Below are 230686 nucleotides of genomic sequence, written 5' to 3' on the forward strand. Positions count from 1 at the left end.
TTGGGTAACACTAACTGGAGGACCGAACCGACTACCGTTGAAAAGTTAGCGGATGACCTGTGGATCGGAGTGAAAGGCTAATCAAGCTCGGAGATAGCTGGTTCTCCTCGAAAGCTATTTAGGTAGCGCCTCATGTATCACTGTAGGGGGTAGAGCACTGTTTCGGCTAGGGGGTCATCCCGACTTACCAAACCGATGCAAACTCCGAATACCTACAAGTGCCGAGCATGGGAGACACACGGCGGGTGCTAACGTCCGTCGTGAAAAGGGAAACAACCCAGACCGTCAGCTAAGGTCCCAAAGTCATGGTTAAGTGGGAAACGATGTGGGAAGGCTTAGACAGCTAGGAGGTTGGCTTAGAAGCAGCCACCCTTTAAAGAAAGCGTAATAGCTCACTAGTCGAGTCGGCCTGCGCGGAAGATGTAACGGGGCTCAAACCATGCACCGAAGCTACGGGTATCACCTTCTGGTGATGCGGTAGAGGAGCGTTCTGTAAGCCTGTGAAGGTGAGTTGAGAAGCTTGCTGGAGGTATCAGAAGTGCGAATGCTGACATGAGTAACGACAATGCGAGTGAAAAACTTGCACGCCGAAAGACCAAGGTTTCCTGCGCAACGTTAATCGACGCAGGGTTAGTCGGTCCCTAAGGCGAGGCTGAAAAGCGTAGTCGATGGAAAACAGGTTAATATTCCTGTACTTCCGATTGTTGCGATGGAGGGACGGAGAAGGCTAGGCCAGCTTGGCGTTGGTAGTCCAAGTTTAAGGTGGTAGGCTGGGATCTTAGGCAAATCCGGGATCCCAAGGCCGAGAGCTGATGACGAGTTGCCTTTAGGCGACGAAGTGGTTGATGCCATGCTTCCAAGAAAAGCTCCTAAGCTTCAGACAATCGGGAACCGTACCCCAAACCGACACAGGTGGTTAGGTAGAGAATACCAAGGCGCTTGAGAGAACTCGGGTGAAGGAACTAGGCAAAATGGCACCGTAACTTCGGGAGAAGGTGCGCCGGCGAAGGTGAAGGGTTTACCCCGTAAGCTTTTGCCGGTCGAAGATACCAGGCCGCTGCGACTGTTTATTAAAAACACAGCACTCTGCAAACACGAAAGTGGACGTATAGGGTGTGACGCCTGCCCGGTGCCGGAAGGTTAATTGATGGGGTTAGCGCAAGCGAAGCTCTTGATCGAAGCCCCGGTAAACGGCGGCCGTAACTATAACGGTCCTAAGGTAGCGAAATTCCTTGTCGGGTAAGTTCCGACCTGCACGAATGGCGTAACGATGGCGGCGCTGTCTCCACCCGAGACTCAGTGAAATTGAAATCGCTGTGAAGATGCAGTGTATCCGCGGCTAGACGGAAAGACCCCGTGAACCTTTACTATAGCTTTGCACTGGACTTTGAATTTGCTTGTGTAGGATAGGTGGGAGGCTTTGAAGTGGGGACGCCAGTTCTCATGGAGCCATCCTTGAAATACCACCCTGGCAACTTTGAGGTTCTAACTCAGGTCCGTTATCCGGATCGAGGACAGTGTATGGTGGGTAGTTTGACTGGGGCGGTCTCCTCCCAAAGAGTAACGGAGGAGTACGAAGGTGCGCTCAGACCGGTCGGAAATCGGTCGTAGAGTATAAAGGCAAAAGCGCGCTTGACTGCGAGACCCACACGTCGAGCAGGTACGAAAGTAGGTCTTAGTGATCCGGTGGTTCTGTATGGAAGGGCCATCGCTCAACGGATAAAAGGTACTCCGGGGATAACAGGCTGATACCGCCCAAGAGTTCATATCGACGGCGGTGTTTGGCACCTCGATGTCGGCTCATCACATCCTGGGGCTGAAGCCGGTCCCAAGGGTATGGCTGTTCGCCATTTAAAGTGGTACGCGAGCTGGGTTTAGAACGTCGTGAGACAGTTCGGTCCCTATCTGCCGTGGACGTTTGAGATTTGAGAGGGGCTGCTCCTAGTACGAGAGGACCGGAGTGGACGAACCTCTGGTGTTCCGGTTGTCACGCCAGTGGCATTGCCGGGTAGCTATGTTCGGAAGAGATAACCGCTGAAAGCATCTAAGCGGGAAACTTGCCTCAAGATGAGATCTCACTGGGATCTAGAATCCCCTGAAGGGCCGTCGAAGACTACGACGTTGATAGGTTGGGTGTGTAAGCGCTGTGAGGCGTTGAGCTAACCAATACTAATTGCCCGTGAGGCTTGACCATATAACACCCAAGCAATTTGCTCATGCAGATTGCGGTGGTGAAGACGAAACGCCGAAGATTCGTACACAAACATCACATATCCGAATTTGCTGGGCCGTTCATCTGGACGTTCTGGCTACAGAATTTCTTGACGACAATAGAGCATTGGAACCACCTGATCCCATCCCGAACTCAGTAGTGAAACGATGCATCGCCGATGGTAGTGTGGGGTCTCCCCATGTGAGAGTAGGTCATCGTCAAGATTCATTTCGCAAAACCCCTATCTGCGCGAGCAGGTAGGGGTTTTGTCTTTTCCGGCCGAGCACGGTTCCTTGTAGGAGCGGCCTTGTGTCGCGAAAGGGCTGCGAGCGGCCCCAGATCTCAGCTTCGCAGCCGATATTGCCGGGCCAGCTATGCTGGCCTTTCGCGACACAAGGCCGCTCCTACGACGACGGCGCAACGTCAATTCAACGCGGCCCCAAATATCTGCCCGCGCCACGATCACCGAAATTTTCACCCCATCCGCCGCTCCGGCGCCGCAGCAAGGCCGTTCCTACGGCGATGTCAAACTATAAAATCAAAACACTACAGATAATGATTCGTATTTGCTAGAGTGCGTGATTGAACCTATTCCATCACGCCCAGCAGGTCCGCTCATGCTTATCCCTAACGTCCCCCGCAAAAATACGTTTAATTCCGTGTGGCTGCCGATCGGGCTGGTCGCGAGTATCTCAACACCGTTCGCCTTGGCAGAAACGGCGCTGGAGAACCAGCAACCGGCTAGCGCAAGCGATAGCCCGGGCGTCGTTCTGGAGTTGGAGGAAACTGCGATCTCGGCAAGCGCCGATGCCTCGCGAGAAGGCTTGATACCTGAATATGAGGGTGGTCAGGTGGCCCGCGGTGGGCGCGTGGGTATCCTGGGCAACAAGGATTACATGAGTACGCCATTCACCTCGACGTCCTACACCAATCAGCTGATTCGGGATCAACAGGCACAAAGTGTCGCCGATATCCTTCAGAACGACCCGTCGGTGCGCATTGCCCGTGGTTTCGGCAACTTCCAGGAACTCTACGTAATGCGCGGCTTCCCTCTGTATTCCGATGACATTGCTTACAACGGCTTGTACGGGTTACTGCCACGCCAGTATGTGGCTGCCGAATTTATCGAGCGGGTGGAGGTGTTCCGCGGCGCCAACGCCTTCCTCAACGGTGCGGCGCCGGGCGGTACCGGGATCGGCGGTGCGATCAATATCCTGCCCAAGCGCGCCCCCAACGAGGCGCTGACCCGTTTGACTGTAGGTGCCGAGAACAATGGCTTTGGTACCGCCGCCGCGGATCTGGCACGACGCTTTGGCGAAGAGGATCGCTTCGGCGTGCGCGTCAATGTGGCCAAGCGCGGAGGCGAGACTGCGGTAGAAGACCAGGACCGTAGCCTGGACATGTTCGCTCTGGGCCTGGACTATCAAGGCGAGCGCTTGCGTTTGTCCGCAGATGTCGGCCATCAATATCACTTCATCGACAACCCATTGCCCAGCGTCACGCCGACGGGCAGAGTGCCGAGCCCGCCCGATGCAGACAAGAACTACGGGCAGTCGTGGACCTATTCGAAAGAGAAGCAGACGTTCGGCACCTTTCGCGCGGAGTACGACCTGAGCGACGCTGTCACCACGTGGGCAGCGATCGGCATGCGCAAAGGCGAAGAGAAGAACGTGCTCGCCAACCCCTCTTCCAATGCCGCAGGCGTAACCCGAGCCAATCGTTTCGACAACTATCGCGAAGAAACCATCACTACCGGCGAAGTCGGGATGCGCTTCAACCTGCAGACCGGCCCGGTGTCGCACCAGTGGGTGGTGTCGGGTGCGATGTTCGACAGCAAGGATCGAAACGCGTGGGCGGGTAACTTCGGCGGCTTCGCCGGTGACCTGTATGATCCCGCAGATTTTGCTAAACCGGACAATGTGAGCTTCAGCGGTTCCATGTCCGATCCGCACATCACTGCCCGCACGTACACGCAAAGTATCGCAATCGCCGACACGCTTGGCTTCTTTGATGATCAACTGCTGCTGACGCTCGGTGCTCGTCGTCAGGGCATGGATGTGACCGGTTATGACTACAACAGTGGCGACAAGACGTCGAAATACAACCGCTATGAGACCACACCTGTTGCGGGTGCTGTATACCAACTGAACGAGCAGTTCTCGGTATATGCCAATTACATCGAAGGGCTGACCAAGGGTGATACGGCCAGCGCCACCACAACCCTGCCTGACGGCTCTAGCGCGCCTGTTCTAAATGCTGGTCAGTCACTCGCACCGTATGTCGCCAAACAGACCGAGTTCGGCGTGAAATACGATGGCGGTGCTCTGGGCGGTAGCCTCGCAGTGTTCGAAACGCGCAAGCCTGTAGGTATTGTCGAGAATCAGGTATTCAAGGATGGCGGCGAACAACGTAACCGCGGCATCGAACTGTCGCTGTTTGGCACACCAATTCAACGCGTGCGCCTGCTCGGTGGGGTAACACTGCTTGACGCAGAACTGAGCAAGACTCAAAACGGTGAAAACGACGGCAACGAGCCGATCGGCGTGCCTAAGGTGCAAGCAAACATCGGCGGCGAATGGGATGTGCCCGGCGTCGACGGCCTGACCCTGACCAGTCGCGTTGTCTACACCAGCAGTCAATACGTAAACAACGCCAACAGCCTCGAGATCCCCTCCTGGACCAGGTTTGATCTGGGCGCGCGGTACGGCTTTAAAGTCGATGACAAGGATGTAACCTTGCGCGCGCGGCTGGATAACGTTGCGGGCCGTAACTATTGGGCTTCAACTGGCGGCTACCCCGGCTCGAACTACCTGGTGCTGGGCGCCCCGCGCACGTTTTCGGTCAGTGCGTCGGTAGATTTCTGATGATTTGATCCTGCCTGGAGTTTTGTACAGCCGGGTTGTCATACTGCAAACAGGCCTCGCTTTGGTAGTACCCGCAAAGGGAAATATCCACCTAAAGCTTGAAAGGCAGTTCTAGTCGATCAGACAGGGGCTGTGCTGACGACCGCTCCAGACTTCGCCGCTTCGGCAATGGCCTCAGTGATGATCAGATTTCTGAGGCCATCGCGCACCGTGACCAGCGGCGCTTCAAGCCCCTGAATCATCCGGCAGAAATGCTCGAGCTGAAGCTCCAGTGGATCCCGACGTTCAACACCGGCGGTCGCCGTTTGAAAAGGCTTGAACCATGAGCGCTCTTCAGCGCGGGCATAGTATTTGAGGCGCATTGTGGGCACTGCAAGCGACCCGTTCTTGCCGCTGATTACATAGCAGTCTTCATCGGCGTAAGCGGCGTAGCTCGCATTCTCCTGGGACGTCTGCTCCCAACTGCGGGCACACCCCGCAGAGTCCGACAGCAGAAACGAGCCCAGGGCTCCGTTGGCAAAGCGCAGGCCGATACACACCGTGTCTTCGACCGGAAAGTTGCGCGCGGCACTCGACTGCATGGCCTGGACGGCAACGATCTCTCCGCACAGCGAGCGCAAGTTGCCGATCTCGTGAATCATGTTGATCAGGATCGGGCCGCCACCTTCCTGGCGCCGCCACACGGCCGCATCGAAGTAGTCATCCGGCTTGTAGAACAGCGCGCTGCCCTGCACGGCAACAATCTCGCCGAGCACGCCTTCGCCGATGATCTCCCGTGCCTTGGCCAGCACAGGGCTATGTGCTCGATGGTGCCCGACCAGCAGACGCGCACCCTTTGCGGTTGCCGCAGCGAGCAGACGCTTACCTTCTTCAACGCTGTGGGCGACGGGTTTTTCGATCAAGGCGGCAACGCCTGCCTCGACGCATTGCAACGCCTGCGCAACATGCAGCGCATTGGGCGTGGCAAGGATAACGCCGTCCGGTTTGACGTTGTCGAACAAGGCCGCCAGATCTGCATACTGAGGAACGCCCAGAGCGGTCAGGTAATCGTCCGGGATCGTTACCGGATCAACAACGGCAACCAGTTCACAAGACAGGCTCGCTTGAACAAGTTCGATATGGCGGCGACCGATCATGCCGACGCCGGCCACTGCAATTCTGATTCTGGACATGATTTGATCTTCACAGTTGTTTTTGTGTTCCTGAGGAGCAGCGCTGGCTCATCAGGTGCTGTTAGGATCCAGCCTACTATCGCCGGCGAAGGTCATAATGGGCTCAGATGAAATATCAGAATTCTCAATTACTGAACAATGACCCGTTCCTGCGTGACCTTTTGCTCTTCACTGCGATCGCCCGCTGTTCGAGCTTCGTCAGCGCAGGGGCTGAGTTGGGGATCTCGCCAGCGCACGTCAGCAAGCGCATCGCGACACTTGAGCAAAGCCTCAACTGCAAGCTGTTCAACCGCACGACGCGCCGCGTCACCATCACCCGTGAAGGCGAGGCGATGCTGGTCTGGGCCAAACAGATTGTGGAAAACGTCCACGGCATGCTGGAAACGTCCCATGGAGACCGGGTAGAGCCCAGAGGGCTGCTGCGGATCAGCACCAGTCAACGACTGGGCCGTTTCCACGTGGCACCCATTCTCGGCCTGCTGCGTAAGCGCTACCCAGGACTTGAGGTCTGGATCGAGTTGATGGACAGGCGCACGGACCTGATCGGTGAACAGTTCGATATCGATATTCGAGTAGGGGAGGTGACCGAGCAGCATCTGATTGCCCACAAGATCGCCAGCAGCCAGAGGATTCTGTGCGCCGCCCCGAGCTATGTCGCGGAGCGAGGCCATCCAGCTTCACTGGCTGATCTGGCACAGCACGAGTGCCTGTTGTTGCGCGACAGGGACAGTAGCTTTGGTTTGTGGCGTCTAGAGGGGCCAGCTGGCATGGAGACCGTCAAGGTGACCGGGCCTATGGCATCGAACAACAGCGACATCGTGCGCGAGTGGGCGCATGAGGGGCTGGGCATCATCATGGCCTCCACATGGGACGTCGCCCCCAGTTTCGCGCAGGGCAAGCTCATGCGACTGCTGCCTGCTTGGCATCAGGTTGCGGATATTTCCGCGGTCACGACGGTCCGTGCTTCACAGTCGGAGAAAATCAAAGTGTGCCTTGAGTTTCTGACTGAACAGTTGACGGCTGGTGCTTATGCGCTTGAGGGCATAACTGACTGAGCAGCACATCAAAGTGCACTGCTTTGCTGGAGAAAACGTTCAAACTGTAGAAACTAAAAAGCCCGCAATCAGCGGGCTTTTGGGATGTTGCGTAGACGCCGGTAAGGCGTCTATGTATTGCGTTTGGTGCCCCGAGGGAGACTCGAACTCCCACTCCTTTCGAAAACGGATTTTGAATCCGCCGCGTCTACCAATTCCGCCATCAGGGCTTGTGGGGCGGCAGTATAGAGAGGCTCCGCGGGTCGGTCAATCGGCTTTCATGGAGAATTTTCACAGGTTGGGCTAAACTTTGCGGCCCTGTCGAACCGAACACAATCATGCGCGTCGCCGATTTTTCCTTCGAACTCCCCGATTCCCTGATCGCCCGCCACCCACTGGCCGAGCGCCATGGCAGCCGACTGCTGGTTCTTGATGGACCGAGCGGCGCGCTGGCTCATCAGCAATTCACCGATCTGCTCGAACACCTGCGCCCAGGTGACCTGATGGTGTTCAACAACACCCGGGTGATCCCGGCGCGGTTGTTTGGCCAAAAAGCCTCGGGCGGCAAGCTCGAAGTGCTGGTCGAGCGCGTGCTCGACAGCCACCGGGTGCTGGCCCATGTGCGTGCAAGCAAGGCGCCCAAGGTCGGTACACAGTTGCTCATCGACGGCGGCGGCGAGGCAGAGATGGTCGCCCGCCATGACACGCTGTTCGAGCTCCGTTTCAGCGAAGAAGTGCTGCCGCTGCTCGATCGCGTCGGCCATATGCCGCTGCCGCCGTATATCGATCGCCCGGACGAGGGCGCCGACCGCGAGCGCTATCAGACTGTTTATGCCGAGCGCGCAGGTGCCGTCGCGGCGCCAACCGCAGGCCTGCACTTCGACCAGCCGCTGCTCGAGAAAATCGCAGCCAAGGGCGTCGAGAGTGCGTTCGTTACCTTGCATGTGGGCGCCGGCACCTTCCAGCCGGTGCGGGTCGACAAGATCGAAGACCACCATATGCACAAGGAATGGCTTGAAGTCAGCCAGGAGGTAGTCGACGCCGTGGCCGCGTGCCGTGCGCGTGGCGGCCGAGTGGTTGCCGTCGGCACCACCAGCGTGCGCTCGCTGGAGAGTGCCGCGCGTGATGGCCAGCTCAAGGCGTTCAGCGGCGACACCGACATCTTTATCTACCCGGGCCGGCCGTTCCATGTGGTCGATGCCCTGGTCACCAACTTCCACCTGCCGGAGTCCACGCTGCTGATGCTGGTCTCGGCCTTCGCCGGTTACCCCGAGACCATGGCGGCCTACGCCGCTGCGGTCGAGCATGGCTACCGCTTCTTCAGTTACGGTGATGCAATGTTCATCACCCGCAATCCGGCGCCGCGCGGCCCCGAGGATCAAGCATGAGTCGCACCTGTCGTATGTCCTTCGAACTGCTGGCCACCGACGGCAAGGCCCGTCGTGGCCGCCTGACCTTCCCCCGTGGCACGGTCGAGACCCCGGCGTTCATGCCGGTGGGCACCTATGGGACGGTCAAGGGCATGCTGCCGCGTGACATCGAGGCCACCGGCGCCGAGATCATTCTCGGCAACACCTTCCACCTGTGGCTGCGCCCGGGCACCGAGGTGATCAAGAAGCACAACGGCCTGCACGATTTCATGCAGTGGAAAGGCCCGATTCTGACCGACTCCGGTGGCTTCCAGGTGTTCAGCCTGGGCGCCATGCGCAAGATCAAGGAAGAGGGCGTGACCTTCGCCTCGCCAGTCGATGGCTCCAAGGTGTTCATGGGCCCGGAAGAGTCGATGCAGGTCCAGCGTGATCTGGGCTCGGACATCGTGATGATCTTCGACGAATGCACGCCGTACCCGGCCGAGCATGACGTCGCGCGCACCTCGATGGAGCTGTCGCTGCGCTGGGCGCAGCGCTCCAAGGACGCCCACGCCGACAACACTGCGGCGCTGTTTGGCATCGTTCAGGGCGGCATGTATCAAGACTTGCGGGAACGCTCGCTGGAGGCGCTGGTCAACATCGACTTCGACGGCCTGGCGATTGGTGGCCTGTCGGTCGGTGAGCCTAAGCACGAGATGATCAAGGTGCTCGATTACCTGCCGGCGATGATGCCCGCTGACAAACCTCGTTACCTTATGGGGGTAGGCAAACCCGAGGATCTTGTGGAGGGTGTGCGCCGCGGCGTCGACATGTTCGACTGCGTGATGCCGACGCGCAATGCGCGCAACGGCCATCTGTTCATCGACACCGGGGTGATCAAGATCCGCAACGCGTTCCATCGCCATGATGATTCGCCGCTGGATCCGACCTGCGATTGCTATACCTGCAGCAACTTCTCGCGCGCCTATCTGCACCACCTGGACAAGTGCGGCGAAATGTTGAGCAGTATGTTGAATACAATCCACAACTTGCGTCATTACCAGCGCCTGATGGCCGGTTTACGCGAGGCTATTCAACAAGGTAAATTGGCCGCCTTTGTCGACGCCTTCTATGCCAAACGCGGGCTTGCTGTGCCGCCTTTGGACTGACTGTAACCGTTTGCCAACCCAACACGTTGCAACATAACAACTGGAGTGTCACATGAGCTTTTTGATCCCCGCCGCCTACGCGGACGCCGCAGCCCCTGCCGCTGCCCCTATGGGTGGCGGTTTCGAATGGATTTTCCTGGTCGGCTTCCTGGTCATCTTCTACCTGATGATCTGGCGTCCACAGGCCAAGCGCGCCAAAGAGCAGAAGAACCTGCTGGGCAACTTGCAGAAAGGCGACGAAGTTGTCACCAACGGCGGCATCGCCGGCAAGATCGTCAAGGTTTCCGATGACTTCGTGGTACTGGAAGTGTCCGACACCGTCGAGATGAAGTTCCAGAAGGGCGCCGTGGCTGCGACCCTGCCTAAAGGTACGCTCAAGGCTATCTGAGGTACCGGTTTTACTTTTTCCAGTCGGGGCGCGCAAAGCGCCCCGCGTCTTGAACGGGCGGCGTGATGCTGAACAAATATCCTCTGTGGAAATACGCACTGATCGTGCTGGTGCTGGCGATCGGTTTCATTTATTCCGCTCCCAACCTCTATCCGGATGATCCGGCTGTACAGATCAGTGGTGCCAGCTCGGCGCTGCAGGTCAACCAGGCCGACCTCGATCGCGTCAACAAGGCGCTGACCGAAGCGGGTATCACCGTGAAGGGCACTAGCCTGGGCGAGAAGGGCAGTGGCTTGGTACGCCTGACCGACCAGGAAGACCAACTGCCAGCCAAGGATGTGGTGCGCAAGGCCCTGGGCGATGACTACGTCGTGGCCCTGAACCTGGCCCAGACCACCCCGCAGTGGCTGCGTAACCTGGGTGCAAGCCCGATGAAGCTCGGTCTGGATCTGTCCGGTGGTGTGCACTTCCTGCTCGAAGTGGACATGGACAAGGCCATGAGCGCGCGCATGAAGGTCTACGAAGGCGAAGTGAAGACCCTGTTGCGCAAAGAGCGCATCCGCTACCGCAGCCTGCCTCAGCAGGATGGCGGCATCGTGCTGGGCTTCTCTGACGACGCCACCCGCGAACAGGCCCGTGCCCTGATTCGCAAGAGCTTCACCGATTTCGACCTGACCACCACCGAGCGCAACGAGCTCGCTGTGCTGCGTCTGGCGCTGACCCCGGCCAAGGTTGCCGAGATCCGCGAATACTCGATCAAGCAAAACCTGACCACCGTGCGTAACCGGGTCAACGAACTGGGTGTGGCCGAGCCGCTGGTGCAGCGTCAGGGTGCCAACCGTATCGTGGTCGAGCTGCCAGGCGTGCAGGACACTGCCGAAGCCAAGCGCATCCTCGGCAAGACCGCCAACCTCGAGTTCCGCTTCGGTGCCGAACCAGGTGCCTCCAAGGCCACTACCGAGGTCTTCGAATTCCGTGACGGCGGCCGTTCGGCGCCGGTCGAGCGTGGTTTGATCATTACCGGTGACCAGGTCACCGACGCCCAAGCCAGCTTCGACGAGCAAGGCCGGCCACAGGTCAACATCCGCCTCGATGGCCATGGCGGCGAGTTGATGAGCCGCGCGACGCGCAGCAACGTCGGCCGCAGCATGGCAGTAATCTTCATCGAGCAGAAGCCGATCACTCGCTACGTCAAGCAGACCGTCGATGGCGTCGAGAAGGAAGTTGCCGTACAGAGCTTCCAGGAAGAGAAAAAGATCATCAGCCTGGCGACCATCCAATCGCCACTGGGCAGCCAGTTCCGCATCACCGGCCTCAATGGCCAGGGTGAATCGTCCGAACTGGCCCTGCTGCTGCGTGCCGGTGGTCTGGCTGCGCCGATGTACTTCGCTGAAGAGCGCACCATTGGTCCAAGCCTGGGTGCCGACAACATCACCAAAGGTGTCGATGCATCGCTCTGGGGCATGCTGTTCGTGTCCATCTTCATCATCGCCATCTACCGTGGTTTTGGCGTGATCGCGACCGTTGCCCTGACCGGCAACATGATCCTGCTGCTGGCCTTGATGTCCCTGCTGGGTGCCACCCTGACCCTGCCAGGCATCGCCGGTATCGTGCTGACCATGGGTATGGCGGTCGACGCCAACGTGCTGATCTTCTCGCGGATTCGCGAGGAGCTGAAAAACGGCATGTCGGTGCAGCGCGCCATCCACGAAGGCTTCAGCCGTGCCTACACCGCGATCATCGACGCCAACCTGACCAGCCTGCTGGTCGGCGGTATCCTCTTCGCGATGGGCACCGGGCCGGTCAAAGGCTTTGCGGTAACCATGTCCCTCGGGATTTTCACCTCGATGTTCACCGCCGTCATGGTGACCCGCGCAATGGTCAACCTGACCTGCGGCGGGCGTGACATCAAGAAGCTGTGGGTTTGAGGGAATAACCATGAAAACCATCAACTTCATGGGCGTGCGCAACGTTGCGTTCGCCGTCACTGTCCTGCTGACCATCCTGGCGTTGTTCAGCTGGTGGCAGAAGGGTTTGAACTTCGGTCTGGACTTCACCGGCGGTACGCTCATCGAGCTGACCTACGAGCGTCCGGCAGACCTCAAGCTGGTCCGCGCCGAGCTTGCTCAGTCGGGCTTCGAGGACGCCATCGTGCAGAGCTTCGGTGCGACTACCGATCTGCTGGTGCGGATGCCGGGCGACGACCCGCAACTGGGCAGCAAGGTTGCTGCAGCGCTGCAGAAAGTCGGCGGCGACAACCCGGCGACCCTCAAGCGAGTCGAGTTCGTCGGCCCGCAGGTAGGTGAAGAACTGCGTGACCAGGGCGGCCTGGGCATGCTGCTGGCGCTGGGCGGGGTACTCATCTACCTAGCCTTCCGCTTCCAGTGGAAATTCGCCGTCGGCGCGATCATCTCGCTGATCCACGACGTGGTCGTGACCGTGGGTATCCTCTCGTTCTTCCAGATCACTTTCGATTTGACGGTGCTGGCGGCAGTGCTGGCGATCATCGGTTACTCGCTGAACGACACCATCGTGGTATTCGACCGCGTGCGGGAAAACTTCCGCGTCATGCGCAAGGCCTCGCTGATCGAGAACATCAACGTCTCGACCACGCAGACCCTGCTGCGCACCATCGCTACTTCGGTTTCGACCTTGCTGGCCATCGCCGCGCTGTTGATCTTCGGGGGAGACAACCTGTTCGGCTTCTCCCTGGCTCTGTTCATCGGGGTCATGGCCGGTACCTACTCGTCGATCTACATCGCCAACGTGGTACTGATCTGGCTGAACCTGAACAGCGAAGACCTGATTCCACCGGTCAAGGCCGAGGGTGTGGACGAGCGTCCATAACCGCAAGCCGCCGCCGTTTGGCGCCAAGAGAGCCGCGAGTGTTGAACTCGCGGCTTTTTTTTTGCTCCAAGGCTGGGACAAGCGCGGGTTATGGCCCGCTGGTACGATCAGGAGGTTCACGTGAATAAATCAATGCTGGTGGGTGCTGTGCTCGGTGCCGTCGGTGTAACTGCCGCAGGCGCAATGGCGACCTACAGCTTGGTGAACAAAGGCCCAGAGGTCGCCGAGGTGACCGACGTGCAGCCGATCAAGCAGCAGGTCAAGACTCCACGTGAAGTGTGCAAGGACGTGACCGTGACGCGCCAGGCGCCGGTCAAGGATCAACATCAGATTGCCGGTACCGTGGTCGGCGCGTTGGCGGGTGGCTTGCTCGGCAACCAGATCGGTGGCGGCACCGGCAAGAAGATTGCCACCGTGGCCGGTGCGGTCGGCGGCGGCTACGCCGGTAACAAGGTGCAGGAAGGCATGCAAGAGCGTGACACCTACACCACCACCCAGACCCGCTGTAACACCGTGCATGACCTGAGCGAGAAAGTGGTTGGCTACAACGTCACCTATTCGATTGGCGACAAGGTCGGCAAAGTGAAGATGGACCACGAGCCAGGTTCGACTATCCCGCTGGACGAGAATGGCAAGCTGGTGCTGAGCAAGTCGCAGTAATCTGTAGGAGCGGCCTGCCGGGGCGCCGGACCGGTCGGGAAGGGTCGCGCAGCGGCCCCAAGATCTGTGCAGCACCAAAGAATGCCGGGCCAGCTACGCTGGCCTTTCGCGACACAAGGCCGCTCCTACAGGGGTCGAGTCTCAACGTACTCGTATAAAAAAAGCACCCCGTGGGGTGCTTTTTTGTGGCTGACCGGCGCTTAGCGCTTCAGCGATTGTGGTACGTGCGGCTGGATGGCAGTCAGCACGGCTTTGAAGCACTTGATGTTGCCAGCAACGATGTGGCCTTTCTCGAGGAATTCGTGGCCACCGTTGAAGTCGCTGACCAGGCCGCCAGCTTCCTGCACCAGCAGTACGCCTGCAGCCATGTCCCACTCGGACAGGCCCGACTCCCAGAACGCATCGAAACGACCGGCCGCTACATAGGCCAGGTCAAGGCTGGCAGAACCGGCGCGGCGGATGCCGGCAGTCTGGCCAGTCAGGGCGCGGATCATGCCCAGGTAGTTGTCGAGGTCGGCCATCTGGTTGTCGCGGAACGGGAAGCCGGTACCCAGCAGGGCGCCTTCAAGGCTGGTGCGCGAGCTGACGCGCAGGCGGCGACCGTTGATCTGGGCGCCACGGCCACGGCTGGCGGTGAACTCTTCCTGGCGAACCGGATCCAGTACCACTGCGTGCTCCAGGCGACCGCGGTATTTGCAGGCGATGCTCACTGCAAAGTGCGGAATGCCACGCAGGAAGTTGGTGGTGCCATCGAGCGGGTCGATGATCCACAGGTAGTCTTTGCCTTCTTCACCTGAGCCAGCGTGGAAGCCGGTCTCTTCACCCTGGATCGAGTGGTTCGGGTAGGCCTTGCGCAGAGCATCGACGATTTTCTGCTCGGCAGCGCGGTCAACCTCGGACACGTAGTCCTTGGCGTCCTTTTCGTCCACCTTGATGGTGTCCAGGCGTTCGATGGAGCGGAAAATCAGTTCACTGGCGCTGCGAGCAGCGCGCAGGGCGATAGTCAGCATAGGCTGCATGGGCGGTTCACCTGGAGATGTTAAAGAAGAAAGCCGGCCATTTTAGCAGAGTTTTTTGACAACGGCAGCGCCGCATTTGCTTTCATGGCGTAACGTCCGTCGGTTCTGTAAGATCGACCGCCCTGATATCTGCCTTTGAGAGCACCCACCGTGCTGCAAAATATTCGTGTTGTTCTGGTCAATACCAGCCACCCCGGCAACATCGGCGGCGCTGCGCGTGCCATGAAAAACATGGGCTTGTCGCGCCTGGTGCTGGTCCAGCCACAGGAGTTTCCGGCAGCTGACGCCAGCGCCCGCGCTTCTGGCGCAGACGACGTGCTCAGTGGCGCGCTGGTGGTCGACTCGCTGGAAGAGGCGCTGGTTGGCTGCAGCCTTGCGATCGGCACCAGTGCCCGCGACCGCAGCCTGCCGTGGCCGATGCTGGATCCGCGCGAGTGCGGCGCCAAGTCGGTCGAGCGTGCCACCATGGGTGACGAAATCGCTCTGGTGTTCGGTCGCGAGCATGCCGGGCTGACCAACGACGAATTGCAGCGATGTCACTTCCATGTGCACATTCCCTCGAACCCTGACTTCAGCTCGCTCAATCTGGCCGCCGCCGTGCAGGTGCTTGGCTATGAAGTGCGCATGGCCTGGCTGGCCGCGCAGGGTGCGCCGTCGATCAGTGACAAGGCCGACGCCGTCGAACTGGCGACCCTGGACGAGATGGAGCGTTTCTACGACCACCTGGAAAAAACCCTGGTGGACATCGCCTTCCTCGATCCGGACAAACCCAAGCACCTGATGGCGCGCCTGCGTCGCCTGTACGGTCGCAGTTCGGTAGAGCGTACGGAAATGAGCATTTTACGCGGCATCCTCACCGAGACTCAGAAGGTCGCTCGGGGTGAGTCGCATAAGCGGAAGGATTGAGCAATGTTCGAACGTCTGCGTGAAGATATCCAAAGCGTATTCCATCGTGACCCGGCGGCGCGTAACGCTTTTGAAGTGCTGACCTGCTATCCCGGCATGCACGCGATCTGGCTGCACCGCCTTGGCCACGCCCTGTGGACGCGTGACCTGAAGTGGCTGGCGCGGCTGGTGTCGAACTTCGGCCGCTGGATGACTGGCATCGAAATCCACCCGGGCGCGACCATCGGCCGACGCTTCTTCATTGATCACGGCATGGGGATCGTCATTGGTGAGACTGCCGAGATCGGTGACGACGTCACCCTCTACCAGGGCGTGACTCTCGGTGGTACCAGCTGGAACGCCGGCAAGCGCCACCCGACCCTGGGCAATGGTGTGGTGGTCGGTGCCGGCGCCAAGGTGCTCGGCCCATTCACTGTCGGCGCCGGAGCCAAGATCGGCTCCAATGCTGTGGTCACCAAGGAGGTTCCGCCAGGCGCCACCGCAGTGGGTATCCCAGGTCGCATTATCGTCAAGGCGCAGGAAGACTCCGAAGTCGAAGCCAAGCGCAAGGCCATGGCCGAGAAGATCGGTTTCGATGCCTATGGCGTCAGTGGCGACATGCCTGACCCGGTCGCCCGCGCCATTGGCCAGATGCTCGACCACCTGCAAGCGGTCGACGAGCGTCTGCAGGGCATGTGCGGCGCGTTGACCAAGCTGGGTAGCGACTATCACGGCAAGGCGCTGCCGGCGCTGCCCGAAGAAGATTTCGTTGACGTCGCACCGGTCGAGTCGAGGCAGCAGGCGCAGAGCGACACCCAGCCACATTGACAGCGACGATGGCGCTGGCCGTGGGCGTGTGCTCGCGGCCAGTGTCTGCTACACTCGCGCCCGCCCTTCGAGTGCAAACCCGACTAAAGCAGTAGGTCTAATAGTTGACTTAAATGCTCGGGAATCGCATACTTGCTCACATTCTGTAACTCCCGTGGTACCCATACGCCATGCGACTGACTACCAAAGGCCGATACGCAGTGACCGCCATGCTTGACCTGGCGTTGCACGCGCAGCATGGGCCGGTGTCACTGGCCGATATTTCCGAGCGCCAGGGCATCTCCCTCTCTTATCTGGAGCAGCTGTTCGCCAAGCTGCGCCGCAGCAGCCTGGTTTCCAGCGTGCGCGGCCCAGGCGGCGGCTATCAGCTGTCGCGCGGCATGGAAACCATCCAGGTTGCCCAGGTCGTCGACGCGGTCAACGAATCGGTCGACGCTACCCGTTGCCAGGGCCTGGGTGACTGCCATGCCGGTGATACCTGCCTGACCCACCACCTGTGGTGTGACCTCAGTCAGCAGATCCATGAATTCCTCAGTGGCATCAGCCTGGCCGACCTCGTCAAGCGCCGTGAGGTGCAAGAAGTCGCTCATCGCCAGGACCTGCGCCGTGTTGCAGGTCGATCCGCCCAGTTGGACAAGATTGAGACGTCCGCCGTCGACTGACATTGGTCACGAGCGACGCCACCGCCTGATAGGAGATATTCAATGAAGTTGCCGATCTACCTCGATTACTCCGCGACCACGCCGGTCGACCCACGCGTTGCCCAGAGGATGGCCGAATGCCTGCTGGTCGACGGCAACTTTGGTAACCCGGCGTCGCGCTCCCACGTGTTTGGCTGGCGCGCTGAAGAAGCGGTCGAAAACGGCCGTCGCCAGGTGGCCGAGCTGATCAACGCCGACCCGCGTGAAATTGTCTGGACCAGCGGTGCCACCGAGTCCGACAACCTCGCGATCAAAGGCGTTGCGCACTTCTATCAGACCAAGGGCAAGCACATCATCACCTCCAAGATCGAGCACAAAGCCGTGCTCGATACCGCTCGCCAGCTCGAGCGCGAAGGTTTTGAAGTGACCTATCTCGAGCCAGGCGAAGACGGCATCGTTACCCCGGGCATGGTTGAAGCGGTGCTGCGCGACGACACCATTCTGGTCTCGCTGATGCACGTCAACAACGAAGTTGGCTCGATCAACGACATCGCTGCAATCGGTGAACTGACCCGTGCCCGCGGCGTGCTGTTCCACGTTGACGCTGCACAATCGGCCGGCAAGGTCGAGATCGACGTGCAGAAGCTCAAGGTCGACCTGATGTCGTTCTCCGCGCACAAGGCCTACGGCCCTAAAGGTATCGGCGCGCTGTACGTCAGCCGCAAACCGCGCGTGCGTCTGGAAGCAATCATTCACGGCGGTGGTCACGAGCGCGGCATGCGTTCCGGCACCCTCCCTACGCACCAGATCGTCGGCATGGGTGAGGCATTTGCCATCGCCAAGCAGGAGATGGCCAGCGAGAACGCCCGCATCAAGGCGCTGAGCGATCGCTTCTTCAAGCAGGTTTCCAACCTCGAAGAGCTGTACGTCAACGGCAGCCAAACTGCGCGCGTGCCGCACAACCTGAACCTGAGCTTCAACTACGTTGAAGGCGAGTCGCTGCTGATGGCCCTCAAGGACATCGCGGTATCGTCCGGTTCGGCCTGCACCTCCGCTTCGCTCGAGCCGTCGTACGTACTGCGCGCCCTGGGCCGCAACGACGAGCTGGCACACAGTTCGATCCGCTTCTCCTTCGGCCGCTTCACCAGCGAAGAAGAAGTCGACTACGCCGCGCAGGAAGTCTGCAAGGCTGTCACCAAGCTGCGCGAACTCTCGCCGCTGTGGGACATGTACAAAGACGGCGTCGATATCTCCAAGATCGAGTGGGCCGCCCACTAAGCAGTCGCCGGCAAGAGCGGCTACCTGATGAGGAAGGAATTGCACCATGGCATACAGTGAAAAGGTCATCGACCACTACGAAAACCCGCGCAACGTCGGCAAGATGGACGCTGAAGACCCGGACGTCGGTACCGGCATGGTCGGCGCGCCGGCCTGCGGTGACGTGATGCGTCTGCAGATCAAGGTCAACGAGCAGGGCGTTATCGAAGACGCCAAGTTCAAGACCTACGGCTGCGGTTCGGCTATCGCTTCCAGCTCCCTCGCCACCGAGTGGATGAAGGGCAAGACCCTGGACGAGGCCGAGACTATCAAGAACACCCAGCTGGCTGAAGAGCTGGCGCTGCCACCGGTCAAGATCCACTGCTCGGTACTCGCCGAGGACGCCATCAAGGCGGCCGTACGCGATTACAAGCAGAAAAAAGGCTTGATCTGAGTCGTTTGACTGGACGCTAAGGAGTTCCGATGGCTATCAGCATGACAGAAGCCGCCGCCAACCACGTGCGGCGCTCCCTCGACGGGCGTGGCAAGGGTGAAGGCATTCGCCTGGCCGTACGCACCACCGGTTGCTCGGGCCTGGCCTACGTGCTGGAGTTCGTCGACGAAGTGGCAGGCGAAGACGAGGTCTTCGAGAACCACGGCGTGAAGGTCATCATTGACCCGAAAAGCCTGGTTTACCTCGACGGCACCGAGCTCGATTTCGTCAAGGAAGGGTTGAACGAAGGCTTCAAGTTCAACAACCCCAACGTGCGCGGTGAATGTGGCTGCGGCGAAAGCTTCAATGTTTGAGGCTTGATGTGGGTACTCCTTGTCATTTTGCCCTGTTCAATCTGCAGCCGGGTTTTCGCCTGGACCTCGATCAACTGGCCGTTCGTTACCGCGAACTGGCCCGCGAGGTCCATCCGGACCGCTTCGCCGATGCTTCCGAGCGCGAGCAGCGTGTCGCCCTGGAAAACTCGGCAGCGTTGAACGACGCCTATCAGACCTTGCGCAGCGCCCCCCGTCGGGCGCGCTATCTGCTGGCCATCAGTGGTCACGAAGTGCCGCAGGAAGCCACCGTACATGATCCGGCCTTCCTGTTGCAGCAGATGGAGCTGCGTGAAGAACTTGAAGAGCTGACCGACCTCGACGGTGTCGCGGTATTCAAGAAGCGCCTCAAGCTCGCGCAAAATACGCTGTTCGAGGAATTCGCCGCCTGCTGGGATGATCCTGCGCAGCGTGAACAGGCCGAGCGCCTGATGCGCCGCATGCAGTTTCTCGACAAGCTCGCCCAGGAAGTGCGCCAGCTCGAAGAGCGCCTCGACGATTAACCCGGTGTTGCCGTGACAACGCCTAAGGTAGCTAGATAAGCATGGCCCTACTGCAGATCGCCGAACCCGGTCAAAGCCCCCAGCCGCACCAGCGCCGCCTGGCGGTAGGGATTGACCTGGGTACTACCAATTCTCTGGTTGCTGCCGTGCGCAGCGGCCGCAGCGAACCGCTGCCCGATGGCGAGGGGCAGGTCATCCTGCCATCGGCTGTGCGCTACCTGGAGGCGGCTGTCGAAGTCGGCCAGGCCGCGCGCGAAGCAGCGCCAAGCGACCCGTTCAACAGCATCCTTTCGGTCAAGCGTCTGATGGGGCGTGGCCTGGCCGACGTCAAGCAGCTCGGCGAGCAACTGCCGTACCGCTTTGTCGGTGGCGAGTCGCACATGCCGTTCATCGAGACCATTCAAGGGCCGAAAAGCCCGGTCGAAGTGTCTGCCGACATCCTCAAGGTGCTGCGTCAGCGCGCCGAGGAAACCCTCGGCGGCGATCTGGTAGGTGCCGTCATCACGGTCCCGGCCTACTTCGACGATGCTCAGCGCCAGGCGACCAAAGACGCCGCCAAGCTTGCCGGGCTGAACGTGTTGCGCCTGCTCAACGAGCCGACTGCTGCGGCCGTGGCCTATGGCCTGGACCAGAACGCTGAAGGCCTGGTGGCGATCTTCGACCTGGGCGGCGGTACCTTCGATATCTCCATCCTGCGCCTGACTGCCGGCGTCTTCGAAGTGCTGGCCACCGGTGGCGATACCGCCCTGGGTGGTGACGACTTCGATCACGCGATTGCCAGCTGGATCATTGAGCAGGCTGGTTTGTCGGCTGATCTGGATCCAGCGACTCAGCGTCAACTGCTGCAGACCGCTTGCGCGGCCAAGGAAGCCCTGACCGATGCCGCCAGCGTGCGCGTTGTTCACGGTGACTGGCAGGGCGAACTGAGTCGGGCAGACTTCGAAGCGATGATCGAGCCGATGATCGCCCGTAGCCTCAAGGCCTGCCGCCGCGCCGTGCGTGACAGTGGGGTCGAGCTCGAAGAAGTGGTTGCGGTGGTCATGGTCGGTGGTTCGACTCGCGTACCGCGTGTGCGTGAAGCCGTCGGTGGCCTCTTCGGCCGTGCTCCGCTGACCTCGATCGACCCTGATCAGGTAGTCGCCATTGGCGCCGCGATCCAGGCCGATACCCTCGCCGGCAACCGCCGCGAAGGTGGCGAATTGCTGTTGCTCGACGTGATCCCGCTGTCGCTCGGTCTGGAGACCATGGGCGGCCTGATGGAAAAGGTGATCCCGCGCAACACCACGATCCCGGTGGCCCGCGCTCAGGAATTCACCACCTACAAAGATGGCCAGACGGCCATGATGATCCACGTCCTGCAGGGCGAGCGCGAACTGATCAGCGACTGCCGCTCGCTGGCGCGCTTCGAACTGCGTGGGATTCCGCCGATGGTCGCCGGCTCGGCGAAGATCCGCGTGACCTTCCAGGTCGACGCCGATGGCCTGCTCAGCGTCGCTGCACGCGAACTGGGCTCGGGCGTGGAAGCAAGCATTCAGGTCAAGCCGTCGTACGGCCTGACCGACGGTGAAATCGCCCGCATGCTCAAGGATTCGTTCGAGCACGCCGGCACCGACAAGCAGGCCCGCCAGTTGCGCGAGCACCAGGTCGACGGCGAACGCCTGCTCGAAGCGGTGCAGGGTGCGCTGGATGCCGACGGCGAGCGCCTGCTGAGCGCCGAAGAGCGCGAAGCCATTGGCTTCCAGATGCAACAACTACGTGATTTGCTGGCCGGCACCGATGGCCCTGCCATCGAGCAACAGACCAAGCGTCTGTCGCAGGTGACCGATGCATTTGCCGCCCGTCGCCTTGATTCGACGGTCAAAGCCGCACTGGCCGGGCGCAACCTGAATGAGATCGAGGAGTAATCGATGCCGCTGGTGACATTCCTGCCGCATGAGAAGTTTTGCCCCGAAGGGCTGACCGTGGAAGTCGCAACCGGGACCAACATCCTGGAGCTGGCTCACGACCATCATATCGAGATGGAAAGCGCCTGCGGCGGGGTCAAGGCCTGCACCACCTGCCACTGCATCGTGCGCAAGGGCTTTGACTCGCTCGACGAAGCCGACGAGCTCGAAGAAGACATGCTGGACAAGGCGTGGGGCCTGGAAGCGCAGTCCCGGCTGGGTTGCCAGGTGGTCGTCGGTGATACCGACCTGACCATCGAAATCCCCAAGTATTCGCTCAACCACGCCGCCGAAGCGCCGCACTGAAGCCTGGAGGCTGGCATGAGTCTGAAATGGGTTGATGTACTTGAGATCGCTATCCAGCTTGCAGAAAGCAAGCCGGAGGTCGATCCTCGTTATGTGAATTTCCTCGATCTGCACCGCTGGGTAGTGGCTCTGCCAGAGTTCAGCGACGATCCGACACGCGGCGGAGAGAAGGTGCTTGAGGCGATCCAGGGGGCCTGGATCGAAGAAGCCGACTGAGCGTCACCTGCAGGTTAGGCATTCCCCTGGAACCCGCGTATAATTCGCGGGTTTAATTTTTCGTAATACTCAATTTTCTGGAGTTACCATGGCTGTTCAACGTACTTTCTCGATCATCAAGCCTGACGCAGTTGCCAAAAACGTCATCGGCAAGATCACTTCGCGCTTCGAAGAAGCTGGCCTGAAAATCGTCGCTTCGAAACTCAAGCAACTGTCCAAAGCCGAAGCCGAAGGCTTCTACGCTGAGCACAGCGAGCGCGGTTTCTTCGGTGACCTGGTTGCCTTCATGATCTCCGGCCCAGTTGTTGTTCAGGTTCTGGAAGGCGAAAACGCCATCGCTCTGAACCGTGAGCTGATGGGCGCTACCAACCCTAAAGAAGCTGCTGCCGGCACCATCCGTGCTGACTTCGCTGAATCGATCGACGCCAACGCCGTTCACGGTTCGGACTCCGAAGCTGCTGCCGCTCGCGAAATCGCTTACTTCTTCGCAGCTACCGAGGTAACCGCTCGCTAAGCGAAAGCTTACGGGTGAGGGTGAATCCATGACGACATCTACTGGCAAAATCAACCTGTTGGGTCTGACCCAGCCGGAAATGGAACAATTCTTCGACTCCATTGGCGAGAAGCGCTTCCGTGCCGGTCAAGTAATGAAATGGATTCACCATTTTGGCGTCGATGATTTCGCCGCCATGACCAATGTCGGCAAGGTCTTGCGCGAAAAGCTCGAGGCTGTTGCCGAGATTCGGCCACCAGAAGTGGTCAGTGAAGACATTTCCGCCGACGGCACCCGCAAATGGGTGATCCGCGTTGCCTCCGGCAGCTGCGTCGAAACCGTCTATATCCCGACCGACGACCGTGGCACCTTGTGTGTATCGTCGCAGGCGGGCTGCGCCCTGGACTGCAGTTTCTGCTCCACCGGCAAGCAAGGCTTCAACAGCAACCTCACCGCCGCCGAAGTCATCGGTCAGGTGTGGCTTGCGAACAAATCCTTCGGCACTATCCCGGCCAAAGTCGACCGCGCGATTACCAACGTGGTGATGATGGGCATGGGCGAGCCGTTGCTCAATTTCGATAATGTCATTGCCGCCATGAAGATCATGATGGACGATCTTGGCTATGGCATTTCCAAGCGTCGCGTCACCTTGTCGACCTCAGGCGTAGTGCCGATGATCGACGAGCTGGCCAAGCACATCGACGTTTCCCTGGCACTGTCGCTGCACGCGCCGAACGACGAGCTGCGGAACAAGCTGGTGCCAATCAACAAGAAGTACCCGCTCAAGGTCCTGCTCGAGTCGTGCATGGGCTACATGGCCACCCTCGGTGGCAAGCGTGTACTGACCGTCGAATACACCCTGCTCAAGGACGTCAACGATCAGCCCGAGCATGCCACGCAGATGATCGAGCTGCTGCGCGATATCCCGTGCAAGATCAATCTGATCCCGTTCAATCCGTTCCCGCACTCCGGTTACGAGCGGCCGAGCAACAATGCAATCCGCCGCTTCCAGGACCTGCTCCACCACGGTGGTTACAATGTCACCACCCGTACCACCCGTGGTGAGGATATCGACGCCGCTTGTGGGCAACTGGTTGGTCAGGTCATGGACCGTACCCGCCGCAGCGAGCGTTACATCGCTGTGCGTCAGCTCAATGACGACGTGCAGATCGCCGACAACGCTGCGCGTCACTGAGCGGGCCGGCAGCGATGATCCTGCGCGCAGCGCTGTCGCTGCTGACCCTGTTGCTGCTGACCGGCTGCGTGTCGGGCGGCAGCAATGACCCGCTGGCCACCCAGCAGGGTCGGGCCGAGGCGGGCAGGGCGTATGTGCAGTTGGGGCTGGGCTATTTGCAACAAGGTCTGACCGAGCAGGCCAAGGCGCCGCTGGTCAAGGCACTTGCCCTGAACAGCCGTGATGCCGATGCGCATGCCGCGCTGGCGCTGGTGTTTCAGGCCGAGGGCGAGCCGACGCTGGCAACCGAGCATTTCCACAAGGCGCTGGCGCATAATCCGGATGACACCCGGATTCGCAACAACTACGGCAGTTTCCTATATGCTCAGGAGCGTTTTGCCGAAGCCGAGTCAGTGTTTCGCCTGGCCGCTGCCGATACCCTGTATCCTGAGCGCTCGCGCGTCTTCGAAAACCTTGGCCTGACGGTTCTCAGGCAAGGTCGCCGCGACGATGCCCAGGCGCATCTGCACAAGGCTTTGCAGCTCAACCCGCGACAACCGCGAGCGTTGTTCGAAATGGCTGAGTTGTCCTACGAAAACAGGCATTATGTGCCAGCCCGGGATTACTACGATCGTTTCAGCCAACTGAGCGCCCCGGATGCTCGCAGCCTGCTGATGGGCAGCCGCCTGGCGCGGGTGTTCGAGCAACCGGCAACGGTGGCCGAGCTGGGCCAGCAACTACAACGACTTTATCCCGGTACGCCGGAATATCAGCAATACCTGTCGGAGCAATGATGAAAGCCGCGCATCCCGAAGTAGCAGCAGCGACTCACCAGCACCCCGGTGAGACCTTGCGCCAGGCCCGCGAAAACCGCGACTGGACGCAGGCCGAGGTAGCCCGCAAGCTCAACCTGACCCTGAGCTCGCTGAACAATCTCGAATCCGGCGCCTTCGACAAGCTGCCAGGGCACACCTTTGCCCGTGGTTACATCCGTGCCTATGCCAAGCTGATGGACATGGACCAAGCGCCTTTGGTCGCCGCCTTTGACCAGGTCACCGGCACCCACGCGCAAGGCAGCCAGGTGCACTCGCTGGGACGAATCGAAGAACCGGTGCGCCTGTCGCACAACGTCATGCGCTTTGTCAGCCTGGTGCTGCTGGTGGCAGTAGTAGGTGGCGGCTTCTTCCTCTGGAAGGACCAAAGCAGCCTGCGCAACAGCGACCTTGGCAAAATCGCCCTGGAGCACGTCGAAGTCGAGAGCGCCGACGGCACCACCCAGATCCACCCGCTGGATGAGCCGGAAGACCAGGCTGTCAGCGAAGCCCAGCAAGGCCAGAGTGCGCCGCTGCCATTGGAGCAGGCTGCCACTGGCGAGAGCAGTGGCTCGGCCAACGAAGAAGCCATTCCGGCAAGCCCGGCGGTCGCCGAGAGCACTGCCGCCGCCCCGGTGACCCCGGCCGCGACCAATAATGCCACCACCGCACCGACTGCACCTGCGCCAGCTGCGCCGGTCAGCGCACCAGCCGTTGCCGCCACAGCCCCCAGCGCACCTGTCGCAGCAGCGCCAGTCCCCGCCGGCAGTGGCCGTGTCGCGATCCAGTTCTCGGCGGATTGCTGGACCCAGGTCACTGATGCCAACGGCAAGCTGTTGGTCAACGCCACCAAGCGCAAGGGCGACAGCCTGGAAGTCACCGGCACACCACCGTTCGCGGTACGCCTGGGCTTCGCCCGCGGCGCTCAGATCAGCTACAACGGCCAGGCCGTTGATGTTGCACCGTTCACCAGTGGCGAAACCGCTCGCCTGAAGTTGGGGCAGTAACTCATGCACGGCGAATCTCCAATCAAGCGTCGCGAAACCCGCAAGATCTGGGTGGGCAATGTGCCGGTGGGCGGTGATGCGCCTATCGCGGTGCAGAGCATGACCAACACCGACACCAATGATGTCGCCGCTACGGTCGGGCAGATCCAGCGCCTGGTCGATGCCGGTGTCGACATCGTCCGCGTCTCGGTGCCAGACATGGACGCCGCCGAAGCCTTCGGCCGCATCAAGCAGCAAGTCAGCGTGCCGTTGGTAGCCGACATCCATTTCGACTACAAGATCGCCCTGCGCGTGGCTGAGCTGGGTGTTGATTGCCTGCGCATCAATCCAGGCAACATTGGCCGTGAAGACCGCGTGCGCGCGGTGGTCGATGCTGCGCGCGATCGTGGTATTCCGATCCGCATCGGGGTCAATGCCGGCTCGCTGGAAAAAGACCTGCAGAAGAAGTACGGCGAACCGACCCCAGCAGCGCTGGTCGAGTCGGCCCTGCGCCATGTCGAGCACCTCGATCGCCTGGATTTCCAGGACTTCAAAGTCAGCGTCAAGGCGTCCGACGTGTTCATGGCCGTTGAAGCCTACCGTCTGCTGTCCAAGCAGATCATCCAGCCCCTGCACTTGGGCATCACCGAAGCCGGTGGTTTGCGTTCGGGGACGGTGAAATCTGCGGTCGGCCTCGGTATGCTGCTGGCCGAAGGCATCGGCGACACGATCCGGATCTCTCTCGCCGCCGACCCGGTCGAAGAAGTCAAAGTCGGCTACGACATCCTCAAGTCGCTGCGCCTGCGCTCGCGTGGGATCAACTTCATCGCCTGCCCGAGCTGTTCGCGGCAGAACTTCGATGTGGTCAAGACCATGAACGAACTCGAAGGTCGCCTCGAAGACCTGCTGGTCCCGCTGGACGTCGCCGTGATCGGTTGTGTGGTCAACGGCCCGGGTGAAGCCAAGGAAGCCCATGTTGGCTTGACGGGCGGCACGCCGAACCTGATCTACATCGACGGCAAGCCTGCGCAGAAACTGAACAACGACAACCTGGTCGAGGAGCTGGAAAAGCTCATTCGCCAGAAAGCGGCCGAAAAGGTCGAAGCCGACGCGGCGCTGATCGCCCGCGGCTGATACACAGATTCGAAAGGACTTTTCGTGAGCAAATCGCTGCAAGCCATTCGTGGCATGAACGACATCCTGCCTGACCAGTCGCCACTGTGGCGTTACTTCGAAGGCACGGTCGCCAGTTTGCTGGACGGCTACGGTTACAGCCAGATCCGCACGCCGATCGTCGAATTCACCGAGCTGTTCAAACGCTCGATCGGTGAAGTCACCGACATCGTCGAAAAAGAGATGTACACCTTCGAGGACCGCAACGGCGATTCGCTGACGCTGCGTCCTGAGGGTACCGCTGCCTGCGTGCGCGCCGTGCTCGAGCATGGCATCACCGGCAACGGCCAAGTGCAGAAGCTCTGGTACACCGGGCAGATGTTCCGCCACGAGCGCCCACAAAAAGGTCGCTATCGCCAGTTCCACCAGATCGGCGTCGAGGTGTTCAACCTGGATGGCCCGGACATCGATGCCGAGCTGATCATGCTGACCTGGCGCCTGTGGGGCCAGTTGGGCATTCAGGACGCGGTAAAGCTCGAGCTGAACAGCCTGGGCACCAGCGAAGCCCGTGCACGCTATCGCGACGCGCTGGTCGAGTTTCTCTCGGCGCGCCTCGAGCAGCTTGACGAAGATAGCCAGCGTCGGCTCAAGAGCAACCCGCTGCGCATTCTCGACAGCAAGGATCAGGGCACCCAGGCCGTGCTGGTCGGCGCGCCGAAGCTGGAAGACTACCTGGACGAAGAGTCCCGTGTGCACTTCGAGGGCCTCAAGGCTCGCCTGAACGCTGCCGGCATTCCCTTCGTGATCAACACCAAGCTGGTGCGTGGCCTCGACTACTACAGCAAGACCGTGTTCGAGTGGGTCACCGACAAGCTCGGCGCTCAAGGCACCGTGTGTGCCGGTGGTCGTTACGACGGCCTGGTCGAACAGATGGGCGGCAAGCCGACTACTGGTGTTGGCTTTGCCATGGGCATCGAACGGTTGATTTTGCTGCTGGAAACCCTGGGCAAGGTCCCGGAGTCGATCAGTCGCCAGATCGACGTTTACCTGTGCGCCTTTGGCGAGCAGGCCGAGCTGGCCGGTCTGGGCCTGTCCGAGCGGTTGCGTGATCAGGTACCGGGCCTGCGCCTGGCGGTCAACGCCGGTGCCGGCAGTTTCAAGAGCCAGTTCAAGAAGGCCGACAAGAGCGGGGCGTTGTTTGCCCTGATCATGGGGGACGACGAACTGGCGCAACAAGTGGTAGGTTTCAAACCCCTGCGTGGCCAGGGCGAACAACAGAACATAGCCTGGGATGCTCTGGCCGAGCACCTGCAAGCTGCCCTCGCGAACGCGTGAAGCAGTCAAACAGCCGAATTTGCTGAATAGGAGTATTGGGGTGTCGAGTACCGATGATGATGGCCTGAGCGCGGCCAAGGACTGGTGGGATCGCAACGGCAAGCCGCTGCTGACCGGCGCCCTGTTGGCTGCTGCTTTGGTAGCTGGCTGGCAGACCTGGCACAAGTACCAGAGCAATCAGTCACAAGGCGCTTCGGTGCTGTACCAGAACCTGCTGGAAACGGCCCTGACGCCGACCGGCGAGCCTGATGCAAGCAAGGTTGCCGAGTTGGCTGGCAAGCTCAAGAGCGAGTTTGGCGGCACCGCCTATGCCCAGTACGGCAGCCTGTTCGTGGCCAAGGTCGCGGTCGACAGCGGCAAGCTGGACGACGCAGCCAGCGAACTCAACAGCGTGCTGGCAAAACCTGCCGATGCCACCCTGGGCGAGATCGCACGCCAGCGTCTGGCCCGTGTGCTGGCTGCTCAGGACAAGGCTGACGAAGCACTGAAGCTGCTCGATGGCGACGCTGACAAGGCGTTTCAGGCCAGCCGCGAAGAGCTCAAGGGCGATCTGCTGGTACAGTTGGGCCGCGCTGGCGATGCCCATAGCGCATACGAAAAAGCCAAGGCCGCGTTGTCTGATGAAGCAGCGGTCGGTGGCCTGCAACTGAAGCTGGATGACCTGGCCAAAGGGGACGCTTGACGTGATCGGTTGGAAACAAGCAGCAGTGCTGAGCCTGGCCGTACTGGTCGTGGGTTGCAGCAGCAACAGCAAGAAGGAACTGCCTCCGGCCGAGCTGACCAAGTTCACCGAAGAAGTCGTGCTGAAAAAGCAGTGGAGCCGCTCGATCGGTGACGGTCAGGGTGAGACCTACAATACCCTGGTGCCGGCCATCGAAAACGACCGCATCTACGCTTCCGACGTCAACGGCGAAGTCTTCGCGCTCGATCGCAACACCGGCGACATCGTCTGGAAACAGGACCTCGACCTGCCGGTTTCCGGCGCAGTCGGCGTCGGCTACGGCCTGGTCATGCTCGGCACCCTCAAGGGTGAAGTGATCGCCCTGGACAGCAGCACCGGTGAGGAGCGCTGGCGCTCCCGCGTGACCAGTGAAGTGCTGGCGCCGCCGGCCAACAACGGTGACGTGGTGGTGGTGCAGACTCAGGACGATCGTCTGATTGGTCTGGACGCCGCGACCGGCGACCGTCGCTGGATCTACGAAAGCACTCCAGCGGTACTGACTCTGCGTGGCACTGGCGCACCGATCGTGACCAATCGCATGGCCGTTGCCGGCCTGTCGACCGGCAAGGTTATTGCTGTCGACATCCAGAACGGCGTGCCGGTCTGGGAAAGCCGCGTCGCGATCCCGCAAGGTCGCTCCGAACTCGAACGCGTCGTCGATATCGACGGCGGGTTGCTGCTGTCTGGTGGTACCCTGTACGTCGGTACCTATCAGGGCCGGGTTGCCGGTCTGGACCTGGAAAGCGGCCGCGTGCTGTGGCAGCGTGATGCGTCCAGCTACGTCGGTGTCGCCCAGGGCTTTGGCAACGTCTACGTCAGCGAAGCTTCCGGCACCGTTGAAGGCGTCGATGAGCGTTCGTCGAGCGCACTGTGGAGCAACGATTCCATGGCGCGCCGTCAGCTGAGCGCCCCTGAAGTGTTCTCCAGCTACGTCGCAGTCGGTGACTTCGAAGGCTACCTGCACCTGCTGAGCCAGGTCGATGGTCGCTTCGTTGGCCGTGAGCGTATTGACAGTGATGGCCTGCGCGCCCGCCCCTTGGTGGTCGGCGACACCATTTATGTCTTCGGCAACAGCGGCAAGCTCGAGGCATTGACCATCCGCTGAGGCTAAGCTTGAGGCCGTGAGGCTTCGAGCAGTGGCGCATGATGCGCCGCGCGAACTCCGGCCGCTGCTCTGCAGCGGCCTTTGCATTTTCAAGAATTCAAGAGTGGAGAGCCGTATGGTTCCCGTAATCGCCCTGGTGGGGCGGCCGAACGTCGGCAAGTCCACCATGTTCAACCGCTTGACCAAAACCCGCGACGCCATTGTCGGCGACCTCTCGGGCCTGACCCGTGACCGCCAGTACGGCGATGCCATGTGGCAGGGCCGTTCGTACATCCTGATCGACACCGGCGGTATCACCGGTGACGAAGTGGGCATGGACGAGAAGATGGCCGAGCAGTCGCTGATGGCCATCGAAGAGGCCGACTACGTGCTGTTCCTGGTGGATGCCCGCGCCGGCATGACCGCTGCCGACCAGATGATCGCTGACCACCTGCGCAAGCGGAACAAGTCTGCGGTGCTGGTCGCCAACAAGATCGACCACATCGATCCTGACCTGGCACGTGCCGAGTTCTCGCCGCTGGGCATGGGCAACGCGATTCCGGTCGCCGGCTCCCAGGGCCGCGGTATCAACGCCCTGATGGAAGAGCTGCTCGGGCACATCCCGCGCGATCAGGAAGAAGACGCGCTCGACCAGGAAGTTGCCGAAGGCGAAGAGGCCGTTCGGATTCCAGGCCCGAGCGAAAAAGACGGCATCAAGATCGCCATCATCGGCCGCCCCAACGTGGGCAAGTCGACCCTGGTCAACCGCATGCTCGGTGAAGAGCGCGTGGTGGTCTATGACGAGCCAGGCACCACTCGCGACAGTATCTACATCCCGTTCGAGCGTGATGGTGACAAGTACACCTTCATCGACACCGCCGGGGTGCGCAAGCGCGGCAAGATCCACGAGGAAGTCGAAAAGTTCTCGGTGGTGAAAACCCTGCAGGCGATCAAAGACGCCAACGTGGTGATCTTTGTCATGGACGCCCGCGAAGGTGTGGTCGACCACGACCTCAACCTGCTCGGCTTTGCCCTTGAGGCCGGCCGCGCCATCGTCATCGCCCTGAACAAGTGGGATGGCATGCAGCCTGGCGAGCGCGACTACGTCAAGACCGAGCTCGAGCGCCGGTTGTTCTTCGTCGACTTCGCCGACATCCACTTCATCTCGGCGCTGCACGGCACCGGCGTGGGCAACCTGTACAAGTCGGTGCAGGCCGCGTTCAAGTCGGCGGTCACCCGCTGGCCGACCAGCCGCCTGACGCAGATTCTGGAAGACGCTATCAGCGATCACCAGCCGCCGCTGGTCAATGGCCGCCGGATCAAGCTGCGTTACGCTCACCTGGGTGGCGCCAACCCGCCGATCATCGTGATCCACGGGAACCAGACCGAGAAGATCCCACGCTCGTATTCGCGCTACCTGGAGAACACTTACCGTCGTGTGCTCAAGCTGGTCGGTACGCCGATCCGCATCGAGTACAAAGGCGGCGAGAACCCGTACGAGGGTAACAAGAACACCCTCACCGATCGCCAGGTCAACAAGAAGCGCCGCTTGATGTCGCACCACAAGAAGGCCGAGAAGAAGCGCAAAGACAAGCGCTGATTCTGGCCTGACCCTGCACCGGGGCTGCTGCGCGGCCCCTGTTGCATCAGTGTATTGTTTCAACCTTTTTCCTGATTGCTCGATCCGCTATGCTCGGACTCCAGTCCGTGCCGGATACCCCCAGGAAAGAGGGCTTCATGATCCGCAGCAAATTGCCGAACGTCGGCACGACCATCTTTACCACCATGTCGCAGCTGGCTGTGCAAACCGGCGCGCTCAACCTGTCCCAAGGCTTCCCCGACTTCAACGGCCCGCAGGCGCTGTTGGATGCCGTAGGCCGGCACGTGGCCGCCGGGCACAATCAATACGCGCCCATGACCGGCCTGCCGGCCCTGCGCCAGCAAGTGGCTGCGAAGGTGGCTCGGCTGTATGGGGTTAGCGTGGATGTCGAGCAGGAAATCACCATCACGCCAGGCGCCACCGAGGCGATCTTCTGCGCGATCCAGGCAGTGATCAATCCGGGCGACGAGGTAATCGTTTTCGACCCGTGCTACGACAGCTACGAGCCTTCGGTAGAGTTGGCCGGCGGGCGCTGCGTGCATGTGCCGCTGAGCAACGACGATTTTGCCATCGACTGGCAACGCTTCAGCGATGCCCTCACGCCGCGCACGCGCATGGTCGTGCTCAATTCGCCGCACAACCCCAGCGGAGCTTTGATCAGCCGTGCCGATCTCGACCAGCTGGCGGGATTGATTGCCGACCGCGATATCTACCTGGTCAGCGATGAAGTGTACGAGCACCTGATCTACGACGGCGTGGCGCATGCCAGCGTGCTGGCTCATGAACAGCTCTATCAGCGCGCCTTCGTCATCAGCTCGTTCGGCAAGACCTACCATGTCACTGGTTGGAAGACCGGCTACGTGATCGCGCCCCCGCAATTGAGCGCCGAGCTGCGCAAGGTACACCAGTACGTCAACTTCTGCGCAGTGACGCCGCTGCAGTGCGCGCTGGCAGACTTCATGGCCGAACACCCTGAGCACATCGAGCAGTTGCCGGGCTTCTATCAGGCCAAGCGCGATCTGTTCTGCGATCTGTTGCAAGGCTCACGCTTCAGCTTCGAGCGTACCTCAGGCACCTACTTCCAGTTGGTCGACTACAGCGCCATCCGCCCTGATCTGAACGATGTCGACATGGCCCTGTGGCTGACCCGCGAGCATGGCGTGGCGAGTATTCCGGTGTCGGTGTTCTACCAGACGCCAGTCCCGCAACAACGCTTGATCCGCCTGTGCTTTGCCAAACGAGAGGAGACGCTGCAGCAGGCAGCGGAGAAACTATGCGCGATCTGACCGCACTGCCCAACCTGAAAATTGCCATGGTGCAGACCACGCTGGCCTGGCATGACCGCGAGGCCAACTACGCCCATTTCGAAGAGTTGCTCAAGCAAGTCGGCAGCCCTGACCTGGTGATTTTGCCAGAGATGTTCACCACCGGCTTTTCGATGGAGTCCGAGCGCCTCGCCGAGCCCGAGAACGGCCCGACCGCCAAGTGGCTCAAGGCCCAGGCGAAGAAGCTCAACGCAGTAATCACCGGCAGCGTGATCATCCAGGCCGCTGACGGCAGCCACCGTAACCGGCTGCTGTGGGCGCGCCCGGACGGTGAAATCCTGCACTACGACAAGCGCCACCTGTTCCGTATGGCCGGCGAGCACAAGCACTACACCCCGGGCGAGCGCCAGGTGCAGTTCGAGCTGAAGGGTTGGCGGGTCCGCCCATTGATCTGCTATGACCTGCGCTTCCCGGTATGGAGCCGCGATGCCCATGACACTGACCTGCTGCTGTACACCGCCAACTGGCCGGCAGCGCGGCGGCTGCACTGGAACCGGCTGTTGCCGGCGCGGGCGATCGAGAACCTGTGCTTCGTGGCGGCGGTCAACCGGGTCGGCACCGACGGCAAAGGCTTTGCCTACTCAGGCGACAGCCAAGTGCTGGATTTCCAGGGCGAGAGCCTGCTCAGTGCCGGCGAAGCGGACGGCGTATTCACCGTCGAGCTGCGCGCGGCGGAACTGGCGGCGTACCGCAGCCGTTTCCCGGCCAACCTGGATGCCGATACCTTCGACCTGCATTGAGCGTTGCCGGCCGGGGCATAGCACTCCGGCCGTTCGACCGACTCAGTACACGTCGCGTCGGTAGCGACCGTCTTCTACCAGCTGTTGCAGCATGGCCTCGCCGAGGATGCCCCTGAGCGCCGCGTCGACTGCCGCGGCCATGCCCTGCAGGCTGCCGCACACATAGATGCAGGCGCCGTCGGCGACCCAGCGGCGCACCTCGTCGGCCTGAGCCAGCAGCAAGTCCTGAACATAGACCTTTTCAGCCTGATCACGGGAGAACGCCAGGTCCAGCTTGCGCAGCTCACCACGCGCAAGCCAGCCTTGCAGTTCATCGGCACAGAGCAGATCGCTGGCGCGATTGCGCTCGCCGAACAGCAGCCAGTTGCGCTGTTCGCCTTCGCTGATACGTGCCTTGAGCAAGCTGCGCAGCCCGGCCAGCCCGGTGCCGTTGCCGATCAGCAGCATCGGTGCTGGGGCCACTGGCAGGTGGAAGCTGCTGTTGCGGCGCAGGCGCAGGCTCAGCGAGCCTTGCAGGGGCAGCGTCTCAGTCAGCCAACCTGAGCCCAGGCCAAGGCTGCCGTCAGTGTGCCGATGCTGGCGCACGATCAGCTGCAGCACGCCATCGCTGGCAATCGATGCGATCGAGTATTCACGCGTGCCGATCGGCACCAGCGCATCGATAACCGCCTGCGCGTGCAGGCCGACCAGATGCTCGCGGCTGACCGGCAATTGCCGACTGCCCAATGCCTGTCCCAGGGTTTCGCGCGAACCTTCAAGTTGTACTGGGGTATCCAGATTCAGGCCCAGGCCTTGGATAAACGCTTGAACCTGGGCGGGGGCATTGCGCGGCAATACCTCCACCAGATCGCCTGCATCCCAGCGCACCGCCTGCTCGGATTGCAGGTCGAGCAGGTACACCGGCTGGCCCTGGCTACCAGGATTGAGCAGCCTGCGCGCGGTCAGGGTCCAGCTGTTGAAGGCGGGCGCTTGCCAGGCGCTGACGGCGCTGGCGCCGGTCAACTGCGCGAGTTGCTGCTGCCAGTGCTGGAGCGCGGCCGGGTCGGCGTTGTCGACTTCGACCGGGCTGAATGCGCTGCTGGCGCCGCGCTCGGCAAGCCATGCCTGCAAGCGCCGGGCAAAGCCACAGAAGTGCTGATACTGGCGGTCACCCAAGGCGAGCAGGGCGTAGTCCAGATGCTCCAGCGGCCATGCCTGGCCGAGTATCTTGCGCTCGAAACCACGGGCGCTGTCGGGTGCCTCGCCATCGCCAAAGGTGCTGACTACAAACAGCGCCCGGCGTGCCTGGCGCAGGTCATCTTCACCCAGCTCGGCCAAGGCGCGTACTTGCACCGACAGGCCTGCCGCCTGGAGCTGGCCGGCGCTCTGCCAGGCCAATTGCTCGGCAAGGCCGCTCTGGCTGGCAAACCCTATCAACCAGCTGTCACCTGCCGACTTGGTGCTGTCGACACTGCCACGGGCCGCGCGGATCTGGCGTTTCTTGCGCCGGCGGTCGAGGTACAGCAGCCAGCCGGTGATGAAGAACAGCGGCATGCACAGGCTGGCGATGGTGACGATGATTCGCCCGGGCAAGCCGAAATAGCTACCCACGTGCAGGGCATAGATGCTTTGCAGCAGCTGAGCACTGAGCGACTTGTCGGCATAACGCTCGATGCGCGTGAACGTGCCGGTAGCCGGGTCGAGGGTGACGGTGTCAAAGGCGCGTTCGTGATCGGCATCGTCCAGCAGATAGAACAGCGTCGCCGGCTGCCCGCCAACCGGCGGCAGGCGCAGGTTGTAGCCAGCCAGGCCGGGCCCGGCCGCAGCCTGCAGGTTGCTCCAGATGGCATCGTAGTCGACCCGCAGCGGCGGGGCCTTTTGGTTGACCGACTGCGGGCCACGGCGGCCACCGCCTTCGCCACGCTTGTGCTGCTGGCCCGCAGCCGGGGCGTCGCCGAGCAGCTTGTTCAGCCCTCGGCTGTACCATTCGTACGACCATGACAGACCGGTCAAGGCAAACAGCAGATAGAACAGCAGGCACCAGGTGCCGAACACGGCGTGCAGGTCCCAATTGAACGCACGGCCCTTCTTCGCCCAGTCCAGGGTCAGCCAGGTGCGCCAGTTCAGCGCTTTGCGGGGCCAGCGTAGATACAGGCCTGACAGGCAGAAAAAGATCAGCATCAGGGTGCAGGCACCGGTGATCTGCCGGCCGCTTTCGCCCATGGCGAGAAACCGGTGCAGGCTGAGCATCAGGTCGAAGAAGCCTTGGCCGGCGACCTCACCCTTGATCTCGCCGGTGTAGGGGTCGGCATAGCGCATCTCACCGCGGCGCTGACCGGGTGGCGCGGTGAAGAAGATCCGTGCGGCATTGCCCTCGCGGGTGTCGACCCGCAGCATCGCGACCTTGTCGCCGTGTGCCGCTTCGACCCGCCGCACCAGCTCTGCCGGTGGTAGCACGCCTTCGGCGCGCACCTGCACCTTGAGCACATCGGCATTGAACAGGCGCAGCAGTTCTTCCTGAAACGACCAGATCGCCCCGGTGGTACCCATCAATGCCAAGACCAGCCCGGCCGTGATGCCAAACAACCAGTGCAATTGAAACAGCGACTTCTTCAGCACGTCGATCACCTTGTCTTGCTGCGCAAACTCAACCGGCAGGCATTATGCCTTGCTACACGAAAGCCCCGCTCACTGGCGTGAGCGGGGCTTGGCGATTGCTGCGTCAGAAATGGAAGCTGGTGGTCAGCAACGCTGTGCGTCCGGCTGCCTGGTTGGCGAAGTGAGTAGAGAACGCCTTGTCGTAGTACACCTCGTTGGTGAGGTTTTGTACGTTCAACTGCAGATCGACGTTCCTGCTCAGCTTGTACGCAGCCATCGCGTCATAGCGCACATAACTGTCGACCATGGTGGTGTTGGCGACGTTGCCGTACACATCATCCATGTAGAAGGCGCCGCCACCCACGGTCAGCTTTGGCGTAAGGGCGTAGGTGGTCCACAGGCTGGCACTGTTGTTCGGCGTATTCGGCAATTGATTGCCGTCGTTGACCGCACCCAGCGCGCCGCCGTCGATCTGGCGGGCCTGCATGTAGGTGTAACCGGCGAACACCTGCCATTTGTCGCTGAGCTTGCCACTGGCCGACAGTTCGACGCCCTGCACGCGGGTCTCGCCGATGTTTTCGTAGGTGGTGGTGTTGACCTGAACGCGGGCGTTTTCCTTCTCGGTGCGGAATACAGCGGCGGTCAGCGACAGGCGCTCGTCGAGCAGATCCCACTTGGTACCGAGTTCGTAGTTGGTGGTTTCTTCCGGCTGCATGTCGCTGGCCAACAGGTTGCCGGCGCGGTCGGTGGTGTTGCCCAGCGGGTTGCCTTCGGAGCCCTCGCCCAACTGCGCGCCGGGTGGGGTTGCCGAGGTGGCGTAGGAAACGTAGATGCTGCCGTTCTCGGCGGGCTTCCACACCAGGCCCAGTTGGCCAGTGATGAACTCGCTGGTGTCACTGCCCTTGGATGCAACGCCCTTGCTGTTGACGGCGGTAGCGCCAGAGGCGGTATAGCCGCGGTACTGGGTGTCGAAGTGGTCATAGCGCACGCCCATGTTGAGCAGCCACTGGGGCGTCAGCTCAAGGGTGTCGAACACATACAGCGCGCGGGTGTTGCTCTTGGTGTCAGTGCCAGCATAGTTGCGCGCGATGGTGCCGTTCCACGGATCGTCCGGGTTGGGATTGCTCAGGGAGGTGCAGTTGTAGCCGCTGTTAGGGCCGATCAGGCCCGGGGTGCAGGTAGAGGCTGTTGCGCCGCCGGTGTTGGTATTGACGTTGTAAGACGAGCGCTGGCTTTCTTCCCGGCTCAGCTCAATGCCGGTGGAGAAGCTGTTCTTCATGCCGCCCAGGTAGAACTCGCCAAACAGATCGGTTTGGTTGGTTGTGGTAGCGGTGTTGCCAACTCGGGTGTTGGCGCGGCGCCAGACGCTGCCGTTGTTGACGTTGCCCTTGCTGTCGTCGGGCTGCGTGAGGATGTAGTCCTGCATGCTGTTGCCATGACGCAGGGTGTTCTTGATGGTCAGCGCGTCGGTCAGGTCATGCTCGATCGCGAAGGTGGCGATGTCGACCCGGCTCTTGCGAAAATCACGCCCGGTCAGGCCGTAGAAGTTGTCGCTGTCGCCACCGTCATCCGGTTTGCTCGGGTGGGCCGAGGTGCGCGCGTTGCTGCCCGCGGTCGGGATCGAATAGGGGATTCCCGAGTCCGGCAGGTCGTCGCTTTCCAGGTGGTAGTAGTCAAGGTTGACCCGGGTTGGCGTGCCCAGGCCAAACGCCAGCGACGGGGCGACCCCCCAGCGGTCGTAATTGACCTTGTCGCGGCCAGCGACGTTGCTCTCGTGGGTCATCAGGTTGAGGCGCCCGGCAACACTGTCACTGAATTGGTAGTTGCCATCCAGGGTGTAGCGCTGGGTCTGGTCACTGCCCCAGGTCCAGGCACCGTCCAGCGAGTTGCCCAGGTGCGCGCGCTTGCTCACCAGGTTGATGGTGCCGCCGGCGGCGCCACGCCCGCCAACAGCCGAGTTCGGCCCTTTGGCCACTTCCACCGATTCAACAGCGAAGATTTCCCGGGTTTGCGCGCCAGTGTCGCGCACGCCGTCCAGGTAGGTATCACCCTGGGCATCGAAGCCGCGGATGAACGGCCGGTCACCTTGGGGGTTGCCGCCTTCGCCGGCACCGAAGGTAATCCCCGGGACGGTGCGCAGGGCGTCTTGCAAGCTCAGCGCGTTGGTTTCCTTGATCACCTGCTGCGGGATCACGGTTACCGAGCGCGGGGTGTCCACCAGCGGCGCGGTGTACTTGGGCGACGAGGCTTTGTCGACCTTGTACTCGGTTGCGGCCTGTTCTGCCTTGCCGTTGACGCTGGTCGCGTCGAGCGTGATGGCTGCGGGCTCTGCGGCATAGGCAGACGAAGCACTGAGGGCAACGCCAATGGCTGAGGCGAGCAGGCGTGGTGAACTTACAGCAGACGGCACGTGGCGCATTTTTTTATGACCTTCCCCAAGGTGTGAAGGCCGCGAAGAGTAATGTAAGCAATTGTAAGTCACAATTGAGAAATATTACCATTCGGTACAAATTTACATTCTTTACAATTTAACTCTGCATTTTCTCCGGTCTCATTGTCAGGGCCTGGCGAAAGGGCTTGCCGTGAGTAAAAGGGAATCAATACCATTGGCGCCCTAGTCCCGACCCGGTCCATTTCCATGCTGCTGCACATCCCTAGCTTGTTCGCCGCCGATGAACTCTTGCGGATTCGTGAAGCGCTGGTGCAGGCAGATTGGGCCGATGGCAAGGTCACCGCAGGCCACCAATCGGCCAAGGCCAAACACAACCTGCAGCTGCCAGAGGCGCATCCATTGGCCAAGGAAATCGGCAGCGCCCTCATCGAGCGTCTTTGGCAGACCCCGCAGTTCATGTCTGCGGCCCTGCCGCACAAGGTGTTCCCGCCGTTGATCAACTGTTATCGCGAGGGTGGCAACTTCGGCTTTCACATTGACAATGCCCTGCGCCAGCCCAAGGGCAGCGCCGAGCGAGTGCGCACCGACCTGTCAGCGACGCTGTTTCTCAGTGACCCGGACAGCTATGACGGCGGCGAACTGGTGATTCAGGACACCTATGGCACGCAGCAGATCAAGCTGGCCGCAGGCCACATGGTGCTGTACCCCGGCACCAGCCTGCACAAGGTCAACCCGGTCACTCGCGGTGAGCGCTACGCGGCGTTCTTCTGGACTCAGAGCCTGGTCCGTGAAGACAGCCAGCGGGCGCTGCTGTTCGAGATGGACAATGCCATTCAGCAGCTCAGTGCTGACCTGCCCGATCACCCTTCACTGCTGCAACTGACCGGCACCTATCACAACTTGCTGCGGCGCTGGGCAGAGGTCTGAACATGTCCTATACGTTGCGCCGCGATGAGGTCGTGGATGTCACAGCGCTGCGAGCCATGCTCGAAGCCAGCCCCGCTAAGGCCGCCCAAGCGATCCTGGCAGCGGCCGGGCAGGGCGTCAGTGAGGCGCAGTTGTTGCTGGGCCAGATCCTGCTCGATGGCCGCGGCATCGAGCAGGATCCGCAGCTGGCGCGGCGATGGTTCAGCATTGCCACCCGCGCCGGCAGCGGCATGGCGCACAACATGCTTGGGCGCTGCCTGGAGCACGCCTGGGGCGGGCCGGCCGACCTGCCTGGCGCAGCAGTGCAGTACCAGCGCGCAGCCGCGCAGGGGCTGGACTGGGGCTGGTACAACCTGGGCAACCTGCTGGCCACCGGGCGCGGTGTCGAGCTTGACCAGAAGCTGGCGCTGGCCTGCTACGAGAAGGCTGCACATCTGGGCCACGCCAAATCGATGAACCTCTATGGGCGTTACCTGGAACAAGGCATCGCCGGCCCTGCCAGCCCAGCGCGGGCGTTTCGCTGGTATAAGCGCTCGGCCGAGGCTGGGGATTTTCGCGGTATGTTCAGCCTGGCCATGGTGCTGATCGAGCGTGGCCAGTTGGGCGAGGCGCGGCCTTGGCTGGCGCGTGCGCGGGTGCAAGGCAACGTCAACTTCCTGCGCAGTGCAGTGCTGACTCTGCAAGGTGCTGGACGGTTGCTGGCTGAGGAGGCGGCAGTGTTTGCGCAGGAGCTGCGCCAGCGGGAGCTGGGCTAGCAAAGCGCTGCGTTTACATACAAAAACGGGGCCTTGCGGCCCCGTTTATGATTTACAGGTAGTAGGCTTTCAACGGTGGGAAACCATTGAACTCCACTGCGCTGTAGCTGGTGGTGTAGGCGCCGGTCGACAGCCAGTACAGGCGGTCACCGATGGCCAGGTTCAGCGGCAGGCCATACTTGTAGTGCTCGTACATGATGTCGGCGCTGTCACAGGTAGGCCCTGCAATCACCACTTCTTCCATCTCGCCTTTCTTCTCGGTCCAGATCGGGAACTTGATCGACTCGTCCATGGTTTCGATCAGGCCGGAGAACTTGCCCACGTCGGTGTACACCCAACGCTCGACCGCGGTACGCGACTTGCGCGCAACCAACACCACTTCGCTGACCAGAATACCGGCGTTGGCAATCAGCGAACGGCCCGGCTCGAGGATGATTTCCGGCAGGTCGTCGCCGAAGTCTTCCTTGAGGAAGCGGATGATTTCTTCAGCGTAAGTCTCCAGGCTGTTGGTCCGGGTGATGTAGTTGGCCGGGAAGCCGCCACCCATGTTGATCAGCTTGAGAACGATGCCGTCTTCTTCCTTCAGGCGCTCGAAGATCACTTTGACCTTGGCGATGGCGGCGTCCCAGACGCTGATATCGCGCTGCTGCGAGCCGACGTGGAAGGAGATGCCGTAAGGCACCAGGCCCAGGTCACGGGCAAGGATCAGCAGGTCCATGGCCATGTCGGTCTGGCAGCCGAACTTGCGCGACAGCGGCCAGTCGGCAGTGGTCGAGCCTTCGGTGAGAATGCGCACGTAGACCTTGGAACCCGGCGCAGCCTTGGCGATGTTGCGCAGGTCGGCTTCGGAGTCGGTCGCGTACAGGCGCACACCCTTGTCGAAGAAGTAGCGGATGTCCTTGGACTTCTTGATGGTGTTGCCGTAGCTGATGCGGTCCGGGCTGACGCCCTGGTTCATGACCTTGTCCAGCTCGTAGATCGAGGCGATGTCGAAGTTCGAGCCTTTGTCCTTGAGCAGGTCGATGATCTCGACCGCTGGGTTGGCCTTGACTGCGTAGTAGACCTTGGCGAACTCGAAACCGGCGCGCAGGTCGTCATAGGCCTTGCTGATCATCTGCGTATCGATGACCACAAACGGGGTTTCCTGCTTGTCGGCGAACGCCTTCATCTTCTGGAAGGTGTCACGTGCGAAATAATCTTCGACTTGGATCGACATGCTCAAGGACTCCATGGGCAAACTGAAAAAGAAAGTGGCTGCAAACTGAACGCCCTCCGTATCCCCACTTTGGTTCGCCTACTTCCCAAGGCATGTCGCCGAAAGCAAAAAGGCCAACCGCATGGTTGCGCCTGCTGTCTCGTCGTCAGTACTTGAGCCGGATGGATCGTTTCCAGCATGGACGTTCGGCGCGCACTTTAGGGCGTGAACCAGGCAAGATCAACAGGCAATCCCCACCTGTTCGTCGCGGATCGACGAGCAGTTACTGGAATAACCGACTCGTATTACCGACAGATGTTCCTGAGCAGGCTCAAACGTAAATAATTGTGGAACAGGCAGGGATCTGGCGGCGAACCCCTGAAAAGCTGTGTTCATTGCAGGTCGGTGATATTTCACTGCAAGAACCCGCAAGTAAGCTCTGTAGACCGTTGGTCAGTGGTTCGCTGGATCACACGTCGAGGCAGGGAGTGTTCACATTTATGGCCACACAGTCAGCGCCTGCGAGTGGCCAAAAAAAGCATAAATTTTTTGTTACTACAGCGGGGGCGCCCGATCACAGACGCCCCCGTTGATTCAGGAAGCCACCGTCTCGGCCGGGGAGACGATGCTGGTCTTGGCACCGCGAGAGCGCCCCGAACTCAGGTAGGCGGCAATCGACTCCTGGGTCACCTCGCCAAGGAACACCTGCTCGGCGTCCAGCACCGGCAACCACGCCCGGTTGAACTCGTACATCCGCGACAACAGGATGCGCAGGTGCTCATCGTGCGAAGCGGTGGCGTTGAACTGCCGCAGGAAGTCAGCGCACGTGCCCTGTTGCCGGTGCATGTCGCGGCGGCGCACATAGCCCAGCGCCTTGTTCGCCGCGTCGGTCACCACCACGTAGCGGCGGTCGTGCTCGTCGAGCAGCTCCAGCGCATCGGCCACTGGTGTCTCCGGGCTGACCGACGGCGCGTTGTCGGCGGCGTCCTCGGCGCGCACCAGCAGCAGCCGCTTGAGGGTGCTGTCCTGGCCGACGAAGTTGCTGACGAAGTCGTCCACCGGGTGCGCCAGCAGGGTATCCGGATGATCCAGCTGGAGCAGCTTGCCCGCGCGGAAGATAGCGATCTTGTCACCCAGCTTGATCGCTTCGTCGATGTCGTGGCTGACCATGATCACGGTCTTGTTCAGCGCCCGCTGCATCTCGAAGAACTCGTTCTGGATCATCTCGCGGTTGATCGGGTCGACCGCGCCGAACGGTTCATCCATCAGCAGTACCGGCGCATCGGCGGCCAGTGCGCGGATCACGCCGATGCGCTGTTGCTGGCCACCGGACAACTCGCGCGGGTAACGCTGCAAGTACTGCTTGGGTTCAAGCTTGATCATACTCATCAGTTCGCGCGCGCGGTCGTGGCAGCGCTGCTTGTCCCAGCCGAGCAGGCGCGGCACTACGGTGATGTTCTCTTCGATGGTCATGTTGGGGAACAGTCCGATCTGCTGGATCACATAGCCGATACTGCGGCGCAGGCTGACTTCGTCCAGCCCGGTGGTGTCCTCGCCGTTGATGAACACCTGGCCTGAGGTCGGTGTGATCAGGCGGTTGATCATCTTCAAGGTGGTGCTCTTGCCACAGCCCGACGGGCCGAGGAACACGCAGATTTCACCTTCGTTGACGGTCAGGTTGACCGAGTCGACGGCTTTGACGTCCTTGCCGTTGGCATGGAAGGTCTTGCTGAGGTTCTTCAATTCGATCATGAGCGCAGTCCTCGTGGAGTCAGGGCACGTTGCAGGGCTTGCAGGAGCAGGTCGGCGACAATCGCCAGCAGGCTCACCAGCACCGCGCCGACCAGCAGCATCGACATGTCGCTGCGGCTGATGGAAGTCAGAATAAGTACACCCAGGCCACCGGCGCCGATGGTCGCGGCGATGGTCATTACGCCGATGTTCATCACCACGGCGGTGCGCACCCCGGCGAGGATCACCGGCACGGCGATCGGCAGCTCGACCATGCGCAGGCGCTGGCCGAAGGTCATGCCGATACCGCGGGCGGCTTCACGGATGCCCGGTTCGACGTTGGTCAGGGCCAGGTAGGTGTTGCGTAGGATCGGCAGCAGTGAATAAAGGAACACCGCCGTGATCGCCGGCAATGGGCCCAGGCCCTGGCCGAACTTGGAGTAGAACGGCAGCAGCAGGCCGAACAGGGCAATCGAGGGAATGGTCAGCAGCACCGTGGCGCTGGCCTGCAGCGGGCCGGCCAGGACCGGGAAGCGTGTCATCAGAATGCCCAGCGGCACGCCGAAGACAATCGCCAGGCTGACCGCGATGCCGACCAGGGTGATGTGCTGCCAGGTCAGTTGCAGCACCAGCGCCCAGTCGAGGTGGGCAAAGGTATCGAACAGGCTCATGGCTGTACCTCTTTGTCGGCAGTGCCGGGCAGCGGGTGCTCACGCAGGAATGCAGCGGCAACCACCGACGGGCTCTGGTGTTCGACGTCGACCTTGGCATTGAGCTGGCGCATGGTCTCGTCGTCCAGTTGCTCGGCCAGCGGCTTGAGCAGGGTGGCCAGTTGCGGGTTGGCGTCGAGCACTGCTTTGCGTACCACCGGCGCAGCGGTGTAGTCGGGGAAATAGTGCTTGTCGTCTTCCAGCAAGGTCAGATTGAACGCGTTGAGGCGACCATCTGTGGTGTACACCAGGCCGGCAAACACCTGATCGTTGCGCAGCGCGGTATAGACCAGGCCGGCGTCCATCTGGCGGATGTTGGCGCGGCCGACCTGCAGGTCGTACAGCTCTTTCAGGCCCACCAGGCCATCCGGGCGATTGGCGAACTCGGTGTCCAGCGCGACCAGATGCTTGCGCTTGTGCTCGTCACGCAGCACCTGATTGAGCTGGCTGATGTTGCGCACCTGCGGATACTTTTCGGCGACCTTGCTGGGCAGGGCCAGGGCGTAGGTATTGCTGAACCGTGACGGGGTCAGCCAGATCAGGTCCTTTTTCGCGTCCAGCTGTTTGACCTTGGCGTAGGTCGCTTCGGCACTGGGCATGCGCTCGTCGATATGGTTGTACGAGACCAGCGACACACCGGTGTATTCCCACATCAAATCGAGCTGGCCGGTCTCTTGCGCCTGGCGCGCCAGGCTGCTGCCCAGGCCGCCGGTCACGCGCACGGCAAAGCCATTGGCGCGCAGGTATTGCGCGGTGATTTCGGCGAGTACCGTCTGCTCGGTGAACACCCGGGCACCGATGCGAATCAGCGGTTTTTCCGCCGCTTGGGCAAATCCTGCCAACAGCAGGCCCGCGCCAAGCAACAAGGCGATGGTTTTTCTCATGGGTTCCCTCTACTTATTGAGCCAGACCGCGTTCCAGCCAGCGTTTGCTGGAGAAACTCACCAGCACATCCAGCAACAACGCCAACGCCGCCGTGCAGGCCGCGCCGAGCAGTAGCTGTGGCTGATTGTTCAAGGCAATGGCAGGGAAGATCAGGCTGCCAAGGCTGTTGGCGCCGATCAGAAACGCCAGCGGCGCGGTGCCGACATTCAGCGCCAGAGCAACCCGCACGCCGCCGACAATGATCGGCACGGCGTTGGGCAGTTCGACTTGCCAGAGTTGCTGGCGCGGAGTCATGCCGATGCCGGTAGCGGCTTCCTTGAGTGAGGCGGGGACGTTTTTCAGGCCTTCGTAGGTGTTGCGCACGATCGGCAGCAGGGAGGCGAGAAACAGCGCGAAGATCGCCGGGCCTGCGCCGATGCCCAGAAAACTCAGGGCGATGGCCAGGACGGCCAGGGGAGGGATGGTGTTGCCTACGTTGAAGAACTGCATGAAGCGCTCGGCTTTGTCGACCCGGTGCGGTCGACTCAAGGCAATCCCGGCGGGGATGCCCACGGCCAACGCCGCCGCCATCGAAGCCAGCACCAGCACAAGGTGCGCTTGCAGGTAAAACCACAGATCGTCGCGATAACGCGCGATCGTATCGAGGCCGATCCAGTGGATCAGCAGGGCCAGGATGACAAGCGCGGTGGCCCATCCCATCAGCCCTTTTCCGTAGCGTCTAGCCACAGGTGGACTCCTTTTCTTGTCGTCGGCGAACAGTGCTGCGCAGCGCGGCCAGTGCAGGCGGCGGGCAGAGTGATCGCGAGTAGCAGCGTGGCGCTCAGCAAAGCTGCGCGGACATGCCATTAGCCAAGCCCCGTCGGGCTCGAAAATGCAGGTATTACCAGCCCCAAACTGCAATGGTCAGCAGGGGGTGGACGTCTCCGGGGGCGCAAAGGTTCCCATCTACGGCGGCAGTTGGCCAGTGTTAATCACTGGCACGGCCAATTTATGGCGCGACAAAACAGCGGATTTATCCTCTGCAGGCGTTGAAATACCTACGCTGGGCCGCTTCGTGGACATTTGCCTGTGTGGCTGCAAAAAACTCGGCTGGCCAGGCATTGGCTGATGGCTTACGCCGCTGGGCAGGGCGCTGCGGCTGTGTTTGGGTCTATGGGCGGTTTCGGGTATAATCTGCGCCCTTTTTTCGATCCCCATTCAGGCGATTTCCCATGACCAACCAGGCCGCCGAAGTCGCGAAGCGCCGCACTTTCGCAATCATTTCCCACCCCGACGCCGGTAAGACCACCATCACCGAGAAACTCTTGCTGATGGGCAAGGCCATTGCCGTCGCCGGTACCGTGAAGTCGCGCAAGTCCGACCGCCACGCCACCTCCGACTGGATGGAAATGGAGAAGCAACGCGGTATCTCCATCACCACCTCGGTCATGCAGTTCCCTTACCGCGAACACATGATCAACCTGCTCGACACCCCGGGCCACGAAGACTTCTCGGAAGACACCTACCGCACCCTGACCGCGGTCGACTCGGCCCTGATGGTGCTCGACGGTGGTAAAGGCGTCGAGCCACGCACCATCGCCCTGATGGACGTCTGCCGTCTGCGTGACACGCCGATCGTCAGCTTCATCAACAAACTCGACCGCGACATCCGCGACCCGATCGAGCTGCTCGACGAGATCGAAGCGGTACTCAAGATCAAGGCCGCGCCAATCACCTGGCCGATCGGTTGCTACCGCGACTTCAAGGGCGTTTACCACCTGGCCGGCGACTACATCATCGTCTACACCCCAGGCCATGGTCACGAGCGCACCGAGGTCAAGATCATCGAGAAACTCGACTCCGATGAAGCCCGCGCGCACCTGGGTGACGAGTACGATCGCTTCCTTGAGCAACTGGAGCTGGTACAAGGCGCCTGCCACGAGTTCAACCAGGAAGAGTTCCTCAACGGCCAGCTGACTCCGGTGTTCTTCGGTACCGCGCTGGGCAACTTCGGTGTCGACCATGTGCTCGACGCTGTGGTCGACTGGGCGCCACGCCCGCTGGCGCGCGTAGCCAACGAGCGGACCGTCGAGCCGGTCGAAGAGAAATTCACCGGCTTCGTGTTCAAGATCCAGGCGAACATGGACCCGAAACACCGCGACCGCATCGCCTTCATGCGCATCTGTTCGGGCAAGTACGAAAAGGGCATGAAGATGCGCCACGTGCGCACCGGCAAGGACGTACGCATCGGCGACGCCCTGACCTTCTTCTCCTCCGAGCGTGAGCAACTGGAAGAAGCCTTTGCCGGCGACATCATCGGCCTGCACAACCACGGCACCATCCAGATCGGCGACACCTTCAGCGAAGGCGAAAGCCTAGGCTTCACCGGCATCCCGCACTTCGCCCCGGAATTGTTCCGCCGCGTGCGGCTGAAAGACCCGCTCAAATCCAAGCAGCTGCGCCAGGGCCTGCAGCAGCTCGCCGAAGAAGGCGCGACCCAGGTGTTCTTCCCGCTGCGCAGCAACGACATCATCCTCGGTGCGGTCGGTGTGCTGCAGTTCGACGTGGTCGCCAGCCGCTTGAAGGAAGAGTACAAGGTCGAGTGCGGCTACGAGCCAATCACGGTCTGGTCGGCGCGCTGGATCAGCTGCGACGACAAGAAGAAGTTCGAGGAATTCGAGACCAAGGCCGTGGAAAACCTCGCCGTCGATGGCGGCGGTCACCTGACCTACCTCGCCCCGACCCGGGTCAACCTGGCGCTGATGGAAGAGCGCTGGCCGGACGTGAAATTCCGCGCCACGCGGGAACATCACTGATCTGATTATTGGGGCCGCATCTGCGGCCCCAATGCTGTTCAGTTACCGGCTTTGATACTGGTCCACAGGCGAGTGCGAATGCGGTCGATCTTGGCGGGCATCGCCTCCAGTGCGTACAGCTTGCCCATCACATCGTCACTCGGGTAGATCATCGTGTTGCTTTTAAGTGCAGGGTCGACCAGCGTGTCGGCCTTGAGGTTGCCGTTGGCGTACTGCACATGGTTGCTGATGTTGGCCATCACCTCAGGCTGCAACAGGTAGTTCATGTAGGCGTAGGCCTGCTTCTCGTCGGGCGCATCGGCTGGCATGGCGACCATGTCGAACCACATCGGCGCACCTTCCTTGGGGATCGAATAGCCAACCTTGACGCCGTTCTTGGCCTCTTCGGCGCGGTTCTTCGCCTGCAGCACATCGCCGGAGAAGCCAACCACCACGCACACGTCGCCATTGGCCAGGTCGCCGGTGTACTTGGATGAGTGGAAGTAGCTGATGTACGGGCGCACCTTCATCAGCAGTTCTTTGGCTTTCTCGTAGTCCTTCGGATCCTGGCTGTGGTGCGGCAGGCCGAGGTAGTGCAGGGCAATCGGCAATAGCTCGGGGCCGTTGTCGAGCACCGCCACACCGCAGCTCTTGAGCTTGCTCATGTACTCGGGCTTGAAGATCAGGTCCCAGGAATCGACCGGCGCGTTGTCGCCGAGCACCGCCTTGACCTTGTCGATGTTGTAGCCGATGCCGGTGCTGCCCCACAGGTAGGGGAAGCCATACTGGTTGCCCGGATCATTGACCTCCAGCGCCTTGAGCAGCACCGGATTGAGGTTCTGCCAGTTGGGCAGTTGGCTCTTGTCGAGCTTCTTCAGGGCCTTGCCCTGGATCTGCCGGGCCATGAAGTGGTTCGACGGGAACACCACGTCATAGCCGGAGTTGCCGGTCATCAGCTTGCCGTCGAGGGTCTCGTTGCTGTCGAACACGTCATAGGTCGGCACGATGCCGCTGGCCTGCTGGAAGTTCTTCAGGGTATCGGGGGCGATGTAGCTCGACCAGTTGTAGATCTTTACCGACTCGGCGGCGTTGCTGACACAAGCGGCGAGCATCAGGGGAGCGATTAGAAGCGTGCGCATGTCCGGGGTACCTTGCTTTGTGTGTTGTTATCGAAGGACGGCAGAGGCGATCAGCGATCAGAAAATCAATACATAGCTCTTGCGCACGGTTTCTTCGATGTCCCAGATCCCGGTGCTGTTGGCCGGTAGCATCAGTGCGTCTCCGGCTTCTATGAGTAGCGGTTCGCCTCCATCAGGGGTGAAGGTGCAGCGGCCCTTGATGAAATGGCAGAACTCCTGCTGCACGATCTGCCGGCGCCAGCGCCCTGGGGTGCACTCCCAGATACCGGTTTCGACCCCATCGCTGCGTTCGACGCTGGTCACCGACGTCACGGCGACTGGCTCCCCGAGCGGCACGGCGACCGGGTTGGATTCCTCGAGTACGGCGCTGTCGGTGTGTTTGAACTGGGTGATGTTCATGACCAGTGAATCCTGTGTTGAGAAAAGGGCAAGTCAGTGCATGAAGCCTTCCATGAAGTCGGCCACGCCGCTGGCCAGGCGCCGGCGCCAGGGGGCGCTGGCAGGGTTGGCGAGGGTGCGGTCTTCATGGACGAAGCTGCGGATGATCGCGTTGTAGCCCAGCCAGCGGCAGGGCTCGGGCGGCCAGCTCGCCAGGCTGGTCAGCGGGCAGTTGTCGTGTACCCAGGGCTGTGCGGTCAGCTGGTTGTGCTGGCCAAGAATCAGCGCCGCCAGGGTGCGCCCGCCCAGGTTGGTCGCGCCTACACCTTCGCCGCCGTAGCCGCCGGCGAGGGCGATGCCGCGCTGACGATCACACAGCATGTGCGGGCGGAAGCGCCTGGCCATGCCTAGGTTGCCGCCCCAGGAATGGGTAATACGGGCGTTTTTCAGCTGCGGGAACAGCTCGCCAAACAGATAGCGGCGCAGCTCGATCTCGTGGTCCTTGAGGTTGAAGTCTTCGCGCAGGCGGCCGCCAAAGCGATAGCCACCACGCGCACCGAACACCAGGCGGTTGTCGGCTGTGCGCTGGCCGTAGGTGACCTGGCGGCTGTTCTCGCTGAAGGCCTGCCCCTGGTTCAGGCCGATCTGCTCCCAGGTTGACTCCGGCAACGGCTCGGTGGCGACCAGCAGGCTCTGCACCGGCAATTGGTGCTTGCCTAGCGGCGGCAGGCTGGCTGCGTAACCCTCCACGGCCGGCACCAGCCAATGGGCGCGGACGTTGGCATGGGGCGTGCGCACCATGCCAGGCTGCAGATCAAGTGCAGGGCTGTTCTCGTAAATGGTCACGCCCATGCGCTCGACCGCTCGGGCCAGGCCGCGCACCAGTTTGGCCGGCTGGATGGTGGCGGTGTGCGGGCTGAAGATCGCCCCGTAAGGGCTGCTAACGCGCAGCTGTGCATCCAGTTGTTCAGGACGCAGCCAGCGGTAGTCGTCTTCGTTCATGCCCTGGCGGTAGAGCTCGTCGAGGTGGGCACGCAGGCTGCGCTCCTGCTCCGGGTACCGCGCTGCGCAGTACAGTACGCCACCTTTGCGGTAGTCGCAGTCGATGCCTTCATGCTGCAGCACGTTGTGCACTTCGTCAGGGATGCCATGCAGCAGGTCGATACTGGCGCGGCGCAGCTGCGGCGACAGGGTAGCGAGCAGGCGGTCTTCGCCCAGCAGGTTGCCCATCAGCCAGCCGCCGTTGCGCCCGGAGGCACCGAAGCCGGCGATGTTGGCTTCGACAATGGCAATGCTCAACTGCGGCGCCTGCTGTTTCAGGTAATAAGCGGTCCACAGGCCGGTGTAGCCGGCGCCGATGATGCACACGTCGACATCGAGGTCCTTGGCCAGGGCTGGGCGGGCGTCGAGGGGCTCGTCGAGCTGGTCCATCCAAAGGCTGATCGTGCGCCAGGGTTGCATCAGGTGCAGCTCCACATCGGTAAGGTCTGTGGCTGATCCTAGGTTGTGCTGGCGGCGGCTGTCTTACGTGCGTGCACGCAGCGAAAGTTGTTTTACGTAAGCCTTGGGCGACAGCCCGGTGTGCTCGCGAAACGCCTTGTAGAATGCCGACAGCGAGTTGAAACCGGCGCCGAACGCCAGCGCATCCATGGTGGCACCGCCGCTGCTGCCGTCGAGCCCGGCCAGCAGGTGCTGCAGACGCGCCTGGTTGACGTAGCGATAGAAGCTCTGGCCGAGCACCTGATTAAGCAGGTAGGAAATCTGATTGCGGCTGTAGCCGCTGTCCTTGGCCACTTGTTGCAGGTCCAGCTCAGGGTCCAGGTAGGGCCGCTGGCGCTGAAAGTAATGCTCAAGATCCTGTGCCATGGTGCTCAGCTGACGCGGTGACAGGCCCAGCCGGCTGGTGGCAGGGCGCAGGCCGCCGTTGCTGATGCTCTTGCTGCCCTGACGGACCAGTGTGGCGTATTCGTTGACCCGCCAGATCAAGCCGTCCTTGACGGTGATCGCCTCACTGGAGTGAAACGCAGTCAGGCCATCGCCGCCCTGCACCGTGACCTCGTACTGGATGAAAGCGGTGCAGCCGTCGACCCTGATGCGGTCACTGTGAATGATGTCTTCGCCTGCTTCACGGGGCAGGCAGGCGCGTACGTAATCGCGCAGCTCGGCATGGCCCATTACACGGTTCTGGAAGAAGTCGTGGTACTCGACGTCGGGGTGATACAGGGCCATCACCCCGTCGAGGTCGCGGTGTTTCCAGCACAGGTGATAGCGCAGCACGGTGTCGGCTGTAACGGGCGTCTGGGCGGGGCCGTCGGGCAGGGTAATCGAGGTCATGGGGTGATGGTGCCGGGCCGCTCAGCGCCGGGCAAGTGCGCGTTGCCGAGGCCCCATTGCAGAAACCCTGAGTGGTATATGGCCATTCGGGTTTTATGCACGATCTTCCCTATACGTTTTTTTGTAAGTAGTTGATTTATATAGATGTCATTTTTTGTCGCAATTGGCACAGTGCCTGCACTAGTGCAAGTGCAAGCAAACGGAACCGTTGCTAACTACAAAAGGCGCTGCCACATGATTACCACTGCCGAGCTATCACCCACTGTCGCCGATGCCTCGAACCATTCGGGCGTGTCCTGGGCGGCGATCTTCGCCGGTGCCGCTGCTGCTGCGGCCCTCTCATTGATCCTGATGATCCTGGGCGCGGGCCTGGGCTTCGCTGCAACTTCGCCATGGGCCCATGAGGGTGCCAGTGCCAAGGCGCTGGGTATCTCGACCATTATCTGGCTGCTGCTGACGCAGATTATTGCTTCGGGCGCCGGTGGCTATATTGCCGGTCGCCTGCGGGTCAAGTGGGCCAATCTGCATGCTGATGAAGTGTACTTCCGCGACACCGCGCATGGCTTCCTGGCCTGGGCTGTGGCGACTCTGGTCACCGCAGTACTGATCGTCAGCATGCTCGGCAACGTCCTCAGCGCCGGCGCGCAGGCCGGTGCAGCTGCAGTGGGCGGCGCGGCTACCGCTGCGACCGCAGTAGTTGGCAAGACCGATGCTGACCCAATGGGGTATTACATCGACAACCTGTTCCGCAGCGAAGGCCCAGCGCCTGTAACAGACGACGCTGCTACCGCAGTTGCCGGTCGCATCGTTGCCCGTGCCGTAGCCAACGACGGTGCTCTGTCTGCTGATGACCGTACCTACCTGGCGCAATTGGTCGCTCAGCGTACCCGCCTGACTCAGGCCGAGGCCGAAGCTCGCGTCGACCAGATCTATACCGAAGTGCAGCAGGATGCACAGAAAGCCAAGGTAGCTGCTCAAGAAGCCGCTGATACCGCCGCCAAGGTCGCTGCCTGGACCGCTCTGTGGACCTTCATCGGCCTGCTTTGCGGCGCGTTCTTCGCCTGCCTTGCTGCCCTGTTTGGTGGCCGTCAGCGTGATCAGGCTCGCTGGATCGACGTCGACGACGCGGCTTATGTCGGTCGCCGTACCGTTCACACCAACAGCGCGCCGATTCGCTAATCAACTGAACTGACCAGGAGAACTACCATGCGCTCGATTCTGCTTTGGATGATTGGGGTACCGATCCCTGTGATCATTTTGATCGCGATCTTCATGCACTGATAAAACCGGGGGGCGCTTTGCGCCCCTTTCGCGACACAAGGCCGCTGCTACAGCTCAGACCGCGTATTTCGTTATCTCGCGGTGTCTGTAGGAGCGGCCTTGTGTCGCGAAAGGGCTGCGAAGCAGCCCCAGCTATCTAAAGAAACTGCTCCGCGTAATGACAAGCCACCTGCCGCGTCCCCACCTGCCGGAACGCCGGCACCTCCTTGCTGCACCGCTCCGTGGCATACGGGCAACGCTTGTGAAAGGCACAGCCATCTGGTGGATTCAACGGATTGGGTAGCTCACCCACAATCCGAATCTTCGGCTTCAACGGGTCTGGATGAATCGCCGGCGTCGCTGACAACAACGCCTGGGTATAAGGGTGCAGCGGCTTGTCATAGATATCCGCCTTCGGCCCCATCTCCGCAGGCCTGCCCAGATACATCACCAACACCTGATCAGCCACATGCCGCACCACCGCCAGGTTGTGCGAGATGAACACGTAAGCGGTGTTGAACTCCTTCTGCAGGTCCATGAACAGGTTCAGCACCTGGGCCTGGATTGACACATCCAGCGCCGATGTCGGCTCATCCGCCACCAGCACCTTTGGCTGCAGCATCATCGCCCGGGCCAGGGCAATGCGCTGGCGCTGGCCACCCGAGAACATGTGCGGATAACGCTGATAATGCTCCGGTCGCAAACCCACCTGCTGCATCATTGCCTGAACCCTCTCGCGGCGCTCCTGCTTGCTCAGCGAGGTGTTGATCAGCAATGGCTCGGCCAACTGGTCACCAATCTTCTGCCGCGGATTGAGCGAGGCATACGGGCTCTGGAACACCATCTGCACATCACGGCGCAGTTGCTTGCGCTGCTCCTTGCTGGCGCCAGTGACTTCGGTGCCAGCGATCTGCAACGAGCCGGCAGTGGGTTCTTCGATCAAGGTCAGGGCGCGGGCCAGGGTCGACTTGCCGCAACCCGACTCGCCGACCACCGCGAGGGTCTGGCCCGCTTCGAGCTCGAACGACACGCCATTGAGTGCCCGCACCAGGGCATGGCCCTTGAACAGCCCGCGAGAAACCTGGTAATGGCGGGTAAGGTCACGTGCGCTGAGTACGGCAGTCATCACGCCACCTCCTGGTTCAGTGGATAGAAGCAGCGTGCCAGGCTCTGGCTCTTGGGCTCGAGCGCTGGTCGCTGCGTGCGGCAGTTGTCGCGCACATACGGGCAGCGCGGCGACAACAGGCAGCCCTGCGGCCGGTCATAGCGGCCGGGGACGATGCCGGGCAGGGTGGCCAGGCGTTCGGCACCGATGCTGTGCTCGGGGATAGCCGCCAGCAAGGCTTCGCTGTAGGGATGCGCGGGCACGTCGAACAGTTCAGGCACCTGACCAACTTCAACGGCCTGGCCGGCATACATCACGCAGACCCGCTTGGCGGTTTCGGCCACCACGGCGAGGTCATGGGTGATCAGGATCAGCGCCATGTTGCGCTCCTGCTGCAGGTTGACCAGCAGCTCCATGATCTGCGCCTGAATGGTCACATCCAGCGCCGTGGTCGGCTCGTCGGCAATCAGCAGCTTGGGCTCACCGGCGATGGCCATGGCAATCGCCACACGTTGGCTCATGCCGCCGGAAAGTTGGTGAGGATAGGCCTGCAAGCGGCTTTCGGCAGCCGGAATCTCGACTTTTTCGAGCAGCTCCAGGGCCCGTTGCCGCGCCGCTTTGCCTTTCAGTCCAAGGTGCTGGCGCAGTACTTCTTCGATCTGGAAGCCGACCGTGTAGCTGGGATTGAGCGCGGTCATCGGGTCCTGAAAGATCATCGCGATGTCCTTGCCGACGATCTTGCGCCGCTGGCGGCCACTGAGCTTGAGCATGTCGGTGCCGGCGAAGCTCATGGTGTCTGCGGTGATCCAGCCGGGGGCGTCGATCAAGCCCATCAGGGCCATCATGGTCACCGACTTGCCCGAGCCGGACTCGCCGACGATGGCGACGATCTCGCCGGCATCGACCGCCAGGTCCAGGCCATCCACCACCGGCACTGCCGAGGCATCGCCGAAGCGCACATTGAGGTTGTTGATCTGCAATAGTGACATGGCGTGGTCCTCAGGCGGCGTTCTTGAGTTTCGGGTCCAGCGCATCGCGCAGTCCGTCGCCCATCAGGTTGATTGCCAGCACACTGAGCAATATGGTCAAACCGGGCAGGCTCACCACCCACCAGGCGCGTTCGATGTAGTCGCGGGCCGAGGCCAGCATGGTGCCCCACTCAGGCGTTGGCGGTTGCACACCCAGGCCAAGAAAGCCCAGTGCTGCGGCATCGAGGATGGCTGAGGAAAAGCTCAAGGTCGCCTGCACGATCAGCGGCGCCATGCAGTTCGGCAGCACGGTGACGAACATCAGCCGCGGCAGGGTGGCGCCGGCCAGGCGGGCAGCGGTGACGTAGTCGCGGTTGAGTTCGCCCATCACCGCGGCGCGGGTCAGGCGCACGTAGGCCGGCAGCGAAACGATGGCGATGGCGATCACGGTATTGATCAGGCCAGGGCCGAGGATCGCGACGATGGCCACTGCCAGCAGCAGCGAAGGCAGGGCCAGCATCACGTCCATCAGGCGCATGATCGACGGCCCGAGAATCCGCGGGAAGAACCCGGCCAAAAGGCCGAACAGCACGCCCGGGATCAGCGAAATCACCACCGACGACAGGCCGATCAGCAGCGACAGGCGCGCGCCCTGGATCAGCCGCGACAGCAGGTCACGGCCAAGCTCGTCGGTGCCGAGGATGAACTGCCAGGTACCGCCTTCGAGCCACACCGGCGGGGTCAGCAGGAAGTCGCGGTACTGCTCGCTCGGGCTGTGCGGTGCAACCCATGGCGCGAACAGCGCGCAGAACACCACCAGGGTCATGAATGCCAGGCCTGCGACCGCGCCCTTGTTGCGCGCGAACGCTTGCCAGAATTCCTTGTACGGTGACGGGTACAGCAGGCTTTGATCGACCGGGCTGGGCGCGGTCACGGTGTTGCGTGTATTACTGCTCATGACGGGGCCTCAGCGCTGGTGACGGATACGTGGATTGGCCAGGCCGTAGAGAATATCCACGACGAAATTGACCAGAATGACCAGGCAGGCGATCAGCAGGATGCCGTTCTGGACCACGGGATAGTCACGGGCGCCGATGGCTTCGATCAGCCATTTGCCGATGCCCGGCCAGGAAAAGATGGTTTCGGTCAGGACCGCGCCTGCCAGCAACGCGCCGACCTGCAGGCCGAACACCGTCAGCACCGGGATCAGCGCATTGCGCAGGCCATGCACGAACACCACCCGCGCTGGCGACAGGCCCTTGGCGCGGGCAGTGCGGATGTAGTCCTCGCGCAGCACTTCTAGCATCGACGAGCGGGTCATGCGGGCGATTACCGCCAGTGGAATGGTGCCAAGCACGATGGCCGGCAGAATCAGGTGCATGAGCGCATCCTTGAACGCGCCTTCTTCGTCACTGAGCAGGCTATCGATGAGCATGAAGCCGGTCCGCGGCTCAATATCCAGCAAGGGATCGATGCGCCCGGATACCGGCGTCCAGCCAAGGCTCACCGAGAAGAACATGATCAGGATCAGGCCCCACCAGAAGATCGGCATCGAGTAGCCGGCCAGAGAAAGCCCCATCACCCCGTGATCGAACAGCGAACCGCGCTTGAGGGCGGCGATCACGCCGGCGAGCAAACCGACGACGCCGGCGAAGAACAGCGCCGCCAGGGCCAGTTCGAGGGTCGCCGGGAACAGCGTGGTGAACTCGCTCCAGACGCTCTCGCGAGAACGCAGCGATTCTCCCAGATCGCCTTGGGCGAGCTTGCCGATGTAGTCCAGGTACTGCACCGGCAGCGGCTTGTTCAGGCCCAGGCGCTCCATGGCCTGGGCGTGCATTTCAGGGTCGACCCGGCGTTCGCCCATCATCACTTCGACCGGGTCGCCGGGGATCAGGCGAATCAGGGCAAAGGTCAGCAGAGTGATACCGAAGAACGTCGGAATCAGCAGGCCCAGACGTCGGGCAATAAAACTCAACATGCTTGGTGTACCTCATCAGCCGGCCAGCCCGCCATCGGGGCGGCTGGTCCGGATTGCGCCGCCGGCTCCCGTGCAGGCTGCCAGCGGTCATTGTTGTCGTGCTACTCCACCCGGGTTGTGGCGAAGTTATTGTTGGTCAGAGGGTTGAGCTGATAACCCTCCACATTCGCACGCATGGCCGTGAACACTTTCGGATGGGCCATGCTGATCCAGGGTTGGTCGCCATCGTACACCGCCAAGGCCTTGAAATAGAGGTTTGCCCGTTGATCTTCGTCGATCACGGTGCGCGCCTGACTGATCAGTGCCTGAAACTCAGAGTTGCACCAGCGTGCATAGTTCTCGCCGCTTTTGGCCGCATCGCAGCTGAGCAGCGGAGTGAGGAAGTTGTCCGGGTCGCCGTTGTCGCTGCCCCAGCCTGTAGAGACCAGATCGGCCTCGCCGTTTTTCGCCCGGCGCAGCATCTCAGCCCACTCCATCACGCGGATTTCAAGCTTGATGCCGATCTGAGCGAGGTCTGCCTGGAGCATCTCGGCAGACAAGCGCGGGTTGGGGTTGGTCGGGCCGCCGCCGTTGCGCGTGAATAGGGTGAGCGCGGTGCCGGGCGGCACTCCGGCCTCTGCCAGCAACGCGCGGGCCTTGTCCAGATCACGAGGTGGGTTGTGGTTGTCGGTATTGAAGCCGGACATGCTTGGCGGATAAGGGTTTACCGCCATCAGCGCGTTGCCTTTGCCGAACAACTGGTCGACATGCGCCTGGCGGTCGAAGGCCAGGTTGATCGCGCGGCGCACGCGCACATCGCTGAGGTATTTGTGCTGGGTATTCATGGCGATATAGCCGGTGACCAGCGGTTCCAGCTCTGCCACCTTCAGGCGTTTGTCCTGCCTGATCAAAGGCACATCGTCAGGCTTGGGATGCAGCGCGACCTGGCATTCGTTGGCGTGCAGTTTCTGGACCCGCACGTTGTTGTCGGTGGCGATCACGAATATCAGCGGGTCAGCCGGCGGCTTGCCGCGGAAATACTCCGGGTTGGCCTTGTAGCGTACCTGAGCATCCTTGCGATAACGCTGGAAGATGAACGGACCGGTACCGATCGGCTTGCTGTTGAGCAGGTTGGGGGTGCCGGCCTTGAGTAGCTGATCGCCATATTCGGCGGAGTAGATCGAGGTGAAGGCCATGGCCATGTCACGCAGGAACGGCGCTTCCGGCCGATTGAGGGTAAAGACCACGGTGAACTGATCGGTCTTCTCGACCGACTTGATCAGTTTGCTGAACGCCATGCTCTCGAAGTACGGATAACCGACACTGGTCTTGTTGTGCCAGGGATGGTTCGGATCGAGCTGACGGCGAAAACTCCAGAGCACGTCGTCGGCGTTGAAGTCGCGCGTCGGCGTGAAGTAATCGGTGCTGTGGAATTTGACCCCTGGGCGCAAGTGGAAGGTGTAGGTCAGGGCATCGGCACTGATCTCCCAACGCTCGGCCAGCGCTGGCTGGATATCGGTGGTGCCGGGTTTGAAATCGACCAGGCGGTTGAACACGGTCTCGGCCGAAGCGTCGGCAGTCACTGCGGTGGTGTACTGAACGATGTCGAAGCCCTCAGGGCTGGCCTCGGTGCACACCACCAGCGGCTTGGCCGCAACGTTTGCCGCTGCGGCGAGGGTCAACAGGGCTGCCAGGGCAGCGCGTAGGGATAGAGATGTCATGCAACCTCCCTGCTATGAATGATCCAGCGTAGCCGCCACGGCCGGCCTCAGCGAGCCGCGGCGGCTACGGTCAAAGGATGTTGAAAGGGATGGTGGTGACGATGCGCAGTTCATCCAGGCTGCCGTCGGACTGCGCCTTGCTGGCCCGGTGGGTGGTATAGGTAGCGCGGATGCTGGTGTCTTTCAATGGGCCGCTCTGCAGCACATAGCTGCTGCCGACACCCCACTCGTAGTGGGTCTCGCCGTCCAGACCGCGCACGTCATAGGCCGTACCGCGGTAGTGGGTGCCGTCGATGCCCCAGCCGCGGGCGTTGTACAGGTTGAACTTGAGTCCGGGCACGCCGTAATAAGCCATGTTCAGGACATAGGCCAGCTGCAGCGATTTCTCGTTGGGGCCGTTGAAGTCCGAGAGTAATGAGTTGGCCAGGTAGATGCCGTTGGTTTCATGCAGGTAGTCGAAATACTCGTTGCCCATGACCTGCTGCCAGGACGCCGTCAGGCTATGCGCCTGATGAGTCAGTCCCAGCGACAGGCTGTAGGTGTCGTTATCGATTTTACCGAGCTTCTTGCGGCCTTCGTCCTTGGTTTTGTAGTAGTGCAGGGCGCTGGTCAGGCTCAGGCTTGCGCTGTCTCCCAGCACATGGTTGGCGCCGAAGTAGTACTGGTTCCAGAAGTCATCCACCTTGGCCGCGTACAGGCTGGCGCTCAGGTTGGGCAGCGGCTGATAGTTGAGGCCGACGGTGCTGGCGCGGTCGGTTTCCAGGCCAGCAGCGCCATACTCGCTGCGGAACTTGCTCAAGCTTTGTTCGGTACGGGGCGAGACTCGGTCGAAGCTGGCGAAGTCGAACGAGAGCTTGTCGAATTCGGCGCTGTGCAGGCTGACGCCTTGAAAGCTCGAGGGCAGAGCACGGTTGCCGATGCTGGCCAGCATTGGTGTGTCGAGCGACTGGCGGCCCGCGGTCAGGGTGGTGTTGGAAATGCGCGCCTTGATATTGGCCAGGCCGGCTTTGCTCCACTGGGCGAGCGGGTCGCCATTGCTGTGGGTCAGGGTACGGTTGTTGGGGCCGGCCACCGAGCGGCGGTCGCGCTCCAGGGCTACAGCGTTGTAGGCCGCCACTTCTGCGGCGAAGCCGACGGTGCCCTGGGTGAAGCCTGAGCTGTAGTTGAGGATGCTGCCCTGCAGCCAGTTGCTGCGGCTATGCGTGTCGTGGCGGCTGCCGTCGCTTTTGCTGTACTTCCACAGCGGCGCGCGTGCTGCGCGTTCGCGGGCATACCAGTTGCGGGTGCTGCCGGTGACGCTTTGGCCGTCGAAAAAGCCGCTGGCGTCAGCCTGGGCACTGGGCCTGAGCTTCAGGGTGAAGAACTCATCGCCGAGCGTGTCGGCCTGGGCGGCCGTGCAGAACGCACCTAGCGACAGTGCCAGTGCAGTGGTTACGGGTAGTTTCATGGCTACAGCTCCATTGTATTTTTTAGTTATCGCCGCGCCTCGTGAGCGCGGGGTGGTTGCGGTGTTGCCGGAGGACGCGGGGTGTCCGCGAAGAGGGCGGGCGCAGCGGCTCAATCGACGCTGACGCCAGTGAAGGCATTGCGGCCAAATGGGCTGACCTTGAAGCCCTGGACCCGAGTGCTGAGCGGCTGATTGACCGTCGAATGGGCTACCGGGGTAATGGGTACCTGCTGCTTGAGGCGCTGCTGGGCCTGTTGATACAGCGCGCTGCGCTTGGCGGGGTCGGTGACCTGTTTGGCCTGCTGGACCAGTTGGTCGTACTCGCGATCGCACCAGCGCGAGTAGTTGTTGCTGCCGATGGCGGCGCAGCTGTAAAGCGTGCCCAGCCAGTTATCGGGGTCGCCGTTGTCGCCGGTCCAGCCGATCAGGGCAACGTCATGCTCGCCACTTTTCATCCGCTTGACGTATTCACCCCACTCGTAGCTGACGATTCGCACCTTGAAGCCGAGCTTGTTCCAGTCGGCCTGAAGCATCTCTGCCATCAACTTGGCGTTGGGGTTGTAAGGGCGCTGCACGGGCATGGCCCAGAGGGTGATTTCGGTGCCGGGCTTGACCCCGGCCTCGTCCAGCAGGCGCTTGGCCTTGGCCGGGTCGTAGAGGGCGTCCTTGATGCTGGTGTCGTACGACCATTGCGTCGGCGGCATGGCATTGACGGCCAGTTGCCCGGCGTCCTGGTACACCGCCTGCAGGATCGCCTGCTTGTTGACAGCCATGTCCATGGCCTGGCGCACCTGCAACTGGTCAAACGGCGCGTGCTGAGTGTTGTAGGCGATATAGCCGAGGTTGAAGCCCGGCATGCTCAACACCTGCATGTTGTCGTCAGTGCTGAGCATCGGCAGGTCGGCAGGCCTTGGATTCAGGGTCACCTGGCATTCGTTACGCCGCAGCTTCTGCATCCGCACCGACGGGTCGATGTTGATCGAAAAGATCAGGTTGTCCAGCTGCACTTGCTCAGGCGCCCAGTAGTGCGCGTTGCGCTTGTAGCGGATCTGCGAGTCTTTCTGATACTTGCTGAACACAAACGGCCCGGTGCCGATGGGCTTGCGGTTGATGTCGGTCGGGCGGCCGGTGGCGAGCAGCTGCTCGGCATACTCGGCGGAGAGGATCGAGGCGAAGCTCATGGCGATGTTCTGGATGAACGCTGCATCGACGCTATTCAGGGTGAAGCTGACGCTCAGCGGATCGTCGCTTTCGATCCTGGCGATGTTCTTGTCCAGGCCCATGCTGACGAAGTAGGGAAACTCGCTGGGGTACGCCAGGCGGAAGCGGTGCTGACGGTCGAGCATGCGCTGGAAGGTGAACAGCACGTCATCGGCGTTGAAGTCGCGGCTTGGCTTGAAGGTTGAGCTGCTGTGGAATTTCACCCCCGCACGTAAGTTGAAGGTGTAATGCAGGCCGTCGTCGCTGACCTGCCAGCTTTCGGCCAGCGCCGGTTGCACTGCAGTGCCGCCGCGCTCGAACTCGACCAGGCGGTTGTAGATCGGTTCGGCGGCGTCATTGTCGGTGGCGCTGGTGTACTGGGCGGTGTCAAAGCCGGCCGGGCTGCCCTCGGAACAGAACACCAGGCTGTTGCCATGGCTGAGCGATGCCTGGGTCAGCAAGCCCAGGCCTAATACAACCGAATACAGCGGAATATGGCGCATGGCAGATCCTTCTCCTCATCCAATGTCAGCCGCAGCGGGGGCGCTGGAACGGCAGCAATTGCTCGTTCCTGACGTTACGTCGGGAGGGAAGGGGGCGACAGGTTATGATTTCCCCAAGGGCTGTAGGGATTTTCCGACGGAAGTGGGGGATCCGTCCGATGGCCTGATTACAGCGCCCACTGCCAAGGGCTGGCAGTGGGCCTGGCGGGGTTATTTGGCGACGCTTACGCCGTAGAAGGAGTTGAGGCCGAACGGGCTGATCTTGAAGTCCTGCACTGTGCTGCGCATCGGCTGGTACACCGTCGAGTGAGCGATCGGGGTAATCGGCACCTGCTGTTTGAGGATGTGCTGCGCCTGTTGGTACAGCTCGCTGCGCTTGGCTTGGTCAGGGGTGGCCTTGGCCTGCTTGATCAGGTCGTCATAGGGCTTGTAGCACCACTTGGAGAAGTTGTTGCCGTCGACCGCATCGCAGCCGTACAAGGTGCCCAGCCAGTTGTCCGGGTCGCCATTGTCACCGCTCCAGCCGATCAGCATGGCGCCCTGTTCGCCGCCTTTGGAGCGCTTGATGTACTCACCCCATTCATAGCTGACGATCTTGGCCTTGATGCCAACCTTGGCCCAGTCGGCCTGCAGCATCTCGGCCATCAGCTTGGCGTTGGGGTTGTATGGGCGCTGCACGGGCATGGCCCACAAGGTGATCTCGGTGCCTTCCTTGATGCCGGCCTCCTTGAGCAGCTGCTTGGCTTTTTCCGGGTCGTAGGGGGCGTCCTTGATGCTGCTGTCGTAAGACCACTGGGTCGGCGGTAGGGCATTGACTGCCAGCTGGCCGGCGCCCTGGTACACCGATTCAATGATCTGCGGCTTGTTCACCGCCATGTCCAGGGCCTGGCGAACCTTGAGCTGGGCCAGCGGGTTGGGCTGGTTGCTGCCTTTGATCTGGTCCATCACGTTGTAGGCGATATAGCCCAGATTGAAGCCAGCCTGGTCAGGCATCTGCAGGTCTTTGTCGGCCTTGAGCGGCTGGATGTCGGCCGGTCGCGGGAACAGCGTCACCTGGCACTCGTTACGCTTGAGCTTCTGCATGCGCACCGAGGCGTCGGTGGTGATGGCGAAGATCAGGTTGTCGAGCTTGACCTCACCGGCTTGCCAATACTGCTTGTTGCCCTTGAAACGGATCAGCGCGTCCTTTTGATACTTGTTGAAAACGAACGGGCCGGTGCCGATCGGCTTCTGGTTGATGTCGGCCGGCTTGCCCTGCTTTAGCAGTTGATCGGCGTATTCCGCTGACTGGATCGAGGCAAAGCTCATCGCCATGTTCTGGATGAACGCTGCATCTACCTCATTGAGGGTAAAACGCACGCTGTGCTCATCGATTTTTTCGACGCTGGCGATGTTGCGGTCCATGCCCATGTCGGTGAAATAAGGGAATTCGCTGGGGTAGGCCTTACGGAACGGGTGGTTCTTGTCGAGCATGCGCTGGAAGGTGAACAGCACGTCATCGGCATTGAAGTCGCGGCTCGGTTTGAAGTACGGCGTGGTGTGGAACTTGACCCCTTCGCGCAGGTGGAAGGTCCAGGTCTTGCCGTCGTCGGAGACGTCCCAGCTGGTCGCCAGACCCGGAATCACCTTGGTGCTGCCGCGCTCGAACTGGCTGAGGCGATTGAAGATGGTCTCGGCCGAAGCGTCGAAATCGGTGCCAGTGGTGTACTGACCGGGATCGAAGCCTGCCGGGCTGCCCTCCGAACAAAACACCAGATTGCTCGCGGCAAAGGCCGCAGGCGCCCCGGCGAGCAAACCTGCGCCGAATAAAAGCGGAATGACTGCATGTTTGAGCATGATGGCCTCATTGTTGTCATTTTTAGCTGAGATGGCCTTGTGAGCCGACTCATCGATCTTTATGCGCGGCAGATTGGCAATGCAACAGTGTGGGGGATAGCTGGCAAGCGGAATGTGGAACGAGCGTACGATAATGTCGCCTGGGTGTAAGTAATGGCGAAGTTGATCGTTTGCGCGGCGAAGATGGCGGCTTTTTGCCATATGTTGCGCAGCGGGATGTCAAGGAAGAAGCGCCGCATTGGGGCGTAGGAAAGGGCTTAAAGCGATGTAAGAAGGGGCCGCAAAGCGGCCCCCTGTATAACGTGCAGATCAATCGATCAAGGCATCAGCACTTCAATCAAACCGTCAGCATTCATGCTGACTTCACTGGTGCCCGCTTCGATTTCAGGTGCCACCGCCGCCTCATCAGCCCCCATGGCTTTCATCGCCATTGGCGCGCTGCGCATGTAAGGGCGCGGATAGCCGCTGCTGTTCAGGTTCAGGTTGACCACCTTGTAACCCTTGCCGCCGAGGGCCTCGGTCGCCAGCTGAGCGCGAGCCTTGAAGGCATTTACCGCATCCTTGAGCAACTCGTCTTCGCTGGTCTTGCGCGTAGTCTGGGCAATGGAGAAGTCCATGCCGCCCATCTTCAGGTCCTGCAGCAGCTCGCCGGTGAGTTTCGACAGGGTCGGGAAGTCGGCGCTCTCGAGGCGCAGCTCGGCACGCTCGCGCCAGGCGGTGATCTTCTGGCCCTTGGCATCGTAGACCGGGTAGCTGTTGCGGCTGCCCTGGCTGATTTTCACTTCCTTGACCTGACGCGCCTGCTGCATGGCCTTGTTCATGGTCTCGGTAATGTCCTTGGCCAGCTTGCCCGGATCGCTGTTCTGAGCTTCGCTGTAAAGGGTCACGACCATCAGGTCGCGGGGCACTTCCTTGCTGACTTCGGCGCGCAGCGAGACCTGGTTGTAACGCGGCTCTTCAGCCAGCGCCGGGAGGCTGGCCAACAGGCCGCAGGAAAGCAGCAGGGCAGTGCTGCGACGAGACATATGCATAGGTGACTCCTTGGCGAAGAATAGGCGTGGCGAGTAATTTTCCATGCCACGCATGGCCCATAAGACCGGTTTCAGTGTAGTGGGTTCAAAAGTGCCATCATCAAGCTGTGACAAAGTGTGGCGCTTTGCCGCAGCGCTGCAGTGCAAGGCCAGGCTTGGGTATACTCCCGCCGATGTTCCTGGAGCACTCATCAGGAGAGCTCATGCTCGCTGCCGCACAACCGTTGTCTGCAACTCGCCAGAACCTCTGGCGCCTGACCGTGATTCGGGTCCTGGTGCTGGCCGCCCAGGCCGGCTCGGTCGGCGTTGCCTACTGGACCGAACTGCTGCCGCTGCCGTGGCTGTCGCTGGCGGCAACCCTGGCGCTGTCATCGCTGCTGTGCGCCTTCACCGCCTTGCGCCTGCGCCTGTCGCTGCCGGTTACCGAACTCGAGTACGCCTTCCAGCTGGCCTGTGACCTGCTGATTCACAGCGCCTTGCTGTACTACTCGGGTGGCTCGACCAACCCGTTCGTCTCCTATTACCTGGTGCCGCTGGCGATTGCTGCGGTGACCTTGCCGTGGATCTACTCGCTGGTGCTCTCGGGCCTGGCCCTGGTCGCCTACAGTCTGTTGCTGGTGCAGTTCTATCCGCTGGAAACGCTGCCGCTGGCGCGCGACACCATGCAGGTCTACGGCATGTGGCTGAGTATTGCCCTGGCCGCGGCGGTGATCACGTTCTTTGCCGCACGCATGGCCGAAGAGTTGCGCCGCCAGGAGCAATGGCGTGGCGAGCGCCGCGAAGAGAGTCTGCGCGATGAGCAATTGCTGGCCGTCGCCACGCAGGCCGCCGGTGCCGCGCATGAGCTGGGCACGCCGCTGTCGACCATGAGCGTACTGATCAACGAGATGCGCCAGGACCATCACGACCCGCAGTTGCAGGAGGACCTGGCGATCCTGCAAGACCAGGTCAAGCTGTGCAAACAGACCCTGCAGCAACTGGTGCGCGCCGCCGAGGCTAACCGACGCATGGCCATCGTCGAGCAGGACGTTACCGCCTGGCTCGACGAAGCACTCAACCGCTGGCACCTGATGCGCCCCGAAGCCAGTTACCGCTTCCAGCGCCTGCGCGATGGCGAGGTGCCGCAACTGACCCCACCGCCCGACCTGACCCAAGCGCTGCTGAACCTGCTTAACAATGCTGCCGATGCCTGCCCGGATGACCTTGAAGTGCGCCTCGACTGGAGCGCCGAGGACATCATCATCAGTATCCGCGACCATGGCCCGGGCATTCCTCCGGCCATTGCCGAGGCCATCGGCAAACCCTTCTTTACCACCAAGGGCAAAGGCTTCGGTCTTGGCCTGTTTCTGAGCAAGGCCAGCGTTACGCGTGCGGGCGGCTCGGTGAAACTCTATAGTCATGAGCAGGGCGGCACGCTTACCGAGCTGCGCCTGCCCCGTGGCAAGCGAGGAGATGAATGATGACTGATGAAACCCAGATCGACGGCGAAGAGCTGCCGCACCTGTTGCTGGTAGACGACGATGCCACCTTCACCCGGGTCATGTCCCGGGCCATGAGCCGCCGCGGTTTCCGCGTAAGCACCGCGTCGTCGGCCGAGGAAGGTCTGATCCTGGCCCAGCACGACCTGCCCGACTATGCCGCGCTGGACCTGAAAATGGACGGTGATTCGGGCCTGGTGCTGCTGCCAAAGCTGCTCGAGATGGACCCGGAAATGCGCGTGGTGATCCTCACCGGTTACTCGAGCATTGCCACTGCGGTCGAGGCGATCAAGCGTGGCGCCTGCAATTACCTGTGCAAACCGGCTGATGCCGATGACGTGCTGGCGGCGTTGCTGTCCGAGCACGCTGATCTGGATTCGCTGGTACCGGAAAACCCCATGTCGGTGGACCGCCTGCAGTGGGAACACATCCAGCGCGTGCTCGGCGAGCACGAAGGCAATATCTCCGCCACGGCGCGGGCGCTGGGCATGCACCGGCGCACCTTGCAGCGCAAGCTGCAGAAGCGCCCGGTACGCCGCTGAGGTGAGCGCTGCCGACTGGGTCGAGTGACGACCCAGCCGGCAGTGTGTACTTCACCCGCGCGTTACCTCCGCCTCCCGTGCCACGGTCTTGTGCGCTAGCAGCGTGTAGATGCACGGCAGCACGAACAGCGTGAACAAGGTCCCGATCGACATCCCGGTGGCAATCACCATACCGATGTCAAAGCGGCTGACCGCCCCAGCGCCTGTCGCCAGAATCAACGGCAGCATGCCGAACACCATCGCCGCGGTCGTCATCAGCACTGGCCGCAAGCGGATCGCCGCCGCCTCTTCGATGGCTTCGCGCACATCCAGCCCCTTGTCCTTGCGCAGCTGATTGGCGAATTCGACGATCAGAATGCCGTGCTTGGTAATCAGCCCGATCAACGTCACCAGGCCGACCTGGGTGTAGATGTTCATGCTCGACAGGCCCAGGAACAACGGCAGCAAGGCCCCGCAGATCGACAACGGCACCGTCACCAGAATCACCAGCGGGTCACGGAAGCTCTCGAACTGCGCCGCCAGCACCAGGAAGATGATCGCCAGCGCCAGGCCGAAAGTTACCCACAGCGCGCTGCCTTCCTGGACGAACTGCCGCGATACCCCGGCGTAGTCGAACGAGAAGCCTTCTGGCGCTTCTTCACTGGCGATCTGCCGCACCGTCGCCAGCGCTTCGTCCATGCTCACCAGTGGCACGCCCTGAATGATCGCCGAGTTCAGTTGCTGGAACTGGTTGAGCTGGCGCGGTCGAGCACGGTCGCTCAGGGTGATCAGGGTCGACAACGGCAGCAGTTGGCCCTGGTTGTTCTTCACGTAGTAGCTGTTGAGCCAGTCGGGATTGTCGCGATAGGCACGTTCGACCTGGGCGATGACCTTGTAGCTGCGCCCTTCGAGGGTGAAGCGGTTGATCTCGCCTTCGCCGAGCAGGGTGGCCAGGGTGCCGCCGAGCACGTCCATCGACACGCCCATCTGCGCCGCCTTGGCCCGGTCGATGTCGACCACCACCTCGGGCTTGTCGAACGCCAGGTCGATGTCGAGGAAGGCGAACTTGCCGGACGCCTGCGCGCGCTCCTTGACCCGCTGGGCGACCTCGAGCAGCGCCGGGTAATCACCGGCAGTATTGATCACGAACTGGAACGGCAAACCTTCGCCAGTGCCGGGCAGCGCCGGCAGGTTGAAGCCGAAGATCTGCAGGCCGGCGATTTCGGCAAGCTTGGCTTGGACCAGTGGCAGCAGCTGCATCTGGCTGCGCTCGCGCTCGTTCCATGGCTTGAGCAGGAAGCCACCGATGCCGCTCTGCACGCCATTGAAGCCGTTGATCTGGAACGACGAGTAATACTCCGGGAAGCCTTTGAAGATCCCGGTGTACTGATTGGTATAAGTGTTCAGGTAATCAAGGTTGGTCGGCTGCGGCGCACTGCTGATCATGAAGATCACGCCCTGATCCTCGTCGGGCGCCAGCTCGTTCTGGGTGAACTTGAGCAGCACCGGGATCAGGCACAGGATGATCACGGCAAACACCACCACCACCGGCCTGCTGTCGAGGGTGCCGTGCAGCAGCGGTTGATAACGCAGCTTGAGGCCGTCGAAGATCCGGTCGAGGCGATGCGCCAGGCCACTGGCGTTCTGCTCGCGGCGCAGCAGCAACGCGCACATCATCGGCGACAGAGTCAGGGCGACGATGCCGGAGATCACCACTGCACCCGCCAGGGTCAGGGCAAACTCCTTGAACAGCGCACCGGTCAGGCCTTCGAGAAAACCAATTGGTGCATACACCGCAGCCAGGGTGATGGTCATCGACACTACCGGTATCGCAATTTCGCGGGCGCCTTGCAGCGCCGCATCGAACGGCGTCTTGCCTTCCTCGATATGGCGATGGATGTTTTCCACCACCACGATCGCATCGTCCACCACCAGGCCGATCGCCAGCACCATCGCCAGCAAGGTCAGCAGGTTCAGCGAGTAGCCCATGGTCTGCATGAAGAACAGCACGCCGATCATCGACAGCGGGATGGTGACGACCGGGATCAGCACCGAGCGCAGCGCGCCGAGGAACAGGAACACCACGATGATGACGATCAGCACCGCTTCGCCGAGGGTCTTGATCACTTCGTCGATGGAGGCCTGGATAAACAGCGTCGCGTCGTAGGCAATCGACACCTTGAGCCCGGCCGGTAGTTGACCTTCCAGCTCCGGCATGACCCGCCGCACTTCCTTGATGACCTCGAGCGGGTTGGCCGACGGCGTGGCCTTGATGCCGATGTACACCGAGGGCGTGCCGTCGAACGAGCTTACCGTGTCGTAGTTCTCTGCGCCCATCTCGACCCGGGCGACATCGCCGAGCAGCACCCTGGTGTCGCCGGCCGTCTTCAGCGGCAATGCAGCAAACGCCTCCGGTGATTTCAATTCGGTGGTGGCGTTGATGCTGGTGACCACGTACTCGCCCTTGACCTCGCCTGCGGCCGAGAGGAAGTTGTAGCGGCGCACGGCATCGGTGACGTCATTGGCGGTCAGGCCGAAGCCGGCCAATTTGACCGGGTCGATCCAGATGCGCATGGCAAACACCTGGTTGCCGAGGATCTCGGCCTCGGCCATGCCCGGTAGGGTCGCCAGCTTGGGCTGGATCACCCGTGACAGGTAGTCGGTGATCTGCGGGTTGCTCATCTGCTCGCTGTAGAAGCTGATGTACATCAGCGCCGAGGCGTCTGCTGCCTCCTTGCTCAATACCGGCGCTTCGGACTGCTGCGGCAGCTTGTTGCGCACTTCGTTGGCCTTGGCCAGCAGCTCGGTGAACAAGCGGTCGCTGTTGGCGCCAACCCGTGCGTAGATCGAGATGATAGAGAAGTTCTGCCGGCTCACCGAGGTCATGTAGTCGATGCCTTCGGCACTGGCCAGGCTCTGCTGCAGCGGCTGGGTGATATAGCCCTGGATGGTCTCGGCGTTGGCCCCGGGGTAGGCGGTGGTCACCGTGATCAGGGCGTTTTCCATTTGTGGGTACTGGCGGATCTGTAGTTTGCTCCAGGCCTGAAAGCCGAGCAGCAGGATCAGCAGGCTGACCACACTGGCCAGCACCGGGCGGCGGATGAACGGGTCTGTGAACGCCATGTCAGCCTCCTGCTCAGTTGCCGCGCGGAGCGCTGGCTGGGGTGGTCGACGCTTGCTCGGTGATCTGGATGGCGGCGCCCGGGGTCAGTTTCAGTTGCCCGGCACTGACCACCCGTTCTCCCGCCTGGAGCCCCTCACTGACCACCACCACACCGTCACGGCGCTCGCCGGTGCGGATGGTGCGTTGCTCGGCGATCAGCTGCGGCTTGCCGTCGGCGGCGTTTTCCGGCTGGCCGTCTGCGTTCTGTTTCGGGCTGACCACGTATACCGAGTTGCCGTACAGGGTGTAAGTGATGGCGCTCTCCGGCACTACCACCTGTGGCTGAGGATCGGGCAGCAGCACCAGCAGGCTGGCAAACATCCCCGGCAGCAACTTGCCATCGGGGTTGGCCAGGCTGGCGCGGACCAGCAGGTTGCGGGTGTTCTCGTCGACCTTGGGGTTGATCGCGCTGAGCGTGGCATTGAAGGTCTGGCCAGGGAACGCCGCCACCTGCAGCAGCACTTTTTGGCCGAGGGCCAGTTGCGGCAGGCTCTGCTCGGGCATGTTGAAGTCGACGTACAGGCTGGACAGGTCCTGCAGGGTAGCGATCACCGTACCGCTGGCAAGAAAATCGCCGATGTCGACCTGACGGATACCAATGGTGCCGCTGAACGGCGCCTTGATGCTCTTCTTCTCCAACGAGGCCTTGAGCTGATCGACCACCGCCTGGTTACGCCGGTACTGCGCAGTCAACCGGTCGAACTCGCCGCGAGAGATAGCCTGGTCACCAACCAGCTGACTACCACGGCCGTAGTCCACCTTGGCCAGGCCTAGGTCAGCCTGGGCGGTGCTGAGCAGGGCGGCTTCCTGATCGCTGTCCAGTTGCAGCAATAACTGGCCTTGCTTGACCTGCTGGCCAGACTCGAAGTGCAGCGACTTCACCGTGCCGGCCTGCTCCAGGCTCAGCTCGACGCCCTGCAACGCCTTGAGGCTGCCGACAGCCGGCAGGCGCTGCTGCCATGGGCGCTGCTCAGCCGTTGCGGCGGCAACGCTGACCGGCGGTTTCGGTGCGGTAAACATCTGGATCTGCTGATAGATCGAAAAGGCCTTGTAGCCCCCCAGAATCAACACGATCAACAGCACGATGGCCAACATGATCAGCATGCGCCGGCGCAGCATAGGTCCACTTCCCTGGAGGTAGTCATTGTTATGGCTGAGGCACGACCACGGGCGTTCCTGCCCACGTGCGAATGCACTGAGTATCGCTGGTTTTCAGTGAGTAGTGTTTCGAATGGGCCGTTCGTTGATCTAAATCTGCCCAGCAATCGTTGAGCGAGACAAATAAATCGCGGCATCCCGCGAACATCGAACGCACGCTGTCTTTGTAGGAGCGGCCTTGTGTCGCGAAAGGCGCGCGTAGCGGGCCCGGGATTTGCGTAGCGCCAAAGAATGCTGGGGCCGCTGCGCAGCCCATTCGCGACACAAGGCCGCTCCTACAGTGGACCGCGCATGTCGATGGAACGCGGGTGCCGGGGCGCCGGAACGATCGCGATAGGCCAGAGCAGCTGGCCCCGGCTATCCGACGGCTCTATCTGCTCAAACCAGATGCAGATGGTTATCCCACAAGCCAGACGGCAGCTCCAGCGGCTGGCCCACAAGCTGCTGTTTGCGGCAGTCGTAGAAGCGGCAACGGCCTTGGCCGGAGGTGACCACAAAACCGTCCTTCACCGCACCCACGCCGGCGCAGTCGGGCATCGGTGCGTCGAGCTTGATCGCTGCCGTGTCCAGGTCCCAGATGAACAGCCGGTTGGCCCGCGGCGCAGTCAGGGCGACCAGCCGCAACTCGCTGTGGATGGCCACACTGGCGGTGTACTGAGCCATCGACTGCAATTGCCGCTCCGGCACCGGGAATGCCTGGAACGGTTCACCCGGGCGCTTGATCGCCAGCAGCTCGGCGGTCTCATCCGATGCGCCCATGAACTGCTGGCAAGCGACCAGGGTGCCGTCGCTGCCGATGGCCAGGTGGCGCACGCTGTTCATCTGCTGGCCGAGGGTTTCCTTGGACAGCAGGGTGCCATCGCGCTGCATCATGACCAGGCTTGGTTGCATGGCGTTGAGGTTCATCTCCACCCGGCTTTCGGCTTCGGTACGGATGCCGCCGTTGGCCACTACCAGGGTTTCGCCGTCGGGCATCCACGCCAGCTCGTGCGGGCCGATGCCGTGGGTCGAGATCTCGCCGCTGTGCACCAGGCGTTCACCGTCGAAGCGATACACCCCGAGTACGCCACGGCCCGGATCGGTGGTGTCATTCTCGGTGGCGTACAGCCACTCGCCGTCCTTGTGCATCACCGCATGGCCATAGAAATGCCGGTTGGGCTGCGCCGTCAGGGTTTGCAGCAAACGCCCATCACGCAGGTCGACCAGATAGCTTTCGGTGCCGGGGCGACGCGCCACGAACAGCGCAATCGGCTGTTGAGGGTGATGAATGATGGCGTGGCAACGCTGGCCCACTTCGGTGGCGAACACCTGACTGCCGTCGAGGCGATAGCCGACTGCGTAGTGCTTGCCGTCGGCATCGTCGCGGGCCGACAGCAGCAGTGGCTCGCTGCCTTTGTTGCGCAGCAGGCTCCAGCCGCCCAGGGTCAGGGCGCTAAGGGCGATACTGGCAAGTTTCAGGGCCTGGCGTCGCAGCATGTCAGTCACCGTCGTTGGCATTGAAGCCCAGCTGAATGTTCAACGCTTTGGCCAGCTCGCCTTCGTGCAGGCGGTGAACCACGTTGAGGCTGTCGTAGATATCGTTCAAGGTCTGCTTGCCAGCGTCGTCCGCGAGCAGCTCGCCAAGGGGCTTGTCGTTGGCGGCCAGCAGCTTCAGCGCGTTGGCATAGGCGGCGTCGATCTTGTCGGCGAGGGCGCTCTGGTCCTTGCCGAGCAGGCCGCGCAAGCCGCGGTTGTCGACCCCGACCCAGACCGCCTGGGCGGCTTTCAGGCTGGCTTCCAGGCTCTTCATCGAAGAGTGGCTGCGCCAGGCTTCGGCCTGCAGCGGCTGGGCGATGCCCTTGCTCTGGCGGCCCATCGGTGCGCCGAGCTTTTTCTTCAGAGTGTCCAGTGCGGTGACCTGGGCGCGGAGCAGATCGGCGATCGCCTCGTGCGAGTCAGCATAGCGCTGGTTGGGGAACTTGGTCATCTGCGAAAGCATGCCGTCGGTGCTGTTCCAGCCCTTGAGGATCTCTTCGGCGAGGGCCTTCTGGTGTTCGCCGATGGCCACCAGCAGCGGGCAGTAGCGGGCCTTCTGCTCAGGGGTGGCGATGTCCGGCTTGCTGTCGAAAAGGATGTACTCGTAGGCCGACAGACCGCGCACGACGACGCTGGACTTGCCCAGGGTCTCGTTGTCGATCGGCTTGTCGCCGTTGACCAGTTGCTCGACCTGACGGCCGACCAGGTTTTTCTTGTCGGGCCAGAACTGTACCTGCCACGGGCGGTTGCCTTCGGCCAGCGGGCCGACCAGTAGAGGCTGCAGCTCGGCCCAGGCTTTTTGCGCGTTGAGGAAGTCGGCGCGAGCGGCGTCCAGGGTGGTTTTGCCTTCACAGTAGGACAGGGCGCTGGCGGCCAGCTGGCGGTCAGCTTCGACCCAGCGGCTGTAGGTCGGCAAGATCACCTGCTTGGCGATTGCCGCCGAGGTGACGGCCTGCGGGTCTTGCGGCGAGCAAGCACCGAGGGCGATTGCGGCGAGGCTGGTGAACAACAGTTTGGGTCGGAACATGCCCGGCTCCTTGCGCGTTAAAGTGAATTCAGAAAAGCCAGCAACGCGGCGCGTTGCTCGGCATTGAAGGTCAAGACCTGGTCGCGCGCCGCCTGCGCTTCGCCGCCATGCCAGAGCACGGCTTCGAGCAGGTTGCGGGCGCGCCCATCGTGCAGTAACTGAGTGTGGCCGCTGACCGTTTCGGTCAGGCCCAGGCCCCACAGCGGCGCTGTGCGCCAGTCCTGGCCACCGGCGGCGAACTCGCTGCGCTGGTCGGCCAGGCCGGGGCCCATGTCATGCAACAGCAGGTCGCTGTAGGGGCGAATCAGCTGGTTGGCCAGCTCCGGCTCGACGCCTGCGCTGGCCGTGGTGAACTGCGGCGTGTGGCAGCCCTGGCAGCCGGCCTGGAAAAACAGGTTCTTGCCGGCCAGCACCTGTGGTGCGTCAACGTTGCGGCGGGCCGGCACGGCCAGGTTGCGGGTATAGAAGGTGACCAGGCGCAGGATATTGTCGCTGACCTCTTTCTCGCCGTCGGCGCCGTCACCGTTGGGCGCGGCCAGGCAATCGGTCTGGGCCGGGGTGCAGTCGTCATGGGGCTTGAGCGTGCTGGTCAGGCCCATGTCGCCGGCAAAGGCATGCACGTTCTGCTGGTTGACGTTGGGCTGCCCGGCTTTCCAGCCGAAGCGGCCGAGCACGGTCTTACCCTGGGCGTCATCCCAGACCTGATTGGCGCGCCCACGAATGCCGTCGCCGTCGCGATCGTCCGGGTCGGCGTTGGCTAGAATCGCCGCTTCGGGGATTGCCTCAAGCAAACCCAGGCCGATCATCGGCGGCGCGATCCGCGCCGAGAAACGCGTGTCGGGGTGCAGCGGGCCGTAGCCGAGCTGGGTGATCTGCAATTGCGGGCGGCGCAATTCCACCGTGTGGCCGTCGGCGAAGCGTACGGTCTCGCTGCTGTAGCTGACGCGGACTTTGCCCTCGGGCTTGATGCCGGGGATGGCCATGTCCTGCAACTGCGTGCCGTAGACCGGCTCCGGGACCACGCCCAGGCGCTCGATTTCCTTGGCGTAGGCGGGCTGGTCGGGGATCGACAGCCTTACCAGCATCGACACTGCGTTGCTGTCGTCGAGTTCCGGCGGGTGCCCGCGGCCGTCGCGGACGTGGCAGTTCTGGCAGGCGTTGGTGTTGAACAACGGGCCGAGCCCGTCACGCGCGGTGGTGGTCGCCGGAGCGATTACCCACGGGTTGCGGAAAAAGCTGTTGCCCACGGCAAAGTCCAGCCGCCGTTCGGGGCTGAGGTTGGCAGAGGGTAGGGAGAAGGCCTGGCGATCGCTGCGCAGGACGGTTGCCTTGCCACCGGACAGGGCCTCGCCTGGTTCGGCCTGAGTGAAACGCGGGGCGTCGTCACAGGCGACCAGAACAGCGGCCAGCAGCAGGGGGCTTAGGCGGAGCAAGGACATCAACAATCCTGGGCTTGGGCAGAAAACCGGCGTGCAAGCTTAGCAGGACGGGATTGTTTGAATAAGAGCAATTTGCAATTACTGGATGAAATCGTTGTCAGGTTGCTGCTGCAATTGGGGCCGCAAAGCGGCCCCAATAGAGTAGGTTTACAGCCCCAATCAGAACTCGTGATCAGCAGTATCCGGATTCAGGTTGGCAATCCCCAACTTGCCCGCGGCCTGCTCGATCGCACCGGTCTGCTTGACCAGCGAAGCAATCGCATCACGCACGATCTGGTTGCCGGCAGCATTGTCGGCAGCGATCAGCTGATCGTAATGCTCACCCTTGAGGGCATGATCGACGATCACCTGGATCTTGGCCTCGGTGGTCTCCAGGTCAGCTTTCAAGGTGGCGTCGGTAGCCGGGTCAACCTTGGCCACCAGCGACGACAGGCTCGGGCCGGTCAGCTTGCTGCCGTCGGCGCGGGTGTACTCGCCCAGGTAGACGTTACGGATACCCTTGGCATCATAGAAGTGCGAGTAGTGGGTGTTGTCGCTGAAGCAGTCGTGCTCGTCTTCCGGCGAGTTGGCTTCCAGCGAAACCTTCATGCGCTCGCCCGCCAGTTCACCCAGCGACAGACTGCCCATGCCGAACAGCATCTTGCGCACGCCGTCGTTGACCGGCTCCGCTTCCAGCGTGGCGCGGTAGTTGTCGGCAACGTTCGGTGCCCAGTTGCCGACCATCTCTTCGAGGTCTTTGACCAGCAGGTCGGTGACCGCCTTGAGATAGGCACGGCGACGGTCGTTGTGGCCACCGGTGGCGCCAGCCCCTTCCAGGTAGTCAGACGCCGGACGGTTGCCCGCACCTGGGCCGGTGCCGTTCAGGTCCTGGCCCCAGAGCAGGAATTCGATTGCGTGGTAACCGGTCGCGACGTTGGCCTCGGAACCGCCCAGCTCATTCAGGCTGGCGAGTTTCTCCGGGGTCAGGTCCTTGACGTCGATCTTGTCTTCGCCAACCTGGATTTCGGTGTTGGCAATGATGTTGGCGCTGGCGGCAGGGTTGCCCAGCGCATGCTCGTAGCTCTTGTCGACGTAGTCGATCAGGCCTTCGTCCAGTGGCCAGGCGTTAACCTGACCTTCCCAGTCATCGATGATGGTGTTGCCGAAGCGGAACACTTCGCTCTGCAGGTACGGCACGCGGGCAGCGACCCAGGCATCCTTGGCGGCTTGCAGAGTTTCGTCGTTCGGCGTGGCGAGGAACGCGTCGATGGCGCTTTGCAGGGTCTTGGCGGTGCTCAGCGAGTCGCTGTAGACGGCCGAGACGAGCTCTGCATAGTGCTTGACCACGGCCTTGCCAGCCGCCTCGTCGATCGCCCCGGCGGTCGCGGCGGTGGTGCTGGCGGCAGCAGGTGCCTGGGCTTGCGGAGCGGCGGCCTTGTCATTTTTGCCTTCGCCGCAACCGGCGAGGGCGATAGCGATGGCCAGCAGACTGGCGGAGGCCAGAGGCATACGAATCATTGTTGGTTTCCTGCGTGGTGGGTTTGGACGTGTGCCGTGGCACGCGAAACCGTGACATCATGCGAAAGATTTGCATTTGCTGTAAAGGGGTGGGCAGTGAATTCATGAAAATGCCCGCGGGTGGGGCATTTTCCTGTTCTGGCGGGGTTTACAGCACTGAGACCTGATTGCGCTGGGCCTGCTTGAGGTAGGCAGTCAGCTCGCGCGCCGACAGCGGCTTGCTGTAGTGATAGCCCTGCCCCTCATGGCAGCCCTGGGCAATGATGTAGGTCTCCTGCTCGGCGGTTTCCACGCCTTCGGCGATGACCTGCATGCCAAGGCTCTTGCCGAGCTGGATGATGGCGCGAACGATGGTGGCGTCATCGTCGTCATCGAGCAGGTCCTGGACAAAGCTCTTGTCGATCTTGATCTTGTCCAGCGGCAGCGATTTCAGGTAGCTGAGCGAAGAATAACCAGTGCCGAAGTCGTCAATCGCAATCAGCGCACCTGAGCGACGCAGGCTCAGCAGGTGCTGGGCGGCGGTGCTGATGTCTTCCATCAGGCCGGTTTCGGTGACTTCCAGCTCAAGGCTGCGTGGCGGCAGGCGATAGGCCTGCAGCAGGTTGTTGACCACCCGCGGCAGCTCGTTGTGGTGCAGTTGCACGGTCGACAGGTTGACCGCCATGCGCAGCTCGCCAAAGCCCTGATCATGCCATTCGCGCAGTTGCCGGCAGGCCTGGTCGAGGACCCATTCGCCGATCGGGATTATGTGGCCATTCTGCTCGGCCAGCGGGATGAACTGGTCGGGCGGGACCATGCCCAGCTGCGGATGCTGCCAGCGCAGCAGGGCCTCGACGCCGACGACGCTGTGGTCGCGGTAGCTGATCTGCGGCTGATAAACCAGGTACAGCTGGTTGCGCGGCAGGGCTTCGCGCAGGTCCTTTTCCAGTTCGCGGCGTCGGCGCATTTCGCTGTCGACGCTGGCGATGTAGAACTGGTAGCGATTGCGCGAGCGCGCCTTGGCCAGAGTCATGGTCTGCTCGGCCTTTTGCAGGAGCTTTTCGGTGCTGTCGCCGTCCTCCGGGAACAGGGTGATGCCGATGGTCGCGCGCAGGCGGATTTCCTGCTGCTCGAGGGCAAACGGCGCCTCCAGGTCGTCGAGGATGCTCTGGGCCAGCTCGGCCGCCTCGTAAGGCTGCTCGATGTCGGCCTGGACTAGCGCAAACTGGTCGCCGCCCAGCCGGGCCAGGGCGCCGAGGCGGCCACTGTGCGCGCGCAGACGGTCGGCGAGGGCCAGCAGCAACTGGTCACCGACCTGATAACCGAATTGTTCGTTGATGCCTTTGAAGTCATCCAGACCTACGCACAGCACCGCTACTCGGCGCTGCAGGCGGCCGCCATCGACGAGGATCTTGTCCAGTTGCTGCTGCAATTGCTGGCGGTTGGGCAAGCCGGTCAGAAAGTCATACTGAGCCATACGTTGCAGGCTGTTCTCGGCTTCATGGCGCAGGTGGGTATTGCGCTCGATCGAGGCCAGCAGCTGGTTGGCGGTGTTGACCCACAAACCCAGTTCATTCTTTTCGTGGCCTTTGACCAGCGGAATCTGATGCTGGCTGGGCCGATCAGGGTTGATCTGGGTAAGGTGCTCGATGATCTTCGACAGCGGCTTGGTCAGCAGCCAGTGGTAGACCAGGTACAGCACCAGGCCCATGGCCAGCGCTCGTAGTACGCCGGAGATGAAGATGATCACGGCGTTGATCAGGAATTCTTTGCCATAGGCGGCAGTGTCGAGGGTGATGCTGAGGTCGCCGTAATACTCGCTGTAGGGGCCGCGGCCGACCAGTTGCGTGGTGTAGGTGCGTTCCTGACCGAGCAACAGATCGGTCAGCCAGCGCATCGACATGTCGCGCAGCGGTCGCGATTTCTCTGCGAGCATGGTTTCGTTGGGGTGGCCGATTGAGGCCATGCGTACCGAGTCATCCTGGAACAGGCCTTCCATGACCTGCATGCCCATTTCCCGGTCGAGGCTGTAAACCGCCTGCGTCGACGGGTCACGGAACATGTCGAGGATGCGCTGGGCATCGCTGTTCACCGCCTGACGCGTCTTGTAGGTGTCGTAGACGATCTGCGCACAGCTAAGGACGACGCCAACCGCTAGCGCCGACAGCAGCACTACCCTGAGCAACTTGACCGATAAGCTGTTCCGCAATTGCAGCTTCAATGGGGGTTCCTTAATCCATGCGCATGCCATTATTTTGCCAGTAGTTGTGGCAAGACACTATCGACCCTTTGTTGCATTGCTACTGTATCGGTTGCGCAGGCTTGCTACTTTAGTGCTATGCGCCAACTTTCCCAGAGATTTGATGTTAGCGCGCTATGCGGGCGGATCAAGCTGGATTTGCAGCGGTGCGAGCGGACATAAAAAAACCCGGCGAGTGCCGGGTTTTTTTTGTGCCAAAAGCGAAGTCGATCAGGCCTTGAAGGTCTGGCCTTCGAACTGCTCGGCAACGAACTTCCAGTTGACCAGGTTCCAGAACGCCTCGACATACTTAGGACGGACGTTGCGGTAGTCGATGTAGTAAGCGTGCTCCCAGACGTCGCAGGTCAGCAGCGGAGTGTCGCCGTTGGTCAGCGGGTTGCCGGCGCCGATGGTGCTGGCCAGTGCCAGGGAACCGTCAGCTTTCTTCACCAGCCAGCCCCAACCGGAACCGAAGGTGCCGACCGAAGTCTTGGTGAACTCTTCCTTGAACTTGTCGAACGAACCGAAGGCGGCGTTGATGGCCTCGGCCAGTGCGCCAGTCGGTTGGCCGCCGGCGTTTGGTGCCAGGCAGTTCCAGTAGAAGGTGTGGTTCCAGACCTGAGCGGCGTTGTTGAAGATGCCACCCGAAGAGGTCTTGACGATCTCTTCCAGGGTCTTGCCTTCGAATTCGGTGCCTGGGACCAGGTTGTTCAGGTTCACGACATAGGTGTTGTGGTGCTTGTCGTGGTGATACTCCAGGGTTTCCTTGGAGATGTGCGGCTGCAGGGCATCATGGGCGTACGGCAGCGGCGGCAATTCAAAAGCCATGGTGGATCTCCTGATTCAGGTCTAATTCGCGGTTTGCGCAAGGCCGATCACGGGCGGCCCGAGGTACGTCGGCGAGTTTGTACTCTTTGCGACGCAAGCCTTGGATCATATCACCAGCCCCCGCGCATAACCACGCAACAACTATAGGGACAAATAGTTGCAGCGCCGGCGCCAGTGGCATTCAGCCCAGAATCAGCTGCGCGGCCACCGCGAACATCATCACTGCCACCATCAGGTCGAGCAGGCGCCAGGTCGCCGGCCGTGCCAGCCACGGTGCCAGCCAGGCTGCGCCGAGGGCGAGGGTGAAGAACCACACCAGTGAGGCGCTGGCCGCCCCTGCTACGTAAGCGCTGGGCACGGTTTGCTGGGCGCCCAGGGAGCCGATCAGCAGCACCGTATCCAGGTACACATGGGGGTTGAGCAGGGTCACTGCCAAGGCGCTGAGCAGCACCGCCCGGCGCGAGCGGGAGCCCTGGCCTTGCTCCTGCTCCAGGCTTTGTTTGGAGCAGGCCCGTTGCAAGGCCTTGGCCCCGTACCAGATCAAGAACGCCGCACCGCCCCAACGCGCAGCAGCCAGCAACGTCGGGTTCTGCGCCAGCACCGTGGCCAGTCCGAACACTCCGGCGGCAACCAGCAGGGCGTCGCAGACCACGCAGAGGATGGCCACCGGCAGATGGTGTTCACGGCGCAGGCTCTGCGCCAGGACAAACGCGTTTTGCGTGCCGATGGCCATGATCAGGCCAAAGGCAACCAGCATGCCGTTCATATAACTTTGCCACATAGCGCAGACACTCCACTGCCACCAACCGATTGGCTGGCGCTGATTGCTTGATCGAATGCTGGTCATTGTGCCGATCTGCGTTGTATAAGAAAAACCAATAAAGCTGATCAGGCATTAGAGAAATCGATGTTCGACTACAAGCTCCTGGCGGCCCTGGCGGCGGTCATCGAACAAGGCGGTTTCGAGCGCGCAGCACAAGTGCTTGGCCTGTCGCAATCGGCCGTGTCGCAGCGGATCAAGCTGCTCGAAGCGCGGGTCGGCCAGCCGGTGCTGGTGCGCGCCATGCCGCCGAGCCCGACCGAAGTCGGCCGGCAACTGCTCAACCATGTGCAGCAGGTGCGCCTGCTCGAGCGTGACCTGCAGCGCCAGGTGCCGGCGCTGGACGAAGGCGGTATGCCCGAACGTCTGCGCATTGCGCTCAATGCCGATAGCCTGGCGACCTGGTGGGCCGGTGCGGTGGGCGCGTTTTGCGCCGAACAGCCGGTGTTGCTGGACCTGGTAGTCGAGGATCAGGACGTCGGCCTCAAGCGCATGCGCGCCGGTGAGGTTGCGGCTTGCCTGTGTGGCAGCGAGCGCCCGGTGGCCGGCGCGCGCAGCCAGCCACTGGGCGCCATGCGCTATCGCGCCTTGGCAAGCCCGGCATTCATGGCCCGGCATTTCCCGCAGGGCTTCGACGCCAGCCGGCTGGCGCGGACCCCGGCGATCGTGTTCGGCCCGGATGACTTCCTCCAGCACCGTTATCTCGCATCGCTAGGCATTGCCGATGGTTTTTTGCATCACCTGTGCCCGTCTTCGGAGGGCTTTCTGCGCATGACCGAAGCCGGCCTGGGCTGGGGCCTGGTGCCGGAGCGGCAGGTGACTGCGCAGCTGCAGTGTGGCGAACTGGTGGAAATCTGCGCCGATACTCCCATCGATGTGCCGCTGTACTGGCATCATTGGCGCAATGGCGGGCAACTGCTCGCCCAATTGACCGAGCACCTGCGCCAAATGGCGCCAGGTTGGCTAGTGCCGTTGTAGCCGGCCGCGACGTCAACTGCATCTGAAATCTGGCAAGGCGGAGTGTTACATGCGAATTCTGGTCACCGGCGCGAGCGGCTTTATCGGCGGGCGCTTTGCGCGTTTTGCCCTGGAGCAGGGCCTTGAGGTCCGGGTCAACGGGCGGCGTGCCGAAGGCGTGGAGCATTTGGTCAAGCGCGGCGCGCAGTTCATCCCGGGTGACCTCGGTGATGCCGAGCTGGCCCGGCGTCTGTGCCAGGGCGTCGATGCCGTGGTGCATTGCGCGGGCATGACCGGCGCCTGGGGGCGCTACCAGGATTTCCATCAGGGCAATGTGGTGGTCACCGAAAACGTCGTTGAAGGCTGCCTCAAGGAACATGTGCGCCGGCTGGTACACCTGTCGTCGCCGTCGATCTACTTCAATGGCCGCTCCCGCCTGAATGTGCAGGAACAGCAGCTGCCGCGGCGCATGCATGACCATTACGCCACGACCAAATTTCTCGCCGAGCAGAAGGTCTTCGGCGCGCAGGAGTTCGGCCTCGAAGTGCTCGCCCTGCGCCCACGGCTGGTCACCGGCGCCGGCGATGCGAACATCTTCCCGCGCTTACTGCAGATGCAGCGCAAGCGCCGCCTGGCGATCATCGGCAACGGCCTGAACATGGCCGACTTCACCAGTGTGCACAACCTCAACGAAGCGTTGCTCAGCGCACTCTTTGCAGATGATGAGGCGCTCGGCCAGGCCTACAACATCAGTAACGGCCAGCCGCTGCCGCTGTGGGATGTGGTCAATTACGTCATGCGTCAGATGCAGTTGCCGCAGGTCACCCGCTACCGCTCCTACGGCCTGGGTTACAGCCTGGCAGCACTCAACGAAGCGGCGTGCATGCTCTGGCCTGGCCGCCCGCAGCCAACCTTGTCACGCCTGGGTATGCAGGTCATGAGCAAGGACTTCACTCTCGACATCAGTCGGGCCCGGCAGCATCTGGATTACCGGCCTCAGGTCAGCCTGTGGAGCGCGCTCGACGAGTTCTGCGGCTGGTGGAAGAACGTCCCGCACAACCGCTGAAGCGCGCGTCTTGATGATGGTCATCAACGTAACGCGCTGGCGGTTTATACTGTGTCTCTTTGCTATGACTGTGGTTGAAAGCCCCCATGCGTAACGATCTTCGCGACGACTTCGACGACGTGCCAACATTGCGTGCCGGCACCCGAGATGACGATGAACTGCTCCCCAAGCACGTGGCGCGCAGCCGCCAGAAAGCCGCACGGCCGACCAACACCGCGCCGCTCTGGGCTTTGCTGGTGGCCTCGTTCATCGCCCTGGCCGGGCTCGGCTGGTGGAGCTTCCAGCAGATTTCGCTGATGGAGCAGCAACTGGTCGCGACCCAGGAGAGCTTTGCCCGCATCAGCGAGGAAGCCGCCGGCCGGCTGCAAGCGATCAGCGGCAAGGTCGAAGCCAGCGATGCCAGCGTCAGCACCGGCAGCGAAGCCTTGAAACTGCAGATTCGCCAGTTGCAGGCCAGCCTGGCCGAGCAGGGCAAGCAGCAGCAGGGCGTAGCCGGTCAGGCCGGCGACCTCGGCAAGCGTCTGGAACAGGTGCTGGCCGATACACGCGAGCAGCAAAAAGCTGTAGCTGAATTGCAGACCCAATTGCAGGCGCAGTTGAAGGCGGTGAATGCCGAGTTGGCGGCGCTGAAGGCGGGCCAGCTGGATGGCGGCAAGCTCGACAACGAGCTCAAGAGCCTGAACAGCGAGATTGCCGCGCTGAAGAAGCAGGGCAACCCGAGCGCGGCGATCAGCAGTCTGGAGCAGGACGTGCTGGTGCTGAAGAGCCAGATCGACAATCGCCCAGCAGCAGCGGCCAGCAGCGGCGCCTCGGTGCAGGAATTCGACGCTTTCAGGGGGCAGACCACGCGCAGCCTGAACACCCTGCAGAACCAGGTGCAGAACCTGCAACAGCAGATCAACGCCCGGCCATAGCCGTAATGCTGATGGGGCCGCGCAAGGCGGCCCCATTCCTCTGCTTACAGCCGTGGATAGTCGATATAGCCCACCGCGCCACCGCCATAGAACCCCTCCGGCCGCGCCTCGTTCAACGGCGCATCGGCGGCCAAACGTGCTGGCAGGTCCGGGTTGGCAATGAACGGCACGCCAAACGCCACGGCATCGGCCAGGCCACCGGCAAGGGCAGCGTTGGCGCTGGCCTTGTCGAAGCGTTCGTTGACGATGTACGGCCCACCGAATGCTTGCTTGATCTGCGCGCCGAGGCTGTCGTCGGCGAGTTTTTCCCGCGAGCAGATAAACGCGATACCGCGTTTGCCCAGTTCGCGGGCGACGTAGGTGAAGGTCTCGGCGCGGTCAGCATCGCCCATGTCATGGGCATCGGCGCGTGGCGCCAGGTGCATGCCGACGCGCTGGGCGCCCCACACTTCGATCACCGCATCGGTCACCTCCAGCAGCAGCCGGGCACGGTTCTCCAGTGAACCGCCGTAGTTGTCGTTGCGCTGGTTGGTGCTGCTTTGCAGAAACTGATCGAGCAGGTAGCCGTTGGCGCCATGAATCTCGACGCCATCAAAGCCCGCCGCCTTGGCGTTCTCGGCACCGATCCGATAGGCCTCGACAATGTCGGCGATCTCTTCGCTTTCCAGTGCCCGCGGGGTTGGGTAGTCGGCCAGCGGACGCACCAGGCTGACATGGCCCTTGGGCTGGATCGCGCTGGGCGCAACCGGCAGTTCACCGTTGAGGTAGCTGGGGTGGGAGATGCGCCCGACGTGCCACAGCTGCAGGAAGATCCGCCCGCCGGCAGCATGCACTGCCTTGGTCAGGCTGTGCCAGCCGCGCACCTGGTCGTTGGACCAGATGCCGGGGGTGTCCGGGTAGCCAACGCCCATTGGCGTCACCGAAGTCGCCTCACTGAGAATCAGCCCGGCGCTGGCGCGCTGCACGTAGTACTCGGTCATCAGCGCATTGGGCACGCGGCCTTCGTCGGCGCGGCAGCGGGTCAGTGGCGCCATGATGATGCGGTTGGGCAACTGCAGGTCACCCAGCAGCAGTGGATCGAATAGCGTAGTCATCGGTTCAGCCTCGCAAAGGTTCAGTTGCCAGCGGTGACCAGCTCGGCATCGTTGCCGCGCTGGTTGAAAGTGATGAGGGTGACGATCAGGGCCAACAGCGCCAGGGCTGCGGCGGCCAGCGGCACGCGGGTCAGGCCCAGACCATGGGCGATCACGCTACCGCCGACCCAGGCGCCGAGGGCGTTGCCCAGGTTGAAGGCGCCGATGTTCAAGGTCGACACCAGGTTCGGTGCAGCCTTGCCGTAGGTGACCACGTTGACCTGTAGTGCCGGCACGGCGGCAAAGGCAGCTGTGGCCCACAGGAACAGGGTGATTTCAGCGGGTATCACGGCGCTGCTGGTCCAGCTGAACACCGTCGAGATCACCGCCATGGCCACAAACACGCCAATCAGAGTTGCGCCCAGACGGCGGTCGGCGAGCTTGCCGCCGATGATGTTGCCCAGGGTCAGGCCAAGGCCGATCAGCAGCAAGGTCCAGGTCACGCCGCTGGGCGAAACCCCGGTGACGTCACCCAACAGCGGCGCGACATAAGTGAAGAGGGCGAACATCGAGGCCGAGAACAGCACGGTCATGCTCAGTGACAACCAGATACCGGCCCCTTTCAGCGCGGCCAGTTCAGCGCGCATGTCGACCGCCTCTTCGTCACGTTGCAGCGGCAGGTAGCGGATCAGGCCGGTCAGCGCGATCACACCGATCACGGTCACTGCCCAGAAGGTCGAACGCCAGCCGGCGACCTGGCCCAGCGCAGTCCCCAGCGGCACGCCGAGCACGTTGGCCAGGGTCAGGCCGGTGAACATCAAGGCTACGGCGGAGGCGCGGCGATCGGCCGGTACCAGGCTGGCGGCGACCACCGAACCGATGCCGAAGAAGGCCCCATGGCACAGCGCGGTGACTACACGGGCGAACATCAACAGGTTGTAGTCAGCGGCGACGGCGCACAACAGGTTGCCGACGATGAACACGCCCATCAGCGTGACCAGCGCGGCCTTGCGTGGCAGGCGGGCGGTGGCCAGGGCCATGAACGGTGCGCCGATGGCGACGCCCAGGGCATAGCCGGTAACCAGCCAGCCAGCACCAGGGATAGACACGCCGAGGTCGCTCGCCACTTCGGGCAGCAGGCCCATGATGACGAATTCGGTGGTGCCGATGGCGAAGGCGCTCAGCGCCAGCATCAAGAGTGGAAGGGGCATCGCTGAATCCTCGTCAGAGCGTTTCGCTCAGTTGCTTGAGAAACGCCTGGATCGCGTCCTCGTTGCGTTTGAAAAAGTGCCACTGGCCGATTTTCTGGCTGCTGATCAGGCCTGCGCGTTGCAGGGTGGCCAGGTGGGCCGACACGGTGGATTGCGAGAGGCCGCAGCGTTGGTCGATCTGGCCGGCGCAGACACCGTGCTCGATGCTGTGCTGTTGATCGGGGAACTGGGTGGCCGGGTCCTTGAGCCAGCCGAGGATTTCGCGGCGGACTGGGTGGGACAGGGCTTTGATGGTTTCGTCGAGGTCCAGGGGCATGGGGGAGGCTCTTGGGGTAGGGCGCTATATCGCGATAGGACGAAATATAAATCGGTATTTCGCGATATACAAATATGATGTTGGTCTTAGCTCGGGTCAAATCGCTATATCGGGTTATAACGATATTGGGGGTCAGCAAAACACCACAACAAGGAGATAAGCCCGCAGCCAGCTATCCATCATCCCAAGCCGACCCACCCGCAGAAACCCTATACTGTCCCGATGAACTACCTAGCCCACCTCCACCTAGGCGGCCAACAGCCGCAACAACTACTCGGCAGCCTATACGGCGATTTCGTCAAAGGCACCCTGCACGGCCGTTTCCCGCCCACCCTGGAAGCTGCCATCCAGCTCCACCGCTCGATCGACAGCTACACCGACAGCCACCCCATAGTGCTAGCCGCACTGGCCCGTTTCCCGCGGGAGCGGCGGCGCTACGCCGGAATCGTGCTCGACGTATTTTTCGACCATTGCCTGGCGCACCACTGGCACGACTACGCCGCCCAGCCGCTGACCGAGTTTACCCAGCGCTTTTACCAGGTCCTGCTCGCCGAGCCCGAGCTGCCAGGCCGGCTCGCGCATATCGCTCCGATGATGGCCGCGGACGACTGGCTGTCCGCGTACGGCGATTTCGCTACGCTGGAGTACGTGTTCCGAGGTATAGGCCGGCGCCTGTCGCGCCCCGAAGGCTTGGCGGGAGTAATGCCCGAACTGGAGGCGCTGTACCAGCCGTTGCTGGAAGACTTCAGAGCGTTTTATCCACAGCTGCAGGCGTTCGCCAGCGCCCGCTGGCCCCGCTGATCAAGCCGCTCGCGCTTGCCGGCGTGGGGCCAACTCGGCTTGCTCGTGCCCGAACAGGGCGCCATGAATGGCTTGTTGTGCCTGAAACGCTAGCTGCGCGCGCTCCTTGCCGACGCTGCTGATCGGCGCCAGCAACTGAATGCGTACCTGCCCACGCGGTTGGGCAAACAAGCGCAGCAGGTGTGAAACCAGGTCGTCATCGCCAACGAAAGGTGCAATTGGATCAACCTCACCACTGCGCCAGTACTGAATCGCCACCGGTTGCAGTGGGGTAGCGCCATCGATGGCGCCGGCCAGCAGGCGGCCGTGGAAGGTGCGCAGGCTGCGGCCATCGGTAGTGGTGCCTTCCGGGAAGATCAACAGCGGCAGGGCGTCGCCCAATTGCTGGCTGATCTGCTCGCGCAGGCCTTGGGCGTCACCACCACCGCGGCGGATGAACAGCGTCCCGGCCTGCTCGGCAAGCCAGCCGGCCAGCGGCCAGTGACGGACTTCGGCCTTGGACAGAAACGATAGCGGGGTGAGCATGCCGAGCAGCGGAATGTCGGTCCATGACACATGATTGCCGACCCACAGCATCGGCCGCTGCGGCAGCTCGCCGAGCACCTCGACCTGAAATGGCAGCGCGCCGACCAAGCGCTGCATGTACCAGCGGCTCCAGCGCTGGCGCAGAGCCAGCGACACCGGCACACGCAGACGCTGGCCAAGCGCGGTAACGCTGGCCATGGTCATGCCGATCAGCAGCACCCACAGCAAACGTGCCAGGCGGGCGGCGACCCGCAGCCTCAGCATCACACCGCTGCCTTGAAGTGGCGGGCGTAGCGCGGGCAGAGGTCGTCGCGTTTGAGCAGGATGAACACGTCGGCGACCTGGAAGTCCTCGTCCCAGCACGGTTCGCCGCAGATCTTCGCGCCCAGGCGCATGTAGGCCTTGAGCAGCGGGGGCATTTCGGCAATCACGTTGTTCGGCAGGGCCAGAGTCGGCAGCGGTTTTTTCGGCTCGGCGCGCAGGTTTTCGGTGCACAGGTAGCGTTCACGCAGGCGCTGCATGATCGCGTGGGCCTGCACGCCGCCATCCTGCATGGGGATGCTCGCGCAGCCCATCAGGTAGCTGTAGCTGCCTTCGTTGAGCACCTCGGCCAGCTCGCCCCAGAGCACGGCGATGGTGCCGCCGTTGCGATAGGCCGGGTCGACGCAGGTGCGGCCCAGTTCAAGGATCGGCCCCTGCAATTGCAGCAGGCCGTGCAGGCTGAACTCTTCTTCGCTGTAGAAACGCCCGAGGCTGCTCGCGGCTTGGTGGTCGAGCAAGCGGGTGGTGGCAACCAGGCGGCCAGTGCTCAGGTCACGCACGCCGATATGGCGGCAGTGGATATCGAAATCGTCCATGTCCAGGCCCTGTTCGGCGCCCTTGAGCTTGGCCATGAGTTCACCGCTGAACACCTTGAAACGCAGGGCCTGGGCTTCTTGCAGGGCCGCAGCGCCTAGCAGGCGCTCGGCTTGCAGACGGCGTTCAGTGCTGGTGTCGCCTGAGCGAGCGATCTGGGTCATTGCGAGTCTCCATTGGCCAACCATGTGCGGGGCTGCCGGTCGGCTTTGTTGTGCAGGGTCAGCCTAGGTAGGGGGGGTGTCACCTCGGTGAATCTTTGGTGATGCTTGCGTGACAGCCACCGCTGGCCGTACCTGAGGGGCCGCGAGACTGCTGCTTGCTGCACCGAAGGCGGGCGGGTAATGTTCACGGCTTTGTTTCACGGAATTTCCCATGCCCATGCTTGCCCGTCTGCTTCCCGCCCTGTTCCTGGCGTTGTGCCTGCCCGCTCATGCCAATTGGCACCTGGACGGTGAGTCTTCGCGCTTGTCGTTCGTCACCGGCAAAAACGGCGAGATCACCGAAGTGCATCGCTTTCTGGTGCTGCACGGCAGCGTCGATCGCAAGGGCGCAGCCGGCCTGCGGATCGAGATGGATTCGGTCAGCAGTGGTATCCCGCTGCGTGACGAGCGCATGCGCGATGGCCTGTTCGAGGTCGACCAGTTCCCCGAAGCGAAGGTCAAGGCGCAGATCGACCTGCGCCCGATCGACAACCTCGCCAACGGCGCGCAGATCGAATTGCGCCTGCCGCTGACCGTCACCCTGCACGGCCACTCGCACAGCTACAACGCATTGCTGATGGCCACGCGCCTGGACGAGCGGCGCTTTCAGGTGGTGACCCTTGAACCGTTGATCCTGCGCGCCGCTGACTATGGCCTGCTGCCTGGGCTCGAGAGCCTGCGCAAGTTCGCCAAGCTGAAGTCCATCAACCCCTCGGTACCGGTCAATGCGGTGCTGATCTTCAACGCCCGCTGATATGCCAGGGCCGGTCTTTCCTTGGCGCGACGGTAATCATTTCGAGCTGCTGATCGACGGCCCCGATTTCTTCCCGCGGATGTTGCACCTGATTGCCGAGGCCGAGCGCCAGGTCGATCTGGAGCTGTATCTGGTCGAGGCCGGCACGTGCGCCGAGGCAGTGGTCAGTGTGCTGGAGCAGGCCGCCCGGCGCGGCGTGCAGGTGCGCTGCCTGTTTGATGACTACGGCTCGCTGGCCTTCACCACGGCGCTGCGACAGCGCTTGCTTGGCGCCGGTGTGCAGTTGAGCTGGTACAACCGCCTGCACTGGCGCCGCGGCGTGCGCAATCTGTACCGCGATCACCGCAAGATTCTCCTGGTCGACAGCCGCTGGGCGGTAGTCGGCGGCACGGGCGTCACCGATGAGTTCTGGCAGCCGCAGGCCGAGCGCAGCGAATGGCATGAAGTGATGGTGCAGATCCAGGGACCGGTGGTCAGCGACTGGCAGCTGTTGTTCGATCGCCAATGGCATGCCAATGACCGTCGCACCGCCTGGCGACCGCCAGCTGGGTTCGGTCTGCCACGCCTGCCCAAAGTGCCGGTGCAAGGGCAGGGCATGGGCCGGGTGGCTTACGCCGATGCCCGGCAACACCGCGACATCCTGCATTCGCTGGTGCGTGCCCTGAACAGCGGGCAGCAGCGCATCTGGCTGGCGACGCCGTATTTTTTGCCGACCTGGAGTGTGCGCCGTTCTCTGCGTCGGGCTGCTTCGCGCGGCATCGACGTGCGCCTGCTGCTGACCGGGCCGCGCACCGACCACCCCTCGGTGCGCTACGCCGGGCACCGCTATTACCCACGCTTGCTGCGCGCTGGCGTGCGCATCTTTGAATACCAGCCATGCTTCCTGCACCTGAAGATGGTCGTGGTCGATGACTGGGTCAGCGTCGGTTCGTGCAACTTCGATCACTGGAACCTGCGCTTCAACCTGGAGGCCAACATCGAAGCGCTCGACCCCAGCCTGACCGCAGCAGTCAGCGCCAGTTTCGAGCGCGACTTTGCCCTCAGCGAGGAGGTCGATCTGGCCCACTGGAACGCGCGGCCGTTGTGGCGGCGAGTCAAGCAACGGATCTGGGGCTGGATGGACCGGCTGGTGGCCAACCTGCTGGATCGGCGCAATTGAGATGAACGGCGCATATCGGTAAGCGCCGAAGCGGTCTATCGTGCTCTGATTGATCCCAGGCTAGGCGAGGAGCGGTGGCGATGACAGGCAAGAAGATTCTCATGCTGGTAGGCGACTATGTCGAAGACTACGAAGCGATGGTGCCGTTCCAGGCGCTGAGCATGGTCGGCCACACCGTGCATGCGGTGTGCCCGGAGAAAATCGCGGGGCAGACGGTGCGTACCGCTATCCACGACTTCGAAGGCGAGCAGACCTACAGCGAAAAACCCGGGCACAACTTTGCCCTCAACTTCGACTTCGTCCAGGCCCGCGCCGAAAGCTACGACGCCTTGCTGATCCCGGGCGGCCGCGCACCTGAGTACCTGCGCCTGAACGAGCAGGTGCTGGCGCTGGTGCGGGCTTTCGACGAGGCGCGCAAGCCGATTGCCGCGGTGTGCCATGGCGCCCAGCTGCTGGCCGCGGCAGGCGTGCTGCGTGGCCGCGAGTGCAGCGCGTACCCTGCCTGCGCGCCGGAAGTGCGTCTGGCCGGAGGTACTTTCATCGATATCGCGGTGGATCAGGCCCACGTCGAGGGCAATCTAGTTACCGCGCCGGCATGGCCGGCGCATCCCGCCTGGCTGGCAGCGTTCCTGAAAGTGCTGGGCACTCGGATTTCTTGAATCGGCCGCTGTGCTGGGGGCGAGGCTGACAGCAAAAAGCGGCAGTTATGTAGGAAATATCCTTTTAGCAGTGGCTATTGTCCGCAAAACCCAGCGCCTGGCGTATCATTAGCCCCCTAACGGCAACCCCAAAACCAGGACCGCTCGCGCATGCTCGCCCTTCTTATCCAGACGCTGAACATCACTGCACCGGTGTTCGCCATGCTGTTCATGGGCGTATTGCTCAAACGTTTGCACCTGATCGACGACAACTTCACCAAGGTTGCCTCGACGCTGGTGTTCAACGTGTGCATGCCGGCGCTGCTGTTCCTTGGCATCTACCATGCCGATCTGGATGCAGCGATCAAACCCGGTGTGCTGGTCTACTTCACCGCAATTACCCTGATCGGCTTCGCCTTGTCCTGGGGCCTGGCGATCTGGCGCGCGCCGCTGGCCGAGCGCGGCATCTACACCCAGGGGGCTTTTCGCGGCAACAACGGCGTTATTGGCCTGGCCCTGGCGGCCAGCCTGTACGGTGATTACGGCATTTCGCTGGGCGCGGTGCTCGCCGGCCTGGTGATCCTCCTGTACAACTCGCTGTCGGCGGTGGTGCTGGCGGTGTACAGCCCGGACCTCAAGTCCGATCCGTGGAGCATCTGCAAAAGTGTTTTCAGCAACCCGCTGATCATCAGCGTGCTGCTCGCCACACCCATGGCCTACGCCCAGGTGCCGCTGCCGAACTGGCTGCTGACCTCGGGCGACTATCTGGCGCAGATGACCCTGCCACTGGCGCTGATCTGCATTGGCGGCACCTTGTCGCTGGCTGCGCTGCGCGACAGCGGCAAGTTGGCGGTGGATGTCAGCCTGGTGAAGATGGTCTGGTTGCCGCTGATTGGCACCCTCGGCGCCTGGCTGTGTGGTTTCCGCGGTGCCGAGCTGGGCATCCTGTTCCTGTACATCGGCAGCCCTACCGCTGCCGCCAGCTATGTCATGGCCCGCGCGGCCAATGCCAATCATCAGTTAGCGGCGGCGATCATCGTCATCACGACCCTGATGGCGGCGATTACCACCAATATCGGCATCTTCATCTTGCAGTGGGGCGGCTGGATCTAGATCCTTGCTGCCTGAACAGAACAACAACAGCAACAACGCTGCCACCTGACCTAAGGACACTCCATGCAAGACCAGAACTCGCCCGAGCGGTTACAGCGCGGCCTGAAAAATCGCCATATCCAGCTGATCGCGCTGGGCGGGGCCATCGGCACCGGGCTGTTCCTGGGCATTGCCCAGACCATCCAGATGGCCGGCCCATCGGTGTTGCTCGGTTATGCCATTGCCGGCCTGATGGCCTTCCTGATCATGCGTCAGCTTGGCGAAATGGTGGTGGAAGAGCCGGTTGCCGGCAGCTTCAGCCACTTCGCCCATAAATACTGGAGCGAGTTCGCCGGCTTTGTCTCGGGCTGGAACTACTGGGTGGTCTATGTGCTGGTAGGCATGGCCGAGCTGACCGCAGTCGGCATCTATGTGCAGTACTGGTGGCCGGACTTCCCGACCTGGGCCACGGCAGCGATCTTCTTTGTGGTGATCAACCTGATCAACCTGACTCAGGTCAAAGTCTACGGCGAGATGGAGTTCTGGTTCGCTCTGGTCAAAATAGTGGCGATTGTCAGCATGATCGGCTTTGGCGCCTGGTTGCTCACCAGCGGCCAGGGTGGCCCGGATGCCAGCGTCGCCAACCTGTGGCAATACGGTGGCTTCTTCCCCAATGGCGTCGGCGGTTTGATCATGGCTCTGGCGGTGATCATGTTCTCGTTCGGCGGCCTGGAGCTGGTCGGTATCACCGCCGCCGAGGCGGAAAACCCGCGGGTGAGCATTCCCAAGGCGACCAACCAGGTGGTGTACCGCATCCTGATCTTCTACATCGGTGCGCTGGCGATCTTGCTGTCGCTGTACCCGTGGCAGAAGGTGGTGCAGGGCGGCAGCCCGTTCGTGATGATCTTCCATGAGCTGGACAGCAACCTGGTCGCGACCATCCTCAACGTAGTGGTACTGACCGCGGCGCTGTCGGTGTACAACAGCTGCGTGTACGCCAACAGCCGCATGCTGTTCGGCCTGGCCAGCCAGGGCGATGCACCGCGTCAATTGCTCAAGGTCAGCCGTCGCGGCGTGCCGCTGACCGCGCTGGGTGTGTCGGCAGCGGCCACCGGTTTGTGCGTGGTGATCAACTACCTGATGCCGGGCGAAGCCTTCGGCCTGTTGATGGCGCTGGCGGTATCAGCGCTGGTGATCAACTGGGCAAGCATCAGCATCACCCACCTGAAATTCCGCAAGGCCAAGATCGCTGCCGGCGAAACGCCGTTCTACCGCAGCTGGGGTCATCCGATCACCAACTACCTGTGCCTGGCGTTCATCGTGCTGATCCTGGTGGTGATGTACCTGACTCCGCCGATCCGCATCTCGGTGATGCTGATCCCGCTGTGGATTGCCGCACTGGGCATTGCGTTCAAGCTCAAGAAGCAGCGTCAGGCCAAGCGCTGAGGTGTTTGCTGCAAGGCCTGCACGGCTAAACCTGCGCAGGCCTCAGTGCTGGCGCCGCCAGGCGCGCACGGTGGTGTAGAGCAGCGTCAGGGCGAGCAGCGGCAGCACGTAGAACAGCATCAGTTTCTCCAGCTTGCCCGCCAACGGCATGCCGGTGGTGAAGGTCACCACATGCAGGCCGTAGGCCAGGTACAGGCAGAGAAATACCAGTCCCTCGGCGCGGGTGACGCGGTAGCCGGAGTAGAACACCGGAAGGCTCAGGCAGGCGACGCCGAGCATTACCGGCAAATCAAAGGCCAGCGCATTCGGTGAGATCGACAGCGGGGCAGGGGTGACCAGCGCGGTCGCACCCAGCACCGCCAGCAAATTGAACAGGTTGCTGCCGATCACCGTACCTACCGCCACTTCGCGCTCACCGCGCAGCGCCGCAACCAGCGCAGCGGCAAGCTCCGGCAACGAGGTGCAGACGGCGACTACGGTCAGCCCAATGATCCGTTCCGACAGGCCAAGGTCAGTGGCCACTTCCACTGCGGCTTCCAGCAGCAGATGGCCGCCAATGCTGAGCAATACCAGGCCCAACGCGGTCTGCCCCACAGCACCGCTCCAGAAGCGCAGGCGGCTGACCTCGAGGGCATTCGGTGCCGGATAAGTACGCGCGTAGTGGCGCGATTGGTGCCAGAGGATCAACAGATAACCGAGCAGCCCGAGCAGTAACAGCGCGCCTTCGAAGCGGCCCAGCTGGCCGTTGGCCGCGAGCAGGTAGACCAAGGCGCTGGCGGCCACCATCAACGGGATGTCCAGACGCACCAGTTGGCGCGACACGCGCAGCGGGATGATCAGCGCGGTAAAGCCGAGAATCACCAGCACATTGAAGATGTTGCTGCCGATCACGCTGCCGACAGCGACGTCAGGCGCACCTTGATAGGCCGCTTGCAGGCTGACAGTCAATTGCGGCGCGGTACTGCCGAAGGCAACCAGGCTCAAACCGATTATCAGCGGCCGCACATGCAGGCGCGTGGCCAGGCGCAGGGCGGCGCGCACCAGCAGTTCGGCGCCGAGCACCAGCAGAACAAGGCCCACAGCCAATTGCAGTAGGCTGAAGGTGGGTAGGGTGGCGAGGTCGAAAATGGTCAGGCTCCCGTTGGCTCAGTCGCTCAGACCTTGTACCCGCACTCGCGCGGTTCCGCTACGGATCATGCCGATTTTTTCTGCGGCCGCGCGGGACAGATCGATCAAACGGCCACGGCTGTGTGGTCCGCGGTCATTGATGCGCACCACGACGCTGCGCTGGTTGGCCAAGTTGGTGACCAGCACCCGGCTGCCAAAAGCGAGGCTGCGGTGGGCGGCGGTAAGGCCGTGCTGGTTGAAGGGCTCGCCACTGGCGGTCCGTTTGCCATGGTGGCGCGAACCGTAATAGGAGGCGGTGCCGGTCTTGTCGTAACCGCTAGGGTCGATATCGTGGCTGGCGCAGCCGGCCAGCAGGGAGAAAAGCGCAAGTGCGCCAAGGGTATGCCGCATGCTCGCGTACGCTCCGCAAAGAATGAGTTGCGCGGTGCACGGCCATGGCTGGCCGCGCACCGCGCAGGGCTTAGCCTTCGAGCTTAGCCTTGAGCAGTTGGTTCACCTGCCCCGGGTTGGCCTTGCCTTTGGAGGCTTTCATCGCCTGGCCGACGAAGAAGCCGAACATCTTGCCGCGCTTGGCTTCATCGGCGCCGCGGTACTGTTCGACCTGCTCGGCATTGGCTGCCAGCATTTCGTCGAGCATGGTCTCGATTGCACCACTGTCGGTGACCTGCTTGAGGCCCTTGCTGTCGATGATGCTGTCGGCGTCGCCTTCGCCTGCGGCCATCGCTTCGAACACGGTCTTGGCAATCTTGCCGCTGATGGTGTTGTCGCGAATACGCAGGAGCATGCCGCCCAGTTGCTCGGCGCTGACCGGCGCCTGGTCGATCTCGACACCGAGCTTGTTGAGCAGGCTGCCCAGCTCGACCATGACCCAGTTGGCGGCGAGCTTGGCGTCGCCACCAATGCGCACCACGGCCTCGAAGTAGTCGGCCTGTTCGCGGCTGGCGGCCAGCACGTTGGCGTCGTAGGCCGACAGGCCGTACTGGCTCTGGAAGCGTTCGACCTTTTGCGGTGGCAGCTCTGGCAGGCTGGCGCGGATGCTCTCGAGCAGGCTGCTCTCGATCACCACCGGCAGCAGGTCAGGGTCGGGGAAGTAACGGTAGTCGTTGGCTTCCTCCTTGCTGCGCATGGAGCGGGTCTCGTCCTTGTTCGGATCGTACAGGCGGGTTTCCTGGATGACCCGGCCGCCGTCTTCGATCAGCTCGATCTGGCGCTGGATTTCGCTGTTGATGGCGCGCTCGATGAAGCGGAACGAGTTGACGTTCTTGATCTCGCAGCGAGTGCCGAACTCGACCTGACCCTTCGGCCGGATCGACACGTTGCAGTCGCAACGCAGCGAACCTTCGGCCATGTTGCCGTCGCAGATGCCCAGGTAACGCACCAGCGCGTGGATCGCCTTGACGTAGGCCACGGCTTCCTTGGCGCTGCGCATGTCCGGCTCGGAGACGATCTCCAGCAACGGGGTGCCGGCCCGGTTGAGGTCGATGCCGCTGGCGCCATTGAAGTCTTCGTGCAGGCTTTTGCCGGCGTCTTCTTCAAGGTGCGCACGGGTGATGCCGACGCGCTTGATGGTGCCGTCTTCAAGGGCGATGTCGAGGTGCCCCTTGCCGACGATCGGCAGGTCCATCTGGCTGATCTGATAGCCCTTGGGCAGGTCAGGGTAGAAGTAGTTCTTGCGCGCGAACACGTTGCGCGGGCCGATCTCGGCTTCGATGGCCAGGCCGAACATGCACGCCATGCGCACGGCTTCCTGGTTGAGCACCGGCAGTACGCCAGGCATGCCCAGGTCGATCAGGCTGGCCTGGGTGTTCGGCTCGGAGCCGAAGGTGGTAGCGCTGCCGGAGAAAATCTTCGACTGGGTGGCGAGCTGGGTATGAATCTCCAGCCCGATCACAACTTCCCATTGCATGTGTGAATTCCTCAGAAGCCGGTAGGGGCGCGGGTGTGCCAGTCGGTGACTTGCTGGTAGCGGTGCGCGACGTTGAGCAGGCGGCCTTCCTGAAAGTACGGCGCCAGCAGTTGCACGCCGACGGGCAGGCCGTCGACGAAACCGGCTGGCATCGACAAGCCGGGCAGGCCGGCCAGGTTGGCGGTGATCGTGTAGACGTCTTCGAGGTAGGCGGAGACCGGGTCGTTGCTCTTGGCGCCAAGTTTCCAGGCCGGGTTGGGCGTGGTTGGGCCGAGAATCAGGTCGACGTCTTCGAACGCTGCCATGAAGTCGTTCTTGATCAGGCGGCGAATCTTCTGTGCCTGCAGGTAGTAGGCGTCGTAGTAACCGGCCGACAGCGCGTAGGCGCCAACCATGATCCGACGCTGTACTTCAACGCCGAAACCTTCACCGCGCGAGCGCTTGTAGAGGTCGGTGAGATCCTTCGGATCCTCGCAGCGATAGCCAAAGCGCACGCCATCAAAGCGCGACAGGTTGGACGAGGCTTCAGCGGGGGCGATCACGTAGTACGCCGGGATGGCGTGTTGCATGTTCGGCAGGCTGATCTGCTTGACCACCGCGCCGAGCTGCTCCAGTTCTTTGACGCTGGCATGCACCAGGTCGGCGATGCGCGAGTCGAGGCCGGCACCGAAGTACTCCTTCGGCAGGCCGATGCGCAGGCCTTGCAGCGGCGCGTTGAGGTCGGCGCTGTAATCAGGCACTGGCTCGTCGATGCAGGTCGAGTCCTTGGCGTCGAAGCCGGCCATGCCTTGCAGGAGCAGGGCGCAGTCTTCGGCAGTACGGGCCATCGGGCCGCCCTGATCGAGGCTCGATGCATAGGCGATCATGCCCCAGCGCGAAACACGACCGTAGGTCGGTTTCAGGCCGGTCAGGTTGGTCAGCGCCGCCGGCTGGCGGATCGAGCCGCCGGTATCGGTACCGGTTGCCACCGGTAGCAGGCGTGCCGCCACGGCTGCCGCCGAACCACCGGACGAACCGCCCGGCACGTGTTCGAGGTTCCACGGGTTCTTCACCGGGCCGTAGTGGCTGGATTCGTTGGCTGAACCCATGGCGAATTCGTCCATGTTGGTCTTGCCCAGAGTGACCATACCGGCCTCGGCCAGCTTGCTGACCACGGTGGCGTCATACGGTGCGGTGAAGTTGTCGAGCATCTTCGAGCCGCAGCTGGTGCGTACGCCCTGGGTGCAGAACAGGTCCTTGTGGGCGATCGGCGCGCCCAGCAGAGGGCCGGTTTCGCCAGCGGCGCGACGGGCGTCGGCAGCGCGCGCCTGATCCAGCGCGCGTTCTTCGGTGACGCTGATGAAGCTGTTCAGTTGCGGATCGAGTTGCTTGATCCGGCCCAGCAGGCTCTGGGTCAGTTCTTCGGATGAAAACGACTTGTCGGCGAGTCCGCGGGCGATCTCGGCCAGGGTCAATTGATGCATGGCAGGTGCTTTCCCTTACTCGATGACTTTTGGAACCAGGTACAGACCGTTTTCGGTCGACGGGGCGATGGCTTGATACGCGTCACGCTGGTTGCTTTCGGTAACCTGGTCGGGGCGCAGACGTTGGCTGGCCTCCAGGGGGTGGGCGAGCGGTTCGATACCGCTGGTGTCGACAGCTTGCATCTGGTCGACCAACCCGAGGATGCTGTTCAAGGCATCGGTGATGCGCGGCAGTTCGCCTTCATTCAGCCCCAGTCGGGCCAGATGGGCGATCTTTTCCACGTCGGAGCGTTGCAGCGCCATGGGGAATCTCCAGAAAAACCAAACGGAATTAGTTCCGCGATGAGGAACATGCCGGCATTTTGGCGGTCATACAGCCGCGATCATCTGCAGGCTTGCTCGGAAAAACTGCCAATTTAACATATTGGCTCCTTGCCCAAAATCCCTGCCATTGTTAGAGTTTGCCGCACTTTTTTACCCACGCTTTCCCCAGGGTCACTTTCCCATGTTCAAGAAACTGCGTGGCATGTTTTCCAGCGATCTGTCTATCGACCTGGGTACTGCCAACACCCTTATTTACGTGCGTGAGCGCGGTATCGTCCTGAATGAGCCCTCGGTTGTTGCCATCCGTACCCACGGCAACCAGAAAAGCGTCGTCGCCGTCGGGACTGAAGCCAAACGTATGCTGGGCCGTACGCCCGGCAACATTGCAGCCATTCGTCCGATGAAAGACGGCGTCATCGCCGACTTCAGCGTTTGTGAAAAAATGTTGCAGTACTTCATCAACAAGGTTCACGAAAACAGCTTCCTGCAGCCCAGCCCACGTGTGCTGATCTGCGTGCCGTGCAAATCGACCCAGGTCGAGCGCCGCGCCATCCGTGAATCGGCGCTGGGCGCCGGTGCACGTGAAGTGTTCCTGATCGAGGAGCCAATGGCTGCGGCCATCGGTGCCGGCCTGCCGGTCGAAGAAGCGCGTGGCTCGATGGTCGTCGATATCGGTGGTGGTACCACTGAAATCGCGCTGATCTCGCTCAACGGTGTGGTCTACGCCGAATCGGTACGGGTTGGCGGCGATCGCTTCGACGAAGCCATCGTTACCTACGTGCGCCGCAACTACGGCAGCCTGATCGGTGAATCCACTGCCGAGCGCATCAAACAGGAAATCGGCACCGCCTACCCAGGTGGTGAAGTACGTGAAGTCGACGTACGTGGCCGTAACCTGGCCGAAGGTGTACCGCGTGCCTTTACCCTGAACTCCAACGAAGTGCTCGAAGCGCTGCAGGAATCCCTGGCGACCATCGTCCAGGCGGTCAAGAGCGCCCTTGAGCAGTCGCCGCCGGAACTGGCCTCGGACATCGCTGAGCGCGGTCTGGTGCTGACCGGTGGTGGCGCGCTGCTGCGCGACCTCGACAAGCTGCTGGCGCAGGAAACCGGCCTGCCGGTGATCGTCGCCGAAGACCCGCTGACCTGTGTGGCTCGTGGCGGTGGTCGTGCGTTGGAAATGATGGACAAACACGCAATGGATCTGCTCTCGAGCGAGTGATTCACGGCGCTGTTCAACGTCCGGTAATGATCGCCTGGTTTACAGGTAGCATTCGCAGTGCTACCTGTATGCGCTGGGTTGGCGTCCGTGGGGCGCTGTTTCCGTCAATTCGCAGCAGGCCGGTGCTCCGCTTCATGTCCAGTCACCTCCTGAATCGTCGTCCACGAGGAACGGCCCATTAAACCGCTTTTCTCCAAGGGCCCTTCGCTGGGCGTTCGTCTGCTGGTACTGGTGGTGCTCTCGGTTGCCTTGATGGTGGTCGACTCGCGCTTCGCCCTGCTCAAACCAGTGCGTAGCCAGATGGGCCTGGTGCTGATGGAGTCGTATTGGCTCACAGACCTCCCGCAGCGCGTATTTCAGGGTGTCGCCAGCCAGTTCGGCAGCCGCACCGAGCTTGCCGCCGAGAACGAAAAACTCAAGACCGAAGCCCTGCTGTTGCAGGGGCGCCTGCAGAAGCTGGCGGCCCTGACCGAGCAGAACGTGCGCCTGCGCGAGTTGCTCAACTCGTCGGCGCTGGTCAATGAGAAGGTTGAAGTGGCCGAGCTGATCGGCGTCGACCCCAATCCGTTCACCCACCGTATCCTGATCAACAAGGGCGAGCGCGACGGCGTCTTCCTCGGCCAGCCGGTGCTCGATGCCCGCGGCCTGATGGGCCAGGTGGTCGAGCTGATGCCTTACACCTCGCGGGTATTGCTGCTCACCGACTCCACCCACAGCATTCCGGTGCAGGTCAACCGCAACGGCTTGCGCGCCATCGCCAGTGGTACCGGTAACCCGGAGCGGCTTGAGCTGCGCCATGTTGCCGACACTGCCGATGTCAAAGAGGGCGACTTGCTGGTGAGCTCGGGCATGGGTCAGCGCTTCCCGGCCGGTTACCCGGTGGCCACGGTCAACGAAGTGATCCACGATTCCGGTCAGCCGTTCGCGATCGTGCGCGCCATTCCTACTGCGGCGCTCAACCGCAGCCGCTATATGCTGCTTGTGTTCAGCGACCGCCGCACCCCGGAGCAGCGTGCGACCGAGGCAGCCATGGCCCAAGAGGAAGCTGATCGGCAGGGTACGGCGCAGCCGCCAGCCGCAGCTGCTACCGAGCAAGCCACGCCTGCTGCCAGCGCGCCAGCAAGCACTGCGCCCGCCACCCCGGCTGCTCCTGCGGCAACGCCAGCGGCACCCGTCAATCCGGCTGCGACGCCTGCTGCGTCGCCCAGCCAACCGCGGAGGCAATGATGGCCAGTTCGCGCAGTAGAAACGGTTGGGTCATCTGGCTCAGCTTCGCCATCGGCCTGTTGCTCAGCGTCTCGCCGATGCCGCAGTTCATGGAAGTGTTCCGGCCGATGTGGCTGGCCCTGCTGGTGTCATTCTGGGTACTCAACGTACCGAACAAGGTCGGCATGACCACCGCCTTCGTGCTGGGCCTGGCAGAGGATGTGCTGTACGGCACCCTGCTGGGGCAGAACGCGCTGATCCTGACCCTGATCGCCTTCCTGGTGCTGTCGTTGCAGCAGCGCCTGCGCATGTTCCCGCTGTGGCAGCAGAGCCTGGTGATCCTGGTAATCTTCGGCATCGCTCAGTTGATCCAGTTGTGGCTCAGTGCCCTGACCGGCAATCGCCTGCCGACCCTGGCGCTGGTGTGGTCGGCAGTCATCAGTGCGCTGCTCTGGCCGTGGATCAGCTTTGCCTTGCGCGACCTGCGCCGCCGCCTGCACATCAACTGACCGGCATCGCCGCGCCTGACAGGGATATGTCCACATGAAGCCACTCTATCTCGCCTCTGGCTCGCCGCGTCGTCGTGAACTGTTGACCCAGATTGGCGTGCCGTTCACCACCGTCAGCGCACCCATCGATGAAACCCCGCTTGCCGACGAAAACGCCGAGGCTTATGTCGAGCGCCTGGCTCGCGCCAAGGCAGCTGCCGGACTGGCCCATGTCACGGGTGCTGGTGTGGTACTCGGCGCCGATACTGCGGTGGTGCTTGATGGGCGCATTCTCGGCAAGCCTGAAAACCGCGAACACGGCCTGGCTATGCTCGCTGAGCTGGCTGGGCGCGAGCATCAGGTACTTACCGCAGTTGCTCTGGATGATGGCCAGCAGGTCCGCAGCCTGTGCGTCGCCAGCACCGTACGTTTTCGCTCGATCAGCCCTGACGAGGCCAGCCGCTATTGGGCCAGCGGCGAGCCGCTGGACAAAGCCGGCGGCTATGCCATCCAGGGTTTGGCCGCGATTTTTGTCACCGCACTGAGCGGCAGCTATTCGGCCGTGGTCGGCCTGCCGCTCAGTGAAACCGCCGATTTGCTCGGCCAGTTCGGCATCCCCTGCTGGCAACTGCCAGCAGCTCAGGCAGAGGGTTGAACGCAGCGCTAGCCAGGGATCGGTCAGCGATCCATCATAACCCCAGACCTTTGATGAGAACCTGCCATGAGTGAAGAGATCCTGATCAACATCACGCCGATGGAATCGCGCGTGGCAGTGGTTGAAAACGGTGTTCTGCAGGAGGTGCATGTCGAGCGCACCCTGCGCCGCGGTATCGTTGGCAATATCTACAAAGGCAAGGTGGTGCGGGTTCTGCCGGGCATGCAGGCCGCCTTCGTCGATATCGGCCTGGACCGCGCGGCGTTCATTCATGCCTCGGAGATTTCCCAGCGCGAAGGCTCGGCGGTCGAGACCATCACTGCGCTGGTGCATGAAGGCCAGTCACTGGTGGTGCAGGTCACCAAGGATCCGATCGGCACCAAGGGCGCGCGGCTGACTACTCAGCTGTCGATTCCGTCGCGCTATCTGGTGTACATGCCGCGTAGCAGTCACGTCGGTATTTCGCTGAAGATCGAGGATGAAGCCGAACGCGAGCGCCTCAAGCAGGTGGTCAACAGCTGCATCGAGCAGGAAAACGTCAAGGACGCCGGCGGCTTCATCCTGCGTACCGCTGCCGAAGGCGCTCGCCAGGACGACATCCTCCAGGACATCCGCTACCTGCGCCGGCTGTGGGAGCAGATCGCCAGCCAGATCCAGACCTGCGGTGCACCGACAGTCATTTACGAAGACCTCGGCCTGGCGCTGCGGACCTTGCGTGACCTGGTCAACCACAAGATCGAGAAAATCCGCATCGACTCGCGGGAAACCTTCCAGAAAACCACGCAGTTCGTCGGTGAACTGATGCCGGAGATTGCCGACCGCCTCGAACACTATCCGGGCGAGCGGCCGATCTTCGACCTGTATGGTGTCGAAGACGAAATCCAGCGTGCGCTCGAGCGCAAGGTGCCGCTCAAGTCTGGTGGCTACCTGGTGGTCGATCCGGCCGAGGCGATGACCACCATCGACGTCAATACTGGCGCCTTCGTCGGCCATCGCAACCTCGAAGAAACCATCTTCAAGACCAACCTCGAGGCGGCCACGGCGATCGCCCGCCAGCTGCGCCTGCGCAACATCGGCGGGATCATCATCATCGACTTCATCGACATGGAAGACCAAGAGCACCAACGCCAGGTGCTGCGCACCCTGGAAAAACAGCTCGAACGTGATCACGCCAAGACCAACATCATCGGCATCACCGAGCTGGGTCTGGTGCAGATGACCCGCAAGCGCACCCGCGAGAGCCTTGAGCAAGTCTTGTGCGAGCCGTGCGCCGGCTGCCAGGGCCGCGGCAAGCTGAAAACCGCCGAAACCATCTGCTACGAAATCTTCCGCGAGATCCTCCGTGAAGCGCGGGCTTATCAGGCCGAGGGCTACCGTGTGCTGGCCAACCAGAAGGTGGTCGATCGTCTGCTCGATGAAGAGTCCGGCAACGTTGCTGAGCTGGAAGCGTTCATCGGCCGCACCATCCGCTTCCAGGTCGAGACCATGTACTCCCAGGAACAATACGATGTGGTGCTCCTCTGACGCGTCCTGAAAACCATCGCCGGTTGGCGAAAGTCGCGCTTGCAGCCATAGTTAAAGCACGTTTTGGAGGGCCATGGCCATGGAGCGTCTGACCCGCGTTCTGAGCGCCTTGACCCGTTGGGGGCTGGGCTTGTGTGCCTTGCTGGCGGTGCTGGTGGCGCTGTATGCGAGCATCGGCCGGCAACTGGTGCCGCTGGTGGCAGAGTATCGCGCCGACGTTGAGAGCAAGGCTGAGCAGGCCCTCGGCCTGCCGGTACATATCGGCGCACTGGAAGGCCGCTGGAGTGGCCTGGCACCGGTGCTGCGTGTGCGTGATCTGCAGCTGGGCGAGGGCGCCGATGCGCTGCGCCTGGATGACGTCAAGGCCGTGCCTGATCTGTGGGCCAGCCTCAAGGCCCGCGAAGTGCGCCTGGCGCGCATCCAGCTGGGCGGCCTGCAGTTGATTCTGCGCGAGGACGAGCAGGGCTCCTGGGCGCTGGAAGGCCTGCCCAAGCAGAACGACACCCCGCTCGACCCGGCGCAGTTGCTGCAGCGCTTGCAGCAGCTGGGGCGGATCGACGTATTCGATAGCCAGGTCACACTGCACCCCTGGCAGCGCGATCCCCTGACCCTGACTTACGTCAGCGTTGGCTTGCAGGCCGGCGCCTCGCGCCAGGCGCTGGATGCACGGGCGACCCTGCCCGATGGGCAGCCACTGGCGCTCAATCTGCGTAGCCGGGCCACGGCTGATGACTGGCGCGATGGTTCCCTGGACGGCTACCTGAGCCTGCCGCAAAGCGACTGGTCGCACTGGCTGCCACCCAAGCTGCTTGGCCAGTGGCGCGCCGAAGCGCTGCGTGCGGGCGGCGAATTCTGGGTAGGTGTGCGCAAGGGCCAGTTGCAGCACGCAAGCGTGCGCCTCAACGCGCCGCACCTGCGCGGTGCCTACAACAGCCGCAAGCCCGTCAGCCTGGATGACCTTGCCTTGTCCGCCTGGCTGCAGCGTGGTGAGGACGGTTACCAGCTAGTGCTCGACTCGCTGGCGGCCAGCATCGGCAAGCAGCGTTGGGAAACCCACCTGCAAGCCCGACAGCACAGCGCTTCGACACCTCTCGAAGAATGCTGGCAGGTCCAGGCCGACACCCTCGACCTGACCCCTCTGACCCCCTTGATCAATGCTTTGGCGCCGTTGCCGGACAACCTCATGGCGGTGGTCGACGGGCTCAAGGTGACCGGCGCGCTGCATAACGTGAAGCTGGATATCCGGCCCAAGGCCGAAGGTGATCAGCGCCTGCAGTTTGCCGCCAACCTGGACCGCATCGGCTTCAACGCCTACCACGGTGCGCCGGCGGCGGGGAACGTCAGCGGCAGCATCAGCGGCGACCTCGGTCATGGCGAGTTGCGCCTGGATACAGATGCGTTCATGCTGCATCTGTATCCGATCTTCGCCAAACCCTGGCATTACCAGAAAGCCAATGCTTTGCTCACCTGGCGCCTTGATCAGGAGGGCTTCACCCTGATCGCACCGTACCTCAAGGTACTTGGCGAAGAAGGCAAGATCGCCGGCGACTTCCTGATCCGCCTGCTTTTCGAGGAAGGCCGCGAAGACTACATGGACCTGCGCGTCGGCCTGACCGAAGGCGATGGTCGCTACACCGCCAAATATCTGCCCGAAGTCCTTAGCCCGGCCCTCGATGAATGGCTGCGCAGTGCCATCGTCAAGGGCGCTGTGGATGAGGGCTACTTCCAGTATCAGGGTTCGCTGAACCACGATGCCACCCCCGAAGCGCGCAGTATCAGCCTGTTCTTCAAGGTGCGTGACGCGGCGCTGGACTTCCAGCCCGGCTGGCCTCAGGTGCAGCAGGTGGCCGGCGATGTGCTGATCGAAGACAGCGGCGTGCGCATCAAGGCCCGGCAAGGCCTGTTGCTCGACACCAAGGTCAGCGATGTCACGGTGAACATCCCCCACGTTGACGCTGGCCAGGACAGCCATCTGTACCTGACCGGCAACTTCGCCGGCCCGCTCGGCGATGGCCTGAAGATCCTCCAGGAGGCGCCGATCGGCACTGCTGATATTTTCGCTGGCTGGGAAGGTGAAGGCCCGCTCAACGGCAAGCTCAACCTCGATATCCCAATGGCACACGGCAAGCTACCCAAGGTCAAGGTCGACTTCAGCACCGCTGATGCGCGCCTCAAGGTCGCGCCGCCGGAGCTGCAACTGAGCAAGCTCAAGGGCGATTTCACCTTCGACCTGGACAAGGGCCTGAGCGGCAACAACATCAGCCTGCAGGCCTTTGGCAAACCGGTCACCGCGCAAATCGTCGCCGAGGGCCAGCCCGGTCAGATGCAGACCCGCATCAATGCCTCTGGCCAGGTCGCGTTGAAGACCTTGACCGACTGGCTGCAGGTCAAGCAGGCCTTGCCTGCCAGCGGCGAGATTCCCTATCAGCTGCAGCTGAGCCTGGGCAGCCGGGACAATCGCCTGACCGTCGATTCTTCGCTCAAAGGCCTCAGCATCGACTTGCCGGCGCCCTTTGCCAAGGCTGCCCAGGATACCCGTGACAGCCGCTTCAGCATGACCCTGCAAGGTAACGAGCGACGCTTCGATGCCCGTTATGGGGACAGCACACGCTTCGCCTACGCAGCGCCCGGCGGCAAGCTTGACCAAGGCCGCGGCGAGCTGCTGCTGGGCGCGGGCGAGCCACAACTGCCTAGTGGCAAGGGCCTGCGCGTGCGTGGCCGGCTCGACACGCTCGATCTTGAAGCGTGGCAGCAGCAGGCACAGCGCCTGGCTGGCGATGACCCCGGTGGCAGTGCCCGGCAGACCCTGCAAAGCGTCGATCTGAGCATCGGCCAGATACAAGCTTTCGGCACCCAATTGAACCAGGCCGTGGTCCGCCTGGCCCGTGTCGCCAGTGCCTGGGACCTGCGCCTGGACAGCCGCGAGGTGATCGGCAACGCACGCATTCCGGATGCCAAGGCGCAGCCCATGGTGGTCAAACTGCAGAGCCTGCGCCTGCCACCGGCCGATCCAGCGCAAGCGCAGAACGACAATGCCCCCGACCCGCTGGCCAGTTTCGACCCGCGCAAGGTCCCTGCGCTGGACCTGAGCATCGACAAGCTGTATAGCGGTGATGACCTGTTCGGTTCGGTAGCGCTGAAATTGCGACCGACCCCGCGCGGCGTGTCTTTCAATGGCGTCGACCTGCTGATCAAGGGCCTGCACATCGACGGTAATGGCGCCTGGGAAGGTCTGCCGGGCAGCACTGCGAGCTGGTACAAGGGCCGCCTGGATGGCAAGAACCTGGCCGATGTGCTGCAGGGCTTTGGCTTTGCGCCAACGGTAACCAGCCGCGACTTCCATCTGGATGTCGATGGCCGCTGGCCTGGCTCGCCGGCCTGGATCGACACCAAGCGCTTCTCCGGCAGCCTCGATGCGTCGTTGCGCAGTGGTCAGTTCGTCGAGGTCGAGGGCGGCGCCCAGGCGTTGCGCGTGTTCGGCCTGCTCAACTTCAACTCGATCGGTCGGCGCCTGCGCCTGGACTTCTCCGACCTGTTCGAGAAGGGGCTTGGCTATGACCGGGTCAAGGGCCTGCTGGTGGCCAGTGAAGGCGTTTACGTGACCCGTGAGCCGATTACCGTCACCGGGCCGTCCAGCAACTTCGAGCTCGATGGCACCATGGACATGGTGCGTGATCGCATCGCTGCCAACCTCCAGGTCACCCTGCCGGTCACCAACAACCTGCCGTTGGCGGCGTTGATCGTCGGCGCGCCGGCCATTGGTGGTGCGCTGTTTCTGGTCGATCAATTGATTGGTGATCGAATTTCGCGCTTTGCCAGCGTGCACTATCGCGTCGATGGCTCGTGGAAAGAGCCTAAGATCACCTTTGTGAAACCTTTCGAAAAGTCTCGCTAGGAGTGCCGATGAAAGCAGCGGTGATTCAGATGGTCAGCCAGGACGATGTGATGGCCAACCTGCAGCGGGCCGGTGTATTGCTCGAGCAAGCCGCTGCCGCCGGCGCGCGGCTCGCCGTGCTGCCGGAAAACTTCGCTGCCATGGGCCGGCGCGATGCCGCTGCGATCGGCCTGGCCGAGGCGCGTGGCGAAGGGCCGATCCTGCCATGGTTGAAACGCACCGCTCGCGCCCTCAAGTTATGGATAGTTGCCGGCACCTTGCCGTTGCCCCCGCTCGGCCAGCCGGACGCCAAGGCGCATGCCTGTTCGCTGCTGATCGACGAGCACGGTGAGGTGGTCGCACGCTACGACAAGCTGCACCTGTTCGATGTCGATGTGGCCGACAACCGCGGTCGTTACCGTGAATCGGATGACTATGCCCACGGCAGCCAGGTGGTGGTGGCCGACACGCCGCTGGGCAAGGTAGGCCTGTCGGTCTGTTATGACCTGCGCTTCCCTGAACTGTACAGTGCACTGAGGGCGGCCGGCGCGGAGTTGATCACGGCCCCCGCAGCATTTACTGCGGTGACCGGTGCGGCGCATTGGGAGGTACTGATTCGCGCCCGAGCCATCGAAACCCAATGCTATCTGTTGGCGGCGGCCCAGGGCGGAATCCACCCCGGCCCCCGCGAAACCCACGGTCAGGCGGCGATCGTCGACCCCTGGGGGCGCATCATCGCCCAGCAGGCTCGCGGTGAAGCGGTGCTGCTGGCCGAGCGCGACATAGATCAACAAGCGTCCATCCGGGCGCGGATGCCGGTGATTACGCACCGGCGCTTTTTCTCGCAGGACGCTTTGCGGCCTGCGCACACCTCGGAGTGACTATGAGCCAGATGTTAACCACCGTCAGCGACCAGCTGCTTGCCCCGGGCGGACTGACCCTGGACAGCCTGCAGGCTGTACTGGGCGAGTTGGCCGGGCCCGGCATCGATGCTGCCGATCTGTACTTCCAGGGCCAGATTTCTGAAACCTGGGCGCTGGAAGACGGCATCGTCAAAGAAGGCAGCTTCAACCTCGACCAAGGCGTTGGCGTGCGCGCCCTGTCTGGTGAGAAAACCGGCTTCGCCTACAGCAATGCGATCAACCTCGAAGCCCTGACCTCGGCCGCACGCGCCGCCCGGTCGATCTCGCGTGCCGGCCAGAACGGCACGGTGCAGGCGTTTCGCAGCCAGGATGTGACCCAGCTGTACACCCCGAACAACCCGCTGGATGTGCTCAGCCGTGCCGACAAGGTCGAACTGCTCAAGCGCGTCGACGTCGCCACGCGGGCCCTTGACCCGCGCATCCAGCAGGTCAGCGTGAGCATGGCCGGGGTCTGGGAGCGGATTCTGGTGGCCGCTGCCGATGGCAGCCTGGCTGCCGACGTGCGTCCGCTGGTGCGCTTCAATGTCAGTGTGATCGTCGAGAAGGACGGCCGCCGTGAACGTGGCGGGCAGGGCGGTGGTGGGCGGACCGACTACCGTTTCTTCACCGAGGAGCGGGTCATGGGCTATGCCCGTGAAGCCCTGCGCCAGGCGCTGGTCAACCTCGAAGCCAAGCCGGCGCCGGCCGGCACGTTGCCAGTGGTGCTTGGCCCGGGCTGGTCCGGCGTGCTTCTGCACGAGGCGGTCGGCCATGGCCTGGAAGGCGATTTCAACCGCAAGGGCAGTTCCGCCTACAGCGGGCAGATCGGCCAGAAGGTTGCCTCCAGCCTGTGCACCATCGTCGATGACGGCACTCTGCAGGATCGTCGCGGCTCGCTCAGCGTCGACGACGAAGGTACGCCAACCGAGTGCACCACGCTGATCGAGAACGGCATCCTCAAAGGCTACATGCAGGACAAGCTCAACGCGCGCCTGATGGGCATGGCAGTGACCGGTAACGGCCGCCGCGAATCCTACGCGCACCTGCCGATGCCGCGTATGACCAACACCTACATGCGCGCAGGCGAGAGCGATCCCGAAGAGATCATCGCTTCGGTCAAGAAGGGCATCTACTGTGCCAACCTGGGCGGTGGCCAGGTCGATATCACCAGCGGCAAGTTCGTCTTCTCCACCAGTGAGGCGTACCTGATCGAAGACGGCAAGATCACCGCGCCGGTCAAGGGGGCGACGTTGATTGGCAATGGGCCGGAGGCGATGAGCCGGGTATCGATGGTCGGTAACGACCTGGCGCTGGACAGCGGCGTCGGTACCTGTGGCAAGGATGGTCAGTCGGTGCCGGTGGGCGTTGGCCAGCCGACCCTGAAGCTGGATGCGATCACCGTCGGCGGTACCGGCGGGTGAGCGTAGTGCGCAGCAAGCGCGCCTCCACCGCGGTGGGGGCGGGCTTGCTGCGCACGAGGCATTACCTAGCGCAGGCCGCGCTGAGCTTCGTCAAGTTCGCGGATGTACTTGAACACCTTGCGCGCAGCAGCCGGCGGCTTGTCCCGGGCTTTTTCGTGCTGGGCATGGCGGATCAACGAGCGCAGTTGCTGACGGTCGGTTTCAGGGTATTCCTGAACAAACCGCTCAAGGTCCTCGTCGTTGCCGTCGACCAGCCGATCGCGCCAGCGCTCAAGGCCGTGAAAGCGTTCGTTGTACTGGCGGGTAGAGCTGTCGAGTTGCTCGATCACCGCAAGAATTGCGTCGGTGTCCTGGTCGCGCATCAGCTTGCCGACGAACGACATATGGCGTTTGCGGGCGATGTGCGCGGTGTGCTTGCTGGCATCGGCCAAGGCCTTGCGCAGCGGGTCGGTCAAGGGCAGGCGCGCCAGGGTGTCAGGCTTGAGCGTCGTCAGGCGCTCGCCGAGTTCAACCAGTGCATGTAGCTCGCGCTTGATCTGGGTTTTGCTTTTTTCGCCATCGAAGGCGTCGTCGTATGAATCAACCATGGTGGCCGTCCGCTAGAAATCGCCGCCATGATAACCAGTCGGGGGCCAATTGTCCGGCCCGGTCGTAGAATGACCCTAGCCGTAAGCAGAATTTGAGTGGAGAAGACCATGAGTGCAGTCCAGAGCATAGGCCCGAAGGACCTGCCGGCCTTGCAGGAGCAAGTCGAGGCGATCGTTGCCGAAGCGCGCCGCCAGGGTGCCAGCGCCTGCGAGGTGGCGGTGTCGCTGGAGCAGGGTTTGTCGACCACGGTGCGTCAGCGCGAGGTCGAGACGGTCGAGTTCAACCGTGACCAGGGCTTTGGCATCACCCTCTATGTCGGCCAGCGCAAGGGCTCGGCGAGCACCTCGGCCAGCGGCCCGGAGGCCATTCGCGAAACCGTTGCTGCAGCCCTGGCGATTGCCAAGCACACCTCGGAAGACGAATGCGCCGGGCTGGCCGATGCCGCCCTGATGGCCCGCGATATCCCTGAGCTTGACCTGTATCACGATTGGGACATCAGCCCCGAGCAGGCCATCGAGCAGGCACTGGCCTGTGAGGCCGCTGCTTTTGATGCCGATCCGCGGATCAAGAATGCCGACGGCACCACCCTCAACACCCATCAGGGCTGCCGTGTTTACGGCAACAGCCATGGCTTTATCGGCGGCTATGCCTCAACCCGGCACAGCCTCAGTTGCGTGATGATTGCCGAAGCCGACGGGCAGATGCAGCGCGACTACTGGTATGACGTCAACCGCCAGGGCGAACTGCTGGCCGACCCGCGCAGCATTGGCCTGCGTGCAGCGCAACGTGCCGCAAGCCGCCTGGGTGCGCGCCCGGTGCCGACCTGCGAAGTGCCGGTGCTGTTCTCTGCCGAGCTTGCCGGTGGCCTGTTCGGCAGCTTTCTTGGGGCGATCTCGGGCGGCAATCTGTACCGCAAGTCGTCGTTCCTCGAAGGCTCGCTGGGGCAGCGCCTGTTCCCTAGCTGGCTGACCCTGGATGAACGCCCGCACTTGCCGCGGGCACTGGGCAGCGCGGGGTTCGACGGCGATGGCCTGGCCACCTACGCCAAGCCGTTCGTCGAAAACGGCGAACTGGTGGCGTACCTGCTCGGTACCTATTCGGGGCGCAAGCTGGGCTTGCCAAGCACCGCCAACTCGGGGGGCGTGCACAACCTGTTCGTCACCCATGGCGTCGAAGATCAAGCTGCATTGATTCGGCGCATGGGCCGTGGCCTGTTGGTAACCGAGCTGATGGGACATGGTCTGAACATGGTCACGGGTGATTACTCGCGTGGCGCAGCGGGCTACTGGGTCGAGAACGGCGAGATTCAGTTCGCTGTGCAGGAAGTGACCATTGCCGGCAATATGAAGGACATGTTTCAGCAGATTGTAGCGATTGGCAGCGATCTTGAAACCCGCAGCAATATCCACAGCGGCTCTGTGCTGATCGAGCGCATGACGGTCGCGGGCAGCTAAAACCCTCCGTTGTGCCAGTTGCACACCCCGGACCCGGCCATCGCGCCGGGTCTTTTGTTTTTGCCTTCGGGGTTGAAGTGATTCTATTTATCACTTAATAATGAATATCATTACATAGTCCAGCAGTGATGATATTCATGAATACCGTACTCCATGAGTTGCCCTACCTGGAAAACTGGCGTTGGCTGAGCCGGCGCATTCGCTGCGCGCTCGACCCCGACGAGCCGCGACTGATCGAGCATTACCTGGCCGAAGGTCGCTACCTGGTGTGCTGCACCGCGACCTCGCCATGGACCGTCGCCCTGACTTCCCTGCGCCTGCTGCTGGATACCGCCAGCGACCGCATGCTGCCCTGGCACTGGCGCGCGCAGTGCCTGGACCAGGCCTGGCGGCCGCTGCTGGACCTGCGCAGCCTCGATCGCCTCGAGCAGAACCAGCGCTGGCAGCCCTATGCCATGCAGCTCGCCAATTGCGTGCTGCTGCCTTCGATTTCCCCCGACGAACTGTTGCAAGGAATTGACCATGAGTAATACCCGTATCGAGCGTGACAGCATGGGTGAGCTGCAGGTGCCGGCCCAGGCCCTGTATGGCGCTCAGACCCAGCGCGCGGTCGATAACTTCCCGATCAGCGGCCAGCGCATGCCGGTGCAGTTCATCCGTGCACTGTTACTGGCCAAGGCGGCAGCGGCCAAGGCCAACGTCGAACTCGAGCAGATCTCGCCGGCGCAAGGCCAGGCCATCGTCCAGGCGGTCGAGCAGTTGCTGGCCGAGGATTTCATTCAGCACTTCCCGGTCGACGTTTATCAGACGGGTTCTGGTACCAGCTCGAACATGAACGCCAACGAGGTGATTGCCACCTTGGCCAGCCGCGTCCAGGGCGAGCCAGTCAACGCTAATGACCACGTCAACTGTGGCCAGAGCAGCAACGACATCATCCCCACTACCATCCATGTCAGCGCTGCGCTGGCCATGCACGAGCAGTTGCTGCCGGCACTGCGCCACCTGGTGCAGGTGATCGATGCCAAGGCCGTCGAGGTGCATCAGTACGTCAAGACCGGCCGCACTCACCTGATGGATGCCATGCCGGTGCGCATGAGCCAGGTATTGGCTGGCTGGGCGGCACAGATCCGCGCTGCCTTGAGCCATCTTGAAGCGACCCTGCCGAGCCTGCAGGCGCTGGCCCAAGGCGGCACTGCGGTAGGTACCGGGATCAACGCTCACCCGCAGTTCGCCGCCGGTTTCGCCCGCCAGCTGAGCGGCCTGACCGCGATCGAATTCACCCCCGGTGACAATCTGTTTGCCCTGATCGGTTCGCAGGACACTGCCGTGGCGCTGTCTGGCCAGCTGAAAACCACCGCCGTTGCCCTGACCAAGATCGCCAACGACCTGCGCTGGATGAACTCCGGCCCGCTGGCGGGCCTGGGCGAGATCGAACTGCAGGCCCTGCAGCCTGGCTCTTCGATCATGCCGGGCAAGGTCAACCCGGTGATTCCCGAGGCGACCGCCATGGTGGCAGCACAAGTCATCGGCAACGACGCCACCATCGCCGTGGCTGGACAGTCGGGCAACTTCGAACTCAACGTGATGCTGCCGGTAATCGCTCGCAACCTGCTGGAGAGCATCGAGCTGATGGCCAACGCCAGCCGCTTGCTGGCCGACAAGGCCATCGCGACCTTCAAGGTCAATGAAAGCAAGCTCAAGGAAGCCCTGGCGCGCAACCCGATTCTGGTCACCGCGCTGAACCCGATCATCGGCTACCTGAAGGCCGCCGAGATCGCCAAGACCGCCTACAAGCAAGGCCGGCCGATCATCGACGTGGCGTTGGAGCACACCGATCTCTCGCGTGACCAGCTCGAAGCCTTGCTTGACCCGGAAAAACTCACCGCTGGCGGTATCTGACCGTCCAGGAGGCACGTCATGCAGCACTGGAAACGCACCACCGATCACGCCAACCGGCTGTTTGCCCAAGGCGACTGGGTCGACGCTCGGGAGTATTACCTGCAAGCGCTGGCCCTGGCCCAGGTGCTGCTCGAGCGCTGGCATGACGTTGACGAGGCGGTTGCCGCACTGGTCATCGCCCATCACAACCTGGCCGATCTGCACCTGCGCCTGAACCAACCCCACGAAAGCGCGGATTACCTCTGCGCTGCCCATCAGCGCCTGCTGCAGGCCAGCCACGAGCCACGACTGCCGCAGCCGCTACGCGAGGCGGCACTGCGCCACAGCGCACGTACCTACACCGAGCTGCTCAATTTCATTGCCGAGTACGGCCAGTACCCGCGCACCGCGCGCTTGCTCAACCGCCAGGCTGGCGCGGCGAGCGAGCTGATTGCTGCGCCGGAAGTTGCACCTCACTCACATAATTACGGAATCCACTGACATGCCGCATACCTTGCCTGCACTGCCGTACGCCTACGATGCGCTGGAACCGCACATCGACGCCCAGACCATGGAAATCCACCACAGCAAGCATCACCAGACCTACATCAACAACCTCAACGCGGCCATCGAGGGCACCGAGTGGGCTGAGTGGCCGGTGGAAAAACTGGTTAGCGCGGTCAAGCAATTGCCTGAAAAGTTGCAGGCAGCGGTGATCAACCAGGGCGGTGGCCACGCCAACCACAGCTTGTTCTGGACTGTTATGGCGCCCAATGGCGGCGGCGTGCCGCAAGGCGAGGTGGCCAAGGCCATCGAGCAGCAATTAGGTGGCTTTGATGCTTTCAAGGAGGCTTTCACCAAGGCTGCGCTGAGCCGCTTCGGCAGTGGCTGGGCCTGGCTCAGCGTGAACCCGACCAAGCAACTGGTGGTCGAGAGCAGCGGCAACCAGGACAGCCCGCTGATGCACGGCAACACGCCGATCCTCGGTCTGGACGTGTGGGAGCACGCCTACTACCTGAAGTACCAGAACCGCCGGCCTGAATACATTGGCGCGTTCTACAACGTGGTCGATTGGGCCGAAGTGGAACGCCGCTATCAGCAAGCCTTGAAGTGAGCCTAACCGGTATGCGCTCGCAGGTGATGTCTGTCAGCAGTGTGCGCCTGTTTCGTCTGGCGCTGGGGACTGTGCTGTTGCTGGTCGGGACTGCGCTGCTAGTGGCGCGCGGGATCGATTGGCTGGGCCTGGAGCCGCGCATGCTGCGGGCTCTGGAGGGCGGTGCACTGTGCGCTCTGGGTACTGCGCTGGGCGCGGTGCCGGTGTTAGTGATCCGCAATATGCCGGTGGCGGTGGCTGACACCTTGCTCGGCTTCGGCGCTGGAGTGATGCTGGCAGCGACTGCGTTCTCGCTGATCATGCCGGGCCTGGCCGCTGCACAGGCGATCGGTTTCAGCCCATGGGGCGCCGGTGGGCTGATCAGTTTTGGCCTGCTGTTCGGCGCGCTTTGCCTGTTTCTGGTCGACCTCAAGGTCTCGGGTGCTTCACCCGAAGCCTTGGTCGGTAACGGCAATCAGCCGGTTATCGCGGCGCGGATCTGGTTGTTCGTGATTGCCATCATTGCCCATAACATCCCTGAAGGGATGGCCATTGGCGTATCGGCCGGTGGCGGCATGCCGGACGCCGACAGCCTGGCCATGGGCATCGCCCTGCAGGATGTGCCGGAAGGTCTGGTGATCGCTTTGGTGCTGGCCGGGGCGGGGATGTCGCGCCTCAAGGCTTTCTTGATCGGCGCGGCCTCGGGCCTGGTCGAGCCGCTGGCAGCAGTGATCTGCGCGTGGCTAGTGAATGTTGCCGAACTGCTGTTACCGTTGGGCCTGGCCTGCGCGGCGGGAGCGATGTTGCTGGTGGTGACGCAGGAGATCATTCCGGAATCACGCAGCAACGGCAACTATCGCCTGGCAAGCCTGGGGCTGTGCGTGGGCTTCTGCCTGATGATGGTGATGGACACGGCCATGTCGTGACCGTTTGCTGGTCCAGCGCTGCGGCAGCGCTGGGCCTGGCAGCGGCGGGGCGTTATTCGCCTTCGTCGAAGTAGTTGTTGATCAAATCCACCACGGCCTGGAGTGCCTCGTCTTCCTGCTCGCCCTCGGTGAACAGGTGCACCTGAGTGCCCTTGCCCGCTGCGAGCATCATCACCGCCATGATGCTTTTGCCATCGACCAGCTTGTCTGGCGCCCGGCCGACCCTCACCTGGCAAGGAAAGCGCCCGGCCACGCCGACGAACTTGGCGGCCGCTCGGGCGTGCAGGCCCAGCTTGTTGATGATGGTGATTTCGCGGGCGGGCATGTTCGGGTAAATCCTGTGGGCTAGAGGTCGCGGTGGCGGACCTGGACGTTTTTCAAGGATTGCTGCAGAACCTGGCCGAGGCGCTCGGTCAGGTACACCGAGCGATGGTGGCCGCCGGTGCAGCCGATGGCGATGGTGACATAGGCACGGTTGCTGGCGGCGAAGCGCGGCAGCCATTTGAGCAGATAGCTGGAGATGTCCTGGAACATCTCTTCGACATCCGGCTGCGCAGCCAGGTAATCGATGACTGGCTGATCCAGCCCTGAGTGCTCGCGGATTTCCGGCTTCCAGTACGGATTGGGCAGGCAGCGCACGTCGAACACCAGGTCGGCGTCTACCGGCATGCCCCGCTTGAAGCCAAACGACTCAACTAAAAACGCCGTACCCGGCTCGGGTTGGTTGAGCAGGCGCAGCTTGATCGAATCGCGAAGCTGGTAAAGGTTGAGGTTGGTGGTATCGATCTTCAGGTCGGCAAGGTCGGCAATCGGCCCGAGCATATCGCTCTCGACCCGAATGGCTTCGGCCAGCGAGCGATTGGCGTTGGTCAGTGGGTGACGCCGGCGCGTTTCGGAGAAGCGCTTGAGCAGGGTGTCTTCGTCAGCGTCCAGGTACAGCACATCGCACTGGATGTGCCGTGCGCGGGCATCCTCGAGCAGCTCGGGGAAGCGTGACAGATGGCCTGGCAGGTTGCGCGCATCAATCGAGACGGCAACCTTGGGCTGCATCAGCTCGGTATTGATCAACGCGTTTTCAGCCAGCTGCGGCAGCAACCCGGCGGGCAGGTTGTCGATGCAGTAGAAGCCATTGTCTTCCAGCACGGCAAGTGCAGTGCTCTTGCCGGAGCCAGAGCGGCCGCTGACGATGATCAGGCGCATGCTCAGCTCCCGTTTTGCACGTCCAGGACGACCTGGTACAAGGCCTTGTTGTCTCTCGCAGCGCGCAGACGCTTACGCACATCTTCGCGATCGAGCATGCTGGCAATCTGGCGCAACAGCTCAAGGTGAGCATCGGTGGCAGCTTCGGGCACCAGCAGGACGAACAGCAGGTCCACGGGGGCGCCATCGATGGCGTCGAAATCGATTGGATGATCCAGGTGGAGCAGGGCGCTGACCGGATTGGCGCAGCCCTTGAGGCGGCAGTGCGGGATGGCGATGCCATTGCCGAACCCGGTGGAGCCCAGTTTTTCGCGGGCGATCAGCTTCTCGAAGACTTCTTGCTGGTCGAGCTCGCTGACTTCGCTGGCTACGACCTTGGCGATTTCTTCGAGGGCGCGTTTCTTACTGCTGACGCCCGGCACGTTCACCAGGGAACGGCCAGGGGTCAGGATGGTTTCAAGTCGGATCATGGATGAGGGGGATCAGCGAGCAGCTGCACCTTGCAGGAGACTTTGCTGTTTTTCCTTGTGTTTTTTCAGTTGGCGGTCGAGCTTGTCAGCCAAATTGTCGATGGCTGCATACATGTCTAGATCTTCGGCATTGGCAACCACTTCGCCGCCCGGAATCTGCAGAGTCGCTTCGATCTTCTGCTGCAGTTTCTCGACTTTCATGATCACTGTAACGTTGGTGATCTTGTCAAAGTGCCCTGCGAGTCTCTTCAGCTTCTGCTCGACGTAGTCGCGCAGTGGTGGGGTTACTTCTACATGGTGTCCACTGATGTTGACTTGCATACAGCTTCTCCTTTGTTGCCCGTGCATAAAGAGGCAGGTCTTGCACCTGCCACAAAAACGCTGTGGCACATCCCGGGGCTACATCAGTCGCTTGCGTTCACTCGACGGTGCTATGCCGAGCGACTCGCGGTACTTGGCGACGGTGCGACGGGCTACCTGGATGCCTTGTGCCTCCAGTAAACCAGCGATCTTGCTGTCACTCAATGGCTTTTTCTGATTTTCCGCTGCAACCAGTTTCTTGATGATCGCGCGGATCGCCGTGGACGAGCATTCACCGCCTTCGGAGGTGCTGACGTGGCTCGAGAAAAAGTATTTCAACTCAAAGATGCCACGCGGAGTGTGCATGTACTTCTGGGTGGTGACGCGGGAGATGGTCGACTCATGCATGCCCACTGCTTCGGCGATGTCATGCAGCACCAACGGTTTCATCGCCTCGTCGCCGTACTCGAGAAAATCGCGCTGGTGCTCGACGATCTGCGTGGCGACCTTCATCAAGGTCTCGTTGCGGCTCTGCAGGCTCTTGATGAACCAGCGCGCTTCCTGCAACTGGTTGCGCATGAAGGTGTTGTCGGCGCTGGTATCGGCGCGGCGGACAAAGCCTGCATATTGCGGGTTGACCCGCAGGCGCGGCATGGCTTCCTGGTTCAGCTCGACCAGCCAGCGGTCGGTGTCCTTGCGCACGATCACGTCAGGTACCACGTACTCCGGCTCGCTCGACTCGATCTGCGAACCAGGCCGCGGATTGAGGCTCTGCACCAGCTCGATGACCTGCCGCAGCTCGTCTTCCTTGAGCTTCATACGGCGCATCAGCTGGCTGTAGTCGCGGCTGCCGAGCATATCGATGAAGTCGCTGACCAGGCGCTTGGCCTCGGTCAACCAAGGCGTATTGGCCGGCAACTGACGCAGCTGCAGCAGCAGGCACTCGCCCAGGTTGCGTGCGGCAACGCCGGCGGGTTCGAACTGTTGAATACGGTGCAGCACGGCCTCGACTTCATCGAGCTCTATGTCGAGCTCCGGGTCAAAGCCTGCGCAGATTTCTTCGAGGGTGTCTTCCAGATAGCCTTGCTGGTTGATGCTGTCGATCAGCGTTACTGCAATCAGGCGATCGGTATCGGACATCGGCGCCAGGTTCAGTTGCCACAGCAAGTGGCTTTGCAGGCTCTCGCCAGCAGAGGTGCGGGTGGTGAAGTCCCACTCGTCATCGTCGTTGCTGGGCAGGCTGCTGGCGCTGGTCTGGTAGACATCTTCCCAGGCGGTGTCGACCGGTAGTTCGTTGGGAATGCGCTCGTTCCAGTCGCCTTCCTCAAGGTTCTGACTGGCGGCGCTGCCTTCCTGCAGGCTGCCATCCTGAAAACCGCTGTCCTGGAAGCTGTTCTCCAGGTTTTCGGCGCTTGGCTTGCTTTCGGCACTGTCGGCCAGCGGGTCGCTGTTGTCGAAGTCTTCGCCGTCTTCCTGGCGTTCGAGCATCGGGTTGGATTCCAGCGCTTCCTGAATTTCCTGTTGGAGGTCCAGGGTCGAGAGCTGAAGCAGACGAATGGCCTGTTGCAACTGCGGGGTCATCGTCAGTTGCTGGCCCATTTTTAGGACGAGCGATGGTTTCATAGCTTGGGCTTAATACCTTGTCCGCCGGCGCATCTGCGCCATCCACTACACGAAGGGCGCCGCGGCGCCAATTTCAAGCAAGTTATATGCCTTAATTTGTAGCGTTTGCCTAGAGCACTGTAACACTTAAGCTGTTTTAGCTTGCTGCTGCCAGTGCCCAGGCAAGGGCCTCAGAGCCGGAACTCGTGGCCCAGGTAGACTTCCTTGACCAGATCGTTGGCCAGAATGGTCTCGGCATCGCCTTCGGCGATCAGTTGACCATCGTTGACGATGTAGGCTGTCTCACAGATATCCAGCGTCTCGCGGACGTTGTGGTCGGTGATCAACACACCGATACCTTTGGCCTTGAGGTGATGAATGATCTGCTTGATGTCACCTACCGAGATCGGGTCGACGCCAGCGAACGGTTCATCCAGCAGAATGAACTTGGGTGCGGTGGCCAGGGCGCGGGCAATCTCGACACGGCGGCGTTCGCCACCGGAAAGGCTCATGCCGAGGTTGTCGCGGATGTGGCTGATATGGAATTCCTGCAGCAGGCTTTCCAGCTCCTTGCGACGGCCGTCACGGTCGAGTTCCTTGCGCGTTTCGAGGATCGCCATGATGTTGTCGGCAACCGACAGCTTGCGGAAAATCGACGCTTCCTGCGGCAGGTAGCCAATCCCGGCACGGGCGCGGCCGTGCATGGGTTGGTGGCTGACGTCATTGTTGTCGATCAGCACGCGGCCCTGATCGGCCTGAACCAGGCCGACGATCATGTAGAAGCAGGTGGTCTTGCCGGCACCGTTGGGGCCGAGCAAGCCGACGATCTGGCCGCTGTCGATCGACAGGCTGACGTCGCGAACCACCTGGCGGCCCTTGTAGCTCTTGGCCAGATGCTGGGCTTTGAGAGTCGCCATTTACTCGGCCTTCTTCTTCGGCTGGATCACCATGTCGATGCGCGGACGCTTGGTCGTGGCAGCGCCACCGGCATTGCCTGCGGTTGCGACCTGCGACTTGGTGTTGTAGACGATCTTCTCGCCTTCGGTGGTGTTGCTTTCATTCTCGACCTTGGCGCGGTCGGTCAGAATCACCGTGTCTTTTTGCGCCTGGTATTGAATCGTCACGGCCCAGCCTTTCATCTTGTCGGGCTTGGCGGCATCCTGCTGTTGCTCGAAGTAGGCCAGGTTGCCCACCGAAGTCACCACGTCGATGTCGCCATTGGCGGCACGGGTCATGGTCACGGTGTTGCCTTTGATCATCATCGAACCTTGGGTGATGATCACGTCGCCGCGGTAGGTAGCTACGCCTTGTTTGTCATCCAGGTGAGCGTCGTCGGCCTGGATACGAATTGGCTGGTCACGATCGTTCGGCAGGGCCAAGGCGCTCGCGCTTCCCAGTGCTGCGCTCAGGCTGAGCAAAAAAGGGAGGGTTTTAACGAGCCTCATACTGTCCTCTTACGTTGGACAGCAGGTCCATCCTGCCGTCTTTCAAATACGCTTTCATGCCAACGCCGGTGGTGGTGCCGCCGGCGCCGTCGATTCTAACGGCTTGCTCGGTCTGCGCATATTGCTTCTGCGGGAACACCGTCATGCGCGTGCTGGTAATGATGGTTTCGCGTTGTTTTTCGTCGGTGCGAGCAACCCGTACCTTGTCGATCAGCTCGACCTCGGTGCCATCCGGGTTGACCTCGGCACGCACGCTCTGGACATGCCAGGGATACGCGGTGCCGCGATACATGTGCAGGTCTGGCGTGGTCAGCAGTGTGACTTCGCTGGCCTTGAGGTGCTCGACCTTGTCGGCGGTCATTTCATATTGCATCTTGCCGTCAGGCAAGAACTGCACGCTGTGGGCATTGATCGCATAGTAGTCGATGGCGCTTTCGTCGGCCTGGGCCTGTGGCTTGTCGAGGAAGCTCTCGGGGCTGACGTTCCAGTAGCCGACCGCTACCAGCAGGGCAGCGATCAGCCCCAGCAGCGCGATGTTTTTAGCTTTTTTGCTGAACATGTGCGGCCTTACAGGTAGTTGGCGTTGGCAGCGTCCAGGGTACCCTGGGCCTGCATGATCAGTTCACAGAACTCGCGGGCAGCACCTTCGCCGCCGCGGGCCTGGGTTACCCCGTGGGCGTTCTGGCGGACGAACACGGCAGCGTTGGCTACGGCCATGCCCAGGCCGACCCGGCGAATCACTGGCAGGTCGGGCAGGTCGTCGCCCAGGTAGGCGACCTGCTCATAGCTTAGGCCCAGTTCAGCGAGCAGGCCGTCCAGAACCACCAGTTTATCCTCGCGGCCCTGAAACAGGTGCGGGATGCCGAGGTTCTTCGCCCGACGCTCGACCACCGGGGTCTTGCGCCCGCTGATGATTGCCGTGGTCACACCCGAGGCCATGAGCATCTTGATGCCCTGGCCGTCGAGGGTGTTGAAGGTCTTGAATTCGCTGCCGTCTTCAAGGAAGTACAGGCGGCCGTCGGTGAGCACACCGTCGACGTCGAAAACGGCCAGCTTGATGGCTTTGCCGCGTTGCAGGATGTCTTCGCTCATGGCATCTCCGTTCATCACATGACTCCGGCGCGGAGCAGGTCGTGCATGTTCAGCGCGCCGGTCGGGCGATCGTGCTGATCGACCACGACGAGGGCGCCGATCTTGTGGTCTTCCATGATCTTCAAGGCTTCAGCGGCGAGCATCTCGGCGCGGGCAGTCTTGCCGTGCACGGTCATCACCTCATCGATCAGGGTGGTGTGTACATCGATATTGCGGTCCAGGCTGCGGCGCAGGTCGCCGTCAGTGAACACGCCAGCCAGGGTACCGTCGTTTTCCAGCACGACGGTCATGCCCAAACCTTTACGGGACATTTCCAGCAGCGCTTCCTTGAGCAGGGTGCCACGTCGCACCTGCGGCAGCTCGTCGCCCGAGTGCATGACGTTTTCGACCTTGAGCAGCAAACGTCGGCCAAGGGCGCCGCCGGGGTGCGAGAAGGCGAAATCCTCGGCCGAGAAGCCGCGGGCCTCAAGCAGGGCGATCGCGAGGGCGTCGCCGAGCACCAGCGCTGCGGTGGTCGAGGAAGTTGGTGCCAGGTTCAGCGGGCAGGCTTCCTGCGCCACGCGCGCATCGAGGTTGGCCTCGGCCGCTTGCGCCAGCTGTGAATCGGGGTTGCCGGTGAGGCTGATCAGCTGAATGCCAAGGCGCTTGATCAATGGCAGCAGGGTAACGATCTCGGCAGTGCTGCCGGAGTTGGACAGCGCCAGGATCACGTCATCACGGGTGATCATGCCCATGTCACCGTGGCTGGCTTCGGCCGGATGGACAAAAAATGATGGCGTACCGGTACTGGCCAGGGTCGCCGCGATCTTGTTGCCGATATGCCCGGACTTGCCCATGCCAACCACGACCACACGGCCTTTGCTGGCCAGAATCAGTTCGCAGGCCTTGACGAAATTGTCGTCGATACGCGGCAACAGGCCCTCAACAGCCTCGAGTTCCAGGCGCAAAGTGCGCTGGGCAGATTGGATCAGCTCGCTGGATTGGCTCATGTCGAAAAGCAATGCCTGATGAAAAGGCGCCGATTATAGCCGCAATGTGCGAAAGGCTCATCACTGGATTGTCATAAGCCTGCCGCAGCCGCCTGTCATTCGCCTGAATGACGCTGCGATAGCCTTGGGGCGGGCTCGCCTGCGGTGCTATAGTTCGCCGCTGATTCGGCCCGGGTGGGGCGTGTGTGCCTTCACGATGAGGGCAGGCGTCCATTGGACGAGGCTGTATTGCAAGGAGTCTAGATGAGTGTGGATAGCGCCTACGCGGTCGAGTTGAAGGGGGTTACCTTCAAGCGCGGTTCGCGCAGCATTTTCAGTAATGTCGACATCCGCATTCCGCGCGGAAAGGTCACTGGCATCATGGGGCCATCGGGGTGCGGCAAGACCACCCTGTTGCGCCTGATGGGCGCCCAGCTGCGCCCCGCCAGCGGCGAAGTGTGGGTGGCCGGGCAGAATTTGCCGACGCTGTCGCGCAGTGATCTGTTCGATGCACGCAAGCAGATGGGCGTGCTGTTTCAGAGCGGTGCATTGTTCACCGACCTCGACGTGTTCGAGAACGTTGCCTTCCCGCTGCGGGTGCACACCGAGCTGTCGGAAGAGATGATCCGCGACATCGTCCTGATGAAACTGCAGGCCGTTGGCCTGCGCGGCGCCATCGACCTGATGCCCGACGAACTCTCCGGCGGCATGAAGCGGCGGGTGGCGTTGGCGCGGGCAATTGCCCTGGACCCGCAGATTCTCATGTACGACGAGCCATTCGTCGGCCAGGATCCTATCGCGATGGGTGTTCTGGTGCGTTTGATCCGTCTGCTCAACGATGCCCTTGGCATTACCAGTATCGTCGTGTCGCACGACCTGGCGGAAACCGCGAGCATCGCCGACTACATCTACGTAGTGGGTGATGGCCAGGTGCTGGGTCAGGGCACTCCGGACGAGCTGATGGGCTCGGACAATCCGCGCATCCGCCAATTCATGAAGGGCGATCCGGACGGACCGGTACCTTTCCATTTTCCTGCGCCTGACTACCGCGCCGATCTGCTGGGGACGCGTTGATGCGCCGAAGATCCTTACTTGAACGCGTACGCCTGCTCGGTCGCTCAGCCATCGATGTAGTGGCAGTACTGGGTCGTTCGTGCCTGTTCCTGGGCCATGCCCTGGTCGGCCGGGGCGGGCTTGGCGGTGGCTTCCAGCTGCTGGTCAAGCAGCTTTATTCAGTCGGCGTGCTGTCGCTGGCGATCATTGTCGTCTCCGGCATGTTCATCGGCATGGTGCTGGCCCTGCAGGGCTACAGCATCCTCACCAAATACGGCTCCGAGCAAGCGGTCGGGCAGATGGTTGCCCTGACGCTGTTGCGCGAACTCGGCCCGGTCGTCACTGCGCTGCTGTTTGCCGGTCGCGCCGGCTCTGCGCTGACTGCCGAAATCGGCAACATGAAGTCGACCGAGCAGTTATCGAGCCTGGAAATGATCGGCGTCGACCCACTCAAGTACATCGTTGCACCGCGGCTGTGGGCCGGCTTCATTTCGCTGCCGCTGCTGGCGCTGATGTTCAGCGTGGTGGGCATCTGGGGTGGCTCGTGGGTGGCAGTCGACTGGCTGGGTGTCTACGAAGGCTCGTTCTGGGCCAACATGCAGAACAGTGTTTCATTCACCGATGACGTGCTCAACGGCCTGGTCAAAAGCCTGGTGTTTGCCTTCGTCGTGACCTGGATTGCCGTTTTCCAGGGGTATGACTGTGAGCCCACTTCAGAGGGGATCAGCCGTGCCACCACCAAGACCGTGGTCTATGCCTCGTTGGCAGTGCTGGGTCTGGACTTTATTCTGACCGCCTTGATGTTTGGAGATTTCTGATGCAAAACCGCACCCTGGAAATCGGTGTCGGCCTGTTCCTCCTGGCCGGGATCCTGGCGTTGCTGCTGCTAGCCCTGCGTGTCAGCGGGCTGTCGGCCAGCCCGACCAGCGATACCTATAAAGTTTACGCGTACTTCGACAATATCGCCGGTTTGACGGTCAGAGCTAAAGTGACCATGGCCGGTGTGACCATCGGCAAGGTCACGGCCATCGATCTGGATCGCGATTCCTACACCGGTCGGGTCACGCTGCAGCTGGACAAGAACGTCGATAATCTGCCGGTCGACTCCACTGCATCGATCCTGACCGCCGGGTTGCTCGGCGAGAAGTACATCGGTATCAGCGTGGGTGGTGAGGATCAGGTGCTCAAAGATGACAGCACCATCCATGACACCCAGTCTGCCTTGGTACTGGAAGATCTGATTGGCAAGTTCCTGCTCAATACCGTTGGCAAAGAACCGAAAGAAGCCAACCCAGCTAATTAAGGAGTTTCCATGATCTCGATCCTGCGACGCGGTTTGCTGGTCCTGCTGGCGGCTTTCCCCCTGCTGACCACCGCTGCACCTGGGCAAACCGCCCGAGAAGTGATTCAGACCACTACCGATCAGTTGCTCAGCGACCTCAAGGCCAACAAGCAGCAATACAAGGCTGACCCGCAGGCGTTCTACGATGCTCTCAACAGCAACCTCGGCCCGGTGGTCGACGCTGATGGCATCTCCAAGAGCATCATGACCGTCAAGTATTCGCGCAAGGCTACGCCTGCGCAGATGCAGCGGTTCCAGGAGAACTTCAAGCGCAGCTTGATGCAGTTCTATGGCAATGCCTTGCTCGAGTACAACAACCAGGGCATCACCCTCGACCCTGCCAAGGGCGATGAAGGTGATCGCACCAGCGTGGGCATGAAGGTCACTGGTACCAATGGTTCGATTTACCCGGTGCAATACACCATGGTCAAACTGGATGGCGAGTGGAAGGTGCGTAACGTCATCGTCAACGGCATCAACATCGGCAAGCTGTTCCGTGACCAGTTCGCCGACGCCATGTCGCGCAATGGCAATGACCTGGACAAGACCATCGACGGCTGGGCAGGTGAAGTGGCCAAGGCCAAGCAAACCGCCGACAGTTCGCCGGAGAAGGCAGTCAAATGAGTGAAACCAGCGTAAGCATGGCCGAGCCGGGCGTGCTGCGTCTGGCTGGCGTGCTGGACTTTCGCACGGGCCCCGCCCTACGCAAGCAGGGCAAGGCACTGATTGCCGCCTGTGGTGAGCAGCAGGTAATGCTGGACTGCTCGGCGGTAGTCAAGTCGAGCAGTGTCGGCTTGTCGTTACTGCTGGCATTCATGCGTGATGCGCAGGCCGCAGGCAAGTCCTGGGCACTGCGTGGCATGCCTGATGACATGCGTGAAATCGCCGAGGTCTATGACCTCGACGAAGTGTTGGCGGGCTGATTGCCCAGCAAGGTGAAAAGGCCCCTCGGTCAGCGTGCCCATTGATGGGCTTCGCAGGCGAGGGGCTTTTTTGTATGATGGCCGACCCGCGCGCACAGGGCGCCGATTGAGGTTGAGCATGCAGGCCGTAGAAGTTAAGAGCTTCCTTGAAGCGAAATTGCCCGGAACCCGGGTCGAAGTTGAAGGCGAAGGCTGCAACTTCCAGTTGAACGTGATCAGCGACGAGCTGGCGGGGCAGAGCCCGGTAAAGCGTCAACAGGCGATCTATGCTCACCTGAATCCGTGGATTGCCGATGGCAGTATCCACGCGGTAACCATGAAATTTTTCAGCAGCGCAGCCTGGGCTGAGCGCACCTGAGCCAACTTGGCGGCGAGATCCTAATGGACAAACTGATTATTACTGGCGGCCCTCGTCTCGATGGCGAGATCCGCATTTCCGGGGCAAAGAACGCTGCCCTGCCGATCCTTGCAGCAACGCTGCTGTGCGATGGTCCAGTGACCGTCGGCAACCTGCCGCACCTGCACGACATCACCACCATGATCGAGCTGTTCGGGCGCATGGGCATCGAGCCTGTGATCGACGAGAAGCTGGCAGTCGAAATCGATCCGCGTGCAATCAAGACACTGGTTGCGCCGTACGAGCTGGTCAAGACCATGCGCGCCTCGATTCTGGTACTGGGGCCGATGGTTGCCCGCTTCGGCGAGGCTGAAGTTGCCCTGCCTGGCGGTTGCGCGATCGGTTCGCGTCCGGTTGACCTGCACATCCGCGGCCTGGAGGCCATGGGTGCAAAAATTGAAGTCGAAGGCGGCTACATCAAGGCCAAGGCGCCTGAAGGCGGCCTGCGCGGTGCGCACTTCTTCTTCGACACGGTGAGCGTGACCGGCACCGAAAACATCATGATGGCTGCTGCTCTGGCCCGCGGCCGCAGCGTTCTGCAGAACGCCGCACGCGAACCGGAAGTGGTCGACCTGGCCAACTTCCTGATCGCCATGGGCGCCAACGTCCAGGGCGCGGGCACCGACACCATCACCATCGATGGCGTCGAGCGTCTGCACTCGGCCCACTACCGGGTCATGCCTGACCGTATCGAAACCGGCACCTACCTGGTGGCGGCTGCCGTCACTGGCGGTCGGGTCAAGGTCAAGGACACCGATCCGACCATCCTTGAAGCAGTCCTCGAGAAGCTCAAGGAAGCCGGCGCCGATATCACCACCGGCGAAGACTGGATCGAGCTGAACATGCACGGCAAGCGGCCCAAAGCCGTCAACCTGCGCACCGCTCCGTATCCGGCGTTCCCGACCGACATGCAGGCGCAGTTCATCTCGCTCAACGCCATTGCCGAAGGCACTGGTGCAGTGATCGAGACGATCTTCGAAAACCGCTTCATGCATGTTTACGAAATGCACCGCATGGGCGCGCACATCCAGGTCGAAGGCAACACTGCCATCGTTACCGGGGTCAAGACCCTCAAGGGCGCGCCAGTGATGGCCACCGACCTGCGTGCCTCGGCGAGCCTGGTGTTGTCGGCTCTGGTTGCCGAGGGCGACACCCTGATCGATCGCATCTATCACATCGACCGTGGTTACGAGTGCATCGAAGAGAAGCTGCAAATGCTCGGCGCGAAGATCCGCCGCGTACCGGGCTAACCTGCCCAGGCGCATGGACGCGCCAACGAATTCAATGCAGCCGGGCTTTTTTCCCGGCTGCTGTAGCCGCTTAAGGACCGACGTTTGCCATGTTGACCATCGCGCTATCCAAAGGCCGCATTCTCGACGATACCCTGCCGTTGCTGGCCGAAGCCGGTATCGTGCCCACCGAGAACCCGGACAAGAGCCGCAAGCTGATCATCCCCACGACTCAGGATGACGTGCGCCTGCTGATCGTGCGCGCCACCGACGTGCCGACCTATGTCGAGCATGGGGCGGCCGACCTCGGTGTGGCTGGCAAGGACGTGCTCATGGAGTACGGCGGCCAGGGCCTGTATGAGCCGCTGGACCTGCAGATCGCCTGCTGCAAGCTGATGACCGCCGGTGTTGTCGGCGCACCCGAGCCTAAGGGCCGTCTGCGTGTGGCCACCAAGTTCGTCAATGTTGCCAAGCGTTACTATGCCGAACAGGGCCGTCAGGTCGACATCATCAAGCTGTACGGCTCGATGGAGCTGGCGCCGCTGATCAACCTCGCCGACAAGATCATCGACGTGGTCGACACCGGCAATACCCTGCGTGCCAACGGCCTCGAGCCGCAAGAGCTGATCGCCATGGTCAGCTCGCGTCTGGTAGTGAACAAGGCTTCGATGAAGATGCAGCATGCGCGCATCCAGAGCCTGATCGACACCCTGCGCCAAGCGGTCGAGTCGCGACACCGCGGTTGACTCCTGCGCACGACCTTCGCTGTCGTGCCCGTCTATCCGCGCCATAGCCAATTTTCTCAGGTGCCCGCGCGGATCGACTGGTAGCCTAGGGCGCCTGAGCATTCGCTACTATTCGAGGCCCTCGCCATGACCGTGTCCACTGCAATTGCCCGTCTCAACGCCGCTGATCCGGATTTCGCCCGACATCTGGATCATCTGCTGAGCTGGGAGAGTGTGTCCGATGACGCGGTCAACCAGCGCGTGCTCGACATCATCAAAGCCGTCCGTGAGCGCGGTGATGCCGCCTTGGTCGAGTTCACCCAGCGTTTCGATGGCGTGCAGGCGACCTCCATCAACGATCTGATTCTTGACCGTGCCCGGCTGGAGCTTGCGCTTACGCGGATTACCGCGAGCCAGCGTGAAGCCCTGGAAAAAGCCGCCGAGCGCGTGCGCAGCTACCACCAGCGGCAGAAGCAGGATTCCTGGCAGTACACCGAAGCCGACGGCACCGTGCTTGGCCAGAAGGTCACGCCACTGGACCGCGCTGGCTTGTACGTTCCCGGCGGCAAAGCGTCCTATCCGTCGTCGGTGTTGATGAACGCGATTCCGGCCAAGGTTGCCGGTGTTGGCGAAGTGGTCATGGTGGTGCCGACGCCGCGTGGCGAGCTCAACGAGCTGGTGCTCGCGGCGGCCTGCATCGCTGGGGTTGACCGGGTGTTCACGGTCGGCGGCGCTCAGGCCGTGGCTGCGCTTGCCTACGGTACCGAGAGCGTGCCGCAGGTCGACAAGATCGTCGGCCCGGGCAATATCTATGTGGCCACCGCCAAGCGCCATGTGTTCGGTCAGGTCGGCATCGACATGATCGCCGGCCCGTCGGAAATCCTGGTGGTCTGCGACGGCCAGACTGATCCGGACTGGATCGCCATGGACCTGTTCTCCCAGGCCGAGCACGATGAAGATGCCCAAGCCATTCTGGTCAGCCCGGATGCGGAGTTTCTGGATCGGGTGGCGGCCAGTATCGACAAACTGATGCCGACCCTGGAGCGCGCCGAGATCATCGAAAAGTCGATCAATGGCCGTGGTGCACTGATCCACGTGCGCGACATGCAGCAGGCCATCGAAGTGGCCAACCGGATTGCTCCGGAGCACCTTGAACTGTCGGTTGCCGACCCGCAGGCCTGGCTGCCGCAGATCCGCCACGCCGGTGCGATCTTCATGGGCCGCCACACCAGCGAGGCGCTGGGCGATTACTGCGCAGGCCCCAACCACGTCCTGCCAACCTCCGGCACCGCGCGCTTCTCGTCGCCGTTGGGCGTGTATGACTTCCAGAAGCGCTCGTCGATCATCTTCTGTTCCGAGCAGGGCGCTTCCGAGCTCGGCCACACCGCATCGGTGCTGGCCCGTGGCGAATCGCTGACGGCCCACGCCCGCAGCGCCGAATACCGTATCCGCACCACTGCCGAGGGCAACTGAACATGAGTCGATTCTGGAGCCCATTCGTCAAGGACCTGGTGCCTTACGTACCCGGCGAGCAGCCCAAGCTGACCCGCCTGATCAAGCTCAACACCAATGAAAACCCCTATGGCCCGTCGCCCAAGGCGCTGGAGGCCATGCGTGGGGAGCTGAACGACAACCTGCGGCTGTACCCGGACCCTAACAGTGACCGGCTCAAGCAGGCCGTGGCCGAGTATTACGGTGTGAGCAGCGGCCAGGTGTTTGTCGGCAATGGCTCGGACGAGGTGCTTGCGCACATTTTCCATGGCCTGTTCCAGCACGGCGCGCCGCTGCTGTTCCCTGATGTGAGCTACAGCTTCTATCCGGTGTACTGCGGTCTGTACGGCATTGCGTTCGAGCAGATCGCCCTGGACGAGCAGTTCCAGATCCGCGTCGAAGATTATGCCAAGCCCAACGGCGGCATCATCTTCCCCAACCCGAACGCGCCTACGGGCTGCCTGTTGGCGCTGGAGGCGATCGAGCAGTTGCTGCAGGCCAACCCTGACTCGGTGGTGGTGGTAGACGAAGCCTACATCGACTTCGGCGGCCAGACGGCGATCAGCCTGGTCGACCGTTACGACAACCTGCTGGTCACCCAGACCTTGTCCAAGTCGCGCTCGCTGGCCGGCCTGCGGGTAGGCTTGGCGGTGGGCCACCCGGACCTGATCGATGCGCTGGAGCGGATCAAGAACAGCTTCAACTCCTATCCGCTCGACCGCATGGCGATCGTCGGCGCCGCGGTAGCGTTCGAGGACCGCGAGTACTTCAACGAGACCTGTCGCCAGGTCATCGACAGCCGCGAGGCCTTGGTCGCGCAGCTGCAGGCCAAGGGTTTCGAGGTGCTGCCGTCAGCGGCCAACTTCATCTTTGCCCGCCACCCGCAGCACGACGCTGCCGAGCTTGCGGCGCGCCTGCGCGAGCAAGGGGTGATCGTGCGTCACTTCAAACAAGCGCGAGTTGCCCAGTTCCTGCGCATCACCATCGGTACGCCGCAGATGAACCAGGCGCTGGTCGATGCCCTGGGCTGAGTAAGCCAGGCGGCCCGGCCCTCACTTGCGAGGGCCGGCTTTGCTCATCGGACTTGATGACGATCGCCAACAGCAACAGCGTCAGTACCACCAGCCCGATGACGATACCCACGGCTATGTGGTTACGCATTCACGTTCAGCCCTGTAAAAAAGCGCTACAGCCTCCCAAAGCCGCACCGCAGCCGCAACTGACAAAAATGCCAAGTGGCGGCAGGCCAGCTTTCAGTTACAATCCGATAATTCGTAGGATGATTGGTTGAGTTGGCTGCGACATGGGAAATGAACTGATCAAGCGTTCGCTGGTGGAGCTGGCGGTCGAGCAATTGCGCCGGCGGATCGTCGAGGGCAGTTGGAAAGTAGGTGAGCGCCTGCCGACCGAGCCAGAGCTGGCCGCCGAGCTCGGCATCAGCCGCAATACCGTACGCGAGGCCATGCGCGTGCTTGCTTTCAGCGGTCTGGTCGAAGTCCGCCAGGGTGATGGCAGCTACCTGCGTACCGCGCAGGATCCGCTCCACGCGATACAGGCCATGGCCCGCTGCACGCCCGAACAGGCGCGCGAGACCCGCCACATTCTCGAGGCTGAAGCGATTGGTCTGGCAGCCCTGCGACGCACCGAGCAGGACCTGCTGGAGCTGCGCGCAGCCCTTGCCGGCAGCGCCGAGCACTATCACGCCGACCTCGATACCTATGTGCACTGCGATCTGCTGTTCCACCAGCGCCTGGTCGATGCCGCGCACAACCCTGCCTTGAGCGAGCTGTACCGATACTTCTCCGGTGTCGTGGCCGCTGCCCTGGAACGCAACATGAGCGCGCTGCCGCGCTGCCAGGCGGTGTTCGATCTGCACGGAGAGATTCTCGATGCGGTTGAACAACGCGATCCGGAACGGGCCAAGCGTCTGTGCCGGGCCCTTATCGAATCCTGACTGCGAGACCATCATGGCTGACCAACTGACCCGCTCTGCGCCTGTGCGTGAGACCGAACTGGATGAACTGCTGATCGATGCCGAGGCCGATGACGAACAGGTGCAACAGCAGCCGCCAGCCATTCACCGGCCCTGGCTGTTGCTGTTGGGGCTGGTGCTGGTTGCGCTGAACCTGCGGCCGGCCCTGTCGAGCATGGCGCCAGTGCTCGGCCAGGTTGCCGAGAGCCTGGGCTTGAGTGCTGCGCAATCGGGCCTGCTGACGACCTTGCCGGTGCTGTGCCTGGGTTTGTTTGCGCCACTGGCGCCGTTGCTGGCACGCCGCTTCGGCAGTGAGCGGGTGGTATTGGGCATTCTCTTCACGTTGGCCCTGGGGATTGTCCTGCGCAGTACGTTCGGCGCGACCGGAGTATTTCTCGGCAGCCTGCTGGCGGGGGCGAGTATCGGCGTCATTGGCGTGCTCTTGCCCGGTATCGTCAAGCGCGACTTTCCCAAGCATGCCGGGACTTTGACCGGTGTCTACACCATGGCCTTGTGCCTGGGTGCAGCGCTGGCCGCTGGCGCCACCGTTCCTCTGAGCCACGCCTTGGGCGACAGCTGGTCGCTCGGCCTGGGCTTCTGGATGCTGCCGGCGCTGCTGGCGATGCTGGTGTGGTTGCCGCAGGCGAAGCAGCGGCATGCCGGGCACAAGGTCGCTTATCGCGTGCGTGGCCTGTGGCGTGACCCGCTGGCGTGGCAAGTGACGCTGTACATGGGCTTGCAGTCGTCGCTGGCGTATATCGTGTTTGGCTGGCTGCCGTCGATTCTGATCGGCCGTGGCCTGAGCCCCACCGAAGCAGGGCTGGTGTTGTCCGGCTCGGTCATCGTGCAGCTGATCAGCGCGCTGAGTGCGCCGTGGCTGGCGACCCGCGGCAAGGATCAGCGGCTGGCGATTGTGCTGGTCATGCTGGTAACGCTGGTGGGTTTGTTTGGCTGCTTGTACGCGCCGTTGGGCGGGCTGTGGGGCTGGGCGGTGTTGCTTGGGCTGGGGCAGGGCGGCACTTTCGCCCTGGCGCTGACCCTGATCGTGCTGCGCTCCAAAGATGCCCACGTGGCCGCCAATCTGTCGAGCATGGCTCAAGGCGTCGGTTACACCCTGGCGTCGATGGGACCCTTTGCCGTTGGCGTGGTGCATGATCTGACGGGCGGCTGGGCTGCCTTGGGGTGGATCTTTGCCGTGATCGGTGGCGGAGCCATCCTGTTTGGCCTCAAGGCCGGCCGGGCGCTGCATGTACAGGTGACCTGTGAGCGTATCCAAGGCTGAGCAGGGCCTGGCATTCACCTGGCAAATGAGCGTGGCAATCCTTGGCGTGTGGCTTTATCGTGCCGCTGTTGACCCGGACCATGGATGCCACGCATGAGCGACACCTCACACGCCCTGATTACCCGCTTCTACCAGGCGTTCCAGCGCCTGGATGCCGAGGCCATGATCGCCTGTTACAGCGCGGACATCGTCTTCACTGACCCGGTCTTCGGTACTTTGCGCGGTCAGGAGGCGGGCGCCATGTGGCGCATGCTCACCTCGCGCGCGCAAGACTTCAGCCTGACCTTCGATCAAGTGCGTGGCGAGCCAGGCGGCGCCAGCGCGCATTGGGTGGCAACCTATCTGTTCAGCCAGACCGGGCGTACCGTGATCAACAATATCCGCGCACGGTTCGTGATCGAGGACGGTCTGATCACCGAGCACCATGACAACTTCGACCTGTGGCGCTGGTCGCGCCAGGCATTGGGCATGCCTGGTGTGCTGCTGGGTTGGACGCCGCTGCTGCAGAACAAGGTGCGTCAGCAAGCGCGCAAGGGCTTGCAGGCGTTTACCCGAGCGCGTTGAGCTGGTCTAGTCTGCACCAACCGCCTGTTCCTCCGGGGGACTCGGCCTTATCCCACGCTGCGACGATCACCTCGTTCCACGGAAACGACAGCGTTGCGGCGAAGATTTTCTTGGACATGATGAAGCCCCGTTGATGTGGGGCTCATCAAGCTAATGCCGGGCAGGAGCAAAGTCGTGAGTGAACAAGTTCCGCCTCCGGCGGAAAAACCCTGGTACGTATACCTGGTGCGCGCGCTGAATGGCTCGCTGTACTGCGGTATCAGTGATGATCCGCAGCGCCGCTTCAAGGTGCACCAGCAGGGGCGTGGTGCGCGCTATTTCAAGACCAGTCCGGCGCAGGCGCTGGTCTATGTCGAAGCCTGGCCAGACCGCTCCGAGGCTTTGCGTCAGGAGCGGCTGGTGAAGAAGCTGCGCAAGTCGGCCAAGGAAGCCTTGGTCGCGTCCTGGTCTGGTTTTACTCAGCCCGACGCTTGAGCTGATCGATCAGCTGGGTTGGCAGGCCCTTGATGATCAAGGTGCCGGCTTCTTCGTCATACTCCACTTTTGACCCGAGCAAGTGCGCCTCGAAGCTGATCGACAAGCCTTCGGCACGGCCGGTGAAACGGCGGAACTGGTTCAGTGTGCGTTTATCCGCCGGGATCTCTGGCGACAGGCCGTAGTCCTTGTTGCGGATGTGATCGTAGAACGCCTTGGGCCGCTCTTCGTCGATCAGGCTGGAGAGCTCTTCAAGGCCGACCGGCTCGCCCATCTTGGTCTGGCTGGTGGCGTAGTCGACAAGGGTCTGGGTCTTCTCGCGCGCGGACTCTTCCGGCAGGTCTTCGCTCTCGACGAAATCACTGAAGGCCTTGAGCAGCGTGCGCGTTTCGCCGGGACCGTCGACGCCTTCCTGGCAGCCGATGAAGTCGCGGAAATACTCCGAGACCTTCTTGCCGTTCTTGCCCTTGATGAACGAGATGTACTGTTTGGAATTGAGGTTGTTCTTCCACTCCGACAGGTTGATCCGTGCGGCCAGGTGCAACTGCCCCAGGTCCAGGTGGCGCGAGGGCGTTACGTCGAGCTCGGCGTTCACGGCCACGCCGTCACTGTGGTGCAGCAGGGCAATCGCCAGGTACTCGGTCATGCCTTGCTGGTAATGGGCGAACAGCACGTGGCCGCCGGTGGAGAGGTTGGACTCTTCCATCAGCTTTTGCAGGTGCTCGACGGCGGTGCGACTGAAGGCGGTAAAGCCTTGCTCGTCGTTCAGGTACTGCTTGAGCCAGCCACTGAACGGGTAGGCACCGGACTCACCATGGAAGAAACCCCAGGCCTTGCCCTGCTTGGCGTTGTAGTTGTCGTTGAGGTCGGCCAGGAGGTTTTCGATGGCATCCGATGCAGCCAGCTCGTTATCCCGTGCGTGGAGCACGGCGGGGCTGCCATCGGGCTTCTTGTCGATCAGGTGGACGATGCAATGACGGATAGGCATGGAAAATCTCGGCAGTAGCTGGAGCGCGGTTTGCGAGTACTCGCGGGGCGCTGGGCAAAGTGGCTAAGTTTAACCCAGACCACCAGTGATGCAGTGGCCAGAAGTTGGCGCAAATAGCGGTTGCTGGTTTTTTGCTCAATTTTTGCCGATTTATGTGAAAAGCCCCGAATTAGCTGCATTAAATCGGCCTCGACAGCGGATATTTATCCAGTCCTGTGGTACTTTTCGCGGTCTTGCGCTGCATCAATGGCGCATCGCTGGCAGATCACTTGCGTTATGTCGAACCAAACGCCGATTTGTGTATCTACATACGCAATTGGCGCGGCCCGCCGGAATTACCGGGCTGGCCCGATACCGACGTAGCATGCTGCATAACCTCTGAATTTTTTAGGGAAGGAACACCACCATGGCATTGACCAAAGACCAACTGATTGCCGACATCGCCGAAGCAATCGACGCGCCAAAAACCACCGCTCGTAACGCCCTGGAGCAACTTGGCCAGATCGTTGCCGACCAACTGGAAAACGGCGCCGAAATCACTCTGCCAGGCATCGGCAAGCTGAAAGTCTCGGAGCGTCCTGCCCGTACCGGCCGCAACCCTTCGACTGGCGCTGCCATCGAAATCGCTGCCAAGAAAGTCGTCAAGTTCGTACCTGCGAAAGTGCTGACCGACGCCGTCAACAAGTAATTGTCGACGCTTGGATAAACCGCGCCCGGCTTGCCGGGCGCGGTTTTTTTACGCCTGCGATTTGCCCTGGCGCTGCGCATGCCAAGCTTTGCGCGCAGCTGCGTCGTGGAAGCTCCAGGCAACCACGCGGCTCTGTTTCTGCCCTTGGCCCATTGCCAGCGTCTGTACTGCTACGGCGCCAGCCTTTTTCAGTGCGGCTTCGATCACCGGCAGGTTACCCGCCTTGGACACCAGGCTGGTGAACCACAGCACCTGCGGCGCACAGGCGACGCTCTCGCTGATCAGCTGGCTGACGAAGCGGATTTCGCCGCCTTCACACCACAGCTCATTGTTTTGCCCGCCGAAGTTCAACACCGGCAGCTTGCGCTTGGGGTCTTGCTTGCCGAGGTTTTTCCATTTGCGCTGGCTGCCACGGGTAGCCTCGTCGCGCGAGCTGTGGAAGGGTGGGTTGCTCAGCGTCACATCAAAGCGCTCGTCGGGCTGTAGCAGGCCGCTGAAGATGTGCTTGCTGTTGCTTTGCTGGCGCAGGGCAACGGCCTTATGGAGGCCATTGGCCTGCACGATGGCCTTGGCCGAAGCCAGCGCCACAGGGTCGATATCCGAGCCGAGGAAGCTCCAGCGGTAGTCGCTGTGGCCGAGCAGGGGATAGATGCAATTGGCGCCGACGCCGATGTCCAGCGCGCGCACCTGAGGGCCGCGGGGGATTTCACCGCCGTTATCGGCAGCCAGCAGATCGGCGAGGACGTGCAGGTAATCGGCGCGGCCAGGGATCGGCGGGCACAGGTAGTCGGCCGGAATATCCCAGTGCTGGATACCGTACTGAGCCTTGAGCAGGGCACGGTTGAACACGCGCACGGCTTCGGGGTTGGCGAAGTCGATGCTGGGGTTGCCGTAGGGGTTGGTGATAGTGAAACGGGCCAGATCGGGGTGGGCCTTGATCAGGGCGGGAAAGTCGTAGCGGCCCTGGTGACGGTTTCTCGGGTGCAGGGTGGGTTTTTCGGTCATGGTCGGATCCGGTGTTGCAAGCCTTGGGGCTGCTCTGCAGCCCTTTCGCGACACAAGGCCGCTCCTACAGTAACCGCGTCAGTCTAGGTGAACGCGGTCGGTGTAGGAGCGGCCTTGTGTCGCGAAACGAGGGCAAAGCCCTCGCCGCTCAGGTCAGCAATGTCGAGTTACAGCGCTGCAATCCGCGCATGCTGCTCGGTAAAGTTGGCCAGTGCCTGTTCGGCTTCGGCCAGCTTGGCGCGTTCCTTGTCGATCACCGCAGGCGGTGCCTTGTCGACAAAGGCAGCATTCGACAGCTTGCCGCCAACGCGCTGGACTTCGCCCTGCAGACGCTGGATTTCCTTGTTCAGGCGCGCCAGCTCGGCATCCTTGTCGATCAGCCCAGCCATTGGCACCAGCACCTGCAGATCACCCACCAGTGCAGTCGCCGACAGCGGCGCTTCGTCGGCTTCACCGAGCACGGTGAACGATTCGACCTTTGCCAGCTTCTTCAGCAATGGTTCGTTTTCCTGCAGGCGGCGCTGGTCTTCGGCGCCGGCGTTCTTGAGGAACAGCGGCAGCGGTTTGCCCGGGCCGATGTTCATCTCGGCGCGGATGTTGCGCAGGCCGTTCATCAGCTGTTGCAGCCATTCGATATCGCCTTCGGCAACGGTATCGATACGGCTCTCGTTGGCCACCGGCCACGGTTGCAGCATGATCGTCTTGCCGCTGACGCCGGCCAGCGGCGCGATGCGCTGCCAGATCTCTTCGGTGATGAAGGGCATGAACGGATGCGCCAGGCGCAGTGCCACTTCAAGTACCCGCACCAGCGTGCGACGCGTGCCACGGGCGCGCTCGATCGGGGCGTTTTCGTCCCACAGGACCGGCTTGGACAGCTCCAGGTACCAGTCGCAATACTGGTTCCAGATGAACTCGTAGAGCGCCTGGCTGGCCAGGTCGAAGCGGAACTGCTCCAGCTGACGGGTCACTTCGGCTTCGGTGCGCTGCAGCTGCGAGATGATCCAGCGATCAGCCAGCGACAGCTCGTAGGCTTCGCCGTTCTGGCCGCAGTCTTCGCCCTTGTCCAGCACGTAGCGCGCGGCGTTCCAGATCTTGTTGCAGAAGTTGCGATAGCCTTCGACGCGGCCCATGTCGAACTTGATGTCGCGACCGGTCGACGCCAGCGAGCAGAAGGTGAAGCGCAAGGCATCGGTGCCGTAGCTGGCGATGCCTTCCGGGAACTCGGCCTTAGTCTGCTTGGCGATCTTCTCGGCAAGTTTTGGCTGCATCATGCCGCTGGTGCGTTTTTCCAGCAGGGCATCGAGGGTGATACCGTCGACGATGTCCAGCGGGTCAAGCACGTTGCCCTTGGACTTGGACATCTTCTGGCCTTGGCCATCACGCACCAGGCCGTGCACATAGACGGTCTTGAACGGTACCTGCGGGGTGCCGTCCTCGTTCTTCACCAGGTGCATGGTCAGCATGATCATCCGGGCAACCCAGAAGAAGATGATGTCGAAACCGGTGACCAGCACGTCGGTGGAGTGGAATTTCTTCAGGAACTCGGTTTGCTCTGGCCAGCCGAGAGTGGAGAAGGTCCACAGCCCCGAGCTGAACCAGGTATCCAGCACGTCGTCGTCCTGACGCAGTACCACGTCGCTGCCCAGCTGATGCTTGGCGCGGACTTCGGCTTCGTTGCGGCCAACGTAGACCTGGCCGGCTTCGTCGTACCAGGCCGGGATGCGGTGGCCCCACCACAGCTGACGGCTGATGCACCAGTCCTGGATGTCGCGCATCCACGAGAAGTACATGTTTTCGTACTGCTTGGGCACGAACTGGATACGGCCGTCTTCAACGGCAGCAATCGCAGGCTCGGCCAGCGGCTTGGTCGACACGTACCACTGGTCGGTCAGCCACGGCTCGATGATGGTTCCGGAACGATCGCCCTTGGGCACCTTCAGGGCGTGGTCATCGACGCTGACCAGCAAGCCCTGGCCATCCAGGTCGGCAACCATCTGCTTGCGCGCGACAAAGCGGTCGAGGCCGGCGTACTGCGCAGGCAGGCTGGTGTCGAGCTGCTCGTTGAGGCTGCCGTCGAGGTTGAACGCCTGGGCGTTGGCCAGCACCAGCGCATTCTTGTCGAAGATGTTCAGCAGCGGCAGGTTGTGACGCTTGCCGACTTCATAGTCGTTGAAGTCGTGGGCCGGGGTGATCTTCACGCAGCCGGTGCCGAACTCGGGATCGCAGTAGTCGTCGGCGATGATCGGGATAAGACGCCCGACCAGCGGCAGTTTGACGAACTTGCCGATCAGCGCCTGATAGCGCTCGTCGTTCGGGTTGACCGCAACCGCCGCGTCACCCAGCAGGGTTTCCGGGCGAGTGGTGGCGACTACCAGGTAGTCCTTGCCATCAGCGGTGGTGGCGCCATCGGCCAGCGGGTAGCGCAGGTTCCACAGGTGGCCCTTCTCGTCGTGGTTTTCCACTTCAAGGTCGGAGATTGCCGTGTGCAGCTTGGTGTCCCAGTTGACCAGGCGCTTGCCGCGGTAGATCAGGCCGTCTTCATGCAGACGCACGAAGGCTTCCTTGACCGCATCGGACAAGCCGTCATCCATGGTGAAGCGCTCGCGGCTCCAGTCGACCGACGAGCCCAGACGGCGGATCTGCCGGCTGATGTTGCCGCCGGACTGTTCCTTCCATTCCCAGACCTTGTCGAGGAACTGTTCGCGGCCCAGATCGTGGCGGCTCTGGCCTTTGGCCTCGAGCTGACGCTCTACCAGCATCTGCGTGGCGATACCGGCGTGGTCGGTGCCCGGCTGCCACAGGGTGTCGCGACCCTGCATGCGGCGGAAGCGGATCAGGGCATCCATGATCGCGTTGTTGAAACCATGGCCCATGTGCAGGCTGCCGGTCACGTTTGGCGGCGGGATCATGATGGTGTAGGACTCGCCTGCACCTTGTGGGGCGAAGTAGTTCTCGGACTCCCAGGTGTTGTACCAGGAAGTTTCAATGGCGTGCGGCTGGTAGGTCTTATCCATGCGCGGCGGGACCCTTAGGCATTAATTCGGGAAAGCCGAGCAGTATAACGGAGCGGCTGATTGCACGCGACAGGCGCCTGAGTCGATCGCAGCGAGTGCTGCGTGCAGACTTCGCCAGCCGCCGCTACGCGGCACTGCGGGCTGTGCTGTTACTCGGGGCGCTTGAGCAGGCGCTCCATGCGGGCATCGAGGCGGCGCTTGATTTCGGTCTCGATGTGCGGGGTGTAGTCGTTGATGACGTCCTGCATGATCAACTGCGCGGCAGCACGCAGCTCGGCGTCCAGCCGCAGCAAGGTGTCCTGGCGGCGCGCCTGGGCAGCGTCGTCGTCCTCGGCCTCGATTTCGGCCACGGGCGTCGGCGCATGGTTGCCTTGCGGCTCGTCGAGCACCAGCGGGATTTGCTCGACGGTATCGGTCAGCAGCGGCGGTTGCAGGTTGTCGTCGCCCAGCAGCACCCGAATCGACTCGAGATCATCCAGCAGGTGGGCGGAGGTAGGCAGAGAAGAAGGCTTGTCCATCGTCGTTAAAGTCGCTGTAGGCGGTGATTGTGCAGAGCATAGCCCTGTTCCCGGTAGAAACGGAACCGTTCTCGGGCCGCCTCGCGAATCGCTGGCGCCTCGACGACGATTTCCGCTACACGCTGGAAGTTGCCGACAAAGCCTGGCACTTCGCCGCCAAGGTTGATCAGCAGGTCGGCATGGCTGCCGGCATCGTTGCCCAGGCCCAGCACCACCACGGCGTTGGCATCGACCTCGGCCAGGTCGTGGGGCACGAAGGCTTCGCCCTTGAACTGCCACAGGCGTTGGTCGAGCTGAGCGCGCTGGTCGGCATCCTCGCAATGCAGGTACACCCGATGGCCCAGCCGCCAGGCTTTCTCGCACAGCTTGCAGGCAAAATCCAACCGCGCGTCGAGGGCGTCGGTAGGCAGCACATAGAAGTCTACTTGGCTCATGATTCAGTCCGTTGGCGGCAGCCCCTTCGGGCTGCCGCCGTGCCCGGTCAGGCGTTGGCGCGGTCGAGCAGGTACTGGGTCAGCATCGGCACCGGGCGGCCAGTGGCGCCCTTGTCCTTGCCGCCGCTGATCCAGGCGGTGCCGGCGATGTCCAGGTGGGCCCAGTTGTAGGCTTTGGCAAAGCGCGACAGGAAGCAGGCAGCGGTGATGGTGCCGGCCTTTGGCCCGCCGATGTTGGCGATGTCGGCGAACGGGCTGTCGAGCTGCTCCTGATACTCATCGAACAGTGGCAGCTGCCACGCGCGGTCGTCGGCGCGCTTGCCGGCGTCGAGCAGTTGCCCGAGCAGTTCGTCGTTGTTGCCGAGCATGCCGGTGGTGTGGCTGCCTAGAGCGACGATGCAGGCGCCGGTGAGGGTGGCGATGTCGATCACCGCCTGCGGCTTGAAGCGCTCGGCGTAGGTCAGGGCGTCACACAGCACCAGACGGCCTTCGGCGTCGGTGTTGAGGATTTCGACGGTTTGCCCGCTCATGGTGGTGACGATGTCGCCCGGGCGAGTGGCATTGCCGCTCGGCATGTTCTCGGCACAGGCGAGGATGCACACCAGGTTGATCGGCAGCTTCAGTTCAAGCACGGCGCGCAGGGTGCCGAACACGCTGGCGGCGCCGCACATGTCGTACTTCATTTCATCCATGCCGGCGCCAGGCTTGAGGCTGATGCCGCCGGTGTCAAAGGTGATGCCTTTACCGACCAGAACGTAGGGTTTTTCGCTTTTTTTGCCGCCCTGGTACTGCATGACGATCAAGCGTGGCGGCTGCTCGCTGCCCTGGCCGACCGCATAGAAGGCACCCATGCCCAGTTCTTTGATTTTTTTCTCGTCGAACACTTCGACCTTGAGGCCCTTGTGCGTCTTGCCCAGCTCCTTGGCCTGTTCAGCCAGGAACACCGGGTGGCACAGGTTAGGCGGCAGGTTGCCGAGGTCGCGAGTGAAGGCCATGCCGCTGGCAATCGCGGTAGCGTGCTGCACGGCGCGTTCGACTTCGGCCAAGCCAGCCTTGTCGGCCAGCAGGGTAATTTTCTTCAGGGCGCGCGGCTCGGCTTTCTGGCTCTTGAAGCGGTCGAACACGTACTCGCCATCGAGCAGGCTTTCAGCCAGCAGACGGTATTTGCCGTAATGACCTTCGCGGCCAGTGATGGCGATATCGTCCAGCGCCAGTACGGCATCGCTGCCACCGAGGTTTTTCAGCACGCCGGCGACAGCGCTGGCCAGCTTGCGCCAGCTGCGGTCGCCAAGGTCATCCTTGCCGCTGCCGACCAGCAGCACGCGCTCGGCCTTCAAGCCGGCCAGACCGTGCAGAAGCAGGGTCTGGCCCGACTTGCCGGCCAGGTCGCCGCGCTTGAGCACGGCGCTGATGGCGCCGTTGCTGGCTTCGTCGACAGCCTTGGCGATTTCACCGAGCTTGCGCCCTTCGCCAACGGCCAGTACCAAAGTGGCGGTTTTCACCGATGCAGCAGCTACGCTCTTTACAACCAGTTCCATGTACGGGTCCCCGAATGGTCAGTCAGATAGCGCATGGGCTTTTGTCAGCCCTGGATACGCTCGATGCGAGCCTGGCCGCGTACTCGCGTGCCAGCAGGAAAGCTGCCAGTTTGAGCCTCGCGCAAGCGTGCTGACAACCCCGATGTCTGCGCTGATGCGTAGCCAAGTGACAGGCGAGGGCAATCACAGGATAATGCGCGCACTTTACATGGAGGTTCGCCCCTGGCGAACCGGCATTGGTCTTGGCTGTCTGAAGCCATTGTTTGGCGTCCGCCCCTGACAACCCAGGAGTGTCTGGTTTGATCGTCTTTCGTTATTTGTCCCGCGAGGTCCTGCTGACCTTGAGTGCCGTCAGCGCTGTGCTGCTGGTGATCATCATGAGCGGGCGTTTCATCAAATACCTGGCGCAGGCCGCACAGGGGGTTCTTGACCCGAGCGTGCTGTTCCTGATCATGGGCTTCCGGCTGCCGGGTTTCCTGCAGTTGATCCTGCCATTGGGGCTGTTTTTGGGTATCTTGCTGGCTTATGGCCGGCTGTACCTGGAAAGCGAAATGACCGTGCTGTCTGCCACCGGCATGAGCCAGCAGCGTCTGCTCGCCATGACCTTGGCACCGGCTGCGCTGGTGGCACTACTGGTGGCCTGGCTGAGCCTGAGCCTGGCCCCGCAGGGCGTCGCGCAGGTGCAGCAGATCATCTCTCAGCAGGATGCGCTGACCGAGTTCGATACCTTGGTGCCTGGGCGTTTCCAGACCTTGCGTGACGGCTCGCGGGTGACCTACACCGAGCAACTGTCGGACGACCGCGTCAACCTCAGTGGCGTGTTCATCTCCGAGAAGCGCTTCAATCAGGACAAGACCAAGGACCGCGCGCCTTCGGTGCTGGTGGCTGAAAAGGGCCACCAGGAAGTACAGGCCGACGGCAACCGCTACCTGGTGCTGGAAAACGGCTATCGCTACGACGGTAACCCCGGCCAGGCCGATTACCGCGCGATCAAGTACGACACCTATGGCGTATTGCTGCCCAAGCCTGAGGTCAGCGAAGAAGTCACCGAGCGTGAAGCCATCCCGACTTCCGAGCTGTTCGGCCAGACGGGCCTGCGTGAGCGCGCCGAGCTGCAGTGGCGCTTGTCGCTGCCGCTGCTGGTATTCATCGTGACCCTGATGGCGGTGCCGCTGTCGCGGGTCAACCCACGCCAAGGGCGCTTCCTCAAACTGTTGCCGGCGATTCTTCTCTACATGGCTTACCTGACAATGCTGATTTCCGTACGCGGCGCCCTCGAGAAGGGCAAGCTGCCAATGGCCCTGGGCATGTGGTGGGTGCACGGGTTGTTCCTGCTCATCGGCCTGGGCCTGATGTACTGGGAACCGATGCGTCTGAAACAGGCTGCACGGCGCGCGGAGGTGACCCGTGGCCAAGCTTGATCGTTATATCGGCATGAGCGTGCTGGTGGCCATTCTGGCGGTCCTCGGCATCATTCTCGGGCTGGCTTCGCTGTTTGCCTTCATCGATGAGATGGGTGACCTGAGCGACACCTACAGCGTGCTCGACGCCAGTTACTTCGTGTTACTGACCGCGCCGCGGCGGCTATACGAGATGCTGCCGATGGCGGCCTTGATCGGCTGCCTGATCGGTCTTGGCAGCCTGGCCAGCAGCAGCGAGCTGACCATCATGCGTGCGGCGGGCGTGTCCATCGGGCGCATCGTCTGGGCAGTGATGAAACCGATGCTGGTACTGATGCTGGTTGGTCTGTTGATCGGCGAATACATTGCGCCGGTGACGGAGAACAAGGGTCAGGCCGAGCGGTCGCTTGCTCAGGGTGGGGGTGAGGCGCAGAGCTCCAAGCGCGGTATGTGGCACCGGCAGGGTGATGAGTATGTGCACATCAACTCGGTGCAGCCCAATGGCTTGTTGTTGGGTGTGACCCGTTATCGCTTTGATGCCGAGCGCAAGATCATCACCTCGAGCTTTGCTCGTCGTGCTACCTACAGCACTGATCATTGGCAGCTGAATGACGTCACTACTACGCACTTCCGCGGGGATCACACTGAGGTGATCAAGGCGCCGGAAGAGCGTTGGGATGTGTCGGTTACGCCTGAGCTGCTCAATACCGTGGTGTTGGCGCCTGAGTCGCTGTCGATTACCGGGTTGTGGGATTACATCCATTACCTGGCCGATCAGGGGCTGAACAATGCGCGTTACTGGTTGGCGTTCTGGGGCAAGGTGTTGCAACCGGTGGTGACGGCGGCGCTGGTGTTGATGGCGATCTCGTTTATCTTTGGGCCGTTGCGGTCGGTGACCTTGGGGCAACGGGTGTTTACCGGTGTGCTGGTTGGGTTTACCTTCAAGATTGCTCAGGATTTGCTGGGGCCTTCTAGTCAGGTGTTTGGCTTCCCGCCGTTGTTGGCGGTGCTGTTGCCGGCGGGGATCTGTGCGTTGGCTGGGGTTTGGTTGTTGCGTAGGGCGGGGTGACCGGAGGCGGTCCGGGCTATATTTGGGCTGTTCGCGCTCAATGGGAGCTTATCCGGAGTTTTTGGTGGCTGATCGGGCCCCTTTCGCCTTTACGGCGAGTTACTTTTTTGGCAAACGCCCCAAAAAAGTAACCCAAAAAGGGCTTGGCTCCACATCCGGCCCCTTCGCTGCGCTGCGGGGTTCCCTCGCTCCGGTCCTGCTCCCGGGAGGACCGCGCTGTACGGCCCATCCTGGGCCGCAGCGCTTGCCGGCCATCCATGGCCGGCACCTCCCTCCGCAATACCTGCGCTCGGCCTCCTGAGTCGCCGGTAGATCAAGATCAAGATCACGCCTCGCTGCGCTGGCGCAGATCAAGAGCGGGCGCCGCTTCGCGGGTGAATCCGCGAACACTGGCGCAGCCAGTGCCTCAAACTCTTCAATACTGCACGAAAACTACTTCTTCTGCTTCGGCACCCGCACCAACTCCGTCTGCGAATAGATGTCATGCCAGCCGCGTTTGCGTTTGTCGAACAATGCCCAGACAAAGCCCAGACCCAGGCATAGCCACGACGCAATCGACACGACAAAACGCAACAGCGCCTGCCACAGGCTGATGGCGCTGCCGTCGGGGTTCTGTACGCGTACGCCCCATACTTGCATGCCCAGGGTCTGGCCGCCGTGGGTCCAGAATTTGGCGAAGAAACCGAACAGCGCGAACAGCAGCACCGTCGACAGCAGCGGGTCGCCATCCAGCGCGCCGGCGTCGGTGAGGGTGCGCATGCGGTCCTGGCCAATGATCGACATCTGGATCAGCTTGTACGCCCCGGCGGTGACGATCAGCAGTGCCGTGCACAGCAGGAAGTCGTAGAACATCGCCGCCAGTCGGCGCCCGAGGCCGGCGGGTGGGAACTCGCCTTGGGGGTGCAGGGTGTGCTTGGGCATGCAGGAAACTCGTCAGGCCAAAAGCGCATTCTATGAAATTGCAGGCGTAAAAAAGCCCCCGCAGGTCAATGCGGGGGCTTTTTTATATCAGTTGTCAGGCGATTACTTGCACTTCATCAGCTTGCAGGCCTTTTTGCCCCTGAGTTGCCACGAAGCTGACCTTCTGGCCTTCTTTCAAGGTCTTGAAGCCGTCGCCCTGGATTGCGCGAAAGTGCACGAACAAGTCCGCGCCGCTTTCCGGGGTGATGAAGCCGTAGCCTTTTTCATCGTTGAACCATTTGACGGTACCGTTCTGACGCTGAGCCATTGTCTTGTTTCCCATGAATCTTCTAGAGGGTGATAACCGCGCACTGCTGTTGCAGGCAGTCGGCAAAATTACGCTGTAGTGCAGGAAACCAAGCGTCGTCGAACGGGTTGTAGCGGACCGCGGCTACTGGCCCAAGTCACGATCAATTGCGACCCATGCAAACACAGTGGGCTGAATGTACGCCAACTTTTGCGACCATGACAAGCCCTCGCATAGCACCCACCAAGAGGATCTCAGGCGCACTGTTCAATAGTGCTCCAGATACCATGGCGCCTGGGCTGGCGCCATTTTCAAAAGGTTATCGAACAGGTTCGAAATCGAATAAGCAGGCCGGCTTAGCCGCGGTAGTAACGTGGCGCAACGAAAGGCATCTTGCTGACTTTCAACGGCACGTTCTTACCCCGCACTACCGCACTCAGGGGAGTGTCGAGTGCGGTGTGGGCGAGATCGACGTAGCCCATCGCAAGCGGTGCTCCCAGGGTCGGACCGAAGCCGCCGCTGCAGACCTTGCCGACTACCTTGCCTGAGGCATCGACAATCTCGGCGCCCTCACGCACCGGCGTCCGTTCCTGCGGCAGCAAACCGACCCGTCTACGCGCCACCCCCTGGTGCTGCTGGGCGAAGATCTGCTCGGCACCGGGGAAGCCACCGGCACGTTCGCCGTCGGCGCGGCGTACCTTGGATATGGCCCAGAGCAGGCTGGCCTCGATCGGTGTGGTCGCGCTGTCCATGTCATGCCCATACAAGCACAGGCCGGCTTCCAGGCGCAGCGAGTCCCGCGCGCCAAGGCCGATGGCCTGCACTTCAGGCTCTTGCAGCAGGCGCCGGGCCAGCAGCTCTGCACCTTCGGCCGGTACCGAAATCTCGTAACCATCTTCGCCGGTGTAACCCGAGCGGCTGACGTAGCAGTCCAGACCGAGCAACTTGACTGCACGGAACTGCATGAAGGTCATGCTCGCCACCTCTGGCGCCAGGCGCGCCAGCACCGTTGCTGCGGCCGGGCCTTGCAGGGCCAAGAGCGCACGCTCGGTAAACAGCGGCTGGATCTCGCACTGGCCTTCGAGGTGTTGGCGCAGGTGCGCCAGGTCCTGCTCCTTGCAGGCAGCATTGACCACCAGCAGCAACTCATCGTTGCCCAGGTTGGCCACCATCAAGTCATCCAGAATGCCGCCAGCGTCGTTGGTGAACATCGCATAACGCTGCATGCCGACTGGTAGGTCGATGATGTCGACCGGTACCAGGGTTTCCAGCGCCTGCGCCGCAGCGCTACCGCTGAGGCGGATCTGGCCCATGTGCGAGACGTCGAACAAACCGGCCTGGGCGCGGGTGTGCTGGTGTTCCTTGAGCACGCCGAGCGGGTACTGCACCGGCATGTCATAACCGGCGAACGGCACCATGCGCGCGCCCAGTTCCAGGTGCAGCGCGTGCAGCGGGGTCTTGTGCAGCTGTACTTCGGACATCGGTGACTCCTTGAGAGTGGTTCAGATCAACATTCGATGATGTTGACGGCCAGACCGCCGCGGGCGGTCTCCTTGTATTTGCTTTTCATGTCGGCGCCGGTCTGGCGCATGGTGCGGATCACCTTGTCGAGCGAGACGAAGTGCTGGCCATCGCCGCGCAAGGCCATGCGCACGGCATTGATCGCCTTGACCGAGCCCATCGCGTTGCGCTCGATGCACGGCACCTGGACCAGCCCGCCAATCGGGTCGCAGGTCAGCCCGAGGTTGTGCTCCATGCCGATTTCGGCGGCGTTCTCGACTTGCTGGGCAGTGCCGCCCATGACCTCGCACAGCGCCCCGGCAGCCATCGAACAGGCTACGCCGACCTCGCCCTGACAGCCGACTTCGGCGCCGGAAATCGACGCGTTTTCCTTGTACAGAATGCCGATCGCTGCGGCGGTCAGCAGGAACCGCACCACGCCGTCCTCGTTGGCACCGGGCACAAAGCGCATGTAGTAGTGCAGCACGGCCGGGATGATCCCGGCGGCACCGTTGGTGGGCGCTGTGACCACGCGCCCGCCGTTGGCGTTTTCTTCGTTGACCGCCAGTGCATACAGGTTGACCCAGTCGAGCACTGACAAGGCATCGCGCAGGCTGGCTTCCGGGTGCTGGCTGAGCTGACGGTACAGCGCCGCCGCACGGCGTTTGACCTTGAGTCCTCCAGGCAGGATGCCTTCGTGCTGGCAGCCGGCAGTGACGCAGTCCTGCATGACCTGCCAGATCCGCAGCAGGCCGTCCCGGGTTTCCTGTTCCGGTCGCCAGGCCGCTTCGTTGGCCAGCATCACCTGGCTGAACGAAAGCTGCTGCGCGCTGCAATGGGCGAGCAACTGTTTGCCGGTGGTAAACGGGTAGGCCAGGACGGTGCGGTCTTCGACGATGCGGTCGTGCCCGGCCGCTTCTTCATCGACCACGAAGCCGCCGCCAACCGAGTAATACTCGCGGCTGCGCAACTGCAAACCGGCCTCGTCGAAGGCGCGAAAGATCATGCCGTTGGGGTGATAGTCGAGCGGCTTGCGGATCATCGCCAGGTGCTGCTTTTCGTTAAAGGCGATTTCGTGCTCACCGAGCAGGCACAGCCGGCCACTGCTGCGAATAGCCTGCAGACGCGGGGCGATGCTGTCGGTATCGACGCTGTCGGGCTGGGCGCCTTCAAGGCCGAGCAGCACCGCCTTGTCGCTGCCGTGGCCCTTGCCGGTGGCACCGAGCGAGCCATACAGCTCGGCCTTGACGCTGGTCGTCTGGCTCAGCAGGCCGTCGCGGCGCAGGCCTTCGGCGAAGCGCGCGGCCGCGCGCATCGGCCCAACCGTGTGTGAGCTGGAGGGGCCGATGCCAATTTTGAACAGGTCGAACACGCTCAGGGACATGGATTGCTCCTCGGAACAGGCCTGGCTGTCGGGTGCGCCCGCCTCCAGTGGAGGCGGGCGAGGCGGCTATCAGACGTCCTGATAGCTCTCGATCGACGGGCAGGCGCAGATCAGGTTGCGATCACCAAACACGTTGTCGACCCGACCCACTGGTGGCCAGTACTTGGCTTCAACCAGGCTTGGCAGCGGGTACACCGCCTGCTCGCGGCTGTAGCCGTGGGCCCATTCACCGACCAGCTCGGCGGCGGTGTGCGGGGCGTTCTTCAGCGGGTTGTCATCCTTGTCCAGGTAGCCGTTTTCGACGGCGCGGATCTCTTCGCGAATCTTGATCATGGCATCGCAGAAGCGGTCCAGTTCTTCCCGCGATTCACTTTCGGTCGGCTCGATCATCAACGTGCCGGCCACCGGGAACGACATGGTCGGGGCGTGGAAGCCGTAGTCGATTAGGCGCTTGGCCACGTCATCGACGCTGATGCCGCTGCTGTCCTTGAGCGGGCGCAGGTCAAGAATGCACTCGTGCGCCACCAGGCCATTGCTGCCGGTGTACAACACAGGATAGTGCTCTTCCAGGCGGCGGGCGATGTAGTTGGCGTTGAGGATGGCCATCTGCGAGGCGCGGGTCAGGCCAGCGCCACCCATCATGCGGATGTACATCCAGGTGATCGGCAGGATGCTGGCGCTGCCGAACGGCGCGGCGCAGACCGCACCGGTGGTGTTTTCCAGCGCGGCGTGGCCGGGCAGGAACGGCGCCAGGTGTGACTTGACGCCAATCGGGCCGACGCCCGGGCCGCCACCGCCGTGGGGTATGCAGAAGGTCTTGTGCAGGTTCAGGTGCGAGACGTCGCCACCGAACTTGCCCGGCGCGCACAGGCCGACCATGGCGTTCATGTTGGCGCCGTCGATGTACACCTGGCCGCCGTTGTCATGGATGATCGCGCAGATTTCGCCGATGGCTTCCTCGAACACGCCATGGGTGGACGGGTAGGTGATCATGATCGCTGCCAGCTGCTCGCGGTGCTCGACGGCCTTGGCGCGCAGGTCGGCGATGTCGACGTTGCCGCGTGCATCGCAGGCGGTCACTACCACACGCATACCCGCCATGTGCGCGGTAGCCGGGTTGGTGCCGTGTGCCGACGACGGGATCAGGCAGATATTGCGGTGCGCGTCACCACGGCTGCGGTGGTAGGCACGGATCGCCAGCAAGCCGGCGTACTCGCCCTGGGAGCCGGCGTTGGGTTGCAGCGACACCGCGTCATAGCCGGTGGCAGCGCAGAGCATCGCCTCCAGCTCGTTGGTCATCTGCAGGTAGCCCTGGCTTTGCTCGGCGGGGGCGAACGGGTGCAGGTTGCCGAATTCGGCCCAGGTTACCGGGATCATTTCGCTGGCGGCGTTGAGCTTCATGGTGCAGGAGCCCAGCGGGATCATGCTGCGGTCCAGCGCCAGGTCCTTGTCGGCCAGCTTGCGCAGGTAGCGCATCAGCTCGGTTTCGCTGTGGTAGCGGTTGAACACCGGGTGTTCGAGGATCGCCGACTGCCGACGCAGCGCTGCTGGCAGGCGAGACTCATCGAACGCAGCCAGGGCGGCGAAGTCAGGCAGCGACTGCTCGCCGGCAAATAGCTGCCAGAGTGCTTCGACGTCAGCCTGGGTGCTGGTTTCATCAAGCGACAGGCCCAGTTGCTCGGCGTCGATCTGGCGCAGGTTGATGCGCTGCTCGCGGGCCTTTTGGTGCAGGGCGGCGGTGGTTGCGCCGGTGGCCAGGGTCAGCGTGTCGAAATACGCCTGGGTCTGCAGGGTGACGCCCAGTTGCTCCAGGCCAGCGGCGAGAATTGCGGTGAGCGCGTGAGTACGCTCGGCGATGCGCTTGAGGCCAGCCGGGCCGTGGTAAACGGCATACATGCCGGCGATGTTGGCCAGCAGGACCTGCGCGGTGCAGATGTTGCTGGTGGCCTTCTCGCGGCGGATATGTTGCTCGCGGGTCTGCATGGCCAGGCGCAGGGCGGTCTTGCCGAAGCGGTCGATCGACACGCCGACCAGGCGGCCTGGCATATCGCGTTTGAATGCATCGCGGGTGGCGAAGTAGGCCGCATGCGGGCCGCCGAAGCCCAGGGGGACGCCGAAGCGCTGCGCGCTGCCGATGGCTACGTCGGCCTCGAATTCACCGGGTGGGGTCAGCAAGGTCAGCGCCAGCAGGTCAGCGGCCACCGCGACCAGGGCGTTGCCGGCGTGCAGGCGCTGGACCAGTTCGCGGTAGTCGAACACATCGCCATTGCTGGCCGGGTATTGCAGCAGCGCGCCGAAGAAGCGGCTGGTGTCATCCAGCGTGCGCTCGTCACCGATTACCACTTCGATGCCCAACGGCTCGGCACGGGTGCGCAGCACGTCGAGGGTCTGCGGGTGGCAATGCTGCGAAGCGAAGAAGCTGTGGCTGGCCTTGTTTTTCGACAGGCGCTTGCAGAAGGTCATGGCTTCGGCGGCGGCGGTGGCTTCGTCGAGCAGCGAGGCGTTGGCGATCGGCAGTCCGGTCAGGTCACTGATCATGGTCTGGAAGTTCAGCAGGGCTTCCAGGCGGCCTTGGGAGATCTCTGGCTGGTAAGGCGTGTAGGCGGTGTACCAGGCTGGGTTTTCCAGCAGGTTGCGCAGGATCGGGGCTGGCGTGTGGGTGTTGTAGTAGCCCTGGCCGATCAGGCTTTTGAACAGCTGGTTCTTGCCAGCGATGGCTTTCAGCGCGGCAAGCGCCTCGGCTTCACTCTGGCCGTCGCTGCTGCCGAGCACGCTGGTGCCCTTGATGCTGTCGGGTATCACCGCGGCGCTCATGGCGTCGAGGCTGTCAAAACCCAACTTGGCGAGCATGCTCTGCTCGTCAGCGGTGCGCGGGCCGATATGGCGGGCGATGAATTCGTTGGCAGTGCCGAGGTTACTGGTCATGGTCGGTCCTCAAGCGTCAGCGTTGGCTTTGATCAGGCGGTCGTAGGCATCCTGGTCAAGCAGTTTAGCCACGGCGTCGGCATCGGCCGGCTGGAAGCGGAAAAACCAGCCTGCGCCCAACGGGTCTTCGTTGACCAGTTCAGGGTTGTCAGCCAGTTGCTGATTGACCTCGAGCACTTCACCGGTCAGCGGCATGTACACGCCACTGGCGGCTTTCACTGATTCCACGGTGGAGGCTTCTGCGCCTTGCTCGTAGTGCTGCAGCTCAGGCAGTTGCACGTACACCACGTCACCCAAGGCGTTCTGGGCAAAGGCGGTGATGCCTACGGTGACGCTGCCGTCGGCTTCGCTGCGCAGCCATTCGTGATCTTCAGTGAAACGCAATTCGCTCATGGGGATTCCTCAAGGAAACAGGGCGTTGGCGCGGTCTTCCGCGCTCTTGGGTTGAGGATTGGTTAGCAATAACGTTGCCAATTGAAGAATATTTAATAAATTCAATGACTTGCATTTATTTCGGGCTAATTGTTGGCAGATATTGGAATGATTTCGATACGGGCGTGGTGGGGTAGAAATGCATAGAGGTATCAAACCCTTGCATATGTGGTACTTCGGCATCGCGGAACGTATTCGATACGGTGTGTTGAAATCGATACGGTGGTGTTTAGAAAGGGGCCGCTTTGCGGCCCTTCGCGGGTGAACCCGCTCCCACAGGGTTTTGCAGCGCAGTCCAATCCGTGGGAGCGGGTTCACCCGCGAAGGCCCGCAGAGCGGCCCGAATGTGGCAGGTGTAAGCCTTGATACGGGTCCATCCGGTATTTGCAGGTGGAGCGTGGCCAAAAAAAAGGCGCCCAGAAGGGCGCCAAAAGATCCACCTTTACCAAAGGAGCGCTTGGCTACTCAAGGTGAATGGGTACAACTTGCGGTATTACAGGATCGACAACGGGTATTCGATTATCAGGCGAACTTCATCCAGGTCCGATTCAAAGGCGGTAGCGCGGGTGTTGGCCTGGCGAATGCGCACTGACAAGTTCTTGGCCGGGCCCGCCTGCACCACGTACTTGACCTCGATGTTGCGCTCCCAGCGTTTCTGCTCGGTGAGCGGGTCGCCGTTGCTGTCAGTACGCAGGTAGAAGCGGTTGGCGTTGCTGTAGTCCGCGCCGCTGCCACGGGCATAACGGGTCATGAACGACAGCCCGGGGATCCCATAGCTGGCCATGTCCAGGTCGTAGCGCAGCATCCATGAGCGCTCTTTCGGCGAGTTGAAATCGCTGTACTGGATCGAGTTGTCGACAAAGATCGAATCCGACTGGCGCAGGTAATCGAAATCGTCGTCGCCGTTGTTGCGCTGGTGTGACAGGGCCAACGTATGCGCGCCAAATTGAACGCCTACTTTGGCGCTCCAGATGTTGTTGTTGAATTCGCCCAGGCGCTGTTTGCCTTGATCGACAGCCTTGTAGTAATTGGCACCGCCGATCAACGCCAATTGATCGCTCAACGGATAATTCAGGCTGATGCCGGTGTAGTACTGATTCCACACGTCTTTCAACTGACTGGCATAGGCGCTGACACTGATGGTGTCGTTGACCTGGTAATCACCGCCGCCGTAGCCGATCCACGGTGAGTCCACTGCGCCGCCGTAGAACGTGACGAAGCTGTCATTGAGGTCGCTGGAGACCGGCTGGCTCATTGCATGCAGGCGGCCACCTTGCACGGTCAGGCCATCGATGCTGGTGTTCTCGACGGTGACGCCACGAAAACTCTCTGGCAGCAGCCGCGAATCGCCGGCAGCCACCACTGGCGTCGACGGGAACACATCACCGACTCTGACCGTGGTGTCGAACAGGCGCACCTTGGCCGCAGCGCCGAGTTTGCTGTACTCATCGCGGGCCTCGCCATTGCTGGCGACAGGCAGGATGTCGAAGGAACTGCGGCCGCCGTTGCGCCCGTCGCCGGTGTCGAGTTTCAGCCCGAGCATGGCAAAGGCGTCGATACCGAAGCCGACTGTACCTTGGGTGAAGCCGGAACTGAAACGGCTGATGATCGCGTGGGCCCAGGCCTCGGAGTAGCCGTTGGTATTGCCCTTGCCGCTGTTGTAAGTGGGCGCTGCCGCGCTGCGATCATCCCGATTGAAATAGAAATTGCGGTTGAGGACGGTCAGGCTACTGCCTTCGATAAAACCTTCGGCTTGGTCAGCAGCGTTAGCCGAAACTGCATAAGTTGCCGATAACGCGGAACTTGCCGCTACACACAGCGCTAGTTTGACATTCATCCAGAGCTCCCCTGATACGGCAGTTTTTATTAGTGTGCCAAAGGTTGTTTTTATGAAATCTGCCTCGGCGGCGCAGGGATATTTGCGCTGGATATATCGTTGCAGTCAGAAGATAACGGCAGGGTAATCCGATCATTACAATTTGGTCATTTGCCTGTTGCCCGACCACGTCAACGGGACGCGCTGGAGAGCCGCGCCGCATTCACTTCCTTGCAAAATTGTAATGTTGCCGCCACCGCGCTGATAGCTGCCGTTCATTAGCGTGCCTGCACTTGATTCAACAGGGCTTGGCGGCGGCCGCAGGGTGCTTGCCAGGTTTCAGTGAAATGTGTGCAGAGGACCCCTACCGTGCCCCGGTTCAACCGTTCCACCTTGATCAGCAAGCCAGCCTGGGCGTGCCGGCTGCTGGCTGTCTGCGCGCTGATCGGCGCCGGCCTGCCCGCGCCGGCACTGGCCCAGGGCCTGAGTTTGACCCAGGCCCTGGCCCAGGCCATGGCGGCCAACCCGCAGTTGGCAGCTGCCCGCCAGGAAATCGGCATCGCTCAAGGTGCGCGTGACCAGGCTGGGGTCATGCCCAACCCTGAGCTGTCTTACGAGGTTGAAGACACTGACCGCAACAGCAGCACGACCACGGTCACGCTCAGCCAGGCGCTGGAGCTGGGTGGCAAGCGCGGTGCGCGCATCGAAGCTGCCAGCTACGGTCAGAGCGTCGCTCAGCTGGAGCTGGCGCGTCAGGTCAACAGTCTGCGTGCCGATGTTGTGCAGGCCTTTCATGCCGCGCTGCGCGCGCAGGTCGGGGTCGATCTGGCGCGCCAGTCGCAGCAGCTCGGCGAACGCGGCCTGAAGGTTGTCGATGGCCGGGTGCGGGCGGGCAAGTCGTCGCCGGTCGAGGCGACCCGCGCTCAGGTCGAGCTGGCCGAAGCGCGCCTGCAGTTGCGCCGGGCTGAAACCGAACAGGCCATGGCTTACCAGAACCTGGCCCTGATCAGCGGCAGCGCCACTGCCGATGTTCAGCGGCTGGATGCGCCGAGCCTGTCGCCTGGCTTGCCGCCATCCTCCGTCGACCTGCTGGCCCGGCTCGAGCAGACCGCCGAGATGCGCCACGCGCTTGCCGTGATCGACCAGAGCGATGCCGCGCTTGGCTCGGAAAAGGCCCTGCGCGTGCCCAACCTCACCGTCAGTGTCGGCAGCCAATACGACCGCACCGTGCGCGAGCGGGTCAACGTGGTCGGCCTGTCGATGCCGTTGCCGCTGTTCGATCGCAACCAGGGCAACGTGCTCTCGGCGGCGCGCCGCGCCGATCAGGCGCGCGACCAACGCAACGCGGTCGAGCAGCGGCTGCGCAGTGAAACCCAGACCGCGCTGCTGCAATGGACCCGCGCAATGCACGAGGTCGAGACCTACGAGCAGACCATCCTACCGGCAGCCCAGCAGGCGCTCGACAGCGCCACGCGCGGTTTCGAAATGGGCAAGTTCGGCTTTATCGAAGTGCTCGATGCCCAGCGCACCTTGATCACCGCACGCGGCCAGTACCTCGACTCGCTGGGCGCCGCCAGTGCTGCCCGGGCGCAAGTGGAACGGATCTACGGCGACCTTGATGGTGCCGTTGCCGCGCGTTGAGCGGCCAGACGCTTTATTCGGTACCTGGCGGCTGAGCCCGTCACTGCCCACGATTAGCAGGAGTAGCAATGAACAACACACGCAAGATCGCCCTCGCGGTTGCCGCCGTGGCCGCCCTCGGCCTGGGCAGCCTGCTCTGGAGCTCGAATGCCGAGCAGCACGCCGATGCCCATGGCAAGGATGACGATCATGGCCATGCCGAGACGCAGGCGACGCCAGCCAAAAACTCAGGCGAGGATGATCACGACCACCAGGAAGGCGCTGAAGACGAGCACGCCGAAGCAGGCCATGGAGAAGAGGAGGGCAAGCTGACCCTCAGTGCTGAGCAGATCAAGGCTGCGGGCATCGTCCTCGCCCCTGCAGGGCCACGCCAGCTCGGCACCGTGGTGAGCTTCCCGGGTGAAATCCGCTTCGACGAAGACCGCACCGCGCACGTGGTGCCGCGGGTGCCTGGCGTGGTCGAAAGCGTGCAGGCCAACCTCGGCCAGGCGGTGCGCAAGGGCCAGGTGCTGGCGGTGATCGCCAGCCAGCAGATCTCCGACCTGCGCAGCGAACAGCAGGCCGCCCAGCGCCGACTGGAGCTTGCCCGGCTGACCTTCACCCGCGAACAACAGTTGTGGCAGGACAAGATTTCTGCCGAGCAGGACTACCTGCAGGCGCGCCAGGCCCTGCAAGAGGCTGAGATTGCCCAGGCCAATGCCCACCAGAAAATCGCCGCAATCGGCTCTGCCATCGGGGCCGCCGGCGGCAACCGCTACGAACTGCGAGCACCGTTCGATGCAGTGGTGGTGGAGAAGCACCTGAGCGTCGGCGAAGTGGTCAGCGAGGCCACCAACGCGTTCATTCTGTCTGACCTCAGCCAGGTCTGGGCGACGTTTGCGGTGCCGCCCAGTGACTTGAACAAGGTCACCACCGGCCGCGCGGTCAAGGTGTCCTCGCCAGACATGAATGCCGAAGTCGACGGCAAGGTCGGCTATGTCGGCAGCCTGCTCGGTGAGCAGAACCGCGCGGCAACCGTGCGCGTCACCCTGACCAATCCCGAGGGGGCCTGGCGCCCGGGCCTGTTCGTGAATATCGCGGTCACGGCGCAGTCGGCCCAGGTCGCCGTGGCCGTGCCCGAGTCGGCCGTGCAAACCCTCGAAGCACAGCCTGCGGTATTCGTGCGCAGCGTCGACGGCTTCGAGGCGCACCCGGTCAGCCTTGGTCGGCGTGACGGCGGTTATGTGGAAATCACCACGGGCCTGCAGGCCGGTGTCGAGGTCGCTGCCAGTGGCAGTTTCACGCTCAAGTCGGAGCTGGGCAAGGCCACTGCCGAGCACAGCCACTGATGCGCCGCGAAAGGAAGATTGCCCATGTTTGAACGTCTTATCAGATTCGCCATCGAGCAGTGCATCGTGGTCATGATCGCAGTGCTGATCATGGCTGCGGTCGGGGTCTACAGCTACCAGAAGCTGCCCATCGATGCGGTCCCGGATATCACCAACGTCCAGGTTCAGATCAACACCGCCGCACCAGGCTATTCACCGCTGGAAACCGAGCAGCGCATCACCTTTGCCGTGGAAACGGCCATGGCCGGCCTGCCGGGGCTGCTGCAGACCCGCTCGCTGTCGCGCTCGGGCCTGTCGCAGGTCACGGTGATTTTCAAGGACGGCACCGACATCTTCTTCGCCCGGCAGCTGGTCAACGAGCGTCTGCAGGTGGCCAAGGCGCAATTGCCGCAAGGCGTCGAAGCGATCATGGGGCCGGTATCGACCGGGCTCGGCGAGATTTTCCTGTGGACCGTCGAGACCGAGCCTGGCGCGTTGAAGGAAGACGGTACGCCCTACACCCCGACCGACCTGCGGGTGATCCAGGACTGGATCATCAAGCCGCAGTTGCGCAACGTGCCCGGGGTTGCCGAAATCAACACCATTGGCGGCTACGCCAAGCAGTACCAAATTGCGCCCGATCCCAAGCGCCTGGCTGCCTACAAGCTGACCTTGAATGATTTGCTGACTGCCCTGGAAAGCAACAATGGCAACGTTGGCGCCGGCTACATCGAGCGCAGTGGCGAGCAATTGCTGATCCGCGCACCTGGCCAGGTGGGCACTGTCGATGACATCGCCAACATCGTCATCAGCAGCGTGGGCGGCGCGCCGATCCGCGTCAGCAATGTCGCCGAAGTCAGCATCGGCAAGGAACTGCGCTCCGGCGCTGCCACCGAGAACGGCCGTGAGGTGGTGCTCGGCACCGTGTTCATGCTGATCAACGAGAACAGCCGCAGCGTGTCGCAAGCGGTTGCCAGCAAGCTCGCCGAGATCAACCGCACGCTGCCCAAGGGCGTGGTGGCGGTCACCGTCTATGACCGCACCAATCTGGTCGAAAAAGCGATTGCCACGGTCAAGAAGAACCTGATCGAAGGGGCGATCCTGGTCATCGTGATTCTGTTCCTGTTCCTCGGCAATATCCGCGCGGCGTTGATCACGGCGATGGTGATCCCGCTGTCGATGCTGTTCACCTTCACCGGCATGTTCAACAACAAGGTCAGCGCCAACCTGATGAGCCTGGGCGCGCTGGACTTCGGCATCATTGTCGACGGCGCGGTGGTGATCGTGGAAAACGCCATCCGGCGTCTGGCCCATGCCCAGCACAAGCACGGGCGCATGCTGAGCAAGACCGAGCGTTTCCATGAGGTGTTCGCGGCGGCCCGTGAGGCGCGCCGGCCGTTGATCTTCGGCCAGCTGATCATCATGGTGGTGTACCTGCCGATCTTTGCCCTCACCGGAGTCGAGGGCAAGATGTTCCACCCGATGGCGTTCACCGTGGTGCTGGCGCTGCTCGGCGCGATGATCCTGTCGGTGACGTTCGTGCCTGCCGCGATTGCCATGTTCGTCACCGGCAAGGTCAAGGAAGAGGAAGGCGTGGTCATGCGCACCGCGCGCCAGGGCTACCAGCCGGTGCTGCGCTGGGTGCTGGAGCATCGCCGGTTTGCCTTCGCCGGGGCGTTCATCGTGGTACTGCTCAGCGGCGTGCTGGCGACGCGCATGGGCAGCGAGTTCATCCCCAGCCTGAGCGAGGGCGATCTGGCCTTGCAGGCGTTGCGCGTGCCCGGCACCAGCCTGACCCAGTCGGTCGACATGCAGCAGCGTCTGGAAAAAGCCATCATCGAGCAGGTCCCAGAGGTGGAACGGATATTTGCCCGTACCGGCACCGCCGAGATCGCCTCCGACCCGATGCCGCCGAACATCTCCGATGCCTACATCATGCTCAAGCCGCAGAGTCAGTGGCCCGACCCGAGCCTGTCGCGGGAGGCATTGATCGCCCAGGTGCAGAAGGCAGCCGCCAGCGTGCCGGGCAGCAACTATGAGCTATCGCAGCCGATTCAGTTGCGTTTCAACGAGCTTATCTCCGGTGTGCGCAGTGATGTTGCGGTCAAGGTTTTCGGCGATGACATGGATGTGCTCAACCGCACTGCGGCCAAGATCGCCACGGCGTTGCAGGGCGTGCCAGGTGCGTCCGAGGTCAAGGTCGAACAGACCACCGGCTTGCCGGTACTGACCATCAATATCGACCGCGACAAGGCCGCACGTTATGGCCTGAGCATGGGCGCTGTGCAGGACGCCATCGCCATCGCGGTAGGTGGCCGTGAGGCTGGCACCTTTTATGAAGGCGACCGCCGTTTCGACATGGTGGTGCGCCTCTCGGAGACCTTGCGCACCGACGTTGCCGGGCTGTCCAGCCTGTTGATCCCGGTGCCGGCAAGCGCCGCCAGCGGGGCCCAGCAGATTGGCTTCATCGCCTTGTCGCAGGTGGCCAGCCTGGACCTGCAGTTGGGGCCCAACCAGATCAGCCGCGAGAACGGCAAGCGCCTGGTGGTGGTCAGCGCCAACGTGCGCGGGCGTGACCTTGGCTCGTTCGTCGCGCAGGCCAGCGAGACCCTGGCCAGCACGGTCGCCATCCCGGCAGGTTACTGGACCAGCTGGGGCGGCCAGTTCGAGCAGTTGCAGTCGGCGGCCAAGCGGCTGCAGATCGTGGTGCCGGTGGCCTTGCTGTTGGTCATGACCTTGCTGTTCCTGATGTTCAACAACCTCAAAGACGGCTTGCTGGTGTTCACCGGGATTCCCTTTGCCCTGACCGGCGGGGTGGTGGCGCTGTGGCTGCGTGATATCCCGCTGTCGATTTCGGCTGGGGTCGGCTTTATTGCCTTGTCCGGGGTCGCGGTGCTCAACGGACTGGTGATGATCGCGTTCATCCGTGGGCTGCGTGAGGAGGGTCGCAGTGTCAGGCTGGCCGTGGATGAAGGTGCGCTGACCCGGTTGCGACCGGTGTTGATGACGGCGCTGGTGGCGTCGCTCGGCTTCATCCCGATGGCCTTGGCCACCGGCACCGGCGCTGAGGTGCAACGGCCGCTGGCGACCGTGGTGATTGGCGGGATTCTGTCGTCTACGGCGTTGACGCTGCTGGTGTTGCCGGCGCTGTATCACTGGGTGCATCGGCGTGATGATGAGGTAGAGCAGGATTGAAGTAGTTGCCCAACAAAAAACCCACAATGCAGATTGTGGGTTTTTTTATTGAAGATTGAATAGAGCGGGGCCGCTGCGCGGCCCTTCGCGGCGGTCCGGCGTCCCGGTGAACCCGCTCCCACAGGTTGATAAGTTAACTCACAACCCTGTGGGAGCGGGTTCACCAGGACGCCGGACCGCTGCGAAGGGGCGCGCAGCGGCCCCGTTATTGGTATGAAAACTTATTTACTTTCAGTGCGTGGCTGTTTCTGCTGTTGCGCAACTTTTTGTTTGTCATCCTGCTGCAACGACTTGCTATCCCAAAGTCGTGCCTGTTCAGTCCGAAAATCCTTATTGAATTGCTTGGCGCGCTCATGCCCGCCTTCAGCATATGCGGTGCCGGTCATTCCAATCAGCAGGCTGGCCATGGCCATGCACTTCAGCAGTTTCATAATTAACCTCGCTATCGTCAACCTGCCGGGAACGGCGGTTTCTCTCGCATGCAGGTTAACCAGGCGAAGTTAACGCGAGGGTGAGTGGGCCATTACAGTTTGGTTAGGTTGGCGCACTCATAACGGCACCGGGTAATCGGCGCGCTAAAGATTACGGCAGTGTTAGTTGAATTCAATTTTTGAACGTTCATTGCCTGACCATTCATCTTGTTTTGATAAAAATATGGGCACGATCTCTAACCGTTTTTCTCCCAATAGGTAGATGACGCGGTTCTGCGGTATCGCCCGACTACAGCAAAGGCTAGGAGAAAAATGTATGCACAACCCCGCCGATAAACAACACCAGCAACAAACACCGAGCAAGTCCGCCGGAGAAGCCGAGCGCGACAACGATGCACTCCGGCCAGACGGCTCGACGGGCACCGAGCATGATTCGACCGCGCAGAAAACTGCACGTCAGGAAGACCAGCAGCGCAAGTAAAAATGAAAAAGCGGCGCGCATCTCTCGGGATGCGCGCCGCTTTTTTTGCGGGATTTACAGTATGGGCTTACCGCCGGTCACGCCATAGCGCGAACCTGAAATGTAGCTGGCCTCATCCGAGCCCAGCAGCACATAGATCGGGGCGACTTCGACCGGCTGGCCAGGGCGGCCCATCGGCGTTTGCGTACCGAATTCGCTGACCTCTTCGACCGGCATGGTCGCCGGGATCAATGGTGTCCAGATCGGGCCAGGTGCGACGCTGTTGACGCGAATGCCCTTGCTGCCAAGCATCTGCGCCAACCCGGCGGTGAAGTTGGCGATCGCACCTTTGGTCGTCGCGTACGGCAGCAGTGTCGGCTTGGGCGAATCGGAGTTGATCGAGCTGGTGTTGATGATCGAACTGCCCTTGGCCATCGACGGCAGCGCGCGCTGGCAGATGCGGAACATGGCAGTGATGTTCACATCGAAGGTCATCACCCACTCGTCATCGGTGATGTCTTCGAGGTTTTCGTGGGACATCTGGAACGCGGCATTGTTGATCAGGATGTCGATGCGGCCAAACTTCTCCACCGTCTTGTCGACAATTTCGTAGCACACCGCCTTGTGCGCCAGATCGCCTGGCAGCAGCAGGCACTGGCGGCCAGCCTGTTCGACCCAACGGGCAGTTTCCTGGGCGTCTTCGTGTTCATTCAGATAAGCGATGGCAACGTCGGCGCCTTCACGGGCATAGGCAATCGCCACGGCGCGGCCGATGCCGCTGTCGCCGCCTGTAATCAGGGCGATCTTGCCCTGCAAGCGGCCATTGCCTTTGTAGCTGTGTTCGCCGCAATCGGGGAGCGGTTGCATCTTCTGCTGCTCGCCGGGTACGTCCTGCGGTTGTGCCGGAAACGGTGGCGTAGGGTAATCGCGCATGGTCGGTACTCCTGTTGAGATGAAAGGCTCCTGTTATTGGAAGGAGCTCATCCGCGGGAGTTGGAGTGCATGCGCGGTCAACGCGACCAGTGGTCAAGCCTCAGGGTTTGGCGGGGATGCCGTACTTGCGCAGGCGCTGAGCAATCGCAGTATGTGAGGTATTCAGCCGTGCTGCCAGCTGCCGGGTCGAGGGATAGCTGGGGTACAGGCGCTGCAGCAGCTCACGCTCGAAATCGCCAACTGCCTGCTCAAGGCTGGCCACCTCGGTGTCCTGGCCTCGGCGCACCGCGGTGCCGGCGATGTCCAGGTCGCCAATGTCGACCAGGTCGCTGTCGCAGATGGCCGCAGCGCGGAAGATCACGTTCTGCAATTGGCGCACGTTGCCCGGCCACGGGTTGGCCAGCAACGCTGCATGGGTGCCTGGGGCGAGCTGGCAGGTCGGGCGCTGGATCTGTGTGCAGGCCTGCTGCATGAAGTAGTGCGCCAGCAGCAGAATGTCCTGGCCGCGCTCGCGCAGCGGCGGCACTTGCAGGTTGAGCACGTTGAGGCGGTAGAACAGGTCCTCGCGAAAGCTGCCCTCGCTGACCATGCGCTCGAGGTCACGGTGGGTGGCGCTGATGATGCGTACATCGACCTTGACCTCGCGATCGCCACCGACCCGGCGAAAGCTGCCGTCGTTGAGAAAACGCAGCAGCTTGGCCTGCAGGTACGGCGACATTTCGCCGATTTCGTCGAGAAACACCGTACCCTGGTTGGCCAGCTCCATCAGCCCCGGCTTGCCGCCGCGCTGCGCGCCGGTAAACGCGCCCGGGGCATAGCCGAACAGTTCGCTCTCGGCCAGGCTCTCGGGCAGCGCGGCGCAGTTGAGAGCCAGAAACGGCGCGCCCTGACGGCTGCTCAGGGCATGGCTGGCGCGGGCCACCAGCTCCTTGCCGGTGCCGGTTTCGCCATGCACCAGTAACGGCGCATCCAGCGCCGCCACACGCAGGGCACGGGCCTTGAGGGTGCGAATGGCTGGCGAGTCGCCGAGCAGCGCATCGAAGCCTTCGGCGTGATCATGGTGCAGCGCCGACAAGCGCTCACCCATACGCTTGGGCGGGTACAGCGTCAGCAGGCCGCCGGCATGGGTGATCGGCGTGGCATCCAGGAGCAGGCTGTGGCCGTCGAACTGCATCTCGCGCATCGGCAGGTGGAAGTTGTTGTCCAGCAGCGCCTGCAGCAGGGCCGGGTCCTTGAACAGCTCGCCAACCGAACGCCCGGCCGACTCGCGCCCGCACAGGGCGATCAGCGCCGGGTTGGCCAGCAACACCTTGCCGGCGCTGTCGACGGCCAGCACCGGGTCGCTCATGGCTGCCAGCAAGGCATCCAGCTGCAGGTGGCGGCGCTGGCCGGGGAGGATGTCGACCACTTCCACCGATTGCACGCCGTGTACTTCAAGCAGGGCGTCGTGCAGCTCTTCGAGCACGGCCGGGCTGAGGGTCGGGGCGTCGATGTAGACGTTTGGCGGGACCATCTCCACGGCGTCCAGGTTGAGATGGCGGGCACCGAGCAGGGCCAGGACTTCCTGGGTGATGCCGACGCGGTCGATGAAGCTGACGTGAATGCGCATGGGGAGCGTACAAGGCTGTGGCCGCAGAGGCGCTCAGTATGCCGCGCCCGCCTCAGGCTTCAAGCCTTGTGCATCAACAAAACTGCCGGCGGTACTGTCGCCGTAGAGGCTATTCCAGGTGCTCAGGCTTGACGCAGTCGCCGGATTTGACCGCGAGCTTCTGGCGGATGTCTTCAAACATCAGGTCATAGATTTTGTGCGACGAGCCCATGCTCTCGAATTTTTTCGGCTGCGGCATGTAGCTCTGGGCCTTGCGCGTGGCGATGCTGAGAAAGCTCGGCAGGACCTGATCCTTGGCCAGAAAGAACGTCTCATCGACCGGCTTGCCTTCGATGCTGCCGTGCATACGAAACTGGATGCCGGCGCCGTCCTTGGGGTCCGTGGCCACTTCGTAGTTGATGTTGAGGTCGTAGCTGTGATCCTGGTTGTGCAGCGCCATGCGCTCGATATGCACGTGACCTGGCTCGAACTTGGCCATGATAGCTCCTCGCAAAGGTGTGAAAACGGCGGGCGACCGGCACCCGCCAACTGCAATCAACGGTAGCTTATTCCAGGCTTGGCGGTGGATACCCGAGTGCCGGCGGTGCCTTTGACGATCTCTTCGATGTCGGCCAGCGAGCCAATCACCGCGACCTTGCCGGTGTTGCGGGCGAAGTCGCAGGCAGCCTGCACCTTGGGTCCCATCGAGCCTGCGGCAAAGCCAAGCCGCTCCAGTTCATCCGGGTGAGCCTGGGCAATCGCCTTCTGCGTGGGCTTGTTGAAGTCGACATACGCGGCATTGACGTCGGTGGCGATGACCAGCAGATCAGCGTCCAGCTGTTCAGCCAGCAGGGCCGAACACAGGTCCTTGTCGATCACCGCTTCGATGCCTTTGAGCTTGCGGTTTTCATCGTACATGGTGGGGATGCCGCCGCCCCCGGCACAGATCACGATGCTGCGTTTTTCCAGCAACCATTTGATCGGACGGATTTCGAAGATGCGCTTGGGTTTCGGGCTGGCGACTACCCGGCGGTATTTGTCGCCGTCAGGCTTGACCACCCAGCCCTTGTCCTTGGCCAGACGCTCGGCGTCCTCCTTGCTGTAGACCGGGCCGATGAACTTGGTCGGGTCCTTGAAGGCCGGGTCGTTGGCGTCGACTTCGACCTGGGTGAGCAGGGTGGCGAACGGCACTTCGAAGTCGAGCAGGTTGCCCAGCTCCTGTTCGATCATGTAGCCGATCATGCCTTCGGTTTCAGCGCCAAGCACGTCCAGCGGGTAGGCTTCGTCCGGCTTGTAGGCCTGGGCCTGGAGCGACAGCAAACCGACCTGCGGGCCGTTGCCGTGGGCGATGACCAGTTCATTGCCGGGGTGGATCTTGGCGATCTGTTCGGTGGCGGTGCGGATGTTGCTTCGCTGATTGTCAGCGGTCAGAGGCTCGCCTCGGCGGAGCAGGGCGTTGCCGCCCAGTGCAACAACGATACGCATGGTGAAGTGTCCTTTGGCAGAGAGGAGCAGACGGCGTGGCCGCTGCGAGTGAACGTGCTGACAAGCAGCAATTCACCCCGCAGCGGCCACGCCAGCCCAGCGAGTCGGTCAGAGATCGGCCAGGGTCGAGACCAGGATCGCCTTGATCGTGTGCATGCGGTTTTCCGCCTGCTCGAAGGCAATGCAGGCCGGCGACTCGAACACGTCGTCGGTCACCTCGATACCATTGGCCAGGTGCGGGTACTGCTCGGCGATCTGCTTGCCGACCTTGGTGTCGGAGTTGTGGAACGCCGGCAGGCAGTGCATGAACTTGGCCCGCGGGTTGCCGGTGGCCTTCATCAGCTCGGCGTTGACCTGATACGGCAGCAGTTGCTGAATGCGTTCGCCCCAGGCTTCGACTGGCTCGCCCATCGATACCCAGACGTCGGTATGGACGAAATCGACGCCTTTGACCGCCGCTTTCGGGTCTTCGGTGAGGGTGATGCGCGCGCCGCTTTCTTCGGCGTATTTGTGGCAGCGTTCGACCAGATCATCATGCGGCCACAGCGCCTTGGGCGCGGCAATGCGCACGTCCATGCCGAGTTTGGCGCCGATCAGCAGCAGCGAGTTGCCCATGTTGTTGCGGGCGTCGCCCAGGTAGGCGTAGCTGATGTCGTGGATCGGCTTGTCGCTGTTTTCGCGCATGGTCAGCACGTCGGCGATCATCTGGGTAGGGTGGTATTCATCGGTCAGGCCGTTGAACACCGGTACCCCGGCAAACTTGGCCAGCTCTTCGACGATCTCCTGCTTGAAGCCGCGGTACTCGATGGCGTCGTACATGCGCCCGAGCACCCGTGCGGTGTCCTTCATGCTTTCCTTGTGACCGATCTGCGACGAATTGGGGTCGATGTAGGTGACGTTTGCGCCTTGGTCGTAGGCGGCCACTTCGAACGCGCAGCGGGTGCGGGTCGAGGTCTTTTCGAAGATCAGGGCAATGTTGTTGCCCTTCAGGTGCTGCTGCTCGGTGCCGGTGTACTTGGCGCGCTTGAGGTCGCGGGACAGGTCGAGCAGGTAGCGCAGCTCGCGCGTGGTGTGGTGTTCCAGGCTGAGCAGGTTGCGGTTGTGGATGTTGAACGCCATGACAGTTCTCCTTGGATTCGGTGAGGTACCCGGCCGGCGCCTGGTGAGCGCGGCCGGGGTGCTGGCTATTTCAGTAATCGATAGGGTCGCGGATGATCGGGCAGGTCATGCAGTGGCCGCCGCCACGGCCACGGCCGAGTTCGCCGGCACTGATGGTGATGACCTCGACCCCGGCCTTGCGCAGCAGGGTATTGGTATAGGTATTGCGGTCGTAGCCGATGACCACGCCAGGCTCGAGCGCGACCACGTTGTTGCCGTCATCCCACTGCTCGCGCTCGGCGGCAAAGGCGTTGCCGCCGGTTTCAACCACGCGCAGCTCTTTCAGGTTGAGCGACTCGGCGACCACTTCGATGAAGCTCTTGTGCTCGCGGCGCACGTCCAGGCCATACGGCTTGCTGCTGTCCTGACGGATCACGAACGGCACGATCTCTTTGACTACTTCCGGGAAGACCGTGACCAGGTCGCGGTCGCAGAAGCTGAACACGGTGTCCAGGTGCATCGCCGCGCGCGATTTGGGCAGGCCGGCGACCACTACTTTTTCTACCGCGCCCTTGGCGAACAGCGACTGCGCCAGTTGGCCGATGGCCTGGCGCGAAGTGCGCTCACCCATGCCGATCAAGACCACGCGATTGCCGATCGGCATCACGTCGCCGCCTTCCAGGGTGGCCTTGCCGTGGTCCTGGTCAGGGTCGCCGTACCAGATTTCGAACTCGGCGTTGGTGAACTGTGGGTGGAACTTGTAGATGGCGGTGGTCAGCAGGGTTTCCTGACGGCGCGCTGGCCAGTACATCGGGTTCAGCGTGACGCCGCCGTAGATCCAGCAGGTGGTGTCGCGGGTGAACTGGGTGTTGGGCAGCGGGTCGAGGAGGAAGCTGGAGTGACCGAGGTAGTCGCGGTACATCTTGATCACGCTGGCGCCTTCGCTTTCAGGCAGGTCTTCGCCGGCCACGCCGCCAATCAGAAACTCAGCCAGACGGCGCGGCTCCATGCCTTCGAGCCAGCTGCGCACTTCGTTGGTCAGGCCCAGACCGACGGTGTCGGCGGTGATCTTGCGGTCGAGGATCCACTTCAGAGCTTCAGGGATCTGCACGGTCTCGGTCAGCAGGTTGTGCATTTCCAGCACTTCGATGCCGCGCTCGCGCATCTTGGTAACGAAGTCGAAGTGGTCGCGCTTGGCCTGGTTGACCCAGATCACATCGTCGAACAGCAGGTCGTCGCAGTTGCTTGGGGTCAGCCGCTGGTGTGCCAGGCCTGGGGAGCAGACCATCACTTTGCGCAGTTTGCCGGCTTCGGAATGGACGCCGTACTTGAGGTTTTCGGTGGACATGGTGATTGCCTCCATGATGCAGATTCGGTGATTAAAGGGTCAGGAAACCGTCATACAGGCCGTAGGCCGCCACCAGCGCGCCGACGACTACTGCGGCGAAGATCAGCTTCTCCATGCTGGTGAAGATCGGTTGCCCCAGTTCACGCTTGGCCTTGGCGAACAGGATCGCCCCAGGCGCATACAGCAGCGCCGACAGCAGCAGGTACTTCATGCCGCCGGCATACAGCAGCCAGATCGCGTAGAGCAGGGCGATGGCGCCGATCAGCAGGTCCTTGCGCCGCTCACCGGGTGCTTGTTCGTAGGTTTCGCCGCGCAGCGCCATGAGAAAGCCGTAGGCCGCCGACCACAGGTAGGGCACCAGGATCATCGAGGTGGCGAGGTAGATCAGCGACAGGTAGGTGCTGGCCGAGAACAGGGTGATGATCAGGAACACCTGCACCATCGCGTTTGTCAGCCAAAGGGCGTTGGTCGGGACATGGTTGGCGTTTTCGCGGCGCAGGAACTCCGGCATGGTGTGGTCCTTGGCCGCCGCGAACATGATCTCGGCGCACAGCAGCACCCACGACAGCAACGCCCCGAGCAGCGAGATGATCAGGCCGACGCTGATCAGCACCGCGCCCCAGTGGCCGACCACATGCTCAAGCACTGCCGCCATCGACGGGTTCTGCAGCTTGGCCAGTTCCGGTTGGGTCATCACGCCCATCGACAGCACGTTGATCAGCACCAGGAACAGCAGCACGGTGATAAAGCCGATTACCGTGGCCTTGCCGACGTCGGCGCGTTTTTCTGCGCGGGAGGAGAAGATACTCGCGCCCTCGATGCCGATGAACACCCACACGGTGACCAGCATCATGTTGCGCACCTGGTTCATCACGCTGCCCAGGTCCGGCGAGCCGACCGCCCAGATGTCGGCGGTGATCACGTCGAGCTTGAACGCGAACAGGCAGATCAGCGCGAACAAGGCCAGCGGCACCACCTTGGCGATGGTCGTCACCAGGTTGATGAAGGCGGCTTCCTTGATCCCGCGCAGCACCAGAAAATGCACGGCCCAGAGCAGGATCGAGGCGCCGATCACCGCCGCCGGCGTGTTGCCTTCGCCAAATACCGGGAAGAAATAACCGAGCGTGCTGAACAACAGCACGAAGTAACCGACGTTGCCCAGCCAGGCACTGATCCAGTAACCCCAGGCTGAAGAAAAGCCCATGTAGTCACCAAATCCAGCCTTGGCGTAGGCATACACGCCACCGTCCAGATCGGGCTTGCGATTGGCCAGGGTCTGGAATACGAACGCCAGGGTCAACATGCCTACTGCGGTAATTGCCCAGCCAATCAATACCGCGCCAACACCGGCACTGGCGGCCATGTTTTGCGGCAGGGAAAATATCCCGCCACCAATCATCGAGCCGACCACAAGTGCGACCAGTGCGCCGAGTTTAAGTTTTTCGGGAGAATCAGACATTTAACGACTCCGTACCAGGAGAAAGTTGACGTCATGGTAAACCTGACGCCGCCGGCATTCGCTGATGTAGATCAGTTCATGGCAACGTAAGGCCTGGGCCAGACGTGTCTCCTGGAGTGTGCCGACCGCTCTGCTGCAGGCCTTTGCACCGGCAACTCCATGTCTAGGTAGAGTAAACACTCTGTTCTGCCTGCGATGTTTCAAACTAGCCGCTTTTACTGGATAGGCAAATTTTCAGCGTAAATTAAAATTATTACTGCAGAGGCTATAGTTGCCCGGCAGCCTCCCACTGGCGCACAGGATCGCCTATAGACAGTGTTGCTATTAGTGCTATAGCGTTTAAGGGTGACAGCGCATATACAGCGCTATTTATATGGGCTCAAAAGTTTTGCGTGCAGATGACATCAACCAACGGTGGGCGCCCAATGAGCGAGCCTGGAAATAAACTGCGACTCGGTGCTTTGATTGCGCTGGTAGTGGGTTCGATGATTGGTGGCGGAATCTTTTCGCTGCCGCAGAACATGGCCGCCCGCGCCGACGCCGGCGCTGTGTTGATCGGCTGGGGCATCACCGCCGTAGGCATGCTGGCGCTGGCGTTCGTGTTCCAGACCCTGGCCAACCGCAAACCCGAACTCGACTCGGGGGTGTATGCCTACGCCAAGGCCGGTTTTGGCGACTACATGGGTTTCTCTTCGGCGTGGGGCTACTGGATCAGCGCCTGGCTGGGCAACGTCGGCTACTTCGTACTGCTGTTCAGCACCCTGGGGTTTTATTTCCCGATGTTCGGCGAGGGCAATACGCCGGTGGCGATCGGCTGCGCCTCGGTGTTGCTCTGGTGCGTGCACTTTGTGGTGCTGCGTGGGATCAAGGAAGCCGCGTTCATCAACCTGATCACTACCGTGGCCAAGGTAGTGCCACTGCTGATTTTCATCATGATTGCCGCCGTGGCGTTTCGTGCCGAAGTCTTCACCCGCGACTTCTGGGGCGCGAGCAACCCGCAGTTCGGCAGCGTAATGGAGCAGGTCCGCAACATGATGCTGGTGACCGTGTTCGTGTTTATCGGCATCGAGGGCGCGAGCGTGTACTCGGCGCGGGCCCAGCGCCGTTCGGACGTGGGCAAGGCGACCGTGATCGGCTTTCTCGGCGTGCTCGCCTTGCTGGTGCTGGTCAACGTGCTTTCGCTTGGGGTGATGACCCAGCCGGAGCTGGCGGGGTTGCAGAACCCGTCGCTGGCAGCGGTGCTGGAGCATATCGTCGGCCCATGGGGCGCGCTGCTGATCAGCCTTGGCCTGGCGGTGTCACTGCTGGGCGCGCTGCTGTCGTGGGCACTGTTGTGTGCAGAGATCCTCTACGCCACGGCCAAGGACAAGACCATGCCGCGTTTTCTCACCGTCGAGAACGCCAATCACGTGCCGGCCAACGCGCTGTGGCTGACCAACTGCATGATCCAGGGCTTTTTGCTGATCACGCTGTTTTCGGCAGGCACCTACACCAGCCTGATCTATCTGGCGTCGTCGATGATTCTGGTGCCGTACTTGTGGTCGGCGGCCTATGCGGTGCTGCTGGCGCTGCGCGGTGAAGGCTATGCCGAGCAAGCGGGGCTGCGCCGCAAGGACCTGACGGTGGCCGGCCTGGCGCTGGTCTACGCGATCTGGCTGTTGTACGCCGGCGGGCTCAAGTACCTGCTGCTGTCGGCGTTGCTGTATGCGCCAGGGGTGATTCTGTTTGCAAGGGCCAAGCACGAGCAGGGCGAGGCGCTCTTCACCGGCTGGGAAAAGCTGATTTTCGCTGCGGTGCTGGCAGGTGCAGGCGTGGCCGCGTATGCGCTGTACGCGGGGTTGTTGACGCTCTAGCTCAGCCGGCGTTGCAGTTGGAGGCTGCGGGCTGAACGCGCTCCGGGCGTGACCAGATCCACAGGTTGCCCAGGCTCATGCCGGCGATGGCCAGAAACACCGGCCAACGGTGCTCGAGAAAGGTCAGCATCAGGCAGGCGCATATCAGCATGCTCACGGTGGCGCTGATTTTCGCCCGGCGCTGGATCACCCGGCCGTTGCGCCAGTTGTGCAGGATCGGCCCGAACAGCCGATGGTTCTCCAGCCAGGCGCTCAGGCGCGGCGAGCTGCGCGTCGCGGCCCAGGCTGCAAGCAGAATGAACTCGGTGGTCGGCAGGCCCGGAATGACAATCGCCACCAAGCCGATCCCCAGGCTCACATAAGCCAGGATCGCGTACAGCAGGCGGGTCAGTTTCGAGCAGGCAAGTTGGGTCATGATCTCACTGCAAAAACGGCCGGCCACCACCGCGGTGACCGGGTAAAGCGTATCAGGCCGGCGCGACTTCTGCCGCGTAGGCATGCTTGAGCAACTCGGTGAAGCGCTCGAAGGCGGCGACTGCAGCACGCTCGGCGGCTGCGTCTTCTTCAGCCGACAGCTCCAGGCCGTCGAGGATGCGCGTGAACTGTTTCCAGCCTTCGGCACGGCCACGGGCCGGCTCACCCAGGTGACGTGCGCCAAAGCTGTCGGACAGCTCCAGTGCCACTGCACGCTTGATCAAAAAAGCGGCGCCCAGTTTGGAGCCTTCGGAGACGAAGATCCAGCCCAGTGCCTCGCCCAGGCTCGGCGCCTGCAACGCGCCAGCCACGGGCGCCGGCACTGCGGTATCGAGATCGGCCAGGTCCAGGCGAGCCTGATCGGCGCGGCAGCGTGCGGCTAGGTCGGGCACGATAGCGATCAGTTGTGGGTCGTTGTACAGCGCCTGCAGCTCGGACTGAAACAGGTACTGGGCGACCACGAAGCGGGCAAAGTTGTCACGGTTGGCAAACGGCGCGTGGGCTTTGACCAGTGCGTCGAGCTCGGTGTGTGGGGCGTTGGTCGCTTGATTCAGGCGTTGCGAGCGCAGCAGCGGGCGCTCGGCGTTGGCGGCGTTGGTCATGGTGGATCCTTGGAAAAAGGGCGGTCTAGTTACGAGACGAACAAGCGGGCTGAACACAGTAAAAATTCATGCTCAATAGTCCTGGCAGCGCGGGTCTAGGTAGGAGCGGCCTCGTGTCGCGAAAGGCGCGCGTAGCGGGCCCAGGATCTGCGCAGCACCACAGAATGCCGGGGCCGCTACGCGACCCTTTCGCGACACAAGGCCGCTCCTACAGGGAACGCGGCGCCCGCCAGATATCAGTTTCGCCGGGGCATCGCGCCGGCGCAGGTCAGATATCCCAGATGACGTTCACGGCAAAATTGCGCCCGGGCATGGTCAGGCGGTCGAGGTTGGCCGGCTGGGTCACCGCCGCTTCGCCCTGGCCGTCGTAGCCACGCACCGAATCCCACTGCCAGTACTTCTTGTTGGTCAGGTTGTACAGCCCGGCGTTGACGGTGACGTCGTCGGTGACTTTGTAGAAACCGCTCAAGTCGAGCACGCCGTAGCCCGGGCTGCGGAACTGGGTGCTGGCGCCGTCCGGAGCGAAGAAGGCGCTGTCGTCGACGCGGGTCTTGCGTTTGACCAAAGTCCAGCTGAGCAGGGCGCCATAGTCGGCCTGGTCATAACCGAGACCAAACACGCTGGTCAGCGGGTTGACGCTGTTGATCGGCTGGCCATTGTCATCGTTGCGACCGTTGGCATAGGCAATCGAGGTCTGGCCATACAGGCCCTGCGGTGCGCCAAAGTGATCGAGGTTCAAGCGGCCTTTGAACTCGGCGCCCTTGATGGTGGCGTGCTTGATGTTGCTGGCCTGGAAGGTGGTGCCGAGGTTGGCCGACTGCACGGCGTCTTCGTTGATGAAATCCCGGTACTTGTTGTAGAACACCGCGACATCGAAGTTACCTGCGGCAAAGTTGCCGCGCAGGCCGGTTTCATAACTCTTGCTTTTTTCCGGCTCCAGGCCGGGATTACCCTCTACCCGGTAGCCCACAATCGGGTTGTCGAAGCGCCCGTACATCGACTTGGCCGTCGGCGTGCGGAAGCCTTCGGCGTACTGGCCGTACCAGGTGTAGTTGTCGTCAAAGGCGTAGGTCACGCCGAGCTTGGGCGACAACCGATGCCATTTCTTGTCCGAGTCGTCGATAGACGTAGGGGCGACGCCGGTGCCCTGAATGCCACGCAGGAAGGCGTCGGTCATCTCCGGTCGCATGCGCGTGTAGTCGTAGCGCGCGCCGGGCAGGAAGGTCCAGCTGTTCCAGCGGATTTCGTCCTGGGCGAACAGGCTGTAGGTGTCGACGGTCGGGTCGGGGAAGTCGCTGACCAGCACTTGCCCATCGCTGGCTTGGCCTACTGCCGTGCAGCTGCCGCCGACGTTCAGGCAGGTGCCGCTGCCGCTGCGCGTACCGGTGACTTCTTCGTGCTTGAGGGTGGTGCCGTAGGTCAGCAGATGGTCGGTCTGGCCGATGCTGAAGGACTTGTCCAACTGCCCGTCGAATACCCACTGGCGGTCCTTGTAGGTGGTCTTGCGATCACGCGCTACCTGGCGGCCCGAGGCGACATACAGCTCTTCGGTGCGCTGGTCGGTCTTGGCGATCTGGTAGTTCAGGCTCCACTTGGCGCGGTCGGCGAACAGGCTGTCGAGGCCGAATTCGTGATTGATGCCAAAGCGCTCGCGGGTAACCGTGTCATTGCCCTGGCGATCGCGGTACGAGTTCATCGGGCCACGCCCTGGAATGAATGGCCCGCCCACGGCACTGAGGATGTTCTGGTCGCGATCATCCTTGTAGTTTTCGTAGGTGAAACCCAGCCGCGCATCATCGGCATAGTTCCAGCCGGCCTTGGCCAGCACGTTGGTAGTGCGCACGTCCTCCGGGTTGGCCGCGGTGCGATCGAGGCCGGTGCCGTTGTGCTCGCCATAGGACTCGGTCTCATGGCCGTTACGCTGGCTCAGGTGCAGCAGGCCGTCGACGTCGCCCTGGCGGCCGGCGATGGTGGCCGAGGTCAGCCAGCTTTCGTCAGCCGAGCTGTAGCCGGTCTTCAAGCGTGCGCCGAAGTCCTTGCCCGGTTTGATGATGTCGTCCGCGTCGAGGGTGAAGTAGCTGACCGCGCCACCGATGGCGTTGCTGCCGTACAGCACCGAAGCCGGGCCACGCAGTATCTCCACGCGCTTGACGATTTCCGGGTCGACATAATTGCGTTGGGTCTGCGCGTAGGGGCCGTAGAAGAAACTGTCGGGGATCGACACTCCGTCGATCTGGGTCAGGATCCGTTCACCGTCGATGCCGCGGATGTTGTAGCCGTTGAGGCCGCTGCGCTGGCCGGTGCCGCCAACCGAAACACCCGGCTCGTAACGCACCAATTGCTGGATATCGTTGACGTTCTGTCGATCCAGCTGCTCGCGGGTCTGCACAGTGACGGTGCTCGGTACCTGGCTGACATCCTGGGCGCTGCGGGTGGCGCTGACGGTCAGTTGCTGCAGGGCAATCACACTGCTGGCCGACTGGCGTTCAAGCACCACGTTGCCGTTACCGATCTTGCGGTAGCTCAGCCCGGTGCCTTGCAGCAAACGCTGCAGCGCAGGCTCGGCTGGCAGCGAGCCCTGAACGCTGGGCGATGAGATACCCTCGGCGACCTCGGCGCTGAAGCCGACCTGCCAGCCGGTAACCTGGCTGAAGGCGTTGATGGCCGCAACCAGCGGCTGTTGGCTGATGCTGAAGCGGTAATCGCCCATGCGCGGGCTGTTGGCCTGGGCCGGCTCTGCGGCTAGGGCCGGCAGGCTGCAGGCGCCACTGGCGATCAGGGCCAAGGTCAGCAGAGACAGCTGCCCCAGGCGGCGGGGTGACGGGCGGAGTTGAGCTGTGGACATCGAAAGCGCTCCCAGACGCGCGAACTGTTATAGGTGACGCTTGTTCTTGTTTAAAAACAAGAATCAGTTGCATTGGCTATAACGAGACGTGTTGTCGGTAGCGATCGCGTAAAAATAATTCAGGCGGCAGTCAGCGATTCAGTTGAGGATCACCAGCGCCGGGTATTCATGCAGCCTGGCTGAGGTGATCTGGGCCAGCGCGCGCAAGGTTTCCAGCGGTTGGTCGAGGCGGTAGTTACCAGTCACGGCAACCTGCTCGAGCGCGCCGTTGCGGCTGATGATCCAGCCCGGATAGTAACGGCGCACCTCGGCCAGCACTTCGCTCAGCGGGCAGTTCTCGAACACCAGGCGGCCCTCGACCCAGGCCAGATCCTGGCGCATATCGGGGCGGCTGGGCTGGCCAAAACCCTGCGGGCCAACGCTGATGCTGTCACCGGCGCGCAGGCGAATGTGCTGATCACTGGCAGCGTGCAGGTCAACATCGCCGCGCTGCACGCGGACCTGCGCCTGGCCATCCAGGTAGCGCACGGCAAAGTCGGTGTCGCGGACCTGCGCACGCATCGGCCCGGCCTGCACCTCAAGCGCCTGCTCACCGGCACGGCTTACCTGAAAATACGCCTCGCCTTGCAGCAGGCGGGCCACTGGCTGGCCGTCGCGCACATCGCTGGCAAACGCCGAGTCGGTGTTGAGCAGGACCTTGGTGCCGTCGTCCAGTTGCAGCCGCTGGCGCTCGCCGACCACGGTCAGGTGATCGGCCTGCAGGCGCACCGGCAGGTTGCCGAAGGTGAACACGCCGACCAGCAGCACGGCTGCGCTGGTCAGTGGCTTCCAGTGGCGGCGCAGGCGAGCGGCTGGAGCGTTGCGCTGGGTCTGGTGGATCTGCCCGGCGGCCTGACGCAGGGGCACACCGTTCCACACCGCTTCGGCCTCGACATAGGCCTCGGCGTTTTCCGGCGCAGCGCTCAGCCAGACCTCGAAGGCTGCGGTGTCTGCTGCGCTGGCGCATTGCAGGCGCAGCAGCCAGTCCAGTGCCTCGTCCATGGCACGCGCGCGGGCATCGGGCCCGGCAGGTGTCGGGCGTGGGCTGGGGCTGTCGGTCACGAAGGGTCCTTGCTTGGGGGATTTTGCCGAATGATCGGGGCTGCAACGGGCCAAGGCAAGCGCTTTACCGATCCTGGCGGGCCAGCGGTCGGCTTACTTGAGCCGCTCGGCCACACCCATGCAGATGGCCATGATCAGTTTCAGTTCCTTTTGCACCGTGCTCGCCGAAACCTGCAACTGCTCGGCAATCTCCAGGTAGCTGGCGCCGTGCAGGCGGCTGAGGATGAAGATGCGCTGCTGGCGCGTGCTCAGTTGGCCAAGGCTGACACTCAGGTGCTTGAGCAACTGCTCGGCGTGGGCGGCGTCCTCGCTGCTGCTGGTGGGGGCGGCGACGTTGTGCAGGACTTGCTCGGGTACATCCTCGACCAGCGTGCGCGCTTGGACGCGGCGGGCGCGCAGGTGATCCAGGGCCAGGTTGCGGGCAGTCTGGAACACGAACGGCTCAAGGTGTTCGACCGGCCGTTCGCCGAGGGCGCGGGTTACCCGCAGGTAGGTTTCCTGGAGCAGGTCTTCAGCGGTACTGGGGTTGCCCACCATGCCTTGCAGCGTGCGCAGCAGGCTGAGGCGTTGGGTTAGGAAGACGATATTGAAGCGTGACTGACTCACGGGGCGACCTGGCCGATACGGAGGTTAATGATAATGCTTATCATCACATGTATTGGTCAAGCGTTAAAACTGACCCCTTGCGAGGCGTATGTCCGGCCCGAGCAGGCAGCGCAATGTCTGCGCTGCTGCTGGGCGAGCCAGCTTACTGCGCGTTGTGCAGCGCCAGGCAGTTGTCGAGCATGCGGTTGGAGAAGCCCCACTCGTTGTCATACCACGCCAGCACCTTGAGCATGCGACCGTTGCTGCGGGTGTGGTTGGCATCGAAGATCGACGACAACGGGTTGTGGTTGAAGTCGCACGACACCAGCGGCAGGGCGTTGTAACCCAGTACCCGCGAGTGGCGGCTGGCCTCGAGGAACAGCTGGTTGACCTGCTCGGCGCTGGCTTCGCGCTTGAGGTTGACGGTCAGGTCCACCAGCGACACATTGATCACCGGCACGCGCACGGCCATGCCGGTCAGCTTGCCCGCCAGTTCCGGCAGCACCAGGCCGACCGCTTCGGCGGCGCCGGTCTTGCTCGGGATCATCGACTGGGTGGCCGAACGCGCCCGGTATGGGTCGCTGTGGTACACGTCGGTCAGGACTTGATCGTTGGTGTAGGCGTGAATGGTAGTCATCAAACCCTGCTCGATGCCGAACTCGCGGTGCAGCACCTGGGCAATCGGCGCCAGGCAGTTGGTGGTGCAGGAGGCGCTGGAGATGATCTGGTGCGAGGCACGCAGCACATCATGGTTGACCCCGTAGACGATGGTGGCGTCAACGCCCTTGCCCGGCGCCGAAATGATCACCTTGCCGGCGCCGGCACTCAAATGTGCTGCAGCCTTGGCGCGGTCGGTGAACAGCCCGGTGCATTCGAACACGACGTCGATGGCTTCGGCCTTCCACGGCAGCTCGGCCGGATTACGGATGGCGCTGACCGCGATGCGGTCGCCGTTGACGGTCAGGCTTTCATGATCGGCCTCGACCTGTGCATCGAAAATGCCGTGGACGCTGTCGTACTTGAGCAGGTGGGCGTTCATTGCGCTGTCGCCCAGATCGTTGATGGCGACGACCTGCAGGTCTTGCCGGTAGCCTTGGGTATACAGTGCGCGCAGGACGTTGCGCCCGATACGGCCGAATCCGTTGATGGCGATGCGTAGGGTCATGGTAATACCTCTGGCAGTCGGGTGAAGGCTGTGGCACAAGGCCTATTGCCGTGGAGCACGCATTCACTGAAACGATTTTGTTATTGGAATTACAAGATTATGCGTTATGGGATAGAAAACAAGCCCTTTTGATGGCAGTATTTTGTGTAAACATACAACGAGTGGTCGGGCGAGCTACTTCCACGTTGCACCAGGCAGGTTTCACTTGAGCCTAGGTCGCAATCGGGGGGAGGGGAAATCCCGCTTCAGATCACCCTTACCGTCAGCCTGGAGTTCAGTACATGCACCCGCGCATCCTAGAGGTCACCCAACGGCTGATCGAACGTAGCCGTCCTACCCGTGAACGTTATCTGCAACTCATTCGCGGTGCGGCCAGTGACGGCCCGATGCGCGCCAGCCTGCAGTGCGCCAACTTCGCCCACGGCGTGGCTGGCTGCGGTAGCGAAGACAAACACAGCCTGCGCATGATGAATGCCGCCAACGTGGCAATTGTTTCGGCTTATAACGACATGCTTTCGGCGCATCAGCCGTACCAGCATTTCCCCGAGCAGATCAAACAGGCGCTGCGCGAGATCGGTTCGGTCGGCCAGTTTGCCGGCGGTGTGCCGGCCATGTGCGATGGCGTCACCCAGGGTGAGCCGGGCATGGAGCTGGCCATCGCCAGCCGCGAAGTGATCGCGATGTCCACCGCGATTGCCCTGTCGCACAACATGTTCGACGCCGCCTTGATGCTCGGCATCTGCGACAAGATCGTCCCTGGCCTGATGATGGGCGCGTTGCGCTTCGGCCATCTGCCGACCATCTTCGTCCCTGGCGGACCAATGCCGTCGGGCATTTCCAACAAGCAGAAGGCCGATGTGCGCCAGCGCTATGCCGAAGGCAAGGCCAGCCGCGAAGAGCTGCTCGAGTCGGAAATGAACTCCTACCACAGCCCCGGCACCTGCACCTTCTACGGCACCGCCAACACCAACCAACTGGTGATGGAAGTGATGGGCCTGCACCTGCCCGGCGCCTCGTTCGTCAATCCTTACACGCCGTTGCGTGATGCCCTCACCGCCGAAGCTGCGCAGCAGGTCACGCGCATGACCAAAGCCAGCGGCAGCTTCATGCCGCTGGGCGAAATCGTCGATGAAAAGGCCCTGGTCAACTCGATCGTCGCTCTGCATGCCACCGGCGGCTCGACCAACCACACCCTGCACATCCCGGCGATTGCCCAGGCTGCCGGCATTCAGTTGACCTGGCAGGACATGGCTGACCTGTCCGAGGTCGTGCCAACCCTGTCCAACGTCTACCCCAACGGCAAAGCCGACATCAACCACTTCCAGGCCGCCGGCGGCATGTCGTTCCTGATTCGCGAGCTGCTCGATGCCGGGCTGCTGCACGACGACGTCAACACCGTGGCCGGACATGGCCTGCGCCGCTACACCCAGGAGCCGTTCCTCGAGGATGGCCGACTGGTCTGGCGCGAAGGCCCGTTGCAAAGCCTGGACGAGAACATCTTGCGCCCGGCTTCGCGGCCATTCTCCAGCGAGGGTGGCCTGCGGGTGATGGAAGGCAACCTCGGCCGCGGCGTGATGAAAGTCTCCGCCGTGGCGCCCGAGCACCGCGTGGTCGAAGCGCCGGCCCGAGTGTTCGAAGACCAGCAGGCATTGGCCGATGCGTTCAAAGCCGGTGAGCTGGAGCGCGATTTCGTCGCGGTGATGCGCTTCCAGGGCCCGCGCTGCAACGGCATGCCCGAGCTGCACAAGATGACGCCGTTTCTCGGCGTGCTGCAGGACCGCGGCTTCAAGGTCGCGCTGGTCACCGATGGGCGTATGTCAGGCGCCTCGGGCAAGATCCCGGCGGCGATCCACGTCTGCCCGGAAGCGTTCGACGGCGGCCCGCTGGCACGTGTGCGCGATGGTGATATGGTGCGCGTTGATGGTGTCGAAGGCACCTTGCGGGTGATGGTCTCGGCCGAAGAGCTGGCCAGCCGCGATCTGCCGCCTGCACCCCAGGGCAATGACTTGGGCTGCGGGCGCGAACTGTTTGGTTTCATGCGCATGGCGTTCAGTTCAGCGGAACAGGGCGCCAGCGCCTTTACCTCTGGCCTGGAGAATCTCAAGTGAATGAGTTGCTGGTTGGCGACATCGGTGGCACCAACGCACGTTTTGCCCTTTGGCGCGACAACCAGCTGCACGCCGTGCGGGTGTTGCCGACGGCTGACTACACCAGCCTGGAGCAGGCGATCCAGGCGTACCTGCAGGAGCAGGGCATCGCACGCGGTGAGCTTGCGGCGGTATGTCTGGCGGTTGCCGGGCCGGTGGATGGCGATGAGTTCCAGTTCACCAACAACCACTGGCGGCTGAGCCGACGGGCGTTCTGCGACATGCTTCAGGTCAAGCAGCTGCTATTGCTCAACGACTTCTCGGCGATGGCGCTGGGCATGACCCGTTTGCTGCCTGGTGAATTCCAGGCGGTATGCGCCGGTGACGCCGACCCAGCCCGTCCGGCGCTGGTGATCGGCCCTGGCACCGGGCTGGGCGTCGGCAGCTTGTTGCACCTCAACCAGCAACAGTGGATGGCGGTGCCAGGCGAGGGCGGCCATGTCGACCTGCCCGTCGGTAACGCGCGTGAAGCCGCGATCCATCAGCAGATCCAAAGCCAGATTGGTCATGTCAGTGCCGAAACCGTACTCAGCGGCGGCGGCCTGGTGCGCTTGTATCAGGCGATGTGCGCGCTGGATGGTGTTCAGCCAGTTCACCTGAGCCCAGCGGAAGTCACCGAGGCTGCGCTGGCTGGTGAGCCGCAGGCATTGGCCGTGATCGAACAGTTCTGCTGCTTCCTTGGCCGGGTTGCCGGCAACAACGTACTCACCCTCGGTGCGCGCGGCGGGGTGTATATCGTCGGTGGCGTGATCCCGCGGTTTGCCGAGCTGTTCCTGCGCAGCGGTTTTGCTGCCAGCTTTGCCGACAAGGGCTGCATGAGCGGCTATTTTGCCGGGATCCCGGTATGGTTGGTCACCGCTGAGTTTTCTGGCCTGTTGGGTGCCGGTGTGGCGCTGCAGCAAGCGATGGCTCGTTAGATTTCTTGGGGCCGCCGCGCTGCTCTTCGCGGGTGAACCCGCTCCCACAAGGACCGCGCCGTTCTCAAGCGCAGCTCATAACCCTGTAGGAGCGGGTTCACCCGCGAAGGGCCGCAGAGCGGGCCCAACAACACGGAAGAACTTCAGTGAGCACTGCCCCCCGATCGATCCTGATGGTCGATGACGACCATGACATCCGCGAACTGCTGCAGACCTACTTGAGCCGCTCCGGCTTTCAGGTGCGCGCCGAGGCCGATGGCCAGGGTTTTCGCCAGGCGCTGGACAGCACGACGTGTGACCTGGTGATTCTCGACGTGATGCTGCCCGACGAAGACGGCTTCAGCCTATGCCGTTGGGTGCGCCAGCACCCGCGCCAGTCGCGGGTGCCGATCATCATGCTCACCGCCAGTTCCGACGAGGCCGATCGGGTCATCGGCCTGGAGCTGGGCGCCGATGACTACCTCGGCAAACCGTTCAGCCCACGGGAGTTGCAAGCACGGATCAAGGCCTTGCTGCGCCGTGCTGAGTTTGGCCAGGTAGCGCCCGCCAGTGCCGTGCTGGCGTTTGACGAATGGCAGCTGGATACCGTCAGCCATCGACTGTTCCACCGCGACGGTGAAGAGGTGATTCTGTCGGGCGCTGACTTCGCTTTGCTCAAGCTGTTTCTCGACCACCCGCAGCAGATCCTCGACCGCGACACCATCGGCAATGCTACCCGTGGCCGCGAGCCGATGCCGCTCGACCGTATCGTCGACATGGCCGTCAGCCGCCTGCGTTCACGCCTGCGCGATACCGACAAACCGCCACGGCTGATCCGCACCGTGCGCGGCAGTGGCTATCTGCTGGCGGCACATGTCAACCGCAGCCACTGAGCGCCGCTGGCGCCTGCTGCCGCGCTCGCTGCTGGGGCGCATGCTGCTGTTGACCCTGCTGGTGGTATTGCTGGCGCAGGGCCTGTCGAGCTTGATCTGGGTGGCGCAGTTGCGCGCCAGCCAGTTGCAGGGCCTGCGCGCCAGCGCGCAGAGCCTGGCCCACTCGATGAGCGCCAGTGTCAGTTACTTCCGCTCGTTGCCGGTGGCCTATCGGCCAATGGTCCTCGACCAATTGCGCAGCATGGGCGGCACGCGCTTTTTCGTATCGCTCAACGACAAGCCGCTGGACATGGCCACGCTGCCGATTACTCCGCGCAAGCAGGCAGTCATCGACGTGTTCCAGCAAGTGCTGCACGAGCGCCTTGGCCAGCAGGTGGAAGTTTCGGTCGAGTTCGTCAGCCCCGATCAGCTGCGTATTTTCAACAGCGGCCTCAAGCTCGATGAATTGCCGCGCTCGTGGGCGCATTATTCGCTGACCCTGGAACCGCTCAACCCGCCGGTGCTGGTCAACCAGATCCGCCTGGCCGAAGGCGAGTGGCTGTACATCGCCTCGCTGCTGCCGGAGCCCTACACCAGCCTTGAGGCCGAGCGCCTGCCGCGTCAGCAGATCGGCTTCATTGCCCTGACCACGGCCATGTTGCTGCTGTTCATCGGCCTGTTGGTGCACTGGCAAAGCCGACCGTTGAAGCGTCTGGCCCGCGCGGCCCGCGATCTGTCGCTGGGCGCCGATGTGGTGCCGGTGACCGAGGGTGGCGGCAGCGAAGTGGTCGAGGTAGGCCGCGCCTTCAACAGTATGCGCGAGCGCATCAGCCGTTACCTGACCGAGCGCAGCCAGCTATTCAGCGCGATCTCGCACGACTTGCGCACGCCGATCACGCGCCTGCGCCTGCGCGTCGAGCTGCTTGAAGACGAACGCCTGCAAGCGCAGTTCAGCCGTGATTTGGACGAGCTGGAGCTGTTGGTCAAAGGCGCACTGCAGTGCGTCAAAGACACGGATATCCACGAGAACATCGAGCCGATCGATCTCAACCAGCTGCTGGAAATTCTCGCTGAACCGTACCTGCGTGACGGCCGTATCACCGTCGAGGGGCGGGCGTTGGCGCCGTATCCGGGCAAGGCGTTGGCCCTGCGCCGCTGCATCGGCAACCTGATCGACAACGCGATCAAGTACGGCGAGCGCGCGCACCTGCGCATCATCGATGGCCCGGAGGGCTTTGTGCTGCAGGTCGATGACCACGGCCCGGGTGTGCCGCAGCAGCAAATGGAGCAGGTGTTCGAGCCGCATTTTCGTTTGGCCGGGCAGCAGCAAGGCTACGGCCTGGGCCTGGGCATCGCGCGCAATATTGCCCACAGTCATGGCGGTGAAGTCAGTTTGCTCAACCTGCGCGAGGGCGGCCTGCGGGTGACCCTGTGCCTGCCGCGCAGCGCCGAGTGAGCAACGCTTGGTCACCAGCCAGTGACAGCAATGGCGGCCTTTGTGACCTATTGGCCGTAGCACTCTGGCTAGACTTGGCCGCCACGACAGGCGCCGTGCCTGTTCTCGACAAGGACGCAGCAGGCCAATGAATCATGCTCAATCGCCGTTGATCGACGGGCCGCACAGTGCCTGGCTGGATGCCGAAGGGCAGCGTTTGCTGGCCTTCGCCAGAGCCTCACAGCTGGAACTCGGCTTCGGCAACCTCGACAGCTACGGCCACCTTGCCGCCGACGCAATTGCCGACACCATTACCACCGCGCGGATGACCCACAGCTTCGCCTTGGCTCATCTACAAGGCAGGCCCGGTTGCCTGGAACTGGTTGAGCTCGGCATCGCCGCCTTGGCCGGCAGGCTGCGCGATGTCGAGCACGGCGGCTGGTACGCCAGCGCCGCTACCGCTGGCGACAGCATCAAAGCCGCTTACCTGCACGCCTTCGTTGCCCTTGCTGCGAGTTCTGCGCAGGTGGCCGGCAGCGCTGCTGCGCCGGCCTTGCTGGCGCAAGCCATCGAGATCATCGAGGCGCATTTCTGGAGTGAAAGCGAGGGTGCCCTGCGCGAAAGCTTCAGTCGCGATTGGCAGCAGCAGGAGGCCTATCGCGGGGCCAACAGCAACATGCATGGCACCGAAGCGTTTTTGGCCCTTGCCGACGTGACTGGCGAGCCGATCTGGTTGCAGCGTGCGCTGCGCATCGTCGAGCGGGTGATCCACGGCCATGCGCGTGCCAATGGCTTCAGTGTGATCGAGCACTTCGACCTGCACTGGCAGCCGCTCACCGATTACAACAGCGACAACCACGCCGATGGCTATCGACCCTACGGCGTTACTCCCGGCCACGGCTTCGAGTGGGCGCGGCTGCTGCTGCACCTTGAAGCTGCGCTGCAATTGGCCGATCTAGCGACACCCGACTGGCTACTGGCCGACGCACGCGGCCTGTTTGCCAGCGCCTGTCAGCACGCCTGGCACGCCGACGGCGCCCCCGGAATCGTCTACACCCTCGACTGGCAACAACGCCCGGTAGTACGCCAGCGCCTGCACTGGGTGCATGCCGAAGCCAGCGCCGCTGCCGCTGCGTTGTGGCAGCGCACGGGGGAGGCGCAATACCAGTGCTGGTACGGGCGTTTCTGGGCGTTCATCCAGGCCCATCTGATTGATAACGACGCCGGCAGCTGGCACCACGAACTGAGCCCGGACAACCTCCCCAGTGCGACGATATGGGCGGGCAAACCGGACCTCTATCACGCTTATCAGGCCGTACTGTTGCCCACCCTGGCTCTGGCGCCAAGCCTTGCCACGGGCCTCGCGCGGCGAATGTAACCAACTGATGACAATCGCGCAGCGCTTCGTTACCTGAGGCGCCTTGCCGGGTTATTAAACTCCTGTGCAATGCAAGCGACAGTCTTGCCCTGCATAACAACAAGAAAGGTATTGCGATGAACTCCACTCTGCGTCTCGCCGCCGCGATTTCCCTCGCCTCCCTGCTGCCCCTGAGCGCGTCTGCCGCCGATGCCAAAGGCTCGGTCGAAGTGGTGCACTGGTGGACCTCTGGTGGCGAAAAGGCTGCTGTCGATGTACTCAAGGCTCAAATCGAAAAAGACGGCTTCATCTGGAAAGATGGCGCTGTTGCCGGCGGCGGCGGTGCCACCGCAATGACCGTACTGAAGAGCCGCGCCGTGGCCGGCAATCCGCCAGGCGTGGCCCAGATCAAGGGCCCGGACATCCAGGAGTGGGCCTCCACCGGCCTGCTCGACAGTGACGTGCTCAAGGACGTGGCCAAAGAGCAGAACTGGGACGGCCTGCTGGAGCAGAAAGTCGCCGACACCGTCAAGTACGAGGGCGACTATGTCGCTGTGCCGGTCAACATCCACCGCGTCAACTGGCTGTGGATCAACCCCGAAGTATTCAACAAGGCCGGCATCGACAAGGCGCCGACCACCCTCGCCGAGTTCTACGCCGCAGCCGAAAAACTCAAGGCAGCCGGCTTCATCCCGCTCGCCCACGGCGGCCAGCCATGGCAGGACAGCACCGTGTTCGAAGCGGTGGTGCTGTCGGTAATGGGCGCGGACGGTTACAAGCAGGCGCTGGTTGATCTTGACCAAAAGGTGCTGACCGGACCGGGCATGGTCAAGGCGCTGACCGAACTCAAGCGCGTCGCTACCTACATGGACGCTGACGGCAAAGGCCAGGACTGGAACCTGGAAGCCGCCAAGGTCATCAACGGCAAGGCCGGCATGCAGGTCATGGGCGACTGGGCCAAGAGCGAGTGGACCCTGGCCAACAAGGTCGCCGGCAAGGATTATCAGTGCGTGCCGTTCCCGGGTACCGACAAGGCCTTCACCTACAACATCGACTCGCTGGTGGTGTTCAAGCAGAAGGACGCCGGCACTTCGGCTGGCCAGCAGGACATCGCCAAAGTGGTGATGAGCCAGGACTTCCAGAAGCTGTTCAGCAGCAACAAGGGCTCGATCCCGGTACGTAAGGACATGCTCGTCGACATGGCCAAGCATGGCTTCGATGCCTGCGCGCAGACCTCAGCCAAGGACTTCCTTGCCGACGCCCAGACCGGCGGCCTGCAACCAAGCATGGCGCACAACATGGCGACCAACCTGGCAGTGCAGGGCGCGTTCTTCGATGTGGTCACCAACTACATCAACGACCCCAAGGCCGACCCGGCCGATGCCGCGAAAAAGCTCGGCGCGGCGATCAAGTCCGCCCAGTAACGGCTGGTCCGGCGCAGCCGTCCTTGCGGCGGCTGCACGCCACCCTCAGTTAACGTTCTGTACTGACAGGTATCGCTGCCATGACTACTGCGACCGCGCAACTGCGGGCCTCACCCCTGGACGCCGTGCAGCGCTGGTTACCTAAACTGGTACTGGCGCCGACCATGGTCATCATCCTGGTGGGCTTCTACGGTTATATCCTGTGGACCTTTGTCCTCTCGTTCACCACCTCGACCTTTTTGCCCAATTACAAATGGGCAGGGCTGGCGCAATACGCACGCCTGCTCGACAACGACCGCTGGTGGGTGGCGAGCAAGAACCTGCTGGTGTTCGGCAGCCTGTTCATCGGCATCAGCCTGGTCATCGGTGTACTGCTGGCGATCCTGCTGGACCAGCGTATCCGCCGCGAAGGGTTTATCCGCACCATCTACCTGTACCCGATGGCGCTGTCGATGATCGTCACCGGCACCGCCTGGAAGTGGCTGCTCAACCCGGGCATGGGCCTGGACAAGCTGATGCGCGACTGGGGCTGGGAAGGCTTTCGCCTGGACTGGCTGATCGACCCCGACCGGGTCGTGTACTGCCTGGTGATCGCTGCCGTTTGGCAAGCCTCCGGGTTCATCATGGCAATGTTTCTGGCCGGCCTGCGCGGGGTCGATCAGTCGATCATCCGCGCGGCGCAGATCGACGGTGCGAGCTTGCCGCGGATCTATTGGCAGGTGGTTCTGCCCAGCCTGCGCCCGGTATTTTTCAGTGCGGTGATGATCCTCTCGCACATCGCTATCAAGAGCTTTGACCTGGTGGCGGCGATGACCGCTGGCGGCCCGGGTTACTCGTCCGACCTGCCGGCCATGTTCATGTACTCGTTCACCTTCAGCCGTGGCCAGATGGGTATGGGTTCGGCCAGCGCGATTCTTATGCTGGGCGCGATCCTGGCGATTCTGGTGCCTTACTTGTACTCGGAGCTGAGGAACAAACGCCATGACTAGCCGCCTCGACAAACCGGCCATCAGCCTCAGTCGGCTGGCCATTCATGCGGTATTGCTGTTTGCCGTGCTGCTGTACCTGGTGCCGCTGGTGGTGATGCTGCTGACCAGCTTCAAGACCCCGGAAGACATCGGCAGCGGCAACCTGCTCAGTTGGCCGGCGGTGGTCACCAGCATCGGCTGGGCCAAGGCCTGGGCCACGGTCAGTGGCTATTTCTGGAACTCGATCATGATCACCGTACCGGCGGTGCTGATCTCTACCGCGCTCGGCGCACTCAATGGCTACGTGCTGGCGATGTGGCGTTTCCGTGGCTCGCAGGTGTTCTTCGGCCTGCTGCTGTTTGGCTGCTTCCTGCCGTTCCAGACCGTGCTGCTGCCAGCCTCGTTCACCCTCGGCAAGCTCGGCCTGGCCAACACCACCGCTGGCCTGGTGCTGGTGCATGTGGTGTATGGCCTGGCGTTCACCACGCTGTTTTTCCGCAACTACTACGTGACCATCCCCGATGCGTTGGTGAAGGCGGCGCGGCTGGATGGTGCCGGGTTTTTCACCATCTTCGGGCGGATCATTCTGCCGATGTCGACGCCGATCATCATGGTCTGCCTGATCTGGCAGTTCACCCAGATCTGGAACGATTTTCTGTTCGGCGTGGTGTTCTCCAGCGGCGATTCGCAACCGATCACCGTGGCCCTCAACAACCTGGTCAACACCAGCACCGGGGCCAAGGAATACAACGTCGACATGGCCGCGGCAATGATCGCCGGCCTGCCAACCCTGCTGGTCTATGTGGTCGCAGGCAAGTATTTCGTGCGCGGCCTGAGCGCCGGCGCAGTCAAGGGGTAAGTCATGGCCACACTCGAACTTCGCAACGTCAACAAGACCTATGGCACTGGTGTGCCAGACACACTGAAAGACATCCAGCTGGCGATCAAGGACGGTGAGTTTCTGATCCTGGTCGGCCCTTCCGGCTGCGGCAAGTCGACCTTGATGAACTGCATCGCTGGCCTGGAGAGCATCAGCGGCGGGGCGATCCTGATCGATGGCGACGACGTCAGCGGCATGAGCCCGAAGGATCGCGACATCGCCATGGTGTTCCAGTCGTATGCGCTGTATCCGACCATGAGCGTGCGCGACAACATCGCCTTCGGTCTGAAGATCCGCAAGCTGCCCCAGGCAGCCATCGACGAAGAAGTGGCGCGGGTAGCCAAGCTGCTGCAGATCGAACACCTGCTCACGCGCAAGCCGGGCCAGCTCTCCGGCGGCCAGCAGCAGCGCGTGGCGATGGGCCGGGCGCTGGCACGGCGGCCGAAGATCTACCTGTTCGACGAGCCGCTGTCCAACCTCGACGCCAAGCTGCGGGTCGAGATGCGCACCGAAATCAAGCTGATGCACCAACGGCTGAAAACCACCACGGTGTACGTCACCCATGACCAGATCGAGGCGATGACCCTGGGCGACAAGGTGGCGGTGATGAAGGACGGCATCATCCAGCAGTTCGGCACCCCGCAGCAGATCTACAACGACCCGGCCAACCAGTTTGTCGCCAGCTTCATTGGCTCGCCGCCGATGAACTTCGTGCCGGTGCGCCTGCGCGAGCAGGGCGGCCGTGTGCTGGCGCTGCTCGACAGTGGCCAGGCGCGCTGCGAGCTGGTGCTGGGCGCGGCCAGCCAAGGCTTCGATGGTCGTGAAGTGATTCTCGGCATTCGTCCCGAGCAGATCAGCCTCGGTGCAGGGGAGGGCGACGGCCTGTCGCTGTTGCGCGCCGAAGTCCAGATCACCGAGCCGACCGGGCCGGACCTGCTGGTCTTCGTCACCGTCAACCAGACCAAGCTGTGCTGCCGGCTGGCGCCGGATATCAGCTGCCAGGTCGGCGACACCCTCAACCTGCAGCTGGACCCGGCACGGGTGCTGCTGTTCGACGCGCAAACCGGTGAGCGCCTGCACCTGGCTCGCCACGCCGCACCCTTGCAAGACAACGTTGCCCACATCGCGGGCCGTTGATTGGACCCTTCATAACAAGAAAAGAGGACGCACAGGGATGGAACATCGCAATCGCATCAGTACGTTGGGTTCGCTGGCCTTGCTGGCCGTGGTCGGCAGCAGCAGCGTACAGGCCGCCGAGGCCTTCTCCAGCGAATCGAAATGGATGAGTGGCGACTGGGGCGGCACCCGCACCGAGCTGCTCGACAAGGGCTACGACTTCACCCTCGACTACGTCGGTGAGGTCGCCGGCAACCTCAATGGCGGTTACAACGACGACAAGACTGCGCGCTACAGCGACCAGTTCGCCCTCGGCATGCACCTGGACCTGGAGAAAATCCTCGGCTGGCACGACACCGAGTTCAAGCTGGCGGTCACCGAGCGCAGCGGCCGCAACCTGTCCAACGACCGCATCAGCGACCCGCGCGCCGGTCAGTTCAGTTCGGTGCAGGAAGTCTGGGGCCGCGGCCAGACCTGGCGGCTGACCCAGATGTGGATCAAGCAGAAGTATTTCGATGGCGCGCTGGACGTCAAATTCGGCCGCTACGGCCCGGGCGAGGACTTCAACAGCTTCCCTTGCGACTTCCAGAACCTGGCGTTCTGCGGCTCGCAGGTGGGTAACTGGGTCGGCGGCATCTGGTACAACTGGCCCGTTAGCCAGTGGGCATTGCGGGTCAAGTACAACATCACCCCGGAAGTCTTCGTGCAGGTCGGTGCGTTCGAGCAGAACCCGTCCAACCTCGAAACCGGCAACGGCTTCAAGCTCAGCGGCAGTGGCACCAAAGGCGCGATCATTCCGGTCGAGGCGGTCTGGCAGCCCAAGGTCAATGGCCTGCCGGGTGAATACCGCCTGGGTTATTACTACAGCACGGCCTCGGCCGATGACGTCTACAAGGATGTCAACGGCAACGCCCAGGGCATCAGCGGCGTCGGCTTCAAGTCGCACTCGAGCAAGCACGGCTGGTGGGTGGTGGCCCAGCAGCAAGTCACCGCACATGCCGGTGACGTCAACCGCGGCCTGAGCCTGTTCGCCAACTTCACCGTGCACGACAAGGCCACCAACGTGGTCGACAACTATCAGCAAGTCGGCATGGTCTACAAAGGCGCTTTCGATTCACGGCCCAAGGATGACATCGGCTTCGGCATCGCCCGGATCCACGTCAACGATGACGTGAAAAAGCGCGCCGAGCAGCTCAACGCACAGAGCGGTATCAGTGATTACAACGACATGGGCTTTGTGCCGTTGCAGCGCACCGAGTACAACGCCGAGCTGTACTACGGCTTCCACGTCACCAACTGGCTGACCGTGCGGCCCAACCTGCAGTACATCAAAAGCCCAGGTGGGGTTGATGAAGTCGACAACGCGCTGGTCGCAGGGCTGAAGATTCAGTCGTCATTCTGAGGCTAAATGTTGTAAATTTACGCCATCGTAGCGACCGCACTGCGGTCGCTTGTCGCCCAGCCGTTGTCACGCAGGCTGTTTCAGCAGTGCGTGGCGACGCGTTTGGCCGGCAACCGCGGCCCTAATGACAACAAGAGTTACCAGCCATGCCCGAACATCCGCTCCACTGCTTGTTCACCCCGCAGCGGCCCAGGCCCGTCTTCGAGTGGGAGCGTCATCAACAGCGCGATGTCCTTGTCATCGATCACCCGCACTGCCAGGCGGTGTTCAGCCGTCAGGGTGCGCAACTGCTGCACTTTCAGCCGAGCGGCGAACGGCCGTGGTTGTGGTGCGCCGAGCAATGGCCGCAAGTTGGCGCGATCCGCGGGGGAGTGCCGGTGTGCTGGCCCTGGTACGGGCGCCACCCCAGTGAAGACCTGTGGCCTACCCATGGTTGGGCCCGGCTACTGGACTGGAAGCTGCTGAGCAGCACATCCGACGATGACGGTGTGACCCTGGTGTGGCAGTTGCAGCTGTGTGAGTGGCAGGTCGACCTGCACGCGCGGCTCGGCAAGAACATGGAGCTCAAGCTCAGCACCGTGCATCAGGACAGCGAAACCTGCCAATTGAGTCATGCCCTGCTGGCTTACTGGCGTATTAGTGACGTTGCCAAGATAGCGCTGTCTGGGCTCGAAAACATTGAAGGTTATGACCAGCTCAGCCGGCAGAGCTGCCGGCAGAAGGGCGCCTTGAAGGTCGGTGGCGGGTGCCAGCGAGTGTATCCAGGCACCTCATCGGTGCAGTTGCACGACCCGACCTGGGATCGCGAGCTGTGCATCGATACCGGCGACAGCGATGACACCGTGGTCTGGCACCCCGGCAGCCGTCCGCTGATGGGCGTCAGTGGCCGCGAAAGTCAGCGCTTCGTCTGTGTCGAAGCCGCCAGCGGCAGCAGCGCTGGCCTGAGCCTGGCGCCGGGCGAGCAGGCGCACCTGAGCCTGCAGGCGCACCGGCTCAATTGAGCTCGTCGTCCTCGATCGGGTAGCGGCTGGCGTTGAGGCTCTCTTTGATCTTGCGCAGGTGCGGCTGGAAGTCGACGCCGCGGCGCAGGGTCATGCCGGTGGCCAGGACGTCGAGCACGGTTAGTTGGATGATCCGCGAAGTCATCGGCATGTAGATGTCGGTGTCTTCCGGCAGCGGAATATGCAGGCTCATGCTGCAGGCGTTGGCCAGCGGCGAGCCGGCGGCGGTCAGGCCGAGCACCGAGGCGCCGTTTTCGCGAGCGACGCGGGCAACCTCGACCAGCTCACGGGTGCGCCCGGTGTAGGAGATGATCACGAACAGGTCGCCGGTGTGTGCTACCGAGGCGAGCATGCGCTGCATCAGCACGTCGGCGTGGGCCGACACGGCCAGGTTGAAGCGGAAGAACTTGTGCTGGGCGTCCAGTGCCACCGGGGCCGAGGCACCGAGGCCGAAGAAGTGGATCTGGCGGGCCTGGATCATCATGTCGACGGCGCGGCTGACCTGCTGCGGGTCGAGTTGCTGGCAGGCACTGTCGAGCGAGGCGATGGCGCTGCCGAAGATCTTCTGGGTGTAGGCGGCCGGATCATCATCAGCCTCGACCGCACGGCTGACGTAGGCGGCGCCGCTGGCCAGGCTCTGCGCCAGCTGCAGCTTGAGTTCCGGGTAGCCGCTGACGCCGAACGAGCGGCAGAAGCGGTTGACGGTCGGCTCGCTGACCTTGGCCGCCTGGGCCAGTGCGGCGATGCTGAAACGGGTGGCCTGTTGCGGGTTGAGCAGGATGACTTCGGCGACTTTGCGTTCGGCCTTGTTCAGCTCATCGAGGCGTCCCTGGATCTGTTCCAGGAGGTTGCGCACGCGGTCCATGGTATGTCCTTGGGTCGAGAAGACAGCCGGCTGGCGTTACAGCAGGCTTTTTGCAGGGTTGTCTATCGTACTGTCGGTAGGGGTTGATCTACCACTTGTCTGTAACACTTGTCGGTAATGTTGTGGTTTTTACTACATTACCTCTTGAAAAGTGCGGTTGAAAACGATATTCCTAGGCCAACTTTAGGAAAGAACCAACATCATGGCTGCGATCAGTGTTGAACCTTGCACCTTTGCCTTGTTTGGCGCCTTGGGCGACCTGGCACTGCGCAAGCTGTTCCCCGCGCTTTATCAGCTCGACCGTGCCGGCCTCCTGCACGCCGATTCGCGCTTGCTGGCGCTGGCCCGCGAGGCCGGTGACAGCCAGCAGCACCTGGCCAACATCGAAGCGCACCTGCGCCGGTTTGTGCCCGATGCCGATATTGAAGCGGCTACGCTTGGGCGCTTTCTGGCCCGGCTGAGCTACCTGCATCTGGATTTCCTCCAACCCGAGGGCTATCAGACCCTGGCTGAACAGGCCGCCCCAGGCGTGCCGCTTATCGCCTACTTTGCCACCCCGGCGGCGGTGTACGGCGCGATTTGCGAGAACCTCGACAAGGCCGGCCTGGTCGAGCGCACCCGGGTGGTGCTGGAAAAGCCGATCGGGCACGATCTTGAGTCATCGCGGCGGGTCAACGACGCGGTGGCGCGGTTCTTCCCCGAGAGCCGGGTCTATCGCATCGACCACTATCTGGGCAAGGAGACGGTGCAGAACCTGATCGCCCTGCGCTTCGCCAACAGTCTGTTCGAGACTCAGTGGAACCAGAATTCGATCTCCCATGTGGAGATCACCGTGGCCGAAAAGGTCGGTATCGAAGGCCGTTGGGGCTACTTCGACAAGGCCGGCCAGCTGCGCGACATGATCCAGAACCATTTGCTGCAGCTGCTTTGCCTGATTGCCATGGACCCGCCCAGCGACCTCTCGGCCGACAGTATCCGCGACGAGAAGGTCAAGGTGCTCAAGGCTCTTGCGCCGATCACTGGCGAGGCCCTCAGCACCGCCGTGGTCCGCGGCCAGTACATCGCCGGTTACAGCGATGGCAAGCCAGTGCCGGGCTACCTCGAAGAAGACAATGCCAACGCCCAGAGCGACACCGAAACCTTCGTCGCCCTGCGTGCCGATATCCGCAACTGGCGTTGGTCGGGGGTGCCGTTCTACCTGCGCACCGGCAAGCGTATGCCCGGCAAGCTGTCGCAGATCGTCATCCACTTCAAGGAAACCCCGCACTATATCTTCGCTCCGGAACAGCGCTTGCAGATCGGCAACAAGCTGATCATCCGCCTGCAGCCGGACGAAGGTATTTCGCTGCGGGTGATGACCAAGGAGCAGGGCCTGGACAAGGGCATGCAACTGCGCAGCGGCCCGCTGCAACTGAATTTTTCCGACACCTGGCGCAGTGCGCGGATTCCGGATGCCTACGAGCGCTTGCTGCTGGAAGTGATGCGCGGCAACCAGAACCTGTTCGTGCGCAAGGATGAAATCGAATATGCCTGGAAGTGGTGCGATCAGCTGATCGCTGGCTGGAAAAACGCCGGTGACGCGCCCAAGCCCTATGCGGCCGGTTCATGGGGGCCGATGAGCTCGATTGCACTGATTACACGTGATGGGAGGTCATGGTATGGCGATATCTGAACTGCAACTGCCAAGCGTCGTCACGACGCACCAACTGGCTGATGCCAAGGCGTTGGCTGCACGCCTGGCGGCGGATGTCGCCGAGCGTCTGCGCCAGGCCATTGCCAGTAGAGACCAGGCCTGCCTGGTGTTGTCTGGCGGGCGTAGCCCCGTGCCGTTTCTCGAACAGCTGGCCAGCGCCGAGCTGGACTGGAGCAAAGTCACCGTCAGCCTCGCCGACGAGCGCTGGGTGCCGGTCGAGCATGCCGACAGCAATGCTGGCCTGTTGGCCCGGCACCTGTTCAAAGGCCCGGCGGCCAATGCCCGTTTCATCGGCCTGTATCAAAACGCCGGCAACCTTGAGGCCGCCGCCGAGCAGGCCGATCAAGCCCTCGCCGAGTTGCCGCCGATCGACGTACTGGTACTGGGCATGGGTGACGATGGCCATACCGCCTCGCTGTTCCCGGCCAGCCCGTTGTTGCGCCAGGGTCTGGCCAAGGTTGGCGAGCAGCGAGTGTTGCCGATGCTTGCGCCCAGCGTGCCGCATCAGCGCCTGAGCATGACCCGCGCCTTGCTGGGCAGCGCTGCCTTTACTGCTTTGTCTGTGCAGGGGGCCGGCAAGCTGGCGACCCTGCGCGCCGCGCTGGCAGGCGATGACCCCAGCGAAATGCCGATTCGCGCCTTTCTTCACGACCCCCTGAGCATCTACTGGTGCCCATGAGCCAAGGATCCACTGTCATGACCACCCTTGAACGCCCCCAGCCTTTGCTGTCGATGGCCGAAAAAACCGCGCGGATCGATGTGATCTGCGCCGCTGCACGGATCCTGCCGGTGATTACCATCGCCCGTGAGCAGGACATCCTGCCGCTGGCCGATGCGCTGGCCGCTGGCGGCATTCGCACGCTGGAAGTAACCCTGCGCTCGCAGCATGGCTTGAAGGCCATTGAAGTGCTGCGCGAGCAGCGCCCGGAACTGTGCGTCGGCGCCGGCACTGTGCTCGATCGCGGTATGTTCACTGCTGTCCAGGCCGCAGGCGCGCAGTTTGTGGTGACCCCGGGGATCACTGCCGACATTCTCGCTGCCGGTGTAGAGAGTGACATTCCGCTGTTGCCAGGCATCAGCACGCCGTCGGAGATCATGCAGGGCTACGCCCTCGGTTACCGCCGCTTCAAGCTGTTCCCGGCCGAAATCAGCGGTGGCGTGGCAGCGATCAAGGCCTTTGGCGGGCCGTTTGGCGATATCCGCTTCTGCCCAACCGGCGGCGTCAATCCAGGCAATGTGCGCAACTACATGGCGCTGAACAACGTGATGTGCGTGGGTGGCACCTGGATGCTTGACAGCAGCTGGATCAAGAACGGCGACTGGAACCGCATTACCGAATGCAGCGCCGAGGCTCTGGCATTGTTCGACTGATTGAATTCGTTGTGTGCTGCACGGCTTATGGGGCGCTTGGTCAGCGCCCCTTTTTTTTGGGCCGAACGGCTCTGTGTAGGAGCGGCCTTGCGTCGCGAAAGGCGCGCGTAGCGTGCCCAGCAATCTCGCGGCGCTGCGCAAATCGAGGGGCCGCTGCGCAGCCCTTTCGCGACACAAGGCCGCTCCTACGGGCGGATTGGTCAGGCCAGGCGGAAGCGGCTGACCAGTTGTTGCTGATGCTCGGCCAGGCGCGCCAGTTCCTGGCTGGTGACGGCGGTCTGCTGGGCGCCGGCGCTGACCTGGATGACCAGGTCGTTGATCTCGTTGACGTTGCGGCTGATGTCTTCCGAGACCGCACTCTGCTCTTCAGCGGCCGAGGCGATCTGGATAGTACGGTCGTTGATGGTGGCCACGCCTTCGGCGATATTGCCGAGCAATTCGCCGGCCCGACCGATACGTTCGGCGCCTGACTGCGCCTTGCTCAGGGTCTCCAGCATCGAGGCGTTGGCGCGGTCCGAGCCTGCCTGCAGGTTGCTGATCATCTGCTGGATATTGCCGGTCGACTCCTGAGTGCGCTGAGCCAGCGTGCGCACTTCCGATGCGACGACAGCAAAGCCACGGCCATGGTCGCCGGCGCGGGCGGCCTCGATGGCGGCGTTGAGGGCGAGCAGGTTGGTTTGCTCGGCGATGCCGCGAATCACGTCCAGCACCGAGGTGATGGCGTCGCTTTCGTCCTTGAGCTCATCGATAATGGTGGCGGTCTGCTGGGCCTGGCTGGACAACTCGCGGATCAGCGTGATGGTGGTTTCGATCTCCTCGCGGCCCACCACGGTGCTGCCATGGATCTGCTGGGAGAGGTTGGCTGCATCGCTGGTGCTCTGGGCCACATCGCGCACGGTGGCGCTCATTTCATTGATCGCGGTGGCGACCAGTTCGGTGCTCTGGCGTTGCTGTTCGACGCTGCGGCTGGTTTGCAGGGTGACGGTCGACGACTCTTCGGCAGCCGTGGCCACCTGAGCAGTTGCGCTGCCGATCTCCTGGACGATCTCGGTGATCTCCTGGGCCATGCGGTTGAGGTTGGCGGCGATCTGGCCGAATTCGTCCTGGCTGCGATAGTGGGTGCGTGCGGTCAGATCGCGGCCGGCCAGGGCATTCAGGGTGGCGTTGATGTCATGCACCGCCCGGCCCATGCTGCGGATGATCAGTGATGCCAGCAGCGCCACGCAGAGCAGCGCCAGCGCTGCACCGATAGCGGTCAGCCAGAGCGCCCGGGCGGCGCCGCTGCGGGCCTGCTCGGCAAGTTGGCCGACGGTCTGCGCCAGGCTGGTTTCGACTTCGCTCATTTGGTCGATGCGTTGGGTCGCAAGTTCAAACCAGGCTTCAGGCTTGGTATTCAGAGGCTGGCCCAGCGGTACGTCGAAACCCAGTTTCTGCAGTTTTGCCACTTCCAGCGCTGCCGGGCTTTGCAAAGCGTTCTGGTATTGGCTCAATACGCCGGCGGGTGCCTTACGCATAAAGCCTTCGCTATAAGCGGTGAGTTCACCCAGGTTACGGCTAAAGCGCGATAACAGTGCCGCATCGAAGTGATCCTGATTGAATGCCAGGCCGAGGATAACGCGCTCACGGCCCGCGCGCTCCTTGAGTTCGATAAATTGATTGAGCGCGCTGAGCGCTTGTACCACGGCAGTATCGGTGACGCGGTTTTCCAATGAATGGGTATAGCCGATCAGCTGTTGAATAAGTTCGGTATAACGCAGACTGGATTTCGTGCTGTCGATGCTCAAACCGTCGACCTGGCCACGCAGCGCTGAAAGTTGCTCGAGGCTGCTTAGTGTCTGGCTCAACTCAGCGGATTTTTCCGGCAGGTTGCGCAGTGTTTCCAGTGCAGCGCTGCTGTCCTGGCGAAACTGACCAAGGCGATCGCCCATGTTCTTGCCCTGGCTACCGATGAACACGCCGCTGGCGCCACGCTCGCGTTGCAGGCGGGTGATCAGCTGGCTGATCGACTGGGCGGTGCCGCTGGCGCTGACGGTGGCCTGCATGTCCCGCAGGGTGCGCAGGTTGTCGTTCAGAAACAGGCCGGCTAGCACCAGAAAGCCGAACAGGGGGAACAGCAATATCAACAACAGTTTTTGGCGTAGCGGTGCGTTGGTCAACATTGGCTTTGGCCTCGATATACTTGTGAGCAGAAGTAAATATGGCGAGTGCCGAAGCTGTTGTTGTCATTGGTGGCACGCAGCCACTATGTTAAATGTTTAATCAAATAAAGCGAAGTTGATAAGCGACGTATTTCGTCGGAGAATTTGCTGCCCAGCTTTAGTGCAATAAAAAAAGTGTTGATCCATGTCAGTGCATGTTTAATTAGTTGTCGCGTCACAGTAAATAGCTGGACGTTTGGCGCTGCCAGGGTATGCGCGCGGGCGGTGTTTGCAGACAAATCCAGAAGCGGCCCCGGACGGGGCCGCCAGGTGGCGAGGTGTTACTGCGCTGCTTTGGTCAGCAGCGCAGAGAACGCGCGCTTGGCATCTTCGACGGCGTCGGCGATTTCCTGCGCGGCTTTGGTCGACTCGGCGCGGTAGGTGGCGGTCAGGCCTTTCATTTCGCTCTGGAACTCCAGGGTAGCCTGGGCCAGGGCGCGCACCGATTCCACCCTCAGGGTCGAGCCATAGCTGGCTTTGACTGCTGCTTCCAGTTGCTTGCCGCCCGACTCGCCCAAGGTTTCCAGGCCCTTGTTGATGCCGTCGGTGGTGGCGTTCAGGGTGTGGGTGGCTTCGGCCATGCCCTTGTTGGCAGTGAACGACACGGCCAGGCTGGTGAGCACCACTTCGTTGGTGGCAAAGAACGACACCATGCGCTGGTACTGGCGCTCCTTGACCACATGCACCTGGCTGATGCGGGCAAACACCATCTCGGCGGTGTTGTAGCCCACGCGCAGATCATCGGCGATGTCCTTGATGATCTGGTAGCGCTTGTCTTCGTCCTGCAACGCCCGAACTGCCTCGTCGCGGCTCAGTTCCAGCGCGGCGCGGCGGGCAGGTTCTGCACCTTCGGCGGCCGTTACGCTGACGTTGGCTGCGTCCAGTGCCTCGGTGCGCTGCTGCAGTGCCTTGGCGGCCAGGGTGAGCACTTCCTGTGCGTCCACTTCTGCGGTTTTCATCGCCAGGCGGAAGTCCGTGTACGACTCCAGAATCTGGCTTTCGCGGCTGATCTGGTCGCTGGCGGCTGCGCTGACGTCCAGGTAGTGCTTGCGGATGTCCTCGAAGCGGCTCGGGATCGAGCCACGGACCATGTGCATCCAGCCCATCTTCAGCCGCTCGAGGGTGTCGAGGCGACCGTCGTCCATCCACGACGCCATGGCGGCGGCATCTTCACGAATCGAGGTGAAGCTGTCGGTGACGTTCATGTAGCGGTCGGAGATGTCCATGCCGGCGATCTGTTCACGCACGGTCTGGTTGAACAGGGTGGCCTGCTGCAACACTGCGGCGATGCCGGTGATGCGCTGGTTGTCATAGTGCGCGACCTTGTTCAGCAGCATCAGTACCGGTGCAGGTTGCGCTGGCTGGCCGAAGGAAATGCCAAGTTTGCGCAGGCCTTCGAGGGCGCGTTCGAGGTATTGGCTCATGGGAGTCCTTGCATGAGTAGGGGGCTGAATGGGATAGCCTAGAAACTGTCGGTGGTGCGGAATCCGCCGCCACCGGAACTGCGCGAGGTGCTGAAGCCGCTGCTGCCGCTGCTGCTGGAGCGGCCGGCAAAGCCTCCGGAGGAGTACGAGTTCGAGATGTACGAAGATTTACGAGAGTACGGCGTCTCGTAGTCGCGGCCCTCATCAAGTATTTCTTCAACCGCCTCCTGATCCAGCGCGCCGCGCATGTATTCGCCGAGAATGTGCTTGATTGGCTGATCCAGCGTGTACTCGCATTCATCGTCCAGGAAGTCCTGGTCGCGCAGGCCGTGCTCGAGGGCCTTGGCGCGTTCGTAGTAGTGGCGTCGATCCGCTACCCGGTCCTGCAGGCTTTTCTGGCCTTGTCGGAACGCATTCAGGCGCCCGTGCAGCAGTTGCAGCTCGCTCACCAACACGTCGTCACGAGGGTCCGGCGTTTGTGCGGCGGCGGCGATCAGCTCGGCCATTGGGCGCGCCTTGAGCCGCTCGGTGATGGTCTGGCGGATGCCCGTCAGGTAGGGGTCGCGCTGTTCGGCGAATTCGATCAACTGCGCCTGCAGGGACGTGGCGCGGGCCTTGGATTCGCTCAGCAGAGTGCTCAGCGCCTGCTCCTCGGTCTGCAGTTTTGGCATGCCGAGCTTTTCGCAGGCTTGCTCCAGGTGCGGTTGATACTGCGCCTGCAGTTGCTCGCGTATCGCGCTGCGGGCCTGGCGCGCGCTTTCGTTGCGCGCCTGCATGGTCAGCAGGATCTGCTCGTTGGCTTGGTTGCGCTGAAAGTCGACGCACCTGGCCAGGTAGTTGTCGAGCGGGCGCTGCAGTGGCTTGGGGCGGTAGCGGTCGGTGCCGTAGTCGCGCGCTTTGAGGTAACTGTACAGCCGGCTGCCGGCGTAGCCTTGCAACTTGGTCTCGCACTCATCGCGAATCTCTTCGTAGCTGCTGTGGCCGCCTTGTTCGGCCTGCTGGGCGGCCTCAAGCTGCGTGAGCAACAGGCGCGCCTCAGGATTCTGTTCAAGCTGCTCCTGCACCTGCTTTTCGAGCTGGGCGATATCCTGGCGCAGCGCATCGTGTTTGGGCAGCGTGTTGCCGATGACTTGCTCAGCCTGCTTCAAGGCTTGAACCAGTGCGGTCTGGGCCTGCTCGCGTTGTTCCAGCTGCTGGCGGGTGCGTGCATCCAGTGCGGCGGTGTCGTGCAATTGCAGGCTGGCGATGTCGCCCAGCTTCGAGGCTATCTGGTGTTCGAGCTGGGCCTCGTGCTCGGACCCTGCATATAGCGCCTGTTCGGCCTCGCGCAGTCGCTGTTCGGCCCGGTGTGAGTTGTCTTCGAGGGCGCGCGCGAGTTCGCTCGGGGTCATGGTTACCACTCCAGGATCATTTGAAGGGGAATGGTGCCCTTAGGGAAGTAAGGCACCAGACTGTTGACGGGTTTTATGCCCATCATCAGGTCGCTGATATGGCCGTCGTCGAGCTTGTCCTCGCGCACTTTGAGGTAGCTGTCATAGCCGACGCGCACGGCGAACAGTTTGCTCCAGCGGGTCTCACCGGTTTCTATGCTGGTCACCTCCATCAGCGCCGGCTTGCCAGCGACGTCGAGCGGCTCGACCACCAAGTACCAGGCCTTGCCGCGCGTGCTGTTGCTGCTGCAGCCAGCCGCCTCGTAGCAGCGTTCGACTCCAGACTTGACCCCAGGGCGATCAACTATTTGGATAGTCATCGGCTGGGCAGCGTAATCGAGGTAATACTTGAGCGAATCGAGGTTGCTGTTGGCTGCCTTCAGGCGTCCCGCAGCGATGTTCTCGCTGGCTTTCTCGCTCCATCTGAAGATCCGCTGGCGGTCGCTGGCGGGCAGCGCCGTGGCGTTGAGCCGGGTAAGCAGTCGCTGCTGATAGTCCTGGCTTGCGCTGACATTGAGCGCACTGAGATTCTCGCGCCGCTCCATCAGGGCGTTGCCGCCGAGGATCAGCAGGCCAAACAGCAGTAGGGTGAAGGCCCAGGTTAGCAGCAACCGCCGTGCCATGATCAGGCGCACCAGCAGGCGTTGCTTGCGACTCAGGGGCGGTGCTTCAAACATCAGCCTGCTCGAGAAGAACTGGTGCACACCTTGTTCGATCTGGGCGTCGTTAAAGCGGATGCCGTTGTTCTTGTAGTAGGTACGGATGCGCTCGGCCACATCGGTGCGGCGTTGCGGCAGGTCGAGGTGCTCCTGGATTTCCATCTCGCGATGGCGAAGCTGGTCGACAATTGCCATTGCCGCCATCTGATCGCTTAGCGAGACACTCATCGGTAGCAGTCCTGCAGCTGGCTCATGGGGGTCCTTGCATGAGTGGGAAAAGGCTGCAGCATTATATCCAGTCTTCGCGGCAAAATGATGGCCCCGGCAATAAAACCCACGCGCACAAAAAAGCCCGCATCGCTGCGGGCTTTTGCACAGGCCGTGGCCTTAGGCGGCTTGCGCCTGTTCCTGGCTCAGTGAGCGGTTCAGGGCACTGAACAGCGCCTTGAAGCTTGCGGTAGTGATGTTTTCATCAATACCCACACCATGCACCGGGCGGCCACCGGCAACGCGCAGCTCGATGTAGGCGGCAGCCTTGGCGTTGGTGCCGGCGCCAATGGCATGCTCGTTGTAGTCCATGATTTCTACCGCAACCGGCATGCAGGCCGCCAGCGCTTCCAGCGCGCCGTTGCCCTTGCCGTGCCAGTGCAGGTTGGTTTCGCCTTCACCGGCTACTTCCACTTCGACTTTGCTGCTGCCGTTTTCTTCCTGCAGGCGGTGGCTGACCAGGGCGTACGGGGCGTTGGCCTGGAGGTACTCCTTGTGCAGCAGCTTGTAGATCTGCTGGGCGGTCATTTCCAGGCCCAGGCGGTCGGTTTCACCCTGTACGACCTGGCTGAACTCGATCTGCATGCGGCGTGGCAGGCTGATGCCGTACTCCTGCTCGAGCAGGTAGGTGATGCCGCCTTTGCCCGACTGGCTGTTGACGCGGATCACCGCCTCGTAGCTGCGGCCAATGTCGGCCGGGTCGATCGGCAAGTACGGTACTTCCCACAGCTCGCCTTCCTGCTGCTTGCTGAAACCTTTGCGAATGGCGTCCTGGTGCGAGCCGGAGAACGCAGTGTGAACCAGGTCGCCGACGTACGGGTGACGCGGGTGCACCGGCAGCTGGTTGCACTCCTCGACGACCTTGCGCACGCCGTCGATGTCGGAGAAGTCCAGCTGTGGGTCAATACCCTGGGTGTAGAGGTTCAGCGCCAGGGTCACCAGGTCGACGTTGCCGGTGCGCTCGCCGTTGCCGAACAGGCAGCCTTCGGCGCGGTCGGCACCGGCCATCAGGCCCAGCTCGGTGGCAGCAATGCCAGTGCCACGGTCGTTGTGGCAGTGCAGGCTGATGATCACGCTGTCGCGGCGATTGACGTTGCGGCAGAACCACTCGATCTGGTCGGCGTAGATATTCGGCGTGGCCACTTCAACGGTAGCTGGCAGGTTGAAGATGATCTTGTGCTCAGGCGTCGGGTTCCACACCTCGGTCACGGCGTCGCAGACTTCCTTGGCGAACTCCAGTTCGGTGGCGCTGAAGGTCTCTGGCGAGTACTGGAAGGTCCAGTGCGTCTCGGGCTGCTGCGCTGCGTATTTGACGAACAACTTGGCGGCGTTGACGGCGATGTCCTTGACGCCTTGCTTGTCCTGGTTGAAGACAATGCGGCGGAACGACGGGCTGGTGGCGTTGTACAGGTGGACAATGGCCTTTTTCGCCCCACGCAGCGACTCGAAGGTGCGTGCGATCAGGTCTTCGCGGGCCTGGGTCAGTACCTGGATGGTGGTGTCATCCGGGATGTGGCCGCCTTCGATCAAGGTGCGCACGAAGTCGAAATCAGTCTGCGAGGCAGACGGGAACGACGCTTCGATTTCTTTCACGCCAACCTGCACCAGCGTCTTCCAGAAACGCAGCTTCTTCTCCGCGTCCATCGGCTCGATCAGCGACTGGTTGCCATCACGCAGGTCCGAGCTGCACCAGATCGGCGCTTCGGTGATGGTCTTGGATGGCCAGGTGCGGTCGGGCAAATCGATGGTGGGGAAGGCGCGATATTTCTTCGACGGGTCTTTGAGCATGGTCATGCGAATAATCCTTTTGGGTGCGGCCGAGATCGGGCCTGCCGGACGATAACGAGATGAATAGGCGAGGCGACGCGATTCACCCTGATAGTCGGGCACTGACCAGGCAGAGGCTGCGGTGTTGGCGGAGCAAAATGAGGGTGCTGGAGGTTTTCATGGCTTCAACCCTAACCACAGCGGTGAGGGTTGGCAAGCCTTGAAAAAAAATTGAGATAAATGCTTAAAAGTCTGCTGTTGGCGAGATTTTATGGCTCTTATAACCGGATCGCTTTATTTTTTTTGCGTAGTCTATTTTCATGGCGCAACTCAAGTGCAGGGCCCTGTAGGAGCGGCCTTGTGTCGCGAAAGGGCTGCGAAGCGGCCCCAGCAATTTGCGGTGCAACACAAATCCCGGGCCCGCTACGTGCGCCTTTCGCGACACAAGGCCGCTCCTACGTCCACGCGCCGCAGCGCAGGGTACCTCTCAAGGCTGGAATGCCCCGATGAAAATCGCCGGATCAACCCGCGCATCGTTCAGGCTGACATTCCAGTGCATGTGCGGGCCGGTGGCGCGACCGGTCGCGCCGACCCGGCCAATCACGTCGCCACGGCGCAGCTGCTGGCCATTCTTCACATCGATTTTCGACATGTGGCAGAACATGCTGATAAAGCCCTGGCCGTGGTCGACGAAAACGGTCTGGCCATTGAAGAAGTAGTTACCGATCAGGATCACCGTACCGTTGGCCGGGGTCTTGATCGGCGTCCCGGCGGGTACGGCAAAGTCCAGCCCGGCATGCGGATTGCGCTCTTCACCGTTGAAGAAGCGGCGCACGCCAAACTTGCTCGACAGCGGCCCGTTGACCGGTTTGTCGAGGATCAGGTTGCTCGGCAGGGCCGGGCTGAAGCTGCGGTAAGCCTTGATCTGCTCGGCCAGCTCGCGGTCGATGCGCTTGAGGTCGGCCGGGTCTGGGTTGACCTGGCGCTTGTTCTTCAGGGTGATGTGCTGCTCGGGGTACTTCTTGCTGCCGACGGTGAACGGCAGGCTGCGGTTGCCCTGGCTGAGGGTGGCAGTGCCGGGTTTCTGTGTCAGCGGGATGCCGACGATCGCCAGCCAGTTGTCCTGCTCCTTGACCACCAGCACCGGCTTGCCGTCAAAGCGCGCTTGTGGGGCGTTGGCAGCAGGGCCCAGGTCGACCACGGCGACGCCGCCCGGCACTGGCTTGTTGAGGGTGCGGGTGATGTAGCTGGCCTGGGCCGCAGTGGTCAGCAGCAGCAAAGACAGGGCAAGCAGCGGGGCGAGCAAACGGGGCATGTGTCAATCCAATAGCGAAAGGGTGACCGGAGTCTGGTGGTTGTCTTCGACCCGCACCTGCAGCTCACCTTCGTTGAGGCGAGCGGTCAGGCGTTGACCGTTGCGCGTCTGCGCCGCGCTGCGGATGGCCTGGCCGCGCTCATCCAGGATGATGCTGTAGCCACGCGCCAGGGTCGCCAGCGGGCTGACCACCTGCAAGGTCTGCAACTGGGCCTGGAAGCGTTGGCGGCGGTCCTTGAGGGTTTCGCGCATGGCTCGTGGCAGGCGCTCGGCGAGGCTGTCCAGGCGCTGGCCGAGCAACTTCAGCGTGCGCCCCGGGTGCTGCGCGGCCAGGCGCGTGTCGAGGCGGCCGAGGCGCTCCTGACGTGCGCGCATGTTCAGCGCAAAGGCGCGGCGCAGGCGCATGTCCAGATCGTCCAGACGCTGCGCCTGTTGGCGCAGGCGTTCGCCGGGATGTCGCAGGCGGCGGGCCAGGCCTTCGACGCGCAGGCGGTCATGGCTCAGGCGGTTCTGCATCCGTAGCAACAGCCGCCGTTGCAGGCTCTCAAGGCGCAGCTGCAAACCGCTGCTGTCCGGGGCCAGCAGCTCGGCGGCAGCGGACGGCGTGGGTGCACGTACGTCGGCGACGAAGTCACTGATCGAAACGTCGGTTTCATGGCCTACAGCGCTAACGATGGGCGTCACGCAGGCGGCAATCGCACGCGCTACCGCTTCTTCGTTGAAGCACCAGAGGTCTTCCAGCGAACCGCCGCCACGGGCCAGGATCAGGGCATCAAAGCCACGGCTGTCGGCCAGGCGCAGGGCGCGCACGATCTGGTTGATCGCCTCGCGGCCCTGCACGGCAGTCGGGATCAGGTTCAGCTCGACCTGCGGCGCGCGCCGGCCAAACACACTGATGATGTCGCGGATCACCGCGCCGGTCGGCGAGGTGATGATACCGATGCGTTGCGGGTGTGCCGGCAGTGGCTGCTTGCGCTCGGTACTGAACAGGCCTTCGGCGCTGAGTTTCTCTTTCAGCGCTTCGAAGGCCAGGCGCAGGGCGCCGTCACCAGCCGGTTCGACCGTATCGAGGATCAGCTGATAGTCGCCACGCCCCTCGAACAGCGAGACCTTGCCGCGCACGCGCACTGCCAGGCCATCGCGCAGTGCCTGACGCACGCGCGTGGCGTTCTGCCGGAACAGCGCACAGCGCACCTGCGCGCCGCTGTCCTTGAGGGTGAAGTAGATGTGGCCAGAGGCGGGCCGGGCCAGGTTGGAAATCTCGCCCTCAACCCAGACGTTGCGGAACACGTCCTCGAGCAGCACGCGGGCGCGGCCGTTGAGTTGGCTGACGGTGAGGACCTCGCGGTCGAGGCCGAGTCGTTCGAAAGGGTCTTTGATCATGCTCGGCATCATAAAGGACAAGGCCAGCTTGTGCATCGCCCTCTGCACCGAGCATGCGCTGGAATGCTACCTTTGCGCATTGCCCAGGGAGGGACTTGCATGCTCGCTCAATTGCCGTTTACCGGCCTCGACTGGCTACCCGTACTGCTCGCGGTCAGCGCGGCTTACATCGTGTTCGGCATTGCCGGCTTTGGTACGGCGTTGATTGCAGCGCCGGTGTTGATTCATTTCATGCCGCTGTCCAAGGTGGTGCCGCTGCTGGTGCTGCTCGACTTCATCGCGGCGTTCGGTAACCTGCTGCCGTCGCGCAAGGACGTCGCCCGCGCCGAGTTGCTGCGGCTGCTGCCGTTCATGGCCATCGGTTGCATTTTGGGCGTGGTGTTTTTGTTGCAGCTGAAATCAGACCTGCTGTTGCTGCTGATGGGCGTGTTTGTTACGGCCTATGCCATTTATGGCCTGGCGATCAAAACCCGGCCGACACGTCTGAATCCGCTCTGGGCGGTGCCCATGGGAACCGTCGGCGGGCTGTTCGGCGCCATGTTCGGCAGTGGTGGTTTCCTTTATGCGATCTACCTGAATGCACGGCTGGATTCCAAGGATGAGGCCCGCGCGACCCAGTGCGCGCTGATCAGCTGCAGCACCATCGTGCGCCTGTCGTTGTTCGTTATCGCCGGGGTGTATGCCGACATAAGCCTGCTGTTGCTGGCGGCGTGCTTGCTGCCAGTGATGTTTCTGGGCACCTGGATTGGCCGTCGGTTGAGCTTCAAACTCTCCCGCGAAGCCTTCGTGCGGCTGGTGACCTGGCTGGTACTGGCCAGCGGTGTGGCCTTGATTGTTCGCTACCTGACGAGCTGAGCAGGGGGTAGAATTGGCCGATTATTGAAGTCCCAGGCCTGCCTTGTTCATGAACACCCAGAGCATCATCGTCCCCAAACTGTCCACCGTCCCGGTGCACGAGGCCCGCGCGCGGGCGATCCTGCGCTGGCTGGTCAGGGAGAAAATCGTCGAGGAGCAGTTGAGCACCTGTGGGCGCAGCGGCAACCGCATGGCCTACGCGCTGGCGCCAGGCGCGCGCAAGATCGCCCTGCGGCCTGAGCTGCTGCCGTTCGATCAGCCGGTCAACGGCCTGGAAGTGATGCTCAAGCGCTGCATCTATACGCCGACCGAAGGCTTTCTTGAAGAAGCCGGCTGCCCGGAGTGCCGGCGCGAAGTCGGCGAGCCGCTGTTCGACAGCCTGGAGGAGTGGATGCCGGGGGTGAGCGACAACTTCACCTGCCCGCTGTGCGCCTTCGAAGACGATATCAATGGCTTTCTATTCCTGCAGCCATGTGCCTTTTCCAACCTGGGGTTCATCTTCAACAACTGGGGCGAGGCCGGTTTTACCTCGACCTTCCTCGCCGCGTTTGCCGACTGGCTCGACCATCCGGTAGCCGTGGTGCAGGTAAAACTGCCACAGGCCTGACCGAAGGCCCTTATTTTGCATTGAGTGGCGCGCCGTGGATGAGTATAATGGCGCGCTTCCAATTTTCCCGCCCGGGAGCCCCCGCGATGCTGCGTATCAGCCAAGAAGCACTGACCTTCGACGACATTCTCCTTGTACCTGGTTATTCCGAGGTACTGCCCAATGAAGTCAGTCTCAAGACCCGTTTGACCCGTGGCATCGAGCTGAACATTCCGCTGGTATCCGCTGCCATGGACACCGTTACCGAAGCCCGCCTGGCCATCGCCATGGCGCAGGAAGGCGGTATCGGCATCATCCACAAGAACATGACCATCGAACAACAGGCCAGCGAAGTGCGCAAGGTCAAGAAGTTCGAGGCTGGCGTGGTCAAGGATCCGATCACCATCGAAGCCGACGCCACCGTGCGTGACCTGTTCGACCTGACCCGCCTGAACAACATCTCTGGTGTTCCGGTGCTGGCCAATGGCGACCTGGTCGGTATCGTCACCTCCCGTGACGTGCGCTTCGAGACCCGTCTGGACGCCAAGGTGCGTGATGTGATGACGCCAAAAGAGCGTTTGGTCACCGTCCGCGAAGGCGCCGACAAGAACGAAGTCCGCGAGCTGCTGCACAAGCACCGACTGGAAAAAGTTTTGATCGTAGACGGCAACTTCAGCCTCAAGGGCATGATGACCGTCAAGGACATCGAAAAGGCCAAGGCCTACCCGCTGGCGAGCAAGGACGACCAGGGTCGTCTGCGCGTCGGCGCTGCGGTCGGCACTGGCAAGGACACCGGCGAGCGCGTTGCTGCGCTGGTTGCTGCCGGCGTTGACGTGGTGGTGGTCGACACCGCCCACGGTCACTCCAAAGGCGTGATCGACCGCGTTCGCTGGGTCAAGGAAACCTATCCACACGTGCAGGTGATCGGCGGCAACATCGCCACTGGTGCTGCCGCCAAGGCCCTGGCTGACGCCGGCGCTGACGCAGTCAAGGTCGGTATCGGCCCAGGCTCGATCTGCACCACGCGTATCGTCGCTGGTGTCGGCGTGCCGCAGATCAGCGCCATCGCCAACGTTGCCGCTGCCCTCGAAGGCACCGGCGTACCACTGATCGCCGACGGCGGCATCCGCTTCTCCGGTGACCTGTCCAAGGCCATCGTCGCTGGCGCCTCGTGCGTGATGATGGGTTCGATGTTTGCCGGTACTGAAGAAGCACCAGGCGAAGTCGAGCTGTTCCAGGGTCGTTCCTACAAGGCTTACCGTGGCATGGGTTCGCTGGGTGCAATGGCTCAGGCGCAAGGTTCGTCCGACCGTTACTTCCAGGATTCCTCAGCCGGCGCCGAGAAGCTGGTCCCGGAAGGTATCGAAGGCCGCGTACCGTACAAGGGCGCACTGGCTGCAATCATTCACCAGCTGATGGGCGGCCTGCGTTCGTCCATGGGCTACACCGGCAGTGCCACCATCGAAGAGATGCGCACCAAGCCTGAGTTTGTACGCATCACCGGTGCCGGCATGGCCGAGTCCCACGTGCATGACGTGCAGATCACCAAGGAAGCGCCAAACTACCGCGTAGGCTGAGGCTTCCAGCATCATTAGCAAGCGGGGCTGTTACGACAGCCCCGTGTTGTTTCCGATTTCCACTGACGAGATTGAGTCATGGCCCTCGACATTCACGCTCACCGCATCCTGATCCTCGACTTCGGTTCCCAGTACACCCAGCTGATCGCCCGCCGCGTGCGCGAGATCGGTGTCTACTGCGAGCTGCACCCGTTCGACATGGACGATGAAGCGATCCGCGAATTCAACCCGCGCGGCATCATCCTCGCTGGCGGCCCAGAGTCGGTCCACGAAGCCAACAGCCCGCGTGCACCGCAAGCGGTGTTCGACCTCAACGTACCGGTGCTGGGCATCTGCTACGGCATGCAGACCATGGCCGAGCAGATGGGCGGCAAGGTTGAAGGCTCCGAGCTGCGCGAATTCGGCTACGCCCGCGTTGACGTGGTCGGCAAGAGCCGCCTGCTCGACGGCATCGAAGACCATGTAGACGCCGACGGCGTATTCGGTCTCGATGTCTGGATGAGCCACGGTGACAAGGTCACCCGCATGCCAGAGAACTTCCACGTTCTGGCCAGCACCCCAAGCTGCCCGATCGCCGGCATGTTCGACGACAGCCGCGGCTACTACGGCGTGCAGTTCCACCCTGAAGTGACCCACACCAAGCAGGGCGGACGCATCCTGTCGCGCTTCATCCTCGACATCTGCGGCTGCGAAGCGCTGTGGACCTCGTCCAACATCGTTGAAGATGCCGTCGCTCAGGTTCGCGCCCAGGTCGGCACTGCCAACGTTCTGCTCGGTCTGTCCGGCGGCGTCGACTCGTCGGTGGTTGCTGCGCTGCTGCATCGCGCCATTGGCGACCAGCTGACCTGCGTATTCGTCGACAACGGTCTGCTGCGCCTGCACGAGGGTGAGCAAGTGATGGCCATGTTCGCCGAGAACATGGGCGTCAAGGTGATCCGCGCCAACGCCGAAGCTCAGTTCCTGGGCAACCTGGAAGGCGAAGCCGACCCGGAGAAAAAGCGCAAAATCATCGGCCGCACCTTCATCGACGTGTTCGATGCCGAAGCCAGCAAACTGGAAAACATCCAGTTCCTCGCCCAAGGCACCATCTACCCCGACGTGATTGAGTCGGCTGGCGCCAAGAGCGGCAAGGCCCACGTGATCAAGTCGCACCACAACGTCGGCGGCCTGCCAGAGGAAATGAACCTCAAGCTGGTCGAGCCACTGCGTGAGCTGTTCAAGGACGAAGTGCGCAAGCTCGGCCTGGAGCTCGGCCTGCCGTACGACATGGTCTACCGCCACCCGTTCCCAGGCCCGGGCCTGGGCGTACGTATCCTTGGTGAAGTGAAAAAGGAATACGCCGACATCCTCCGTCGCGCTGACCACATCTTCATCGAAGAACTGCGCAAAGCCGACTGGTATCACAAGACCAGCCAGGCCTTCGTAGTGTTCCAGCCGGTCAAGTCGGTTGGTGTGGTCGGTGACGGCCGTCGCTACGCCTGGGTCGTGGCCCTGCGCGCCGTCGAGACCGTGGACTTCATGACCGCACGTTGGGCACACCTGCCTTACGAGCTGCTGGAAACGGTCAGCGGGCGGATCATCAACGAGATCGAAGGCATCTCGCGCGTTACTTATGACGTGTCGAGCAAGCCGCCGGCGACGATTGAGTGGGAATGATCTGCTAGCGCAGCGATTGAGAAACCGGCTTAGGCCGGTTTTTCTCTATCTGCGGGCGGTAGGCGAGGGCTACGAAGCAGCCCTGGCGTCCTCAAGTCAACCACATCCTGAAACGACAAAGCCCGCATTCGCGGGCTTTGTCGTTTCAAGCGCAGACCTCTATCAGAAGTCGTAACGCACGTTTGCGGTAAAGGTATCCGCGTCGAACCCACTGCTGGTCAGGTAGCTGTAGTTACCGCCCACGCTCCACGCGCCGACGCGGTAGTTGGCGCCCAGGCCCAGCTCGTAGCTATCACGAGCAGGTGTCGCACCGGTGGTGGTGAACGGCGTACCGCCGAGGACGAAGGTGGAAGTGGTGGCGGTCTTGTCGCCGATGAAGTCGTGCCAGGCCATCAGCTTGGCTTCTGGTTCCAGCGTGCCCACACCTACATCGAAGGCTGCTGCCAGGCGAGCGCCGAGGCCCATTTCGCCGATTTCGTAGCGTTGGCTGCCGACGTTGAGGGCGGCCGAGCTGCCTTTTTCACGGTACGAATCAATCGACACATTGGCATAGCGTGCACCGACCTGAGGTTCCAGCAGCCATTGCTTGTCGAGCTGGAAGGTGTAGCCAGCCAGGGCGTTGACGCCGAAGATCTCACTGTCGAAGCTGGCCTTGGCGCGGGTGCCGGCAATGTAGCGTTTGGACTCGTTGTCGTTCCAGCCATACATCAGCGAGGTGTCGACGAAGAAGTTGTCGTGGGTCCAGTTGCCGTACAAGGTCAGTGCATGGCCTTCGACATCGGTTTTGCTGCCCAGGTCGGATTTGACGTCGCTGGTCAGGTAGCTGTAGGCCAGGCCCACGGTGGTGTCGGCGTTGAGCTTGCCGTCGGCACCCACGGCGATGCCGTTGGTGTTGGCGTCGTAGCCGTCGATACCGTGGCGGCGGTCCTGGTTGGCATCGCTGGTCAGCGCTTGCAGCCATACGCCTTGCTCGGCCAGCACGTCACCGGAGGACAGGCCGCTACGCGCCTTGCTGGCACGGCGGTTGATGGCACCGGCGACCAGGTTCTGGCTGTTGGTGGCGGCGTGGATCGCGCCACCGCTGACGTCTGGGGTCAGGGTTTCGGCCAGTTTGGCCAGCTCTTCACTGGTGGCGGCGTTGGCGAAACGCTGGAACACCGGGTCGCTTTCGTCCAGTTGGCCCATGACGGTGTTCTTGAACGGCTTGATGGCGTTCACTGCGTTGCGCGAACCACGCGCTTCCAGCAGGTTTTCCGTGATCACCTCATCGCTGCGAGTGGCAACCAGAGCTTTCACATCCTGGCCTTCGATGCCGAAGTTCTTCACTTCAAGCAGCGCCGAGGAGGAGACCACCGAGAGGTTCTCTGGGTCTTCCCAAGTGCCGGAGTTGAGCAGGGTGTAGCGGGTGCCCTGGGCCGAAGTGCGGAAGTCGTCGGAGCGCGCCTGCAGTTCGATCTGGCTGCCGGCGGAGAAGAAGGTATTGCCGGTGACAGTCAGGATCGGCCTGTTCGGCAGGGTGTCGTTGTCCAGCAGCAGGCGCAGGCGGGCAGTGTCGCTGTCCATGTCAAGATCGCCGTCGATCGTCGTCTGCGGGCGCAGCAGGGTCAGGCGGCCGCCGTCGATATCGACGAAGCCGGCGCGGATGGTCGAGCCATCGAACATCGCCTCGCCTTGCACCAGCACGCCACTCAAGCCCAGTACATCACCCTTTACCTGGCCGCCTTGCCAGTAAAAATACGATGGAGCGGCACCGTCATTGGCCTTGATTGCAGCCTCGCCGCCTTCGATCAGGCCAGCTGTCTGGGTGATGGCGAAGGTATCGAAACCGGCAGCGGGATCCAGGCCGACGAAGTGAATGCCAAAGCCTTCGCCCGAGATGGTCCCGCTATTATTGACGTCGGTCTTGAAGACGTCGTTGATCTGGCCAGTGAACTGAGCATGGTCGATCTCGATACCGGCCGAGTCGAGGCCGCGCGCGGTAATGATGCCGGTGTTGTTGATGCGTGCCTGAGTCGAGGTGATCATCATGCCGTTGGCGTTTTCACCCGTGACGCTGATGTTGCCGCTGTTGTTCACTTCACCGGCGATGACCGCTCCGTACAGATCCAAGCCCATCGCGCCGGGGCCGTCCACCGTGATGTTGCCCTGGTTTACCACGTCACCAGCGACGGTGGAACTCAGGGTCATGGAGACACCGCCCGCGTAGTCGGTCAGGCTCTTGGTTGTCAGGTTGATATTGCCCTGATTGACCAGATTGCCACCCAGGGTCACATCTTGCAGGTATACACCCGCGCCCGTCGACGTTCCGGTGAAAGTGGCGTTGCCAAAGGTCTCATCGATGCTGATGAATTGGCCGCTGCTCAGGTCGTAATTGACGTCGGCCACGGGAACGGCATTGGCTGCGGTAGTCGTGGTAGCCGCAATGGCGAGCGCGAGCAATGAGCGACGCATAGGAGAAATGTTCAAGGCAGTATCCTTACAGGGCAGAAACTGACATGGGAGGACCTACGCGTCAGCGTCTGTTTCAGGCATCCCTGCCAGCTTGTCAGTGAAGTGCTGAGTCAAGCGCGAGCGAATTTACACCAAACCATTAGAATGATTCATCCTTGATCGGTTTTTTTAAGGGGAAAAATCCAAGAAATGCGACCAGCTAGCTATTTTCTAGAGAAATACAGGATTAATCAGCAATAACCGGAACTTTGCTGTTCGTGAGATGGTCAACAGTAGTCTTTTTTTGCCAAGCCTCATTTTTCAGCGGAGTTTCAAGCCACTCAGACCATGCCGCTTCCCAGCCCTGGTCATGGCTGGCGCCGTAAATGCGGACTGTGTGGGAGAGTGGGGAATCAAGCGCTTGTTGGTATTTGTCAGCCAGAGTCGCTGGAATGATCTGGTCCGCTGTTCCAACCAGATGCCGCTGTGGAACAGAGGCGAGCTGAGACCGGTAGTCCAGTGGCTCCAGCGAGCCGTCGAGTGGCGACAGGTTTTTCATTGCGGCCCACAAGCGCGGGCTGAGATTGCCAGCCAGTGTCTGCACCTGGGTCACATCAGTCCGCTGGGCTGCCAACAGCAAGGCAAGCGCGGCGCCACCTGAATACCCCACCAGTTCGAATTCCTGGTTGCCATAGCGCTGTTTCAATTGGTCCAGCGCCTGGCTGAGGCGAGTGACCACGTCCTGAGAAAACCGTTTGTTGGTCCACAGTTCTGGGCGGCACGCCGCGCTCATGACGAACTGGCAAGGGCGTGCCAGGTAGGCGTTTGGTGCCGGGTCGGCCAGCGCCAGCCGGGCCACCAACAGATTGTGCGGGCTCGGATCCAGGCTGGGTTGACTGGCCGTGGCCCAGGCATGGCCGTCGCCTTCGAGGTAGACGCGCAGGCGAGTCTGGTTGCCTGCAGCGTGCGGTGTCAGTACCAGCAGCGGGAAGGCGCGTCCCGGCAGCACCTCAACCTGGCGACCCTGTGCGTCAGCCAGGTGCTGCAACGCCTCGCGTGGCGATTGGCAGGCCACAAGCAGCGCGCTTATGACCACCAGCCAGGCTTTACCGAGGTAGACCAGTGCCTGAGAGTAGGGGGCGTATCTATTGCTCATCGGTTGTGGATTACCATGGCTGATATTTAATAGCTCGCCGGCTTCCAGATCGAGGTGGCCTCTGCCGTAGCCAAGATATTGATACTTCTATGGTTGCTTGGAGTGGCAGTCTGGCTCGGTTGGTGCAAGTTGCGCGACGTCTACCGATACTACAGAGCCAGATGATCCCTGGCACGCCAACACGCCCCGCTCAGGATGAAATAAACAGCCCGCCACGGCCTTCAGGCTTGCTGGGAACGGTCGATAGCCTGACGATGCGCCCGCCGCGGCGATCGCAGCTCGTTCTCCCCCGTGCAGGTCCGTATATGAACTGGTTCCACGACGCCAAGATTTCAACCAAGTTGTATGTTGCATTCGCGCTATGCGCTTCCATCACGTTGATCGTTGGGATTATCGGTAGCCAGGGAATTGGCTCGTTGTCTACAAACTTGCAGTTGGTCTTCAGCAACAACCTGGTGTCGGTGGCCAAGACCGCAGAGGCGCGGTCCGATGCCATTGCCCAAAACCGCGATTTGTATCGTCTGCTGGCAGCTTCCATCGCAGGCAGCGACGCCGCTGAACGCAGCGCCATTGTTGCTTCCATGAATGAAAACCGCCAAACCAGCGAGCGCGCCTTCGCCGTTTACCGCGCCACACCGTTGGCGGATGACGAGCGTGCCGCGGGCGATCGCATGGAAAAGGACTGGCCAGCGTATCAGGCCATCATTGAGCGTGTGGCGGCGACCATTGAGCGTGGTGATCTGGCCGCAGCCAAGCAGCTGATGGCTGGAGAAATGCACCAGGCGTATCGCACCGTGATGGACGAGTTGGAGATCATGGTCAAGTCCAACAACCGGCAGATCGGTGAAGGTGCACAGGATGCTCGCGACAGCGAGGCTGCTGCCAAGCTCAACCTCTACCTTGGCATCGGTGCCTCCTTCATCACTGCGCTGCTGCTGGGTATTTTCATCAGCCGGGTGATCAGTGCGCCGATCGCATTGGCGGTTGGCAACGCGCAGCGAATTGCCGGTGGCGATCTGAGCAAAACCATTGAAAGCGGCCATCGTGACGAAGGCGGCCAGTTGCTCGCGGCGTTAGGCGCGATGCAAAGCGGGCTCAAGGGCACTATCCAGCAGATTGCCAGTGCGGCAGATCAACTGGCCTCGGCGGCCGAAGAGCTCAACGCGGTGACCGAAGAGAGCAGCCGCGGCCTGATCCGTCAAAATGACGAAATCCAGCTGGCGGCTACCGCCGTCACCGAAATGAGCGCTGCGGTTGACGAAGTGGCGCGCAACGCCACATCGACCTCCGAGGCTTCCCGCCACACCAGCAATGAAGCAGCCAGCGGCCGCGATCAGGCGCGTGAGGCGGTCAAGGCGATCACCAGTGTGAATGCCGAGATCGGCCAGTCGACCGTGATTGTCGATGAGTTGGCGGGCAGCGTGCGCGATATCGCCAAAGTCCTCGACGTCATCCGTGGTATCGCCGAGCAGACCAACTTGCTCGCACTCAACGCGGCCATCGAGGCGGCGCGGGCAGGTGAGCAGGGCCGCGGTTTTGCTGTGGTGGCCGACGAAGTCAGAGCCCTGGCCGCGCGCACCCAAGCCTCCACCGGCGAGATCGAAGCGATGATCGCCAGCGTGCAATCGCGCGCCGACGACGCGGTCAAGGCCATGGGCAACAGCCGTGCCCTGGCCAGTAATACTCAGGAACTGGCCAAGGCCACTGGCGAATCGCTTGAGCGTATCGCTCAGAACATCGCTGGCATCAACGACCGCAACATGCTGATCGCCACCGCATCCGAAGAGCAGGCCAACGTCGCGCGGGAAGTGGATCGTAACCTGGTCAACATTCAGGATCTTTCCACCCAGACCGCAGCAGGCGCCAACCAGACCAGCGCATCCAGCCAGGAGCTGTCGCGCCTGGCGGTATCGTTCAATCAGCTGGTCAGCACCTTCAAGCTGTAAGCCGCGAACACTAGGGCTTGAGCTTTGCCAGTCACTTGCATGGAGGCATGCAGGTGACTGGCAAGCGCTTGTCGGCAGCGTTTTCAATTAAGCTTGAGCCGCCACTCCCTACCGGAACCCTCGCAATGACGCTGACAATCCGCCCTGCCGAGCGCGCCGATGCTGCGCTGATCCTGCGTTTTATCACTGAACTGGCGATCTATGAAAAGGCCGAACACGAGGTCAAGACCGACGTCGCCGGGATCGAGAGCAGCCTGTTCGGCGAGCACAGTACGACCCATGGCCTGATCTGCGAGCTGGACGGCGAGCCGATTGGTTTTGCCGTGTACTTCTTCAATTACTCGACCTGGCTGGGCAAGCACGGCTTGTATCTGGAGGACCTGTACGTGTCGCCGCAACAGCGTGGCGCAGGCGCGGGTAAAGCATTGCTGCGCCATCTGGCGAAGATGGCAGTGGCACGCGGGTGCGGACGCTTTGAATGGTCGGTGCTGGATTGGAATACCCCTGCGATCGAATTCTACGAAGCCATTGGCGCCAAGGCGCAGGATGAGTGGATTGGCTATCGCTTGAGCGGGGAGGCGTTGGTCGCGTTTGCCAGCGGTACGCGGTCTGCATAGCGGCCTCAGGATTTGTGCAGCACCGCAAAATCGCCGGGCCCGCTTTGCGGGCCTTTCGCGACACAAGGCCGCTCCTACAGGGGACGGTGTGCAGGCATAAAATTTATTGTGGATTGTTACGTTATAACAACCGTAGAATCGCGCCTCGTCTTTAGCCGCACTTGTGCTCGATCAGGAGTTGTAATGAGAACCGCCCCGCTATCACTTGCCGCACTGACCGCGCTGGTCATGACCGACCTTCATGCCAATCAAACCGGTAGCTCGGTCATCACCCTGGGCGAGATCAAGGTCTCGCAGGCAGCCGGCACCGCGCTGCGCACCGAGAACGTGCTGACCTCGGTCGATGTGCTGGGCGGCGATCAGGTCGAAGACAAGAACGTGATGAACAGCTGGCAGTTGCTCGGGCAGATGCCGGGCATCCAGTTGACTGAGACAGGGCAGGGCGCCGAGTCGGGCAAGGCGACTTTCCGCGCCTTCAACGGTGAGGGTTACATCAACGGCATCAAGATGCTCATCGATGGCATCCCGAGCAACGTCAACAGCGGCAACCAGCGCTTTGTCGACATGGTGTTCCCGCTCGACATCAGCTACATCGAAGTGGTCCGCGGTACCAACGACCCGCGCTACGGCCTGCACAACATCGGCGGCAACATCAACTACGTCACCCGCCAGGGTGGCAACTACATCGACAGCCGAGTCACTTACGGCAGTTTCGATACCCGTGAAGTGCAGCTGGCGATCGGCCATGAAGAGGGTAATTTCGCCCAGAACTACATTCTGGCCAAGCAGGACTCGGACGGCTTTCGCGACAACAGCAACTCCAATAAATACGCCCTCGGCGGCAAATGGTTCGTCACCGATGACGCGCAGACCCTGCGTGTTGGCCTGATCGCCCGGCTGTATCACCACCAGGCCGAGGAGAGCGGGTTTCTCACCCGCGATGAGCTGCGCGCCAGCCGCACCCAGTCGCCCGCCAAGAACGCCAACGACGGCGACGACCGCGACATGAAGCAGATGAGCCTGCACATGGACTGGCAACTCAGCGATCAATTGAGCATGAGCAACAAGCTCTACTACAACAGTTACAACGATGATCGCACCATCACCTTCACCGACTACCCGCTGGGCAACGCCCCGCGCCAGCGGCGCATGTGGGACGAGCAGCAGACCGGCCTGCTGAGCACGCTGACCTGGCGCGCCAACGACCTGTTGACCCTGGACGGCGGTATTAACGTAGAAGAGCAGGACAACACTTATCGCCGGCAACGCTACAGCTTTGGCGTGCCGACCGATTTCGATGCAGCTCCCGCGCGCATTCAGGACGACGACCACTACACCCTGCGCAACCTCGGTGGCTATGTCCAGGCGATCATCCAGCCGACCGAATCACTGAAGATCATCCCGGCCATGCGTGTCGATAAGTTCGACGGCAATACCACCACCCTCGGCGGCCAAAAGGCCTCGTTGCAGGACTACGGCTGGATCCAGCAGCCGAAGCTGAGCGTGGTCTACAGCGTCAGCGAAAGCGTCGACGTCTACGCCAACTGGGGCCGCACGTTCCAGATTCTTACCGGCAGCAATTTCCCGGCGTACCTTAGAGCCGGTCAGGCGTCTTACGATCCGTCGATCAATACCGGCAAAGAACTGGGGGTCAAGTTCCGCCCGTTCGACGGTGCTGAGGCGCGCGTTTCCGTGTGGCAGCAGGACGCTACCGATGAAGTTGCCAATATGCCGGCCACTGGCACCTCGGTCGGGCTTGGCGAAACCCGTCGGCGCGGCGTCGACCTGCAGCTCAACGCGCAACTGAGCGAACAGTGGACATTGTGGGGTTCGCACTCGATTCAGGAGGCCAAGGTGGTCAAGGCCTTCGCTGCGACGGGCGAGTCGCTGGCGGGCAAAGAGGTGTTTTCGACCCCGCGTTATATCAGCAATCTCGGCGCCGATTATCAGTACAACGATGACTGGCGCTTTGGCCTGCAGGCGCGCGCCCAGGGCGACTACTACATCGACGCGCAAAACCAGCAAGGCAAGTACGGCGGCTTTGCCGTGCTGGATGCCAGCGTGCGCTACCGTATCTCCAGCGCGACCAGTGTCGACCTGCAACTGAAGAACCTTACTGATCGCGAGTACGAATACGTCTGGTACGACAACTTCTTCTGGGGCGGCGACGATCAGCCGATGTTTTCGCCAGCGCCAGGGCGCTCGGCCTATGTCTCGCTGAACATGAAACTGTGAGCTGACGCCGGCGCCTCGGCGTCGTTACATCCACGGTCGGGCCAATGGCGCTTGCAGCAGCAGGTCGGATTTGACGAACACCGGCTCGCCCAGCACGTCGTCGGCAAACCCCGGGTCTGCGCCGATGATGCTCGGTTGGCCGATCTCGATATCCTTTACACGCATGCCGATCACCCCCTCCAGATCTGCTATTCCGGGCACGCTCATGAAGGAGTTGACGTGGGAGTTGCCCACCAGCGCAACCCACTTCGAGCTGCCGCGGGCTGACTGGTCCAGCGCAATGATCCGCTGGGCATAGTAGTTCATCATCTGCTGGCGGGTGGTAAGTGAAGGCTGCACGTACCATGCCTGGCGATAAGAGGCGAGGCAGTCGATGCCTTGCACCCGAACTTCTTGTGCATGGGCGGCGTACAGAACTTTCTTCATGGTGTAGGGCGTGCTTTCCAGCATTGCGGAGTAAGCGTCGAAGGTGTCCACGTAACTTTTCAGCGCAGGTGTCAGTGATCCGGTCTGGTTGAACACGTCGAGTTCGGCCTGCTGAAAGTCGGTCATGAAGTGTTCCAGATAGATCACCCTGACACCCTGCTTCTTGAGCTGACCCATGTGCGTGATCAGGAACTGTCTGGCCCCTCGCTCGACGTGCGACTCACCGATCACCAAGCCATTGCGCTCTGCGTAAAGGGCGCGTACCAGGCTTTTGCCCGATGCGGTTGATGCCAGTTCTGGCAGCACCGGTCGGGGCAGCGGCTGAAGTGACCTATAGAACGTTCTGGCGTCTGCCTCGAGCGCATCGCGCAGGGTTCTGTACAGCCGGTAGGGGGCACTGTCGCTTTCGACCAGCGCTTGGTTTTCCTGGCCAAAGGCGGCGCGGCGCAGGCTGTCCTGGTGTTCTGGCGCGACTTCGTAAGGTGTGGGTTCAAGCGCGGGCAGGGCCGGCCTTGGTCGTAGTCGTCCCCAGGCCTTGAGCAGGAAGCGCGGAGTGCCGCCGTACAGGCCTGGCCGCGCGGCGATTAGCCAGGCACCGTCCGCGTCGCGGCGTAGCGGCAGGGTGCTGGTTGGCGAAAAAGGGTTTTCAGGGTCGATGATGGCCCAGGTATTGAACTCGTTGATAAAACGAACCTGGTAAGTCAGGTCGCCTACCATCGCGTAGTGCCTGCCTTGTTCTGTTATCACACCCTGGAATTGGCTGTCGCCGGGGGCAGAGGTGAGAATGTCATTGCTCTCCAGGGTTTCCAGCAGCTCGTCAGTGTCGGCCGCGGTATAGCCATCGGGCACCCATGTGGCGATTTGCGCAGCCGTCGCTGGTTCAAGTTCCTGTTCCTCGACGGGCTGCGCCTCGAACGGTTCAGGCTTCATGTTGCCTTCGGCATTGACGCCGGCGCTGTACAACACTGCCGCGTTGAACAAGGTGTTGAGGCTGGCGATGATTGCGGCGATGACTGCACTTTGCCGCTTCGCCGTGGTTGGCGCGTGCACAGCGAGGTCTATATCCAGCGCAGTTTCGGCAAGGCCTGCACCCGTCGCAGCCAGGGCGATCTGCCAGGCTCCCGGCGCCATCGGGCCGAAGACACGGTTGAATGTCTGCAGATAGCCCACCCACAGCTGCTTGCGCAGGTCGGCATTGGAGCGCAGGGCAAAGCTGGCATCAGCAGCCATGCGCTTTTGCGCAGTGTCACGCAGCCAGGTGAAGGCGTCCTGACGCAGGCTGATCCGGGCCATATTGAGCCCAACCGGCCTGCTTGCAGCCCACTGCCTGCGCATGATTTCCAGCAGTTGCAGCAGCCCGGCCTGGTCGCCGTCCTGGACGTGACTGGCCAGCGGGAAGTGGTTGAAGAAACGTGCGCGGTCCCGCTCATCGCGCGTCTGCGCCAGGACCCAGGCAAACAGCTCACGGTCATCACTGAACTGTCTCAGCGCAGGCTCTTCGCCGGGCAAGTAAAGCAGTTGGCTGCCATCGTCCCTGACCAGCCTAAGGATATCGCTGGCGAGATGGCCACCGATATCGAAGGTGCACAGCCGCGCAGGACCAGCGGGGATCACCTCCTCACGCAAGTTGGCCATGGACGGCGGCCACTGCGCCGTGCCCGTCAGGCAGAGCGCCGCCTCGCGGCTGCGCTGGGCCAGGGTACTGGCGGGGGACTGCGCGCATGCCTCGAGCACTTTGCTCATGAAGGTCGCTTTGGCCAATAGCCGATAGTCGCCGGCGTGATTGGCCCAGAAAATGCTCATCCGCGTCTGGAAGTCGCTGCTGAGGTCGATCTGCCAAAACACGTCCATGACAGCCTTGGGAGAAAGCCGGATTTCGTTGGTTTCATCGAACGTGGTTCCAGCCGGCCCTGTGCGGTAAAAGCCGGTGAACTGATCGAGCAGGTCCGACGCCTCCTGCTCCTCGCTGGTGAACCGAGCCATCACCAGCTGCGGCAGGGTCTGGGATTGGTATGGCGCTTGATGGTGCTGCCAGCCATTGAATGTGCGCGGGCTGCTGGCAGCGCCATGGAAGCGATGAAAGTAGACCCGGTCTGGTTCCAGTGTATCCAGGCCGTGCGCTTGCAGCAGTTTCAGCGCCACTTCACGCGCCATCTGCCGCATGTCAGGGCAGGCTGTGCTGACTTCCTTTGCCAGGTTGGTCAGCTCGGCGAGCGTATCGGCTTGGGACGTTGTGGTTGACATGGGGTAACCTCGTCGGTAAGTGCAAGGCGGCACTGTGACGCAGCCAATCCATGCCACGGTGTTAGATATTGCTCAGCGAGCTGAGGTAAGGCTGCGCAAAAGCAGGTTTCGCTCACCTTCACTTAATCTTTCCCATTTGCAGGTGTATCGTATTCGCCCTTCATTGCCAGCCCCGTGCTGGCAGACTGGCTGCGTATAACGAGGTACCTGCACCGATGTCCTTTACCCGTCGACAAATGCTCAAGGGCCTGACTGGCCTGGTCGTGGTTGGCCTGGGCGCTGGAGGCGCAGCGCGCTACTGGCTGGGCAAGGTCGAGGACGACAACGCCGGACATGACTACGAGCTGATCGCCGCGCCGCTTGAAGTCGAGCTGGTAGCGGGCTTCAAGACCGAGGCCTGGGCCTTTGGCCCATCGGCGCCGGGCACCGAGCTGCGGGTCCGCCAGGGCACCTGGCTGCGGGTGCGCTTCATCAACCACCTGCCGGTCGAAACCACCATCCATTGGCACGGTATCCGCCTGCCGCTGGAAATGGACGGCGTGCCCTATGTCTCGCAATTGCCGGTCAAGCCCGGCGAGTACTTCGACTACAAGTTCCGCGTGCCGGACGCCGGCAGCTACTGGTATCACCCACACGTGAGCAGCTCCGAGGAGCTTGGTCGGGGCCTGGTCGGCCCACTGATCGTCGAAGAGCGCGAGCCCACCGGCTTCAAGCATGAGCGCACGCTGAGCCTGAAAAACTGGCACGTCGACGAGCAGGGCGGGTGGCTGCCGTTCAGCATTCCTCGTGAAGCTGCGCGCAATGGCACCGCTGGGCGCTTGATCACCATCAACGGCCAGGCAGATTCGGTTACCGAGCTGCCGGCCGGGCAGGTCGTGCGCGTGCGCCTGCTCAACCTCGACAATACCTGGACCTACCGCATCAACCTGCGTGGCAACTGCGAGGCGATGATCTACGCCCTCGATGGCAACCCGGTCACGCCGCGGCCATTGGACGATGACTATTGGCTGGGCCCTGGCATGCGCATCTGTCTGGCGATCCGCATCCCTGAAGCCGGCGAGGAGATCTCCCTGCGCGACGGCTTTGTGCGCCTCGGCACCCTGCGCTCGGTTGCCAGCAGCGACGCCCCCGGCGAATGGCCGCCGGCATTACCGGCCAACCCGATCGCCGAACCAGACCTGGCCAACGCCGAGAAGATCAACTTCAATTTCGAGTGGGTCGGCAAGGTTTCGGTCGACACCGACAGCGGCCGCCCGCCAAGCCTGTGGCAGATCAACGGCAAGGCCTGGGACATTACCGACAAGACCTGCGCCGACCGCCCGATCGCCACATTGGAAAAGGGCAAGAGCTACATCTTCGAGCTGAAGAACATGACCCAGTACCAGCACCCGATTCACTTACATGGCATGAGCTTCAAGGTGCTCAGCTCCAACCGGCACAAAATCACCGAGCCGTGGTTCACCGATACCTACCTGCTGGGCAAGAACGAGCGCGCCCAGGTGGCCCTGGTGGCTGATAACCCGGGCACCTGGATGTTCCATTGCCACGTCATCGACCACATGGAAACCGGCCTGATGGCCGCGATTGCGGTGGTCTGATGCGCGCGCAGATTATCGATCGCAGCCGTGATCAGGCCTTTATGCAGATGGCCCTGGAGCTGGCTGCGCAAGGTGCGGCATTGGGCGAGGTGCCGGTTGGCGCGGTGCTGGTGCAGGGTGGCGAAGTGATCGGCAGCGGCTTCAACCGACCGATCACCGACAGCGACCCCAGCGCCCACGCTGAGATGGTCGCCATTCGCGCTGCAGCGCAGGCGGCCAGCAACTACCGGCTGCCCGGCAGCACGCTGTACGTGACCCTGGAGCCGTGCAGTATGTGCGCAGGTTTGATCGTTCATTCGCGGGTGGCGCGGGTGGTGTATGGGGCGCTGGAACCGAAAGCGGGGATCGTGCAGAGCCAGGGGCAGTTCTTTACCCAGGGCTTTCTCAACCATCGGGTGCTGTTCGAAGGTGGGGTGCTGGCGCAGGAATGCGGGCAGATACTCAGCGATTTCTTCAAGGCGCGGCGGGCAAAAGCCTCGAGCTGAGCCGGTTACATCGGCGGTGACTGTTCCGCTGGCTTGTCCTTGTTGACCCCTGGCACATGCAGGTTGCCTTCGGCGACCTGGCCTTCGAGCTGCGGCTGGGTCACCCAGGTCAGGATGTCGTAGTAGCGGCGGATGTTGGCGACAAAATGCACCGGCTCGCCGCCGCGGGCGTAGCCATAGCGGGTCTTGCTGTACCACTGCTTCTGCGACAGGCGCGGCAGCATCTTCTTTACGTCCAGCCATTTGTTCGGGTTCAGGCCTTCGCGCTTGGCCAGGGTGCGGGCGTCTTCCAGGTGGCCGCTGCCGACGTTGTAGCCGGCCAGGGCGAACCAGGTACGGTCCGGCTCCTTGATGCTGTCGTCGAGCTGTTCCTTGACCAGCATGAAGTACTTGGCGCCGCCGGTGATGCTCTGCTTGGCATCCAGCCGGTTGGACACGCCCATCGCCTGCGCGGTGCGCTGGGTCAGCATCATCAGCCCGCGCACGCCGGTTTTGGAGGTCACCTCAGGCTGCCACATCGACTCCTGATAGCCGATTGCCGCAAGCAGGCGCCAATCGACCTGCTCGACCTTGGCCGAGGCCTTGAAGTGCTTTTCATACTTGGGCAGGCGCTGCTGCAAATGCTGGGCAAAGGTGTAGGCGCCGACGTAACCGAGGACGTCGACGTGGCCGTAGTAACGATCCTTGAGGCGCTGCAGGGTGCCGTTTTTTTGCGCTTTGTCGAGGAACTCGTTGACCTCGTTGAGCAGGCTGTTGTCTTCGCCCGCGGCGACTGCCCAGCGCTGATCACGACTGTCGCCCAGGTCAAAGGCAACCCGTACATTGGGGAAGTACACCTGGTTCATCGCCAGCTCGTTGGAGTCGACCAGGGTCAGGTCGATCTGGCCTTCATCGACCATGCGCAGCAGGTCGACTACTTCAACGGCGTCGGATTCTTCGTATTCCAGGGTCGGGAACTGTTTTTTCAGCGCTGCCAGTTGCTCTGCATGGCTGCTGCCCTTGAGCACCATGATCTTCTTGCCGATCAGGCCCTTGGCCTGGGTCGGCCGCGAACGCCCATTGCGGTAGATGACCTGCGGGGTGACTTCGAGGTACGGATGCGAGAATTTTGCCTGGATGTTGCGCTTTTCGCTGCTGACCAGGCCCGCCGCTGCCAGCACTGGGCCGGACGGTTTGCCCAGTTGATCGAACATTTCGTCGATATTGTCGGCGGTTTCGATCTCCAGCTTCACCCCCAGGTCATCGGCAAAACGCTTGACCAGCTCGTATTCGAAGCCGGTTTCCCCGTTGCGGTCCTGGAAGTAAGTGGCCGGGCTGTTGCGGGTAATCACGCGCAGCACGCCGTCTTCCTTGACGCGCTCGAGGGTGCTGGGTTTTTCAACACAGGCACCGAGCATCAGGAAGAGGCCGGTTGCGAAGAGCCATTGGGCGCAACGCTTGCGCAAAGCAGTGGGGGCGAACATAGCTTGCAGTATACGCAAAGGGCCGCAACTGCCATATCTCGACAACGCTGGGCAGGTCTGCTAGCAGATTGGCCAGGGATTTGTTGATGGCCGAGCAAAATCGGTAAAAAGCCCCGACTTTTCTGACCCCGGAGTCCGGTTCAGCCGCCCGGCAGCATTGCCTTGCAGCGGGTGCCCAATCGCGCGAATTACGCTAGAATGCACGGCCTCTAAGCACACCCCTTCCTGAGGCTGTCCCGACGATGTTGATCCTGCGCGGCGCTCCTGCCCTTTCTGCCTTTCGCCACGGTAAGCTACTCGAGCAACTGAGCCAGAAAGTCCCCGCTGTTACCGGCTTGTATGCCGAATTCGCCCACTTCGCCGACGTCGATGGTGAATTGACCGCCGACCAGCAGCAAGTGTTGGCCCGTCTGCTCAAGTACGGGCCGAGCGTGCCGGTACAAGAGCCGACTGGTCGCCTGTTCCTGGTAGTGCCGCGCCTGGGCACGATTTCGCCCTGGGCCAGCAAGGCCAGCGACATCGCCCACAACTGCGGCCTGCAGAGCATTCAGCGCCTGGAGCGCGGCATTGCCTTCTACGTGGCCGGCGACCTCTGCGAGGCCGACGCGCAAGAAGTTGCCGCCGCGCTGCATGACCGCATGACCCAGCGCGTGCTGACCCAACTGGAGCAGGCAGGCGATCTGTTCAGCCATGCCCAGCCCAAGTCGATGACCTCGGTCGACGTGCTCGGCGGTGGCCGTGCAGCGCTGGCGCAGGCCAACATCGACCTCGGTCTGGCCCTGGCCGAAGACGAGATCGATTACCTGGTCAACGCCTTCCAGGGCCTCAAGCGCAACCCGAACGACATCGAACTGATGATGTTCGCCCAGGCCAACTCCGAGCATTGCCGACACAAGATCTTCAATGCCACCTGGGACATTGACGGCCAGGCGCAGGACAAGAGCCTGTTCGGCATGATCAAGAACACCTACCAGATGCACAGCGAAGGCGTGTTGTCGGCTTACAAGGACAACGCCTCGGTGATCGTCGGCAGCGTGGCCGGGCGCTTCTTCCCGAACCCCGAAACCCGCCAGTACGGCGCGGTGCAGGAGCCGGTGCACATCCTCATGAAGGTCGAGACGCACAACCACCCGACCGCCATTTCGCCATTCTCCGGCGCTTCCACCGGTTCTGGTGGCGAGATCCGTGACGAAGGCGCGACCGGTCGCGGCGCCAAGCCCAAGGCTGGCCTGACCGGCTTTACCGTGTCCAACCTGCGGATCCCAGGCTTCGAACAGCCGTGGGAGAAGCCATACGGCAAGCCAGAGCGCATCGTCAACGCCCTCGACATCATGGTCGAAGGCCCGCTCGGCGGCGCCGCATTCAACAACGAATTCGGCCGTCCGGCCCTGACCGGCTATTTCCGTACCTTCGAGCAGTCGATCCAGACCCCGCACGGCGAAGAAGTGCGCGGCTACCACAAGCCGATCATGCTGGCCGGCGGCCTGGGCAACATCCGTGAAGATCACGTGCAAAAGGCCGAGATCACCGTGGGCGCCAAGCTGATCGTGCTCGGCGGCCCAGCCATGCTGATCGGCCTGGGGGGCGGCGCGGCGTCGTCGGTTGCCACCGGCGCCAGCTCGGCTGACCTCGACTTCGCTTCCGTTCAACGGGAAAACCCGGAAATGGAGCGCCGTTGCCAGGAAGTCATCGACCGCTGCTGGCAGCTGGGCGACGACAACCCGATCGCCTTCATCCATGACGTCGGCGCGGGCGGCATTTCCAACGCCTTCCCTGAACTGGTCAACGACGGTGGTCGTGGTGGCCGCTTCGAACTGCGCAACGTGCCCAACGACGAGCCGGGCATGGCCCCGCACGAAATCTGGAGCAACGAATCGCAAGAGCGTTACGTGATGGCGGTCGATGCGGCCAACTTCGAGCGTTTCAAGGCCATCTGCGAACGTGAGCGCTGCCCATTTGCGGTGGTCGGCGAAGCTACTGCCGAACCGCACCTGACCGTTACCGACAGCCACTTCGGCAACACCCCGGTCGACATGCCGCTCGACGTCCTGCTCGGCAAGCCGCCGCGCATGCACCGTTCGGTCACTCGCGAAGAAGAGCTTGGCGATGAGTTCGACCCAAGCACGCTGGACCTGGCCGACTCGGTCGAGCGCGTGCTGCACCACCCGGCGGTGGCCAGCAAGAGCTTCCTGATCACCATCGGCGACCGCACCATCACCGGCCTGGTTGCACGCGACCAGATGGTCGGCCCATGGCAGGTTCCGGTAGCGGATTGCGCCGTGACCGCGACCAGCTTCGACGTTTACACCGGCGAAGCCATGGCCATGGGCGAGCGTACCCCGCTGGCCCTGCTGGATGCTCCGGCCTCCGGCCGCATGGCGGTCGGTGAGGCGCTGACCAACCTGGCTGCCGCACGCATCGACAAGCTGTCCGACATCAAACTGTCGGCCAACTGGATGTCGGCTGCCGGCCACCCGGGTGAAGATGCCCGCCTGTTCGACGCTGTTCGCGCCGTCGGCATGGAACTGTGCCCTGAGCTGGGCCTGACCATTCCGGTGGGTAAGGACTCCATGTCGATGAAGACCCAGTGGAGCGAGCAGGGCGCGCAAAAAAGCGTGACCTCGCCGATGTCGCTGATCATCAGCGGCTTCGCCCCGGTGGTCGACGTACGCCAGACCCTGACCCCGCAACTGCGCATGGACAAGGGCGAAACCGACCTGATCCTGATCGACCTGGGCCGCGGCAAAAACCGCATGGGCGCGTCGATCCTGGCGCAGACCCACGGCAAGCTGGCTGCGCAAGCGCCGGACGTCGACGACGCTGAAGACCTCAAGGCCTTCTTCGCCGTGATCCAGGGCCTCAACGCCGATGGTCACCTGCTGGCCTACCACGACCGTTCCGACGGCGGCCTGCTGACCACCCTGCTGGAAATGGCCTTCGCCGGCCATTGCGGTCTGGACCTTGAACTCGACACCCTGACCAGCAAGCGCGAAAAAGTCGCGGCGATTCTCTTCAACGAAGAGCTCGGCGCGGTCATCCAGGTTCGCCAGGATGCCACCCCGGACGTGCTCGCGCAGTTCAGCGCTGCTGGCCTGGGCGAGGATTGCGTGGCCGTGATCGGTCAGCCGATCAACAACAGCGAAGTGCTGATCAAGCTCGCCGGCGAAGCGGTATTCACCGGTGATCGCGGCCAGCTGCAGCGCGAGTGGGCCAAGACCAGCTATCAGATCCAGCGCCTGCGCGACAACGTCGATTGCGCTGATCAGGAATACGCCGGCCTGCTGGTTGAAGACAATCCAGGCCTGAGCGTCAAGCTTGGCTTCGACGTCAACCATGACATCGCGGCGCCGTACATCAAAAAAGGCATCCGCCCGCAAGTGGCAGTCCTGCGTGAGCAGGGCGTCAACGGCCAGGTCGAGATGGCTGCGGCGTTCGACCGTGCCGGCTTCAACGCCGTCGACGTGCACATGAGCGATATCCTCGCCGGTCGTGTTGACCTGGAAGCGTTCAAAGGCCTGGTTGCCTGCGGCGGCTTCTCTTACGGTGACGTGCTCGGTGCCGGTGAGGGCTGGGCCAAGTCGGCGCTGTTCAACAGCCGCGCGCGGGATGCCTTCCAGGCATTCTTCGAGCGTGACGACAGCTTCACCCTGGGTGTGTGCAACGGTTGCCAGATGATGTCCAATCTGCACGAGCTGATCCCGGGCAGCGAGCTGTGGCCGCACTTCGTGCGGAACCGCTCCGAGCAGTTCGAAGCCCGTGTGGCTATGGTCGAGGTGCAGAAGTCCAACTCGATCTTCCTGCAGGGCATGGCCGGTTCGCATATGCCGATCGCCATCGCCCACGGTGAAGGCCACGCCGAGTTCGCCGACCCGGCCGCGCTGCTTGCAGCCGACCAGTCTGGCTGCGTGGCGCTGCGCTTTGTCGACAACCACGGCAAGGTCACCGAAGCCTACCCGGCCAACCCGAACGGCTCGCCGCGTGGCATCACCGGTCTCACCAGCCGCGACGGCCGCGTGACGATCATGATGCCGCACCCTGAGCGGGTGTTCCGCGCAGTGCAGAACTCGTGGCGTCCAGACGATTGGCAGGAAGATGCGGCGTGGATGCGCATGTTCCGCAACGCGCGGGTGTGGGTGAACTAAACGGTGTACAAGCTCGCCTTCTTCGTCCCGGCCAGCCATGTCGAAGTGGTCAAGGCCGCCGTGTTTGCCGCCGGTGGCGGCCGTATCGGTGACTATGAGCACTGCGCCTGGCAGACCCTTGGCCAAGGCCAGTTCCGGCCGATGGCCGGCAGCCAGCCGTTTCTCGGGCAGGCTGGCGAGGTCGAGCAGGTCGAGGAGTGGAAGGTCGAGCTGGTGGTGGCCGACGAGCTGATTCAGCAGGTTGTCACTGCCTTGAAGCACAGCCACCCGTACGAAACGCCTGCTTATGAGGTTTGGCCATTGGCTGACTTCTGAGTTGTGGTAGTCGCACCGTTATACCGCTGAAAAGCCCTGGCAGGCGACTGCCAGGGCTTTTCACGTTCAAGGCGTCAATCAAACAGCTTTTTCAGGCGCTCCCAGGCGCTCTGGTCAACCCTTGGGGCATACTCGTGATGGAGTGCTTCGAAGATGGCCGCATCGCTCGCATCCTTGATCTTGTCTGGATGCTCGCCGGCCCAGACGCTGACCAGTTCGTCCTGCCAGTCGCTGTCATTGGGGTGAGTGAAGTAGCTGCGCGCGACCTTTACCGGGTTTAGCAAGCGCCCGCCTTGCCAGTGTTTGTACATAGCAAAACCAACGTTGCGTACGGCCACCCGCGCCATCAGCGTCGCCAGAGTGTGTAACGGGTGCACGTCATGGTCCTTGGCGAGCTGGGAGTGGGTCGGGTTGGTCGAGCCGGTCAGCATGGGGTTGCCACCGATCAGCGTCTGCACGTCATCCACCGAGTTGCCGATCAGGTTGAGAATGGCCTGATAGCCAAGTTTGGTCAGGTCGGTCGCGCCACGCAGCGGTGAGCCAAGCATCCACGACACCAGCCGCACGCCATTGAAGCCGGGAATGTCGGCCAGGGTGTCACGCACTTCCAGCGAGGTTTTGAGGTACTCCTGCCATTTCGGATCAGGGTGGTCGTGCAACAGGATCAGCAGGGCCAGCTCGCTGTCGCTGCGTATCCCCGGGGTGATGGTTTCAAAGCCGGCGGAGGTCGGGAACAACGCCTTGGCCATCGGTTCGGCCAGGCTGGCGATCACGTCGCTGCCGGCGAACATGCCGGTGACGATTGGCCACTCGTGCTTGCAATCCGCTGGTGCGGTCCAGGTCAACACATCGGCATGGCCCTGCTTGCGCAGGCTCAGCTCGGCGTAGTTGGAGTGGGCGAAGTAGTCTTCCAGCACGTGCAGGGCCGCGCCGAATTCGCGCAGGCCTTCGGCACTTGGCCCCATGACCATGGCATCGCTCAGGCGGGCGCACATGTAGTCCACCGAGGTGCTGATGTAGCGCTTGATCGAGGTCTGCGGGTCGACCTGCAGCAGCGGGTCATCCTCGCGGATCGGCGCTTCGAAGTCGCTGTCGATGTTGCGCGGATCAGCCGCGTCCGGGTTTGGGTTGTAGGGGTTGTCGATGTGCTCGCTGGGCCGGTACACGCCGAGCATTTGCGGGGTTACCCGGTAGCGATCGCGCTCCTCCGGGGTACCTTGCAGGCCGGGAAAGTGGCGCAGTGCGAGCAGGTCGACCAGTTGCGTCAGAACCTCTCTGGAGAGCTTGGCGGGGAAGTCGTCCGGCGCGTCGGCAGCGCGTACCAGCTTGGGGTCGATGACTTGTGAGTAGTCGCGCAGCCAGTTACCGAAGTAGATTGCCTGGCGCTGTTTCTCGGTGAAGCCGGCGAGTTTGAGATCCTCGTCAATCGATTGGTGGCCCCATGAGCGCTCAGGATGCCGAGGATCGCCAGAGCCTGCGGAAAAACCTTCGCGGCTGCCGTGACTGGTGTCGGCAAATTGCGCTGCCTGGTCCTGGTTGTTGCGGATAAAGCCCCGCAGCATTGGCGGGTAGACCTGCAGCAAGCTGATCTGCCCTGCGTGGTGCAGTCGGGCAACCTCATGCATGCCGCGTCTACCGGCCACAACGCAGCCGAACAGATAGGCAAAGCGTGCGCCTTCCTCGTGTTCGGCGTCCAGCAAGCAGCCATCGTCGGCACAGCGGGCGAGGTCCTGACGCAGGACGTTGTCCAGATGGTGACCGAACTCATGCAACAGGATGGTCGCCAGCTCGCACGCTGCGTTTGGCCGCTGCAATGCAGCGTCGATCACCTGTGGATGTAGGTCTATGACGCGAGTGGCATTGTCGTAGCTGGCCTTTCCTTGCACCTGGGCATTGATACGGTGCACGGGGGGACTCAGGGTGCCGCTGCGCAGGGCCTCTTGCAATTGGCGGTAGCTTGCCTTGGGCAGGTCATCGCCAAATACCGGCGCGAACATCCGGTAGAAGGCTTGCGCCGAG

197 protein-coding genes, 1 tRNA gene, 2 rRNA genes and 1 pseudogene (2 of these 201 cut by a window edge) are annotated in these 230686 nt (G+C 62.2%); 107 read left to right on the top strand and 94 right to left on the bottom strand.

Annotated elements, in window-relative coordinates:
- From CXQ80_RS03890 to CXQ80_RS03900, 3 genes are all read left to right on the top strand, one after another.
- A 23S ribosomal RNA gene (locus tag CXQ80_RS03890) occupies positions 1 to 2194 on the top strand; it begins 699 nt to the left of the window's first position.
- 126 nt (positions 2195 to 2320) lie between these two features.
- Positions 2321 to 2436: ribosomal RNA gene (gene rrf, locus CXQ80_RS03895) — 5S ribosomal RNA — on the top strand.
- A gap of 393 nt (positions 2437 to 2829) precedes the next feature.
- On the top strand, positions 2830 to 5076 hold the full coding sequence (locus CXQ80_RS03900; RefSeq protein WP_101316660.1) for a TonB-dependent siderophore receptor: 2247 nt from the start codon (positions 2830 to 2832) through the stop codon (positions 5074 to 5076).
- Positions 5077 to 5195: 119 nt separating this feature from the next.
- Here CXQ80_RS03900 and CXQ80_RS03905 read toward each other — a convergent pair whose 3' ends face one another.
- Positions 5196 to 6248 (bottom strand): Gfo/Idh/MocA family protein, encoded by a 1053-nt coding sequence (locus CXQ80_RS03905; protein ID WP_101316662.1) that lies wholly within the window; start codon positions 6246 to 6248, stop codon positions 5196 to 5198.
- A 107-nt stretch (positions 6249 to 6355) separates the two neighbouring features.
- Here CXQ80_RS03905 and CXQ80_RS03910 point away from each other — a divergent pair, with 107 nt between their 5' ends.
- Entirely contained in the window at positions 6356 to 7303 is a 948-nt protein-coding gene (locus CXQ80_RS03910) for a LysR substrate-binding domain-containing protein (protein ID WP_101316664.1), read from the top strand.
- Between the two features lie 124 nt (positions 7304 to 7427).
- On the opposite strand, the gene CXQ80_RS03915 is transcribed toward CXQ80_RS03910, so the two are convergent.
- Positions 7428 to 7512 (bottom strand) — tRNA-Leu (locus CXQ80_RS03915).
- A gap of 108 nt (positions 7513 to 7620) precedes the next feature.
- On the opposite strand from CXQ80_RS03915, the gene queA reads away from it, so the two are divergent.
- The 6 genes from queA (at position 7621) to CXQ80_RS03945 (ending at position 13695) form a co-directional block, all read left to right on the top strand.
- The gene (queA, locus tag CXQ80_RS03920; RefSeq protein ID WP_101316666.1) at positions 7621 to 8670 is read left to right on the top strand and encodes a tRNA preQ1(34) S-adenosylmethionine ribosyltransferase-isomerase QueA; all 1050 of its coding nucleotides are present in this window, start codon (positions 7621 to 7623) and stop codon (positions 8668 to 8670) included.
- 14 nt (positions 8671 to 8684) lie between these two features.
- Complete coding sequence (tgt, locus tag CXQ80_RS03925; protein ID WP_178080815.1) at positions 8685 to 9800, top strand: tRNA guanosine(34) transglycosylase Tgt; 1116 nt, start codon at positions 8685 to 8687, stop codon at positions 9798 to 9800.
- A gap of 52 nt (positions 9801 to 9852) precedes the next feature.
- The gene (yajC, locus tag CXQ80_RS03930; RefSeq protein ID WP_101316670.1) at positions 9853 to 10188 is read left to right on the top strand and encodes a preprotein translocase subunit YajC; all 336 of its coding nucleotides are present in this window, start codon (positions 9853 to 9855) and stop codon (positions 10186 to 10188) included.
- 65 nt (positions 10189 to 10253) lie between these two features.
- Positions 10254 to 12116, top strand: a complete 1863-nt coding sequence (secD, locus tag CXQ80_RS03935) for a protein translocase subunit SecD (protein WP_101316672.1) — start codon at positions 10254 to 10256, stop codon at positions 12114 to 12116.
- A gap of 10 nt (positions 12117 to 12126) precedes the next feature.
- A complete protein-coding gene (secF, locus tag CXQ80_RS03940) occupies positions 12127 to 13035 on the top strand; it encodes a protein translocase subunit SecF (RefSeq protein ID WP_101316674.1) in 909 nt (302 codons plus the stop codon).
- 120 nt (positions 13036 to 13155) lie between these two features.
- Positions 13156 to 13695 carry a glycine zipper 2TM domain-containing protein gene (locus CXQ80_RS03945; RefSeq protein ID WP_101322948.1) on the top strand — a complete coding sequence of 180 codons (540 nt, stop codon included), beginning with the start codon at positions 13156 to 13158 and terminating at the stop codon, positions 13693 to 13695.
- Between the two features lie 200 nt (positions 13696 to 13895).
- On the opposite strand, the gene suhB is transcribed toward CXQ80_RS03945, so the two are convergent.
- Positions 13896 to 14714, bottom strand: a complete 819-nt coding sequence (gene suhB / locus CXQ80_RS03950; protein ID WP_101316676.1) for an inositol-phosphate phosphatase — start codon at positions 14712 to 14714, stop codon at positions 13896 to 13898.
- A gap of 150 nt (positions 14715 to 14864) precedes the next feature.
- Between suhB and trmJ the strand changes: the two genes are divergently transcribed.
- The 21 genes from trmJ to CXQ80_RS04055 all read left to right on the top strand — a co-directional run bounded on the left by trmJ (position 14865) and on the right by CXQ80_RS04055 (position 33501).
- Positions 14865 to 15620, top strand: coding sequence for a tRNA (cytosine(32)/uridine(32)-2'-O)-methyltransferase TrmJ (gene trmJ, locus CXQ80_RS03955; protein ID WP_101316678.1), 756 nt, complete (start codon positions 14865 to 14867; stop codon positions 15618 to 15620).
- 3 nt (positions 15621 to 15623) lie between these two features.
- Positions 15624 to 16427 (top strand): serine O-acetyltransferase, encoded by an 804-nt coding sequence (gene cysE, locus CXQ80_RS03960; RefSeq protein ID WP_101316680.1) that lies wholly within the window; start codon positions 15624 to 15626, stop codon positions 16425 to 16427.
- A gap of 170 nt (positions 16428 to 16597) precedes the next feature.
- On the top strand, positions 16598 to 17089 hold the full coding sequence (iscR, locus tag CXQ80_RS03965) for a Fe-S cluster assembly transcriptional regulator IscR (protein WP_101316682.1): 492 nt from the start codon (positions 16598 to 16600) through the stop codon (positions 17087 to 17089).
- 42 nt (positions 17090 to 17131) lie between these two features.
- Positions 17132 to 18346: an IscS subfamily cysteine desulfurase gene (locus CXQ80_RS03970; RefSeq protein WP_101316684.1), complete on the top strand. Its 1215-nt coding sequence runs from the start codon at positions 17132 to 17134 to the stop codon at positions 18344 to 18346.
- A gap of 46 nt (positions 18347 to 18392) precedes the next feature.
- Positions 18393 to 18779, top strand: a complete 387-nt coding sequence (iscU, locus tag CXQ80_RS03975) for a Fe-S cluster assembly scaffold IscU (protein ID WP_027619655.1) — start codon at positions 18393 to 18395, stop codon at positions 18777 to 18779.
- Between the two features lie 29 nt (positions 18780 to 18808).
- Positions 18809 to 19132 carry an iron-sulfur cluster assembly protein IscA gene (gene iscA, locus CXQ80_RS03980; protein ID WP_101316686.1) on the top strand — a complete coding sequence of 108 codons (324 nt, stop codon included), beginning with the start codon at positions 18809 to 18811 and terminating at the stop codon, positions 19130 to 19132.
- An 8-nt stretch (positions 19133 to 19140) separates the two neighbouring features.
- Positions 19141 to 19653 carry a co-chaperone HscB gene (gene hscB, locus CXQ80_RS03985; RefSeq protein WP_101316688.1) on the top strand — a complete coding sequence of 171 codons (513 nt, stop codon included), beginning with the start codon at positions 19141 to 19143 and terminating at the stop codon, positions 19651 to 19653.
- Between the two features lie 41 nt (positions 19654 to 19694).
- Positions 19695 to 21557 carry a Fe-S protein assembly chaperone HscA gene (hscA, locus tag CXQ80_RS03990; protein ID WP_101316690.1) on the top strand — a complete coding sequence of 621 codons (1863 nt, stop codon included), beginning with the start codon at positions 19695 to 19697 and terminating at the stop codon, positions 21555 to 21557.
- Between the two features lie 3 nt (positions 21558 to 21560).
- The gene (fdx, locus tag CXQ80_RS03995; RefSeq protein WP_101316692.1) at positions 21561 to 21902 is read left to right on the top strand and encodes an ISC system 2Fe-2S type ferredoxin; all 342 of its coding nucleotides are present in this window, start codon (positions 21561 to 21563) and stop codon (positions 21900 to 21902) included.
- Between the two features lie 15 nt (positions 21903 to 21917).
- Positions 21918 to 22118: a Fe-S cluster assembly protein IscX gene (gene iscX / locus CXQ80_RS04000; RefSeq protein WP_101316694.1), complete on the top strand. Its 201-nt coding sequence runs from the start codon at positions 21918 to 21920 to the stop codon at positions 22116 to 22118.
- Between the two features lie 88 nt (positions 22119 to 22206).
- Positions 22207 to 22632, top strand: a complete 426-nt coding sequence (ndk, locus tag CXQ80_RS04005) for a nucleoside-diphosphate kinase (RefSeq protein ID WP_101316696.1) — start codon at positions 22207 to 22209, stop codon at positions 22630 to 22632.
- A 28-nt stretch (positions 22633 to 22660) separates the two neighbouring features.
- The gene (gene rlmN, locus CXQ80_RS04010) at positions 22661 to 23806 is read left to right on the top strand and encodes a 23S rRNA (adenine(2503)-C(2))-methyltransferase RlmN (RefSeq protein ID WP_101316699.1); all 1146 of its coding nucleotides are present in this window, start codon (positions 22661 to 22663) and stop codon (positions 23804 to 23806) included.
- Between the two features lie 14 nt (positions 23807 to 23820).
- The gene (gene pilW / locus CXQ80_RS04015) at positions 23821 to 24579 is read left to right on the top strand and encodes a type IV pilus biogenesis/stability protein PilW (protein WP_101316701.1); all 759 of its coding nucleotides are present in this window, start codon (positions 23821 to 23823) and stop codon (positions 24577 to 24579) included.
- Positions 24579 to 25604, top strand: a complete 1026-nt coding sequence (locus CXQ80_RS04020) for a RodZ domain-containing protein (RefSeq protein ID WP_101316703.1) — start codon at positions 24579 to 24581, stop codon at positions 25602 to 25604. Before pilW ends, CXQ80_RS04020 begins: the two co-directional genes overlap by 1 nt.
- A 3-nt stretch (positions 25605 to 25607) precedes the next feature.
- Positions 25608 to 26717 carry a flavodoxin-dependent (E)-4-hydroxy-3-methylbut-2-enyl-diphosphate synthase gene (gene ispG / locus CXQ80_RS04025; RefSeq protein ID WP_101316705.1) on the top strand — a complete coding sequence of 370 codons (1110 nt, stop codon included), beginning with the start codon at positions 25608 to 25610 and terminating at the stop codon, positions 26715 to 26717.
- Between the two features lie 24 nt (positions 26718 to 26741).
- Complete coding sequence (gene hisS, locus CXQ80_RS04030) at positions 26742 to 28031, top strand: histidine--tRNA ligase (protein WP_101316707.1); 1290 nt, start codon at positions 26742 to 26744, stop codon at positions 28029 to 28031.
- Between the two features lie 40 nt (positions 28032 to 28071).
- Entirely contained in the window at positions 28072 to 28713 is a 642-nt protein-coding gene (locus CXQ80_RS04035; RefSeq protein WP_101316709.1) for a tetratricopeptide repeat protein, read from the top strand.
- A gap of 1 nt (position 28714) precedes the next feature.
- Positions 28715 to 29857: an outer membrane protein assembly factor BamB gene (bamB, locus tag CXQ80_RS04040; RefSeq protein WP_218195360.1), complete on the top strand. Its 1143-nt coding sequence runs from the start codon at positions 28715 to 28717 to the stop codon at positions 29855 to 29857.
- Positions 29858 to 29972: 115 nt separating this feature from the next.
- Positions 29973 to 31436: a ribosome biogenesis GTPase Der gene (gene der / locus CXQ80_RS04045; RefSeq protein ID WP_101316713.1), complete on the top strand. Its 1464-nt coding sequence runs from the start codon at positions 29973 to 29975 to the stop codon at positions 31434 to 31436.
- Between the two features lie 137 nt (positions 31437 to 31573).
- The gene (locus CXQ80_RS04050) at positions 31574 to 32722 is read left to right on the top strand and encodes a pyridoxal phosphate-dependent aminotransferase (RefSeq protein ID WP_101316715.1); all 1149 of its coding nucleotides are present in this window, start codon (positions 31574 to 31576) and stop codon (positions 32720 to 32722) included.
- The gene (locus CXQ80_RS04055; RefSeq protein WP_101316717.1) at positions 32710 to 33501 is read left to right on the top strand and encodes an amidohydrolase; all 792 of its coding nucleotides are present in this window, start codon (positions 32710 to 32712) and stop codon (positions 33499 to 33501) included. Before CXQ80_RS04050 ends, CXQ80_RS04055 begins: the two co-directional genes overlap by 13 nt.
- A 42-nt stretch (positions 33502 to 33543) precedes the next feature.
- On the opposite strand, the gene CXQ80_RS04060 is transcribed toward CXQ80_RS04055, so the two are convergent.
- Entirely contained in the window at positions 33544 to 36099 is a 2556-nt protein-coding gene (locus tag CXQ80_RS04060; protein WP_101322949.1) for a sulfite reductase flavoprotein subunit alpha, read from the bottom strand.
- Positions 36100 to 36202: 103 nt separating this feature from the next.
- The gene (locus CXQ80_RS04065; protein WP_101316719.1) at positions 36203 to 38497 is read right to left on the bottom strand and encodes a TonB-dependent siderophore receptor; all 2295 of its coding nucleotides are present in this window, start codon (positions 38495 to 38497) and stop codon (positions 36203 to 36205) included.
- A 219-nt stretch (positions 38498 to 38716) separates the two neighbouring features.
- Here CXQ80_RS04065 and CXQ80_RS04070 point away from each other — a divergent pair, with 219 nt between their 5' ends.
- Both CXQ80_RS04070 and CXQ80_RS04075 read left to right on the top strand, forming a co-directional pair.
- On the top strand, positions 38717 to 39397 hold the full coding sequence (locus CXQ80_RS04070; protein ID WP_101316721.1) for a Fe2+-dependent dioxygenase: 681 nt from the start codon (positions 38717 to 38719) through the stop codon (positions 39395 to 39397).
- Between the two features lie 2 nt (positions 39398 to 39399).
- On the top strand, positions 39400 to 40152 hold the full coding sequence (locus tag CXQ80_RS04075) for a tetratricopeptide repeat protein (protein ID WP_101316723.1): 753 nt from the start codon (positions 39400 to 39402) through the stop codon (positions 40150 to 40152).
- Between the two features lie 52 nt (positions 40153 to 40204).
- Here CXQ80_RS04075 and CXQ80_RS04080 read toward each other — a convergent pair whose 3' ends face one another.
- The 5 genes from CXQ80_RS04080 to CXQ80_RS04100 form a co-directional block, all read right to left on the bottom strand.
- Entirely contained in the window at positions 40205 to 41368 is a 1164-nt protein-coding gene (locus tag CXQ80_RS04080) for a type III PLP-dependent enzyme (RefSeq protein ID WP_101316725.1), read from the bottom strand.
- Positions 41369 to 41941: 573 nt separating this feature from the next.
- Positions 41942 to 43099, bottom strand: coding sequence for a betaine/proline/choline family ABC transporter ATP-binding protein (locus tag CXQ80_RS04085; protein ID WP_101316727.1), 1158 nt, complete (start codon positions 43097 to 43099; stop codon positions 41942 to 41944).
- Entirely contained in the window at positions 43096 to 43749 is a 654-nt protein-coding gene (locus CXQ80_RS04090) for an ABC transporter permease (RefSeq protein ID WP_101316729.1), read from the bottom strand. The genes CXQ80_RS04085 and CXQ80_RS04090 overlap by 4 nt, the downstream gene beginning before the upstream one ends.
- Complete coding sequence (locus tag CXQ80_RS04095) at positions 43746 to 44672, bottom strand: glycine betaine ABC transporter substrate-binding protein (RefSeq protein WP_101316731.1); 927 nt, start codon at positions 44670 to 44672, stop codon at positions 43746 to 43748. Before CXQ80_RS04095 ends, CXQ80_RS04090 begins: the two co-directional genes overlap by 4 nt.
- Positions 44673 to 44685: 13 nt before the next feature.
- Positions 44686 to 45372 (bottom strand): ABC transporter permease, encoded by a 687-nt coding sequence (locus CXQ80_RS04100; protein ID WP_219860630.1) that lies wholly within the window; start codon positions 45370 to 45372, stop codon positions 44686 to 44688.
- A gap of 512 nt (positions 45373 to 45884) precedes the next feature.
- On the opposite strand from CXQ80_RS04100, the gene CXQ80_RS04105 reads away from it, so the two are divergent.
- Entirely contained in the window at positions 45885 to 47468 is a 1584-nt protein-coding gene (locus CXQ80_RS04105; protein WP_101316735.1) for a peptide chain release factor 3, read from the top strand.
- A 38-nt stretch (positions 47469 to 47506) separates the two neighbouring features.
- Here CXQ80_RS04105 and CXQ80_RS04110 read toward each other — a convergent pair whose 3' ends face one another.
- From CXQ80_RS04110 to CXQ80_RS04125, 4 genes are all read right to left on the bottom strand, one after another.
- Positions 47507 to 48586, bottom strand: coding sequence for a polyamine ABC transporter substrate-binding protein (locus tag CXQ80_RS04110; RefSeq protein WP_101316737.1), 1080 nt, complete (start codon positions 48584 to 48586; stop codon positions 47507 to 47509).
- Positions 48587 to 48643: 57 nt separating this feature from the next.
- Positions 48644 to 48985, bottom strand: a complete 342-nt coding sequence (locus CXQ80_RS04115) for a cupin domain-containing protein (RefSeq protein WP_101316739.1) — start codon at positions 48983 to 48985, stop codon at positions 48644 to 48646.
- 33 nt (positions 48986 to 49018) lie between these two features.
- Complete coding sequence (locus tag CXQ80_RS04120; protein ID WP_101322950.1) at positions 49019 to 50425, bottom strand: FAD-binding oxidoreductase; 1407 nt, start codon at positions 50423 to 50425, stop codon at positions 49019 to 49021.
- Between the two features lie 63 nt (positions 50426 to 50488).
- A complete protein-coding gene (locus tag CXQ80_RS04125; RefSeq protein WP_101316741.1) occupies positions 50489 to 51298 on the bottom strand; it encodes a nuclear transport factor 2 family protein in 810 nt (269 codons plus the stop codon).
- Between the two features lie 234 nt (positions 51299 to 51532).
- Between CXQ80_RS04125 and CXQ80_RS04130 the strand changes: the two genes are divergently transcribed.
- Positions 51533 to 52477 carry a hypothetical protein gene (locus tag CXQ80_RS04130; RefSeq protein WP_101316743.1) on the top strand — a complete coding sequence of 315 codons (945 nt, stop codon included), beginning with the start codon at positions 51533 to 51535 and terminating at the stop codon, positions 52475 to 52477.
- Between the two features lie 238 nt (positions 52478 to 52715).
- On the opposite strand, the gene CXQ80_RS04135 is transcribed toward CXQ80_RS04130, so the two are convergent.
- The 9 genes from CXQ80_RS04135 to CXQ80_RS04175 all read right to left on the bottom strand — a co-directional run bounded on the left by CXQ80_RS04135 (position 52716) and on the right by CXQ80_RS04175 (position 64326).
- Positions 52716 to 53684, bottom strand: coding sequence for a peptide ABC transporter ATP-binding protein (locus CXQ80_RS04135; RefSeq protein ID WP_101316745.1), 969 nt, complete (start codon positions 53682 to 53684; stop codon positions 52716 to 52718).
- Complete coding sequence (locus tag CXQ80_RS04140; protein WP_101316747.1) at positions 53684 to 54652, bottom strand: ABC transporter ATP-binding protein; 969 nt, start codon at positions 54650 to 54652, stop codon at positions 53684 to 53686. The genes CXQ80_RS04135 and CXQ80_RS04140 overlap by 1 nt, the downstream gene beginning before the upstream one ends.
- A gap of 10 nt (positions 54653 to 54662) precedes the next feature.
- On the bottom strand, positions 54663 to 55589 hold the full coding sequence (locus tag CXQ80_RS04145) for an ABC transporter permease subunit (RefSeq protein ID WP_178080746.1): 927 nt from the start codon (positions 55587 to 55589) through the stop codon (positions 54663 to 54665).
- Between the two features lie 9 nt (positions 55590 to 55598).
- A complete protein-coding gene (locus CXQ80_RS04150; RefSeq protein ID WP_101316749.1) occupies positions 55599 to 56609 on the bottom strand; it encodes an ABC transporter permease subunit in 1011 nt (336 codons plus the stop codon).
- A 101-nt stretch (positions 56610 to 56710) separates the two neighbouring features.
- Entirely contained in the window at positions 56711 to 58309 is a 1599-nt protein-coding gene (locus CXQ80_RS04155) for an ABC transporter substrate-binding protein (protein ID WP_101316751.1), read from the bottom strand.
- Between the two features lie 70 nt (positions 58310 to 58379).
- Positions 58380 to 59756, bottom strand: coding sequence for an OprD family porin (locus CXQ80_RS04160; protein WP_101316753.1), 1377 nt, complete (start codon positions 59754 to 59756; stop codon positions 58380 to 58382).
- A gap of 110 nt (positions 59757 to 59866) precedes the next feature.
- Positions 59867 to 61459 carry an ABC transporter substrate-binding protein gene (locus CXQ80_RS04165; RefSeq protein ID WP_101316755.1) on the bottom strand — a complete coding sequence of 531 codons (1593 nt, stop codon included), beginning with the start codon at positions 61457 to 61459 and terminating at the stop codon, positions 59867 to 59869.
- Between the two features lie 210 nt (positions 61460 to 61669).
- Entirely contained in the window at positions 61670 to 63295 is a 1626-nt protein-coding gene (locus CXQ80_RS04170) for an ABC transporter substrate-binding protein (RefSeq protein WP_101316757.1), read from the bottom strand.
- Positions 63296 to 63612: 317 nt separating this feature from the next.
- Positions 63613 to 64326 carry an SIMPL domain-containing protein gene (locus CXQ80_RS04175; RefSeq protein WP_101316759.1) on the bottom strand — a complete coding sequence of 238 codons (714 nt, stop codon included), beginning with the start codon at positions 64324 to 64326 and terminating at the stop codon, positions 63613 to 63615.
- Positions 64327 to 64529: 203 nt separating this feature from the next.
- On the opposite strand from CXQ80_RS04175, the gene CXQ80_RS04180 reads away from it, so the two are divergent.
- Positions 64530 to 65786: an ATP-binding protein gene (locus tag CXQ80_RS04180; protein WP_101316761.1), complete on the top strand. Its 1257-nt coding sequence runs from the start codon at positions 64530 to 64532 to the stop codon at positions 65784 to 65786.
- Positions 65786 to 66346 (top strand): response regulator transcription factor, encoded by a 561-nt coding sequence (locus CXQ80_RS04185; RefSeq protein ID WP_101316763.1) that lies wholly within the window; start codon positions 65786 to 65788, stop codon positions 66344 to 66346. The genes CXQ80_RS04180 and CXQ80_RS04185 overlap by 1 nt, the downstream gene beginning before the upstream one ends.
- Positions 66347 to 66397: 51 nt before the next feature.
- Here CXQ80_RS04185 and CXQ80_RS04190 read toward each other — a convergent pair whose 3' ends face one another.
- The 9 genes from CXQ80_RS04190 to CXQ80_RS04230 all read right to left on the bottom strand — a co-directional run bounded on the left by CXQ80_RS04190 (position 66398) and on the right by CXQ80_RS04230 (position 79951).
- On the bottom strand, positions 66398 to 69448 hold the full coding sequence (locus CXQ80_RS04190; RefSeq protein ID WP_101316765.1) for a multidrug efflux RND transporter permease subunit: 3051 nt from the start codon (positions 69446 to 69448) through the stop codon (positions 66398 to 66400).
- Positions 69449 to 69461: 13 nt separating this feature from the next.
- Positions 69462 to 70607 (bottom strand): efflux RND transporter periplasmic adaptor subunit, encoded by a 1146-nt coding sequence (locus CXQ80_RS04195; protein ID WP_101316767.1) that lies wholly within the window; start codon positions 70605 to 70607, stop codon positions 69462 to 69464.
- A 417-nt stretch (positions 70608 to 71024) separates the two neighbouring features.
- Entirely contained in the window at positions 71025 to 72122 is a 1098-nt protein-coding gene (locus CXQ80_RS04200) for a DUF1513 domain-containing protein (protein WP_101316769.1), read from the bottom strand.
- A gap of 1 nt (position 72123) precedes the next feature.
- Positions 72124 to 73188 carry an imelysin family protein gene (locus CXQ80_RS04205; protein ID WP_101316771.1) on the bottom strand — a complete coding sequence of 355 codons (1065 nt, stop codon included), beginning with the start codon at positions 73186 to 73188 and terminating at the stop codon, positions 72124 to 72126.
- Between the two features lie 17 nt (positions 73189 to 73205).
- Positions 73206 to 74633, bottom strand: a complete 1428-nt coding sequence (locus tag CXQ80_RS04210; protein WP_101316773.1) for a di-heme oxidoredictase family protein — start codon at positions 74631 to 74633, stop codon at positions 73206 to 73208.
- 153 nt (positions 74634 to 74786) lie between these two features.
- Entirely contained in the window at positions 74787 to 76124 is a 1338-nt protein-coding gene (locus CXQ80_RS04215) for an imelysin family protein (RefSeq protein ID WP_101316775.1), read from the bottom strand.
- Positions 76125 to 76272: 148 nt separating this feature from the next.
- Entirely contained in the window at positions 76273 to 78324 is a 2052-nt protein-coding gene (locus CXQ80_RS04220; RefSeq protein WP_101316777.1) for a bifunctional diguanylate cyclase/phosphodiesterase, read from the bottom strand.
- A gap of 249 nt (positions 78325 to 78573) precedes the next feature.
- Positions 78574 to 79170 (bottom strand): superoxide dismutase, encoded by a 597-nt coding sequence (locus CXQ80_RS04225; protein WP_101316779.1) that lies wholly within the window; start codon positions 79168 to 79170, stop codon positions 78574 to 78576.
- 181 nt (positions 79171 to 79351) lie between these two features.
- Entirely contained in the window at positions 79352 to 79951 is a 600-nt protein-coding gene (locus CXQ80_RS04230) for a LysE/ArgO family amino acid transporter (RefSeq protein WP_101316781.1), read from the bottom strand.
- A 126-nt stretch (positions 79952 to 80077) separates the two neighbouring features.
- Between CXQ80_RS04230 and CXQ80_RS04235 the strand changes: the two genes are divergently transcribed.
- The 3 genes from CXQ80_RS04235 to CXQ80_RS04245 all read left to right on the top strand — a co-directional run bounded on the left by CXQ80_RS04235 (position 80078) and on the right by CXQ80_RS04245 (position 82927).
- Positions 80078 to 80968, top strand: a complete 891-nt coding sequence (locus CXQ80_RS04235; protein ID WP_101316783.1) for a LysR family transcriptional regulator ArgP — start codon at positions 80078 to 80080, stop codon at positions 80966 to 80968.
- Positions 80969 to 81017: 49 nt separating this feature from the next.
- Positions 81018 to 82013, top strand: coding sequence for an NAD(P)-dependent oxidoreductase (locus CXQ80_RS04240; RefSeq protein WP_101316785.1), 996 nt, complete (start codon positions 81018 to 81020; stop codon positions 82011 to 82013).
- Positions 82014 to 82099: 86 nt separating this feature from the next.
- The gene (locus CXQ80_RS04245; RefSeq protein ID WP_101316787.1) at positions 82100 to 82927 is read left to right on the top strand and encodes an ATPase; all 828 of its coding nucleotides are present in this window, start codon (positions 82100 to 82102) and stop codon (positions 82925 to 82927) included.
- A gap of 44 nt (positions 82928 to 82971) precedes the next feature.
- Here the strand turns inward: CXQ80_RS04245 and CXQ80_RS04250 are convergent, their stop codons facing one another.
- Genes CXQ80_RS04250 through CXQ80_RS04260 form a run of 3 tightly spaced genes read right to left on the bottom strand, consistent with a single transcriptional unit; the run spans position 82972 to position 85527 of the window.
- On the bottom strand, positions 82972 to 84021 hold the full coding sequence (locus tag CXQ80_RS04250; RefSeq protein WP_101316789.1) for an alkene reductase: 1050 nt from the start codon (positions 84019 to 84021) through the stop codon (positions 82972 to 82974).
- Positions 84022 to 84041: 20 nt separating this feature from the next.
- Positions 84042 to 85211: an MFS transporter gene (locus CXQ80_RS04255; RefSeq protein WP_101316791.1), complete on the bottom strand. Its 1170-nt coding sequence runs from the start codon at positions 85209 to 85211 to the stop codon at positions 84042 to 84044.
- Between the two features lie 13 nt (positions 85212 to 85224).
- On the bottom strand, positions 85225 to 85527 hold the full coding sequence (locus CXQ80_RS04260) for a helix-turn-helix transcriptional regulator (RefSeq protein ID WP_101316793.1): 303 nt from the start codon (positions 85525 to 85527) through the stop codon (positions 85225 to 85227).
- 222 nt (positions 85528 to 85749) lie between these two features.
- Here CXQ80_RS04260 and CXQ80_RS04265 point away from each other — a divergent pair, with 222 nt between their 5' ends.
- On the top strand, positions 85750 to 86328 hold the full coding sequence (locus tag CXQ80_RS04265) for an ACP phosphodiesterase (RefSeq protein WP_101316795.1): 579 nt from the start codon (positions 85750 to 85752) through the stop codon (positions 86326 to 86328).
- Here the strand turns inward: CXQ80_RS04265 and CXQ80_RS04270 are convergent, their stop codons facing one another.
- Both CXQ80_RS04270 and olsB read right to left on the bottom strand, forming a co-directional pair.
- Positions 86329 to 87117, bottom strand: coding sequence for a 1-acyl-sn-glycerol-3-phosphate acyltransferase (locus CXQ80_RS04270; protein ID WP_101316797.1), 789 nt, complete (start codon positions 87115 to 87117; stop codon positions 86329 to 86331).
- A complete protein-coding gene (gene olsB / locus CXQ80_RS04275; protein ID WP_101316799.1) occupies positions 87117 to 87872 on the bottom strand; it encodes an L-ornithine N(alpha)-acyltransferase in 756 nt (251 codons plus the stop codon). Before olsB ends, CXQ80_RS04270 begins: the two co-directional genes overlap by 1 nt.
- A 211-nt stretch (positions 87873 to 88083) precedes the next feature.
- Here olsB and CXQ80_RS04280 point away from each other — a divergent pair, with 211 nt between their 5' ends.
- The 5 genes from CXQ80_RS04280 to CXQ80_RS04300 all read left to right on the top strand — a co-directional run bounded on the left by CXQ80_RS04280 (position 88084) and on the right by CXQ80_RS04300 (position 93000).
- Positions 88084 to 88665, top strand: coding sequence for a YceI family protein (locus tag CXQ80_RS04280; protein WP_101316802.1), 582 nt, complete (start codon positions 88084 to 88086; stop codon positions 88663 to 88665).
- A gap of 1 nt (position 88666) precedes the next feature.
- Entirely contained in the window at positions 88667 to 89824 is a 1158-nt protein-coding gene (locus CXQ80_RS04285) for a phosphatidylserine/phosphatidylglycerophosphate/cardiolipin synthase family protein (protein WP_101316804.1), read from the top strand.
- A gap of 80 nt (positions 89825 to 89904) precedes the next feature.
- Positions 89905 to 90483 (top strand): DJ-1/PfpI family protein, encoded by a 579-nt coding sequence (locus tag CXQ80_RS04290; protein WP_101316806.1) that lies wholly within the window; start codon positions 89905 to 89907, stop codon positions 90481 to 90483.
- A 150-nt stretch (positions 90484 to 90633) separates the two neighbouring features.
- Positions 90634 to 91575: an AEC family transporter gene (locus tag CXQ80_RS04295; protein WP_101316808.1), complete on the top strand. Its 942-nt coding sequence runs from the start codon at positions 90634 to 90636 to the stop codon at positions 91573 to 91575.
- Between the two features lie 63 nt (positions 91576 to 91638).
- On the top strand, positions 91639 to 93000 hold the full coding sequence (locus CXQ80_RS04300; protein ID WP_101316810.1) for an amino acid permease: 1362 nt from the start codon (positions 91639 to 91641) through the stop codon (positions 92998 to 93000).
- Positions 93001 to 93042: 42 nt separating this feature from the next.
- Here CXQ80_RS04300 and CXQ80_RS04305 read toward each other — a convergent pair whose 3' ends face one another.
- The 5 genes from CXQ80_RS04305 to gatC all read right to left on the bottom strand — a co-directional run bounded on the left by CXQ80_RS04305 (position 93043) and on the right by gatC (position 97800).
- Entirely contained in the window at positions 93043 to 94086 is a 1044-nt protein-coding gene (locus tag CXQ80_RS04305; RefSeq protein ID WP_101316812.1) for a calcium/sodium antiporter, read from the bottom strand.
- Between the two features lie 60 nt (positions 94087 to 94146).
- Positions 94147 to 94518 carry a septal ring lytic transglycosylase RlpA family protein gene (locus CXQ80_RS04310; protein ID WP_101316814.1) on the bottom strand — a complete coding sequence of 124 codons (372 nt, stop codon included), beginning with the start codon at positions 94516 to 94518 and terminating at the stop codon, positions 94147 to 94149.
- A gap of 70 nt (positions 94519 to 94588) precedes the next feature.
- Positions 94589 to 96034 (bottom strand): Asp-tRNA(Asn)/Glu-tRNA(Gln) amidotransferase subunit GatB, encoded by a 1446-nt coding sequence (gatB, locus tag CXQ80_RS04315; RefSeq protein ID WP_101316816.1) that lies wholly within the window; start codon positions 96032 to 96034, stop codon positions 94589 to 94591.
- An 11-nt stretch (positions 96035 to 96045) separates the two neighbouring features.
- Complete coding sequence (gatA, locus tag CXQ80_RS04320; protein WP_101316818.1) at positions 96046 to 97497, bottom strand: Asp-tRNA(Asn)/Glu-tRNA(Gln) amidotransferase subunit GatA; 1452 nt, start codon at positions 97495 to 97497, stop codon at positions 96046 to 96048.
- 15 nt (positions 97498 to 97512) lie between these two features.
- Positions 97513 to 97800 (bottom strand): Asp-tRNA(Asn)/Glu-tRNA(Gln) amidotransferase subunit GatC, encoded by a 288-nt coding sequence (gene gatC, locus CXQ80_RS04325; protein WP_101316820.1) that lies wholly within the window; start codon positions 97798 to 97800, stop codon positions 97513 to 97515.
- A gap of 202 nt (positions 97801 to 98002) precedes the next feature.
- Here gatC and mreB point away from each other — a divergent pair, with 202 nt between their 5' ends.
- The 8 genes from mreB (at position 98003) to tldD (ending at position 109110) form a co-directional block, all read left to right on the top strand.
- Complete coding sequence (gene mreB, locus CXQ80_RS04330; protein ID WP_003255163.1) at positions 98003 to 99040, top strand: rod shape-determining protein MreB; 1038 nt, start codon at positions 98003 to 98005, stop codon at positions 99038 to 99040.
- Positions 99041 to 99247: 207 nt separating this feature from the next.
- Entirely contained in the window at positions 99248 to 100267 is a 1020-nt protein-coding gene (mreC, locus tag CXQ80_RS04335) for a rod shape-determining protein MreC (protein WP_219855908.1), read from the top strand.
- Positions 100267 to 100755, top strand: a complete 489-nt coding sequence (gene mreD, locus CXQ80_RS04340) for a rod shape-determining protein MreD (RefSeq protein WP_101316824.1) — start codon at positions 100267 to 100269, stop codon at positions 100753 to 100755. The genes mreC and mreD overlap by 1 nt, the downstream gene beginning before the upstream one ends.
- 34 nt (positions 100756 to 100789) lie before the next feature.
- Entirely contained in the window at positions 100790 to 101389 is a 600-nt protein-coding gene (locus CXQ80_RS04345) for a nucleoside triphosphate pyrophosphatase (protein ID WP_101316826.1), read from the top strand.
- A 66-nt stretch (positions 101390 to 101455) separates the two neighbouring features.
- Positions 101456 to 102913, top strand: a complete 1458-nt coding sequence (rng, locus tag CXQ80_RS04350) for a ribonuclease G (protein ID WP_101316828.1) — start codon at positions 101456 to 101458, stop codon at positions 102911 to 102913.
- Positions 102914 to 102986: 73 nt separating this feature from the next.
- The gene (locus CXQ80_RS04355; protein WP_101316830.1) at positions 102987 to 106808 is read left to right on the top strand and encodes a YhdP family protein; all 3822 of its coding nucleotides are present in this window, start codon (positions 102987 to 102989) and stop codon (positions 106806 to 106808) included.
- A gap of 8 nt (positions 106809 to 106816) precedes the next feature.
- Complete coding sequence (locus CXQ80_RS04360; RefSeq protein ID WP_101316832.1) at positions 106817 to 107668, top strand: carbon-nitrogen hydrolase family protein; 852 nt, start codon at positions 106817 to 106819, stop codon at positions 107666 to 107668.
- 2 nt (positions 107669 to 107670) lie between these two features.
- Entirely contained in the window at positions 107671 to 109110 is a 1440-nt protein-coding gene (tldD, locus tag CXQ80_RS04365; protein ID WP_101316834.1) for a metalloprotease TldD, read from the top strand.
- Positions 109111 to 109175: 65 nt separating this feature from the next.
- Here the strand turns inward: tldD and yjgA are convergent, their stop codons facing one another.
- A complete protein-coding gene (yjgA, locus tag CXQ80_RS04370) occupies positions 109176 to 109697 on the bottom strand; it encodes a ribosome biogenesis factor YjgA (protein ID WP_101316835.1) in 522 nt (173 codons plus the stop codon).
- 108 nt (positions 109698 to 109805) lie between these two features.
- On the opposite strand from yjgA, the gene pmbA reads away from it, so the two are divergent.
- The 6 genes from pmbA (at position 109806) to CXQ80_RS04400 (ending at position 115049) form a co-directional block, all read left to right on the top strand.
- Entirely contained in the window at positions 109806 to 111152 is a 1347-nt protein-coding gene (pmbA, locus tag CXQ80_RS04375) for a metalloprotease PmbA (RefSeq protein ID WP_101316837.1), read from the top strand.
- Between the two features lie 128 nt (positions 111153 to 111280).
- Positions 111281 to 111682, top strand: a complete 402-nt coding sequence (locus CXQ80_RS04380) for a FagA protein (RefSeq protein ID WP_178080747.1) — start codon at positions 111281 to 111283, stop codon at positions 111680 to 111682.
- Positions 111675 to 113051, top strand: coding sequence for a lyase family protein (locus CXQ80_RS04385; protein WP_101316841.1), 1377 nt, complete (start codon positions 111675 to 111677; stop codon positions 113049 to 113051). The genes CXQ80_RS04380 and CXQ80_RS04385 overlap by 8 nt, the downstream gene beginning before the upstream one ends.
- A gap of 18 nt (positions 113052 to 113069) precedes the next feature.
- The gene (locus tag CXQ80_RS04390; RefSeq protein WP_101316843.1) at positions 113070 to 113531 is read left to right on the top strand and encodes a hypothetical protein; all 462 of its coding nucleotides are present in this window, start codon (positions 113070 to 113072) and stop codon (positions 113529 to 113531) included.
- A 1-nt stretch (position 113532) separates the two neighbouring features.
- Positions 113533 to 114144, top strand: coding sequence for a superoxide dismutase (locus CXQ80_RS04395; protein WP_101316846.1), 612 nt, complete (start codon positions 113533 to 113535; stop codon positions 114142 to 114144).
- Positions 114145 to 114155: 11 nt separating this feature from the next.
- A complete protein-coding gene (locus tag CXQ80_RS04400) occupies positions 114156 to 115049 on the top strand; it encodes a ZIP family metal transporter (RefSeq protein ID WP_101316848.1) in 894 nt (297 codons plus the stop codon).
- Between the two features lie 52 nt (positions 115050 to 115101).
- Here CXQ80_RS04400 and CXQ80_RS04405 read toward each other — a convergent pair whose 3' ends face one another.
- The 10 genes from CXQ80_RS04405 to CXQ80_RS04450 form a co-directional block, all read right to left on the bottom strand.
- Positions 115102 to 115374 carry an HPr family phosphocarrier protein gene (locus CXQ80_RS04405; RefSeq protein WP_101316850.1) on the bottom strand — a complete coding sequence of 91 codons (273 nt, stop codon included), beginning with the start codon at positions 115372 to 115374 and terminating at the stop codon, positions 115102 to 115104.
- A gap of 20 nt (positions 115375 to 115394) precedes the next feature.
- Complete coding sequence (gene rapZ / locus CXQ80_RS04410) at positions 115395 to 116249, bottom strand: RNase adapter RapZ (RefSeq protein WP_101316852.1); 855 nt, start codon at positions 116247 to 116249, stop codon at positions 115395 to 115397.
- A 2-nt stretch (positions 116250 to 116251) separates the two neighbouring features.
- Complete coding sequence (gene ptsN / locus CXQ80_RS04415) at positions 116252 to 116719, bottom strand: PTS IIA-like nitrogen regulatory protein PtsN (RefSeq protein ID WP_101316854.1); 468 nt, start codon at positions 116717 to 116719, stop codon at positions 116252 to 116254.
- Between the two features lie 12 nt (positions 116720 to 116731).
- Positions 116732 to 117040, bottom strand: a complete 309-nt coding sequence (gene hpf / locus CXQ80_RS04420; protein WP_101316856.1) for a ribosome hibernation-promoting factor, HPF/YfiA family — start codon at positions 117038 to 117040, stop codon at positions 116732 to 116734.
- 78 nt (positions 117041 to 117118) lie between these two features.
- A complete protein-coding gene (locus CXQ80_RS04425) occupies positions 117119 to 118642 on the bottom strand; it encodes an RNA polymerase factor sigma-54 (protein ID WP_101316858.1) in 1524 nt (507 codons plus the stop codon).
- 170 nt (positions 118643 to 118812) lie between these two features.
- Positions 118813 to 119538 (bottom strand): LPS export ABC transporter ATP-binding protein, encoded by a 726-nt coding sequence (gene lptB / locus CXQ80_RS04430; RefSeq protein ID WP_101316860.1) that lies wholly within the window; start codon positions 119536 to 119538, stop codon positions 118813 to 118815.
- A complete protein-coding gene (lptA, locus tag CXQ80_RS04435; protein ID WP_101316862.1) occupies positions 119539 to 120066 on the bottom strand; it encodes a lipopolysaccharide transport periplasmic protein LptA in 528 nt (175 codons plus the stop codon).
- Complete coding sequence (gene lptC, locus CXQ80_RS04440) at positions 120053 to 120625, bottom strand: LPS export ABC transporter periplasmic protein LptC (protein ID WP_101316864.1); 573 nt, start codon at positions 120623 to 120625, stop codon at positions 120053 to 120055. Before lptC ends, lptA begins: the two co-directional genes overlap by 14 nt.
- A gap of 8 nt (positions 120626 to 120633) precedes the next feature.
- Positions 120634 to 121158: an HAD family hydrolase gene (locus tag CXQ80_RS04445; protein ID WP_101322952.1), complete on the bottom strand. Its 525-nt coding sequence runs from the start codon at positions 121156 to 121158 to the stop codon at positions 120634 to 120636.
- 14 nt (positions 121159 to 121172) lie between these two features.
- Positions 121173 to 122147, bottom strand: a complete 975-nt coding sequence (locus CXQ80_RS04450) for an SIS domain-containing protein (protein WP_101316866.1) — start codon at positions 122145 to 122147, stop codon at positions 121173 to 121175.
- Between the two features lie 243 nt (positions 122148 to 122390).
- On the opposite strand from CXQ80_RS04450, the gene CXQ80_RS04455 reads away from it, so the two are divergent.
- The 14 genes from CXQ80_RS04455 to CXQ80_RS04520 all read left to right on the top strand — a co-directional run bounded on the left by CXQ80_RS04455 (position 122391) and on the right by CXQ80_RS04520 (position 133578).
- The gene (locus CXQ80_RS04455; protein WP_101316869.1) at positions 122391 to 123200 is read left to right on the top strand and encodes an ATP-binding cassette domain-containing protein; all 810 of its coding nucleotides are present in this window, start codon (positions 122391 to 122393) and stop codon (positions 123198 to 123200) included.
- Positions 123200 to 123997, top strand: a complete 798-nt coding sequence (gene mlaE / locus CXQ80_RS04460; RefSeq protein ID WP_101316871.1) for a lipid asymmetry maintenance ABC transporter permease subunit MlaE — start codon at positions 123200 to 123202, stop codon at positions 123995 to 123997. Before CXQ80_RS04455 ends, mlaE begins: the two co-directional genes overlap by 1 nt.
- Complete coding sequence (gene mlaD, locus CXQ80_RS04465) at positions 123997 to 124482, top strand: outer membrane lipid asymmetry maintenance protein MlaD (RefSeq protein WP_101316874.1); 486 nt, start codon at positions 123997 to 123999, stop codon at positions 124480 to 124482. The genes mlaE and mlaD overlap by 1 nt, the downstream gene beginning before the upstream one ends.
- A gap of 9 nt (positions 124483 to 124491) precedes the next feature.
- Positions 124492 to 125145, top strand: a complete 654-nt coding sequence (locus CXQ80_RS04470; protein WP_101316876.1) for a phospholipid-binding protein MlaC — start codon at positions 124492 to 124494, stop codon at positions 125143 to 125145.
- Entirely contained in the window at positions 125142 to 125444 is a 303-nt protein-coding gene (locus tag CXQ80_RS04475) for a lipid asymmetry maintenance protein MlaB (RefSeq protein ID WP_101316878.1), read from the top strand. Before CXQ80_RS04470 ends, CXQ80_RS04475 begins: the two co-directional genes overlap by 4 nt.
- Before the next feature lie 118 nt (positions 125445 to 125562).
- Positions 125563 to 125802, top strand: coding sequence for a BolA family protein (locus tag CXQ80_RS04480; protein WP_101316880.1), 240 nt, complete (start codon positions 125563 to 125565; stop codon positions 125800 to 125802).
- Between the two features lie 23 nt (positions 125803 to 125825).
- Positions 125826 to 127091: a UDP-N-acetylglucosamine 1-carboxyvinyltransferase gene (murA, locus tag CXQ80_RS04485; RefSeq protein ID WP_101316882.1), complete on the top strand. Its 1266-nt coding sequence runs from the start codon at positions 125826 to 125828 to the stop codon at positions 127089 to 127091.
- 89 nt (positions 127092 to 127180) lie between these two features.
- Entirely contained in the window at positions 127181 to 127816 is a 636-nt protein-coding gene (gene hisG, locus CXQ80_RS04490; protein WP_101316884.1) for an ATP phosphoribosyltransferase, read from the top strand.
- A 126-nt stretch (positions 127817 to 127942) separates the two neighbouring features.
- Positions 127943 to 129268, top strand: coding sequence for a histidinol dehydrogenase (gene hisD, locus CXQ80_RS04495; protein ID WP_101316886.1), 1326 nt, complete (start codon positions 127943 to 127945; stop codon positions 129266 to 129268).
- Positions 129269 to 129270: 2 nt separating this feature from the next.
- A complete protein-coding gene (gene hisC, locus CXQ80_RS04500; RefSeq protein WP_101316888.1) occupies positions 129271 to 130317 on the top strand; it encodes a histidinol-phosphate transaminase in 1047 nt (348 codons plus the stop codon).
- A gap of 272 nt (positions 130318 to 130589) precedes the next feature.
- The gene (locus CXQ80_RS04505) at positions 130590 to 131240 is read left to right on the top strand and encodes a FadR/GntR family transcriptional regulator (protein ID WP_101316890.1); all 651 of its coding nucleotides are present in this window, start codon (positions 130590 to 130592) and stop codon (positions 131238 to 131240) included.
- A gap of 13 nt (positions 131241 to 131253) precedes the next feature.
- Complete coding sequence (locus CXQ80_RS04510; protein ID WP_101316892.1) at positions 131254 to 132540, top strand: MFS transporter; 1287 nt, start codon at positions 131254 to 131256, stop codon at positions 132538 to 132540.
- Between the two features lie 93 nt (positions 132541 to 132633).
- Positions 132634 to 133104, top strand: a complete 471-nt coding sequence (locus CXQ80_RS04515) for a nuclear transport factor 2 family protein (RefSeq protein WP_101316894.1) — start codon at positions 132634 to 132636, stop codon at positions 133102 to 133104.
- 174 nt (positions 133105 to 133278) lie between these two features.
- Positions 133279 to 133578, top strand: a complete 300-nt coding sequence (locus CXQ80_RS04520; RefSeq protein ID WP_101316896.1) for a GIY-YIG nuclease family protein — start codon at positions 133279 to 133281, stop codon at positions 133576 to 133578.
- Here the strand turns inward: CXQ80_RS04520 and yejK are convergent.
- Positions 133559 to 134566 (bottom strand): nucleoid-associated protein YejK, encoded by a 1008-nt coding sequence (gene yejK, locus CXQ80_RS04525; protein WP_101316898.1) that lies wholly within the window; start codon positions 134564 to 134566, stop codon positions 133559 to 133561. The two genes, CXQ80_RS04520 and yejK, sit on opposite strands and share 20 nt — an antisense overlap.
- Before the next feature lie 406 nt (positions 134567 to 134972).
- Between yejK and CXQ80_RS04530 the strand changes: the two genes are divergently transcribed.
- Complete coding sequence (locus CXQ80_RS04530; RefSeq protein WP_029613585.1) at positions 134973 to 135254, top strand: HU family DNA-binding protein; 282 nt, start codon at positions 134973 to 134975, stop codon at positions 135252 to 135254.
- 48 nt (positions 135255 to 135302) lie between these two features.
- On the opposite strand, the gene rlmF is transcribed toward CXQ80_RS04530, so the two are convergent.
- The 5 genes from rlmF to CXQ80_RS04555 form a co-directional block, all read right to left on the bottom strand.
- Entirely contained in the window at positions 135303 to 136259 is a 957-nt protein-coding gene (rlmF, locus tag CXQ80_RS04535; protein WP_101316900.1) for a 23S rRNA (adenine(1618)-N(6))-methyltransferase RlmF, read from the bottom strand.
- Between the two features lie 167 nt (positions 136260 to 136426).
- Entirely contained in the window at positions 136427 to 139273 is a 2847-nt protein-coding gene (locus CXQ80_RS04540) for a valine--tRNA ligase (RefSeq protein ID WP_101316902.1), read from the bottom strand.
- Positions 139274 to 139422: 149 nt separating this feature from the next.
- Complete coding sequence (locus CXQ80_RS04545) at positions 139423 to 139791, bottom strand: DNA polymerase III subunit chi (RefSeq protein WP_101316904.1); 369 nt, start codon at positions 139789 to 139791, stop codon at positions 139423 to 139425.
- Positions 139792 to 139796: 5 nt separating this feature from the next.
- A complete protein-coding gene (locus CXQ80_RS04550) occupies positions 139797 to 140225 on the bottom strand; it encodes a DNA polymerase III subunit chi (protein ID WP_101316906.1) in 429 nt (142 codons plus the stop codon).
- A 47-nt stretch (positions 140226 to 140272) separates the two neighbouring features.
- Positions 140273 to 141763 carry a leucyl aminopeptidase gene (locus tag CXQ80_RS04555; protein WP_101316908.1) on the bottom strand — a complete coding sequence of 497 codons (1491 nt, stop codon included), beginning with the start codon at positions 141761 to 141763 and terminating at the stop codon, positions 140273 to 140275.
- Between the two features lie 299 nt (positions 141764 to 142062).
- Here CXQ80_RS04555 and lptF point away from each other — a divergent pair, with 299 nt between their 5' ends.
- Positions 142063 to 143184 carry an LPS export ABC transporter permease LptF gene (gene lptF / locus CXQ80_RS04565; protein ID WP_101316910.1) on the top strand — a complete coding sequence of 374 codons (1122 nt, stop codon included), beginning with the start codon at positions 142063 to 142065 and terminating at the stop codon, positions 143182 to 143184.
- The gene (gene lptG / locus CXQ80_RS04570; protein ID WP_101316912.1) at positions 143171 to 144232 is read left to right on the top strand and encodes an LPS export ABC transporter permease LptG; all 1062 of its coding nucleotides are present in this window, start codon (positions 143171 to 143173) and stop codon (positions 144230 to 144232) included. Before lptF ends, lptG begins: the two co-directional genes overlap by 14 nt.
- Positions 144233 to 144664: 432 nt before the next feature.
- On the opposite strand, the gene CXQ80_RS04575 is transcribed toward lptG, so the two are convergent.
- The 7 genes from CXQ80_RS04575 to CXQ80_RS04605 form a co-directional block, all read right to left on the bottom strand.
- Positions 144665 to 145153: an RDD family protein gene (locus CXQ80_RS04575; RefSeq protein WP_101316914.1), complete on the bottom strand. Its 489-nt coding sequence runs from the start codon at positions 145151 to 145153 to the stop codon at positions 144665 to 144667.
- Between the two features lie 94 nt (positions 145154 to 145247).
- A complete protein-coding gene (locus tag CXQ80_RS04580; protein ID WP_101316916.1) occupies positions 145248 to 145460 on the bottom strand; it encodes a cold-shock protein in 213 nt (70 codons plus the stop codon).
- 335 nt (positions 145461 to 145795) lie between these two features.
- A complete protein-coding gene (gene gcvT, locus CXQ80_RS04585) occupies positions 145796 to 146920 on the bottom strand; it encodes a glycine cleavage system aminomethyltransferase GcvT (RefSeq protein WP_101316918.1) in 1125 nt (374 codons plus the stop codon).
- Positions 146921 to 146946: 26 nt separating this feature from the next.
- Complete coding sequence (locus CXQ80_RS04590) at positions 146947 to 148323, bottom strand: L-serine ammonia-lyase (RefSeq protein ID WP_101316921.1); 1377 nt, start codon at positions 148321 to 148323, stop codon at positions 146947 to 146949.
- A gap of 69 nt (positions 148324 to 148392) precedes the next feature.
- Positions 148393 to 151248 (bottom strand): aminomethyl-transferring glycine dehydrogenase, encoded by a 2856-nt coding sequence (gene gcvP, locus CXQ80_RS04595; protein ID WP_101316923.1) that lies wholly within the window; start codon positions 151246 to 151248, stop codon positions 148393 to 148395.
- A gap of 9 nt (positions 151249 to 151257) precedes the next feature.
- Complete coding sequence (gene gcvH / locus CXQ80_RS04600) at positions 151258 to 151641, bottom strand: glycine cleavage system protein GcvH (RefSeq protein WP_101316925.1); 384 nt, start codon at positions 151639 to 151641, stop codon at positions 151258 to 151260.
- Between the two features lie 532 nt (positions 151642 to 152173).
- Positions 152174 to 153517: an OprD family porin gene (locus CXQ80_RS04605; protein WP_101316927.1), complete on the bottom strand. Its 1344-nt coding sequence runs from the start codon at positions 153515 to 153517 to the stop codon at positions 152174 to 152176.
- 348 nt (positions 153518 to 153865) lie between these two features.
- Between CXQ80_RS04605 and CXQ80_RS04610 the strand changes: the two genes are divergently transcribed.
- From CXQ80_RS04610 to CXQ80_RS04620, 3 genes are all read left to right on the top strand, one after another.
- Positions 153866 to 155137: a TolC family protein gene (locus CXQ80_RS04610; RefSeq protein ID WP_157831729.1), complete on the top strand. Its 1272-nt coding sequence runs from the start codon at positions 153866 to 153868 to the stop codon at positions 155135 to 155137.
- 68 nt (positions 155138 to 155205) lie between these two features.
- Entirely contained in the window at positions 155206 to 156465 is a 1260-nt protein-coding gene (locus CXQ80_RS04615; protein WP_101316929.1) for an efflux RND transporter periplasmic adaptor subunit, read from the top strand.
- A gap of 24 nt (positions 156466 to 156489) precedes the next feature.
- A complete protein-coding gene (locus CXQ80_RS04620; RefSeq protein ID WP_101316930.1) occupies positions 156490 to 159639 on the top strand; it encodes an efflux RND transporter permease subunit in 3150 nt (1049 codons plus the stop codon).
- A gap of 221 nt (positions 159640 to 159860) precedes the next feature.
- On the opposite strand, the gene CXQ80_RS04625 is transcribed toward CXQ80_RS04620, so the two are convergent.
- On the bottom strand, positions 159861 to 160070 hold the full coding sequence (locus CXQ80_RS04625) for a hypothetical protein (protein ID WP_101316932.1): 210 nt from the start codon (positions 160068 to 160070) through the stop codon (positions 159861 to 159863).
- A 316-nt stretch (positions 160071 to 160386) separates the two neighbouring features.
- On the opposite strand from CXQ80_RS04625, the gene CXQ80_RS24795 reads away from it, so the two are divergent.
- Positions 160387 to 160551, top strand: coding sequence for a hypothetical protein (locus CXQ80_RS24795; RefSeq protein WP_178080748.1), 165 nt, complete (start codon positions 160387 to 160389; stop codon positions 160549 to 160551).
- Positions 160552 to 160605: 54 nt separating this feature from the next.
- Here CXQ80_RS24795 and CXQ80_RS04630 read toward each other — a convergent pair whose 3' ends face one another.
- The 7 genes from CXQ80_RS04630 to arcD (CXQ80_RS04660) all read right to left on the bottom strand — a co-directional run bounded on the left by CXQ80_RS04630 (position 160606) and on the right by arcD (CXQ80_RS04660) (position 168441).
- Positions 160606 to 161463 (bottom strand): SDR family oxidoreductase, encoded by an 858-nt coding sequence (locus tag CXQ80_RS04630; protein ID WP_101316934.1) that lies wholly within the window; start codon positions 161461 to 161463, stop codon positions 160606 to 160608.
- Positions 161464 to 161563: 100 nt separating this feature from the next.
- Positions 161564 to 163072: a sigma-54-dependent transcriptional regulator gene (locus CXQ80_RS04635; RefSeq protein WP_101316936.1), complete on the bottom strand. Its 1509-nt coding sequence runs from the start codon at positions 163070 to 163072 to the stop codon at positions 161564 to 161566.
- A 109-nt stretch (positions 163073 to 163181) separates the two neighbouring features.
- Complete coding sequence (locus tag CXQ80_RS04640) at positions 163182 to 163550, bottom strand: DUF5064 family protein (protein ID WP_101316938.1); 369 nt, start codon at positions 163548 to 163550, stop codon at positions 163182 to 163184.
- A 56-nt stretch (positions 163551 to 163606) separates the two neighbouring features.
- Positions 163607 to 164536 carry a carbamate kinase gene (gene arcC, locus CXQ80_RS04645; RefSeq protein WP_101316940.1) on the bottom strand — a complete coding sequence of 310 codons (930 nt, stop codon included), beginning with the start codon at positions 164534 to 164536 and terminating at the stop codon, positions 163607 to 163609.
- Positions 164537 to 164644: 108 nt separating this feature from the next.
- A complete protein-coding gene (locus CXQ80_RS04650) occupies positions 164645 to 165655 on the bottom strand; it encodes an ornithine carbamoyltransferase (RefSeq protein ID WP_101316942.1) in 1011 nt (336 codons plus the stop codon).
- Between the two features lie 70 nt (positions 165656 to 165725).
- Positions 165726 to 166982 (bottom strand): arginine deiminase, encoded by a 1257-nt coding sequence (arcA, locus tag CXQ80_RS04655; RefSeq protein ID WP_101316944.1) that lies wholly within the window; start codon positions 166980 to 166982, stop codon positions 165726 to 165728.
- A 31-nt stretch (positions 166983 to 167013) separates the two neighbouring features.
- Positions 167014 to 168441 (bottom strand): arginine-ornithine antiporter, encoded by a 1428-nt coding sequence (gene arcD, locus CXQ80_RS04660; protein ID WP_101316946.1) that lies wholly within the window; start codon positions 168439 to 168441, stop codon positions 167014 to 167016.
- Between the two features lie 425 nt (positions 168442 to 168866).
- Here arcD (CXQ80_RS04660) and arcD (CXQ80_RS04665) point away from each other — a divergent pair, with 425 nt between their 5' ends.
- Positions 168867 to 170294 carry an arginine-ornithine antiporter gene (gene arcD / locus CXQ80_RS04665; RefSeq protein WP_101316948.1) on the top strand — a complete coding sequence of 476 codons (1428 nt, stop codon included), beginning with the start codon at positions 168867 to 168869 and terminating at the stop codon, positions 170292 to 170294.
- Between the two features lies 1 nt (position 170295).
- Here the strand turns inward: arcD (CXQ80_RS04665) and CXQ80_RS04670 are convergent, their stop codons facing one another.
- From CXQ80_RS04670 to gap, 6 genes are all read right to left on the bottom strand, one after another.
- Positions 170296 to 170709, bottom strand: coding sequence for a YbaN family protein (locus tag CXQ80_RS04670; RefSeq protein WP_101322954.1), 414 nt, complete (start codon positions 170707 to 170709; stop codon positions 170296 to 170298).
- A 52-nt stretch (positions 170710 to 170761) separates the two neighbouring features.
- The gene (locus tag CXQ80_RS04675; RefSeq protein ID WP_101316950.1) at positions 170762 to 171370 is read right to left on the bottom strand and encodes a biliverdin-producing heme oxygenase; all 609 of its coding nucleotides are present in this window, start codon (positions 171368 to 171370) and stop codon (positions 170762 to 170764) included.
- Positions 171371 to 171638: 268 nt separating this feature from the next.
- Complete coding sequence (locus CXQ80_RS04680; RefSeq protein WP_101316952.1) at positions 171639 to 174215, bottom strand: TonB-dependent receptor; 2577 nt, start codon at positions 174213 to 174215, stop codon at positions 171639 to 171641.
- Positions 174216 to 174353: 138 nt separating this feature from the next.
- Positions 174354 to 175316 carry a FecR domain-containing protein gene (locus tag CXQ80_RS04685; protein WP_101316954.1) on the bottom strand — a complete coding sequence of 321 codons (963 nt, stop codon included), beginning with the start codon at positions 175314 to 175316 and terminating at the stop codon, positions 174354 to 174356.
- 93 nt (positions 175317 to 175409) lie between these two features.
- Positions 175410 to 175922 (bottom strand): RNA polymerase sigma factor, encoded by a 513-nt coding sequence (locus CXQ80_RS04690; protein WP_101316956.1) that lies wholly within the window; start codon positions 175920 to 175922, stop codon positions 175410 to 175412.
- Between the two features lie 142 nt (positions 175923 to 176064).
- Positions 176065 to 177066, bottom strand: coding sequence for a type I glyceraldehyde-3-phosphate dehydrogenase (gap, locus tag CXQ80_RS04695; RefSeq protein WP_101316958.1), 1002 nt, complete (start codon positions 177064 to 177066; stop codon positions 176065 to 176067).
- Between the two features lie 281 nt (positions 177067 to 177347).
- Between gap and edd the strand changes: the two genes are divergently transcribed.
- The 11 genes from edd (at position 177348) to CXQ80_RS04750 (ending at position 190564) form a co-directional block, all read left to right on the top strand.
- Positions 177348 to 179174, top strand: a complete 1827-nt coding sequence (edd, locus tag CXQ80_RS04700) for a phosphogluconate dehydratase (RefSeq protein WP_101316961.1) — start codon at positions 177348 to 177350, stop codon at positions 179172 to 179174.
- Entirely contained in the window at positions 179171 to 180130 is a 960-nt protein-coding gene (locus CXQ80_RS04705; protein WP_101316963.1) for a glucokinase, read from the top strand. Before edd ends, CXQ80_RS04705 begins: the two co-directional genes overlap by 4 nt.
- Before the next feature lie 146 nt (positions 180131 to 180276).
- Complete coding sequence (locus CXQ80_RS04710; RefSeq protein ID WP_101316965.1) at positions 180277 to 181002, top strand: response regulator; 726 nt, start codon at positions 180277 to 180279, stop codon at positions 181000 to 181002.
- Complete coding sequence (locus CXQ80_RS04715) at positions 180983 to 182437, top strand: ATP-binding protein (RefSeq protein WP_101316967.1); 1455 nt, start codon at positions 180983 to 180985, stop codon at positions 182435 to 182437. The genes CXQ80_RS04710 and CXQ80_RS04715 overlap by 20 nt, the downstream gene beginning before the upstream one ends.
- Positions 182438 to 182564: 127 nt before the next feature.
- Positions 182565 to 183794, top strand: a complete 1230-nt coding sequence (locus CXQ80_RS04720) for an AGE family epimerase/isomerase (RefSeq protein ID WP_101316969.1) — start codon at positions 182565 to 182567, stop codon at positions 183792 to 183794.
- A 116-nt stretch (positions 183795 to 183910) separates the two neighbouring features.
- Positions 183911 to 185197, top strand: coding sequence for an ABC transporter substrate-binding protein (locus CXQ80_RS04725; protein ID WP_101316971.1), 1287 nt, complete (start codon positions 183911 to 183913; stop codon positions 185195 to 185197).
- A gap of 80 nt (positions 185198 to 185277) precedes the next feature.
- The gene (locus CXQ80_RS04730; protein WP_101316973.1) at positions 185278 to 186186 is read left to right on the top strand and encodes a carbohydrate ABC transporter permease; all 909 of its coding nucleotides are present in this window, start codon (positions 185278 to 185280) and stop codon (positions 186184 to 186186) included.
- A complete protein-coding gene (locus CXQ80_RS04735; RefSeq protein WP_101316975.1) occupies positions 186179 to 187024 on the top strand; it encodes a carbohydrate ABC transporter permease in 846 nt (281 codons plus the stop codon). The genes CXQ80_RS04730 and CXQ80_RS04735 overlap by 8 nt, the downstream gene beginning before the upstream one ends.
- A gap of 3 nt (positions 187025 to 187027) precedes the next feature.
- Positions 187028 to 188182: an ABC transporter ATP-binding protein gene (locus tag CXQ80_RS04740; protein WP_101316977.1), complete on the top strand. Its 1155-nt coding sequence runs from the start codon at positions 187028 to 187030 to the stop codon at positions 188180 to 188182.
- Positions 188183 to 188219: 37 nt separating this feature from the next.
- On the top strand, positions 188220 to 189563 hold the full coding sequence (locus CXQ80_RS04745) for a carbohydrate porin (RefSeq protein WP_101316979.1): 1344 nt from the start codon (positions 188220 to 188222) through the stop codon (positions 189561 to 189563).
- A 146-nt stretch (positions 189564 to 189709) separates the two neighbouring features.
- Positions 189710 to 190564: a D-hexose-6-phosphate mutarotase gene (locus CXQ80_RS04750; RefSeq protein WP_101316981.1), complete on the top strand. Its 855-nt coding sequence runs from the start codon at positions 189710 to 189712 to the stop codon at positions 190562 to 190564.
- Here CXQ80_RS04750 and hexR read toward each other — a convergent pair.
- Positions 190557 to 191420 (bottom strand): DNA-binding transcriptional regulator HexR, encoded by an 864-nt coding sequence (gene hexR, locus CXQ80_RS04755; protein ID WP_178080816.1) that lies wholly within the window; start codon positions 191418 to 191420, stop codon positions 190557 to 190559. The two genes, CXQ80_RS04750 and hexR, sit on opposite strands and share 8 nt — an antisense overlap.
- 211 nt (positions 191421 to 191631) lie before the next feature.
- Between hexR and zwf the strand changes: the two genes are divergently transcribed.
- From zwf to CXQ80_RS04770, 3 genes are read left to right on the top strand one after another with little or no spacing between them, the layout of a single operon-like run.
- Positions 191632 to 193101, top strand: coding sequence for a glucose-6-phosphate dehydrogenase (gene zwf / locus CXQ80_RS04760; protein ID WP_101316985.1), 1470 nt, complete (start codon positions 191632 to 191634; stop codon positions 193099 to 193101).
- Positions 193088 to 193801, top strand: a complete 714-nt coding sequence (gene pgl, locus CXQ80_RS04765) for a 6-phosphogluconolactonase (RefSeq protein WP_101316987.1) — start codon at positions 193088 to 193090, stop codon at positions 193799 to 193801. The genes zwf and pgl overlap by 14 nt, the downstream gene beginning before the upstream one ends.
- 17 nt (positions 193802 to 193818) lie before the next feature.
- Complete coding sequence (locus tag CXQ80_RS04770; protein ID WP_101316989.1) at positions 193819 to 194493, top strand: bifunctional 4-hydroxy-2-oxoglutarate aldolase/2-dehydro-3-deoxy-phosphogluconate aldolase; 675 nt, start codon at positions 193819 to 193821, stop codon at positions 194491 to 194493.
- A 200-nt stretch (positions 194494 to 194693) separates the two neighbouring features.
- Here CXQ80_RS04770 and CXQ80_RS25215 read toward each other — a convergent pair whose 3' ends face one another.
- From CXQ80_RS25215 to xseA, 8 genes and pseudogenes are all read right to left on the bottom strand, one after another.
- The gene (locus tag CXQ80_RS25215) at positions 194694 to 195560 is read right to left on the bottom strand and encodes a methyl-accepting chemotaxis protein (protein WP_371918913.1); all 867 of its coding nucleotides are present in this window, start codon (positions 195558 to 195560) and stop codon (positions 194694 to 194696) included.
- Positions 195555 to 196652, bottom strand: a pseudogene (locus CXQ80_RS25220) (nitrate- and nitrite sensing domain-containing protein); the annotation flags it as partial. The pseudogene CXQ80_RS25220 and the gene CXQ80_RS25215, both read right to left, overlap by 6 nt.
- 320 nt (positions 196653 to 196972) lie before the next feature.
- The gene (locus tag CXQ80_RS04780; RefSeq protein ID WP_101316994.1) at positions 196973 to 198115 is read right to left on the bottom strand and encodes a merozoite surface protein 3b; all 1143 of its coding nucleotides are present in this window, start codon (positions 198113 to 198115) and stop codon (positions 196973 to 196975) included.
- A 38-nt stretch (positions 198116 to 198153) separates the two neighbouring features.
- Positions 198154 to 199506 carry a hypothetical protein gene (locus tag CXQ80_RS04785; protein WP_101316996.1) on the bottom strand — a complete coding sequence of 451 codons (1353 nt, stop codon included), beginning with the start codon at positions 199504 to 199506 and terminating at the stop codon, positions 198154 to 198156.
- Positions 199507 to 199508: 2 nt separating this feature from the next.
- Positions 199509 to 200432: a DUF6384 family protein gene (locus tag CXQ80_RS04790; RefSeq protein WP_101316998.1), complete on the bottom strand. Its 924-nt coding sequence runs from the start codon at positions 200430 to 200432 to the stop codon at positions 199509 to 199511.
- A 159-nt stretch (positions 200433 to 200591) separates the two neighbouring features.
- Entirely contained in the window at positions 200592 to 202265 is a 1674-nt protein-coding gene (gene leuA / locus CXQ80_RS04795; protein ID WP_101317000.1) for a 2-isopropylmalate synthase, read from the bottom strand.
- A 460-nt stretch (positions 202266 to 202725) separates the two neighbouring features.
- Positions 202726 to 203553 (bottom strand): M23 family metallopeptidase, encoded by an 828-nt coding sequence (locus CXQ80_RS04800; protein ID WP_101317002.1) that lies wholly within the window; start codon positions 203551 to 203553, stop codon positions 202726 to 202728.
- Positions 203554 to 203556: 3 nt separating this feature from the next.
- Positions 203557 to 204936: an exodeoxyribonuclease VII large subunit gene (gene xseA / locus CXQ80_RS04805; protein ID WP_101322955.1), complete on the bottom strand. Its 1380-nt coding sequence runs from the start codon at positions 204934 to 204936 to the stop codon at positions 203557 to 203559.
- A 99-nt stretch (positions 204937 to 205035) separates the two neighbouring features.
- Between xseA and CXQ80_RS04810 the strand changes: the two genes are divergently transcribed.
- From CXQ80_RS04810 to guaA, 4 genes are all read left to right on the top strand, one after another.
- Positions 205036 to 205791, top strand: a complete 756-nt coding sequence (locus CXQ80_RS04810) for a sulfite exporter TauE/SafE family protein (RefSeq protein WP_101317004.1) — start codon at positions 205036 to 205038, stop codon at positions 205789 to 205791.
- 49 nt (positions 205792 to 205840) lie between these two features.
- Entirely contained in the window at positions 205841 to 206398 is a 558-nt protein-coding gene (locus CXQ80_RS04815; RefSeq protein ID WP_101317006.1) for a sugar ABC transporter ATPase, read from the top strand.
- Positions 206399 to 206484: 86 nt separating this feature from the next.
- Positions 206485 to 207954 carry an IMP dehydrogenase gene (guaB, locus tag CXQ80_RS04820; RefSeq protein WP_101317008.1) on the top strand — a complete coding sequence of 490 codons (1470 nt, stop codon included), beginning with the start codon at positions 206485 to 206487 and terminating at the stop codon, positions 207952 to 207954.
- A gap of 78 nt (positions 207955 to 208032) precedes the next feature.
- Positions 208033 to 209610 carry a glutamine-hydrolyzing GMP synthase gene (gene guaA / locus CXQ80_RS04825; protein ID WP_101317011.1) on the top strand — a complete coding sequence of 526 codons (1578 nt, stop codon included), beginning with the start codon at positions 208033 to 208035 and terminating at the stop codon, positions 209608 to 209610.
- 162 nt (positions 209611 to 209772) lie between these two features.
- Here guaA and CXQ80_RS04830 read toward each other — a convergent pair whose 3' ends face one another.
- A complete protein-coding gene (locus tag CXQ80_RS04830; protein ID WP_101317013.1) occupies positions 209773 to 212076 on the bottom strand; it encodes an autotransporter outer membrane beta-barrel domain-containing protein in 2304 nt (767 codons plus the stop codon).
- Positions 212077 to 212287: 211 nt separating this feature from the next.
- Positions 212288 to 213196 (bottom strand): dienelactone hydrolase family protein, encoded by a 909-nt coding sequence (locus CXQ80_RS04835; RefSeq protein ID WP_157831730.1) that lies wholly within the window; start codon positions 213194 to 213196, stop codon positions 212288 to 212290.
- A 305-nt stretch (positions 213197 to 213501) separates the two neighbouring features.
- Between CXQ80_RS04835 and CXQ80_RS04840 the strand changes: the two genes are divergently transcribed.
- The 3 genes from CXQ80_RS04840 (at position 213502) to CXQ80_RS04850 (ending at position 217994) form a co-directional block, all read left to right on the top strand.
- Entirely contained in the window at positions 213502 to 215142 is a 1641-nt protein-coding gene (locus CXQ80_RS04840; protein ID WP_101317015.1) for a methyl-accepting chemotaxis protein, read from the top strand.
- A gap of 125 nt (positions 215143 to 215267) precedes the next feature.
- Complete coding sequence (locus CXQ80_RS04845) at positions 215268 to 215759, top strand: GNAT family N-acetyltransferase (protein WP_101317017.1); 492 nt, start codon at positions 215268 to 215270, stop codon at positions 215757 to 215759.
- 183 nt (positions 215760 to 215942) lie between these two features.
- Positions 215943 to 217994, top strand: a complete 2052-nt coding sequence (locus CXQ80_RS04850; RefSeq protein WP_101317019.1) for a TonB-dependent receptor — start codon at positions 215943 to 215945, stop codon at positions 217992 to 217994.
- A 24-nt stretch (positions 217995 to 218018) separates the two neighbouring features.
- Here CXQ80_RS04850 and CXQ80_RS04855 read toward each other — a convergent pair whose 3' ends face one another.
- Entirely contained in the window at positions 218019 to 220664 is a 2646-nt protein-coding gene (locus CXQ80_RS04855) for a membrane-targeted effector domain-containing toxin (protein ID WP_101317021.1), read from the bottom strand.
- A gap of 215 nt (positions 220665 to 220879) precedes the next feature.
- Here CXQ80_RS04855 and CXQ80_RS04860 point away from each other — a divergent pair, with 215 nt between their 5' ends.
- Both CXQ80_RS04860 and tadA read left to right on the top strand, forming a co-directional pair.
- Positions 220880 to 222262: a multicopper oxidase family protein gene (locus tag CXQ80_RS04860; RefSeq protein WP_101317023.1), complete on the top strand. Its 1383-nt coding sequence runs from the start codon at positions 220880 to 220882 to the stop codon at positions 222260 to 222262.
- A complete protein-coding gene (gene tadA / locus CXQ80_RS04865; protein WP_101317025.1) occupies positions 222262 to 222747 on the top strand; it encodes a tRNA adenosine(34) deaminase TadA in 486 nt (161 codons plus the stop codon). The genes CXQ80_RS04860 and tadA overlap by 1 nt, the downstream gene beginning before the upstream one ends.
- Before the next feature lie 5 nt (positions 222748 to 222752).
- On the opposite strand, the gene mltF is transcribed toward tadA, so the two are convergent.
- Positions 222753 to 224210 carry a membrane-bound lytic murein transglycosylase MltF gene (mltF, locus tag CXQ80_RS04870; protein ID WP_101317027.1) on the bottom strand — a complete coding sequence of 486 codons (1458 nt, stop codon included), beginning with the start codon at positions 224208 to 224210 and terminating at the stop codon, positions 222753 to 222755.
- A 242-nt stretch (positions 224211 to 224452) separates the two neighbouring features.
- Here mltF and purL point away from each other — a divergent pair, with 242 nt between their 5' ends.
- Positions 224453 to 228352 carry a phosphoribosylformylglycinamidine synthase gene (purL, locus tag CXQ80_RS04875; RefSeq protein ID WP_101317029.1) on the top strand — a complete coding sequence of 1300 codons (3900 nt, stop codon included), beginning with the start codon at positions 224453 to 224455 and terminating at the stop codon, positions 228350 to 228352.
- A gap of 3 nt (positions 228353 to 228355) precedes the next feature.
- Complete coding sequence (gene cutA / locus CXQ80_RS04880; protein ID WP_101317031.1) at positions 228356 to 228667, top strand: YqfO family protein; 312 nt, start codon at positions 228356 to 228358, stop codon at positions 228665 to 228667.
- 74 nt (positions 228668 to 228741) lie between these two features.
- Here cutA and CXQ80_RS04885 read toward each other — a convergent pair whose 3' ends face one another.
- Positions 228742 to 230686 carry the 3' portion of an HET-C-related protein gene (locus CXQ80_RS04885; protein WP_101317033.1) on the bottom strand. The gene runs 71 nt beyond the window's last position, so 1945 of the gene's 2016 nt are visible here — the last part of the coding sequence; the start codon falls outside the window, past its right edge; it ends in the stop codon at positions 228742 to 228744.

This window comes from Pseudomonas sp. 02C 26, from assembly GCF_002843585.1.
Taxonomy (GTDB): Bacteria; Pseudomonadota; Gammaproteobacteria; order Pseudomonadales; family Pseudomonadaceae; genus Aquipseudomonas; species Aquipseudomonas shirazensis.

Excerpts from the sequence above, each read along its gene's own strand:
- CXQ80_RS03900 (WP_101316660.1), top strand. The coding sequence starts at position 2,830 with ATGCTTATCCCTAACGTCCCCCGCAAAAATACGTTTAATTCCGTGTGG.
- CXQ80_RS03905 (WP_101316662.1), bottom strand. The coding sequence starts at position 6,248 with ATGTCCAGAATCAGAATTGCAGTGGCCGGCGTCGGCATGATCGGTCGC.
- CXQ80_RS03910 (WP_101316664.1), top strand. The coding sequence starts at position 6,356 with ATGAAATATCAGAATTCTCAATTACTGAACAATGACCCGTTCCTGCGT.
- queA (WP_101316666.1), top strand. The coding sequence starts at position 7,621 with ATGCGCGTCGCCGATTTTTCCTTCGAACTCCCCGATTCCCTGATCGCC.
- tgt (WP_178080815.1), top strand. The coding sequence starts at position 8,685 with ATGTCCTTCGAACTGCTGGCCACCGACGGCAAGGCCCGTCGTGGCCGC.
- yajC (WP_101316670.1), top strand. The coding sequence starts at position 9,853 with ATGAGCTTTTTGATCCCCGCCGCCTACGCGGACGCCGCAGCCCCTGCC.
- secD (WP_101316672.1), top strand. The coding sequence starts at position 10,254 with ATGCTGAACAAATATCCTCTGTGGAAATACGCACTGATCGTGCTGGTG.
- secF (WP_101316674.1), top strand. The coding sequence starts at position 12,127 with ATGAAAACCATCAACTTCATGGGCGTGCGCAACGTTGCGTTCGCCGTC.
- suhB (WP_101316676.1), bottom strand. The coding sequence starts at position 14,714 with ATGCAGCCTATGCTGACTATCGCCCTGCGCGCTGCTCGCAGCGCCAGT.
- cysE (WP_101316680.1), top strand. The coding sequence starts at position 15,624 with ATGTTCGAACGTCTGCGTGAAGATATCCAAAGCGTATTCCATCGTGAC.
- iscR (WP_101316682.1), top strand. The coding sequence starts at position 16,598 with ATGCGACTGACTACCAAAGGCCGATACGCAGTGACCGCCATGCTTGAC.
- CXQ80_RS03970 (WP_101316684.1), top strand. The coding sequence starts at position 17,132 with ATGAAGTTGCCGATCTACCTCGATTACTCCGCGACCACGCCGGTCGAC.
- iscU (WP_027619655.1), top strand. The coding sequence starts at position 18,393 with ATGGCATACAGTGAAAAGGTCATCGACCACTACGAAAACCCGCGCAAC.
- iscA (WP_101316686.1), top strand. The coding sequence starts at position 18,809 with ATGGCTATCAGCATGACAGAAGCCGCCGCCAACCACGTGCGGCGCTCC.
- hscA (WP_101316690.1), top strand. The coding sequence starts at position 19,695 with ATGGCCCTACTGCAGATCGCCGAACCCGGTCAAAGCCCCCAGCCGCAC.
- fdx (WP_101316692.1), top strand. The coding sequence starts at position 21,561 with ATGCCGCTGGTGACATTCCTGCCGCATGAGAAGTTTTGCCCCGAAGGG.
- iscX (WP_101316694.1), top strand. The coding sequence starts at position 21,918 with ATGAGTCTGAAATGGGTTGATGTACTTGAGATCGCTATCCAGCTTGCA.
- ndk (WP_101316696.1), top strand. The coding sequence starts at position 22,207 with ATGGCTGTTCAACGTACTTTCTCGATCATCAAGCCTGACGCAGTTGCC.
- rlmN (WP_101316699.1), top strand. The coding sequence starts at position 22,661 with ATGACGACATCTACTGGCAAAATCAACCTGTTGGGTCTGACCCAGCCG.
- pilW (WP_101316701.1), top strand. The coding sequence starts at position 23,821 with ATGATCCTGCGCGCAGCGCTGTCGCTGCTGACCCTGTTGCTGCTGACC.
- CXQ80_RS04020 (WP_101316703.1), top strand. The coding sequence starts at position 24,579 with ATGAAAGCCGCGCATCCCGAAGTAGCAGCAGCGACTCACCAGCACCCC.
- ispG (WP_101316705.1), top strand. The coding sequence starts at position 25,608 with ATGCACGGCGAATCTCCAATCAAGCGTCGCGAAACCCGCAAGATCTGG.
- der (WP_101316713.1), top strand. The coding sequence starts at position 29,973 with ATGGTTCCCGTAATCGCCCTGGTGGGGCGGCCGAACGTCGGCAAGTCC.
- CXQ80_RS04050 (WP_101316715.1), top strand. The coding sequence starts at position 31,574 with ATGATCCGCAGCAAATTGCCGAACGTCGGCACGACCATCTTTACCACC.
- CXQ80_RS04055 (WP_101316717.1), top strand. The coding sequence starts at position 32,710 with ATGCGCGATCTGACCGCACTGCCCAACCTGAAAATTGCCATGGTGCAG.
- CXQ80_RS04065 (WP_101316719.1), bottom strand. The coding sequence starts at position 38,497 with ATGCGCCACGTGCCGTCTGCTGTAAGTTCACCACGCCTGCTCGCCTCA.
- CXQ80_RS04070 (WP_101316721.1), top strand. The coding sequence starts at position 38,717 with ATGCTGCTGCACATCCCTAGCTTGTTCGCCGCCGATGAACTCTTGCGG.
- CXQ80_RS04075 (WP_101316723.1), top strand. The coding sequence starts at position 39,400 with ATGTCCTATACGTTGCGCCGCGATGAGGTCGTGGATGTCACAGCGCTG.
- CXQ80_RS04080 (WP_101316725.1), bottom strand. The coding sequence starts at position 41,368 with ATGTCGATCCAAGTCGAAGATTATTTCGCACGTGACACCTTCCAGAAG.
- CXQ80_RS04085 (WP_101316727.1), bottom strand. The coding sequence starts at position 43,099 with ATGATCGAATTGAAGAACCTCAGCAAGACCTTCCATGCCAACGGCAAG.
- CXQ80_RS04090 (WP_101316729.1), bottom strand. The coding sequence starts at position 43,749 with ATGAGCCTGTTCGATACCTTTGCCCACCTCGACTGGGCGCTGGTGCTG.
- CXQ80_RS04095 (WP_101316731.1), bottom strand. The coding sequence starts at position 44,672 with ATGAGAAAAACCATCGCCTTGTTGCTTGGCGCGGGCCTGCTGTTGGCA.
- CXQ80_RS04100 (WP_219860630.1), bottom strand. The coding sequence starts at position 45,372 with ATGGGATGGGCCACCGCGCTTGTCATCCTGGCCCTGCTGATCCACTGG.
- CXQ80_RS04105 (WP_101316735.1), top strand. The coding sequence starts at position 45,885 with ATGACCAACCAGGCCGCCGAAGTCGCGAAGCGCCGCACTTTCGCAATC.
- CXQ80_RS04110 (WP_101316737.1), bottom strand. The coding sequence starts at position 48,586 with ATGCGCACGCTTCTAATCGCTCCCCTGATGCTCGCCGCTTGTGTCAGC.
- CXQ80_RS04115 (WP_101316739.1), bottom strand. The coding sequence starts at position 48,985 with ATGAACATCACCCAGTTCAAACACACCGACAGCGCCGTACTCGAGGAA.
- CXQ80_RS04120 (WP_101322950.1), bottom strand. The coding sequence starts at position 50,425 with ATGCAACCCTGGCGCACGATCAGCCTTTGGATGGACCAGCTCGACGAG.
- CXQ80_RS04125 (WP_101316741.1), bottom strand. The coding sequence starts at position 51,298 with ATGACCTCGATTACCCTGCCCGACGGCCCCGCCCAGACGCCCGTTACA.
- CXQ80_RS04130 (WP_101316743.1), top strand. The coding sequence starts at position 51,533 with ATGATTACCACTGCCGAGCTATCACCCACTGTCGCCGATGCCTCGAAC.
- CXQ80_RS04135 (WP_101316745.1), bottom strand. The coding sequence starts at position 53,684 with ATGACTGCCGTACTCAGCGCACGTGACCTTACCCGCCATTACCAGGTT.
- CXQ80_RS04140 (WP_101316747.1), bottom strand. The coding sequence starts at position 54,652 with ATGTCACTATTGCAGATCAACAACCTCAATGTGCGCTTCGGCGATGCC.
- CXQ80_RS04145 (WP_178080746.1), bottom strand. The coding sequence starts at position 55,589 with ATGAGCAGTAATACACGCAACACCGTGACCGCGCCCAGCCCGGTCGAT.
- CXQ80_RS04150 (WP_101316749.1), bottom strand. The coding sequence starts at position 56,609 with ATGTTGAGTTTTATTGCCCGACGTCTGGGCCTGCTGATTCCGACGTTC.
- CXQ80_RS04155 (WP_101316751.1), bottom strand. The coding sequence starts at position 58,309 with ATGACATCTCTATCCCTACGCGCTGCCCTGGCAGCCCTGTTGACCCTC.
- CXQ80_RS04160 (WP_101316753.1), bottom strand. The coding sequence starts at position 59,756 with ATGAAACTACCCGTAACCACTGCACTGGCACTGTCGCTAGGTGCGTTC.
- CXQ80_RS04165 (WP_101316755.1), bottom strand. The coding sequence starts at position 61,459 with ATGCGCCATATTCCGCTGTATTCGGTTGTATTAGGCCTGGGCTTGCTG.
- CXQ80_RS04170 (WP_101316757.1), bottom strand. The coding sequence starts at position 63,295 with ATGCTCAAACATGCAGTCATTCCGCTTTTATTCGGCGCAGGTTTGCTC.
- CXQ80_RS04175 (WP_101316759.1), bottom strand. The coding sequence starts at position 64,326 with ATGCATATGTCTCGTCGCAGCACTGCCCTGCTGCTTTCCTGCGGCCTG.
- CXQ80_RS04180 (WP_101316761.1), top strand. The coding sequence starts at position 64,530 with ATGCTCGCTGCCGCACAACCGTTGTCTGCAACTCGCCAGAACCTCTGG.
- CXQ80_RS04185 (WP_101316763.1), top strand. The coding sequence starts at position 65,786 with ATGACTGATGAAACCCAGATCGACGGCGAAGAGCTGCCGCACCTGTTG.
- CXQ80_RS04190 (WP_101316765.1), bottom strand. The coding sequence starts at position 69,448 with ATGGCGTTCACAGACCCGTTCATCCGCCGCCCGGTGCTGGCCAGTGTG.
- CXQ80_RS04195 (WP_101316767.1), bottom strand. The coding sequence starts at position 70,607 with ATGCTGCGCCGGCGCATGCTGATCATGTTGGCCATCGTGCTGTTGATC.
- CXQ80_RS04200 (WP_101316769.1), bottom strand. The coding sequence starts at position 72,122 with ATGCTGCGACGCCAGGCCCTGAAACTTGCCAGTATCGCCCTTAGCGCC.
- CXQ80_RS04205 (WP_101316771.1), bottom strand. The coding sequence starts at position 73,188 with ATGTTCCGACCCAAACTGTTGTTCACCAGCCTCGCCGCAATCGCCCTC.
- CXQ80_RS04215 (WP_101316775.1), bottom strand. The coding sequence starts at position 76,124 with ATGATTCGTATGCCTCTGGCCTCCGCCAGTCTGCTGGCCATCGCTATC.
- CXQ80_RS04225 (WP_101316779.1), bottom strand. The coding sequence starts at position 79,170 with ATGGCTTTTGAATTGCCGCCGCTGCCGTACGCCCATGATGCCCTGCAG.
- CXQ80_RS04230 (WP_101316781.1), bottom strand. The coding sequence starts at position 79,951 with ATGTGGCAAAGTTATATGAACGGCATGCTGGTTGCCTTTGGCCTGATC.
- CXQ80_RS04235 (WP_101316783.1), top strand. The coding sequence starts at position 80,078 with ATGTTCGACTACAAGCTCCTGGCGGCCCTGGCGGCGGTCATCGAACAA.
- CXQ80_RS04240 (WP_101316785.1), top strand. The coding sequence starts at position 81,018 with ATGCGAATTCTGGTCACCGGCGCGAGCGGCTTTATCGGCGGGCGCTTT.
- CXQ80_RS04245 (WP_101316787.1), top strand. The coding sequence starts at position 82,100 with ATGCGTAACGATCTTCGCGACGACTTCGACGACGTGCCAACATTGCGT.
- CXQ80_RS04250 (WP_101316789.1), bottom strand. The coding sequence starts at position 84,021 with ATGACTACGCTATTCGATCCACTGCTGCTGGGTGACCTGCAGTTGCCC.
- CXQ80_RS04255 (WP_101316791.1), bottom strand. The coding sequence starts at position 85,211 with ATGCCCCTTCCACTCTTGATGCTGGCGCTGAGCGCCTTCGCCATCGGC.
- CXQ80_RS04260 (WP_101316793.1), bottom strand. The coding sequence starts at position 85,527 with ATGCCCCTGGACCTCGACGAAACCATCAAAGCCCTGTCCCACCCAGTC.
- CXQ80_RS04265 (WP_101316795.1), top strand. The coding sequence starts at position 85,750 with ATGAACTACCTAGCCCACCTCCACCTAGGCGGCCAACAGCCGCAACAA.
- CXQ80_RS04270 (WP_101316797.1), bottom strand. The coding sequence starts at position 87,117 with ATGCTGAGGCTGCGGGTCGCCGCCCGCCTGGCACGTTTGCTGTGGGTG.
- olsB (WP_101316799.1), bottom strand. The coding sequence starts at position 87,872 with ATGACCCAGATCGCTCGCTCAGGCGACACCAGCACTGAACGCCGTCTG.
- CXQ80_RS04280 (WP_101316802.1), top strand. The coding sequence starts at position 88,084 with ATGCCCATGCTTGCCCGTCTGCTTCCCGCCCTGTTCCTGGCGTTGTGC.
- CXQ80_RS04285 (WP_101316804.1), top strand. The coding sequence starts at position 88,667 with ATGCCAGGGCCGGTCTTTCCTTGGCGCGACGGTAATCATTTCGAGCTG.
- CXQ80_RS04290 (WP_101316806.1), top strand. The coding sequence starts at position 89,905 with ATGACAGGCAAGAAGATTCTCATGCTGGTAGGCGACTATGTCGAAGAC.
- CXQ80_RS04295 (WP_101316808.1), top strand. The coding sequence starts at position 90,634 with ATGCTCGCCCTTCTTATCCAGACGCTGAACATCACTGCACCGGTGTTC.
- CXQ80_RS04300 (WP_101316810.1), top strand. The coding sequence starts at position 91,639 with ATGCAAGACCAGAACTCGCCCGAGCGGTTACAGCGCGGCCTGAAAAAT.
- CXQ80_RS04310 (WP_101316814.1), bottom strand. The coding sequence starts at position 94,518 with ATGCGGCATACCCTTGGCGCACTTGCGCTTTTCTCCCTGCTGGCCGGC.
- gatB (WP_101316816.1), bottom strand. The coding sequence starts at position 96,034 with ATGCAATGGGAAGTTGTGATCGGGCTGGAGATTCATACCCAGCTCGCC.
- gatA (WP_101316818.1), bottom strand. The coding sequence starts at position 97,497 with ATGCATCAATTGACCCTGGCCGAGATCGCCCGCGGACTCGCCGACAAG.
- gatC (WP_101316820.1), bottom strand. The coding sequence starts at position 97,800 with ATGGCGCTGCAACGCTCCGACGTGGAAAAGATCGCCCATCTGGCCCGA.
- mreB (WP_003255163.1), top strand. The coding sequence starts at position 98,003 with ATGTTCAAGAAACTGCGTGGCATGTTTTCCAGCGATCTGTCTATCGAC.
- mreD (WP_101316824.1), top strand. The coding sequence starts at position 100,267 with ATGGCCAGTTCGCGCAGTAGAAACGGTTGGGTCATCTGGCTCAGCTTC.
- CXQ80_RS04345 (WP_101316826.1), top strand. The coding sequence starts at position 100,790 with ATGAAGCCACTCTATCTCGCCTCTGGCTCGCCGCGTCGTCGTGAACTG.
- rng (WP_101316828.1), top strand. The coding sequence starts at position 101,456 with ATGAGTGAAGAGATCCTGATCAACATCACGCCGATGGAATCGCGCGTG.
- CXQ80_RS04355 (WP_101316830.1), top strand. The coding sequence starts at position 102,987 with ATGGCCATGGAGCGTCTGACCCGCGTTCTGAGCGCCTTGACCCGTTGG.
- CXQ80_RS04360 (WP_101316832.1), top strand. The coding sequence starts at position 106,817 with ATGAAAGCAGCGGTGATTCAGATGGTCAGCCAGGACGATGTGATGGCC.
- tldD (WP_101316834.1), top strand. The coding sequence starts at position 107,671 with ATGAGCCAGATGTTAACCACCGTCAGCGACCAGCTGCTTGCCCCGGGC.
- yjgA (WP_101316835.1), bottom strand. The coding sequence starts at position 109,697 with ATGGTTGATTCATACGACGACGCCTTCGATGGCGAAAAAAGCAAAACC.
- pmbA (WP_101316837.1), top strand. The coding sequence starts at position 109,806 with ATGAGTGCAGTCCAGAGCATAGGCCCGAAGGACCTGCCGGCCTTGCAG.
- CXQ80_RS04380 (WP_178080747.1), top strand. The coding sequence starts at position 111,281 with ATGATATTCATGAATACCGTACTCCATGAGTTGCCCTACCTGGAAAAC.
- CXQ80_RS04385 (WP_101316841.1), top strand. The coding sequence starts at position 111,675 with ATGAGTAATACCCGTATCGAGCGTGACAGCATGGGTGAGCTGCAGGTG.
- CXQ80_RS04390 (WP_101316843.1), top strand. The coding sequence starts at position 113,070 with ATGCAGCACTGGAAACGCACCACCGATCACGCCAACCGGCTGTTTGCC.
- CXQ80_RS04395 (WP_101316846.1), top strand. The coding sequence starts at position 113,533 with ATGCCGCATACCTTGCCTGCACTGCCGTACGCCTACGATGCGCTGGAA.
- CXQ80_RS04400 (WP_101316848.1), top strand. The coding sequence starts at position 114,156 with ATGCGCTCGCAGGTGATGTCTGTCAGCAGTGTGCGCCTGTTTCGTCTG.
- CXQ80_RS04405 (WP_101316850.1), bottom strand. The coding sequence starts at position 115,374 with ATGCCCGCCCGCGAAATCACCATCATCAACAAGCTGGGCCTGCACGCC.
- rapZ (WP_101316852.1), bottom strand. The coding sequence starts at position 116,249 with ATGCGCCTGATCATCGTCAGCGGCCGCTCTGGCTCCGGCAAGAGCACT.
- ptsN (WP_101316854.1), bottom strand. The coding sequence starts at position 116,719 with ATGATCCGACTTGAAACCATCCTGACCCCTGGCCGTTCCCTGGTGAAC.
- hpf (WP_101316856.1), bottom strand. The coding sequence starts at position 117,040 with ATGCAAGTCAACATCAGTGGACACCATGTAGAAGTAACCCCACCACTG.
- CXQ80_RS04425 (WP_101316858.1), bottom strand. The coding sequence starts at position 118,642 with ATGAAACCATCGCTCGTCCTAAAAATGGGCCAGCAACTGACGATGACC.
- lptB (WP_101316860.1), bottom strand. The coding sequence starts at position 119,538 with ATGGCGACTCTCAAAGCCCAGCATCTGGCCAAGAGCTACAAGGGCCGC.
- lptA (WP_101316862.1), bottom strand. The coding sequence starts at position 120,066 with ATGAGGCTCGTTAAAACCCTCCCTTTTTTGCTCAGCCTGAGCGCAGCA.
- lptC (WP_101316864.1), bottom strand. The coding sequence starts at position 120,625 with ATGTTCAGCAAAAAAGCTAAAAACATCGCGCTGCTGGGGCTGATCGCT.
- CXQ80_RS04445 (WP_101322952.1), bottom strand. The coding sequence starts at position 121,158 with ATGAGCGAAGACATCCTGCAACGCGGCAAAGCCATCAAGCTGGCCGTT.
- CXQ80_RS04450 (WP_101316866.1), bottom strand. The coding sequence starts at position 122,147 with ATGAGCCAATCCAGCGAGCTGATCCAATCTGCCCAGCGCACTTTGCGC.
- CXQ80_RS04455 (WP_101316869.1), top strand. The coding sequence starts at position 122,391 with ATGAGTGTGGATAGCGCCTACGCGGTCGAGTTGAAGGGGGTTACCTTC.
- mlaE (WP_101316871.1), top strand. The coding sequence starts at position 123,200 with ATGCGCCGAAGATCCTTACTTGAACGCGTACGCCTGCTCGGTCGCTCA.
- mlaD (WP_101316874.1), top strand. The coding sequence starts at position 123,997 with ATGCAAAACCGCACCCTGGAAATCGGTGTCGGCCTGTTCCTCCTGGCC.
- CXQ80_RS04470 (WP_101316876.1), top strand. The coding sequence starts at position 124,492 with ATGATCTCGATCCTGCGACGCGGTTTGCTGGTCCTGCTGGCGGCTTTC.
- CXQ80_RS04475 (WP_101316878.1), top strand. The coding sequence starts at position 125,142 with ATGAGTGAAACCAGCGTAAGCATGGCCGAGCCGGGCGTGCTGCGTCTG.
- CXQ80_RS04480 (WP_101316880.1), top strand. The coding sequence starts at position 125,563 with ATGCAGGCCGTAGAAGTTAAGAGCTTCCTTGAAGCGAAATTGCCCGGA.
- murA (WP_101316882.1), top strand. The coding sequence starts at position 125,826 with ATGGACAAACTGATTATTACTGGCGGCCCTCGTCTCGATGGCGAGATC.
- hisG (WP_101316884.1), top strand. The coding sequence starts at position 127,181 with ATGTTGACCATCGCGCTATCCAAAGGCCGCATTCTCGACGATACCCTG.
- hisD (WP_101316886.1), top strand. The coding sequence starts at position 127,943 with ATGACCGTGTCCACTGCAATTGCCCGTCTCAACGCCGCTGATCCGGAT.
- hisC (WP_101316888.1), top strand. The coding sequence starts at position 129,271 with ATGAGTCGATTCTGGAGCCCATTCGTCAAGGACCTGGTGCCTTACGTA.
- CXQ80_RS04505 (WP_101316890.1), top strand. The coding sequence starts at position 130,590 with ATGGGAAATGAACTGATCAAGCGTTCGCTGGTGGAGCTGGCGGTCGAG.
- CXQ80_RS04510 (WP_101316892.1), top strand. The coding sequence starts at position 131,254 with ATGGCTGACCAACTGACCCGCTCTGCGCCTGTGCGTGAGACCGAACTG.
- CXQ80_RS04515 (WP_101316894.1), top strand. The coding sequence starts at position 132,634 with ATGAGCGACACCTCACACGCCCTGATTACCCGCTTCTACCAGGCGTTC.
- yejK (WP_101316898.1), bottom strand. The coding sequence starts at position 134,566 with ATGCCTATCCGTCATTGCATCGTCCACCTGATCGACAAGAAGCCCGAT.
- CXQ80_RS04530 (WP_029613585.1), top strand. The coding sequence starts at position 134,973 with ATGGCATTGACCAAAGACCAACTGATTGCCGACATCGCCGAAGCAATC.
- rlmF (WP_101316900.1), bottom strand. The coding sequence starts at position 136,259 with ATGACCGAAAAACCCACCCTGCACCCGAGAAACCGTCACCAGGGCCGC.
- CXQ80_RS04540 (WP_101316902.1), bottom strand. The coding sequence starts at position 139,273 with ATGGATAAGACCTACCAGCCGCACGCCATTGAAACTTCCTGGTACAAC.
- CXQ80_RS04545 (WP_101316904.1), bottom strand. The coding sequence starts at position 139,791 with ATGGACAAGCCTTCTTCTCTGCCTACCTCCGCCCACCTGCTGGATGAT.
- CXQ80_RS04550 (WP_101316906.1), bottom strand. The coding sequence starts at position 140,225 with ATGAGCCAAGTAGACTTCTATGTGCTGCCTACCGACGCCCTCGACGCG.
- CXQ80_RS04555 (WP_101316908.1), bottom strand. The coding sequence starts at position 141,763 with ATGGAACTGGTTGTAAAGAGCGTAGCTGCTGCATCGGTGAAAACCGCC.
- CXQ80_RS04575 (WP_101316914.1), bottom strand. The coding sequence starts at position 145,153 with ATGCCCAAGCACACCCTGCACCCCCAAGGCGAGTTCCCACCCGCCGGC.
- CXQ80_RS04580 (WP_101316916.1), bottom strand. The coding sequence starts at position 145,460 with ATGGCTCAGCGTCAGAACGGTACCGTCAAATGGTTCAACGATGAAAAA.
- gcvT (WP_101316918.1), bottom strand. The coding sequence starts at position 146,920 with ATGTCCGAAGTACAGCTGCACAAGACCCCGCTGCACGCGCTGCACCTG.
- CXQ80_RS04590 (WP_101316921.1), bottom strand. The coding sequence starts at position 148,323 with ATGTCCCTGAGCGTGTTCGACCTGTTCAAAATTGGCATCGGCCCCTCC.
- gcvP (WP_101316923.1), bottom strand. The coding sequence starts at position 151,248 with ATGACCAGTAACCTCGGCACTGCCAACGAATTCATCGCCCGCCATATC.
- gcvH (WP_101316925.1), bottom strand. The coding sequence starts at position 151,641 with ATGAGCGAATTGCGTTTCACTGAAGATCACGAATGGCTGCGCAGCGAA.
- CXQ80_RS04605 (WP_101316927.1), bottom strand. The coding sequence starts at position 153,517 with ATGAATGTCAAACTAGCGCTGTGTGTAGCGGCAAGTTCCGCGTTATCG.
- CXQ80_RS04615 (WP_101316929.1), top strand. The coding sequence starts at position 155,206 with ATGAACAACACACGCAAGATCGCCCTCGCGGTTGCCGCCGTGGCCGCC.
- CXQ80_RS04620 (WP_101316930.1), top strand. The coding sequence starts at position 156,490 with ATGTTTGAACGTCTTATCAGATTCGCCATCGAGCAGTGCATCGTGGTC.
- CXQ80_RS04625 (WP_101316932.1), bottom strand. The coding sequence starts at position 160,070 with ATGAAACTGCTGAAGTGCATGGCCATGGCCAGCCTGCTGATTGGAATG.
- CXQ80_RS24795 (WP_178080748.1), top strand. The coding sequence starts at position 160,387 with ATGCACAACCCCGCCGATAAACAACACCAGCAACAAACACCGAGCAAG.
- CXQ80_RS04630 (WP_101316934.1), bottom strand. The coding sequence starts at position 161,463 with ATGCGCGATTACCCTACGCCACCGTTTCCGGCACAACCGCAGGACGTA.
- CXQ80_RS04635 (WP_101316936.1), bottom strand. The coding sequence starts at position 163,072 with ATGCGCATTCACGTCAGCTTCATCGACCGCGTCGGCATCACCCAGGAA.
- CXQ80_RS04640 (WP_101316938.1), bottom strand. The coding sequence starts at position 163,550 with ATGGCCAAGTTCGAGCCAGGTCACGTGCATATCGAGCGCATGGCGCTG.
- arcC (WP_101316940.1), bottom strand. The coding sequence starts at position 164,536 with ATGCGTATCGTTGTTGCACTGGGCGGCAACGCCCTGCTCCGCCGAGGC.
- CXQ80_RS04650 (WP_101316942.1), bottom strand. The coding sequence starts at position 165,655 with ATGGCGTTCAACATCCACAACCGCAACCTGCTCAGCCTGGAACACCAC.
- arcA (WP_101316944.1), bottom strand. The coding sequence starts at position 166,982 with ATGTCCACCGAAAACCTCAAGTACGGCGTCCATTCCGAAGCCGGCAAA.
- arcD (WP_101316946.1), bottom strand. The coding sequence starts at position 168,441 with ATGTCTGATTCTCCCGAAAAACTTAAACTCGGCGCACTGGTCGCACTT.
- arcD (WP_101316948.1), top strand. The coding sequence starts at position 168,867 with ATGAGCGAGCCTGGAAATAAACTGCGACTCGGTGCTTTGATTGCGCTG.
- CXQ80_RS04670 (WP_101322954.1), bottom strand. The coding sequence starts at position 170,709 with ATGACCCAACTTGCCTGCTCGAAACTGACCCGCCTGCTGTACGCGATC.
- CXQ80_RS04675 (WP_101316950.1), bottom strand. The coding sequence starts at position 171,370 with ATGACCAACGCCGCCAACGCCGAGCGCCCGCTGCTGCGCTCGCAACGC.
- CXQ80_RS04680 (WP_101316952.1), bottom strand. The coding sequence starts at position 174,215 with ATGTCCACAGCTCAACTCCGCCCGTCACCCCGCCGCCTGGGGCAGCTG.
- gap (WP_101316958.1), bottom strand. The coding sequence starts at position 177,066 with ATGACCCTACGCATCGCCATCAACGGATTCGGCCGTATCGGGCGCAAC.
- edd (WP_101316961.1), top strand. The coding sequence starts at position 177,348 with ATGCACCCGCGCATCCTAGAGGTCACCCAACGGCTGATCGAACGTAGC.
- CXQ80_RS04715 (WP_101316967.1), top strand. The coding sequence starts at position 180,983 with ATGTCAACCGCAGCCACTGAGCGCCGCTGGCGCCTGCTGCCGCGCTCG.
- CXQ80_RS04720 (WP_101316969.1), top strand. The coding sequence starts at position 182,565 with ATGAATCATGCTCAATCGCCGTTGATCGACGGGCCGCACAGTGCCTGG.
- CXQ80_RS04725 (WP_101316971.1), top strand. The coding sequence starts at position 183,911 with ATGAACTCCACTCTGCGTCTCGCCGCCGCGATTTCCCTCGCCTCCCTG.
- CXQ80_RS04730 (WP_101316973.1), top strand. The coding sequence starts at position 185,278 with ATGACTACTGCGACCGCGCAACTGCGGGCCTCACCCCTGGACGCCGTG.
- CXQ80_RS04735 (WP_101316975.1), top strand. The coding sequence starts at position 186,179 with ATGACTAGCCGCCTCGACAAACCGGCCATCAGCCTCAGTCGGCTGGCC.
- CXQ80_RS04740 (WP_101316977.1), top strand. The coding sequence starts at position 187,028 with ATGGCCACACTCGAACTTCGCAACGTCAACAAGACCTATGGCACTGGT.
- CXQ80_RS04745 (WP_101316979.1), top strand. The coding sequence starts at position 188,220 with ATGGAACATCGCAATCGCATCAGTACGTTGGGTTCGCTGGCCTTGCTG.
- CXQ80_RS04750 (WP_101316981.1), top strand. The coding sequence starts at position 189,710 with ATGCCCGAACATCCGCTCCACTGCTTGTTCACCCCGCAGCGGCCCAGG.
- zwf (WP_101316985.1), top strand. The coding sequence starts at position 191,632 with ATGGCTGCGATCAGTGTTGAACCTTGCACCTTTGCCTTGTTTGGCGCC.
- pgl (WP_101316987.1), top strand. The coding sequence starts at position 193,088 with ATGGCGATATCTGAACTGCAACTGCCAAGCGTCGTCACGACGCACCAA.
- CXQ80_RS04770 (WP_101316989.1), top strand. The coding sequence starts at position 193,819 with ATGACCACCCTTGAACGCCCCCAGCCTTTGCTGTCGATGGCCGAAAAA.
- CXQ80_RS25215 (WP_371918913.1), bottom strand. The coding sequence starts at position 195,560 with ATGGCCCAGGAGATCACCGAGATCGTCCAGGAGATCGGCAGCGCAACT.
- CXQ80_RS04780 (WP_101316994.1), bottom strand. The coding sequence starts at position 198,115 with ATGAGCCAATACCTCGAACGCGCCCTCGAAGGCCTGCGCAAACTTGGC.
- CXQ80_RS04785 (WP_101316996.1), bottom strand. The coding sequence starts at position 199,506 with ATGACCCCGAGCGAACTCGCGCGCGCCCTCGAAGACAACTCACACCGG.
- CXQ80_RS04790 (WP_101316998.1), bottom strand. The coding sequence starts at position 200,432 with ATGAGTGTCTCGCTAAGCGATCAGATGGCGGCAATGGCAATTGTCGAC.
- leuA (WP_101317000.1), bottom strand. The coding sequence starts at position 202,265 with ATGACCATGCTCAAAGACCCGTCGAAGAAATATCGCGCCTTCCCCACC.
- CXQ80_RS04800 (WP_101317002.1), bottom strand. The coding sequence starts at position 203,553 with ATGCCCCGTTTGCTCGCCCCGCTGCTTGCCCTGTCTTTGCTGCTGCTG.
- xseA (WP_101322955.1), bottom strand. The coding sequence starts at position 204,936 with ATGATCAAAGACCCTTTCGAACGACTCGGCCTCGACCGCGAGGTCCTC.
- CXQ80_RS04810 (WP_101317004.1), top strand. The coding sequence starts at position 205,036 with ATGCTCGCTCAATTGCCGTTTACCGGCCTCGACTGGCTACCCGTACTG.
- CXQ80_RS04815 (WP_101317006.1), top strand. The coding sequence starts at position 205,841 with ATGAACACCCAGAGCATCATCGTCCCCAAACTGTCCACCGTCCCGGTG.
- guaB (WP_101317008.1), top strand. The coding sequence starts at position 206,485 with ATGCTGCGTATCAGCCAAGAAGCACTGACCTTCGACGACATTCTCCTT.
- guaA (WP_101317011.1), top strand. The coding sequence starts at position 208,033 with ATGGCCCTCGACATTCACGCTCACCGCATCCTGATCCTCGACTTCGGT.
- CXQ80_RS04835 (WP_157831730.1), bottom strand. The coding sequence starts at position 213,196 with ATGAGCAATAGATACGCCCCCTACTCTCAGGCACTGGTCTACCTCGGT.
- CXQ80_RS04840 (WP_101317015.1), top strand. The coding sequence starts at position 213,502 with ATGAACTGGTTCCACGACGCCAAGATTTCAACCAAGTTGTATGTTGCA.
- CXQ80_RS04845 (WP_101317017.1), top strand. The coding sequence starts at position 215,268 with ATGACGCTGACAATCCGCCCTGCCGAGCGCGCCGATGCTGCGCTGATC.
- CXQ80_RS04850 (WP_101317019.1), top strand. The coding sequence starts at position 215,943 with ATGAGAACCGCCCCGCTATCACTTGCCGCACTGACCGCGCTGGTCATG.
- CXQ80_RS04855 (WP_101317021.1), bottom strand. The coding sequence starts at position 220,664 with ATGTCAACCACAACGTCCCAAGCCGATACGCTCGCCGAGCTGACCAAC.
- CXQ80_RS04860 (WP_101317023.1), top strand. The coding sequence starts at position 220,880 with ATGTCCTTTACCCGTCGACAAATGCTCAAGGGCCTGACTGGCCTGGTC.
- tadA (WP_101317025.1), top strand. The coding sequence starts at position 222,262 with ATGCGCGCGCAGATTATCGATCGCAGCCGTGATCAGGCCTTTATGCAG.
- mltF (WP_101317027.1), bottom strand. The coding sequence starts at position 224,210 with ATGTTCGCCCCCACTGCTTTGCGCAAGCGTTGCGCCCAATGGCTCTTC.
- purL (WP_101317029.1), top strand. The coding sequence starts at position 224,453 with ATGTTGATCCTGCGCGGCGCTCCTGCCCTTTCTGCCTTTCGCCACGGT.